The following is a 176,291-nucleotide window of genomic DNA, read 5'->3' as shown; positions in this document are numbered from 1 at the left end:
ATCCTTTTAAGCACTTGGTCGCGCACTTCTTTGGAAATGCGGTGTTTCTTTGTTATTGTCATATACCCCAATTATATTGGCTGCTAAATATTGTACAAAGAGTGTCTTAGATTTGGGGTACCTACCACTAAGTCTTCTCGTTTAGTCAGGACTTTTATGTAAGGAATGAGTATCTCTAGGGGCTTGGTCCCAAAAATTACTCCTTGCCCTGATGATTTTTCATCTGCCGAAACATATTCTATAAAATCAGTTGGACAGATTTTCTTTCCTTTTTCATATGATTCCCAGTGTGGTTTTCCACTTATGGCATAAAGAGCTGTTTCGTATTCATTTTCTAATAATTCTATTTCGTCCGATTCATTGAGCATCCTGTCGTCAGTTGCTCCGACCATAGCAATATCGTGCTTGTTGAAAAACTTATACTTAGCTGAAAATCCTTGAACTCTATTAGGCAAATGCCAGACAATCATATTTTTAACCTTCCAGTATTTTTCCATCTCATTCCAAATAGTTCGGATGTTTTTCCAGTTCTCGTAAACAATGATGGCAAAATTATCTTTTGCGATTTTGCTTATATTTCCCATCCATAATTCGGTAAAGTTATCGGGTAAAACGTCGGTCTCAAGATAACGACGATTTTTCTTTGCCCCAAAACCTGTAGTTACCCCGTCTTTTTGTTTTGTTTTGCCTTTAAGATAATCAAGAATGTATGGTGGGTCAGTAAAACACATATCAGCCTTGTTGTCGTTCATGAGCTTAATCATATCTGCCTCTATTGTTGAATCGCCGCACATTAAGCGACTGCCATCTAATTCATAGATGTCTCCTTTTTGTACAGAGATACTTTTAATATCTAGTTTTTCCAACTCTTGCTTAAGATCAAACTGTTCGGGATTATCTTCTGTCGGGAAAATATCATCCAGTTCTTGGCTATCAAATCCGATGTCAGCTAAAAATGCCTCATCAAATTCAGCAAGCAGTTCGAGATCAAATTCTCCAGTATTTTTATTTAGGCGGAGGTTTAATTCCTTTTCTTTATTTAAGTCGGCTATCTGAACGTATACTACTGGAACATTAACCATACCCATTTCTTTGGCTACCTCAACTCTGAAGTGACCACCAATAATGACATTCTTTCTTTCCGGTGCGCTATTACAAATCACTGGATCAACTAAACCAAATCTTTTTATGGATTCATTAAGTTGGTCAGCTTGCTCTTTGGAGTGTTTCCTTGGGTTATATTCCGATGCCCGAAGTTCATTGATCGGAACTTCCACGATGTTTATTTTTTGATTGTTCATATTATTTATAAATTATTTTTTTAATTCTCACCACGAAGAATTGAATAACGCTCGACCTGACCAAAATAAAAAGCACCTATTTCACTTTTCCAACACAAAAAAGCATTTCGTGTTTGGTGTAGTGAAATAAGTGCTCCGGCCTGATTGAGGGGATAAGCCCTCGCTTTTTATTTAGGTTGCATTATTTCTATTCAATTGTCGTAAGATTCTTGGGTTTGTTGTTTGGTATTCAAACCTACTTAAAGTATATACCCAATCGTTGGGTGCCGTCAATAGTGTCAATAAATAATCTATTGACATTAGAAACAGCTTAGATTATAATGGAAATAGTTAATAAGAAATTATAAACAAAGTCCTATGAACGAAAACCAACAAAAATTAATAGATTTAGCTAAGAAAAAGGATATTTCCAAGATGACTTTCAGAGAAATAGGCCGTGAGCTAGGTATTCCCAATCCACAGACAGTGATCTATCATCTTGATCAACTTAAAAAGAAAGGACTTCTGTATTTGGATATTAAAAAGCGTCAGAGGGTGGCGAAACCTAAAGCTTTTGCTGTAGATAAATTATTTAGCATCCCACTGGTTGGATCTGCCAACTGCGGTCCAGCTATGGAGTTGGCCCAGGAAGATATCCAGAAATACTTAAAAATTACTCAAACATCGCTTAAGAGATCTAAGCCTGACGGACTGATTGCTGTGAGAGCTGTCGGTGACTCTCTGAATAAGGCAAATATTGGAGGTGAAAATATTGAAGACGGCGACTATGTAATCGTTGATTGCAAACAGCAACCGAGCAATGGGGATTATGTTTTATCCATCATTGACGGTGCGGCCAATTTCAAGAAGTTTTTTAAAGATGACAGTAAACACGAAATTCGTCTTGTTTCTGAATCAACACAAGAAATTCCACCGATTATTTTACACGAATCAGATATAAACAGCTCTAGCTATATGGTCAACGGGGTCGCTGTTAGAGTTATTAAAAAATAGAGATATGAATACAGATATAAAAATTACAGAAATAAAAAATGGTCGTGGTATTAAGGAAAATACTAAGGTTTTATTATTCGCGAAATCTGCTGGTAGGTGCGAAATTTGTAACAAGCTAGTAATCAAAGATTCCACAACAAGGCAACAATTTGTATGGGGAGAAATGGCTCATATATATGCCTTTAGTAATAAAGGCCCCAGGGCTAATAAATATATCACTGATAAAAATAACGTTAGTAATTTACTATTAGCGTGTCCTGATTGCCATGAGAAAATTGATAAAACAGGACAGGATGAATATTACACCGCTCAGCAACTGCAAGATTATAAAGCTGAGCACGAAAAACGAATTCTGTTATCTACAAGTTTTGATCAGAAAAGACAAACAAAAGTTTTGAAAATGGTTGCCAATATAAACTCTGAGACTGTTAAATTATCAACCCCTGATATCGTAAAGGCACTAATGAAAGCTGGATTAATACCTTGTGAAGACAAATTCGAAGAAGTTGATTTTTCTAATAATCCAGGACAAGACAGCAGTGATTATTGGAAGTCAAAATCGCGAGATATCAATAGCACCCTTGATAAATTCTATTCTGATTTAAAAAGAGAAAAAATAGAACATGTGTCAATTTTTGGAATAGGACCTATGCCGCTTCTTATGTATTTGGGTTCGAAATTAGATAATAAAATCAAAACTAAAATATTCCAACGCCATCGTGACGGAGAAAACTGGGAGTGGAAAAATGGAAAACCAAAGGCCGATTACCAGTTTAAGTTAACCGACAAAGGACAAGATAAGAGCAAGGTGGCATTATTACTATCGTTGTCTGGAACAATAAAACGAGATTTGCTACCCACAAAAATAGACAAAAAATATTATATATACGAACTGTCTTTAGTGGGAAGTCCGAATTACAACTTTCTAAGAACGCAAAAAGACTTATTAAATTTTGAAAAGTGTTTTTCCGATACGATAAGTAAAATTAAAAATGAGCATGTTGGTTTAAAAAATATTGATGTTTTCCCAGCAGTCCCTGCCCCAGTGGCGATAGTTTGCGGCAGATCATTAAATAAACATTCTGACCCAAAATTAAAAATCTATAATACGTACAACAAAGGTAAATTTAAGTATTCATTAACAATTAATTAATTATAAAAATATGGAAACAGAAAAATATTTAGAGCAAATATTGAGTAAAGAAGGTTTAACAAAAGATTCTGCAGAGGCCAAGGCCATGCAAGAAGAGAAAGCAAAGGTGGAGAAGGCTATCTCTGACTCTTTCGACGGAAACCCAGTGATTAGATATGCTGGTTCTTATAAAAAAGAGACCATGATAAAAGCTAGTTATGACTTAGATATTGTCTGTTATTTTAAGCATGACGATGATTCAGCGGGAGATAATTTGGAAGATATTTTTAATAATGTTAAAGATTCGCTATCAAAGCAATATACGATTGTCTCAAAGAAGTCAGCGTTACGTCTCCAGGGCGAAAATAAATTTGATTTTCATATCGATGTTGTCCCAGGAAGATTTGTTGATGATTCTGAAAGTGACACTTTTCTTTATCAGTCATCGGGTGATAAAAAACGCCTAAAGACTAATCTTGATGTACATATCAGTCATATTAAAGATAGTGCACTAACCAAAACAATAAAATTGGTTAAGATTTGGAAAAACATCTATTCAATTGATGTAAAAACTTTTGTTTTGGAGCTTTTAGTTGTTAAGGTTCTAGAAAAAAGTAAAGATGATGATGGTTTAGGGAAATGCCTTAAGAAATTCTTTGAAGAATTAAGTACCAACATAGATAATATTTCGATTGAGGATCCTGCCAATTCAGGAAACGACCTTAGTTCGCTATTTGATAGTACCGTAAAAAGTAATCTGTCTGCGGCTGCTACAAAAGCAATTGAGTTGATTAATAATGATAATTGGGAGGAATTATTTGGCATCGCGGAGGATACTGATAAAAGCTATGTGGTTAATTCTTTTAAAACAAATAGCAATCAAGGCAACGCACCCAAACCATGGCTGAATTGCTAAGTTATGAACTATTGGCATCTCCAAAATAAAGAACTATTTAACTCCCTCAAATCAGAAATTGACAAAAATTATCCAACCCTAGTCGTTTCAATAGAGAATAATCTAGTTCATATAAAAGGCACTCTTAGAATCAGGGACAGTAAAAATACTATTCTGGATAGTTTTAAGATTGATATACAGGTGCCTTATAACTTTCCACAAGAAATACCAGAAGTTAGAGAAACTGGGAATCGAATTCCTACAGTTCCAGACCGGCATTTTGAAAATGATGGAAAGGCGTGTTTGTGTTTTAGAGATGCAATCTTTTTGTACTGGAACGAAAAATCTACAATTCTTGATTTTATGAAAAAATTGGTTGAGCCATTTTTTCTCTGGCAAATAGAATACGAGGTAAGTGGTGGCAAAAACAAGGATAAGGCATACGCGCACGGGTTAGACGGAGCCCTTCAATTTTATAAGGAAATATTAAATACAGACGATATAAAAGCAGTCTATAGATTTATCGAATATCTAACCAAAAAGAAAATCAAAGGACACTGGAATTGTTATTGTGGTAGTAATAAAAAATTAAGAAATTGTCATTTTGAGTTAATGAAAAAATATAAAGGTCAAATTAGAGCAAAAGATGCCAAAAAGACTCTTGAGAGTATAGATCAAATTATATATAAGATCGCTAACAAAAAATAAATGTCTTTATCAGAAAAAGCAATTAAAGAATTTCAGGAAATTTTCAAAAAAGAATATGGAAAAGAAATTTCCTTTGAAGAAGCTCGTGAGTCTGGCGAGCGTTTGGTTGGTTTATATAAAATTTTGTTTGATAGCCACGTGCGAGAATTAAAACTTAAAGAAAAACTAAAAGATCATCCCAAGGGTTATTGTTTAATGGATGGTCAAACCTATAATTGTGGTATTTGCCACGCCTCAATTAAGGACGAACAGCTTTGGTATGATAAATGGGGTAAAAAATGTCTTGCTTGTCAGGACGCGGTCAACAAGAAAATTATTTCTGGTAAGATTTGCTATAACGATAAAGATTGGTATGCGACTTGGGAATTTGATACTTATTTTAAAATGAAGTCGCCAACTGTTAGAAAACTTATTCGACAAGGTGTCTTGAAAGCACGGATTATTCCTCAGAGTGGTTTTGAAGTATTTTTAATAAAAGAAAATGAAGGCGTGTTACCGCCCAAGAAACTGCTCGAATATGTCTCTGTGCCAGTCGAGGGCAAGGAAAATACAATAGCAATGACTCCATGGTATGAGATCTATGAACCAGAAAAAGTGCTTGGAAAATACAAAATTTGGCCACATTTAACTGCATTTGCTGAGTAAAGCAAAAATGCTTAAGTACTGTCGCATTTGTCGCATTTTTAAAAAGCCAGACCCCGACCCACATGCCTTGAAGCGAGGCCTAAAATCGTGCTAAAATACCCTTATAAACATTGAAGTCACGGGTACTTAACCCGAGTACACCGTTTTGTGGAGAGAGCTTGGTCACCGCCTACGGCGGATAAAAAATGTCTGACCGAATCTATCTTCTCGCCCTCTCCGCCAAGTTTTACATTCAGCGAAATTGAAAGAAGTCATGGAAAAATTACCCAGATGAAAGAAATTACGCTTCATGGTCAGTGGATTATTAAAGCACCTGTTGAAGATGTTTTCAGTATGATGACAGACTTCGAGAAATTCCCCGATTATTTTCCAAGGGTTGCCGAATCAATACGAGTGAAGAAACGGGAGGGAAATTATGTAGAAATGGATGCAATTGCCAGTTCGTTCGGCAAAAAATTTCCGGTAAAAATGAAAACTCAGATTCTCCCTGGGAAGGGGTTCATTTCGGATAATGAAAGCTCTAAATTCGGAACTTCCGGGCATGAAGAGATGCTATTTTCCAAATCCCCCGAAGGAACCTTAATCGATTACACTTATCGCGTTTCAATTCATAAGGCATGGCTACGCGTAGCCGCAACGCCACTTATCCGTTGGTATTCGATGAAGTATTGGGAAAAAGCAGTTATAAGCGAATTAAGGAAAACGCTTGAGAAGTGACGGTTCCATGTTTTTTACTTAAACTTCCAAACACCGCCACCGTCAATTTTAAGATTTTTTAGTTCATTGTATAATAAAACTATAATTAACCTTAAATTTTAAATATTATGCCTCCGACAAATTCAAAAATACCTTTCGCCGTCATTTTGGGCATTTCCTTAATAATCAGCTTTTCAATCTTCGGCGGATTTTATTATTACGCGCAGTACGCGACCAGCAGAGACGTTTTGACTGTTACGGGTTCCGCCAAAAAAGCGGTGACTTCGGATCAGGCAAAATTGACAATAGTTTTGTCGCGCGTTGTTCCCGTGAGCCAGCTTGCGTACGGCAATTCTCAAGTCTCCCGCGACCTCGGCTTTTTAAATGAGCTCTTGGCCCAAAAGGGAATTTCCGCCACAGAAACAACCATTAGCCCTGTTTCCATGAATCAATTCTGGAGCAACAAACAAGGAGGGGAAAATGAATATGAACTTCGGCAAACCGCGATTATTCAATCAGCCGATGTCTCAAAAATCACTAATCTTTCAAAAGCCATACCCGAATTGGCAGTCAAGGGCGCGATAGCCTCGGTGCAGTCACTTGAATATTACTATTCCAAACTTCCGGAAACCAGGGTTTCTTTGCTTTCTGACGCGGTAAAAGATGCCAAAGACAGGGCGGACAAAATCGCGGAAAGTGCCGGCAAAAAAACGGGTAGCATAAGGTCCGCTTCAAGCGGTGTAGTGCAGGTTTTGCCGCTTAATTCCGTTGATGTGTCCGATTACGGCACTTATGACACTTCCAGTATTGAAAAAGAAATAATGGTTACCGTTAAAACTTCTTTTGGCCTGAAATAATATGAATAAAATCGTTTTAGTCATTGTTATTTTAACGGTCGCGTTGGTTTCGTATTTTATTTACGATTATTCAAAAATTAATAATGAGTCGGAAGAGCAAACGTTGGATCCGGCGCAAAATCAAAATATGGAAAATCAAGCAGGAGAATTAAAGATTGAAATTTTAAAAGAGGGAACTGGCGCGGAAGCGAAAAACGGCGATACAGTTTCCGTGCACTATGTCGGCGTTTTGGAAAACGGAACAAAGTTTGATTCCAGTATAGACAGGGGACAGCCGTTTTCATTTCCGCTTGGATCGGGGTATGTGATAAAAGGTTGGGACCAGGGAGTTTTGGGAATGAAAATCGGAGAAAAAAGAAAACTCATTATTCCTGCTGAGCTTGGCTATGGTTCGCGCGCCATCGGTTCAATACCGCCGAACTCTACTCTTATTTTTGAAGTGGAACTTTTGGGTATAGAAAAGCAATAGAAAATTCGTTTTAGGCGGAAGATAAAACGATCTGGCTTTTTTCGATCGCTCCTGCGCGGTGATCAAAAGGGCTCCGCCCTCGCTCATTTTTCTTTCAGAAAAAATCCATGCCCGCTCGGGCTGCACAATCCGCCAAATTCGTTTTGTCTTCCGTCTTCTTTGTTTGTTGTTTTTGATAAAAACAATATGGCGAATAAAATATTAACTGTTATTTTTATCGTTTTGGCGATTGCGGCGCTGGTTTTAACTTTGCGTTTTTTAATCGGCGGAGACGAAGATACGTGGATTTGCGATAAAGAAAAAGGGGAGTGGGTAAAACATGGCAGTCCGTACGCGGAAAAACCCGCGGAGCCGTGCGGAAATAATTTTCAAGATAATAATAACGGAGTCGCTTTAAACGACAGTGTGCGGCTTGTGTCTCCGAAATCCGGGGATACGATTTCAAGTCCGCTTATTGTAAAAGGAGAAGCAAGGGGTTCTTGGTATTTTGAAGCGTCGTTTCCTGTAAAAATTTTAAATGAAAAAGAAGAAGTTTTAGCGGCTGTTCCGGCGCAAGCTGGCGGGGATTGGATGACGGAAAATTTTGTGCCATTTGAAACTGAAATCAGTTTTGACGCAAAAGGGGCGAAAACCGGTTTTTTGGTTTTGGAAAAAGATAATCCGTCCGGACTTCCGGAGAATTCGGCGGAGGTCAGAATTCCGGTAAATTTTTCAGAAACCGAAACAATAACAATAAGAGCATATTTTAATAATTCCATTTTGGATCCGGAGGCTTCCTGCAATAAAGTTTTCCCCGTGGAAAGAAAAGTCGCAAAAACACAGGCCGTGGCGCGCGTGGCGCTTGAAGAACTTTTAAAAGGTCCTGCCAGTGTTGAGAAAAAATGCGGTTTTGCCACTTCCATAAACCCGGGCGTTAAAATCAACAGTTTAACTATAGAAAATGGAGTTGCCAGAGTGGATTTTGACGGGGAAATGGAGCGGGCGGTGGGCGGTTCCTGCCGAGTTTCTGCCATAAGGGCTCAAATAACCGAGACTTTAAAGCAGTTTTCAACGGTAAATAGTGTGATTATGTCGGTAAACGGCCGAACAGAGGATATTTTGCAGCCGTAGGGGGTTTTTGCATAAGTTTATTGTTATTGACAATAGGTTAATTTTTGGTGTATAATATACATTAGATTTGAAATCATTTTTTTGGCAATAAAAAAAGAATAAAAAAAGGGGGGTGTTTCTATGAAAAAATCCTTTTACAGGGGGGTTAATCAGGCGTTTAGTGTTTTCTTTTTTTTGATGGCCGCGATGGGTTGTGGACTTTTTGGGCTTTTCTTCCTTAGTCTTCTTAGGGATACTTCTCCGGTCATCACTATTTTTTCTGTGTTAGTTTTCACTGCAGTCTCATTCTGCCGATGGGAAGCGTCCATTTTTGTCTTCCTGGGGTTTTTTCTTTACGGGGCATGTTGGTTTGCCATAGAGCCGTGGGGCCTTTTTGTGGCGCAGGCGGTTTGGGGTCTCGGGATTTTTACCTGGTTCAAGGGTGTTTGTATGTCTTTTGGGCCGAGAATTGCGACTGATGGGAGTTTTAAAATCTGCAATGCCGTTATTTGATGATTTGCCAAGCAACAGATTTTTCATTTCCGCCAGGCTCGAAGGTCTGGCGGATTTTTTATTTTTCGCGATTTTTTGATTTTAATTTTTTCGCCCCCTGCGGGGGCTTTTATTTTTTCGTTTTTTTGCGAAGTGAATTTGACGAACTTTTGAAAAAAATTCCGCATGTTTATCCACAAGTTTTTTGTTGCCGGTTTTTGGTAAGATATAGACAGCAAGAAGAAAGTTAATCGCGAAAATCATGCAACCGAAAAAAAATTCTCCATTGCCAGCCCCCAAAAAAATAAAAAAGAGGGACGGAAGGATCGTTGATTTTGACGCAGGCCGCATCACGCAGGCTGTTTTTAAAGCGTTTCAGGCAAGCGCCAAGCCAGATTACCCGCTTGCCGAGGAAGTGATGGTTGCCGTACTTCAAAAACTGGAAAAAAAATACAAAAAAGCGGTGTCAAAAGCCGTTCCCTCCATAGAAGAAATACAGGACCTTGTAGAAGAGTCTTTGGTTGATAAAGGCCATGCCAAAGTGGCGAAATCATACATACTTTACCGGCAAAAAAGAGGCGAAATAAGGAGGGAAAAGCAGGATATTTTGGATAAACAGGAGATAGATGAAGTTGATAAGCGTTTTGACCCGAATGCTCTAAGGGTTTTAAAAAGCCGCTATTTGAGAAAAGACGACAACGGCAGGGTTATAGAGTCTCCAAAACAGCTTTTTGAGCGCGTTGCCTTACATGCCACTCTTGCCAGCGTAATGCACGATAAAAAAGTCAGCGGCAAGCCGAAAAAAGATTTTCTTGAAGCGCTTCACGAACTCACCGAAGAAGAAAGGGAACTTCCAAACGAGAAAGCGATTGCCTTGGAAGGAACTTTAAAACTTGGAGATTATTCTCTCAACCGTTTTCACGTAAAAGGTCTTTACCGGCTTTTTAAGCGTTTTGAAAAAGAAGGCAGAATGAAAACAAGCTGGGAAAATCTTGTTTCCATGCTGAAGCAGAACAAGTTTAAAGAGTACCAGAAAGAAATGGACGAAGTGAAAGAGTTGATGGTGAGCAGAAAATTTATGCCAAACACTCCGGCTATCGCGAATTTCGGAAGTTATCTTGGCATGGGCTCGGCTTGTTTCGCTTTGGATATAGATGACTCCATTGATTCAATAATGGAAACCTTAAAAAGGGCTTCTATTATTTTTAAATCCGGCGGCGGCCTTGGCTATAATTTTTCAAAATTAAGGCCCGAAGGCGATTTCATAAAAACGACAGGAGGAACTTCTTCCGGCCCTTTGAGTTTTATGAGACTTTTTGACACCATGACCGAAGTGGTGAAGCAGGGTGGAATACGGCGCGGAGCGAACATGGGCATAATGAATAGCAATCACCCTGACATAGAAAAATTCATTACTTCAAAAACAGGCAACAAATTTTTGAAGAATTTCAACATTTCGGTTTTAGTGATGGGAGATTTTTGGGACTATTACAAAAAAGACAAGCCTTATCCTTTATTGAATCCGAGAACAAAAGTGGTAATGGGGTATATCTCTCCCAAAATTTTTCTTGAAAAAATCGCGTATCAGGCGTGGGAGTCGGGAGAGCCGGGAGTGATTTATTTTGACCGCATAAATGAACACAACCCGATGCTAAAAGCGCTCGGGCCGATAGTTACGACTAATCCTTGCGGCGAACTTTTGCTTTATCCGAACGAGTCCTGCAATCTCGGCGCCATAAATTTGTGGTCTTTCATAAAAGAAAATTCTCACGATAAAAAAACCGTTGATTGGGACGGCATTGCCAGAGCGGCGCGCGTTGGCCTTAAGTTTTTGGATAATATAATAGACATGAACAAATTTCCGCTTAAAGACATCGAAGAAATGTCTTTAAAGACGAGAAAGGCGGGGCTTGGAATTATGGGGCTTGGAGATTTTCTTTTTGAGCTTGAATTGCCATACGATTCTCAGAAAGGGCACGAAATGATGGAAAAAGTCACAGAGTTCATAAACTATCATTCAAAACTTGAATCAATAGAAATATCTAAAAGACGGGGACCTTTCCCTCTTTTTAAGAAGAGTTTTTACGCGGAAGGGAAGTTGCCTTTTTCCGGATTTTACGACAAAAAATCCTGGAATTTTGACTGGAAAAAAATTGCCGCCGATATAAAGCGCTATGGCGTAAGAAACAGCTTTACAACCGTTGTGGCTCCCACGGGTTCCACTTCAATGATAGCCGGGTGTTCGTCCGGCATAGAGCCTGTTTATTCGCTTGTGTATCAGAAAAGCGTCGCTGTCGGTTCTTTCTATTATATTGACCCGGTTTTTGAAAAAGTAATGCTAAGGGAAGGGCTTTTTGATGAAGACCTTTTAAATGACGTTGTTGATAATCACGGATCTGTTCAAGGCATAAATTATATTCCTCCGAGACTTAAAAAACTTTTTGTGGTAAGCCATGACATAAAGCCGGAAGAGCACGTTAGGGCACTTTCTGTTTTCCAGAAATGGATTGATTCTTCAATTTCAAAAACAATTAATTTCCCCAAGACCGCGACGGTGGAAGATATGAAAAAAGCTTATATTCTTGCTTACGAACTCGGCTGTAAAGATGTAACCGTGTTTCGCGATGAATCAATTAAAGATCAGGTTTTAACGGCGGTGGCCGACACAAAAAAGAGCAGGATGACCAAGGGTAGCAAGGGGAGCGAAAGTCCGCGTTCAAACCTTCAAAGCATGAAAGATGAAAAAGCAGAAGGAATGGCCGTGTATTTGGATTCTTCGTCTTCAAGTATTTTGAACGGAGATTTAAACGGAAACGGAAATGGCAATGGAAATGGGAACGGCAAAATAACACATTGTCCTAATTGCAAAGTGGAACTTTCTTTTAAGGAAGGCTGTGCTTCTTGTCCGGTTTGCGGTTGGGGATTGTGTTCGGCGTAGATTTTGGATTTTAAAGAATCCCGCTCCGGTGTAAAGACGGGGCGGGATTCTTGTTTTTAAACGCAAGATGTATTATATTTATTCTCAATGCCCAAAAAACTCGCAAAAGCCAAATCTCAAAAACATCTTTCACCTAAATCTTCCGGAAAATCTCAGGGAAAATCTTTAGTCAAGAAATCGGAAAAAATTTCTAAAAAAGCCGGCATAAAGCCGGAGAAAGCGGTAATTGTTAAAGAACCCTTGCAGAAGAAAGGGAAAATAACAAACGAACAAAAAATAGAGATTCTTTTAGCGAAAGGCAAAACACGGGGGTTCATAACTCATAACGAGATACTTAAAGCTTTCCCTGATATAGAAAACGACATTGTTTTTCTTGACCATCTTTACGTTAAATGCGAAGAGCAGGGAATAGATGTATTGGAAGGAAGCGATCTTTTGGAAACCGACGCCGTTCCTCGCAAAAAAGGGAAAGCCAGACTTCTTGAAGAAGGCGGCGGGTTGTCGGACTCTGTCCAGATGTATCTGAAAGAGATAGGAAAAATTCCGCTTATCACCGCGCAGGAAGAAAAAGAATTGGCAAAGCTCATTGAGCAGGGAGATGACGAAGCGAAAAAGAAATTAGCGCAGGCTAATTTGCGTTTGGTTGTTTCCATCGCCAAAAAATACATAAATCGCACTCCGAACCTTACTATTTTGGATTTGATACAGGAAGGAAACCTCGGACTTTTCCGCGCCGTTGAAAAATTTGACTGGAGAAAAGGTTTTAAATTTTCCACATACGCTACTTGGTGGGTGAGACAGGCGATAACGCGCGCCTTGGCGGATCAGGCGAGAACGATTCGCATTCCCGTTCATATGGTTGAAACGATTTCAAAATATCAGCAAGTTTTCCGCCGGCTTACTCAGGATCTGGGAAGAGATCCCCTCGCCGAAGAAATAGCGGCGGAGATGGGAGTTGAGGTGGAAAAAATTCGCCACATGCAGAAGATTTCCCAGGAAACGATTTCACTTGAAGCGCCGGTCGGAGACGACGAAGACGATTCAACGCTCGGTGAATTTATTGAAGATGAAAAAATTCTGTCGCCAGACCAACAGGCGGCGCGCAGATTGCTTAAAGACCAGCTTAAAGAAATTTTGATTGATTTGGCGCCGAGAGAACAGAAAATTTTGGAGATGCGTTTCGGACTTGCCGACGGCATCACTCACACGCTTGAAGAAGTGGGAAAAGAATTTGGGGTTACCCGCGAGCGAATACGTCAGATTGAAGCCAAAGCGATTGAAAAAATCCGCCAACACGATAAATTGCGGAGGCTTGAAGGGTATTAGAACAGAATATAGAATAGGGAAATAAGTTTTTATTCCGGTGTAGCGCAACGGTAGCGCAGCTCCCTGTTAAGGAGTTGGTTGTAGGTTCGAATCCTACCACCGGAGCCAGACAGGAGAAGACGTCGACAAAACGACGTCTTTTCCTTTTATCTGCTCACTTTTTTGCAGTTCGTAATCCTTGTTTAGCTTTGGCACCCATTCTATCAATAATTTAGCGGCGGATGTGTATTCTTTCTTTATTTCAAGCCCATTTTGTAGCAAGTTCGTAAATAATTGAGACAAAAGCAATCTCTTCATATCAACGTCATCAGCTACCTCGTAAATCTCCTTTGAACGAAACGCCAGCTCGTGTACGGCAATGCCTGCCGCTTGGTGCTCATCGCTCTTGTCTCTCACAGAAACCAGGGTATTTTCCAAAGTCTCTGCTTCGGTGGTTAATTCAGCCAGCTTGCGCTCTACGTACTCAACTGGCACCTCCTTATTTAGCTTGGCTTCGTAGAGTCTGTCTTTCTGTGTCTGGACATTAGCCAGGAGCGAATTATACCTTTTAATATCATTCTCGCGGTTGGCGGTCATATCCTTGTGTTTGTCTTTAAGGATTTGAACTATCGCTGCAAGCACCTCCTCATTTTGAGGGGCTATGACGTCAAAGACGGTGGTTATCTGTTCTTCTATGGCTTCCTGCCTCATACAGGTCTTTTTAGTGCACCTGGCGTACTCTCCGTGGTTGTTACAGTGCCCATACCAGTGTCCTTTCTTCTCATACCAAGTCATCATCCCGCCGCAATTTTCGCAGAAGATTTTGCTCTTAAAAAGTGGGTTGTGTTTTCGAAGATGAGGTGAGTTTGTTTTTCGGCGCAGTAATCCTTGTACTTTATCAAACACATCTTTTTCTATAAGCGGCTTGTGCATACCAGCAAATACTTTTCCCATCCAGCGCATCTTGCCGTAATAGAACGGGTCTTGTAGCATCATATGGATTCGACTCATTCCCAGCTTTTTACCCGAACGTGTGCGCAGCCCAGCCTCAAACAATTCCTTTTCCACGCGCGCAACTGAATAATTGCCCGTAGCGTACCATTCAAACATCTTGCGCATAAAAGGCGCCACTTCTTCATCAATGACGTGCGTCTTGTGTCCTTTGTCGCCGATAGTTTTATATCCGAGCGGCGGTTTTGTTGGTAGCCAACCTTGGGCTATTTTTTCTATTTGTCCTTTCTTAACTTCTTCGGAAAGATTGTTGGTATAAAATCTGGCAACAGCAACTTTCATATCCCAAATAAAATTATCGTGAGCCTTCGTCTGTTGGTTCAAGATAAAGTTTTCTTTGACGAAATGAACTGCGCGCGCCGTGTCTTCCTTTACCCAGTCATCTATTGTGGCGGCATCTTTTAAGTTGCGAGTAAGGCGGTCAATTTTTTCACACAAAATAATTTCTATTTTATTTTTTGTGGCAAATTGCAAAGCCTCAATAAAAGTTTTGCGCACCTGTTTGCCGCTGGCTGATTCAGATATGCGGTAGACTTTTACAATTTTGTAATCGTATTTTTTCGCATACTCGGTCAAAAGTTTTTCTTGCGAGTCCAACGAGTAGCCCGTGTCTTCTTGTTCTTTGGAAGAGACGCGGCAGAAAACCATTGCTTTTATTTTTGATGAAATGTTATTGGTCATATTTTTGTAAGTGAAGTTAGTTTATAATCCGCCGCGGTCATTTACTTTCATTTTGTGCGGTAAGTTTCTTACCAAATAGCAGCCCACGATTCCACAAGTTATTCCGACTATTAAAGATAATGTTTTTATCTCGAAAAGCCATTGCATTATTCCAGTACTGATTGCGGTAAAAATGGAAAAGAAAAACAAAAAGTAAATCGACCACATTATTAGTTCGCTAACACTTAATTGTTTTTGGTAGTTCATATTCATTTTATTAAGGCGTCCTTTTTTCTTTCTCCCAGACACTCTTGGCGCTCGTTAGTGCTCGAAGCACTCAATGGGAAAAAGAAAAAAGGGCACCTGTGCGGTGTCCCCAAATACCCAAAAAGGGGCTCACCACATCTTACTGGACGCCCACATTTCAAACCACTTGCGTAGCTTTTAGTGGCAGTAAGAGGATGAACCCCTTTCTGGGAACTAAAAGCTACAACGTAGCAAAATGGCTATTATGAAATGTAGGCGTCATAGTTAGTATATCATAGTGGCAAGAATTGGCAAGATGTTATTTTTCAACAACCTGTTTAATACTCTCTTGGATTGCTGCCATAGCCGCTTCTACGACCAGACTTCCTACCTCCACGAGTTCATCATCGGTTAATAATCTCCCGAAGTCTTCTTTGGCTGCGTCTTGTAGCAACGGGCGAGGAACATTGATATAAAGCTCTTCTTCCATATTTTTTTATGTTTAATTATTGTTTAATTATTTCGACCTTTAAGTTGGTTAAAAAAATCTGACACTATATAGTAGTGTTTTTAACCATCACCACCCTCTAACTTATTCAGACTGCAAAGTATGGTATTTTTAGCCCCTTTCTGTGTGAGTATCTCGCCAGTCTCAACCAATTCCTTAAAGGCTGTTTTGTATGTTGACTGTCCCACCTCAACACCAGACTGTTTGATAAGTCTCCATACCTCTGCCTTATTTAGTGGCTTGTCTGTTGCGCCAAGTATTTTAATTACAGCTGCTTTAACATCTCCTTGCTTATCATTTTTTTCTTTGGCTTGCCCAACATATTCAAAATATCCACTCTCGCCATTACTATGAAGGCAAACAACAAATGGCTCCATCTCTTTGGCTTCTCTTAACTTGACCTGCTGGATAGTAACGCTGGCGTCTCCGCTCTTTTTTCTATCAATCGCCAAATGACAATCAACCTGCGCCAGAATATCGGAAGAGCCGCGCATATCCTGCGAGGCATTTCCTTTTTCCGCATTTCCTCTTTTGCGGTGATGATGAATAACAATAACCGCGATGCCGTGGCTGGCAATCTCTTTCAAGTGTTTCATCACATTACGCATTTCACTTGCCACATTTTCATCGGCTTGGTGTATGCAAATAAAAGAGTCAAATATAATTAGTTGTACATTTTTACTTTTGGCATAATCAACAATTTTTTGAACATTGTCGTCGTTAAGTTGAAAACCGTTTCTTGATGCTATAAAAATTGGCAAGTCGGGATTCTGTGAAAGTAATTTGACTCGTTCTTGTAATACGCGTGGATTATTTTCTTCATCAATAATTAAAACTGGACTTTGGGTAGCCTGGAAATTACCGAAAACTTTTTCTCCGCTTGCTACCTTTAATGCAATGTCCAGAGTAAGGAAAGTTTTATAAGATGCTGGCGTACCAGAGATGATGGTAACAGCCTCGTGCGGAATCAATCTATCTACGAGCCATTGTGGATTTGGAAAATCCATTTTAACAAGTTCCGAAAGTTGCATAGTTTTTATTTCCCATTCGGTAGCGCCCTTTCCATCTTGTCTTTTGTTTTCACGTCCAGAAATACTATCAAAAGTTTTTCGCAGCTCACTTTCTGGAAGCGGCGGCACACATCGCTCTTGATTCCATTTTTGTATTACAGACCATCCAAACTCCCAGTCTTCGCGTGGTAGTGCGTGCAATAGCTTTCCAGCAAATCTCGTAGCACTATCATTTCGATGTCCTTCGTATACTTTATTTTCAGTTTGAGGATTATTTTCTATTTGATTGATTTTTTGTTTTCCGTTTTCTCTAAAAACCCATTGCGGTAAATCAGCAAACCCAACATCATCGGGATGATAAACCCATTCATAATGACGTCCAGATGCGTGCAATGAGGGCGGAGCAATTACATAACCGCCATCTCCCTTAATATCAATCTTGGTACGCAATATGCCGCAATGAACAGGAAAGCCAGGATGTGAATAATAATAGTGGAAGCCTCTACCAGTTTGTGCAATAGCTGTTGGTATTAGCCCTGATATGTCTGCATCTTTATCATCAACATCTATGACAACAATATTGGACACTTTGCCCGTTATGATTCCTATATTCGCTTGCGGGAATTGTTCAAACCATTTTTCTACTTGTTCCTTTGTTGCGCACACTTCTTGATACGGTTTCCATTCGGCAAGAAGCGGACGTTTATTTTCCCCGATTGGAATTATAGAGAATCCCATATCGCAATATCGCAACGCAGCTTTTAAGATTTGATTTTCATTTTCCATAGTTTTATTTTTTATTTTTTGAAAGTAAGTTTATTTCTGCAAGGGTTACGTAAATATCTGCAATGCCTTCAAGAAGTTTTTTAATTTCTTCTTCGGAACGACCAACAAATGCCCCTGCTTTTTCAAAAGGCTTTCGAAGCATTTGTAATTGTTCCGCAGTAAGCTCCATATTATTTGAAAGCGTACAAGCGGTTTTTGAGCATCTTTTGATTATTAAAAAGGCTCTGTGTAGAAACAGAGATTTTAATGCCTGCCCAAAAATCACTGATGACTTGCTCTATTCCTTCTGCTGGCGCAAATAAAAAGTTGATGCGCTTTTCGTTCACGCGCTCCATATCGACCAAATTAAAGTTGAGCGTTACCAGTAAGCTCGCAAGTCCCAAGTCGCTAATTGCAATTTTTGTATCTGCATTTTTCATATACTTACAGAATATCAACGACGTGTTATCGCTTAACATAATCTGCACGTACTTTTTGAGATACAAAAAGACGACTGTTTTAGCAGTCGTCTTAAAAGTAATTAACAGTACGTATGGGGTACGTGAGGGTATTTAGTTTTTGTGTATTATTTCTATATTTGGATTAAGCCTATAACCGCTATTCCTTCTTGCTTCAATTAGCCCACTATTCAGTTTTAGTCTGTCTTTGATGGGTTTTCTCATCTTGTTTATTTCTTTACGTAATTGGTCTGCTTTTATACCGATAGAGTCGGCGGCGTTTATTGTATTTTGTTCATAATCAATATTTGGGTTATCTACGAAGTATTTGAGTATTTTTAATGGAACACCCTTACCGCTCATCGGATAACAAAAATTGCTTTTCGGCTCTCTGTACAAATCACCATTTTTGTTGAGGTAGAGAGTAACATTTTTTTCTTCTTGTTTTTCTATTTGGCTTTTTGTTGCTTGCACAAGGTGTCCAGGAATAACGTTAATCTGATAAACCTCAACGTCATCATCTGTTTTGGGTTCCTCTTCGCTCGTAATAACAAAAACCTTCTTACTGCCTTTAATCTCCCAAAAGCCCCAGCAATGTTTATATTGTTTAATAATCCCATTATCTTTTAGGCGCCACAAGGCATTATTACTATCAGAAATATCAAAACCCTTCGCTTCGAGATGTCTTGCTGGTATATAGACCGTATTATTTTTTTGCGTTAAAAAGTGCTCATTGATAATTTGAGCAAATAAAATATCCTTTTCTTTTGTTGTCATTTTCATTTCCATAGTGTCTTAAAGCCATTATATCAAGAAATGCCAATAATTGCCATTTCGAGCAAAAAGGGATACAATATGTTTGTATGGAACAAGAGAAGTTTTTGAATATAGAAGAAGCCGCCAAGTTTCTTGATATTGGCAAGCGCACACTATTCCGCTATCTGCATAGCGGTAAAATTAAAGCTGCAAAAATTGGACGTTGGCGTTTTAGAAAAGAAGACCTTGAAGAGTTCGTCGAGAACAGTTTTAAGGCAAAAAAGAAAAAGAGATAACCGTTTCTCTGTAAATATGAAAATGAAAATGTATTATGCAAAAAGAAGCTAAATCACGAATAAAAATAAACGACCTCCTCCAAAAGTCTGGTTGGAGATTTTTTGATGATGAAAAAGGCAAGGCTAACATCGCCCTTGAACTTAACACTAAACTTACTAAAAAAGCAGTCGATGCTTTTGGTGGTGATTTCGAAAAAACAAAAAATGGTTTTGTTGATTTTTTATTACTTGATGAAAAAGGATTCCCGTATGTAGTGCTTGAAGCGAAGTCCGAAGACAAAGACCCGCTTGACGGCAAAGAACAAGCGCGCAGCTATGCCCAGTCCCTAAATGTACGTTTTGTTATTCTTTCTAACGGTAACCTTCACTATTTCTGGGACTTGGAGCGCGGCAACCCTACAATCATTGTCCAATTTCCAACACCACAATCACTTCAACATTTTGAACAATTCAAACCTAATTCCAAGCGTCTTGCCGATGAGGATGTAGAAAATGATTACATAGTACTTACCCAGAAGACAGATTATAAGAGCGACCCACGCTGGGAGAACGAAGAGCAGCAACAGAATCTTATTGACACGGAAGGATTAAAGTTTTTGCGCCCATATCAATTACACGCCATCAAATCTCTTCAAGAATCCGCCGCCAAAGGCAATGACCGTTATTTGTTTGAGATGGCGACAGGCACGGGTAAAACTCTTGTATCAGCGGCTATCATTAAACTTTTCCTAAAAAGCGGAAATGCCAAGCGTATTTTATTTCTTGTTGACCGTTTGGAATTGGAAGACCAGGCAGCCAAGAACTTCAAGAAGTGGCTTTCAAAGGATTATACAACCGTTGTTTATAAAGAAAACAAAGATGACTGGCGCAAGGCAGAGATTGTTGTTTCCACTGTGCAAAGTCTTTCCTTTAATAATAAGTATCAAAAATTATTCTCTCCTACGGATTTTGACCTCATAATTTCCGATGAAGCCCATCGTTCAATCGGCGGCAATAGTCGTGCAGTATTTGAGTATTTTGTTGGCTATAAACTCGGACTTACTGCAACTCCTAAAAATTATCTCAAAGGAATCAACCCTGAAAAACTCAACACCAAAGACCCGCGCGCTTGGGAGCGCCGCCAACTTTTTGATACCTACAAAACTTTTGGCTGCGAAACTGGCGAGCCAACATTTCGATACACCTTGCTTGATGGCGTTAAGGAAGGCTATTTAATAAACCCAGTTGTTGCTGATGCGCGTACCGAAATAACAACCGAGCTTCTTTCTGAAAAGGGCTATGCGATGATGGTTGAAGATGAAAACGGTAAGGAAGAAGAACAGACTTTTTTCCATACTGATTTTGAACGCAAGTTCTTCTCCGATAAAACCAATCAGATTTTTTGCAAAACATTTTTTGAAAATGCTCTTAAAGACCCAATAACGGGAGAAATTGGTAAGGGTATTGTTTTTTGTGTTAGTCAAAAACACGCATCCAAAGTTACACAAATACTTAATCAGTTTGCCGACCAACTTTATCCAGGCAAATATAATTCTGATTTTGCCGTACAGGTTACTTCAAATATTCCAAGTGCCCAAGATTTTACGGTGAGTTTTGCTAACAACAATCTTAATGGCTATACAAAGTTTTTGGACGGCTATCATTCCAGCAAGACGCGTCTTTGTGTAACAGTTGGGATGATGACAACTGGTTATGATTGCCAAGATATACTCAACGTTGCCTTGATGCGCCCGATATTTTCTCCGACTGATTTTATTCAGATTAAGGGACGTGGCACGCGCAAGTTCACATTTACCCACCAAGAAAAAGAAGGTGGCAAAATACAGGAAGCAAAAGTATCAAAAGAAAAGTTTAAGCTCTTTGATTTCTTTGCTAACTGCGAATACTTTGAAGAAAAGTATGATTACGATGAGGTTTTACATTTACCTGCTAAAACTGGCACTGGCGGTGAAAGTGGAGAAGGCGGAATAAACATTGACGAGATTTCAATTACGCAGCCAGACCCATTAAAAACATTTACTGAAAAAGCGGTGGGTGTTGAAGGGATGAAGATTGACCGCAAGCTATTCGAAAAGTTTGAGGCAGCAATAAAAGAAGACTCCTTTATTAAACAAAAATATGATGAAGGAGATTTGGCGACGATTGAAGATTATGTAAAAGACAAGATTTTTGATAAGCCAGAAGATTTCTTCAATCTGGACAAATTACGTAAATCAGTGAAGTCTGACCGACGCATCAGCTTGCGCGAGTTTATAGAAAAAATCTTCGGTGGTATCACTAACTTCAAATCAAAAGACGAATTATTGGAGGGAGAGTTTGAGAAGTTCGTTGCTATCAATAAGCCAGAAAATCAATTCGTAATGCCGATTAAAAATTACTTGAAGGCATACATAACCGATAATGAAATACGAGACATTATCGAAAAGGGTGAATATGCGCGGCTCGCCACCAATCCAAAACTAACTTTTGCAGACCTTGAAGCCTTAAATGGTTGGATTGAGAAAGTGCCAGAATATGTGAAGGATTATGTTTCGCTTAACGCCTATATGTAATTATGCTAACAACAGATATAAAAAAGAAAATTGATTCGGCGCGGGATATTTTAGTTGGTAAAGTCCCAGACCCGAAAGCCCAAGTGGAACAAATCACCACAGCGCTTATCTATAAGTTTATGGATGATATGGATAAGCGAGCTGCATCTTTACCGAAGGGCAAGGCGCAGTTTTTTACGAATGGATTTGAAAAATATGCTTGGGGCAAAATGATGGATGCTAAACTTGGCGGACAGGAGCGTTTGAATCTTTATGTGGAAGCTATTACAAAGATGTCGAAAAATCCACATCTTCCACAACTCTTTCGTGATGTTTTCAAAGATGCTTTTTTACCATATCGCGACCCAGAAACTCTCAATCTATTTTTGAAAGATATAAACTTTTTTAATTACGACCACAGTGAAAATCTTGGTGATGCGTTTGAGTATTTACTTTCAATCCTTGGCTCTCAGGGCGACGCAGGACAGTTCAGAACGCCGCGACATATTATTGATTTTATCGTTGAAGTTGTTGACCCAAAGAAAGACGAAACAATACTTGACCCCGCTTGTGGCACGGCAGGATTTCTTATTTCTGCATACAAACATATTCTTAAATCAAATAAGAATAAACCGCTTACCCCAGATGAAAAGAAACGCTTAATGGGCAATCTTACTGGCTATGATATTTCACCCGATATGGTGAAGTTATCGCTTGTAAATCTGTATCTACACGGCTTCCCAAGTCCAAATATCCACGAATATGACACGCTAACAAGCGAAGAGAAGTGGGACGAGCGCTTTGACGTAATGATGGCAAATCCACCCTTTATGACACCCAAAGGCGGAATACGCCCACACAAGCGCTTTATGGCACAAGCTAACCGCGCCGAAGTGCTTTTCGTAGATTATATTATGGAGCATCTCAATAATAAGGGACGTGCTGGTATCATCGTGCCAGAGGCTATTATTTTTCAAGTAGCAGGAGCCTATAAACAATTAAGAAAACTACTTGTTGAGGATGGTTTGTACGCTGTCGTTTCTTTACCTTCGGGAGTTTTCAATCCATATTCTGGCGTAAGAACCAGTATTTTATTTTTTGACAATCAACTTTCAAAACAATCAAATGAAGTTCTGTTTATAAAAGTACTTAACGATGGATTTGACCTTGGCGCCCAACGTAGACCAGTTGACCGAAATGATTTGCCCCACGCCATTGAAGTATTACAAGCACAGCGAAATGCAATAACAACGGGAAAGAAAAATCCGCTATTGAAGAAAGGTAGTTTATTTGCTTGGACAGCTCTTAAAACAAAGATTGCTGAAAACGAAAATTACGACCTGTCAGGAGACCATTATAGAGCCGTGGTTGGTAACAATAATACTAAATGGCAAATGGTTAGTCTGGGTGAAATATTGGATTATGAACAACCCACAAAGTATATTGTTCGTTCTGTTGATTATGATGACAGCTACACAACACCAGTATTAACTGCTGGAAAAACTTTTATTTTAGGACACACCAACGAAAAAGACGGTATCTTCAAAGAAAAATTGCCCGTTATTATTTTTGATGATTTTACTACTGCGATAAAGTTCGTTGATTTTCCTTTTAAGGTTAAATCATCTGCGATGAAGATATTGCACGCAAAGGAAAATGTGGCAGATATAGGATTTTTGTTTTATGTAATGCAGAAGATAGGTTCTGTAAGTCATAAACATAAAAGATATTGGATTTCTGAATACTCAAAAATTAAAATCCCTCTACCTCCGATTGAGGTACAAAGAGAAATAGTCGGCGAAATTAACAACTATCAAAAAGTTATAGATGGAGCAAAGCAAATTATTGAACACTCAAAATCATCAATAAAAGTTAATCCAAATTGGAAAAAAGTTTCCTTAAAAGAAGTTTGTGAAATAAACCCAGCAAAATCAGAAGTCAAAAAAATAAGCGGGACTACCCAAGTATCATTTGTGCCGATGGCAGACATCGAAGAGCATCAAAAGTTTTTCTATCCGAAAGAAACAAAACCGCTCAAAGACGTGATAAAAAGTTATACTTATTTTAGGGATAATGATGTTCTCCTTGCAAAAATTACTCCGTGTTTTGAAAACGGAAAAGCGGGTATAGCAAAAAATCTCACCAATGGTATTGGATTTGGTTCGACAGAGTTCTTTGTTTTACGCTCCACAGAAAAGATATTGCCCGAATTATTGTATTACTATATTGCGGAAGATAGGTTTTTGAAGATGGGAAAAAATAATATGACAGGCTCTGCTGGACAGCAGAGATTAACAAACAATTTTGTTTCAAACTATTCAATACTTCTACCACCGATTGAAGAACAGACAAAGATTGTCTCTGAAATTGAAAATGAATCGAAACACGTCGAATCAGCCAAAAGGATGATTGAAATATACGAAGAAAAGATTAAGGCTAAAATCGCCGAAGTTTGGGGTGAATAAACATTATGATAGTAAAAAAAGTCAAAGAAATAAAAAATGTTGACGCTTTTGATTCCTTCAATTGGCTTGGCGATGACCTCAAAAAGCACAACCTTATTTACGGTTGGAACGGTTCTGGAAAGACTACCATTTCCAGACTTTTTAATTTTTTGGAAAGAAAAGCAATACACATCCCAGACTTAACCTCTGTTGAGTTCACAGTTCAAACAGACGCTGGCACAATAAAACAGAACAATATAGCGAATCACGAACTCAATGTAAGGGTTTTTAATGAAGATTTTATAAAAGAAAACCTACTGTTCGAAGAATCGCAAGCGAAGAAAATCGTAATACTTGGAAAAGAAAATGTTGAGACCAAAAAAGAAATTGAAGCGTTAGATATTGATTATAAGGCAAAGCAGAAAAGCATTGAGGAGTTAGAGGAAGCGCAAGGAAAATTACCTAAACTTGACGCTATTCTCACGGAGGCAGGAAGACAAGTTCCTCAAAACTTTACCAACACACCGCTGGCGAATGATACATACTATGGTAGAAGCTATAACAAAAATAAAGTCGATAAGCGTATTGAAAGTGGAGTAGTAAGCGAAAGTAGTATCGCCTCATTGATTATTGCAGACCAGGCAGACGTGGACGCAAAGAAAGATATTATAAAAAATGAGAAGAAAGAAATTAAATTAAACGTAGCAACGATTCCAGATTTTTCCGAGCTTTTTGGTAGTGCCAATGGTCTACTTTGTACCACAATTAACGTACAAGAAATCAAGGAGCTTAAAGATGATAAGGATTTACGAGATTGGGTTGAGACTGGATATAAACTACACAAAGATAGGGCTTTGACCGAATGTCAATTCTGCAAAAGTAGTTTGCCAGGAGAAACCTTAACTCGTCTTGGAAGTTTTTTTACCGACGAACTTCAAAAAACAAAGAAGCAAATTGAGGATGCAATAATTTCTCTTGAAAACGATGATTATAACGGCATCGCGTTAGAGTTGGAATCAAGTGCCTTGTTCCCCGAACCAGCAAAAGAATATACAACAGCGAAGAAGGAGCTCGAAGAACAAGTCAAAAAAATAAAAGAAGTAATTGGCTCTCTCACGGATTGTCTTAAAAATAAAAAAGACAATCTACACGACTGCACTAAAAAGCATAGCGCCGTAATATACCCAAAAGACGCCATAGACAAGGCAAATGTAAGTTTGGAAAAAATTAAAAGTATAATAACTGAACACAACAAAAAAGTAGCAACAATATCAGAAGAAGTTAAAAACGCAGCAGAAAAAATTGAATTACATATAATAGCCTCGATTTTATCTGATAAGCAGTATTTCCAAAACAAAAAAGAAAATGAGCGTATTGCGGCAGAGATAGCTAAATTAAAAGTTGAGCGTGGTGATTTGATTATTAAAATCCAAAGCAAAAAAGCATCTTTACATAATGCAACAGATGCAGTTGATAAAATCAATGCCATACTAAAAGAGTTTTTTGGTGAATCCCATATCTACCTTGAAGTTACAGAGTCGGAGGATGGTGATACAAGCTATGTTTTGAAACGAAGAAATAAAGATGCCAAGCATTTGAGCGAAGGAGAAGAAGGCGTGCTTGCTCTTGTCTACTTTTTAATAAAACTTGAAGAAGACGGGTGTAATAAAGAGAATTGTTTGATTGTCGTTGATGACCCAGTTGATAGTCAGGATAGTATTTTTTTATTCCGCACGGCGGGCTTGATAAAAAGACAACTAAAAAATGTCGGGCAGCTGATTGTACTCACACACAATTTCGAGTTTTTTAATTTAATGCGCGATTGGTTTTTAAGCAAGCAATTAGAAAATGATTCGTGGATGTATCTTATTTCCCTTGATAAAGAAAACACTACCCAAGAAGTTAAAGTTGAAAATCTCCCAGACCTTCTTAAAGAATATAAAAGCGAATATCAATATCTCTTTTGCCGACTTTATCAGTTTGCAAATAATATAAGACCATTGGACGAACCACTCGTGGCGAATATAGCAAGGAAGGTTTTAGAGTTTTTTTCTGGCTTCAAATGGTCTTGTAGAACAACCGAGGATTTTACCAGTATCGTACTTAATAGATTCGTTGCAGACCCAAATCATCTCAAAAAAGGCACGGGTGATTTTGTAGTTAAGTTTTTACACGAGTATTCTCACGGACAAGATTTTTCAAGACCAATTTCCGCAGCTATGCTTGAAGGAAAATCTATTGCTAAAAACGTATTGAAGTTTATTGAGTTAGCAGACAAAGAGCACTACGATGACATAAAAGCTCTTTGCACGCCCGCGACAACGACGACGCCATAAAATATGAGCTGGTATAAAAAAGTTATAGCAAAAAATAAAAAAGAAATTGCATCATCGGCGGCATTTGCTGTCGTTTTTGCTTTGGCAATTTTACTCTGGCATTTCTGGCTTGGTAAGACATTTCAGTGGGCTACGATAAACCCTATTGAGGCGCCGAGTTTTTTTAACCGAGTATTGTATAGCGCCTTGGTATTTGTAACATTTGGCGCATTTTTATATTGGGTGAGATTTTATCAATTCTTATACCATCTGATAGTAAGAGGCTTGGGAGACAGGCAGCTTTATCGAGGTATAAAGGGGCTTATATGGGGCTTCTTGATTCTAATTATGTACTTTTGGGTTGTTCCCAAGGTTGTCGAACTATTGAACGCTATAATATCTTTTTTGTATAACATCTTAAACCTTGTGTTGTATCTATTCCCACCACTTGGCGCCTCTTTAATTGTGTTTAGTATCGGTTATATCTTGTTCCAAAATCACACCAAGGGCAGAGAGGTAAAATAGCTACCCTTATAGGTAGTGGTATTTTTAACCTATTGAGACGGGTAAAAAGATGGTTACACCCTTTTTGTTTAACACACTATAACCCTGCTATCATCTGTTATTCCAAGCATAAACAAGTTAATGTCTCAAACGATGACAGGGTGTGTACGTGGTAGAAGTGGCTATGTGCAAATAATGTGCCGTTAGTATGTACTGGTATGGTACGTACTGGTACATACAACAGGTTTTCGGACAAAAAAGACAAATTACCCCAGGGCTTCCCCCTCAAAAAAATAAAATGGCACTGGGAAACTACCACCACCCTAAAACCAAAAAGAAGAGACATCGTGCCTCTTCTCCTGGCTTAATAAACTATTAAATTGTTATTATAAGTGATACAATTTTATTGAACGATAGCTAACAACTGCCTTATCTGCTGTAAAGATACTGTGGGATAAGGGAAAATCTCTTCCCATTTCAGCGTTCGTATCATATCCTTCCAAGCGAGCCAAGAAGGATAAACATCAACGAAAGCTGGTGTTTTTTTATTCCACTTCGATTTTGGACAAGGTTCGTAAAAATCTGGGAGAACAACATGCGCCTGTCATCTGATTCGGCAACTTCGTATATTTGTTTACAAAAGTAAGCCAACTCGTGCGCGGCAATGCCAGCGGCTTTGTAAATGTCGCTTTGATCTCCCGCAAGCGGGTTGTTGTTTTTATAGCGACACTTTTTTCTTTGGCTTGACTTTCCTAAAATATATTGCTGTGATGAGATATCCTTTGAAAATGAGAATAAAATAGATTCAGACAGTCTATGAGATGGGCGTTTTGGGTGTCAAAATCTTGATTCCTAAAACGCTCGTCTCATAGGAGAGATGAGACCGTCACCCTGCGGCAAAGGGTAACCCGTTCTCTAAAATCTCTGAAGGATATGGAGAACAAATCAAAAAATGGAGGTGTGCTATGAGCACAAGACAGACAAGCGGTCTCTGGACAATGACAAAGGGTGGGTTCGAGGAGAGTGTGGCTTCTCTTGAAAGGGCAATCACCAAGCAGGGAGGCAATCCTTGCGACCTCTTCGATCTCTTCCGTACAGACAACGAGTACGCCTGCCGCATCGCGCAAGCGATGATGCGCAAGGGTCTCGTCGGTTCCATCGGGTCACGGTTGGCTCGGGTGGTTCTGGGTCGGAACATCTTCGACGATGCCGACTGGATGAGCTACTACGACGCCAAGTTCACCAAGAAACAGCTCCGTGAAGCCGGGAAGTTTCCGTGGGGCGAAGACGTCCTCAACAGTCCCTGTCCCTTCAACAAGGGTAAGCTAGTGAAGGACACACATTTCGCATTCCTGGGTCTTTCCCGCATCAACGGTGCTCCGCTTACGGTAGCGAAGTGGCTTGAACTGCACCCTGCAACGGAACAGCCGAAATTTTATTTCAACAACGACCCGTGGCACGTAGGCCAGCCGCACACCGATGTGGCAACTATGCAACTCAGGTGGTACCTCATGCTCAAGGACATCGTTCCCGATTCCACGAGCAAGAAGCCCGAAGAGCAGGTGGCGATGCTTCCCGAAGGGTACGAAGTGCCGACGACCATCGCCGAAACGACGAAGGACATCCTCGTCTTCCGCAAGACGGGTAACCGTCCTAATTCATCGCGGTGGGCAGCCTGCACGGAGCGCATTGTGAAGACCGATAAGGTCGCTGCTGGCAGCGTTGGCGGCGTCTCGTGTGTCGGCGGCTTCGGCGAGGACGGCCTCCGCGTCGGCGGCTGGGACGGCGACCGCGGCTACGGCGTTGGCGTGGGTGCGTCTCGGAGGCTCTGAACCTTGTAATTTTGAGAGTTTACCCCTTTTTAACCCTTGAGCCTTCGGCGCGATTTTTTCGCAACGCCGAGGGCTCTTTTTTATGCCAATCTTTAATACAATGACTTTGTCTGCTAATGCAGGTGCGGTTACGGCTTTATTTCGCGGGCGCCTCTTCTTTGAGACATCACCATATTGAACGCGTGGGAATGTATATTCGTGATTGGATAAATCAAGTTGGATATCCGCCGCCAAAAATTCTGTCCGTTTTTTGGATTTGTGTATCAGATTTGGCAAAATGATTTCAAAAGTTTGCGAGGGTTTTAATTCGGGAGTTGACAGAATTAATATAGTTTGTTATAGATTAAATAGATAAAAACTGGCGGTTTTTTTTGATAAAGAAATTTTGGATTGAAAAAGGAGGTTGTTTATGAAAATCCCCGATATCGCAATATGCGAAAAGGTTATAAAAAACCTTAAAGAACTGGAAGCAAAAAATGGTATCTTTACCTGTTCACCTGAAAAAGCGGCAGCCCGGGAACAAAGAAGAGATTTTTTATTTGGTATACCTCAACCTTCCGAACTGACAACACCTGCCCGCGCCGCTTTGTTTTTTCTGATACAGGAGCTGGGGCTTAAACCTTTATTTAATGTTAGAAATGGCTACAGCGGGCCGGCTGATTTTAAGAATCTCTTGGATGAGGCCGAGAAAACAATTTCTTTGTTCAAATAATCTTTTAGTTAAAAAAGCGGTGAGGCAAGAAGCTAACATCCGCTTTTTTATATTTCAATTAATAAAACAGGTTTCATCGTCGTTCGTTGGCCTCGGTTAAACCATTTTTCTCAAATTGGCCGCGTTTTGTTTGACCGGAAACAACATTTTTTGTATTATTTAATTTGGTTTAAATAATAAAAAAAGAAAACAAGCTTCTCTTCCAAAAATTTATGCAGGAAAAATGCCTCTTTGTTTACGTCGGACAACCCGACATGAGTTTCGCTCTCGCCGGCAAAAGAGATTACGACATAAAGAGGGAGCCTCAAATAGGTTTCGCTTATTTGGTTTCGGTTTTGCGTCAACAGGGCGTTGATTCAGAAATACTTGATTTTACCATTACTCCTTATACCAAAGAATCGCTTAATTCTCATATTGCCGAAGTTTCCCCTCTTTTCGTGGGTTTTTACGGCTCCGCCGCGATGAAAGACCATATGTTTGAATTTTTGCGGGCAACCAGGGAAAAATTTCCCAAGTTAAAAATTTTTGCCGGCGGCCCCGACATGTTTGATTGTGAAAGTTATTTGAACGCCGGCGTGGATGTTTTTTGTCTTAATGAAGGAGAAAAAACTATTGTGGAAATGATTGAATATTGCCGCGGGAAAATCAATTTGCCTCAGATAAAAGGAATCGCTTACAAAGAACGCGGCGAAATAAAATATACTCCGGAAAGGGAACTTGTAAAAAATCTTGATGAATTGCCGATGCCGGCATGGGACAAATTCGATTTGAATAATTTTTACGATTATCACGTTTTTGACATGAGGACTCCTTATACTTCAATAATGGCTTCCCGCGGCTGTCCTTTTAAATGCAGTTATTGCGTTTCTCATAAAATATGGGGAGGCGTTTACCGAAGCCGTTCCGTTGAAAGCGTTTTGGAAGAAATTGATTATCTCGTGAAGGAAAAAGGCGTTAAGTACCTTATGTTTCAGGACGATATCTGGTCATGGCTTAACGATGATTGGGCAAGAGAATTCTGCCAAAAACTTATTGAAAGAAATTATGATTTGAAGTGGCGCTGTATATTGCATCCGTTCAGCTTTTTAAAAAGCCGCAAAGAAATTTTGCCTTTGATGAAAAAAGCGGGGTGTTCTTCAATTACAATCGGTTTGCAGTCCGCATCCAAAGAGATTTTGAAAAACGTAAACAGAAGTCCGGAACAGCCCCAAGCTTTGGCCGATTTGGTGAAAGAATTGAAAAAATCGGGTATCTTGAACAGCGTGGAATTTATTTTTGGCCTTCCCGGAGACACCGAAGAAACAATGGAAGAGACTATAAAATTTGCTTTGAAAATAAAGCCGACGTTTTGCGGATTTTATGTTCTGACCGTGCTTATCGGTTCCGACATATGGCTCGCGCAAAAAGAAGGGAAATTTCAGCCGATGCCAGAAGAATTGGTTCAGAGAAAGTGCAAAGAAGCGGCAAAGCGTTTTTATACCAATCCCCGCGTGGTTTTCAACACTTTTGAGGCCATATTGAGAACAAACCCGAGATGGTTTCTTAAAGTTTTCGGGCACGGGAAATATCTTTTGGAAATTGCCGGAATTTTAGGCAAAAAAACTGTTGCCGACATCCCTTTGCGAACCGCTAAAAGAGTTTAGTTTTTTAGCGAAATTAGAGAAATTTGAAAATTGTCCGCGTATCAGCTGACGCGCGGGCGGTTTTTTGATATAATGACAGCATTAATTAAAAAGTCGGGAATTTAACAATATTTCAAAAATATGAAAAATAAAATTTTAGCAGCGGGTATTTGGGTGTTTGTTTTTGTTCTTGCTTTTGCTGCTGACGCGAAAAACGGGCAGGAAGAACAAAACCAAAACGGAAATAGCGAACAAAAACAAGTTCGCGCTCAGATTGATACCGAAGAACATCGCAGTGTTGTAGCCGATTTTGTCCAGACTCTTTTGGAGACGGCAAGCAGCACGGAAGGAGAAGAAGGAATAGGGCAGCAAGTAAAAATTATAGCCACGGAGCAAAACCAATCCGCGAGCACGGCGATTAAGGCGATGGAAAAAGTCCAGGCAAGAAGCAAGATAAAAACTTTTTTAATCGGTTCCGATTATAAAAATCTCGGCGCTTTAAGAAGCGAAACTGTTCAAACCAGAAACAGGCTGGAACAATTAAACAGATTGATGGAGAATATTCAAAACGAAGGAGAAAAAACAGAGCTTCAAAATCAAGTTCAGTCTCTAGAACAGGAACAAACCAAAATTGAAAGTTTTATTAAGGCTCAGGAAGGAAAATTCAGTTTATTTGGCTGGCTTGCAAAATTATTTGATTGATAGTCTGTCAAACCTCTATTTATTCCGGTACTTGGCAGAATAGAAATAAGATTTTTAGCAATTATTAAAAATTCATATGGCAAAAAGAAGCACGGCAATAGGGAAAAGGAAAAAATCGCATTCTCACAAGACAGCGAAGCGTCTTGAGGTTAAAAGACTCATGCTTGAGAATAAAGCCGCAAAGAAAAAGCGGAGATAGGATTTATACAGTTTTCAGTTATTAGAATATTAAACAAAAAAAGGAGAGACAGTACGCCCCTCCTTTTTTTGTTGTCCGAAATCAAGCACCCGCGATTGTTTTTACCGAGAATCCGTTTTGGCCCGGATGAATTTGATATAGCCCAAGATTAAAGCGATTAACAGACCAATCACTATAATGAAAAATCGGAATTGGGAATTCGCGCTCATGATTCCGCGGATAATGCCATAAGCGGTCGTAAAAACTCCGCCTAAAAGTATTCCGTCGGCTATCATTTTGATTTTTGACAAAAGCGTCAAACTCGCCACCAAAATGATGATAGCGGCAACCAGCGCAATGATAGAAACATTGCGGTTGTACGATTTGGATTCTTCAAAATATTGTTCCTGCTTTTGGTCGTAATCTTTTCTGAGAGAAGTCATTTCTGCCGGCTCATCGCAGCCCGCTTTTTGAGTTTCCAATTCAATCGGATACTTTGGCATTTCTGAGCCCTTATAAAAAGCGTCAATGCCAAAACCGACAAAAAGCGCGACTAACAATGCCAAAAAGACAGTGTAAATAAGTTTTATTACCATGTTCAATATAATTTAATTTTAACGACCTTTTATAGTATAATTCTAACATATATGTTCAGGCAGTTTAAACAATTCTGGAATAAAGGCGGCTTGTTGCCTTTCTCTGTTTTAACGGCGATTTTGCTTTTGCCGTCTGTGGCTTTTGCGAAAGGGATTGTGCCTTGCGGCGGCGCGGGAGAAAGCGCTTGCAATCTTTGTTATTTTGAGACGATGGTAAATAATTTCCTGAACTTTCTTCTTTTTGAATTGACTCTTCCGGTTTCTGTTTTGGCTTTTATCGTTGCCGGCTTTTATTTTATGACTTCGGGAGGAAATCCCGGCACAAAAGAAAAAGGGAAAGAGATATTTAAAAACACGGCTATTGGTTTGATAATCGCTTTCAGCGCGTATTCCATCGTGAATTCCATTTTAGGAGTGCTTTTGACCGGCGAGTTTAAAGTGTGGCAAAAATTTCCCGCTTGCGAGCTGGTAGAAATGAAATCCGCTCCGGAGGTTTCTGCCCCTCTTTTTGAAGAAACGCCTTCTTCCGGTAATTCCAATGCCAACGCTTCCGCGGAGCTTGCCGTATTTCAATCGTGTTTTGAAAGCAGGCTGTCCGGCGTGAGAATAACTTCAGTAGCCGATAATAATATAGTGTCGGGAACATGCAATTATACGAGTCCCGGCGAAAGTTTTAACGATAGCCAAAATTGTCAGCACACGCAATATTCCTGTCATTACGGAGGAAGGAATTGTTCTTCAAAGGGAAGCTACGCTTTGGATGTGGGCACAAATTTATCTTTTGACCAAGTAAAAAAAGCCGCGGGGGAGTGCAATATAGAAGCGAAGTGTCTGAATGAAGGTAATCATTACCATGTGAGCATCGGGGCCGCGTACGGGTGCGGGTGCGACGAGGGGCTGTCTTCCTGCAGATAATTTTATTTTTTAGAAATTAATTTGATAATAAAATAAAACATGAAAGGATTTGTAAATTTTATCCGCGAACAGGGAGTTATCGGTTTGGCGGTCGGTTTTATTCTTGGTGGCGCCGTGTCCAAACTTGTTTCCGCGATTGTGTCAGATTTTATCAATCCTCTTTTGGGCATTGTTTTGGGGGCTGCCGGCGAATTAAAAAACGCTTCGTTAAATATCGGTTCGGCTAAGATTCTTTACGGAGACCTTGTTAGTGTGTTTATTGATTTTGTCGTTATCGCTTTGGTGGTTTATTTTGGAGTCAGGTTATTGGGTTTGGACAAGCTCGACAAGAGAAAAGACAAATAATTTTGTCGAAAATTTATCAGATTAAACAAAAAATTTTATGAAAGGATTTAACGCGAACATAGAGAAAGAAACTTTGGAAAATGAAAATTTTCGCAAAGTGCTTTACACGGGGAAGCACAGCCAGTTGGTGCTAATGAGTTTGAAACCGAACGAAGAAATCGGGATGGAGACGCACGAGGAAAACGACCAATTTTTTCGTTTTGAAAAAGGGCAGGGGAAATGCGTTATTGACGGGAACGAATGCGCGCTTGGCGACGGCTCCGTAATTATTGTGCCTGCCGGCGCTCAGCACAATATTATCAATACTTCCGCGACCGAGAGTTTAAAACTTTACACGATTTATTCCCCGGCGCACCACAAAGACGGGGTTGTCCGGATGACGAAAGAAGAAGCCACGGCGGACGGGCCGGAATTTGACGGGATAACCACGGAATAACTGTCCATCGTTTTTATCAATCCAATTCCTGTTCTTGCAGAATGGTTGAGTACAGAATTTTTCCGTTTTCAAAAATAGGGAAATGGCCTGTTTCTTCGGAAACGGTAAACACGGTTGTTCCTTTGAAAATATACGAAGAAGTGATGGCGGACAAATGCCTCATGTGCACTTTTTGCTTGAATCCGAACTGGGTGGACAAGTCGGTGCTGGATTTTTGGGGATTGATTTTTTGGGCCACTTTTTTGGGACGCAGATTTTCAATCATGGTTCCCGAGTGCAAGATGTCGCCGGATTCGTCTATCAGTATCGCTCCGTCAAAATTTATTGTTTTGGTGATGTCCCGATTTTTGTCTTGCGATGCCGCCGGACGGATTCCCGGGGTCATAATGTTCGTATGGTGCCGAAGAAAAATGTCTTGCGAGATGTCCGGAGAAACCGCGTATTTATTCCATTTTTTCTTCCATCCCAAGATAACAAAAAGCCCGAATTTCGTCCGGCGTTGCCGCAATGTAAGGCAGATTTTTGCAATTCTCAATTTGATTTCGAGAGGCAAATCTACATCCGATACTGCCGGGCATTTTTGAACTTCAATAAAACGTCTTTTCAGATTCATAATAATTTTATAAAAATATCCGGTCCTTCCGGCTGTCGTGTTTCTATATCATATACAAAAGTTTTCTGTTTGACAAGACAAATCAGATATGATATACTTCAAATACTAAGATAATTTCTCTTGTTCTATACGTTCTCTTAGCTATTTTTGAAGGCTTTTAAAAAGCCAGTAATTTTTCTGACAAATCCAGCAAGATTTTTTATTGAGGCTGTTAAGATTATCGGACCGTGAATTATTGGTTTTTTAAAGGCCTTTTTCTTGTTATATATATATTATGCTGATTGATGATGTGACAATTAAAGTACGCGCGGGAAATGGAGGAAAGGGCGCTGTCTCTTTTAATAAAAATGTTATGTCTTTTGGGCCGGCTGGCGGAAGCGGAGGCAGGGGCGGAAGCGTTTTTGCCGAAGGGGTTTCTGATTTGAGCGCGCTGAATCAATTTCGCTTTAAAAAAGAAATTAACGCTAAAAACGGGGAAGACGGCCATTCTCAGTTTCGTGATGGCGCCGATTCCGATGAGTTGATTTTATTCGTTCCAACGGGGACCGTAATTCATAATTTAAGTACCGGCAAAGATATTGAGATAACTAAAATCGGGCAAAGGGAGGCAATTGCCCGCGCCGGCCGCGGGGGAAAAGGGAATTTTCATTTTCGTTCTTCCACCAATACGACGCCAAAAGAATTTCAATACGGAACGCCGGGAGAAGCGTTTAAAATTCGTTTTGAATTAAAACTGATCGCCGACGTGGGGTTTATCGGGCTGCCTAATGTCGGAAAATCAAGCTTACTTAACGAGCTTACTAACGCGAAAAGCAAAGTGGCGAATTATCCATTTACCACTTTGGAGCCGAATTTAGGTACTTATTTTGATTTGATACTTGCCGACATTCCGGGGCTCATTGAGGGCGCGTCTGGCGGAAAAGGACTGGGCATTAAATTTTTGCGGCACGTGGAACGCACGAATACGTTGTTTCATTTTATCGCCGCGGATTCCGCCGACCCTGTTTCCGATTATAAGACAGTACGCCATGAGCTTGGGGCGTACAATAAACCGCTTCTCGAAAAACCGGAGTATGTTTTTATAAGCAAGAAAGACGCGGTTTCGCCGACTATTGTTAATGAGACTATAAAGAAGATTAAAAAATTGAATAAAAAAATAACGGCCATATCCATTTTTGAATTGGACAGCATTGAGTTTGTGAAAAAAATACTTAATGATTTGCAAGCAGCCAAAACAAAAAAGTTATAAAGACCAAGGTTAAAGTTGACAAAATTATATTATTTTGATATTATTAAAACACTATAGAGACGAGGTCGGATTTCTGTATAAAAAATAACTTGAATAATTAAATGAACGGAACTATCAAAACGCTCACGCCCAAAGGATTCGGATTCATCGCGCGCGAAGGCGAAGCAAAGGATCTTTTCTTTCACTCAAATGAGCTCAAAGGAGTTGCATATGACGAACTCAAAGTCGGCGATGCAGTTACTTTTGAAGTCGTAGACGGTGAAAAGGGACCGAGCGCCACAAATGTGTCACGCGCTTAAAACGCAATGCCACTAACAAGAAACCGCCCGCTTAAAAAGCGGGCGGTTTCTTGTTAGTATATTAAGATGGATTTAGCGCGGCTTCAAAAATTTTTTAACAAAGAACCAGAGTATCGCTTAAAACAAGCAAGGAAAGCTATTTTTCAGGATTTAATTCAGGATTGGCGGGAAGCGTCGGCTTTGCCGTTAGGTTTGAGAGAAAAATTAAGCAAAGAGTTTCCGATTGAAACTCCAGGAAAGACTATTGTTTCCAAAAACAAGGATGCGATAAAAGCTCTTTTCGTCTTAAAAGACGGCTTGAAAATTGAATCGGTTTTAATGAGAGGCAAGGGCGCCAGAAATACCGTTTGCGTTTCTTCTCAAGTGGGCTGCGTTTTGGATTGTTCTTTTTGCGCCACGGGAAAAACCGGATTCAAAAGAAATTTGGATATTTATGAAATTACAGACCAGGTTTTGTTTTTCGCCCGCTATTTGAAGAAATTTAAAGAAAAAATCACCAGCGTAGTTTTTATGGGTATGGGTGAGCCGTTTTTGAATTACAAAAATGTGATCGGGGCGATAAAGATTTTGAACGGCAAGGAAGAATTTAATCTGGGCGCCAGGCATTTTTCAATTTCTACCGCCGGTATTGTTGAAGGAATTATAAATTTGGCAAAAGAAAAATTACAGATAAATTTGGCGATTTCACTTCATGCTCCCGATGACGACCTTCGTTTAAAATTGATGCCGATTAACGAAAAATATCCGATTAAGAAAATTTTAGCCGCGGTTGATGATTATATAAAAAATACCGGACGCCGCGTGATGTTTGAGTATGTAATGATAAGCGGTGTAAATGACAGTGAAAAGCATGCCGAAAAATTGGCCGAGCTGATGAGGGGGCGCCTTTGTTTCGTCAATTTGATTTCTTATAATCCGACCGGATTTTTCAAGCCTTCCGCTCCTCTTAAGATTAAAAAATTCCGGGAAATTTTGGAGAAAAGAGGAATAGGAGTTACCCAGAGATACCGTTTTGGCGAGGATATAAGCGCCGCTTGCGGCCAGCTGGCAGGAGGGAGCTTGTCCGGCGATTTTTTGGTAGAATAACAGTACGGAAGTGAATACAAAAGAATTTGAAAAAATAGTGGCAGAAGCGGTGAACGCCTTGCCGGGGAAAGCAAAAGCGTCTTTGGAGAACCTTGTTTTTGTCGTTGAGGAAGAAGCGCGCAAAAAGAATTTCGGCGAGACGGAAATTTTTGTTGATGACGATATTTTGGGGCTTTATGAAGGCGTTCCAAAGAGCGCCCGCGGATCCGGATATTTCGGCGTGATGCCCGATAAGATCACTATTTTCCAAAAGCCGATTGAAGAGCTGGCGGGGAGGACCGATTCAAAAAAAATAAGAAAGCTGGTTTTTGAAGTGGTTTGGCACGAAGTGGGTCATCATCTGGGCTTTGGCGAAAGAGAAATTTCAGAGCTTGAAGAGAAGAAATTCGGAGACGAGTTTTAGCGGAGAATTTGCACTTTTGTTTTTGTTCTTGCCGACAGTTTGTGTTTTTGCCGTAAGGCTTTTTTGAAATAAAATTTTATGCAAATGAATATGGATAGGGATAAGATGGAAAAAATTTCATACTGGACACCCAGATCTTTAGGAATAGCTTTCCTTTGCTTTTTGTGGATTTCCGCTTTGGGAATTTATGATGACGACCCTTCTGTCTGGGCGATAATAACGCTGCTTGTTATGCGTCTTTTCCCCGCGTATGTTTTTACGATACTTCTTTTCGTCGCGTGGAAGAACGAGCCGACCGGCGGAATCATAATGTTTTTTTCGTCTTTTTTCGTGTTTGTTTTGAACATGTCCGTCGGGGTAAAAATCGCGGTTTTTTTCGCGATGACCATTGTGGGGTTTTCCTTTATCTCGAGGCCTTATTTTTACAATTTGCTCTCAAAAAGGTATCCTTATCGCGTTTTTTCCGAAGAAGGGAAGTGAATTATGAAATATTGCGGGGGGTTGTAAAAAAAGCTTTTTTAGAGTATAATAATTTCGTAGTGAAAAGTATTCCCGCTGAGGGAATATTTTTTCATTGGTCGTTAAAAAATTACTAGCGTAAACTTCAGAAAAACACACTATGTTCTTCTTATTTTTTGTCGGCATTATTGAAATGCTTATTGTGACCGCTTGGACTAAAGTTGTCACGAGAACAAAGGTTATGGCAAGCGGGGCAATTACAATGGTTAACGTCCTCATATGGTATTATGTGCTTCAGCGTTTTGTGGACGACATTGATAATTGGCTGATTGCCGTAGTTTATGCTTTTGGTTGCGCGGTAGGCACTGTTTTGGGAACGTATTATTTCCAAAAAGAGGAAGAGAGGAATGAAAAAGACCAAAAGAGTTTTTCTGAGTTGGAAATTGTGTAAATTCCAATGGCTAACTCAATCGGATCGGTCTTAGGGGATGACCCTTTGCCAAGTCCCAAATGACGGCCCGTCTTCGTTTTATGGAGGCGGGCTTTCGTTTTGCTAAATCTTGCTCTTTACAAAAAGATAAATATGTGCTATCTCTAAAATATAGAATTGCTCATTAAAAAAAGAAGGGGGAAAAAGAGGATGGAGTTTTTTGTTGCTGATGCTGATAGAAAAAAGCTGAAAGAGAAGGAAAAAGAGGTTAAGAAGAAAGCAGAAGAGCTTGAGAAGGTGTTTAAAGAACAATCTTCCCGGAAAGAAAAACTACGGGTGCTTATGGATTTGATTGAGGCCGCTAACGTCTACGACTTTCTTGTGGATATGTTAATAGCCGACAATTGCCTTGTTAAAGACGGAATGGAAGCTGCCAGGAAATATTTGCCGGAAGTGATCGTTAATTTTGGCAAAGACGACGAGAGCGCGGATCTCGGTGTTGGAAAAACATTTTATATTTTAGTGACGCTGGGGGATAAAGAAATTTTACGGATTTAAACATTTTAATTTTATCTCACCACAAAAAGGGCAATATTTTATGTTGCCCTTTTATTTTTAGGTTGCCAGAAAATAATAAAGCGCCGCTATGCGTAATCAATCGCATTTCGGCGCTTTTTAAAACGGGATAATGTCTTCAATAAATGCCGTTTGGTCCAGGTATTTCGGATTTATCCAGTTTGTTTCTTCTTCTTCTTTTTCCAAAATCTCGGGAGGATAAACTTCTATTACCACGTATCTTTTGGGATATCTTGGTTGAGTTTTGCGTTTTGCCGCGATGCGCGGGCTGGTTTTTAATACCATATTGCCTATTCTGCCCAAGGGATTTCCGATTTCCTCGGCTTTTTCCGCTAAAATTTCTTCGTCGGTTTTGGATTCCAAATTTATTCCCAAGAGTTCGCAGAAATCGCAGACAAAGCGGCTTTTGGGATTTATTTCAATACATCTTTTCATGGCGATTTTTTCAAGATACAGAGGCAATCTTTTGATGCTCCATTTAATTTCGTCTCCGTTTTGGCTTTTGAGAAATTTTTTAAAATCTTTTCCTCTCTTCTCTGTCCAGCCCACTATTACCATGCCGATAGCGTTTGCAATGCCGTCTACTTGGCGTTTTGTGGCGGAGTTTAAATTCAATTCCGCCCAAAAAATATCTCCAAGAACCAAGCTGTCTTTCTTCGATACTGAGAATCTTGAACCGTTTGGCCGCCATTTTGTCTTGTCTTTTATTTCAAAATTTTTACGGAATTTGTTCCATCTGGTGTTTTTTTCATGAATCTTCCAGCCAGCCCTCATTCTGGTCGAACATTTCTCCGTCGCTTTTTTTGCGATGCAGTCAAATAAAACCGGCGCCGCTATTTTATATTGAGATTCTGAAAGAAAAAATCTTTTGTTTCTGCCGTGAAGGCTTTTTGTTTTCAGTTTCCCCCTTTTCGCTTTCGAAAGGATGTAAGGTCGAGCTCTTTCTGCTCCTATTTCCAAAAGAACGGCTTCATCCACGCAATATTCTTTTCCTTCCCACAAAAAAGACGATGGCCCGATAACGGCTATCAAATTGAGCCGGCCATTTGGATTTTCTACCAAGACAGGTTTTTCCGCATTGTTTTCGATATTGATGACGATTGAGGCATTTTTTCTTAAAATTCTCACGTCTTCCGCCGTTTTTTCAAATATCATTTCAAGCTTGGTTTTTTTCGGTCTTTTCTTTTTATTTTTGCCCAAGATTATCACCTCCTTTTTGCTATTTTGTTTTCAAATTCTGGCTTATATCTTAGAGAAAAGAAGGAACCGGGTCAACCGAACAGCTTCTTTAACTTTCCGGGTTTTTTATGCTATAAATAGCATTATGAAAAAGTTATACAGAAGCGGAGAGAACAAAGTTTTTGCCGGAATTTTCGGCGGGCTTGGCGAGTATTTTGACGTTGACCCGGTGGTTTTGAGGCTCGCGTGGATAGCGATAACGGCGCTTACCGGTTTCGTGCTGGGAATAGCCGCTTATATTATCGCCATCTTTGTCGTGCCCAAAAAAGCCGACCGCCAGCCGAATAAAGGAAAATAACCTCTTCGTTTTAAATTAGAAAAAATTATGACTTCAATTTTTAAAAAGCATAAGTATATTTTTTTGTTTTCAATTCTTGCCGTCCTGGTGGCTGCGGGAATTTGGTTTTTCTTTTTGAGAGGGGGGGAAACCGCTTTTGATTTTGCCGAGGCGAAGAAGACGGATGTTGTTTTGGAAGTGAGCGTTACCGGAAAAGTCGAACCGGCGCAAAGCGTTGATTTGGCTTTTCAATCCAGCGGAAGAATTGTGGCGGTTTATGTCGATGTTGGCGATAAGGTTTTTTCGGGACAATCCATAGCGTCTTTGGACACTTCGGAACTTTCCGCCGACTTGAGGAGCAAGGAAGCGTCTCTTGAATCAGCGAAAATTCAGCTGGCTGAACTTGAAAGGGGTTCCCGACCCGAAGAGATAGAAATACAAAGAGTAAAAGTGGCGAACGCAGGAGTCGCTTTGGATGACGCGAAACGCACTCTTTTGGACAAGATAGAAGATGCTTACACCAAGTCCGACGACGCGGTTCGCGGCAAGGCCGACCAGTTTTTTGATAATCCGAGAAGCGTAAGCCCTCAGCTTAGATTCAGCCCGTCGGATTCAACGACTGAAATAGCGGTTGAATTTGGAAGAAGAAGCGTTGAAGTGCTTTTAGTCAATTGGAATTCCTGGGTTTTAAGCGGACTTTCTTCCGAAGAACTGCTTTCAAAAGCGAATGTTGCCCAAAACAATTTAAACCAAATAAGCGATTTTCTGGGAAAAGCGGCTTCTGTTGTAAATTCTCTTACTCCGAATACTTCGCTTTCTCAAACTACGATAGACGGGTGGAAAACAGATGTTTCCGCCGCAAGAACAAATGTCAATACGGCGATTTCAAATCTTTCCACGGCAGTGGAAGGTTTTCGTACGGAGCAATCAGCCTTAGACCTGGCGGAAAAACAACTGGATTTGGAACTCGCAGGCAGTTCTTCGGAAGAAATTGAAGCGAAAAAAGCCAGCGTGAAAGAAGCCGAAGCGGCTGTTGATAAAATAAAAGCGCAAATTTCTAAAAATGTCATTTGGGCGCCCATAGCGGGAGTAATTACGAAGCAAGACGCCAAGGTCGGCGAAACCGCGATAGCGAATACTTCCGTTGTTTCAATGATTTCCGAGTCCGATTTTGAAATAGAAGCGAATATTGCCGAAGCCGATATCTCTAAACTTCAAATAGGAGATTTCACGAAAGTGACGCTTGACGCGTACGGAGAAAGCGTTTTTTTTGAAGCGAGGCTTACAAAAATAGACCCTGCCGAAACTGTTATCGAAGGAGTTTCAACATACAAGACGACTTTTCAATTCATTAAAAAAGACGACAGGATTAAATCGGGCATGACCGCGAATTTGGATATTTTGGCCGACAAAAAAGAGAACGTGATTTCAATTCCTTTTCGCGCGGTCATATCGTCAAACGGGGATAAATTCGTAAAGGTTATTGAACCGGACGGAAAAACTTACAAGGAGATTAAAGTTGAGATCGGGCTAAGGGGTTCTGACGGTAATATTGAAATAACAAACGGCATAAGCGAAGGCGATAAGGTGATGATTTCCGTGAAGAAATAAAAAACGCGGCCTTTTTGCGAAGGATTTTTTTCTGCAATTTTATGTCTCTTATAGAAACAAAAAATTTAGTCAAAAGATACACTTCGGACGGTTCTGACCTGCCGGCTTTGGATGGCATTTCTTTTAATATCGAACAGGGAGAATTTGTGGCGGTGATGGGCCCGTCCGGTTCCGGAAAATCAACTCTTCTTCACATGCTCGGTTTTCTGGATTTCTATACGTCCGGCGAGTATCGTTTTGACGGAAGAACCATAGACGATTATTCAAAGGAAGAAATAGCGCGCGTAAGAAACAAAAAGATGGGTTTTGTTTTCCAGGCGTTTAATCTTCTTCCAAAAACTACGGTTTTGGAAAACGTAAAATTGCCACTCCTTTATTCGGGGATAAAAGAATCTCTCTGGGATGAAATGGCGAAAGCCGCCATAGATATTGTCGGGATGTCTCATCGGATAAACCATGAACCCTATCAGCTTTCCGGAGGCGAAAAACAGCGCGTGGCGATAGCGCGCGCTTTGGTGAATTCTCCGCAGATAATTTTTGCCGATGAACCTACCGGAAATCTCGATTCCAAATCGGGGCAGATGGTTATGGAAACAATCCAGCGGTTGAACGAAGAAAAAGGGCATACTGTTATTCTTATAACTCACGAAACTTACACAGCCGAACACGCGCAAAGAATTATCCGTTTGAAAGACGGAAAAATCGAGAGTGATGAAAAAGTCGGAGACCGCCGCAAATCGAGGCATATGTTTGAGAAGTAAAACAAGAAAGCCATGACTTTTAAATATAGTTTTAGAACCGCGGTTAGGGGACTTAAAACGAACAAGTCGCGTTCGTCTCTTACTATTTTAGGAATAGTGATAGGGGTTACGGCGATTATTCTTATTGTTTCTCTGGGGCAGGGAGCGCAAAATCTTATTCTTGGTCAAATTCAGAGCATGGGTTCGAAAACTATCGCTATAGCTCCAGGCCGGCAGCCTACCGGCATTGCGGATTCTCTTTCCACCTTTACCGATTCTTTGAAAAATAAGGATTTGGAAGATTTGCAAAAAAAAATCAATGTGCCGCATTTGATGCGCGTAATGCCTATAGTTTTCGGTTCCGAAGCGGCAACGCGGGAAAATAAAATTCATCAGACTACTGTTTTCGGCGTTAACAATTTTTTCGCGGAAATTTATGATATCTATCCCGAAGAAGGCAGGCTTTTTACCGATGAAGAAATAATGTCCAAAGCGGAAGTTGTTATTATCGGTTCAAAACTTAGAAATGAACTTTTTGAGCCAAACGAAGAAGCGCTCGGGCAGAAGATAAAAATAAAAAATCGAGGGCTTCGTATTGTCGGCGTGCTGCCGGAAAAAGGGCAGTTTTCTTTCATCAGTTTTGATGATTCGGCTATCACGCCATACACTACCGCTCAGCAATATATCTTCAGCATCAAATATTATAATCGTATCGTGGTGGAGGCCGACAGCGAAGAAAATGTCGATAGGACTGTTGAGGATATAAAAATTACTCTGCGTAATAACCATAATATCACCGACCCTGACAAAGACGATTTCTTTTTGGAAACTCAGGCGCAAGCGATGGAGATGGTCGGAACCATTATGAATATTCTTACGCTGTTTTTGGCGGCGGTAGCGGCCATTTCGCTTGTCGTTGGCGGAATTGGAATTATGAATATAATGCTTGTTTCTGTTACCGAACGCACTCGGGAAATAGGGCTTCGCAAAGCGCTTGGAGCGACCGAAAAAGATATTTTAAGCCAATTTCTACTTGAAGCGATTTTGCTCACCGCCATGGGCGGACTTATCGGAATTTTTCTTGGGGCCGCCTTTTCTTTTCTGGCGTCTTTAATTCTGACGCAGGCGCTTGCTATTGATTGGGGATTTACTTTTCCGTTTTCAGCCGCGCTTTTGGGAATAGGAGTCTCGGCTTTTGTCGGACTGATTTTCGGGCTTTATCCGGCGCGGCAGGCCTCGCGTAAAAGCCCGATTGAAGCGCTTAGATACGAATAAAACAAAAAACCTGCCCCGCTTTTTATAGCGGGGCTTTTAGAAAGGGGAGAGTTATGCGGGGTGGATATTGGATGTTTGAACGAAAGCGGTTCGGGTTAGACGGTGGATTTCTCTAAACTTGAAAGAGATTTGTGTTGCGGCGTGCTCTCTGTCTGCCGCTTGAACTTCCAACTCTTCCCAGCTTCCTTGACCATACCTGCCGTAGCCTTTAAACCGTTTCCAATTTTCCGGTGTTTGTTGAAATCTTTTTTTCACCTACCTTCACCTCCTTCCTTTCACACTTTTTAAAACCTTAATATATCTTTTATAGCATTTTTATAGGTTTTTGTCAATGTACTTTAAAAGATTTTCCAAGAACGGAATTTGCGCCTGATTTATCTTTTCTTTAGCGTTTTCAAAATCAAAAAATTCCAGTTTATCAATTTCCGAGAACTTTATTGTCTTTCCGCTTTTTGGCGGCCATTCAATTTCAACGAGATTTGTTTGGGGAATAGATATTGTGTTGTCATCTTGCCAGTCTGTTGATTCAAAAGCCCAGGCAAAAACTTTCTTATCGTTTTTTTGAATTATCTCTCCAAGCGGGATAAATTCTTTAATGGGTTTAAGCCCTGTTTCTTCTTCAAATTCTCGTTCTGCGGTTTCAAGCGGTGCTTCGTCTTTTTTTATTTCCCCTTTGGGAATTGTCCAAAATCCATTATTTTTGTTTTTGAAAAAAGGGCCTCCCGGGTGTCCTAAAAGGAATTCAATTTTCCCGTTTTTTACCCGGTACATCAAAAGCCCGGCGGATGTTTTTGAAGCCATACAGGTATTCTATAATATATATAAGATGATACAAAAAAATATTGCCACATTCGGCCTTGACTACGGCATTTGCCCGAAGTGGCTTTACGAGAGAATGGTAAAGCTTGGAAGGGAAATGGTAGAAATTATTATTGCCGAATATGGTCCGGATGAATTTGTGAAAAGAATTTCAGACCCCGCGTGGTTCCAGTCGCTCGGGACCGTTTTGGCTTTTGATTGGAACGCGTCCGGGCTCACTACGGTTTTAACCGCTTCGCTAAAAGAGGCGGTGAGGGGCAGGGAAAATAATTTGGGAATTTTTATTTGCGGCGGGAAAGGGAAAACCTCAAGAAAAACTCCCGATGAAATAAAAACGCATGGAGAAAGATCTGGGCTTGGCGAGGAAAAATCCGAATCGCTTGTCTATAATTCAAAAATGGCGGCTAAGGTTGACGGCGCTTTGGTACAGGACGGATTTCAGATTTATCATCACTCTTTCTTTTTTAGCAAGGGCGGAGCGTGGGCGGTTGTTCAACAGGGAATGAACACGGAAAAACAAACAGCCCGCAGATATCATTGGCATTCGGAAAAAGCCACCGATTTGGTCTGCGAACCTCATTCGGGTATTTCAAGCGATTTGATTTCGCCTACCCTTGATTTGTCGGCTAAAAAAAGCGGACAGACTCGGAAATTAAGCGCGGAGCTTGTTCAGGGTAATTACGGCGGGCTTATGAAAGATATTGAAATTTTACGCAAACATTCTTCGAGGCTTTCGCGGACAGTTTCGTTAAGACAAGGAACCAGACAGATGACTTTGATAAATTTAGAAACTAAAGAATTTTTTTGGCATCCCGTCGTGAGCGAGGATTTTTCAAAAAGCAAATATTTGGAGAAAGTCTTGGGAAAAGTATGCGATGAGAAGCCGGAAAATTACGAAGCGCTTTTGGCAACAAAAGGCGTGGGCCCGAAAACGGTTCGCGCTTTAAGCTTAGTTTCGGAAATGATATACGGAGCGAAGCCGTCTTATGAAGATCCGGCGCGATATTCGTTCGCTCATGGAGGAAAAGACGCGACTCCATATGATGTGGATAGAATCACTTATGATAAAACAATTGATTTTTTCGGAAAAGTTGTGAGGAAAATGAAAGCGGGGGAGACGGAAAAAAGGAAAATGCTTTCTAGTTTGCGGAGCGAGACGGGATAAAGCAGCGTTACAAAAGATCGGGAATTTTATTTTTAATAGGGATTAAGAACCCTTGTGTGTTTGACACAAGTTATTTTTTATGGTAAATTTCTTCTTGGATTTGAAGAATTTTGAAAACAGAAAAAAGGGAGGAAATATAAAAATGGGGATTTACGACAGCGTGATCAATGTGAAATGGGAACCGTTTGTCCAGGCTCTTTCTTCTAGAAAATGGGAAGAAGCCAAAAAGCAAGCGGAAATTCTTGTTAACGAGTCGGTTTTGTCTTCCGAAATGTTTGAAAGCAGGGCTTCTCTTGTTGGCAATTTTGTACTATTGAAGCGTCCTACTTTATCTCAGGGTCTATGCAATCTGCATGTGCAGCTTGCCGGACCTATCATAGAAGGAACGCTTTATTATTTTCGAAAGGAGGAATTTGCCTGGGAATATGTGGAAGCGAAGTTTCCCGGAAAATCCAGGAATTTTCTTGTCAAAAAAATTTCTAGAACTTAAAAAGACTTCAGGGAGGAAAGGGGAAAGAACCATGGAAAATTTTTTTGAAAAGGAAATAAAGGAGTTGGCGAAAAAGATGGGTGATGGTTGGGAAGCGGCAGAGCCGATTGCCAACGAGCTTGAGCGTTTAGGCTGCTTGAGCGCAAATCCCGAGGGTCATTGGACTATAATTGGTTCGGGGGAAATTTTTTGCGGCCCCATGATTCGCGGCGCCGCGTTTTTTTTCGCGCGCAAAGAGGGTGCCTACAAGTACGCTGTTTTTAGAAACATAAACGGCGTATTCCGTCTCAGAAAAATAGCGGAAGAGTATGTTGTTTCTTCTTCAAAAAAGAGGCTTTAGAAAAAACGCATTCAACGCAAACCGCCTGTCCGTCTTATCGGGCTGGCGGTTTTTTTATTTCAAAATTCAGCCGTTTTTGGTAATATTATTTTATGAAAGCAGGCAGGCGTTTTGTTTCTCTTTTGGCTGTTTTGATACTTATTGCCGTTATTTTCCAATTAAGAACTTGGGTTTTTGATAATTTCGTAATCGCGCGAACTACTCCAAAAGAAATCTCCTCTTCGGATTTTAAATTATATCTGACAATGGGCGGGCTGGAGAGAAGCTATTTGGTTCATTTGCCTAAAGATTATAACGGCGGAAGCCCCATACCTCTTGTTTTGATGCTTCATGGAGCCGGCGGAAACGCGGATATCGCCAGAGAAACTACGAAAATGGATGAAGTTTCCGATAAAAACAGATTTATTGTCGTTTATCCGAACGGTACCGGACTTTTTAATAATTATCTTCTTACGTGGAATGCAGGTTATTGCTGTAATTTAGTCAAGCCGTTCGGCGTTGATGACGCGGAATTTCTTGAAGAAATAGTCCGGCAGATGAAAAAAGAATACAAGATAGATTCGCGCCGTATTTATATAGCGGGGATGTCCAATGGGGGAATAATGGCTTATAAAATGGCCTGTGAAGCATCGGATATTTTTGCCGCCGTGTCTTCGGTTTCAGGGTCTATGGATTTGACGATGTGCAAGCCGGCAGAACCGGTGTCAATAATAATTTTTCATGGGCAGGCTGACGATACCATTCCTTTTTACGGAGGATTTGCCACTGACCCTGTTTATAAAATTTTTGGCGTCAATCATCCGGCAGTCATTAAGGCGCTTTCTTTTTGGGTGGGACATAACAGGTGTGTGATTAATCCAAGAAAGACAGAAAACGAATTTTTTAAAATGGAAGAATATGATGGCTGCGACGAAAATTCAGGCGTTGTATTTTATGACGTAAAAAACGGCGGACATAGCTGGCCTGGAGGAGGAAAAGCATGGTTCTTGGGAGAAGATCCCTTGCAGGCAATTTCCGCGTCGGAAATAATATGGGAATTTTTTGAAAATCATCCTAAATATTTTCCGCAGGGAAATTTTACCGCTTTATAATGAGTTTTATTGTCCGGAGCCGTTTTTTTGGGTACAATATAAAGATATCGGAATATAATTGGAATTTATTATTAACCTGTTAAATTATTAAAATTTTAATTTATGGAAAAACAAGCGAAAAATTATTTGTGGCCGGCGATTATTTTGGTTTCTCTTGCCATTGCGTTTTCATCGGTTTTTTACGTGATAACTTATTCTAAATCAATCGCGCCTTCTTCTTACAGAAGTTTTACCGTGAGCGGAGACGGCAAGATAACGACCGTTCCCGACGTGGCGCAATTTACTTTTAGCGTGATCACGGAAGGAGGAATGGATGTGGGCGCGTCTCAAGCGAAAAATACAGAAAAAGTCAACGCGTCGATAGATTTTGTGAAGTCAAATGGTATTGACCCGAAGGATATAAAAACCGAGGGATATAATCTTTCGCCGAGATATCAGTATTCAAATTGCGGAATAATTTATTCCGGTTCTTCCAGTTCAACCTGTCCCCCGCCTGAAATCGTGGGATATACGATAACACAGACAGTCTCGGTAAAAATAAGGGATTTTTCAAAAATAGGAAAAGTGCTTTCCGGTGTTGTTGAAAAAGGAGCTAATTCCGTAAGCCAGCTTTCTTTTACGGTTGACGATCCGACCGTTGTTCGAAACGACGCGAGAGACGAGGCAATCAAAAAAGCCAAGGAAAAAGCGAAATCAATGGCTGAGTCCGCGGGGTTTAAAGTAGGCAAGCTTATTTCCATTTACGAATCGGACGGCTATCCTTATTCTGTCTACGAGAAAGGTATTGGTATAGGAATGGGCGGCGATACGGTTTCCTCGGTTTCAACAATTGAACCGGGTTCGCAGGAAATTAGCGTTAACGTGAGCCTGACGTACGAGATAAAGTAAAATTTGTGGATGGATTTCTCGCGCATTTTCACGAAATAACCTTAAAGAAAAGAAACAGGCCCCTGTTCGAGGCGCGCCTTTTGAATAATCTAAAAAAAGCGTTTGTAAAAAACGGCGGAGTAAGGATAGAAAAGATATCCGGCGGTTTTTTTATTGTTCCAAAAGCAGGTTTTGACGAAGCCGCAGTCAGGGATATCTTGAAAGCGACTCCGGGTATTGCCAATTTTATGCCAGTCTTTCGGGTTAAGCCGGATATGGAAACGATAAAAAAACGGCTTGAAAAGGAAATTGTTGATTTTAATCCCGTAAGTTTTAGAATTTCTTCTATCCGTTCGGATAAAAATTTTCCGTTAACTTCGGAAGGAATAAACAGGGAACTCGGAGAATTCGTAAAACTTAAAACCGGCGCCATTGTTGATTTAAAAAATCCCGGGAAAACAATCAATGTTGAAATGCATAGCGGCAAGGCGATTTTTTATTTTGAAAAATATAAGGGGATCGGCGGATTGCCTGTTGATTCGGGCGGCAAGGCGGTAGCGCTTCTTTCCGGCGGCATAGATTCTCCTGCCGCGTCGTTTATGATGATGAAAAGGGGGTGCCGGGTTGTTTTCGTTCATTTTCACGCCTATCCGTTTTTGAATAGAGCTTCCATTGAGAAGGCGGAAGAGCTTGTAAAAACTCTAGACCGGCATCAGCACGGTTCAAAATTATTTCTCGTTCCTTTCGGTGAAATTCAGAAAAAAATAGTTTTGTCTGCGCCGGAAAAATATCGCGTAGTAATATATCGCAGGCTTATGATGGGAATTGCTTCGCAAATCGCCGAAAAAGAAAAAGCCGGAGCCTTGATAACCGGAGAGAGTTTGGGGCAAGTAGCCTCTCAAACCATGGAAAATATGTCGGTAGTTTCCAGGGCTTCCGGTTTTCAAATATTAAGACCTCTTATAGGAATGGATAAAGAAGAGATTATTGATTTGGCGAAAAAAATAGGGACTTATGAGATTTCCATAATTCCCGACCAAGATTGCTGCCAGCTTTTTACGCCGCGCCATCCGGCGACAAAGGCAAGACTGAGTGAAATTGAAAAAGCCGAGGAAAATTTTGATGTGAAAAAAATGATTTTGGAAGCGATTGAGGCGGCGGAAACCAAGGAGTATAATTAAAGTATTATAAAATTAGCAAAAAATATCATGAATTTTGAAAAAATGCCGAAACCGGTCCCCGGTTATTTGGAACAATTGAAGCAGGGAAGAAAAGTGGTATTAATGGAAGAAGAAAAGAAAAAAATTTTAGAGAAAAAAGGAGCGGAAGCTTTGAAAGAAGAAGAAAAAAGAATGAAAACGGCCCAGGCCAGAGTTAATGACCCGGAAACGAGAAAAGCGTACGGGATGAAATAATAAAATTAAAAATGAAAAAACAAACAATAATAAGAACGATTTATCTTTATTTGTTTTCGCTTGTCGGGCTTACGCTTATGGTCATTGCGGGAGTGAGGTTTATAAACATGGGGCTTAAGGCGTTTGTCTTTACCGGCGCCGATGACCAGCAGAGAGTCAGTTCAAAAATATTGCCTGTGTATGCGCCTGTTGAAAATTTAGAAAAAGCCGCGGCTGGAGAGCAGCTCACGGAAACCGAAAGGGCGGAAATGCAAAGAATTATCGCTGATTATAAAATTTGGAAAGAACAATCCGATAAAGTTGATCCGGTATCAAGCCAGCGCCAGCGGGATGCTTCTATAAATTTGGCGATGATAATAGTAGGTCTGCCTTTGTATCTTTATCATTGGGCAGTGATAAGAAAAGAGGCGAAGAATATAGAGGTTTAAAAAAATATCCCGACTTCGTGTCGGGGTATTTTTATATGTTTTATGTCCCTTCTTTTTTTGCCGGTTCGCTTATATTCTGCTTGAGATTTTGGTATTATTAAAAAATGTTAGAAGGTTTTGTAATGGGCGCGATTCAGGGTATTGCCGAATGGCTGCCTTTAAGTTCGGACGGGCTGGTATCTCTTGCCGGAGTGAATTTTTTCGGTAAAAATTATACGGCCGCTTATTCAATGGCGGTTTTTCTGCATATAGGCACTTTTTTCGCGGCTTTGATTTATTTGAGAAAAGACGTCTTTTCTATTTTTAAAAAGGAGAACAGACAAATTTTTAATTTTCTTTTTTTAAGCACGTTGTTTACGGGAGTCGTGTCGGTCCCGCTCGTTATTTTCGCCGAAAAGTATTTTGCAGATGTTTCTTCCGGCGTTGTTTCCGGAGCCGTAGGAATATTTCTTATAATTACTGGGCTCGCGCTGTTTAGGAAAAAAGAATCAGAATTCAGAGAAGTGAAAGATGTAAACTTTAAAGATGGAGTTATTGCCGGAATTCTTCAAGGTTTTTCTTCTCTTCCTGGTCTTTCCCGTTCCGGGCTTACAATTGCCTCGCTTCTTTTCCGCCGCTTTAACGATACCGATGCTCTAAAATTGAGTTTTCTTATGAGCCTTCCCGCCGTCTTTTGCGCCAACGTCTTTTTTTTCATTTCCGGCCGCGGTATTGAAATAGGAATTTCCGGAATCACGGGTGTTCTGACATCTTTCGTTTTCGGGCTTTTAACAATGGGTTTTTTATTCCGGCTTTCAAAAAAGATAAATTTTGGCTGGTTTGCCGTGAGTTTCGGTTTTTTGGTGCTTCTTTCGGCTTTTTCTCAAATCGTTTTTTAGTGTTATAATAAAAATAAGTTAATCTTTTTCATATGATAAAAGACGAATTTGTTAAACAAAATTATTTTTCTCGTATTTTCAGTTTTTATTTCGCGCCTACATGGAGGTCTGCTCTTACTATTTTGTACCTGCTTTTCTTTTCGTACTTCGCTGTTTTTTACGCGGGCAATCTTTGGCTTGCCTTGAAGTTCATATGGCATACCATAATAAATTCCGGTTCTCTTTTGGGACTTTCTTATCTTCTTTGGGGAGTCGTGTTTTTGATAACGCTTATCGTTCCTTTTTCCATAAGTTTGTATTCAATACTTCTTTTTTACGAAATATGGCGCAAAGATTGGTCCAGAAACGAAAAAATTCTCAGCATTTTGATGATAATAATTCTTGTGCCGTTTGTTATAGTAATGATGGATGATATTGTCAGAATCGCCGCTTCGCAGGGCGTTTTAAGAAGTTTTGTGTTAGAAAACAATTTAAATGTCGCCGGTTATTAAATTTTATTTTATTTATGAATTTATCGAGCCCTGCTTTTGAAAATAGTTCCGACATTCCGGTAAAATACACTTGCGACGGTGAAAATGTCAGCCCTCCTCTCTTGGTAAGCGACATCCCTGAAGGAGCGGAAAGTTTGGTTTTGATAATGGATGATCCTGACGCCACGTCGGGCCGCACTTTTGACCATTGGATAGTTTTCAATATTTCCGATGAAATCGAAGAAATTCAAGAATACAGCGTTCCCGAAGGCGCGCTGCAGGGGAGAAACGATTTTGGCAGAAATGAATATGGAGGTCCTTGCCCTCCGGCAGGAGCGAAAAAACACAGGTATATGTTTAAGCTTTATGCCCTTGACGGATATTTGGATTTGCCTTCGGGTATAGATAAAAAAACTTTGGAACAAACAATGGAACCTCGCGTTTTGGACCAAGCGACACTTGTGGGCCTTTATGGAAGAAAATAGGCAAGAAACTTCTTAAGGGAGTTTCTTGTTAAAAAAGTATGATGAATTTAAATCTTAAGGCGACAAATTTTGAGTTGGAAGAAAAAACCCGCGATTTCGTAGAAAAAAAAGCGGGAATAATGGTTGAAAAATTTTCCAAAAAAACAGGGGTTGACTGGAGAGTTGAAATTGAAATAGAAAGAGTTAAAAAACACAGCAAGGGAGATGTTTTTAGGGCTGAAATGCAAATAATTTTTCCGGGAGCGGCAAAGGGAATCAGGGCTGAGGGAAACGGTGCAACATGGCGCCAAGCGATAGACAAAGCCAACCAAAGGGCGCGCAGAGAAATACGTGATTTCAAGGAAAAAAAATTAAAATCGTAATTTCTTCTTTTTTTGTGGATAACTCCTCCCGCCCAGGGGGGAGTTTTGTTGTAGAATGGAGTAAATGACAATTACTAATTTAATTTTTTAACAAAATGAGTCAAAAAACATATTTGATGGTCTTGCCCATTGTGGCTTTGTTTGTGGGCCTTTTCGGCGGTTATTATTATGGTGAATATAAGGGTTTTTCAGCGGGCGTGGTTTCCGGCAAGGAAACCGGACGTTCCGAACTTTTGGCCGAGCAGAAGAAAGCGCAAGACGATGAATTATCAAAGGTTGTGGAAGAAGCCAATGTTTTTAATGACATAGAAAATGCGGCCAATCCTTTTAAAGACGCTTATAAAAATCCTTTCGCTCAATAAAATATGAGAAAAATTATTTTAATCGCGATTTTGCTTTTTGCGGGGTTTGTCGTTTCGGCGCAAAACCCCTTGGAAATTTCTTATCCGATTGCCGAGCTTGGCAGCTGCAATTCGCAAGAAGAATGCAAAATTTATTGCGATAATCCAGCCAATCAAATTTCTTGCATTGAGTGGGGCAAAAGCCGGGGAGTTTTTTCAGCGATGGAAGCCAAAAGGATGGAGGATATGGCGCAGATGGAAAATAAGCCCGAGGACCCTGTTGCCGGACCGGGTGGATGCACCACTCCGAAATCTTGCGATATGTATTGCCGGTCTTTGGAGAATCTTGACGAGTGCCTTAATTACGGAGTTCAAAACGGATACACTTCCGCGGAAGAGGCGGACAAGATAAGAGAAAAAGCGGCAAAGGGAGGGCCTGGCGGATGTCAGTCAAGAGAAAATTGCGACAGTTATTGTAAAAATCGCGATAATATAGAAGAATGTATGAAATTTGTGGTTGATGAAGGAAAAATTTCCCAGGAAGAAGCAGATTTTATGATTAAAATCGCGAAGGGAGATATTGGTAAGCCGAAAGGGCCGGAAATTGACGAACAGAAAGCGATGGAAATTCTTGAAGCGGCAGGGTCGGGTCCCGGAGGGTGTAAAAATCCCGAAGAGTGCAAAGCGTATTGCGACGATACGAGCCGTATGGAAGAGTGCATGAATTTTGCGGTGGAGCATGGACTTATGCCGCGAGAAGAAGCTGAAAAAGCGCAGAAGATGATGAGCATTGGCGGTCCCGGAGGATGTAAAAACACGGAAGAATGCGACGCGTTTTGCAGTAAAGAAGAAAATAGGGAAACTTGTTTCAATTTTTCAAAAGAAAGCGGACTTCTTTCTCCTGAAGAAGCGATAATGATGGAAAAACAGATGAGTATTATCGGTAAAATGGGAGAGCAGCCCGGACCAGGAGGATGCAGGTCAATTGAAGAATGCAGCAATTATTGCGGCGATCCGGCGCGGATTGAGGAGTGCGCGAATTTCGCGGCCGATACCGGGATGATGAGCAAAGACAGAGTTCAAGGCATGATGCAGCAGATGGACCAAGCTCAAAGAATGCAGCAATTTTTTATGATGCAGCCTCAAGAAAGCATGATGCCTCAAGAAGGAATGATGCCCCCTATGTCTCCCGGCGAAGGAGGTATGATGCCACAGCCACAGCAGGGAGACATAATATACGGTCCTCCTGGCGGAGAGTCAGGGCAATATCCTGACTTTAATGGCGAGCAAGCGCAGATGATGCCTCGGCAAGAAATTCAATTTCCGGAAAGAGGAGATATGGGAATGCCTCCTGGAGATGAAAATTACAGGACGCAAGAAGGAGGTAATTATATGCCTATGGATGACAGCGGACAGGGAGTAGGATATGTTCCGCCTTCTGTCAATTACCAGCAATTGCCCCCGGGAGAAATGAGGCCTCCAGTAGAACAAATGCCTGCGGGAGAACAATACGTTCCCACAGTGGAAGTTCCTCATATTGAAGTAGAGATAGTTCCGCCGAGTGTTGAACCAGCGCCGAGCGCGGAATCGCTTCCAACTTCTTATGAAGCGGCGCCGTCTGTTTTAGGAATTATCTTGTGGCCGTTTATTCAGATTTTCGGCAATTAGGAAATTCGGGATTGTTTTTGTAGAATTCTTTAAAAGAAATTTCGTTTTTGCCTTCGGGTTTGACTCGCTTAATATCAAGCGAGTCATTCTTTATTTCGGCGTCAGCTATTATTATTCTTTTTCCGTTATAAAAAGTGTAAGCTCCGGGCCAAGGAGTATATGCCCGTATTTTTCTAAAAATTGCTTCTGCTGGCTCGCTCCAGTTTATTTCACCGTCTTCTTTTTTAATGAGTTTGGTGTAAGTGGCTTGTGAGTGGTCTTGCGGTTGCGGAGTTATTTTGTCATTTAGCCATTTCGGAATTGTTTCCGTCAGAATTTTTCCTCCAAACTCCGCAAGCTCTTGTTCCAGTTCTGAAAATCTTAAATTGGCAATCGGAAATTCCAATTTTTGTTTGGCCAAAATTGGACCCTCGTCCATTTTTTCGTCCATAAGCATAATGGTTACTCCGGTTTCTTTTTCACCCGATAAAATTGCTCCTTGAATAGGCGACGCGCCGCGGAGCTTGGGAAGAAGCGAAGGATGGACATTTAACGTGCCTTTTCGGGGGACATCGAGAATTTCTTTCGGGAGAATTTTTCCGTAAGAGGCTACTACAAAAAGGTCGGGATTCATTTCCGAAAGCTTTATCGCTATTTCGGGGTCTTTTTTAAGAGAGGACGGTTCAATATGATTTATGCAGTTTTTTTCCGCCCAAGCTTTTGCGGGAGAGGGAGCCATTTTCATTCCGCGTCCTTTTGGCTTGTCCGGAGCGGTAATTATAAGTGCCGGCAAAAAACAGGCGTTTTTCATCGCCTCAAGAATTTTTACCGAGAATTCCGGCGTGCCGAAGAATACGATTCTGGCTTTGTCCATATTTTTTAGAAGATATCCATTAGTTTTTTCCCTTATAATCAAGGCTAGTAAATAAATAATACATGATATTCATAAAACTGGCGATATTATGTATAATAAGTGAAATCACTTCGCGCGTAATCGAGTTATCGGAAATTATATTTTTTTGACACTTACATGGAAAATAAAAAAACAACAAGAGCTCTTCAATGGATAGTTGATATTTTAGAAAACAGTGATATTCCTTATCAAATCGAGGGTGGTTTAGCGGCGATATGTTATGGATCAACGCGTGAGTTAGCTGATATTGATATTTTTATTCCAAATTCTGGTTTTGCTAAAATCGCTGAAGCTGTAAAAGAATATAGTCAGTTTGGCCCCGATTATCATGTGGGTTCGCACTGGAAGTTAATTTATCAAATTTTAAATTATCATGGGCAACAAATTGAACTTTGTGATGCAGATAGTGCCGAATATTTGAACACAAAAAATAATGTTTGGATAAAAAGAGACATCGATTTTAATAAAGCCGAATGTATCTCAGAATTTGGAATAAAAATAAAAGTGATACCAATGTTTGATTTGATTGAATATAAGGGTAGGCTAGGCAGAGATATTGACCAAATTGATATAGAACAGATTGACAAACCCGTGTCAAAAAATTATAACACCAAATAAATCCTTTATATTCGAAACCACTTTGCATATAAAGGATTTATTTGCGCGTATTTTATTTTTTATATTTTTGCAGGTTCTCGGCTTTATCTATAAAAAGCACGCCGTCCAAGTGGTCTATTTCATGCTGAATCGCCTGGGCAAAAAAGCCGGAAGCTCCGCGTTCAAATTTTTCCCCGTTTTCGTCATACGCTTCCACTTTTATCTTTTCGGCGCGGTCCACAACCCCCATAAGATTCGGGGCGCTGAGACAGGATTCAGGAACAGATTTTTTCTTTTGGGACTCTTTGATTATTTTCGGGTTTATGAAGACTATGTTTTGTCCTTCAAATTCTTTTTTCTCTTTTTCCGAATTAAGCGCCCATTTCGAGATAAGAAAAATACGCCGGCTTTCTCCTATCTGAGGAGCGGCAACAGCAACAGCTTCTTCGTTTTCGGCAACGGCTTCAGCCATCTTTTTTAGTATAGCTTTAATTTTTTTGCTTTTTATCTCGGAAACAGGAACATTCTTCGCTTTTTCACGGAGCACTTTTTCGCCTTTTTGATAGATTTTGATTTTTTCGTTTCCTGTTTCTTCCATACCTGTATTATAGGGAATTTTAAATATTTTTGAATGACGGGCCTTTTCGGGTTTTTGGAAAAGAAGAAGGGCTTTATTTGAACGTATTCCAAGAGTACCATTTTAAATAAGATGGAAATTAAATTATTTGCCGCTACAAAAGCCTTTATTATTTATAACGGGAAGGTGTTATTGCTAAAAGAATCCGCAAAATACAAGGACGGGGCAAATGCGGGAAAATTTGACGTGGCAGGCGGCCGGGTTAAGCCAGGAAAAAGATTTGACGAAAATTTAATCCGTGAAATTAAGGAAGAGACGGGACTTAGCGTTAGAATTGGCCGACCATTTTTTGTTAATGAATGGAGGCCTGTTGTAAGGGAAGAGCAGTGGCAAATTATCGGGACTTTTTTTGAATGTTTTGCCGGCTCGGACAAGGTAATATTAAGCGAAGACCATGAAGAATATATTTGGATTGACCCGAAAGAATATAAAAAATACGGGCTTATTGATGATTTAGTCTTGGCTTTTGAAAATTATCTTGGTAAATAATTTTTGTCTTGAGTTTTCTTACAGCAAACTTTCCGGGTCGACGTCTATTTTCCATTCTCGGGGCAGAGAAGACAGAATTTCAAAAAGTTTTTGCTCTTGGTCGGGCCACTTGCCCGGCTCTATTTTAAGAAGCGTGAAAAACCGGTAGAAGTTTTTTATTTTCGGTGTAAACGCGGAAAAGCTTGTCGGATTGTAATCTTCCAGTTTCTTTTCAAGAGAGGTTATTTCTTTCTGCGCCGTGTTTTTGTCTCTGCCTTCAAGAATTATTTTTATAAGAGTTTTGAACGGCGGGTATCCAAAATTTTTTCGCGAATCCAGCTCAAAACGATAAAAGCCGGAAGCGTCTCCTTTTATAACGTTTTCAAAAATCGGATTTTCCGGCATCCTTGTCTGGATAATAAAAGTTTTTCTGGCGCGGGTTTTCAAGAGGAATAGAAGCCGGAAAATTCTTTCGTTTATCCTGAAATCCGGCAAAGAAAGCATGCTGTCAACGGATACGATTCCGATATTGTCCGTTTCCTCGCCCCAGAAAGAGAAAAGCATTTCCGTGGCTATTAAGACCGCGGAGGGCGAATCTTCGTATTTTTTCATAATTTCCCGACCCTGTTTTTTTGTTTTTGCCGAATCGGCGTCCAGCCTCAAAATTTTTAAATTATGGAATTTTTCTTTTAGTTCTTCTTCCGCCGCCTGTATGCCCCAGCCTAAAGTTTTCATTCTCCAGCTTCCGCAGTCAGGGCATCTTTCAAAGACGGGAGTTTTGTTGAAGCATTTGTGGCACAAGAATTCATTCCCCGAAGTTTTATGAAGGGTAAGCGGCGTTTCGCATCTTGGGCAGACCATTATTTTTCCGCAGTCTTCACATATCGTCTGCAATCCGAAACCTCGCCTGTTTATGAAAAGTATGGTTTTTTGATTATTTGTTGACGCTTCTTCAACCATTTTTATTATCTTTTCGCTCAGGACGGTTTTCTGTTTTTTAGCGTCAACAAGCGTTTGCTCGGCGGTGGATGTTATTTTTTCTTGAACCGGAGCTGCCGCCGTAATTTTTCCCGCGAAGATTTTATAATGAATTTCCGCGCTGGGTATCTCGTCGGCAAAAATTATTTTCGCTTCGTTCCGCCGCGCCAGATTTTCCGCTGCTTTTTTGAAATTTAAAAAAGGCCTTCGCGGTTTTTTATACGCGAAAGAACCCTCGTTTTCTATTATGAAAGTTTTTATATCTTTTCTGGCAACAGAAAGGAAAAGCGGGGTTGCCGTGATAAATACAGGGTGAGATTCTTCCATAACTTTAGCCCAGTTTTTTTTCAGGTCCCTTTTTAAAGTCTTTGCCGTGAAGATGAATGAAAACTGTTCTATTCCTTTTTCAATTTCTTTAAACAAACGCATTGCCTCGGCGGAAGTGGGGAGGCATAAAAATATTGAATTTCCTCTGGCGAATTCAGACCTTATCAGGTTTTTATAGAAAATTATTCTATTCGGAAGAGGTGACTGAAGCGATAAAAGTCCGGGCAATTCTTTTGAGCGCAATCTTTTTTTTAGAAGCGATTCCTGCAAAAAGGCATCTTTTACCGCCGGCGGATTTTCAAGAATAGCCTGCGGACAAAGTTCTTTTACAACATTGCCCGCGGCAGAGAGAAAATAATCGGCCGTGTCCTTTGCCGCTTCAATAAATTCTTCGGTAAAAAAACCATCAGCTTTTACTGATGAAATCTTTTTTAGGGGATAAGAATAATTTTTTATTCTGGACTTGGCGTCTTTTATGCTTTCGGAAGAGAGAACAAGGCAAGGAGTTTCTTTTTTTCTTATTTCGGCGGAAACTATCGAGCCTTTTTTTATGTCTTTTTGTGAAAAGTAAAAAAGTTCTTTGGCTGCGCCTTTTGTGATTGGCACAATTTTAACCAGGTTTAAGCTCATTACTCCAAAGATATTTTTATAAGAGAACCGTCGTCTATTATGTAGACGTTTTTTTCGCTTCCAAGCAGGGCAAAATCCGGTTCTTTGCCTTTGTATAGAGGGTAAATAAGGCGACCTCCTCTTCCGTCTATTTCAAGGGCGTAAATTCCGTTGCCCACGGCTATCGTTGCCACATCCGGTCTCCCCGGAAAGAAATCCGCGTTCCTCAGTTTCAAGAAGCTTTTGAATATCTTTATGGGAGATTCGCATTTTTCCTCGCAAATATATTGCGGAGGGGTCGAGTTTTTCTCCAGCCATTCCACAAAAACCTCGTTTGTTTCAGGATTCCATGAAATTTTTTCCTGTCCTCTTCTCGCGGTTTTCTCGTAATCGGATTTTTCCGGAAGAACGTCCGTCTGCGTCGCGGACACGCTGTTTTTTGAAAAATCAAAATCGGCTTTTATATTTCCCTTTTCCGTTTTAAAGGAAACGCTTCCGTTTTCAAAAGATACGCCGGAGATTTCTTTTTTAAAGGACAAGAGATATTTTGAAGATGAATTGAGGGGGGTGAGAAAAACATTATTTTCCGGCAGATAGAAAAGCAAATCAAAAACTCCGTTTTTTTCTTCTTTCAGCGCAATTATTTTTTCCGATGGGGAAGACCAGATGCGCGAGAATTTTCCTTTTAAGATAAATTCTCCCTGTGGATTTTCTTTTACCATTATCGCTCTTGCTTCTATAACCATGCCCGGCTTGACTTCTATCGTCTTCGCCCAAGGCCAGTAGCCTTCTTTGGCAATAAGTATCGAATATTTTTTGGGTTCAATATTCGACATAAGCAAATCGCGGTTTAAGAAACTGGTTGTCTTTTCTTTCTTTAAGTTTATATATATGTCGGAATTTTCAATCGGTGTGTTTATGTAGAGTCCTCCTTTGCGCGTTATTTTGTAATTTTTGTCCAGCATGTACCCTTGGCTATAAAATACGACGGCAAGGGACACAAACAGAAAAACACCTGTCGATATAAGAAAAAACACCCTTCTTTTTCTGCGAGTCATCATATTTATTATATTTGCAAAAAAACGCCTAAAAGTCTAGGATAAAATAGCAAAGGCGAAATTAAAAGCACAGAAGCAGGTGTTTTTTAAACTAATATTTAATTTTGAATTTAATCGGTTGGAATGAACTCTTTTTTGATTAAAGGGCTTGGAAAAAAGAAGAAACTTGAAGGAACTCTCCGCGTCAACGGAGCTAAAAATGCCGTCCTTAAGGCTCAAGCCGCGTCCGTTCTTTTTAAGGAAGAAGTTGTTTTAAAGAACGTTCCTTTTATAGAAGATTTTTTGCAGATGAATTGCCTGCTTGGCAGTTTGGGCGTTGAAGTCTTTCATGAAGAGGGCAGGACTTTTCGTTATAAAATTTCTTCCGGCATAAAGCCCGAAATGGATCTGAAAATCGCGACGCTTCTCCGTTCCTCTGTCGTATTAACCGGACCGATTCTGGCGCGCGAAGGCAGGGTTTTTTTCCCGCATCCCGGCGGGTGCGTTATCGGGAAGAGACCGATAGATGTTTTCTTGGACTCTTTCAAAGAGATGGGCGCTGGTGTCATTGAAGAAACAAATTTTTATCGGATAGAAGCTAAAAAATTAAAAGGCGCGGATATTTTTTTTAAGCTTCCCAGTGTTACGGCGACCGAAACTTTGATGATGGCCGCTGTTCTGGCTTACGGGAAGACAATTTTGAGAAACGTGGCGTGCGAACCGGAAATAGCGGTCCTCGCTAATTTTTTAAATGCCAGCGGCGCCGACATAAAAGGAGCGGGAACCAATACGATCGAAATAAACGGAAGATCGGGCAAACTTTTGGAAAAAGGAGTTTTTGAAACTCCGCCAGACAGGGTGGAGGCGGGCAGCTTTGCGGTTATCGCGTCAATTTTGGGAAAAAATTTAAGAATATCCGATTGCGACCCTTCTCACATGCGAGCCGAACTTTCCGCCTTAAAAGAAACAGGGGTTGATATTAAAATAGGCAAAGATTATCTTTTAATCAGCGCTCCGAAACGGCTTACGGCCGTTGATATAAAAACTCATGAATACCCTGGTTTTTCAACGGATATGCAAGCGCCTTTTTCCGTGCTTTTAACGCAAGCAGAAGGCAAAAGCATGGTTTTTGAAACGGTATTTGACGGCCGCCTGAATTATTTAAACGATTTGGAAAGAATGGGAGCGAAGATTATTATCTGCGACCCCCACAGGGCGATAATTGAAGGTCCGACAAAATTAAGGGGAAGAAAAATGGAAAGCCCTGATTTGAGAGCCGGGCTGGCTTTTCTTACCGCGGCGCTTGCCGCGGAAGGAGAATCGGAAATAAGCAATATCTATAATATAGACAGGGGATATGAAAAAATAGAGGAACGCCTTTCAAACATTGGCGCGACAATAAAACGCATTTAACTTTTATGTTTTTTGCCAGAAAACTTGGAATAGATTTGGGGACAGCGAATACTTTGGTTTTTGTGTATGGCAAAGGCATTGTTTTAAACGAACCGTCCGTTGTCGCCATATCCGTTCCTGACAATAAAATTCTTGCCGTAGGCGATGACGCCAAAGACATGGTCGGGAAAACTCCCGATACGATAATGACTTATCGTCCGCTTAAAGACGGGGTTATCGCCGATTATCGCGCGACAGAAGCGATGCTTAAATATTATATCGGAAAATCCATCGGGAAATTTAACATTTTTAAACCGGAAGTAATGATATCCGTTCCTGCCGGAATAACGTCAACCGAAAAAAGGGCGGTAGTCGAGGCGGCGGTAAAAGCAGGGGCGCGTTCGGCTTATGTAGTGAAAGAACCGATACTCGCTGCCATTGGCGCCGGAGTTCCCATACACGAAGCTTGCGGTCATATGATAGTTGATATAGGAGGAGGGACTACCGATGCCGCCGTTATAAGCTTGGGCGGTATCGTTTTTTCCACTTCGGTAAAAGTTGCCGGCAATAAACTTGACCAAGCCATTATTAATTATGTTAAGAAAGCTTTTAATTTGGCTATAGGCGAAAAAACGGCCGAGGAGATAAAGATAGCGGTAGGTTCGGCTGTCATGGTTGACGACGAGCTTAAATGCACCGTTAAAGGAAGAGATTTTTTGACCGGTCTTCCTCGCAGCGCAGAAGTTTCCACGAATGAGGTTGTAAAAGCGATTGAGTTTGAACTTAAAGAAATAATAAAGGCGATAAAACATGTTCTTCAGGAAACTCCGCCGGAACTTTCTTCGGATATTATTGATTTGGGAATTTTGATGAGCGGAGGGGTTTCGCTTTTGAGAAATATCGACGAACTTGTTTTTCGTTCTACCGGGGTCAGGGCGGAGGTTGCCGAAGATTCTTTGCTTTGTGTCGCCAAAGGCACTGGCGTGGCTTTGGAGCATTTGGACGCGTACAAGAGAAGCATCGTGGCAAAAAGGTAATTTTTTATTTTCTTGTTTTTAATCCGCAATGGGAGTTTTATATCCGCTTTGTTTGAGGAAAAACAAATTTGGTTTGACAGATTTTTTTAGTCGGCTATAATAATAACCGCTATTAAGTTTTTTAAAAAGTAATGTTGAAATAAAAGTTAACAGTCGCGACCCGGGTTTGAAGTTCTTTCTATAAAAATTTATCGAGCCCGGATCGCGGCTGTTATGGGGGATTAGAACTGACGAAGGCGAATCCGGATCGACCTTTTATCCGCGCGCATACGCGGACGTTATCCGTTATAATCAATATCCCATGCAGCAGCGTTGGACGGGTTCGTTTAGAACCCGTCTTTTTTTTCTCCGGCAGGGTTTGTTTTTGTTTCTTTAGCAGGTAATAATATAGAAAATGGACTTCAAACACGGATACCTTTTTACCGGCGACAAAAAAACGGCTTTAAACAAGGCGATTGCCGCAGCTTCGGAAATTTTAGGAAAAACGCGGGATAGTATAAATTCCGATCCCGATTTTTTCCTTCTTGAAACAGCCACCCTTTCAATAGACCATAGCCGACTTTTAAGAACATGGTCTTCTCAAAAATCTTTTTCGGGGAAGGGCAGGGTATTTGTGGTAATGGCCGATTTCTTTACGAAGGAATCTTCCGACGCTCTGCTTAAAACTTTTGAAGAGCCGGCGGCGGATAGCCGTTTTTTTCTCATTACCGGCTCAAAAGAAAATATACCCGGTACTCTTAGGTCAAGGCTTTTCCCGGAAGATTTTGAAATACCCGCTTCCTCATTGGCAGAAAACAAGGAATTTATTTTGGAATTTTTGAATTCAACGATTGACAAGCGGCTGGAAATTTTAAAACCGTTTATATCGGATAAACAGAAAGCGGTATCTTTTCTCGGAGGAATTGTGGAGGTTTTGAACGGTGATTTTTTAAAGGGCGCGGTTATAAACGCGGAGATTGCGGAGGAAACCGCGAAGTGCCGAGAAATGCTCCTTTCCCCTGGCGCTTATCCGAAAATGGTTTTGGAACATTTGGCATATTTTTTACCGAAAACAAAATGAGGTTTGATTTTTAAGATTATGTTTTTAAAACTTTTCAATCCGGGGATTTGTTTGATATAATAAAAACATATCCCGTAATAAACATTCTCGCGTGCTTTCCCTGACGCGTGGCGGGAAAAGGAATTAACGGACATCGATTATCATTTAAATTACTGCATTATCGTTTTTTAAATGCGATAGTGCATTACGAAGAATGCCTTACGATTTCACAAAATTTAAAAAGAAAGCGGTGGATACAGAGGAGTGGTTTAAGAATGAAATTTTTCTTATACGTACCGGCCGCGCCACCCCCGCGTTGATAGAAAACGTGAAAGTTGATTATTATGGCGCTAAAAATCCGCTGAAGGGAGTTGCTTCCATAGCGGTTGAGGACGCCAGGACTTTGCTTGTAAAGCCGTGGGACAGCGATTCTGTTTTACCGGTTGAACAAGCGATAAGAGCTTCCGGTTTGGGAGCTCAGGCTATTACCGAAAAAGGAACGATCCGAGTCATTTTTCCCGATCTTACCGCGGAAAGAAGAACAGCTCTCTTGAAACTTGTTTCGGAAAAACTTGAGGAAGCGAGAATTTCGATGAGAAGGGAAAGGGACGATGTTTTAAAAGACATAAAAGAGAAAGAAAAAGAGAAAGAATTTAGCGAAGACGATAAGTTTCGTTTTAAAGACGAACTCCAAAAAATATTTGACGAGTGTTCCGAAAGACTTGAAGAGATGGCGGAAAAAAAGAAAGATGAAATAAAAAATTAACGCGGATTTATGGAAATTATATTATTTATAGCCGCTTTGGCGATATTGGTTTTGTCCCATGAACTGGGACATTTCCTTTTTGCAAGAATTTTCGGCGCTAAAGTCGAGGAGTTCGGGTTTGGTTTTCCTCCTCGCCTTTTCGGTTTTAAAAAAGGAGAAACGGTTTATTCGGTAAATGCCGTTCCTTTGGGAGGTTTCGTAAAAATTTTAGGCGAGGATTCTTCCGCCAAAGAGCCCGGAAGTTTTGGCGCGAGACCTGTGTACGCCAAAGCGGCGATTTTAGCCGCCGGAGTTTTTTTCAATCTGCTTTTGGCTTGGATGCTTTTTTCCGCCGTAAACGCCGCCGGCGCGCCGACGATTGTTGAAGACGGAACACCGGGAAGCAGCATAACTGTTCTGGAAGTTCAAAAAGGAACGCCGGCTGAAAAAGCGGGCATCGCGCCCGGCGACAGTTTATTGAATTTTTATTACGAAGGCAGACTTTTTAAACCGCAAAGAATTTCGGAAGTTCAAAATTTTATCGCGGACCATAAAGGCGAGGAAATAGGAGTGGAATACGCCAGGGGAAATGAAATTTACAAAGTTTTTGCCGTTCCGGATCAAAATCCGGAAGGCGGCCGCGGCGCTTTGGGAATAGCGATGGGGAATATAGCGATAGTTCCAATGCCTTTTTACAAGGCGATGTCGGAAGGTTTTAAGGAAACTGTTTTTATTATTTCCGCCACGGCTAAAGCTCTAGGAAGTATGGTTTTGCAGCTTGTAAAAGGAGAGGGGGCGGAAGTTCAGGTTATGGGGCCTGTCGGTATAGCAGGTTTGGTGGGCGCGGCTTCTCAAACAGGATTTGCATATCTTCTTCAGCTTTTAGGACTTCTTTCAATAAATCTCGCTATAATAAATTTTGTGCCGTTTCCTGCGCTCGACGGAGGCAGATTGCTTTTTTTGGTGATAGAAACAATAAAACGTTCTCCTATCCCGCAAAAAGTTGTTTCCGTTTCAAACGGGCTCGGTTTCGCGATTCTTATCGGGCTTATGGTTTTGGTTACTTACCGCGATATCGCGCAATTATTTTAGATTAATAAGCCGTTTTGTTTTTGAAGAAAAGCTTTTAGCCGGGCTTTTCTTTTTTCCATTTCTGCCATATTATTTAATCAATGAATCCCGCTAGAGATTCAAAATTTTATGTTTCTAACGGGCGAAATGGATATTGATAATTATTGGTTTAATGTCCCGCCAAAGCGGGAATATTTCTAACGGGATGAAATTATCTCAACTTTTCACCAAAGCATTGAAAGAAGCGCCTTCGGACGAGACAGCGGTAAATGCCCGGCTTTTAATCAGGGCGGGTTTTGTTTCAAAAGTGTCCGCGGGAGTTTACGAATTTTTGCCTTTGGGATTGCGTGTTCTAAATAAGATTAACAAGATAATTCGTGAAGAAATTGACGCCATAGGCGGACAAGAACTTTTAATGTCTGTATTTCAGGACAAAGAAACATGGGAAGCTTCGGGAAGATGGAAAGAAGCGAAAGAAGTGATGTACCAATTTAAAGATGGAAGCGGAAAAGAATACGGGCTCGGTTTTACTCACGAAGAACCGATAACGCTTACGGCGAGAAAATTCATTCAATCGTATAAAGATTTGCCTAAGGCTGTTTATCAGATACAGACAAAATTCAGAAACGAAGCGCGCGCTAAATCCGGGCTTTTGCGAGGCAGAGAATTTTTAATGAAAGATTTATACAGCTTTCATGCCGATGAAAAAGAATTGGACGAATATTATGAAAAAGCGGCCGCGGCGTATGAAAAAATTTTTGAACGCGTCGGCGTTAAAGCGATAAGAACATTCGCTTCAGGAGGACTTTTTTCAAAATATTCCGATGAATTTCAGGTTTTGGCGGATGTGGGCGAAGACACAATTTATGTAAACGAGAAAGAAGGAAGAGCTGTAAATAAAGAAGTCTATAACGAGGAAACACTTAAAGATCTGGGCTGGGAGGAAGGAAAGCTTTTGGAAAAACAGGCGATTGAGGTAGGAAATATTTTTAAGCTTGGAACTAAGTTTTCCGAGCCTTTAAAGCTTTTTTACTCCGATGAAAACGGGGCGAAAAAGCCTGTCATCATGGCTTCTTACGGTATCGGACCAAGCCGGCTCGTTGCCACCGTTGTGGAAGTGTCCCATGACGAAAAAGGCATAATCTGGCCGGAATCCGTGGCGCCGTTTAAGGCCATTATTGTCGAGATAAATCCCGATTCTGAAGAAAAAATCCGAAAAGCGGCTGAAAAAATTTACGAGGATTTACAGAAAAAAGGCATTGAAGTACTATATGATGACAGAAAAGACAAAAGCCCCGGAGAAAAATTTTCAGATGCCGATTTATTCGGTATTCCGTGGAGGATAGTAGTGAGTGAAAAAACGGAAAAAACGGGGAAGGCGGAGATAAAAAAGAGAAATGAAAAAGAAGCGAAAATGATAAATAAAGAAGAATTGTTCGCTTGGGAGTAAAATTTGGATTTTTTCGTTTAAACATGTTCAACAAATTTTTCGGTTTATTTTCTCATGATATCGGCATAGATCTTGGTACAGCCACGACTCTTGTTTATGTGGGAGGCAAGGGAATAGTCATCAATCAGCCGTCCGTTGTCGCCATTAACCAAAAAACCGGACAGGTTGTGGCAATTGGAAATGAAGCGAAAAAAATGATTGGCCGAACGCCCGGACACATAATTGCCGTCAAGCCTCTTGTTGAAGGCGTTGTTTCCGATTTTGAAATAACCGAAGAAATGATTTCTTATTTTATTAAAAGCGTGCACAAAGATTCCCTTAAGCATTTTGCCAGACCCCGTGTTGTTGTCGGCGTTCCTTCCAAAATAACCGAAGTCGAAAGGCGCGCGGTGTATGACGCGGCAAAAGGCGCGGGCGCGCGCAAAGTCTATCTTGTTGAAGAACCATTATCGGCGGCAATCGGCATAAGGCTTCCCATAAGAGAACCGGTTGGAAATATGGTTATAGATATCGGCGGCGGAACAACGGATATCGTAATTATCTCGCTTGGCGGCATCGTTGTTTCAAAAAATTTAAGGATAGCAGGCGATAGATTAAATCAGGACATTATTAATTATGCCAGGGATGAATTTAAACTTCTTTTGGGAGAAAGAACCGCGGAGGATATAAAAATAGCCATAGGTTCGGCAATTCCTCTCGGAGAAACCGTCGAGGCTACAGTGAGGGGAAGGGATCTGATAACAGGTCTTCCAAAAGAAGCGATAATCACCGATGGCGATGTCCGTGACGCTATTTCAAAATCCCTTTCGGCTTTATCAAAAGCGGTAAAAGATGTGATTGAACTTTCTCCTCCGGAATTACTTTCCGATATAATGCATAGAGGAATATATCTTGTCGGCGGAGGCGCTTACTTGAGAGGGCTTCCGGAATTTATAGAAGCGGAAGTTAAAATTCCCGTTCATCTTGCCGAAGATGCCGTCACTGCGGTAGTGCGCGGCGCCGGAATAATTCTTGAAGATATCGAGTCCATGAAAGATATTTTTATAGACCAGGACGAAGAAAATGTATCTCCACCATCCAACTAAAAAAAAGAATAAATATCCGTTAATTTTCGTCGGCGCTTTGATTGCGCTTTTTTTGACGCTTATCGCGGTAAAGGGCAGTTTTCCTCAAGCTACTTCTTCCGTGGCAAAAACTTTTTTGTCGGTTTTCAAACCTGTTTTTTCGGCGAAAAATAAAATCTTTTCGACAACAGGGCGATTTTTTTCCGGTTTTGGCGATAACGCCGCTCTCAAAAAGGAAAATGAATTTTTAAAAGAAAAAACCAAAGAACTTGAATCAAAAAATATTATTGCCGAAGAGATTTTTAAAGAAAATAAAATTTTGAACGAAGTTTTGAATCACGTCAGCCCCGACAGTAAAATGGCGGCCGCGTTGATTTTGGAACGTCCCGGGTACGGTATTTATGACAGCCTTATAATAGATTCGGGCGCGGATAACGGAATAAAGGAGGGAAATATGGTAACCGCTTTTGGGAACGTGCTTTTGGGCCGGACGTTTGACGTCGCGAGCGGCATAAGCAAGGTGAGATTGATTTCTTATCCCGGAGAAGAAATCAATGTTTCCGTTGGGGGTCGTTTCGCGGCATCCGCAAAAGGCGTCGGCGGCGTCAATATGGAAATTAATATTCCCAAAAATATAGAAGTATTTATTGGAGATAACGTATTTTTTTCCGGCATCCCGCGTTTATTTTTAGGGGTTGTTGAAAGCATAGACAGAGAACCGGCGGGTCCGTTTCAAAAAATTCTTTTTCGCCTTCCCGTGAATTTGAATGAAATTAATCATGTTTTTATCTTGATAGAATGAAAAAAAGAATTTTTTCTTTGCTTGTTATGATTGCTGCGCTGTTTTTTCTGCCGCTTGAAGCATGCGGAATTCTTTTTGTTTTGGCGGTTTCTTTTTCATTTCTTTTCTATGAAGGTATTCTTGTCGGATTTTTGGCGGATTTCATTTATATTCAACCCGGAGTTTTTTCAAGGATAAGTTTCGGGTTTTTCGCTTTGGTTTTCGCGGCCGCTTTTTTTTCGATTAAATTTACGACTAAAATTTTCAACGGCAGAAGTTTTTTGTCAAAAATGCCGGCAATTTTAGCCGGGCTGGCCATTTTTTCGGCAGCTTACTTTTTTCTTAAGTTTTTTTAAGATGGGATTTTTTACGAAAAAAACCAAATATACTTTTTCGTCCATAAGCCCTGACGAAATTTTTTTGGACTCGGAGAACCGGGCCGATTTTGATTCCGCTCAATTTGAAGGAAGAATGGAAAAACCGATAGGCTCGCGGGCATTCCTTTTTTTGCTTTTTTCCTTTCTTTTTGTCGGTACTTTTCTGTTTTTTAGAACCGGTTATTTGCAGGTGGCGAGAGGGGAGGATTACCGCGAAAGGGCCGAAAACAATCGCTTAAGACTTTCGTCTATATTGCCGGAAAGAGGCCTTATTTATGACAGAAAAGGAGAACTTTTGGCGTGGAACGATACGGCCTTTTCGCTTGTTCTCCGGAAAGAAATTTTTGAAGAAGAAAACAATGGTCAGTCGCTTTCGGATTTTTTCGAGTTTCTTTCGAAAGAAGGCGGCGAAGAAGCGAATGAGCCCGATAAAAAAGAAATACTTGAAAAAACTTTTTCCTTGGCGAAAAAAGAAAATAAAGATCTCACTGTCGCTGTTTTTAAAGATTGGGAAGATGTAAACGAAATTTATCAAGAATGGCGGCATCTGCCTTTGTCTATAGAACCGCTTTCTTTGAGAGCTTACAAAAACGCGCCGGGATTGTCCCATGTCATCGGTTATATAGGATATCCGTCAAAAGACGATATTGAAAATTTTTCTTCGGCGGCGGTTTACGAAAGCATGGTGGGCAAGGCCGGAGTTGAAAAAAGTTATGAAAATATTTTAAGAGGAACGCCGGGGTTCAAAATCACTGAAGTTAACTCTGTAAATGAAATAAAATCAGAAAGCATAAAAAATCCTTCTTCTTCCGGCAGCGACATCAAGCTTACAATAGACGCGAGAATCCAATCCAAAATGTATGAGACTTTGGGGTCGCTGGTGGAGAGCAGGGGATTTAAAGGCGGCGCGGGAGTTATGGTTGATGTTAAAAACGGCGAGATTATCGCTCTTGCGAGTTATCCGGAATATAGTTCCGGAGTTTTGAGCTCCGGCTGGCCGAAAGAAACGATAAAATCTTATTTTATCGACGAGAAAAAACCATTTTTAAACAGGGCAATTTCCGGTCAGTATGCTCCGGGGTCAATAATAAAACCTTTTGTTGCTTTAGCCGCTTTGAATGAAAAAATTATAAGCCCGGAGAAAAAAATTTTTAGTTCCGGAAGCATTTCCATACCCAACCCATATAGTCCAGAAAACCCGAGTATATTTTATGACTGGAAAGCTCATGGCTGGGTTGATATGAGAAGAGCGCTAGCGGTATCTTCAAACGTGTATTTTTATTCCATTGGAGGAGGTTTTGGGGATGTTGTCGGTCTTGGCATTCAGAAAATAGGAGAATACGTCAAAATGTTTGGTTTGGGGCAAAAAACAGAAATAGCGCTTGAAGGAGAATCTTCGGGCGTTGTTCCCAGCTCGGAATCAAAAAATGATTCTTCTGGAGGTGAATGGAGAATAGGAGATACTTATAACGCCAGCATAGGGCAGGGGAATTTTCAGGCAACTCCGCTTCAGATGGCGCTGGCGGTCGCGGCTTTGTCTAACGATGGAGAAATGGCAAAGCCGAAATTACTTATTGATGATAAAAATGCGGAAATAAAAAAGATCGATATTTCAAAGAATTCTTTCCGTATAGTGAAAGAGGGGATGAGGGAATGCGCGCTTTCCGGCACTGCTCAGGCGCTTGGCAGCCTTTCCGTGGAGATGGCGGCAAAAACAGGCACAGCGGAACTTGGCTCGGGAAAGTTCGTTAATTCATGGTCCATGTCTTTTTGGCCTTACCAAAATCCGAAATACGCGATGGTTATAGTTCTTGAAAAAGGAAGCGCGTCCAACTTGGTGGGCGGCGTTTTTGCCGCGCGGCAGATCGTTGAATGGATGGAGACGAATGCCGAGGAATATGTTTTGGAATAAAGACGGGATTGACGATAATTTTACAAACCCTATACTTTTTAAATAGCAGATATAAATTAAAATCGAGTCGCTGTTAACAAATAAATAATTTTAACAACTATGGCAGCATCTTATTTTTTGAGCAAAGAAGCGTACGCGGAATTTGAGCGGGAACTTAAAAATTTAATGGGGAAGAAAAGAAAAGAGATTTCGGAGCGTTTGGAAGAGAGTATAAGTTTGGGAGACATTTCCGAGAATGCCGAATACCAGGAAGCCAAAGACGCTCAGCTTATGAACGAAAGGCGTATCGCGGAGCTTGAAGATATTTTGAGCCGCGCTTCCATAGTTTCCCGTTCCAACGAGGAAAAAAACAAGGTCGGGCTCGGATGCCTGGTTGTTTTAAAAAAGGACGGAGAAAAAGAATCTTGTGAATACAGCATTGTCGGTTCTGAAGAGGCGGATCCTTCCCAAAGAAAGATTTCCGACGAATCGCCGCTGGGCAATGCGCTTTTAGGAAAAGCCAAGGGTGGAAAAGCGGAAGTTCTTACCCCGGGAGGAAAAGTGGAATATACTATAATGGATATAAAATAAGCCGGTTTTTGGCTTACTGTCGGAGTTGTCAAACCTTACCATTGATAAATACTTAAAAATTTTGTCATGTCTCTTGAAGAAATAAGGGAATCTCGCCTTAGAAAATTGGAAAGCCTGAAAGCAGAATTTGGCGAAGTTTTTCCTTCAAAAATTATAAGAAATTTTACTTTAGCCGAAGTCGTTGCTGATTTTTCAAAACTTTCCAAAAAGAAAACCTCTATTTTTTTAGTCGGCCGCGTTTTCGGCATACGCAGTCATGGAGGGGTGGTTTTTTGCGATTTTAAAGACGGTTCGCTTGACAAAAAAACCGGGAAGAAAGAATTATTGCAGGCGTATTTGAAAAAAGATATTTTGGGAGAAGAAAAATTTCTGTCTTTTCAAAACAACATAGACACGGGCGATTTTGTCGAATTTGAGGGAAGTCTTTTTAAAACGCAAAAAGGAGAAAAATCCATAAAAGTTTTGTCTTGGCGAATTATTGCGAAAAGTTTGAGGCCGCTTCCGGAAAAATGGCACGGACTTTCCGACGTGGAAGAACGTTTCAGAAAAAGATATTTGGACACCGTAATGAACGACGAGGTTTTTTCAAGATTCGCGCTAAGGTCAAAAATAATCTCCGAGACAAGGAATTTTTTGGATAAAAACGGATTTTTGGAAGTTGAAACACCCGTTCTTCAGCCGCTTGCCGGCGGAGCGTTGGCGGAACCTTTTAAAACTCGCCATAATGCTTTGGGCATAGATCTTTTTTTGCGGATAGCGCCGGAGCTGTATCTTAAAAGACTGCTCATCGGCGGATTTGAAAAAGTTTATGAGCTTGGCAGAAATTTCAGAAATGAAGGAATAGACATGACCCACAATCCGGAATTTACCATGCTTGAATTTTATGCCGCTTATAAAGACGCAGATTATCTGCGCGGATTTATTGAAGAGATGTTTCGGGGTTTGGCGAAAAAAGTTTTTGGCAAACAAAAAGTTTCTTATGAAAATGCGGAAATAGATTTTTCAAAAAAATTCTCCGTTGTTTCTTTTAACGACATACTTAAAAGGCACGCTTTGATAAGCGAACCGGAAAAAGCGAATTTGGACGATTTAAAATTGAAAGCGAAGCAATTCGGCATAGAAATTGGAAATTCCGATTCCTGGGGGAAAATTGCCGATAATATTTTTAAGAAAGTTTGCCGGTCTAAAATAATTCAACCGACTTTCGTCGTGGATATACCGCTGGAACTTTCTCCTTTGGCTAAGAAAAAAACGGATAAAGAAAATGAAGTTGACAGATTTCAGCTTATTGTCGGCGGCATAGAATTGGTTAACGGATTTTCAGAGCTTAACGACCCCTTGGACCAGAAGAAACGTTTTGAGAAACAGCAGGAGTTTAGAAAAGCGGGAGATAAAGAGGCGGCGGAATTCGACAAATCTTTTGTGGAGGCGATGGAGTATGGCATGCCTCCGGCGGCCGGTGCGGGAATCGGCATAGACAGGCTGGTGATGTTTTTGACCAATACTAAAAACATAAGGGAAGTTGTGCTTTTTCCAACCCTTAGACCAAAGGAGTAGCAACAAAGAGTTTTTTGTAAAACAAAGAAAAAAAGCGTTGAAACACGCTTTTTTTCTTTGGCTGCTTTGAATTTTTGGTTACATGGAACTTATCCACATGTTGAATTTTGGAGTATGGTGGATTAGTATATATATGTAATGTATATGGAGTGGGGCATTGTGGATAAATCTGTGGATAATGTTGATAACTTTTAAAATAGCCTTATGCTTATTGGCGAATTCAAACATAATATAGACGAAAAGAAGAGGGTGGCTATACCTTCAAAATTTCGAAAAGAACTTGGCAAAACCGCGGTGATCACACGAGGTCTGGATAAATGCCTTTTTGTGTACCCTGTAAAGGAGTGGGAAAAAGTTGCCGAAAAATTAAGTTCGCTTCCAATGGGGCAATCGGATAATCGCAATTACGCGCGGCTTTTTCTTGCCGGCGCGTCCGATGTTTCTTTGGATTCCCTGGGAAGAATTTTGGTTCCGGATTATCTTAAAAGCTTTGCCGGACTTAAAGAAAAAGTTGTTATTGCCGGAGTTTACAAAAAATTGGAAATTTGGGACGAAGAAGCGTGGGAAAATTACAAAAACAGAATTGAAAAAGACACCGACGCGCTGGCGGAGAAATTGGGAGAAGTGGGAATTTATTAAAAGTTTACAGAGAATAACAGACAGCGCGCAGTATGGAGCAAAAAGAACATGTGCCGGTGCTTTTGGAAGAAGCGATAAATTTTTTGAGATTAAAGAATGGACACGTTGTTTTGGATGCGACAATCGGCGGAGGCGGGCATGCTCTTGAAATATTAAGACAAATATCTCCCGATGGCCGGCTCATCGGTATAGACCAAGACAAAGAGATTTTAAACAGATTGGAAGTAAAGTTGAAAGATACAAGTTTTAAGAACTTTGATTTAATAAACGGAAATTTTAGAGATTTGGACAAACTGCTGGAGCTTTTGAAAATAAAAAAAATAGACGCGGCGATTTTCGACCTTGGAATGAATTCATTGCAGATCGAAGAGTCCGGCAGGGGATTTACTTTTAAAAAAGACGAGCCGCTTTTTATGAACTTTAAATCGGAATCGGGGGCGGGGAATCTGGCAGCGGCGGAGATTTTAAACAGTTGGACGGAAAACGACATAGCGGAAATTCTTTTTAAATACGGAGAGGAAAGCCGGGGAAGAAGAATAAGTAAAGCGATAGTGGAAGCGAGGAGAAAAAAACCGATAATGACCACTTTTGAGCTCCTTGATGTTTTAGAGAAAGCTTTTCCGGAAAGATTGAAACACGGCCGCATGCACTTTGCCACGAAAACTTTTCAGGCGTTAAGGATAGCGGTAAATGACGAGATGAACGCTTTGGAAGAAGGAATTGGAAAATGCTGGGAAATTTTGGATGTTGAAGGACGAATGGCTGTGATATCGTTTCATTCTCTTGAAGACAGGATTGTAAAGAATTTTTTTAAAGAAAAAAAGGCAGGGGGAAAAGCGGAAGTTTTTACGAAAAAACCGGTCATTGCATCGGAAAAAGAATTAAAAATTAATCCGAGGGCGCGAAGCGCTAAATTGAGGGCGGCAATAAAAATTAAAATATAATTTTAGGCGCAGACAATATGAAAGTTTTTACCAAAAACGAAATTTGGAAGAAATATTGCGGATTTATGTTTTCCGGGCTGTTTTTTCTGGCTGTCGTATTGTCCGTTTCCTACGTGTACTTTATGAATCTTATGGTGATTCAAATTGCCGATGGCAAAAAAGATCTTTCCAGCCTTAACGAAATAAAGGGTGAAATTAGGGAGATGGAGACTATTTATATGCGGCAGATAGACGATTTGGATATTTCGCGCGCGAAAGATTTGGGATTCGTTGAAGCGGAACCGTCACTTTACGCGTACAGGCAGGGATCGGTGGCGCAAGCAAACGGCAATGTCCAGAACTTCAGGTAATTTTAATTTCAGAATAAAATTTTTGGCTGTGATTTTCTTTGTTTCAGCCGGGCTTCTTGTGTGCCGGTTGTTTTTTTTGCAGGTAGCCGAATCCGATACTTACAAAGAAAGAGCGACAAGGCAAAATAATGAATATGGCTCAAAAGAAAGTATTTCCGTTAGAGGAGATATTTTTTTCCAGGAGAAAGACGGTGATATGATTTCAGCTGCCGGAATTAAAGACGGATATATGGTTCAAGTGAATCCCAGCCTTGTTTCCGACCCGGCTGTCTTATGCGGTAAATTATTGGAAAATGTTTCTCTCGGTATCAATTTGGATGCTTGTGCGGAAAAGGCGGGGAAAAAAGATGACGTTTCAGAAATACTTGCTCGTAAAGTAAGCGGCGCTGATGAAGAAAAAATCTCTTCTTTGAAAATAACCGGACTCAAAACGCTTTTTGATCAATGGCGTTTTTATCCCGGCAGCTCTTTGGCGTCTCAGATTTTGGGTTTTGTCGGGTATAAAGGAGATGAACTCGTGGGGCGTTACGGAATTGAAAAATATTATGAAGAAGTGCTTAGGGGAGCGAAAGAAAAATTGGAGGCGAACACTTCTTTTACTACTATGTTTTTGCAATACGGAAAAGATTTACTAGATACCGACGCATACAGCGGGCATGATATCGTTTTGACGATAGAGCCGAGAGTTCAGAGAGTTTTGGAAGAATCACTTGAAATATTAAAAGACAAATGGAAAGCGGAAGGATCCGGAGGAATAATTATTGAACCGAAAACCGGTAAAATTTTGGCCATGGCGTCGAAGCCGGATTTTGACCCCAATAATTACCAGAAAGCTGCCAACATGTCTTTCTACAGAAACCCCCTTGTCTCCGATATATTCGAAGTTGGTTCCGTGATGAAGCCTCTTACTTTGGCGGCAAGCATGGACGCGGGGAAAATTACTTCCAAAACGACATATAACGACGAGGGATACGTTATCTTAAACGGGAGAAAAATAGAAAATTATGACGGCAAAGCGCGCGGCGTCGTTGATATGCAAAGAGTTTTGGATGAATCTTTAAATACGGGAGCGGTTTTCGCGAGTCAAAAGCTGGGCAAAGAAAATTTTTTGAGGTATCTTAGAAATTATGGTTTTGAAGAAACTACCGGAATAGACCTTCCGGACGAGACAAGAAGCCATACCGATAATCTTTACTCGATGAAAGATGTGGAATTCGCCACCGCTTCTTTCGGTCAAGGAGTGGCGTTTACTCCTTTAAGCTTTGCAATGGCCGCCGGCTCTCTTGCCAACGGCGGTCTTTTGATGAAACCTTATGTTGTTGAGAGAATATTGCTTGACGGAGGCAAGGACGAAATTATAGAACCCATGTCCAAGAGGAGGGTCTTAAGCGAGGAAACTTCCAGGGAAATAACAAGAATGTTGGTAAAGGTTGTTGACGAAGCTCTTCTTGGAGGCAGTGAAAAAATGGAGCATTACAGTATTGCGGCAAAAACAGGCACGGCTCTTCTTATAAGACCGGCTGACGAAGGGGGCGGATATTATGAAGATAAATATATTCATACTTTTATCGGATACGGCCCGGCGTTTAATTCCAGATTTTTAGTTTTTTTGTATGTTGAAGACCCGAAAGAAGTCAAATACGCTTCAAACACTTTGACAGAACCGTTCATAAAAATAATGAAATTTTTGTTAAATTATTACGAAGTGCCGCCGGACAGATAAAAGGCGAAAAATGAATTAAAAATAAAAAATTATGTTAAAGTCCATTTTTAAAAAAATCGTAATCGCCGCGATAACGCTTGAGGCGAAACTTATTTTGAAAAGGCATAAGCCGAAAATTATAGCCATAACCGGAAGCGTTGGAAAAACTTCCACTAAAGACGCGATAAACGCGGTTATGTCTCCCAAATTTGAGGTGCGCAGAAGCAAAAAAAGTTATAATAGCGAAATAGGCGCGCCTCTTACTATTTTAGACGAGGAAAGCGGTTGGTCTAATCCCTTGCGTTGGATCTCAATAATTTTAAAGGGGATTTATCTCACGCTTTTTTCTTCAAAATATCCTGAATTTCTTATTTTGGAAATCGGAGTGGAAAAACCAAAGGATATGGACAGTCTTCTTTCCTGGATTAAACCCCATGTTGCCGTTATTACGGCGCTGGCGGAAATACCAGTTCATGTGGAATTTTTTTCCGGGCCGGAGGCCGTGGCAAAAGAAAAATCAAAAATTCTAAAAAATCTCGAGGTGGACAATTTAGCGGTTTTAAACAGCGACGATGACGCCGTTTTTTCCATGAAAGACAGAAGCCGCGCAAAAATAATTTCTTACGGTTTTGGAGAAGGAGCCGATATTGTCGCGTCCGGATATAAAATAATTTACAAGGAAGGGGATCAAAACAAAATAATTCCCGAAGGAATTACTTTTAAAGTAGACAGTGAAGGAGGCAGCGTACCGGTCCGGCTTTTTAATGTTTTTGGAAAACATCATGTTTATCCGATTCTGGCGGCATTCGCTGTAGGAAAATCTTTTGGATTGAATTTGGTTGAAATGTCCGAAGCGTTTTCTTCTTATGAATCTCCCGCGGGCAGGCTTAAATTAATTGAAGGAGAAAAAGGGAGTTTTGTGTTGGATGATACCTATAACGCGTCGCCAATGGCGATGCGCGCGGCTCTGGAAACTTTGGCTGATATTCCGGCAAAAAGAAAAATCGTTGTTTTGGGAGATATGCTTCAGCTGGGAAAATATGCGATTGAATCGCATAAAGCGATGGCGGAATATATTTTGAAATCCGGGGCGAAAATTGTTTTTAGCATCGGCCCAAGAATGAAATTTATGGCGGAAACTTTACGGGAAAATAATTTTATTGCGAAAAACATTTTTGAGTTTCCCGACTCGTCGGCGGCGAAGAAAAAAGTAGAGGAAATTATAGAAGAAGGAGATCTGATTTTAGTAAAAGGCTCTCAGTCAATGAGGATGGAAAAGATTGTGGAAGAAATAATAGCGCGTCCGGAACGCAGAAAAGAACTTCTTGTCAGGCAGGAAAAAGAGTGGTTGAATAGGTAAAAATGTATTTGTTTTGGGGCCCCATCGTCTAGTGGCCCAGGACACATGGTTCTCATCCATGAAACAGGGGTTCGATTCCCCTTGGGGCTATGAGCGAAAACTGCTTTTACGGAAGGGTTAAAAGACATAAAACGAGTAAAAAAAGAGAGGCCTGGTACAGGTCTCTTTCGTCTTTTGGTGGAGAGGGGCAGTCGGAAGTCCTGCCCTCCACGGCTTGTAGGCCGACAGTTCCCGTCTGAACTTACCTCTCCGGTATAACTTATTTATATGCTACGCGTTTTGGTGCTCGTGTCAATTTTTTCTCATCCGCGTTGTCCGTTTATAAAATAAACGGTTTTGGCTATAATATGATAATGCTTTCCGTGGAATTATATATTTTGGTTTTTATCTTAGCTTTTCTGGCAATAGCCAAATCAAGCGATTTTTTAGTCGGTTCTCTTTCTTATCTTTCCCGCGCCTTCGGTATTTCGGAATATCTTGCCGCTTTTATTTTTATGAGCTTGGCAACATCTTTTCCCGAGCTTTTTGTCGGGATTACTTCGTCTTTGAAAGGGATTCCGGAATTTTCTTTGGGGAACATCCTTGGCGCGAATATAATAAATATTACTTTGGTTATAGGCCTTATTATTTTTATAGGAAATGGGCTTAAGGTGGAAGGAAAGATTTCAAAAAGAAATTTTTGGATTATTTCCATTGCCGCGTTTTTGCCGATTTTTTTGGCAAGCGACGGAATGGTTTCGCGGTCAGACGGAGCCCTTCTTATTTTGGCGTTTATTTTGTATCTTTTAACGCTTTACAAAGAAAAGGAGTATTTTTCAAAGACGATTTCTTTGCATAATGGATTGCATCCTTCATTAAAAATATTCGGGCATCTTTTATTTTTCGCGTTGGCTCTTGTTATATTGATATTAAGCGCTAATGCCATAGTGTGGGCGGGGGAAAATCTTGCGGCGAAAACAACTCTTGGAATAATGCTTTTTGGGGCGGTTTTTGTTTCTTTGGGAACAGCCTTGCCCGAAGTTGCTTTTGGAGTCCGCGCGCGGCTTAAAAGACATGTTTCGATGGCCATAGGCAATTCGCTTGGAAGCGTGGCGTTTAACTCCACTTTCATTGTCGGTCTCGTGGGGCTTATAAATCCGATTAAAACGAATATTTCTTTTGACTTCGTTTTTCTCGCTTTTACGCTTTTTTTGGGTCTTTTTATGTTTAATATGTTTGTTTTTTCAAAGGCGTTTATCTCAAAAAAGGAAGGAGCGGCGCTTCTTGCCGTCTACGGGCTTTTTTTGGCGTTTGAATGCTGCAAGTATTTTCTGCCTTTGTTCTAGAGACATTTTTAATTAAAAGATTATAAGCATAATTACGGAAACGAAAGTTTCTTATTTTTAACGGAATGGACCAAACTTTTATCACAATTTTTTTGGCGTTAGCTGGGGTTTTTATCGGCGTTTTTATGGCGCGTTTATTTTTTTCAAAAAGAAAGGGAGGGGAAGGAGATGCCAGCTCTTTTTTAATGCTTCAGAAACAAATGGAAGAAATGCGAGCGACGCTTCAAAATTTCGGTTCTCAGGTGGATTTGAAATTGGGCGATTCAACGAAAATGTTTCAGCATCAATTTTCCCAGAGCGCGAGCATAATAAAAGACGTTACCGAGCGGCTCACTAAATTGGACGAAACGAACAGACAAGTGGTAAGTTTCGCGGACCAGCTTAAAAATTTACAGGATGTTTTGAAAAACCCCAAACAGCGAGGAATACTCGGTGAATATTATCTTGAAACTGTCTTAAAAAATGTTTTGCCTCCGAACAGGTACCAGATGCAGTATAAATTCAAAGATGGAGAAATAGTGGATGCCGCCATATTTTTGGACAAAGAAAAAATCCTTCCGGTTGATTCAAAATTCTCGCTTGAAAATTACAACAGGATTTTGGAAGAAAGAAATGAAGTTGAAAAAGAGAAACTTGAAAAACTTTTTAAGCAGGATTTGAAAAATCGGATAGATGAAACCGCCAAATACATAAGGCCGGACGAAGGAACGATGGACTTCGCTTTTATGTTTATTCCGGCTGAAGCGATTTATTACGATTTGCTTGTAAACCAGGTAGGCGCGGTAAAGACGAATACTCGCGATCTTATTGAATACGCTTTTGGCCAGAAGAAAGTGATTATCGTTTCTCCGACTTCTTTTATGGCTTATCTCCAGACTGTTATGCAGGGACTTCGGGCTTTGCAGATTGAGGAATCGGCGAAAGAAATCAGAAAACGGGTGGAAGATTTGGGAAGACATCTAAAAACCTACGAGGATTTTATGCTTAAAATCGGGGGCAATTTGAAGACTACTGTAAATGCCTATAACAGCGCGTCAAAGGAGTTTAAGAAAATAGATAAAGATGTTTTGAGGATAACAGGCGAGGGAATCGTGAGCGAGGCGGTTTATATTGACAAGCCGGAGGAGGCGTGATATTAAATAAAAAGATAGACAAAAAAAAAGAAAGGAGGGGAAAAGATGGAAAATAATCCATGGCTTGGGGTGAGGTTTATTTTGAATGACGAAAGAATAAGCATAGAAATTACCTGGCCAGACAAACAGGTATCTCCTGAACTTGCTTTTGAAGTCAGTAATTTTATAGGAGCGTTAAATAAAGCTTTTCTGCGGCTTGAGTATGCAAGGGTTTGTAATGGCGGCCAATGGTTGCAGGTTCCGGAAAACCAGATAGAAGAGGAAATCAAGCGTCTGAAAAAAGATTTTTCTTCTTTCACGAATGAACTGTTTTGCGAAGGATATGTTCTTGGAAGCAATCAGGATTTTATCCGTTCTCGTTTCCTGTTGTCCGGAGAGAAGAGAAGATTTTTTCTGGATTGCAGCGCTATTTTTCTGACCCCCGAAGAAGCTCGGAAGAAAAAGGAAACGCCGGGAACTTGATTTTTCAAGAGTGAATAAAAGTTTATCGCGACAAGCGACCCTTATGAGAGGGTCGCTTTTTTCTTGCATTTATTTTGCCATTATGTAAAATAATCAGATATGGTTAAAGCAGTCAAGAAAATAAAAGAAAAAAAGAGTGTTGGCAATTCAAATTTCGCCGTTATTGAAACCGGCGGCAAGCAGTATTTGGTCACTCCCGGGCAGAAAATAAAGATAGAAAAACTTAAAAAACAAGAGGAAGGTTCATCTATTGTTTTCGACAAAGTTTTGCTTTTGTCGAAGGCGAGCAGCGTGAAGATAGGGAATCCGTATCTTTCGGGAATAAAAATTCCCGCCGAATGGCAGGGAGAGAAAAGGGGCAAAAAAATCACAAATGTCCGGTATAAATCAAAGACGCGGCGCAGCCGCAAGCAAGGGCATCGCCAAACTTATACCGAAGCTGTTATTTCCGATTTTTAATCCAGCTTTTGGGTGTCGGGGATATTAGGTTCTTCTTTCTACGGCGTTTTTAATAGTATCTGTGTCCGCATACTCAATTTCCGTACCAGTCGATAAGCCGCGTCCAAAACGGCTTATTTTTATTCCCGCGGCTTGGATAATCGGTTCGAGTATTTTTTCTATATAGCGGCAAGTGTTTTCTCCTTCAAGAGTGGCGGCAAAAGCGAGAATTATTTCTTTTAGTCCGTTTTTTGCCGAACTTTTTGTTTTTTCAAAAAGCTCTTTCATCATTATTTCTTTTGGCATTTCCGAGCCGATTGCCGGCACAAGTCCGCCCAAGATGAAATAATACCCGCGGTATGAGCCGGATTTTTCGATATTTTCCATATCCACATCTTTTTCAATAACAAGGAGAAATTCTTTTTCGCGTCCTATGTCCGAACATATCGGGCATCGGACGTCGTCGTCGTTTCTTTTTTCAAAATATCTGCGGCACTCAGCGCATTTTGCGGTGTTTTTTTTAAGTCCCAAAATCGCGTCCGAGAGCCCGTTTAAAAAGGGTTCGTCTTTAAGAAGAAGAGAGTAAACAAATCTTTTTGCCTGCCGCGGGCCTATGCCGGGCAGTTTTTCAAAATATTCAGCAAGTTTTTGAATTGGGATGGACATGGCTGCTGCGGATGAAAGTGCGTTAAAAATTCATCGCTCCGTTTTCGTTTGTTTCTTCTCCCACGTCTCCCAAAAATTCTTTTTCTATGGTCATGAAGCTTGTTTTTTCCTGGTTGAAATAAAGGTCTACTTTTCCCGTTGGCCCGTTTCTGTGTTTTTCTATCAGAATTTCGGCGATGTTTTGTTTATCCGTATCTCTTTTATATTTATCTTCGCGATAAATAAAAGCGACAACGTCCGCGTCTTGCTCTATGGAACCGGAATCTCGCAAGTCTGAAAGACGCGGTATGGGAGGCTGACGCTGCTCAACGGCGCGGGATAATTGGGAAATAGCCAAAACCGGCACGTTGATTTCGCGGGCAAGCGATTTGAGAAAGCGTGAATTTTCCGTCATTTGCTGCACAACGCTGTCGTTATCGCGGCGGGGCGTCATAAGCTGGAGATAATCCACTATGATAAGTCCGACGTTGTGGTCAGCTTGAAGCCGGCGCGCTTTGGCGCGCATCTGTAAAATGTTCGAGGTTGGGTCGTCATCTATAAAAATCGGCGCTTTGGAAAGGCGCGCCAAGGCGTCGCTTATTCTTACAAAATCTTCTCCTTCCGAAAGCCTGCCGTTTCTTAATCGCCAAAGGTCTACATGCGCTTCCGCCGCGAGAAAGCGGTCTACTATTTGCTGGGCTGCCATTTCAAGGCTGAATATACCAACGGGGATATTGTGTTTTACGGCGGCATTTCTTGCTATATCAAGAGCGAGCGATGTTTTCCCGACGGACGGCCGCGCCGCGAGTATTATTAAATCGGATTTCTGAAGACCGCCGAGTTTCGCGTCCAAATCGGCAAACCCCGTTGGAACTCCGCGAATCTCGTTTTTTGATTTATGAAGCCGGTCTATGCGTTCCCAAGTTTCTTCCAAAAGATTTTTCAGTTCAAAAAATCTTTTTAATGAAATTTTGGCTATATTGAAAATTTTCTGATGCGCTTTGTCCAAAAGGGAATCGACGTCTTCGTCTTCCTGGTAGCCCAGGTCGGAAATAAAATCCGACGCTTCTATCATATCTCTTAATATTTTTTTCTTGTGGATTATCTCGGCGTAATATTTGGCGTTTGCGGCGGTCGGTACGCTGTTCATCAGACGCGTGAGATAAGCGTTTCCGCCGATTTTTTCCAGGACTCCTTTTTCTTTGAGTTTTGTTGAAACCGATAAAAGGTCTATGGGCGAACCTTCCGCGGAGATGTCTGTTATTGCTTGAAAGATATGGCGGTTTTTTTCGTCATAAAAATCTTCATATCCCAAAAAATCAACGATGTTGTTTAGAGTGTCCGGCCGGATAAGCAGGGCGCCTAAAGTCGATATTTCCGCTTCGCTGTTGTTTGGAGGAATTCGTACCATGTATAGAATATACCAGATAAAAATCGGCTTGAACAAGCCGATTTTCTGATAGAGAGTTGATAATGTGTGGGTAATATTATAGACAGGATTTGTATGGCTTGTTTTGTTTCGCAAGCGGGTCTTTTTTATTTTTTCCTTAGAATTGCTCCTTTGGAGGAATCTTCAATAACCCATCCAAGGTTTTTTGCTTTCTCTCTTAGCAGGTCGGCTGTTTGCCATTCTTTTTTATTTCTCGCCCTTTCCCTCTCTCTGGAAATTTTTAAGACTTCCGCCGGAATTTTATAATTGGTTTTTAGTCCAAGACCCAAAACTTTATCAAAAATTTTTACAAGCTTTGTTTTGGATTTAAGGGGCAGGGAATTGTCGCGAAGCGCTTCCCACAAAGTTTTTAGCGCCTGCGGCGCGTTTAAGTCATTATCAAGGGCTTCTCTGAATTTTTTTTCGTATTTTCTTTCTTTTTTCGTATCGGTTTTTTCTTTTGCAGGGAATAGATATTTTTCAAAAGAAAGATACCTTAAATTTTTAAGTCCTTCTTCAGCCGCCGCAAGCGCTTCCCATGTGAAATTTAATTTTGAGCGGTAGTGCGCGCTTAAAACCAGATAACGGAAAGCCAAAGGGTCAAAACCTTTTTTTAAGATATCCTCCAGCGTAAAAAAATTGCCGAGAGATTTTGACATTTTTTCTCCGTTAGCCAGAAGATGCTCTCCTTCCACCCAGTAATTTACAAATTTTTTACCCGAAGCGGCTTCTGATTGAGCGATCTCGTTTTCATGGTGGGGAAAAATCAAATCAACCGCTCCTGCGTGGATGTCAAAAGTTTCTCCAAGATATTTTCCGCTCATCGCGGAACATTCTATGTGCCAGCCGGGTCTTCCTTCGCCAAAAGAAGTTTTCCATTTCGGCTCTCTTGGCTTTGCCGTTTTCCACAAAGCGAAATCTCCGGCGTTAAGCTTGTTATATTCGTCGGCTTCTACTCTTGAGCCGTGTTTAAGGTCGGACTGAGGAATTCGAGACAAAACTCCGTATTCTTTGAACTTTGAAACGTTGTAGTATATCGAGCCGTCTTGGCTTTTGTAGGCGTATCCTTTTTTAAGAAGTTTTTCTATGAGCTTGGCCATTTCTTTTATGTGCCCGGTCGCCTTAGGCAGTAAATCAGCTTTTTTTATGTTTAATTTTTGGGCGTCTTCCAAAAACGCTTTGGTGAAGGGACGCGTGATTTTGCCAAGAGTTTTGTCCTCTGAAAGCATTTTTTTGATTATTTTGTCGTCTATGTCTGTAATATTCATTACGTGCTTTACTTTAAAACCTTCTTCTTCAAGAGTTTTTTTCAAGAGATCTTCGAATATGTAAGTTCTGAAGTTTCCTATATGTACGCGGTCATAAACAGTCGGGCCGCATGTGTACAAACCGACAAAACCCTTTTTCAGAGGTTTAAAAATTTCTTTTTTACGGCCAAGGTAATTGTATAAAAGCATGTGTAATTCGGACTTTTGTTTTATCCTTTTTATAATCTGTTTACAGCCACTTTTTGCTCTTAAAGAAGGCAAGCATCCCGGCTACGGCAACGGCCATTATGATTATAATGATCCAGAAATCTCCTTTTACGCCCAAAATCGGAGTGAATATCGTATTCATTCCAAAAAGCGAAGCGAGTAATGTAAGAGGGAAAGTTATGAAAGCTATTATCGTGAGGGTTTTCATAATTTCGTTTGTTTTCATTGTCAGAAGAGATTCGCTTGTTTGCCTTAGCGATTCCAGCGTCTCACTCGCGTTTTCCATCAGATTTTTTATTTTCAGGCATTTGCTTGAAAGGGTGTTCGAATATTTTCCAAAATATGTTCCGAAAAACTCTTGAGCTTTCTGCTCGAAAGAAAAAATAATTCCGTAGTGGGGAAGGCATGAACGCCTGAAATTAAGCAGGTCTCTTTTGTAAACCGATATTTTTTTGATGGTTTCTTTTTCGAAGCCGTCAAAGGCCAATTCTTCTGTTCTTGATATTTTGAGAAAAAGTTGTTCCAAAATTATTTCCGAAACACCCAGCAATTCTTTTATTATTTTGAAGCCAAGAATCCCCGCGTCTTCTTTAAAGTAATCATCATGGAATTTTTTCTTTGCTTTGGCATTTTTAAAAAGTTCCTCAAGAGGCGGAAAAATAGAATATTGGACCGTTAAGATAAAATTTCTGCCGATGACGAAATCGATTTCATTGTTGCCGTTTAAATTGCCGCGTTTGTCGTTTTTAAGCGCTTGCCTTGCTCCAATGTCCGATTTCAGGGTAGGGAAATGGAGCACTAGATAAATATAGTTTTCGTATAATTCTACTTTCGGATGCATCGTGAGACTCGCCATTTCCTCGGCAATTTTGGGAATGATTCCATATTTTTCGGCAAGCTCGCTTATCTCTTTAACGCTTGGGGAAATAGCGTTTACCCAAGTTATATCGTTGTGCTTGATTGTTGATATCATATGGCTTATTATATCGTATAGTTCCGGTTCGGACAAATTTTTAGCGCATATCGGTACGGTATTTTCAGAAGGATTTTTGGCGTTTTTTCTGGAACGAAAATCATTTTTAAAATCTTTATTCAATCTTAATTTAATCTGAATAAATGTCTGAATTTGTCAAAAAAACCTCTTTTTTCGGAGGACTCACGGCTTTAATTGTCGTGGTCTTTGTTTCCGGAATGTATTTAGGATACGAGAACAGGCCGGAGGCCGAAAAAGTCTTGGCTCTTTTGAATAAAGACGATGCTTCTGTTGCTTCCGATAAAACGGTTGATTTCAGCCCCTTTTGGAAGGTCTGGAACACCATAGAAAACCAATATGCCGCTAAGGGCAGTATAGATCGCCAGAAAATGGTTTGGGGCGCAACGCAGGGGCTTGTGGCGTCGCTTGGAGACCCTTACAGCGTTTTTTTCCCGCCCCAGGAAGCCGAGATATTTGAAAGCAGCGTACGCGGTGATTTCGAGGGTGTCGGGATGGAAATAGGAATTAAAAAAGGAGTTCTCGTGGTTGTGGCTCCCATTAAGGGTTCTCCTGCAGAGAAAGCCGGAATAAAAACCGGTGATCAGATTCTTAAGATAGACGAAACAACAACTTCCGACCTTGCCGTGGATGAAGCCGTAAAACTTATACGCGGGCCCAAGGGCACAAAAGTTGCGCTTACGATTTTTAGAGAAAATGAAGAAGAATCCCGGGTTTTAGAAATTGAAAGGGATGTAATTCAAATTCCTCCTTTGGAAACCGAGAAAAAAGACGGAGGCATTTTTGTAATTAAACTTTACAGCTTTTCCGCTTATTCCGAATCGTCGTTCAAGCAGGCGCTTAGAGAAATGGTTGATTCGGGAAGTTCCAAATTGATAATTGACCTTAGGGGGAATGCCGGCGGTTATCTTGAATCGTCGGTTGATATCGCCAGCTGGTTCTTGCCGCTCGGCAAAGAAGTTGTCATAGAGGAATTTGGAACAGGAGAAAGAAACTCTTATTCAAGCAAAGGGTATGACATTTTTAAGAATCTTCCCCTCGTTATATTGGTGAATGAAGGAACTGCTTCGGCTTCTGAAATTTTGGCGGGCGCTTTGCAGGAATACGGAATCGCCAAGCTTGTCGGCGAAAAAACTTATGGCAAGGGTTCGGTCCAGCAGGCAATAGACATAGCGGATGGCAGTTCGCTGAAACTTACCATAGCCAATTGGCTTACCCCTAACGGCCGTTCAATATCAAAAGACGGGTTGGAGCCGGATGTGAAGGTTGAACTGGGAGAAGCTGACAAAGGAGACAAACAGATGGAAAAAGCCGTTGAAATTGTTAATAATTGGGAATAAATAAAAATAAAAAAATAAAATGAAAATAATTTTAATTCAGGATGTTGCCGGGTTCGGCAATAAAAACGAAATCAGAGAAGCGAAATTGGGATACTGGCGAAACTTTCTTTTGCCTAGAAAATTGGCTGTTTTGGCAACGCCGGAACTCATAAAAAAGGCGGAAGAACTCAAAAAAGAAGAGTTCGAAAAGAAAAGTCATGAAGACGCTAAAATAGAACAGGCATTAAAACAGCTCGGAGAAAAAGGTTTGAGTATTTCTTGCCAGTCTGACGAGAAGGGAAGTTTGTTCGCCGGTATCGGCGCGGAAGAAATTTCCGAGAAAATAAAAGAAAAATCAGGTTTGGAAATTCTTCCGAAAAAAATAAAAATTAAGAAGCCAATAAAAGAAATTGGCTCGCACGAAGTTGAAATAGGGGAAGTTGTCCTGAAAGTAGAAGTTTTGAAAGAAGAAAAACAGAAACCGAAACGCAAACAATCCGTAGGGAAGAAAAAAGAGAAAACGGCTTAGCTTGATTTTAGCGCGGTTGTCGGTCTTATATCCACTACGGATATTTTTTTGCCTTTTCCGTTAAATCCGGTCTTTCTTGTTTCTTTGAATTTTACCGTTCCCTTGGAAAGCGCGAAGAGCGTGTGGTCTTTCCCGATACCGACGTTTTTTCCGGCGACAAATTTTGTGCCTCTTTGTCTAACGATAATAGAACCGTTTTGCGCGGTTTGTCCGTCTGAAAGTTTTACCCCCAGATATTTCGGTTTTGAATCATGTACGTTTTTTGTAGAACCTGCTGCTTTTGTATGCGCCATGGCTGATTTTTTTAATGCGCGCGGCAAATTTCAGAAAATAGCCGCCCCGCTTTAATCTTGTTTTTACTTAGTAATATGGTCCGCCGCGCATAATTTCGTAAAATTAAGGCGGGGTTTAATCTTATGAATTTAGCAGAAAAAACAGCGCTAGTCAACACCGTTAGAAACCCGAAACTTTCGTTTTGGCAGAAAATAAATTTTTTTGTTTCTGGCGGAGTTAAGGATAAAATTCGGCCATTTGGAAACGATATTATTTTTATTTCGATTTTAATTTTTACCGGACTTATTTGTTTTGGTCTTGGAAGGTTGTCGGTTATTTACGAAAACAAAGAGTCTGTTAAAATAAAAAATGCAGCGTCTCTTTCGAGCGCTGTCGCAAAAGATGGAAATGAAGGGGCGCAAACCGGAGCAACCGTTTCGGTGGGGGAGGATCTTAATACGGAGACGGGAGAGATGCTTTATGTTGCCAGCAAGAATGGCACGAAGTATCATTATCCATGGTGTCCGGGAGCGCAGAACATAAAAGAGGAAAATAAGATTTGGTTTAAGAGTAAGGAGGATGCGGAGAAGGCGGGTTATTCACCTTCTTCCAGTTGCAAGGGATTATAAAATTGTTAAGATAGTATTTAACATTACAGAAATAGAATAGCAGAAAAAGAGATGGAAAAAGAAAGTTCAACCGAGCCCGAAAACGGGGGGTATGCTGGACGGCATATCCTTTCTGAATTTTGGGGAGTAAAAAATATTGATTCAGCCGAATTTGTCGAGAGTGTTCTTAGGAAAGCCGTAGAAGCGTCTGGCGCTACGCTTCTTAATTTGTGCGTCCATAAATTCAATCCTCAGGGAATTTCCGGACTGGTTCTTATTTCGGAATCGCATATCAGCATTCACACCTGGCCGGAATACGGTTATATGGCAGTAGATGTTTTTACTTGCGGTCAAACGGTCAAATCGTTCAGCGTGCTTTCCGTTTTGAAAGAAGCTTTCACCCCGGAAAGGGTGGAAGTGGTTGAGATTAAAAGAGGATTAAGGACAAAAATATAAATTAATAATAAAAAATGGAAAAGAAAAAAACGTTCAACAAAGATGATTACGGGCTTGAACTCAATCTTGATCTCTACGGGTGCAACCCCGAAACCATCCGTTCAAAGAAAAAGATAAAAGAATTTATAGATGGTATTTGTGCGGAAATAAAAATGAAGAAATACGGCAAGGCGTTTATCCCCAATTTCGGGCATGGCAGCCCGAAAACAGCCGGTTTTTCTCTGGTGCAGCTTATAGAAACCAGCTCCATAGTCGGTCATTTTTCGGATTTGTATAATTCGGCATATCTGGATATTTTTTCCTGCAAAAGTTTTGATCCGGACAAAGCGGCAAGATACGCCGCGAAATTTTTCGGCGCCAAAAAGTTTAAAAAGAGATTGATTATAAGGAAGTAGTATCGGGTTTCGAAATTTTTTTCTTGCTGGCTTTAAGCGTCGTAAAAGTTTTTTTGATAATAACTTCTTCAAGCCGGTTTATTTCTTCAAGAATTTTTTTGGCCTTGGCGGAATCAACACTCGTTCTTTCCTGAATAAGACGCGTAAGATATCCCGGCCCGCCGAAAACGCGCTCCACTTTTTCTTGGTTCATAAATTTTATTACGTCTGCCTGTATTGCTTTCAGCTTTCTGTTGTTTTTTAAGGTTTCGTCTTTCAGTTCAAAATATTCGTCTATCGCTTGCTCTATCTCGCTTTTGGTTTTTTGTTTTTCACTTTGCTCTTTATATAAGTGCCTCCACATCGGGCACATTTTTTTGTATCCGCACCAGCCGCATAATCCGGAAGGGAGGGGAATGAATTCTTTGTTGTCTTTTATAAGCTCTTGTATCTCGTTTATCGTTTCAAGTATTGCTGTCTTTGTCTTCGCGAGCTGTTCAGTCGTCCTTCTTGTTTCGGTTTTTTCGTTGTGCGGAAGGAAGTAGAGAGAAAGTTTTATATTCTCCGGTTTAAGGCGGGGCCATTTTTGGAGAAGCCCCAACCCGTATATGGAGAGCTGAAGATTTTTATCAAGGGATTCCTGAGAAGGCATTTTTTTGGAAGTTTTGTAATCAATTATTTCATACGCGTCCGATTCCGGCGATTTGTCTATTCTGTCTATTATTCCGGACAAAGTATGTCTTTCGCCGGTTTTAGAATCTTCAAGAACTGTTTCAAACCTCGATTCAAGTTCCACGGCATTAAAATTCCAGGGAGGATTTTTCTTGTAGAAATTTTTTAGAAGAACAAGGCCTTCTTCCGTGTACGCTTTTTGCGCGCTCTCGGATACTTTTTCCGGATTTATTTTCAGTAATTTCTCTTTCCACGCGTCAATGAAAAAACCCGAGATTTCGTCGAGAGTGGGGTAGAGGGGGGTTCTTTCAAACATCTTTTTAAGAGCCGAATGCACCGCTGTTCCGAACGCGGCTTCAATTGATTTAGGAACTTTTATCTTGTCCAGTTCCTGATATTTAAATTTTTTGGGACAAGATTTGTAGGTTTCAAGAGATGAGTAGGATATTCTCATAAAGGTATTTTACTACCGATGGGGGATAATACAAAAACCTTTATTTTCCAAAATATATAACGACGCACAATATACCTTTTGCGACATGAAGCATTTAAAAATAAGACCGTTTCCCAACAGCCTTATTCCCCGCTCTTTTTTTATTTTTTATTCGTTTTGTTTTTATTGATACACCGGCGCTTCTTCAATGAACTTTGGCTGCTCTCCTCCTTTTATCCGTTCCATATTATCCATAAAAGATACCCAGATATAGTTGTAAAAAATGCTCCAAACAAAATTGGCCGGGTTTATTAAGTAGCCGTTCCAGATGTCTTTAACGCTCTGCCACAGAAATGAAAAGTTGCCTTTTACCTCATCGCTTGTCAAAAAGCCTCTTAAATCGATGTTAAACGCGCTTAATATGAGTACCGCTATGATTATGATTATCAGAAGTTTTATAAAACCTGCGTCTGGGTTCATGATTTATAATTATAAAAGATATTTATAAATATGACAAAGGATTCAAGTATGCTTTTTTATCGGCTATAGGCATGCGCGCGTTTGAGCATGGAGTTTTGGATTTTTTTATGTCGCCAAGTCTTACAACCTGCACTCCTTGTGTGGCATAGACAGTATAGTGTAAGTGTGGTCCAGTAGCGTAGCCGGTTTCTCCTGAATATCCAATTGTTTGTCCCCTAACCACTTGTTCGCCTTCAGAGACCTTTATTAGCGAAAGATGAGCGTAAAGCGTTGAAAGGCCGTTATTGTGCCTTATAAGCACCCATTTGCCATAAGAATAACATCCAGGTATTTCGTCGGTATTGCCGGTTTCTTCCACTACCCCTTGCGCCGAAGCAAGAACTTTTGTCCCCGTGTAAGCTCTGAAATCTATCCCATTATGACCTGTTCCTCCGTAAACCTGGGGGTTTTGAGTGGCAAAAGGAGTATTTCCGAAAAATTGAGTTATACAATTGACAGAACCAGGGCTTGATTTGCTTCCCCTGGTGCATTCGTTTAAAGAAGCGTTTTCAAACGGCCATCCAAGAATTCCTGTTCCCGGAAGAGGAATTCTTCCGGGGTCTATTTCAATTTGAAGCGCAGCTTCAAGGTTGGCTAACTCGTCCAAAAAAAGTTTTTTCTGCTTAGTCTTCTCTTCAAGAATTTTTTTATAATTTTCTTCTTTGTTTTTTGTCTGCACTAGCAATGTATCTTTTTGTTTTTTGTTTGTCTGCACTATTTTTTTCTGGTCGCTTAAATTATCCTGTAAATTTTCCAGGTTTGATTTTTCCGATTCTTTTGAATCCTGGTCTTTTTCAAGACCGTATTTTATCATTCTTAGATTTTCAAGACGATCGTTTATGTCTTTCTGCAGATATTCCATGCTTTCCAAGTTGCTGAAGAAATCCGAAATATCGCCTTCGGCAAGAAGTATTTCCACAAGAGTCTTCGATTCTTCCTCGTTTAATTTTCTAAGTATTTCTGCCAGGGAATTTTTCGCGTTCCCCATGTCTTTGGTCTTGCCTTGGATATCAATATCCAGTTTTTCTATAAGAAGATTGGTGTTTTCTATCTGCTTGGCGGTTAAGTTTATTTCAGCGTTGAGCTTGTTTCCCGTTTTCGTCAATTTTGAAACTTCGTTTTTTAAAGTTTTCGCTTCCTCTGCGGTTTTATCTATCTCTTTTTTGTAGCCGCTTATTTCTTCTTCGATTTTTTTGATTTCCTGATTTTTTTGTTCTATCTGCGATTGTATTTCAACCACTTTTTCTTCCTGGGCGAGCGCGGAAAAAACAGGACAAACCGAATTTGCAAATTCGGCCGCGATAATTAAAAAAGCAAACGTTGATAACTTTTTTATCATTTTTAAGATGACGTTTTTTTATATATTATCAGCCATGCAAAATAAGTTTTGCGTGGTTAAGACGGGATAAAGTTTCGTCTTTCCCGAGGATTTCCGCAATCCCGAAAGGGTCAGGAGATTTTGCTAACCCTGTTAATGCCACCCTGAAGGGCCATAAGACGCTTCCCCTGCCTTTTTCTTCGGCATATGCCCATATTGCCCCTTTCACGCTTTCTTTGCTGAAATCGGCCGATTTTAAGGAGGACAGCGATTCTATAATTTTATTGACGTGTTCTTTGGCGGTTTCGGGTTTGTCGTCTTCCCAAACCAAAAGCGATTTAGGAAAACTCGGGTTTACGAAAAAGTAGCCTGTATTTTCTTTTACTTCTGAAAAAACCGTAATTCTTGTTTTTTCCATTTCCATAATTTTTTCCCAATAGGCGAAGTTTTCTTTTATTTTTTCTTTCACTTCTTCCGGCATAAATTCCGCGGCCGTTTTCGCGAGTTCTGCCGCGGGCATCTTTTTTACGTATTCTTTGTTGAACCAGTTTAATTTCTCAATATTAAATACGGCGCCGCCTTTCTGTATTTTCTCTAAAGAGAATTTTTTAGTGATTTCTTCTTTGTCCATTATTTCCTTTTCGTCGCCGGGATTCCATCCAAGCATCACCATAAAATTTATGAAAGCATCGGCCAGATATCCCAGTCTTTGGTATTCGTTTACGGAAGTGGCGCCGTGGCGTTTTGAAAGCTTTGACCTGTCCGTTCCAAGAATCATGGGTATGTGGGCGTATAGCGGGCTCTCTATGCCAAGCGCTTTTTGGATAATCATTTGTTTTGGGGTATTTGAAATATGGTCTTCTCCGCGTATTACGTGTGTTATTCCCATTTCGTTATCGTCGACTACAACCGCGAAATTATACAATGGGGTTCGTTCGTCTTTCGCGATTGCGATATCTCCCAAAAGCGACAAATCAAACTCAATGTCGCCTCTTATCAAATCGTGGAACTTTATCTTTTTGTCGGAACCCTTTAATCTTATTATTCCTCCTGTTTTGTTTTCTTTTTCGTTTTTATGTTCGCATACATGCCTTGGAGGCTCTTTGTTTTCCATTTGTCTTGTCTTTTCTTCCGCGAGCTCCTCTCTCGTGTGATGGCACCAAAACGCTTCCCTTCCGGAAATTATTTTTTTCAGATACTTTTCGTAAATATCCGTTCTCTCGCTTTGCCTGCAGAATTCATCCGATTTTATTCCCAGCCAATTCAACCCATCGACGATATCTTTCTCAAACCTTTTGTCGGATCTCTCCGCGTCCGTGTCTTCTATTCGTAATACGAATTCACCTCCGTTTTTTTTCGCGAATAAATAGTTAAAAAGCGCGGTTCTTGCGCCGCCTACGTGAAAAGGCCCTGTTGGGCTTGGCGCGAAACGGACCCGCGGATTTTTACCCTTATTTTTTAAAAAATTGAATATCATGCTGAATGCTCAAGCGCTAAATTTATTATTTCCTGGGCTATTTTTCTGGCGGCCTCCGGCTTGGAAAATTTCTTTGCCGAATCGGCCATTTTGATTGATGCTTCGGGGGAAGAAAAAATTCTGTTTATTTCCGAAATAAGCACATGAGGCGACAGATTGCTTTCTTCAACCACTTCCGCCGCTCCTTTCTTTGAATATTCGTACGCATTCGCTTTTTGATGGTTTTGCGCGGAGTTTTTAAGGGGAATCATAATTGAAGGAGTTCCCCATGCCGCAATTTCATAAATGGCCGTTGCTCCCGCTCTTGAAACTACCAAATCTGCGCAGCTTGAAGCGTTCCTTATTTCTCCGGCGTTCATAAAACCCTTCAGGTGATACCTGCTTTTGAATTGTGATTTATCAAGGATTACTTCGCTTCGGGACCTGACCTCCGTTTCGTTTTTCTGGCCGCATTGGTGAATTATCTGATAGGTTTTTAAAAGCTCTTCAATCCCGTTTAAAAGAGTATCGTTTATATTTTGCGAGCCCTGAGACCCTCCCAAAACAAGGATTGTTTTTATTCCGTTCTCCAGACTAAACGCTTCCCTTCCTTCTTCGGGAGTACGACCCGTTATTTCTTTTCTTATAGGCACGCCAGTGAATGCTGTCTTTTCTTTTGAAAAATATTTTCCCGCTTCTTCAAAAGAGATGGCAATTCTTTTTGCTGATTTTCCAAACCATGAATTTACTTTACCGGGTATTGCGTCGGATTCGTGCAGAAAAATAGGAATTCCAAGAATTCGTCCGGCGAGAAGGGCCGGAAAACTGGAATAACCTCCCTTGGCAAAAATTACATCGGGCATTTCCGAATAAACCAAAAACAAAGCTTTTGCCGCACCCAAAAAGGTTTTGAATATATCCAAGATATTCAAAATAGAAAAATATCTTCGGATTTTTCCCGCCCGAACCTTTTTAAAAGAAATCCCCATCTGTGTGACAATTTCTTTGTCGTAGATTGAGTCGGACATGAAAATAAGCCTGGGATGAATTATTCGTTCTTCTTCGCAAAGGTCAAAAATTGCTTCGCAGACGGAAATAATCGGGTAAAAATGACCGCCAGTTCCTCCTCCGGTTAAAAGAATTTTCATAAATTAACAGTTATTTGAAATATTAAATATTATTCCCGCTTCGGCCAGATTAAAAATAAGAGCCGAGCCGCCTTGGGAAATGAATGTTAAAGGCACACCCGTGAGGGGGATAAGTCCAACTGAGGCGTACATGTTTATGAACGCCTGTATGACTATTATTATACCAAGACCGGCGGCCAATAGTCTACCGAAAGAATCCGGCGCTCTTATTGATATTCTTATACATTTTAGAAACAGAAAAACAAACAATCCCGAGAGAAATAAGGTTCCGATAAAACCGAATTCTTCGCCGATAACCGCGAAAATAGAATCCCCTATCGGTTCCGGAAGAAAATTGAATTTTGAAGTGCCATCGCCGAAACCTTTTCCGAATATTCCTCCGGAGCCGATTGCGGTTTTCATCTGGTATAATTGATAACCGGAATCTTGGGTGTCTTTTGACGGATTTAAAAATATATCTATTCGTTTTTTAAGATGAGAAAAATCCTTAAGGCAGGAAAAATGAGAGCTGCCATAAGCAAGACCTATCACAAGAGCCGGACCAAGAACAAATATCAGCGCCATGTGTTTCCATTTTGCGCCGGCCAAAAAAAACAGAATAGCCGCCGTAATCAATATTATTCCCAATGTTCCGAAGTCCGGTTGCAATATCAGTGCGGCGGAAACAAAACCAGCCATGACAAGAAAAGGAAGCACCCCTGTCTTGAAAGAGCCTATTTCATTTTGCCGCCGCGACAGCCATGAGCTCAGATAAATCACAAAAGCCAATTTTAGAAACTCGGACGGCTGTAACGTGAACGGGCCGATATTAAGCCACCTTTTAGCTCCTCCGTGCGAAGAGCTTAATCCGAATTTATTTTCAAGAACCAAAAGAGTAAGAAGAAAACTTGCTATAAAAATAGGAATCGCGAAAGTTTTCCATTTTTTGTAAGGTATTTTTGAACACAGAAAAAACAGAAAAAATCCCGCGCCTCCGATCGCCATTTGTTTAAAAAGAATTATATACGAATTTTTGTCTCCCCTGGCCGTCAGCCCCAAAGAAGCGGACGACAATTCGAAAAAACCGAAAAGAACCAAAAATACAATGGTTATCAAAAAAGCCCGGTCATATTTTCTTGCGTATGCCATTGTAAACAGAAATTTAACCGCGCTTTAGGGGGAGAAAATTGGGAAATGGCTAATCGTTGCTTTTTAAAATTGTTCCTCCGTAATTTTCCGCCAATTTATTTTCCGCTAAAACCAAAGAGCCGTTTACGAATACATACTGTGTTCCATCGGCGTATTTAAACGGATTATTGTAATCGGATTCTCCTTTTATTTTTTGAGGGTCAATAACAACCACGTCGGCCCAGTACCCTTTTCTAAGAACTCCTCTGTCTTTAATTCCCAAGGTTTCCGCCGGAAGCGAAGTCATTTTCCTTACAGCCGATTCCCATGTGAGTATTCCTTCTTCCTTGACCAGCCAGTCAAAAACTTTCGGAAATGAACCAAATGACCGGGGATGCGGCATGTCTTTTTGGTTTTGTATTTTTTCTATTTCGTAGCCGACGCCGTCCGTTGATATCATGGAATAAGGTTTTTTCGCCAGATCTTTTATATTTTCCGGAGAGATAACTTCGTTAAAAATAGAAACGCGCAACTCGTTGGTTTCGAGAAGTTTTAGTACAACCTCTCCGCAGCTCAAACCCGAGTCTTCGCTTATTTTGTTTATTGTTTTGCCGACAATGCTAAAATCTCGGCTGGCGGAAGCAATGGTTATTCTGTCGTAATGGAGAGTTAAAGTTTCCAGATATTCCAAAATATGCCGTTTGGACTCTTCGTCGTTAAGAAGACCCATTATTATTTCTTTCTTTTCCGCCAATGCCCAGCTTGGAAGCAGACTCATAAGATTGGATCCTGTCCGCGTGTAAGGAAAAAAATCACAGCTTAAAGTAACCCCTTCTTTTGATGCCAGTTCTATCATGTTTAGCGCGTTCGGAAAACTTTCCCAAGCGCTGCGGCCTATGGCTTTTAAGTGAGCTATATGACCTTTCGCTCCGGAAGTTCTTAAAAAATTTATGAGACGGGAAATTGAAGGAAGCATGTTTTTCCCCTCGTTTTCCAAATGGTGCGAAGTAAGCAGTTTATGGCGCGCGGTCATGGCGAAAAGCGATTTTATTTCTTCATCCGAAGCCGCTTGACCCTGAGGAATTCCTAAATTCGTGGTTAATCCGAAAGCCCCTTCTTTAAGCGCGTTGTCTAAAAGGTTTAGCATTTCGCTTAGTTCTTTTTTGCTTGCGGCGCGGACTTCTCCTTTAAGAATGCTGGCGCGTAAAGTTTCGTGGCCCACGAAAGTTCCGAAATTCAGCGGAATTTTTATTTTTTGTGCCGACTCCAAAAATTCTTTTACGGTCTGCCAATTTATGTTTATTTCTGAAGTATCAACCCACCTGTTTAGACCATCAAGCATCTCGGAATTAAGAAAAGGCGCCAAAGAAACTCCGCCGTGCCCTCCTATTATTGTGGTTATTCCCTGCCTTAATAAACTTTCCTGCTTGGGTTGTGAAAATATTGTCCAATGAGTGTCGGAATGGTTCGTGATGTCTATGAATCCAGGCATTATATATAAATTGGACGCGTCAATTACAACCGCGGCATTGTCGTTTTTATAATTCCCCACGTCGTTTACTTTACCGTTGTCTATGGCGAGATCCGCGCGTACGGGAATAGCTCCGGTGCCGTCAAATATTATTCCATTTTTAATTATTACGTCGTGAGCCATGTGCTAAAATTTTAAAAATTTATGAATAATTTAAATTTATCCTATGAGCGCCGCTACCATTCCTATTATAGCAAAAACCACGCCTATGACCCAAAAACGCATCGTTACTTTATATGAAGGCCAGTTTTTTGCTTCAAAATGATGATGTATCGGTGCGGCTATAAAAACTTTTTTGTGAAAAAATCGTTTTGAAAGGATTTGTATTATGGCGGATCCTGAGGCTGCAACTAGGGGAAAAGCGATGACCGGCAAGACCAAAACCGAATCCGTAAGAAATGCTATCGTTGTAAGGCAAGCCGTAAGTCCGAGTGTTCCCGTTTCTCCCATATAAAATCTTGCCGGAGGTATGTTGAACCAAAGAAAAGCCAGAATCGCTCCGGTTAGAACCGCGCAAAAAGCCGCCAAATCTATTTGATTTTGGAAAAAAGCGATACCTGCGTAGGCGGCAAAGATTGAAGCAAAAACTCCGCCGGCAAGTCCGTCCAGCCCGTCTATCACTCCTCCGCTGAAAGTTGCGAGCATTACTAAAATAAAAAACGGCACGAGGAGCCACCCGATTTGAAATTCTCCAACAAAGGGGATATTGAGAGTATCCGCGCCGAGTTTAGCGTAAAACCAGACTCCGCCGATAAGCCCTATTAGCGCCACGAGTAAAAGCCTTTTTTTTAGGCTTAATCCTCCCCCAATATAAGAACCTTTGCCTTTAACCTGAAAAATATCGTCAACAAGTCCGATAACTGACGCTGAGATAAGAGCAAAAAGCGGCAGCCATGTTTGCGCTCTGCTTAAGAAATTGATTTTTTCGGTAAAAACAGAAGGCAAAACTTGCCAAATCAGCCAAAAAAACAGAGAAACCAAAAGAGTGCTTCCCCATATTAAAATTCCTCCCATGCGAGGGGTGCTTACTTCTTTTTCTTGATGAAATTTTTTAAAAACTACCGCTTCTTCCCCGCTTAACGCTTTGTCTCTGGCATTTTTTTTCCATGCTTTGTATTTATAAAGATAATGAGTCAGAATCGGTGTCAGAAAAAAGCCGACAAAAAAGCTTAAAGCAGATAGGCCGAAAACTTTAAGAATGTTTAATCCGGTTTCCATCCTTTAAGAATATCGCAAAATCGAAAAAGAAAAAAGCTTTAGCTGTGGCTAAAAGAAACTTTACAGCCTTTCGTATATCTTTTTCGCGTCTTCAAAGCGTCCATCAAAGCTTGAGCCGAGCACGATTATTATTACGGGATTGTTTATCCCCGTGTCTGTTATTATGACGAGATTTCCTCCCGCCAAATCGCTGTAACCGGTCTTGCTTCCCAGAAGAAGAGGCAATTCGTAAAATAATTTATTCGTGTTTTGGAATTCTCTGTTGTTTATCACCGCTTTTTCTTTTGTGGTGATTTCAAGAAGTTCCGGATATTGATTTAATAAATAATCAGCCAAAAAAGTTATGTCGCGGCATGTGCCGTATGCTCCGGAAAATCCTTTTGAAAGGTCCAGCCCCGTTGAATTGAAAAAATAAGTATTTCTCAGGTTAAGCGCAGCCGCCTTTTCGTTCATTTTTTTTACGAACAAGACGTCGCTCGGTTCAACAGTGTTTCTTTTGGCACTGGCGAGAGCGAAAGCAGCGTCGTTTGAAGAAGACAAAAGCATGACACTCATTATATCGGGGAGGCGCCACATCTCTCCGATCGAAAAACCGGAATCCCCTTCCTGCATCATCGCTTCCTTTGAAATTTCCACAAGCGTTTCCGGAAGAATATTCTCTTTTGCGACAAGTGCCGTCATCAGTTTTGCCACGCTTGCCAAAGGCAGCTGTTTATCGCTGTCTAGCTCAAATAAAAATTTGTTTTGTCTGACGTCGAAAACGCAGGCGGATTTCGCTTCAATTTCCAGATTATTGAAATCCGGAAATTTTATTTCACCTGAAAGCGGCACCGCGGCCAAAGCGTCGTATCTGGCAGTGTTTGATTTTATACCTTCCGGCTTTTTTATTGTTTCAAAAACGAGAAAAGATGAAACGCAGACCGCGAAAACAAGACTACAAATTTTCAGTATCTTGGGATGCATTTTCCATTTGATTTAATATAGTTTCAAATTCCGGCAGATCTATTTTTTTATAAACCCCTAAGTATTGGAAAAGTTTTATTGTCGGCGAATACGCGAAACTTCTTTTGTCTTTCGGATTGATTTTTCTGTCTATAAAACCCCGTATCATAAGATTTCTTAAAGTAAAACCCGAGTTTACTCCGCGGATATTGTCGATTTCCGAACGCGAAACTCCGCCGTCTTTCTCTTCGTTTTTGTAAATTATTATTGCCAAAGTTTCCAATCCGGCGCGGCCGATATTTTTATTTAATTCTTCTTTAACGAATAATTCGCAATATTTTGAAGATTCCGGAGACGTGGCGAGCATTATTTCATCGTCTTTTCTCATCAGCCTTATTCCCGAATTTTTTAGACGATCTTCTGTCTCTTCCACCGCTTTTTTTATTTCATTTTCGTCTTTATCGAAAATTTTTGAAAGCCGCGAAAATTTTATCGGTTCTCCCGAAAGAAAAAGCAGGGCTTCTATGTGATTTGATAATTCCATTTTTATTTCGTTTTATTGATTTCTATCTCTCCAAAAACTTTGTCTTGCTTTACCATTATAAGGCCTCTTTTTGTCAATTCAAGGAGAGCGAGAAAATTTATTATCAAATCAGCTTTTCCTCCCGAGGAATTTTTGGCGATTTCAGAAAAGCAAAACGAAATTCTTTTGTTCAGCCGTTCCTTTATCTCTTGTATTTTTTGCTCAAGGGTTATCGTTTTTTTGACTATTGCTTTCGGAAAATTATTTTCCTTCTCAGGAAGGCGCGCCAGCATTTCTTTTGCGGCGATAAATATATTTTCAAGTGAGAGATCTTTTGATTCCGCGAAGATAGTTTCTGTCTGGAGCATGGATTCTCTCGCGAAAATCACCTGTTTACCGAATATTTTTTCAAGTTCCTTGGCTAGCGCCCGGTAAATTTTGTAGAGTCTGAGCCTTTCTTCAAGATCACGGATCTCGGTTTCTTCATCGGAAGAAAGCGCAAGAGACGGCATCAAGGAACGCGATTTTATAAGGACAAGGGTTGAAGCGATAACTATAAAAGAAGCGACTTCGTTTGTCGGGAAATCCGGCAGTGATTTAAGATGATTTAAATACTGGTCGCTTACTTCGGCCAAGGACACCTCGTTTACCGGAAGTTTCTTTTTGTCTATAAGTTCCAAAAGCAGGTCAAACGGTCCTTCAAATTGTTTGATTTTAATTTGATACACGGATGGAAAAAATTTTATTGGGGCTTTTCGCCCCCTTTATTATTTTTATGGTTTTTGCCGGAATATTCAAATAGGCCGCGAGAGCGGCCGATGCTTCTTTATTTGCTTCTCCTCTTTCCGCCTTCCCTTTCACTTTTATCTCAAAAGAGTCTTCGGCTTTTTGCGTTATCGCCGTTTTTTTGGAACCAGGAAAAACTTTTACTTTAATAAGCGTCATTTTTTGCCTCCTTTTATGGGCCGTCCTCCTTTCGGTTTTTCTATAAAAATGTTTTTCCTCGCCTTGAAGCTTGCTTTAAAGCTGGAAGACGTTCGGTATGCGGGTTTCCCTTGCCTATTTCCGACTTTTGAATGGGATTTCATATATTTATTTTCTCATAATTTCTATTTTCTCTCAATGGTTTTAAAAACAAAAATCCCGCCGGGTCCAATAAGGACCGGCGGGAAAGAATTTTACTACCTTGCACCCGACGCCATAAGCTGCATTAGCGCGGTGAGCCCCGGATTTTTAGGTATGGCTTGGTTAAAAAGATTCATTTCTTCGGGCTCGCACACCCCGTTGCCATTACCAAACTGCTTATCCGCAAAAAATCCCGAAGCCGCGTTAATCTCATCAAGGGCTTCTTGCAGTTTTTGCCGGTCTACATGTCCGGATTGCAGACCCTTTCTTGCCAACGAGTAACTGAAGATTAGAGTCTTGGCAGCTCTTAATTTTAGAGATTCATTTTGCACAGAGTTTACTGCCCGAGGATTGTCGGGCAGGTTGTACAGGTAAAAAAGAAATTCAACTGGCGTTGTCGGCATGGGTGCTGCTGCACCGACTGGGCCTCGATCTTGTGCAAACCCAATCCCAATTGTCGAAATCGTAACCACCGCAGCAACCGCCATTATCAGCGTAACCATTATTGCCTTTTTCATTTCTAACCCTCCTTTTGTTTTTTACAAAGAATTTATTATTTTCTAATATTAATTTTAGCACTTTTTTAAGAAAAAGTCAATAGAAAAAACGCCTAAAATAGGTGCTTTTTGCTAGAAGTTTTTAATAATTTATTTCCTCTTTTTAGACGGTTTTTTGGACTTTACTTTTTTTGTTGTTTTCGCTTTCGTTGTTTTAGGTTTTACAATCGCTATCCCCAATTCTTTCAGCTGTCCTGCCATTATTTCCGATGGCGCGGACATCATCAAATCTCTGCCATCGCCGGTTTTTGGAAAAGCTATAACTTCGCGTATGTTCGGTTCGTTTAAAAGTATTGTTATCAACCTGTCCATTCCGTAAGCAATTCCGGCGTGCGGCGGCGCTCCGTAAGAAAACGCTTCAAGCATGTGGCCGAAATTTTCCTGAATCTGTTTGTCGTTATATCCTAAAATTTCAAAAACTTTCTTAAGCGCTTCGGGTCTGTGATTTCTTACGCTTCCTCCGCCTATCTCAAACCCGTTTAAAACAATATCGTATTGCGCCGCGATAATTTCTCCGATGTCTTTTTTAGACATAAGCGAATCGTGCCATTCGGGCATCGCCGCTGAAAATGGATTGTGCGTAAAAGTCCACTCTTTATTTTCGGTTTTTTCAAAAAAAGGAAAATCAATAACCCAACAAAAAGCGAGCTCGTTTGGATTATTTTTATCAGTTCTTAAATCCGGCCTGTCTGTGCCGTATCTTTCCATTGCTTCTTTATACGATATCCGAGGAAACGGCATTTCTTTTATTCTTTTTTCCGGAAAAAGAGAGCGCGCGGTTTCAATAATCATTTCTTCGTTTAATTTCATTACCGCTTCCCTGTCTGCAAAAGACATTTCAATATCCAGCTGGGTAAATTCCGGCTGTCTGTCTGCGCGAGTATCTTCATCTCTGATGCACTTCGCTACTTGAAAATATCTCTCCAGCCCGGCAACCATTAAAAGCTGTTTGAACTGCTGTGGCGCCTGGGGCAAAGCGTAAAATTTTCCCTTGTGTAACCGTGAAGGCACCACAAAATCACGCGCCCCTTCGGGAGTTGATTTTGTCAGCATCGGAGTTTCCACTTCCGTAAAACCGCGCTCTTTCAAAAAATTCCTCATAAAATCAATCGTCTTATGCCGTTCTTTCAGATTTTTAAGGAGCCGAATTCTGCGTAAATCAAGATAACGATATTTAAGCCGGGTCTCTTCGTTTATCTCGTATCCGCTGTCCGTAATATCAAAGGGAGCAGGGTTGGCTTTGTTTAATATTTTAAGTTCTTCCGCCTGAAATTCTACTTTGCCCGTTTCCAGGTTGAGATTAACCATTTTCGAAGGCCTTTCAGCCATCTTCCCGTTTATTTCAATAACGTCGTTTATTCTTAAAGTTTCAGCGCCCGGCGGAAGCCCGTTTGCTCCGGGCGCAAAAACAACCTGAAGAATCGCTCCTCCAGTATCTATAAGGTCAATAAAAATAAGTTTGCCGTGGTCTCTCCTGTTCCAGACCCAGCCGGCAAGAGTTACCTGTTCGCCTGTTTTGTTTATCGCGTCTTTTATCCAACTTCTAGCCATGGTTGATAGTATATCAAGATATCGGCAATTCCACTATAAAAGTGCTTCCCTTGCCCTCTCCTCCCGATTCCGCCCAAATTTTGCCTTTATGGTCATCCATTATCTTTTTCGCAACAAAAAGCCCCATTCCGAGTCCTTGCGAACCTTCTTTCAGCCCCCTTTCGTATTTTTGAAATAATTTTTTCATACCTTCATTGGAGATGCCTTCTCCTGTGTCTTTGATTTTTAAAATAACTTTTTCTGGCGCCGCTGAAAGTTCAATACTGATTCCTCCGTCAATCGTGTATTTTATCGCGTTGTCCAAAAGATTCATCACCACCTGTTTTATATAATCTCCATCCATGGTTATTTCCGGTATTTTTTCTTTCGGTTTTTTATAATTCATCTTCAGGCCCTTGCTTTCGGCAATAGATTTTAGTTCTCCCACGGATTCCTCCACTATTTTTTGAATATTTTGTTTGGAAAACTCATATTTCATTTTTCCGCGTTCTATTCTTGAAATATCCAAAAGATCGCCAATAAGTTTTATAAGACGTTGGTTTGAAATATAAACTTTTGAAATCGCTTCCTCGGCGTTCGGAGTCAATTTGCCGAAAGTTCCTTCTTTTATCATTGAAACGTAGCCTTTTATAACCGTCATCGGAGTTCTTAGCTGATGAGAAGCGATAGATAGAAAATCCGATTTTTCTTGGTCTAGCTGTTTCAGTTTTTCATTGGCAGCTTCTAGATTTTCCGCCAGCTCCTGGATTTTTTGCCTGGCTCGGATTTCCGCCGTCACGCTGCGGATTAAAAGTAAACCGGAAATAACGACAGCAATAAATAGTGAAAATTTTAATATAAAGCTTGTGGCATTTTCAGTTAAAATGGCGTCAATTAACAAAATAACGGCCATTAATATACTGAAAATTTCAGTGGCAATAACTTTTATGTTTAATAAATGATGTTTAAGTATTGCATAAGCAAAGAAAGAAAGCATTATAAATGTGCCGATAGGTCCCAACCAGTTATATTTTATGATACCGATTCCAGGAAGTATTAAATTAGCGGTAACGCCAACAACGCCGGTTATGACTAAACCTAAAAAAATAAATTCTATTTGCAATTTTTCAATGCCTTTTGATTTTAAAAATTTTATAAAAAGTTCTATAAATGAAATAAAGAAAAAAACGGCTATAAACAGGCTGTAAGATAGATACAAGTATCCTATCTGGTAATAATTATCTCCATCAGTTTGTTTAAATCCGTCTATTATTAAATTAGAAAAAATTAATAAATAGATCAGCAATAACGAAAGAAGAAGCAAAAGGAGGGATAGGATTTTTGTTTTTTTAATTCTGGTATAAGGGAAATGTATAGAAAAAAAGAAAAGAGAAAAAGCTATTCCAACAGCGGCTATATGAGCCAATCTTCCCCAAGCCATTACAAAAAATGGAGTTTCCAAGGTTCTAAAAAGAAAAATAGAAAGACACCAAAGCATCACATTCACGGCGAGTATCCCATAGAATTTTTTTACACGAGGATTCTCGCCTTTTCTAAGTACGGCGAGTGCCAATAGTGCATTAAAAATACCTGATAAAATTAAAAACAGAGAACTTATCGTCATATTTTATTAAATTTTTTCAGCGACACTTATCACTGCTTGGTTAGCATAAATTATCTTTGATAATAAAATTTTAAAACGGTTATTTTTTAATAAAGCTTCTTGATCAAACTGTTCCAAAAAAGAATACTTATTATGCTTTTCCGCTTTCTTTATAAGACTATTGTAGTAGAACATCTTTAAGGTTGGATATATCATTTTAAATATAATTGAAAAAGTTTTGCAGAAACCATCCTTAAAGATTGAATCGAAAACATGTTCTTTGTATATAACAGCAGGGTTAAACCCTTTTTTTATGTTAGAAATAATTATTTTGCCCCCAGGTTTTAATATTCTGTTAAACTCTTTAAAAATTTTATTCCGTTTTTCTTTTGGGATCGTATAGAGAACATTATTGGATATTATTTTATCAAAAAAATTGTCTGAAAATTGTAACGGTTCGGACAAATCAGCATGCATTGTTTTTATATTTGTTTCTTTTTGTCTACAAATAGCGAGCGCTTCTTTAGAAAAATCTAAAATAATGACATCTGCGCCCTTTCTGTATAATTCTATGCCAATGTTCCCCGTCCCTCCTCCCGCGTCGAGTATTTTGTCTTTGCTTCTTGGGTCAGTATATTTTATAAATTCTTCTTTTAATTTTATATAGGGGATACAAAGATTTAATATGTCGTATACTTTAAAATATTTCTCCCAAAATTCTGAATTGAATTCATTTTTTTTCATTTTATATCAAATTTTTCAGGCTTAATGTGTACGGTTTTATGTCTTGTTTAAAATAACCTTCCATTTCTTTTTTATTATAAATTTCCTCTTCAGTATCGGGGTAAATCTCCATCTCTTCAAAATTTATATTCATCTTTCTAAAAGAATCGCTTAGCCCTTTTGGCATAAAAAATATCCAATGGTCAAGGCTTTTTTTAAAACTTAAATCTAGCGCTTTTTTCATTAACCCAATCAGTATAGATCTTTTCCCTCCCCGAGAACCATTTTTTACGACAAGCTTTGAAATTTCCGCGCAATTTTCTGGAATTTTTTCTTTAATATTAAAATAATTTTCAACAGGAAAACCCGGGTTACAGCGAAAAATAATTCTAACGGCCCCCATGGCTTCTCCATTTTTAAATGCTCCAACGTTTATTGCTTTATTGTCGTATTCGTCTTGCCAGAATTCACAACCATTCTCAAATGACCGATAGCCTTTTTCTTCGTAAACTTCTTTTCGAAGTTTAAAAATTTTTTCCAGAAGAAATAAATCATCTGGAATTATTATTTTAATTCCCCTTAAAAAAAGTATTATATCGATAGGCAAAAACCTTAGATTGAAAAACAATTTTTTGAAGAAAATCATAAAAATAACCAACCTTATCTGGTTTTAAATGTACCGGTATTATACCAAAATATAGGTATAAATTAAAAATTCTTTGATGTTGACAACTTACCTGCCTCGTTATAGCGTTAAATCAGAAATTCGGGTTCTTCGAAAACCCAAAATCCGCACAGAAAGGAGGTGAAAAGAGGTGAAAACAACTCTGGCCTTAGATGTTCCGTTAGGATTCCTACTCGCTGAAAGTCCTTTCATTGTTGATGTAAAAGGAAGGAGGGTTAGCGAAAAGGGGCAGGACATCTTTTGTACTACCGCCTTCAGGGATTGTACCACCGTGGATCCACCCTCTGGTTGTGACGACGATTAGAGAAACCACATGAGCCTTTCAAGAGGCTCATGTGGAAACAATTTAACAGGAGGGTCAAATGATACTCTTAATAACTTTAAAATCTGATCTTCATACGGAATTGGTTGAATATCATCTCAAAAATGCCTCCGCGCCGTATTTTCGTTTCAATACAGATGCAATCTTTGATGATTATAAAATTACACTTGGTGTTAAAGGAAAAGAATTTTTCGGTTCAATAAGATCCGTTAACGAAGGTACGGTATTAGACACAAGAGAGGTAAAAGCAGTATGGTATCGTCGTACAAGAATAAACCCGCCACCGAGTTGTGCTGTTAATCGAGACCTTTTTATCTACAGCGCGGCGGAATATGCCGGATTTTTGAAAAATCTGTGGATTACATTAAACAATGCAAAATGGATGGATAAACCACGGATTGTTCATTTCTTGCAAGAACATCGACTGGCTCAGTACAAACTAGCGCTAGAAGTAGGTCTAAAAGTGCCCACAACGCACTATACTAATGATGGAGAGGTATTGATCCAAAACCTTGATTTTTCAAAGAAGGTCGCCCTAAAACCGATTTCTAGTAATACAATTGTCAGGCCAGAAGAAAATGGCGAAAAAACTGGGAAAATCATTCTCACCAATATTTTGGAAAAGGAAGATTTTTCGAAAGAACAATTCCTGCTTTCTGTTGGTAATACACCGGTACAATTCCAAGATTATATTGAAAAACAAACAGAGGTTCGAGTAACTGTTGTAGATTCTCAATTATTTCCTTGCGAGATTGATTCTCAAGCAGTAGAAAGAATGAAAGTAGATTATCGCCGATTTGATTTTTCTAAAGAAACACACCGACCTTGCAAGCTTGATTCTGATATCGAAGAAAAGATTCGTATATTTATGAATAAAAATAAATTGGTATTTGGTGCAATTGATCTCATCAAAGAGCCAAATGGTGATTTCACTTTTTTGGAAATAAACCCAGCTGGCCAGTGGCAATGGATAGAAGTGCTAACAGGGCTACCTATTTCTAAAGCAATAGCTGAGTGGCTCATTAGAAACTCTTAGTACAAGGCGGGTTATTACAGATAACCCGCCTTGATTTTTACTCATTATTATGCTCGCAAAAAAATATTATCAAAATCTTTTCAAGCCGTATTTCAGAGAAATAAACAACGGGAATTTTAAATCAGCGCAAAAAAGATTGGCTGAGATTATAAAATGTTTTCCTTCAAAAGGTTGGTATCACCAAGGCCTTTTAATCAGCTTGATGAACAAAAATAAAGGGTCTGATCATAATACATTAAAACAAAAAATTTTTTGTTTTAAAAAATCCCTAAAATACGACTCAAAAAATCCGGCGGCATGGCGTGCTTTGGGCAATGCCTTGTTTTCATTAAAGAAATACAAAGAATCCGAATCGGCGTATAAAAAAAGTCTCAAATATTCAAAGTCGGCGCTTTACAAAAACGACGCCATGAGGTTTTTAGCAGATACGGCCATCGCAAAAAAGCAATACAAAAAAGCAGAAAATTTATTAGACAAAATTTTAAAATCAAAACATAGACCTCCTTATTTCCAAATCGCTTACCATTATATAAAGCTCTACCAAAAAACAGGGCGACAAGATCTCGTTAATTTTTGGGCCCAAAAAGGGATTACATCTTTAAAAATTGTAGAAAAATCCGGTAAAAAAGCCTATGGTCCCCAAAATGCTTATCAAAAATTACAAAAGCTGTTTTTGGGTTATATAAAATAAATTATACATTCCACTCCATTTTTATCGGCAAATTCTTTTGTGCATTGCCCTACACAATGAAGCTATCAATTTGCCGACAACAGAAAAAAATAAATGTATAAACATTGTAAAACGACTGGGATTAAATTTTGGCGCAATAGACATGATAGTTACTCCAAATAATGAATATTATTTCTTGGAAATTAACGCAAATGGTCAATGGGCATGGATTGAAGCATTAACTAAACTACCCATAGCGTCAGAAATATCTCATCTCTTTGTTTATCATTCCAATAGTGGCATATATTGGCTATACAAACAAAAAATTTTATATCCTTTTTTTGAAAGCTCTGGCACTAAAAATAAACCAATGTTACCGGTTGATCCTGTAATCAATATAGATTTCATAAGTTGTATCAGTATTATACCAAAATATAGTTATAAATTAAAAATTTTTTGATGTTGACAACTTGCCTGTCCCGTTATAGCGTCAAGACAGAGCCTTTGGCTCGTTGAAAACCTAAAGAAAGGAGGTGAAAAAAGATGGGATTTTGGAACACGATGTTTCGTTCAGATTCTGGTAGTGGTTCAACGAAAGTGCGTCAAAGCCAAGAAGATAATTCGAAAATCCAAACTGATCGGGTTACTTCTACTGGTGGCGAGAAGCATGTTCATGAAAGTTTTAAACTTAATACTTCTACTGGTAGCTATCGCGAATATCATGGCGGCGAAAACGCCGCCGACCGGAGCTACAACAAAAAGTAGACTAAGCAATTTTTACGTTGAGGGCTGAAACGGACAAGGTTTCAGCCCTTATTATTTTGTTCTCTTTCGAGCGCAAGTCTTAAATCTTCTTTATAGCCGGAATAATCTTTTAAAATGTCATTTTTGCTAATAACTCCAAGCATAATCGCTCCTTCATTGTTTAAATAATCGTCTAATTCAGTAAAAAATATTTCAAAGAATACCAAGGGGTTTTCTTTGTCTCTTATTAATTTCCCGTATTTTTTAAAAATTATGTCATTAAAAAACACGCGAGCCTCATCTTTCTTGTCAGAGTTAATAAACTCCATTACTTTTTTGATATCATCATTAAAATTTTCAACTAAATTTTTACTCATATGTTTTTGATGGTTTTATTATACCCAATCTACCCCAAAACCCTAAGATTTTTCGCTTGTTGCTAACTTCCCTAGGCCAATTTATCGATACCCTTTTGCTTGCAATTTGAAAAGACGTGCGTAAGTACCGTTTAATTTAAGCAGTTCCTTATGTGTTCCGTATTCTTTAATTCCGCCTTTTTCAATGACGGCGATTTTGTTCGCTTTTCTAACGGTAGAAAATCTATGAGAGATTAAAATTACGGTTCTATCTTTTGGCAACGCTTCCAATTTATCAAAAATTTTAGCCTCAGACTCGGCATCAATGGAAGAAGTAGGTTCGTCTAAAATTAATATCTGCGGATCGCGATAAAAAGTTCTTGCCAAAGCAAGTTTCTGCCATTGCCCTACTGACGGTTCAACGCCTTCAGTAAAATTCTTGCCAAGCGTCTGATCATATCCTTTTTCCCAATCTTCTATAAAGATATCCGCCTCGCTTGCTTTTGCTGATTCTTTAATTTTTTCAATCTTCGCTTTTTCCGTTGTTCTTCCGACGGCAATTGCTTCCTTAACCAAAATGCGATAATTTGCGTAGTCTTGGAAAATTACACCAATTTGGCTGTACCAACTTTCAAGGTCAATATTTTTCAAATCATGACCATTTATTAAAACCTTACCATTAACGGGATCGTAAAAACGACACAATAATTTTACGAGAGTTGTTTTTCCGGCGCCATTTGCCCCAATTAAAGCCAACTTCTCGCCGGCCTCGATCTTTAGCGAAATGTTTTTTAGGATTTTTTTATCGGTTTCGGGGTAAGCGAACGAAACATTTTCAAAAATAATTTTCGGAGTTTGCTTTGTATCTAATATAATACCTTTTTGTGGTTTAACTATCACTTCCTTTGTGTCCAGAAGTTTAAAAACGTCCGATACAAAAAGTCCGTCTTGGTATTGCCGTCCCATATTGCTAAAAAAACCAGATAAAGATCTCCTTAACCCGGCTATTGACGCTACTATAAAAACAAAAGTTCCTACTTGTAAACTTCCATCTAAAACTTTGAAAATAAAATAAATTGAAGCGAATATTAAAACAGATTGCGAAAAAAACAAAGAAAGAAAACTTGCTTTTAAATATTCTTTTTCTTCGTCTTTTTGTTCCTTTTGAAATATTTTAAACAAATTTATTACAGAAGAAAGAAAATATTTTATGTTTTGCAAAAGCTTCAATTCAACCACTTTACTAAATACAGAGAAGTGGCTTCTAAATTCCCAATACTTTCTTCTTACTTCCGCTTTTCCTGCGTGTATGCCCCATATTTCTTTTCCGTATTTTACTTCAACGATCATTTCCGGTAGGGTTCCTAAAAATAACATTAAAAACAGGAACCAATTGGAAAAAATAATTACCGATGAAGCAAAAATGATTTCCAAAATATTTTGTAAAATCCAAAACCATCTATCAATAAAATTTCTCATACCCCATAAACCTTTTTCTTGAACCCTGTTGAGTAAATCGCTTATTTCTTTATTTTCCCGAGAAATAATGTCCAATTCCCCATATTTTTTAAGAAGGGTGGTCTCAACTTTTTCATCAAGATAAAAATAGAAAAGTTTAGTAGTATAGGTTTCAAACGCATCGCCGAAACGTGGCAAAATTATAATAAAACTCCATGCGACAACAAGCCAGAAAAAATATGCCGTTGAAGAATGTGTGCCTGTTATTTTTATAAGTTCATTTATCAAAAGCCCCTGAGAGCCATTTTGCAAAAAAGGTATAGTTGCCATTAAAAAAAGCAAGGAAAGTCTGAAGATTATCAACCCCTTTTTATCTTTAAAAATTAATTTCAAAAGACGTATGCCGTTCTTTGCCATATCTTTAAAAACAGGAAATGATAATTTTTCTTTTTCCATGTTTATGGCAAAGATTTGTAAAGCTTGACGATAATATCCCTCATATACTCTGCGCCTTGTTCGGGCGTGGCTATATTTTTGGGAAAGATAAAAACCTCGCCGAATTTGACAATATAATCTCTTTTGGAGTGTTTTTCTCCACGCTTAAAGACAACAGGGAGAATTTTTGCGTTTGCCGCCAGAGCTAGTCCTGGCGCACCCCGTTTGAATTTTCCGATATCATCGCCTTTAATAATCTGGCCTTCCGGGTGTAAAAAAACAACCCCTCCTTCTTCAATAATTCGCTTTGGAATTTTAAGCGCTTCTTCGAGCCCCCTGCCTTTTACGGCGGGAAAAACGCTAAATACCCAATACACTATCTTGATGGCGCCGAGCTTTCTCAAAAATTCGAGGACCGGATCGTAGAAAAAATCAACCGCCCCCATTATTCTTATGGGATAAAGATTTGATGAAAAAGACAACGAAGCGCCCAGCGCGAAAGAATCTATAAAATATTTATGATTGCCGATAATCAAAAGCGGACCCGAAAGATTTTTTAAATGTTCTTGTCCCGATACCTTTAATTTAAAGAACAAATAAAAAAAAGGTTTAACTAAAATTAAACACAGAATTTTTTGGAGCCATTTTTGAAACATAAAATGTGTCCGCCCACCAGGACTCGGCTACAATTTTTTGCTCGCCATCGCTCGCAAAAATTTCAGCCCCGGCTCGCGGCCTCGCCTGTTGGCTCGGCATCGCTTCGCCTTTCGAGTCCTGACTAAAGCAAATAAATTTGCTTTCTTTGTTCTTCTTTCACTTCGTTCAATCCGCCCACCAGGACTCGAACCTGGGACCTTCTCCTTAAAAGGGAGCAGCTCTACCAACTGAGCTATGGGCGGTTTTGCGATTTATCGCTCCTACGCTTTCTAAATATAATAAATAAAGCGACAATTGGCAAGATTAGCCACCAAAAAAACGCTTCGTCCGAGGCAAAAAGATTTTCCGTTATCGAGGAAAATTCCACGAATCCTTTTGCCGGAAATATCTGAAAAATAGCGCTCATCAGAAGTCCAGTCTCAAGAAAGCTCAAAACGAAAGCATGCCACCATTTGTCTACTTTTTCGACTCCCGAAAAAACCGTTTTACTGAAAATAATTCCAAATACCGCCACAAGAAAGGAGAAAAAACCTGTTCTTAAAAGAAAAAGATTGATAATTTTCCCTTTATCCGGGAGGAAATCAATGTATAAAAAATTAGAATATATCAGAATCGCGGCATAGATGGCAAAAAGAATGGCGAAAAGCTTTCTTTTTCCCGCGGAAAGACCGTAAAAAAATCCGACCGCGAGGAAAAAGGAAATAGCTAAAATATCCCAAGTCGGATGTGAAAGTATCCTTGACGCAGTTTCCACGCCTACGATATTAAATATCATGCCGGTTTATTTTATATTCCTTCTTCTTTGAGTTCCTCAATCAATTTCTTGCTTTTCCTCGAAAGATTTTTGGGCATTTTTATTATGATTTTTACGAGGAGATCTCCCCTGCCGCCGTTTTTATGCGGTACCCCTTTGCCCTTCAATCGTAAAACGTCGCCGTAATTCACCCCTTCCGGAATTTTTACTTTTACCTGGTCTTCAAGCGTGCTTATTTTTCTTTCGCCGCCAAGCAACGCTTCGGAAAGAGGGATGTTCAGATGCATAATCAGATTATCCCCTTCTCTTCTAAAAATTTGATGCGGTCTTACATGTATTTTAACATATAAATCTCCGGAAACGCCCGTGGGAACGGCTTCGCCGCTTGCCGGCATTTTTATCATTTCTCCGTCGTAAATTCCCGAAGGAATTTTTATTGAAATTTCATCTGATTTTTTCAAAACGCCCTCCCCCCTGCAAACTTTACATTTTTTTGAAGCGATTTTACCGGAGCCTCGGCATTCGGAACAAGTTTTCTGCGAGGTAAAAGTCCCGAAAATAGATTTTTTTGTTTCGCGTATTTTTCCGGTTCCGGAACAAATATCGCATGTTTTAAAAGTAGCATCCGGCGCGCTTCCCTTGCCTTTGCATTCATCGCATACGGCTGTTCTAGAAAGAAGCACTTTTCTTAAAACCCCGAAAACCGATTCTTCGAATGTTATTTCAAGGTCTATGGAGATATCTCTGCCCCGCCGCTTTCTCGCCCCGCTTTCTGAACCGCCGTAGGAAAAACCGAACAAGTCGGAAAATATATCAGAAAAATCGGAAAGACCGGAAAAATCAAAACCGTTGAAATCAAATCCTTGCGGACCGCCGCCGGCTCCGTTTCCGGAAAAAACTCTGCCATAACGGTCGTATTCGGACCTTCTTTTTTCATCCCCCAAGATGTAATATGCTTCGTTTAATTCTTTAAATTTTTGTTCGTTTCCTCCATCTTTGTCAGGGTGGTATTTATGCGCTAATTTACGGTAGGCTTTTTTAATTTCATCTTTGGGAGCGTTTTTGGAAACGCCCAATATGTCGTAGTAATCTTTATTCATAATTATGATTTTTTGTCGTCAGCCGGCCCGAAATCCGCGTCATGGATATTGCCAGAATCGTTGTCTTTGTCATTTTTTTCTTGATTATCTTTTCCATCCTGCGTTTCATGAGATCCCGGTTGTTTGTATAGTTCCGCTCCTATTTTTTGAATTTCAGAAGACAATTCCGATGTCTTATTTTTTATTTCCTGAATGTTATCTCCTTCTTTCGCTTTTTTAAGCGCTTCTATTTTATCTCCCACGGATTTTTTAATTGATTCTGAAATTTTATCTCCTGCCTCTTTTAAAGATTTCTCGGAAGCGTAGACCAATGCGTCAGCCGTGTTCTTGGCTTCGATAATTTCTTTTTTCTTTCTGTCGTCTTCGGCATGAGCCTGCGCTTCTTGCCGCATTTTTTCCACCTGTTCTTTGCTCAAATCGGAAGACGCTTCAATCCTTATTGTCTGTTCTTTTGCGGTCGCTTTGTCTTTCGCTTTTACGCTTAAAATACCGTTGGCATCAATATCAAAAGTGACTTCCACCTGGGGCATGCCCCTGGGAGACGGCGGAATGCCGTCTAAAATAAATCTTCCTAGCGTCCTGTTATCATTGGACATTTCCCTTTCTCCCTGCAAAACATGTATTTCAACTGAACTCTGATTGTCTTGAGCGGTGGAAAAAACCTGTGAACGCGAAACCGGTATGGTTGTGTTTCTGTCTATTATCTTAGTCATTACGCCGCCGAGCGTCTCAATGCCAAGAGAAAGAGGCGTAACGTCAAGAAGAAGCACATCGCGCACATCTCCTTGAAGTATTCCCGCCTGCAAAGCCGCTCCAAGCGCCACGACTTCGTCCGGATTGATTGATTTATTCGGCTCTTTGCCGAAAAGATTTTTTACCGCGTTTTGTATGGCGGGCATTCGGGTTTGTCCGCCTACCAGAACCACTTCGTCTATGTCCGAAACGGAAAAACCTGCCGCGGCAATGGCTTTCTTTGTTATTTCAATAGAGCCGTCAATATACTTGCCGACAATTTCCTCAAGCTTCGCGCGCGATAATTTAAGGAGAAGATGCTGCGGGCCGCTTTCATTTGACGTTATGAAAGGTATGTTTATTTCCGATTCAATTGTTGTTGAAAGCTCGTGTTTGGCTTTTTCCGCCGCTTCCTTAAGCCGCTGGAGTGCCAATTGATCTTTGGAAATATCTATTCCGCTTGTTTTTTTAAATTCCGATATTATCCAATCTATTATTTTTTGGTCAAAATCATCGCCGCCAAGATGCGTATCGCCATCCGTGGATTTTACTTCCACAACGTCGTCTCCGACTTCAAGAACGGAAACGTCGAAAGTTCCTCCTCCAAAATCATAAACTACTATTTGTTCGTTTTTTCTTTTGTTGAATCCGTACGCCAGCGCCGCCGCCGTAGGTTCATTCAAAATCCTGCGCACTTTAAACCCGGCTATTTCTCCGGCGTCTTTTGTGGCCTTTCTTTGGCTGTCGTTAAAATACGCGGGGACCGTGATGATGGCTTCTTCTATTTTTTCTCCGATCTTTGCCTCCGCGTCTTTTTTGAGTTTTTGAAGAATCATGGCCGAAATTTCCGCCGGACCATGCCATTTTTCTCCCATTTTGACTTCAGCCCCGCCCTCGCCAGATTCGCGCAATTCATAAGGCAAGAGGTTTCTGTCTTCTTGTATTTCTTTATCCGTAAATTTGCGGCCGACAAGCCGTTTCGCGGAAAAAATCGTATTTTTAGGATTGGTTATCGCCTGCCTTTTTGCCAAAAGGCCGACTACGCGTTCGCCGGATTTAGTCATGGCAACAACAGAAGGCGTAGTTCTTCCTCCTTCGTCATTTTCTATGATTCTCGGCTCCCCTCCGTCCACAACGGCCATCGCCGAGTTGGTTGTTCCTAAATCTATCCCTAATATTTTCGCCATATTTTTTTATAACTTATTTTATATGAAAAATTTTATCTTCTAAATTTTCGCATTTCAAGTGTTCCGGCGCCTCCGCTATTTTTATTTTGCCAATTTTACTTTTGCCGGCCTCAAAATTTTCCCGTTTAAAATATATCCTTTTTGAATTTCTTCCGCTACTGCCCCGCTTTCCTTATCCGATTCGATTTCTCCGACGGATTCATGAAATTCCGGATTAAATGTTTCTCCAAGAGATTTAATTTCTTTAAGGCCGTATTTTTTTAAAACATTTTCTATTTGTAGTTTTATCAGACGTATCCCATCGCCGTGTTTGTTTTGTTCTTTTGCGGGGAAACACGAAAAAGCCAGCTCCAAACTGTCTAAAACAGGTATAATGTCGTAAATTATGAGCGAATTAGCGAATTTTACGAATTCTTCACGTCTTTTTTCCTCGTCTTTTCTGGCATTTATGAAGTCAGCTTTTGATCTTTGCCACCCCAACAGATATTCTTCTTTTTCTTTCTCGCACTTTTTCAGTTCCTCTTTGAGTTTTTTTAATTTATCTTTGGGAAATTCGTCTTCTTTTTCTACGCTGATTTCGTCATTTATGATTTCATCAGGCATATTTTTAAAAAGTTTATCTCTTTGACCACTGTGGAGCTTTTCTGGCCTTTTTTAAGCCGAATTTTCGGCGTTCTTTCGCCCTGCTGTCTCTCCTCAAAAATCCTTCATCTTTTAAAAGCTGCCTCAGCTCTTTGTCATATTTAAGAAGAGCTCTGCTTACGCCAAGCCGCATGGCATCTGACTGCGCGTTTATTCCGCCGCCGGAAATTTTTACGCTTACAAAAAATTCGTCTTTTGTCTTCGTTTTTTTAAGCGGCGATATCGCGTTTTCCTGATGTTCAAAAATCGGAAAATAAATTCCCAATTCTTTATCGTTAACCAAAACCCCGCTTTTCTTTTTTGCCTTGCCGAAAAGACGCACGCGCGCAACGGCAGTTTTTCTTCTGCCTACGGCTTCAAAATAAATTTCGTCGTTTTTCGCGGGTTTCGCGGGTGTTGTTGTTTTTGTCATGATTATTTAAAAATCAGATTTTTAAGCGCCACTTTCCTTAATCTGTTTTTGGGCAACATTCTTTCCACGGTTTTTCTAAAAACATTCTCCGGATTTTTGGCGAATAGGTCTTTAAGGCGCAGAATTTTCAAATTGCCGGGATAACCGGAATATCTTTGATATGTTATATCTTGAAATTTTTTGCCCGTGAAATTGATTTTTGCCAGATTTAAAATTTTTACTTTTGTGTCGGGAACGCGATTCGGTTCAAAAGACGCCGAAGTTTTTCCCCTTAACGTGGATGCGACAAGAGACGCCACTCTTCCAAATGACTTATTTTCGGCATCTATCTCCACTATTTTTGGTTTTTTGTTTTTAATTTCTGACATAGAATTATATTAATTAAACCAGCTCTATAACAGCCATTTTTCCGGCATCTCCGCGCCGCGCCCCCAACTTCGTTATTCTGGTATATCCGCCGTTTCTATCGGCGTATTTTTTAGCGACATCTTCAAACATTTTCTTAGTCATGGACTGGGTAAGATACGTGGCTATAATTCTTCTGTTCGCCACGGTGTCTTTTTTCGCCCTTGAAATAATTTTTTCAAATTTCGGCCTCATCTCTTTCGCTTTGGCTTCCGTCGTCTTTATTTTTCCGTCGCGCGTCAAATTATTGAAAAGCGATTTCATGAGCGCTTTTCTTTGTTTGCTGACTCTCCCTAATTTTCTGCCCTTTTTTTGCTTGCGCATATTATTTTAATATCAAGCCTAAATTACCCAAGGCTCTTCTTATTTCATTTATGCCTTTTTCTCCAAGACCTTCTATTTCCTTCAAATCATCGGCTTTTTTTCTGGCAAGCCCTCCAGCCGTCCTGATGCTCGCTTTCGACAAAGAATTCAGCGTCCGGTTTGAAAGCCCTAAATCTTCTATTCTTGTCTTTAAGAAATCTGCCTGAGAATCGTCTTCGGAAGACAATTCTTCTCCCTCAAAAGAATCTTCGCCGGTTTTTTCCTGATTGTCTTTTTTCGATTTTTTCAATTCGGCTCCCGGCTGTTTTGATTTGACCTCTTCCATCATTTTGTTCGTATCCTCTTCGGAAAAACCGACAATAGCGCTGAGCTGTTTCAAGAGAATTTTTATTGAGTTTTCAAGAGCGAACCGCGGGGTTATGCTTCCGTCGGTTTCTATTATGAACCTTAAACGGTTATAGTCCGTCCTGTCGCCAACACGCATGTTTTCCACTTCATAATTTACTCTTCTTACCGGAGTAAAAACCGCGTCAAGAATAATCATGCCTGTTTCGATTTTATCTTTCTTCAAAACTTCCCTAGGGACATAGCCCAAGCCTTTTTCAACATCCACTTCAAGGGAAAGATGGGAATTTTTATCCGTCAAAGTCGCTATCACCCTGTCTTTGTTAAGAACTTCCAATCCCGCCGGCGTTTCAAAATCCCCGGCAGTAACAACTTTCTGACCTTTTATATTTAATGTCGCTTTAAGCGGCGCTCCTGAATCCATATTAAAACGAACCTGTTTCAGATTAAGCAACAAAACGATCACGTCTTCTTTTATGCCAGAGATTGTCGAAAATTCGTGGCTTACTCCTTCTATTTTAACCGTAGTTATGGCGGCTCCGGGAATAGACGAAAGAATGATTCTTCTTAAAGAATTTCCGAGAGTGTGTCCATATCCGGCATAAAGTCCGTCTATTTCATAAATTCCCTTTTTCCCTTCTTCCAAAATTATCTTGGGACTTAAGGGCAACGCAATTTCAAAATCTTGCATATTTATTTAAAAATTACCAATAAAATTATTATTACCTCGAATAAAATTCTATTATTGAGTTCATATTGGCTCCGGTTTCGGCGTCAATTCCCGATATCGGCTTTGCCATTTCGGATTCTTTTTTATCTTTATCCACTTTGAGCCATGCGGGAGGATTGTATTTTTTCAACCAGACATCCAAATCTTTGAATATCGCTTTGCCGGCGCTCTGCGGCCTTAAAGAAATTTTATCTCCCTTTTTTATCTGGAAAGACGGTATTGTGATTTTTCTGCCATTTACGCAAATATGTCCGTGTCCGACAATCTGCCGCGCGATGCTTCTTGATTTTGCGAAACCCGCCCTAAAAACGACGTTATCCAAACGGGATTCCAGCGTTGACGCGAGACGATCGGAAATGCCCGACCCTCCTCTGCTTATCGCTTCTTTCACGTAGTTTGCGAACTGCCTCTCTCTTAATCCGTAGAAAAATTTCAATTTCTGCTTTTCACGAAGCTGTATTCCGTATTCCGAAAGAGATTTCGGCCTTTTTGTCTTTTTGCCTGGAGCATACGGTTTTTTTATCATCGGACATTTCGCGCCAAAACATTTCTCTTCTTTTGAAAAGAGTTTTTGTCCTGTTCTTCTGCAAGTTTTGCATTTTGTATCAGCCATATTTTTATACCCTTCTCGGTTTTTTCGGCGAAGGGCCGTTATGCGGAATCGGGGTGGTGTCTTTTATGGAATTTATCTCGATTCCTTGATTGCCAATGGTTCTTAACGCCGATTCTCTGCCCGGTCCGACTCCTTTTATTTCTATGTTGACTTCTTTAACGCCTATCATTTTTGCCTTATCGGAAATAAGTTCAGCCACCTTGGAAGCCGCGAAAGGGGTTGATTTTTTCGCCCCTTTGAACCCAAGACCTCCGGCCGAAGCCCATATGAGGACATTGCCCTGCGTATCCGTAAAAGTTATGCGGGTATTATTGTATGTCGCTTCAATGTAAACAGAACCCGCCTCGATTTTTTTCTTCGGTATTTTGCTATAAGCCCTCGCTCTCATTTCAGCGCTGGCGCCCCCTCCTTTTTCTTTTATAATGCGTTTTTTTCCCATTTTTTATTTATAGTGAATTTTCCCGCCCATCGGCAGACAAGTCGAATTATTTCTTTTCAAGTTTTCTTCTCCCACTTGTCATCGTCTTTCTTCCGCGATAAGGTCTCACTGTTCTGGAATTAGTTTTCGTGTTTTGTCCGCGAACAGGAAGGTTGCGGGCGTGTCTGGATCCCCGATAACATTTTATATCCTTAAGGCGTTTTATATTCGCGGAAATTTCTCTTCTTAATTCGGCTTCTATCTTTGTTTTTTCAGAAAGTTCTCTAATTTTATTCGACTCTTCGGCGGAAAGATCTTTCGCTTTTGCGGTTGGAAGAACGCCCGCTTCCTTCAAAATTTTCTGGGCGGAACTTTTGCCAATACCGAACAAATACGACAAAGCCACGTCAAGCCGTTTGTTATCTGGTATATTTGTTCCGGAAATACGCATAATTTTATAAATTTAACCTTGTCTTTGCTTGTGTTTCGGGTTTTTGCAGATGACAAAAATTCGACCTCTTCTTTTGATCGATTTACAGTCTTTACATATTTTTTTTACTGAAGACCTTACTTTCATGCTCGTTAAAATCTCTTTACTATTCTTCCTCTTTCGCCATAAGGGCTCATTTCTAATTTTACTTTGTCTCCAACAAGAACTTTTATCCTGTACATCCTCATCTTGCCGGACAGATGAGCCAAAATTACTTCCTCGCTGTTATCCAGTTGAACTCGAAAAGTGGCGTTTGGCAACGCCTCAGTGACCGTTCCATCAACTGTTTTAATTGCTTCTTTTTGCATTATTAGCACCAAAGACAGCCATCACTGCCTTTGATTGGCTCATCGATCGGGTATTAAACCGATAAAACAAATGTCTTATAAAAAAGATACTAGCAAAAAAACGATGATTCTGTCAAATAGGTAAAGCCGGTAACACAGCCTCTATTGTTCGGAAAACCGTAATTCTATCTTTGACGGATTGTCTGGGAAAAAATGCCACCAAGACGGCTTGAAAACAATGGACGCTTTCTTTATCGCCGGAGTTTGACCAAAAACATCGCTCATGTTTTTGGGAGAAGCCGTAAGGGCCTCTTTCAGTTTGCCCTCGTCAACAATCCATTCAAAATTGGCTTCACCCTTTATTTTAAATGTAATAGTCCCATTTTCAAAATCACCATCTATTTTTTCAAAATCAAGACTTCCCAAATTCGCGACTTTAACTTTTTCCCGGAATTCCTCGCCCAGATATTTTACAGCGAGAAAACGCGAAAAAGAATCCGCGGGCATTAAAAATGCCGAGATTGTCCCGATTTCGGATAAAACAAAAGTAGTTCCTCCATTTTCGGCCGGTTCCGAAGATTCTTTCTTGACGAAAGAGACATTGGAAGCGTTTTTGTAAAAAATATATCCTTCGGGAATCTGATGAACCGCTTTTTCCATAATCTCACTGGTTATTTCATTTTCCAGCTCTGCGGTAATGCGTTCATAATCTTCCTCCGCGATTACGGCTTTCTTGCCGATAAAACCTCCTTCAACAGGTGAAACGGACCTCGCATAAAATTTTTCGTAACGGGGACTGTCTTTGAAACCCGGAATCGTAAAATCGGAAAGACCTATGTTGTATTCTTCTCCAGGCTTGTCGGCGTAAATTATCGCTTCTATGGAACCTGGAATCAAATCTTCGTTTTTACCGGTGGCGCCGGGAACAACAACCGAAGAATGAATACGGAAAACCTTTCCCGCTGAAGTTTCAAAACGTGTATTTGCCACCAACAATTGAGAGGTTGAGCTGAATTCATTAAAAATCTTTATTTTTCCGGAAGCGTATTGGTTAACGTCTTCCGCTCCGGTAGCCCGGGCTGATTTGCTTTTTTCCAAAGAAAATTCCATCTTTTCCGCGGCAAAATCATAATTTTCCCCCGGACCGGCTTTTACTATTGTTTCCAGATTGATTTTTTCTGCCCGCAAAGTTATCAAAACAACGGCTCTTGAAAACGCATCAATCATTTTGGCGCCCAAAATAACCGCAAGAAAAAAAACGGCCAGACCAAAGGCTATCTTCCCTTTAGAAATTCTTTTCAAACAGCCGGGTCCGTTTTTGGCGCTATCTTTTTTTTCGCTCAGGACTTTTTCTGACGAGTCCGAACGCTGTTTTATTTTTTGAGTTTCCAGCCATGCTTTTTCAGAACTTTCCCTCTTTGATTCGCCGGGTTTTTTTATGATGATATCTTGTATGGTTTGTTTGATCATGTTTTTTTATTCTAACATTCAAAAAACAAATGTTGAAGCAAAAAGAGCTTCAAGTAAAAGAAAAATATCTTTATTGCCGGAAAACCCCTGAGGAAAATCAAAATGATACTTAAGAGATTCTGGAAGCAGATATTGCGTTTCAAAAGGCATGCCCAAATTTGTGAACCTGGCGAAATTTCTCTTAGAAAATTGTGCTGTTATCTCGGGAAAAGAAACTGCCTGACCGCAAAAATAAAGATTCTGCGGTAAAAGCCTGTCTTTGGACATTTCCTCAAAAAGACTTTCCATACTTTTACCCCATTCCTCAGCGGCAGATTCCAAAACAAGTTTTATCTTTTGTCCGTAATACTGGTCTAATTCTCCTCGCTGGTACTGTATTAAACGGTTGGAAGCGTCAGTCTCGTCCAAATTCAGAGCGCTGGCTATTCTTCTCGCGAAAAATTTTTCGCCTTTCGGAAAAGAACAAATTTCTTCTATTGAATGTTCGCGAAAAACAATCACGTCCGTAATATCTCCGGTGATATCCACAAACATCGCGCCTTTTTCCATATCAATAAGATTCTCCATCACTTTGAAAAAAGCGAATGCAAAACTATGAAGTTTAATCGAGTCCGGTTTTAGGTCGTTTAGGATTTCTTTTTTTATTTTATTTTCAAGTTCGCCGGGTATAATGCTTAAATATAAATGCAGCTCCGCGGCTTTGGCCGTTTTTCCAAAAATATCTTTTATATCATAACCGTTTAAAACCGCTTTCGTTGGCGTATGTTCAAGAAACTGAGCATTGCCGTCTTTGGTGTCAGCCCAGCTTTTTTCAAAAATACCCATCTCGTCTTTCGTCAGACTTTCAAGCAATTTTTCGTCTATTTTAAACGGTATTTCTCTTTTTACTTTTATTATTTTTGTCTGCCCTGCGTACCATGGCGATGAAAAAACGCATAAAGCCGCTTCCGGTTTGGGAAACGGCGATTTTTTCAGCTGTTCTGAGACCGCCTTGACTCCGTCTTTTAGATTTTGCCAAAGCCGCGTCCTTTTCTCGTCTTTTGAAAAATTCACGGGCAGGCGGACGCTGGTTAAAATTTCAACTCCGCAATCTTTTTTCACGCGGAATAACAGCCCGCCCACAGAAGCGCTTGCTATGTCAAAAACAGCGATAGGTGTGCCGTTGCCAGACATTTTTTATTAAGTATATTTTATCACAAATTGAGTTATTCCAAAATCGCTTTTATTCTCCTTACTCCGGCAGACACCGCTTCCTCTTTTATAATTTTAAATTTTCCCAACACGCAGGTGTTTTCCACGTGCGGTCCTCCGCATATTTCTTTGCTGAAATCGGAAATTGAATAAACGCTTACTTTTTCGCCGTATTTATGTTCAAAAACCCCAAGAGCTCCGCTGTTTTTCGCTTCATCCAAAGTCATTTCCTCGCGCAACACGGACAGGTTTTCAGCTATTTTTTCATTAACAAGTTTTTCAACTTGCGTTTTTTGTTCATCCGTTAATTTTTCAGACCAGGAAAAATCCAGACGCAGTCTTTCCGGTGTAATGTTTGAACCCTTTTGCGAAACGCTTTCGCCCAAAACTTTTCTTAAAGCCGCGAGCAAAAGGTGCGAAGCGGTATGATATTTTATTTCCTGTTCCGAATGACCGGCTAAGCCCGACTTAAACATTCCCGCGGACGCGGTGCGTGAAAGTTCCTGGTGCTTTTCAAATTCTTTTTGGAAACTCGCCTCATCAACCTCCTTAACCGATTCTTTTATAAGTTCTAACGGAAATCCATAAGTGGAAAATAATAAAAACGCTTGTTCTCCAGAGATTTTTTGCCCCATTTTCTGCAATTCTTTCATTCCTTTTTCCAAAGTTTTTTCAAAAGCTTCCTTTTCTTTTTTAAATTCTTCAAAAACATTATTTTTATTCTGTTCCAGCTCCGGATAAAAATTTCCGTAATTTTCTATCACAATGTCCGCGATATTTTCCATTTTATCGCCAAAACCTTTTGCCATCACCCGTCTTATCAAACGCCGCAAAATATAACCTCGTCCCAAATTTGATGGCGTAATTCCATCGGCAAGCAAAAATACCGCTCCCCGCAAATGGTCAGCGATAATTCTATTATTTGAAACCGCCTGCATTATCGGCTCAAACAAGTCATTTTCAAAAACATTATTTTTATTCTGTGATACCATCGCCAGCCGCTCCAGACCCATTCCTGTATCAACCCCGAGGGTTTCTAAACGCTCGTATTTTCCATCTTTGTTTTTGTAATATTCATTAAAAACGATGTTCCAAATTTCAATTCCGTTTACATAAATTTCCGTTGTCGGACCGCACGGGCCTTCATCTCCTGTCGGACCCCAAAAATTATCTTCTTTCCCAAATTTTTTAACTTCCAAACTGGAATCTACCTGTTTCCAAATTTCCTCCGATTTTTTGTCCGCTGTCAAATTTCCCTCGCCTCCAAAAACCGAAACATAATCAATTTCCAACTCCATCTCTTTCGTTATAAATTCATACGCTAATTCAATCGCTTCTTTTTTGGAGCAAGCGTTATTAAACGAAAAATTGCCAAGCATCTCAAAAAAAGTCAGGTGCCTCTCATCGCCGACTTCATCTATGTCAGAAGTTCTAAAACATTTCTGAACAGAACAAACCTTATCGCCATAAGGGGATTTTTCTCCAAGATAATAGGGCTTAAATTGCTGCATTCCGGCAGTAGTCAAAAGAACCGACGGATCGGTCGGGATAAGCGAAGACGATGGAATAATTTTGTGCCCGTTCTTTTCAAAAAATTCCAGAAATTTTTCCCGGATTTCTTCGGAATTCATTATTTTATGCTATCAGAATTTAAACAATTATTCCACCTCCCAAAAGCTCGTTTTTATCATATAAAACAAGCGATTGGCCGGGAGCTACGGCGCGCTGGGGTTGAACAAACGAAACTTTAATTTTAGAACCTGAAATTTTTATAATCCGGCATTTTTGAAGGGGTTGGCGATATCGAATTCTTGCTAAATATTTTTTAGAAACGCTGGGTTGTTTTTCCAAAATCCAATTTACATCAGAAATTTTAACTTCTTTCCTATAAAAATCTTTTTCGTTTTTTCCGGAAGCTACCACCAAAATATTTTTCTTTACATCTTTTTCTACAATATAATATGGAATTCCTGCCGCTAGATTCAGGCCCTGCCTCTGCCCTATTGTGTAATAATGAATTCCTTTATGCTCGCCTAAAACTTTTCCTTTTTCATCAATAATTTTTCCGGGTTTTGGCTTGATGTATTTTTTAAGAAAATCTTCAAGCTTGAATTCACCGACAAAACAAAGCCCCTGGCTATCCGGTTTTTTTGCCACAGGCAAACTAAACTTTTCCGCCACTTTTCGCACTTCTGTTTTTTCATAACCGCCAACCGGAAAAAGGCAATGTTTTAACTGCTCCTGTTTTAACGTCCACAAAAAATAACTTTGATCTTTATTTTTATCTTTAGAAATTTTTAATTTAGAATTTTGAATTTTTACATAATGACCCGTAGCGATCATGTCCGCTCCCATTTTTAACGCTTTTTTCAAAAACGCGTCAAACTTCACGTGTTTATTGCACATGATATCCGGATTTGGCGTCCTGCCGGCCTTATATTCGCGAATCATATAATCTATCACCCATTTTTTATATTCTTTTTCAAAATCAAAAGTATAAAAAGGAATATCCAACTTCGCCGCCACACGCATAGCATCCCGTCTGTCATTTCGCCAATCACACGGAATCCCCTGCGGATACCATCCTTTTATAAAAACCCCGTAAACATCATAGCCTTGTTTTTTCAGCAACGCCGCCGAAACCGACGAATCAACTCCGCCAGACATTGCGACAAAAACTTTTAATTTTTTAACTATTTTTTTCATATTCTCCTCGATTTTTTTTGTGCCCTAAGTGAGAATCTGTGCGCTTCGTTGCGGACTTGCTGTAAAAGTTTTTTCTGCGAAATAATCATCTCGCGAACCGGCTTTTTTATGGCTGCCGAAAAAACAAGTTTGTCCTGTCTTGAGGCCGATGCCGAGTGAAGCCCGGCCTTGCTTAGACCGACGACTGGAATTTTTAATCCGACTAAGCGTAAAACTCTTGCAGCCAAATGAACTTGCGCGACACCTCCGTCAACGACAATCAAATCCGGATATTGCCACTCTCTATGTTTAATTCTACGCTCCAAAACTTCTTTTAATGCATCTATATCGCTCCCCTTCTCCTTATTCCTTATTTTAAATAAACGATAATGGGAATTTTTGGAAACTCCGTTCTGAAAAACGATCATTGCGCCGTATGCGCCTTTGCCTGAAAGATGCGAGATGTCATAACCTTCTATTCGGGAAACGCCAGATTTTTTAGAGCTGAAAATAAATTCTTCGGGAATTAATGTCGTATCGTCAAATTTTCTCCCTGATTCTTTTTTGGAAAGCACTCCTGATTTTAAAAATCTGATAAGGCCACGGATGTTTCTCTTGTATTCTTTCGGCAAAATTTCTCCCACGCACACGCCTAGGCAAAGCCCTATCTGATAATGAAAACACGGCTTGCCTGAATTCGGCCGACACGTTGAATACGGAAAAATTCTCCGCGCCGAAAGTAAAATTTTTTTAAGAAAGGCCTGGCTTCGGAAAGGACCAATAACAACCCCTTTTGGCGAATGTTTTTCAAGTTCCCTGCCTCTTATTATAATCGGTTTCGGATAATCGGTTTTCATATCAAAAAACACATAAACAAAGGACCTGTCGTCTTTATCTTTTATATTATATTTCGGCCTGTGTTTCTTTATCAGATTATTTTCCAAAATCGCCGCTTCAAGAAGCGTTGGGGTTTTTGTAAAAGAAACAAACACTATTTCTGAAGAAAAAAGTTCCGCGGGGCGGACGTATTCCAAGCTGTTTTTTCTAAAATACGATGAGACCCGACTTCGTAAAGAAGCCGCGCGGCCAATATAAATAATTTTTTTGGCTTTGTCGCGGAAAATATAAACACCCGCCGCGTTCGGAAGTTTTTTCAAAAAATCTTTGGTTTTGGTATTCAAAACTTTCATAAGTTTAGATTACCTTAATATTTAAAAATATTTAAATTTTAAAAACAAAGGGCCGGGCTCGGAAAAAAATATCCGACCCGACCCATCAGACTCATTAGAGGGCTAGGAAAGCCGAGAGGTCCATAAATTCCACTCAAGAGCTTCGTTCGAGACAAACCAACCAACTCCATCTGCCTCTATCTCTACAGCACCCACAGCCCCTTCCTTGAGTCTATAGCCGACGTAGGAATTACCGAGAAAATTATTGTAAGCCCAAATCTTTGAACCATCTTTCAGCTTGACTTTTACAGCACCTCCACAATCGTAGACGACTTCAACCGCGAAAATCCAGCTTTTCACATTAAAAGTTCTTTGGGCCGGCTTAAACCACAATCTCCCTTCCGCGTCTTCAACCAAAATACCGTAAGAACCGAACGGAATGTAATCAATTCTGCAAGCCAACCATTCACTTGACGGGAAAACTTTATAAGAGTCTATTTTCCCATCTTGCCGCGTGACAGTCATTCTTGTATTCACCGATCCACCCCATGTCGCAACATAACGGTCAACAATCATAACCGGCTCTTTGGGAAGACCAAAAGGGCCCCGGGAATGAGAAAGCAAAAAACCCATAATCCCGACAAGGGCAATAATAAACGCTAACGCAATCTTTCCATAATAACGCTCCATATCCCAACCTCCTTTCCTTTTATTCTGTTTTCGTGTACATTTCGCAATTTTCAAACAACAAATTTGACAGAAGATTACCTTATTTTTAGCTATTTGTCAAACATAAAATTAGTGCTTTATAAATACTTCTTCAGATACTTCCCCGTGTGCGATTTATCGTTTCGCGCCACTTCTTCAGGAGTGCCTTTAGCCACCACCTTGCCTCCTTTTTCGCCTCCCTCGGGCCCCAAATCAATCACGTAGTCCGCTGTTTTTATTATGTGCATATTATGCTCAATCACAACAACTGTATTCCCTTTATCAACAATTTTCTGCAAAACAGAAATGAGCATTTTGATGTCATCGTAGTGCAACCCGGTTGACGGTTCATCTAAAAGATAGATCGCGTTTCTGGTCATCGGCCGCGAAAGCTCGGCTGAAAGTTTTACTCTCTGCGCTTCGCCGCCAGAAAGAGTCGTTGCCGGTTGTCCAAGTTTTATATACCCAAGCCCCACCTCTTTCATCACTTTTAGTTTATCGCTTATGTGATAGAACTCGCTGAAAAATTTCTCGGCTTCTTCGACCGTCATATCCAAAACATCGGCAATATTTTTTCCTTTATACTTCACTTCCAAGGTTTCGCGATTAAATCTTTTGCCATGACACACATTGCACTGAACGGAAATAGTCGGAAGAAAATGCATTTCAACAAGATTAAATCCGGCACCTTCGCAGGCTTCGCACCGACCCCCTGGTTTATTAAAAGAAAATCTGCCCGCTTTATATCCTCTCTCGCGCGCCTCGGGCATTTGAGCGAAAATTTCTCGTATATAGCCCCACATTCCGGTGTAGGTTGCCGAATTGGAACGCGGAGTTCTTCCTATCGGAGATTGGTTTATTTCAATTATTTTCGTCAGATATTCCAGCCCTAAAATTTTGTTTACTCCTTCAAACTTTTTATCGCGGCGGCGCAAATTATATTGAATATTTTTATACAAAACGTCATAAAGCAATGTTGATTTTCCGCTTCCGGAAACACCTGTAAGCACGACAAACTTGTTAAGAGGAACATCAACGTTTATATTTTTTAGATTGTTCGCATCGGCACCAATTACGCTTATTTTTTGATGAATTATTGGACGACGTTTTCCGATTTCTATTCCATCCTCACCGGCTAAAAACCGCACGGTGGAAGATTCTTCCTTTGCCGTTTTTGATTTTAAAAGTTTTTGCGTTTCTCCGTGAACAACAACTTCGCCGCCATGCACGCCGGGCCCCGGCCCTAAATCAACCAAATAATCCGACTCTTTTATTGTGCGTTCGTCATGTTCAACAACAATAACCGTATTTCCGGCATTTTTCAGTTCTTTAAGCATTTTTATAAGCCGCTCGTTATCGCGTTCATGAAGCCCGATAGTCGGCTCGTCCAAAACATATAAAGTTCCGGAAAGTTTTGAGCCGATTTGCGAAGCCAAACGTATTCTTTGCGCTTCGCCGCCCGAAAGCGATGATGCCCGTCTGTCTAAAGTGATATAATCAAGACCTACTTCCATCAAAAAGCCTAGCCTGGAAACAATTTCTTTTAGGGGCTCTTTTGAAATAGTTAATTCTTTTTTATTCAATTTGCTTTCAAGATTAACGAAAAAATCATAAGCTTCGTCAATTGTCATTCCTATGGCTTCGCTGATGTTTTTTCCATGTATTCTTATTGAAAGAGCCTCCGGTTTTAAACGTTTTCCGCCGCACTTCGGACAAACTTCATCCGAGAAAAAATCTTTCTTGCCAAGCCCATCGCAAGCATCGCACGCACCGTGAGGACTATTGAACGAAAAAAGTCGCGGCTCTATTTCTTCATAAGAAAACCCGTCTTTCGGACAGCTCCAGTTTGCGGAATAAAGTTTCTCGCCTGCCTTGCCGGCAGGCAGGCCCGAAGTAAAGGCGGCAATAATCAAACCCTTAGCAAAACCCAAAGCATCTTCAACTGCCTCGTTCAAACGACTAGCGTCAGACGGCCCGCCTGCCGGCAAAGCAGGCATTATCTTATCAACAATAATTTCTATATCATGGTTTTTGTATCGCGACAGCTCAACTTTTTCATGGAGAGAATAAATTTTTCCGTCAATTCTCGCTTCGCTAAATCCTTTTTCCAAAAAATCATAAAGCATTTGGTAATATTCGCCTTTTCTTCCGCGCACAACCGGCGCGAGAATCGTAATAAATCCTGATTTATCTTTGTTCGCTTTTTCGATTATTTCATCAACAATTTCTTGGCTGGATAATTTTTCTATCGGGCCGCCGCAAACCGGACAATAAACTTTGCCGATTCTGGCGTAAAGCACGCGAAGATAATCATAAATTTCCGTAAGAGTAGCCACTATTGAACGAGGATTATGACCGTGAGCTTTTTGATTTATGGCAATCGCAGGAGAAAGACCTTCTATGTCGTCCACATCAGGCCTGTCTGCCTGACCCAAGAAAAGCCGCGCGTAAGGAGAAAGGGATTCAATATATCTTCGCTGGCCCTCCACAAAAATAGTGTCAAAAGCTAAAGACGATTTCCCGCTTCCCGAGACACCGGTAAAAACCACCAATTTATTTTTGGGTATTTCCAAATCTATATTTTTGAGGTTATGCACCCGCGCCCCATGAATTTTTATTTTATCGTTCATGTTTTATTTTAAAAACCTCGAGCTATATATGTTTCAAGATCATTCGAAGGCGAAAAAAGATTGGTATTTTTTGTTAAAATTTATAAAACAAAAAATTTTTTTCGCCGAAGACGAGCGAGCGAGCCGCTGGAAGCGAAGCGAGCGTATCGCGAAATATATATAGCCCGAGGTTTAAGAACCCACATCAATAAACCTCTGCACGTCTTTAATAATCGTTTTTGGCGTAATTTTATGCTTTTTGTTATACGCTATCTGAATTTTGCGTCTTCTTTCGGTTTCGGAAACCGCAGCTTTTAGCGCATCTGTCATTCTGTCGGCGTAAAGAATCACCCGCGCTTTGGAATTTCTAGCCGCCCTGCCAATGGTCTGAATAAGCGAGGTCTGATTTCTCAAAAATCCCATGCTGTCGGCATCCAAAATCGCCACAAGCTCCACTTCGGGCAAATCCAAACCCTCGCGTAAAAGATTTATCCCGACAAGCACGTCAAACTCTCCTTTTCTAAAATCCATCAAAATATCGGCGCGCTCAAGAGTTTTTATGTCGCTGTGCATATATCGCGATTTTATTTTCTTTTTAGCAAAATAATCCGAAAGCTCTTCGGACATTTTTTTGGTCAATGTCGTGACCATAACTCGTCCTTTTTTTGCCGCGGTCTTTTCAATTTCTTTAACAACGTCATCTATTTGGCTGTAATTCGTTTTTTCGTTATAAACCGGACGCACATAAATTTCCGGATCAATAAGCCCTGTTGGCCGAATAATCTGCTCAATAACTTGCTCCGAATTTTTCGCCTCAAATTCAGCCGGAGTTGCCGAAGTAAAAATGACCTGGCCTATTCTCGCCTGAAATTCTTTAAAATTAAGAGGTCTGTTATCCAAGGCAGACGGCAAGCGCCAGCCATGCTCCGCTAAAATCTGTTTCCTGCTTCTGTCGCCTTCAAACATTCCCCGAATCTGCGGCACCGCCAAATGCGATTCATCTATAACCGTTAGAAATTCATCAGGCTGGCCAAAATACGCAAGCAAAGTATCAGGCGCTTCGCCCGCCAGTTTTCCGCTCAAATGCCGCGAATAATTTTCAATTCCATGACAATAACCAACGCGTCTTATCATTTCCAAATCTTCGCGCGTGCGCTTTTCAAGACGCTCTATTTCCAAATAAAGATTATTCTTTTTAAAATACGCCAGCCGCTCTCTCAATTCCTTTTTTATATCCGATACCGCGCGCTCTCTTTCCGGAACAGGAGTAATAAAATGTTTTGATGGAAAAATTGCGAGCTCTTCAAGCTCCCCAATTTCTTTTCTTGTTATCGGGTCAACTTTGGCAATTTTACCGGTTTTTTGTCCATCCAAAATAATTCTATAAATTACATCTTCCGATGCCGGCATAAATTCAAAAACATCTCCGCGCACCCTGAATTGACCTCTTTTTAATACGGCAATATTGTTTCTCTCAAAATAAATTCTTATAAACTGGCGAATGAGATCGCCGCGGGTAATCGGTTTTCCTTTTTCAATCTTTATGCTCGTTTCAAGATACTTTCCGGGAACGCCTAAATTATAAATGCAGGAAACCGACGCCACAATAATAACGTCTTTTCTGGAAAGAAGCGCCGAGGTCGCTTCGTGCCGCAATCGGTCTATCTCATCGTTTATCATCGCCTCTTTTTGTATATAAGTATCGGAAACCGGCAAATACGCTTCAGGCTGGTAATAGTCGTAATAAGAGACGAAATAGCAGACTTTGTTTTCAGGAAAAAAATCTTTATACTCGCGATAAAGCTGGGCGGCAAGGGTTTTATTTGGAGCGATAACAAGCGTCGGTTTATTTATTTTTTCTATCACGTTCGCCACGGTAAAAGTTTTCCCGCTTCCGGTAACACCCAAAAGAGTCTGGTATCTAAAACCTTTGTCTACGCCCTTTATCAGTTTTTTTATGGCTTCGGGCTGATCGCCTGCCGGCTTGAATTTTGCTTTGAGCTTAAACATAAATACGCCAAACCACCCCGCTTTCTTCATATAGGGGGTGTATATCTTTATTTAGTTATCTATAATGTATTACGCTCCGGACCAGAAATCAACTTTTATATTTTCAGCAATCCCAATTATAAATAGATCCCTTTCTTTTCCACATGTTCGTTAAAAGTTTGGCTATAGTAGACCTTGTAATTTCTGTCCGAAAGATAATACCAATACGGCGAATCTTTCGGCGAGAGCGCGGCTTCTATGGAATCCAATCCCGGATTGCAAATCGGGCCGGACGGAAGTCCTTTGTAAACATAAGTATTGTACGGCGAATCCATTTTCAAATCTCTCAAGGTGAGTTCTTTGCTGGGCTTGCCTATCATATAAAGAAAAGTGGCGTCAACCTGAAGCGGCATACCCGCCTCAATCCGTTTCCATAAAATTCCGGAAATAATTTCCTTGTCTTCTTTTTTTGCCGCCTCTTTTTCCAAAAGCGACGCCATGGTTAAAATTTCGTAAAAACTATGCCCGCTTTTTTCAATTTTTTCGCGCAACTCCGGCGTAATCTTCTTTTCGGTATTTTCAAGCATGATTTTAACCATGGATTCCGGCGTCACGGAAAGAGGCACATAATAAGTGTCAGGAAAAAGAAATCCTTCAAGGCTTGCGTATCCGGGCTTTGAAGAAAGCAGGGGGAAAGACGATAAAAATTCCGGGTCCGGTTTCAAACAGCCATGATTTACGCATTCTATGCCCGGGGTTCCGGTTTCTTTCCACAAATCGCCATCGCTCCAAATTTTTTTATTCTCGCAAAGAGATGAGATGTCGCGCAAAGTAAATCCTTCCGGTATCGTAATTCTCGCGAATTTAAGATAATCGTTTCCCGAAATCGCTTTCATTAAATTTATCGCTGGCATTTTTTCCTCAAAAAAGTATTCTCCGGCTTTTATCTGCTTTTCCGTTTTCATAATCCATCCGATTGTTTCAAAAGCGAAAGATGAACGGATAAGTTTTTGTTTTTCAAAATCCGCGGCAACTTCTTTCAATGTCTTCCCTTCTTCGATGGTAATTATTTTTCTTACTGGAAAATCAGCCGAAACGGAAATAAAAAAAAGAACAAAAAAAACGAGCAAAACAGAGACAGAAAAAACCGAAGAAACATAAAGATGCCGCTTCTTTTTAAAGTGGAGAAGAAATAAATTGGGAAAATCCGGACTGTCTTTGAAATCCATAAATTAAGAAAAAAAGACCCAAGCGAGAGCCATTTACAGCTCAGCCTAGGTCTAGGGGCCTTCGTCCTGGAGTAGCGCCTTTGTCTTTGTTAGTTGAGTCGCCTCCGCGACGAAGGGTTGTCCTCTTTTTAAGAACACATGCCCATATTTATATTTTATCATGGCATTATTTTTTTAAAAGACGTTCCAAAATTTCACGGGTTTTCTGCGGATTCGTTTTGCCTTTGCTTTCTTTCATAACCGCTCCCAGTATGAATTGCCCGGCATTTTCTTTTCCTTTTTTGAAATCTTCCGCCGCTTTAGGGTTGGCTTCAATCGCTTTTTTTACCAACATTTCTATTTCTCCTTCATCGCTTGTCTGCTCAAGACCTTTTTCAGAAACAACAGCCAGCGAGTCCGCGCCCGTTTCAATCATTTCCCTCAAAACATCTTTAGCCACGCGCGAGGAAATTTTATTTTTCATAATCATTACCAAAAGGTCCGCCAAATTATCAGGCTTAACAAGGACTTCCTCAAAATCCAGCATCTTTTCTTTCATAATTCCGAACATATCGGAAATAATGTAACTTGACGCCAGTTCCGCGGCAAATTTCGTGTCCGTATCGGATTTTATTTCCGAAACAACGCTTTCAAAAAAATCCGCGGCTTTTTTGTCGTTTGCCAAAATATTTATGACATCGTCTTTAATCCCGTATTCTTTTTTAAACCTCTCCCTTTTTTGCCACGGCATTTCGGGAATCTCCGCCTGAAGATTTTGAAATTCCGGAACCTCGCTTATTTTCAACGGCGGCAAATCCGGTTCGGGAAAATATCTGTAATCGTGCGCTTCTTCTTTGCTTCTTTGAGAAAAAGTCTTTTGTTTCGCGTCATCCCAACCCCGCGTTTCCTGCCTTATTTTTTCTCCTTTTTCAATAACCTTTTTCTGCCTTTCAATTTCATATTTAAGCGCCGCCTCAATCGCCTTAAAGGAATTTATATTTTTAATTTCCACCTTCGTCCCCCATTCAGTGTCGCTTTCCTTTGAAACGCTTATATTCCCTTCTATCCTCATGTGTCCTTTTTCCATGTCCGCGTCGGAAATTCCCAGATATCTCAAGACCAGACGCAATTCCTCCGCAAAATTTCTGGCTTGTTCCGCGGAAACGATATCGGGCTCCGTGACAAGCTCCATAAGCGGCACTCCGGCGCGATTAAAATCCACCAAGGTGCTGTCTTTTTCATGCACCAAACGACCGGTGTCTTCTTCAAGGTGAATACGGGTTATCCTGACGCCGCTTAAAGCCCCGCCTTCAACAAGCGGATGCTTGTATTGGCTTATCTGATAGCCCTTAGGCAAATCGGGGTAGAAATAATTTTTACGGTCAAAACGCGAATAGTCGGCCAGTCTGCCCCCAAGAGCCAAACCTGCCTTCAAAACGCTTTTTACCGCCTCTTTGTTTATCACCGGCAAAGTTCCGGGGTATCCCATGCAAACCGGACAAACATTAATATTCGGATGTTTTTCATCCGGATTATTCGCTGAATTACAAAACATTTTTGTCCGCGTCTTTAATTCAGCGTGAATCTCCAGCCCTATTTTTGGTTTGTAATTACTCATCTATTTTTTTAATCCGTCTTGAGTGCCGTTCTTCGCCGCTGAAATCCGTTTCCAGCCACAATTTCACCGCTTTTTTCGCTTCATCTTCGTTTAAAAAACGCGCCGCCAAAGATAAAACATTGGCATCGTTATGCCGGCGCGATAATTTTATTATATCTTCTGAAAAATGATGCAAAACCGCGGCGCGGACATTTTTGAAACGGTTGGCGCAAATCGCTTCTCCCTGCCCCGAACCTCCAAGAATTATTCCTTTCGCTTCTTCCGGGCTTCTTGAAATTTCTTCGGCAAGAGGATTTATAAAATCCGGATAGTCGTCGTTTTCATCAAAAGAAAACGCTCCGAAATCTTTTACCTCATGCCCGAGCTCCGCCAGAAAAATTTTCAATTTTTCTTTCAATTCAAAACCGGCATGGTCGGAAGAGATAAAAATTTTCATAAAAGTTTTTCCAATGTTTTAATGTGCTTTATAAGCATTGAGCAATACCCCCACTCGTTGTCATACCAGGAAAAAATTTTCACCAAGTCTCCGTCAACCACGCGCGTAAACGACAAATCAACGATTGAGGCGTACGGCTCGGCAATGATGTCCGTGGAGACAAGAGGTTCTTCGGAAATCTTTAAAATTCCCTGCCACTCCGGTTTTTTCGCCGCTTCGCGAAAAATATTATTTATTTCTTCAACCGAAGTTTTTTTCTTTGCCAAAAAAGTAAAATCCACAAGCGAGCCGCACGGAACGGGCACCCGCACCGCCACCCCGTCAAACTTTCCATCCAATTCGGGCAAAACTTTTCCCGTCGCCGCCGCCGCGCCGGTATGGGATGGTCCGACGTTTATCGCTCCGGCCCTGCCTCTTGTAAAATCTTTTTTCGCCGGGCCGTCAACAATGCTCTGCGTTGCCGTGTAGGCGTGCACCGTATTCAATATGGCTTTTTCAATCCCGGGATTTTCCGCCATTATCGCCGCCACGGGAGCGACGCAATTCGTGGTGCAGGAAGCGTTTGAAGTAATGACGCATTTTTCGGCGTTTTTTTCTCCGATATTGGGAGTAAAAGTCGCCGTATTTTCGTCATCTTTTGAAGCGGGAGCTGTAAGCACGACCCGTTTCGCGCCCGCGTCCAGATGAGGCTTTGCCTTTTCATACGAAGTAAAAACTCCGCTTGCTTCAACAACAACATCCACGCTGAGTTCTTTCCACGGAAGCTTTGACGGGTCTTTTTCGCTTAAAAATTTGATTTCGGTATCCGGAAACTTGAATTTTCCGTAAACGGAATCACGCTCCGCGAGATAAATAAGATTGTCCTTATCAGCCAAATCGTTTATGGCGACTATTTCCATATCTTTTTCTTTGACGGCTTGGCGGAGAAAAATTCTTCCTATTCTGCCAAACCCGTTTATCGCGATTTTCATAATATAAATAAAGCAAAAAATTAATTTCTAATATCCAAATTTTACGCCAATGCCGTAAAAATTGGAAGTTTAAATCTCCGGCAACAAAAAATCCGCCCTCGCCAAAGCGGGACGGATTTTTTATAATCTTTAGTCTATTTTATTGGCACCTTAAACGATCCGCGTAATAAGTAACTGGTTCATAAGAACAATAATTGGAAGTCCGTAAACAAGTTTGTCCAGAAGTACCACATGATTGACCAATTATAGCCCCAATATATTGACAATAATCCCATGTTGTTATTTCAACACAACTAAGCGTGTATTGTTGCCATGTGCATCCTCCACCACAACTTTGAGAATACGTGCATGTGCCACCGGGACAATAGCTGGAAGAAACAATAACTCCGTCATTTCTTTGGCAACTGCCCGTGCAAGTTTGTGTTCCTCCGCAAGCTTCAGAACAAGTTCCGCAAGTAGTGGAAGTACAGCTATACGTATAAGTAGGCGTTACGCATTGGCCGCTTCCATCGCAAGTAGCCGGCGATGTACAAGTTCCGCAAGAACCTCCGCAACCGTCACTGCCGCATACTTTGCCAGTGCAATTTGGAGTACAGCCGCCGGTGCACGTGACATTACCGCTTGAATCCGTGCTCAAAGAAGCGCAGGAAAGAAAACCGTCAATTTTCATCCCGCCGGAGACTTGCAGCAGGCCATAAGCCCTTAAAAGTCCGCCCACTCCGAACGCTCCGGTTTTGTATTGCGAAGTCGAACCGATATTTATCGGCGTTGCCACGTTTCCGGTGGGAACATTATTTGAAATCGTAAATCCTTCATCCGACGGAGCTGTCCAGCCAAAAACCAAATTGACTCCGGCGAGAAGAACCAGAGAAATAACTATTGAAAGAAAAGATTGCTTAAGGGTTTGCATAATAATATTTTTTATTTTTTTAAAATTTTTTAATTTTTATTTATATTTTTCCCGCAAAGCGTCAATTTCCGCTGCTTGTTTATTTATATCTTCTCCGGAAAAACTTCCGTCTTCTTTATCAGCTCTTGCTTGCTCCAGTTCGTTGGATTGAGCCATAAGTTCTTCCTGGGTAAGTTCTTTGCCGCCGGCCGCCGCTCTTAAATCATCAAGCTCTTTAGCCTGCCTTTCGGTTAAAGTCATTGGTTCAATTACAGGCTGGACGCCCCATTTTTTCCATGCAAGATATCCCAAAACAGACAAAATAATAATCCCGACAATTATAGCGGAAATTATCAATATTTTTTTCTTTCTGTCCGGCTTATTTGCTTCCGGATAAACCATTTCCGGACCCTGCTTAGAGATGTCATCCATAATTAAATTATACCTCGCTTTAAAAATTTTGGCTCAAAACGCTTGTGGATAACCGATAAACATTCAACTGACAGATATCAATCTAACGCTCCCTCCGTGTATTTGTTTGACGGAGCCCACAGCATCCAGCTTGTAAGGCCCGCATCGTAAACCGCCTTTTTTTGTGCCCGCACTTCGGTTATTCCATAATCCGCCCCCAAATCAAAGTCTTGCAGCCATGGCCGGAGTTTTGACGGGGTCGTACTCGCGGCTAGAAGTTTTTCCGAACCGCGAACCATGGCCGAATACACGATTTCATAAGGATGCGCGGCCGGATTTTTATATCCCTGAAACGTCGCGGGATAATGCGACGGATAAACCATAGGCGCCACGTAATCAAAATATTGTCCCGCGTCTCCCAAAACTTGGCCTATGTTCAAATCATCTTCGTTCCAAGTTGTCATTCCAAAAAGATCCGCTGAAAGCGTAATGTCTATTTCTTTAAGCCCGCCAGACAAGTATTTATAAAAATTTTTCATCACCTCGGCTTTCGGAGTTTTTTCATCCCAAAAATCATACGAGATATCTTTCATGTTGCCGTCGGAAGGAAAACGTATGTAATCAAAATTCAGTTCATCAAATCCGGATTTTTCACACTCTTTTGAAATTCTTATTATGTAATCCCAGTATTCCTTTGAAGCCGGGTCTATCCACGTTATTCCTTTATAATCTTTCCACACCGAACCGTTATTTTTTTTCACCGCCAAATCCGGTCTTGCCTTTACCATAAAAGGGTCCTGAAAAACGCTTATGCGGGCAATAACATAAATATTTTTTTGATGAAGCTCGTTTATAAATTCTTTGACATCGGGAATGCGTTTTTCCGCGGAACCGATTTCTTTCAAAACAGGGTCGGTCGGCTCAAACGAAAGATGTCCAGAATAATCTTTGACGTCTATCACAATGGAATTCAATTCCGTTGAATCTATCAACTCCACCAGACTTTCGCGCCAATCCGTCGTGCCGGCAACCCAGCTTGTCATGTAGATCGCCTTAACAGACGCCGGGGTCTTGATATGAGTAATTTTTGGCAATTCTTCCGCCGCCGCTTCAACGGAAGCTTCCGTGTTCTGCGAAAAAACAACCGGCTCCGCCCCGACGTAACCGTCTTTTTTGGAAAATAAAAAATTCGCGGCGTATGCCGAAATGCCAAAAATCGCCGCTATGGAAATAAGCGCCCATCTTGAACGGATAAAATTCATAGAATATAAATTTTATTTTTCCTGTTCTGTTTCATTTTCGTCTTCATCGGCATTTTTTGCGTTGAATTTTTTAAATTCTTCATGCGCCTTTTCAACATCTTCAATCAGCTCCTTGTCTGATTTTACCATACCGCGCGGCTTAAAAGACAAAAGCGCTATCGCCAAACCGGTTATGGTCAAAAGCGCCGCGTGGAGAGTGGAAGAAAGCCCCAAAAAGGCCAGCACTATTATCCAAATGCCCAGAATACCCGTAAATTTTCTCTGCTTCATAATAATAATGTTTTAAACCCGATAAAAAACCGAACGTTAAAATTCATTATATCACATACTATACTATAAACTTCGTTTAAAAAATATCTTTTTCTTTTCACAATTTTCCCGCTTTTATTTTTTCTCTTATTTCCGCGACATAGTTATTGAAAAAATACAGATTATGGAAAGTTAAGAGGCGCAAGGCGGTGATTTCTTTCGCGCGCAAAAGATGAGAAATGTAAGAGCGGGTGTAATTTTGGCAAACCTCGCAGCCGCATTTCGGGTCAAGCGGTTTTTTTCCGCCGGCTGACGTATTCAAAAATTTTTTCTGTCTCATATCCAAACGGCCCGACGACGTAAATGCCGTTCCGTGCCTCGCATAATGAGTCGGGGTAATGCAGTCAAACGTATCCATGCCAGATTTTATGTTCGGTATCATATCTTCCAGATGACCGATACCCAAAAGATGCCGGGGTCTCTGAGCGTCAAGGTTAGGCACGATCCAGTCTAAAATCGTTTTCATGTCGCTTTTGCTTTTTCCCAAATCGCCGCCAATCCCATATCCGTCAAAACCTAAAGAATTTATAAATTTAGAGCCCTTTTCCCTGAGTTCCTTAAAATGAGATCCCTGGATAATGCCAAAAAGCGCCTGTCTGGTTTTGTGGTTAGACAAGCAGACTTCCGCCCATTTATGCGTCCGCTCCAGCGATTTTTTAGCGTATTCAAAATTTGACAGCGGCGGCGTGCATTCATCAAAGGCGAAAATAATATCGGCCCCGATTTGTTCCTGTATTTTTATTGATTCTTTCGGTCCCAAAAAAAATTCTTTGCCGTCTATCGGCGAACGAAACTTTACGCCGTCATCCGTTATTTTTACCGACGACGGCTGTCTGTTTTTTAAAACAATATCTTTCTTTTCTTCCCCGCTGAAATATTTAAGTATTTTTCCCACTCCCAAATCTCTGCCAAACCCCAGACTAAAAACCTGAAATCCCCCCGAATCTGTCATAAGCGGCTTTTGCCAATTCATAAATTCGTGAATTCCGCCGGAAGATTTTATGATTTTTTCTCCCGGTTTCAAATGCAGATGAAAAGTATTGGCAATCAAAAGCTGGCTGCCGGCCCTTTCGGCTTCTTCGCTCGTCAAAGTTTTTACGCTCGCCTGCGTGGCAACCGTCACAAGCGCCGGAGTTTCTATTTCTCCGTGCGGAGTTTTTAAAATTCCCAGCCGGGCGCGCGATTTCTTGGATTTTTTAAGTATTTTAAATTCAATCATCTTAATACAAAAAACATAGCACAGACCAATCCCTGCGCCAAACTTTTTATAATCAAAAAAAGGACAAAAAAGAAAAGGCCCGGCTTTTAAGCAGGACCTTTGGCGCCGTCAAAATTTATATTTTTATAAAAGGCATATTTTAATCGTCGCGCCCATGACATATTCTCCTTTGTACCCCTCCTTGTCCACGAATCTGCCAAGTTTTGTCAAAAGATAGATCGAGTCAACTTTCCTTTCTGCCGCCAGTTTTCTGATAAAATCGGCTGATTCGGCAGAAAACCGCAATATCCTTTTTTCCCCGTCTTCCAGCAGTATCTCTCCAACTTCATCAGGCCTTTTCCCCTCCCCCTTCTTTTCCTTTCTCATCTTTTACCTCCTACATTTCCGCCTCATTAACGGCGTTGCGATAAGCGCAATACTCGCAATTTTTAGACTCTTTCGGAACATCATCTCCATCCAATGTTTTTCTAATTTCAAACAGCACTTTTTCTATCCAATCATCATTGCCCTTGTATGGAATTATGTCAATGTCAAATTCCAAACGGGCGTCAAAAGCCGCCGCGTCGCGTTTGCCGTTCACATATACGAAATAAGCGACGTCGCTTACTTTGAATCCGTTCTTTCTAAACAGCCATTGATACACTTCCACCTGCCTTTTGTAACCTATCTGCCACTCGGCATCCAAATTCACCCTACCGGCTTTCGCCGTGGCTTTATAATCAACCACATGGAGTTCGCCTTTTGAATTAACCCACATGTCGTCTATTCCGCCTCCGACTAAAATATCCGTCGGCTCGTGCAAAAATCTTATTCCGCGAGTTCTCGCGTCGCGCCACTCTTCTATCTTTTCGTGTTTAAAAGGAACGGCATCTATGCCGTAAGTTTTCATAAGCGGATGCGGTTCGCCCTTGGCACGATGGATATCAAATTCTTTTTTCAAAAGGTTATCAACCGCGGAATTTAAAGTGAAAGGAAAACCGGGAGGTCTCGGCACGCCTAAAACTTTGTCCAAATAAAAACACTTCGGACATTCCAAAAATAAATCTATTTTGCTTCTGCTTATTTTGATCGGCATCTCGTCAAATTTTATCCGCAGCAAGAACAACAGCCTGAATCGCCGCAATCGCATCCGCCTTTAGCAACGGCTTTTTTATGCTCTTCTCCGTTTCCGCAACGGCATTCTTTCAAAGGCATATTTTCCCTCTCGCAGCCGCCGGTTTTACAAACACCGGGCTCGTCCGAAAGCACGCCACAGACAGGGCATATAAAATGTTTTTTATCATCCATGCCCATATTGTACCAAAAATCGTGAAAATAAAAATATCCCGCGGCTTTAGCGAGATAAAAAACACTATTTTAAAGTTGCTTAAAAATTTACGAAATTAACTTCTTTTTATTTTCCAAATCGTTCCGCAAAAAAATCGCTCCTATTAAAAATAAAGGTCCGGACACCGCCAAAAAAGCCCAGATTGATTGAGAACCCCAGCCCAAAGCAATATAGAGCAGCCCGAGAAAAACCATCGCGAATGCCCCCAGCTTCTCTTTTCTCCAGGCAATGGCGCCGGCAATAGCGACTATGGCAGTAGGAATATAATGAAGAGCCGAAGCGGTAAGCACATCCGGATATTCATATTTGCTGTCTATTTCCGCGTTAGCCACAAAACCCATAAAAATCACGAATAGCATGGTGAGCACTCTGGGCAGCCAATAAGAGAAAGAAGTCTGAGATTGAGAAAAAAGTGGCATAAACATATGAATATCTCTATTATGCCCCAAAAATGAAATAAAATCCACAACAAGAGGCTGTGAATAAAATTGAATTTTACCTTGTTGACAAAGCTGGCAAAAATGCTAATTTAATAATGTTCATGCTCTTTTTTTTCCCGAAAACCCTTTCTTCGGATACATAGACCGAAGGAAGGGTTTTTATTTTGCCGCCTAAAACAAAAAATTGACTTCTGACGGAAGAAAAGTTAAAAAGAAAAAGAACAGAAATTTGAAACTTGAATCTTGAATAAGGAGGGGTTATGCCCGGATATAAAGACGATATTCAAAAGATGGTTTGCAGAATGAAGAAAAGACTGCAAGAAAATCGGGACATAATTTTAAACCATTCAAAAGAATATAGAGAGGCATTGGGGCTTAGCGACGAAAACCTGAACATATTATGGTCCGGAATACGAAGGTGTGAACTTTCTTTCAGAAGCAGAGAGAAAGACAAACACGAATCGGAAGAAGAATCAATTGAACTGGCAGCCTTCCTTAAAATCGAACTGGGAGAAAAACGCGAAACAGTTCTTCTTTCCGTCCAAGAAATCGCGGACATAGAGGAAAACACCATCACGGTCGGTTATTGCGTAACAGCTTTATCGCTGGCAAAGAGCATGTTCATCCAAACCCGCCCGATGGAATATCCCTTGTTTTTTGTTGAAGAAGATTTACATAACGAAATTCTGCAAAAATTATTGTTCAACCGCACAGAGGAGGGAAAAGACAGTAAAAAAATCCCCGGCAAAGTAGTTTCTATTTCATCGCACTCCCACGCATAAAGCCAATCCCCCGATTTCGTTTTACGAAATCGGGGGATTTCTTTTTCTAAAAATTTCGCTGTTTATCTGATAGCTCGGGAAACAGTCTTAACCACTCTTTTGTCAAAAACTTTCGGCACAAGAAGTTTTGAATTCGGCTTTGAAACCAGCTTCGCCAAAGCGCGGGCGGCTTTTCTTTTCATCTCATCCGTAATTTTAGAAATTTTATTATCAATCGCTCCGCGGAAAACTCCGGGAAAGACCAAAGCGTTATTCAGCTGGTTGGGAAAATCGCTTCTTCCGGTGGCGACTATTTTTGCCCCCGCTTTAAGCGCCAAATCGGGCATGATCTCAGGGACAGGATTCGCCAAGGCGAAAATCACCGGATTTTTCGCCATTTTACGAACCATTTCTTGCGTCAAAATTCCGGCTGCGGAAACGCCGATAAAAACATCCGCTCCTTCTAGCGCGTCGGAAAGATTTCCGGAACAATTATTGCTGTTCGTAGTTTCCGCAATTTTTATTTTTTCCCCATTTAACCCTTCCCTATTTTTATGAATAATTCCTTTGCTGTCCAAAACCAAAATATTTTTAGCGCCTTCTCCTAAAATCATTTTAACCGCCGCCACCCCGGCCGCTCCCGCGCCGCTTACTACAATTTTTACATCCGAAATTTTCTTTTTAACAACTTTTAAGGCGTTTATAAGACCTGCTAAAATAACAATCGCCGTGCCATGCTGATCATCATGCATCACAGGAATATCAAGCTCCGTTTTAAGCCGCTCCTCTATCTCAAAACATCGAGGGGCGGAAATATCTTCAAGGTTTATGCCGCCGAATGTCGGAGAGATGGCTTTTACCGCGCTGATAATTTCTTCCGTGTTTTGAGTGGAAAGCACTATGGGCACGGCATCTATGTCGGCAAATTTTTTAAAAATAAGACATTTGCCTTCCATTACAGGCAAAGCTGCTTCAGGACCGATATTTCCGAGACCGAGCACGGCCGAGCCGTCGGAAACTACGGCAACACTATTCCCTTTCATCGTGTATTCGCGCGCCTTGTTTTTATTTTTCGACAAAAAAGAGCTTACTGTTCCCACTCCGGGAGTGTAAACGACGCTCAAATCATCGGCATTATCAAGAGGCACTTTACTGGCAACGCAAAATTTTCCGACATTTTTTTTGTGAAGCGCAAGCGATTTTTCTCCGGTTGTTTTACTGCGAGGCATAAATCGTAAAATATTTTTTAAACGGATAAAGGTTCAGTTATTATCGCTCTTCCTAAAAAAATACGCAAACAAAAATTTCGCGCCGAAAACTTATTCCGTTTTGGAACTTCTGAAATCCTTTCGCGTCTGTTAATATATGTTTATGAGAAAAAAACTTGCTTTAACCCTATTTTTGTTTTTTGGGATATTTTTCATCTTGCCCCTTGGCGCCATGGCGGCTGAACGCTCACTTTCTTTCGGACTCTCGGGCGAAGACGTGCGCGCTTTGCAAAATAAACTTATTGAAAAAGGATATCTTGCTTCGGGAAAAAATACCGGATACTTCGGTTCTCTTACGGAAGCCGCGCTTAAAAAATTCCAATGCGAACAAAATATTATTTGCTCGGGAACAAAAGCCTCGGGTTATGGAGTTTACGGGCCAAAAACCCGTGCCGCTCTCTCAGGCTCCTCAAGCACCGCAACCACAAAAAGTCCAACATTTGAATTTTCAGGCTGGGTGCCATATTGGCGTTCAGCCACGGGCACTCGCGAAACTCTTGAGCACATCACGCAACTCACAAGCGTAATGCCTTTTGGCTACACGGTAAAAAGCAACGGCACTTTGGCCGACACCGCGAAACTCGGACAAGAACCCTGGACCAGCTTTGTTGCCGAGGCAAAGAAAAATAAAACTAGAGTCGTGCCAACGGTAATGTGGGGAGACGGCAACGCGATACACAAAATATTAAGCAACACCACAAGCCGCATCGCTCTTGAAGACGAAATAGCGAACACGGTCAAACAAAACGGTTTTGACGGCATTGATATAGATTTTGAAGCGAAAAAACACGAAACAATAGATTATTTTTCAACTTTCCTCAAGGGATTATATCAGCGAATGGGCAACAAATGGGTTTATTGCACTATTGAAGCCCGTATGCCGCTTAGCCACCGCTACAGCCCGGGCGCGACTATCCCCGATGACGCAATGGATTATGCCAACGATTACGCGGCAATAAACAAATACTGCGACCGCGTGGAAATAATGGCTTACGACCAAGGGACAATAGATGTACTTTTGAATTCAGCCCGCAAAGCACCATACGCGCCGGTTGCGGACCCGGCATGGGTGGAAACTTTGGTTAATCTCGCAAGCCAAAAAATTTCAAAAAATAAAATAATAATAGGCATTCCCACGTACGGCTACGAATACACGATAACGCCCAAAACCGACGGCAGTTATCAATATAAATTGCTTTGGCCGTTTAATCCGCGCTACGCCACTGATATTGCCAGCCAGCTCGGCATTACGCCAACTCGCACCAGCGCCAATGAACTCGGATTTACATACGATCCAAAAGTTCTTGAAGCGATTGCTCCCGCCGGAAACGAATTAACCCAGACACAGCAGGAAATCGCGTCTTCTTCCGTCGCGCAAAACACAGGCTCACAGGTAAATACCAGTCAGCCTTTCAACTTTTTATCGTGGAGCGATACTCAAGCCATCGCAGAAAAAGTCGCGCTCGCGCGCAAACTCGGAGTCCGCGGAGTCGCCGTGTTCAAGTTTGACGGCAGCGCGGATCCTAATATGTGGAGCGTGTTAAAATAAAACGCATTTTTTTATCTTATTGAAGATTGCAGTTTGAATAAGTTTCAACGCTATCCGCGCCCTCGGTTATGAACGCCGTATCTCCTTTGTTCCAAAAAACAAAAGTCTCGTCGGCTTTAGTGTATCGCGCGCCGGAAGCGGATATGGCACGCGGCACGGAAAGTTTTTTGCCATCGCTTAATTCCAAATCAACAAATTTATCGTCGCCAATATAAAACGTGGCAGTGATTGTTTTTGAGCCGTCGCAAGCGAAAACAACTTTCTTTGGCGTTGTTATCGTACAATATTCTTCCCAACTTCTGATACATTTTTGTTTTGCTTCACACCACGAGTAGCCGGCAGAACCGATACAGCCGTAAACGTCTTTGTCGCCGCCGACCAAATTATTTTCTGTTTCAGTTTTATTTGCCAGATAAAGCAGGTTCATCGCATTGCGCTCGTACCACTTTTTATCAGCAACTTTTTTCTCCTGGCTTTCTATCCAAGGCGTCCAATCAAACGTTTCTTTTTTCAAAACACCCGCCGCTTCATATCTTTTTACCAATCCCAGCACATCCGGCGAAAGCATGGAAAGTTCCGAGAGTTTAATGCGCGAATCTTCACGATGCGAGAGCGCTATGTTTGAACGAAAAATAAACTGTTCTACGGGGAAAACCGTCATCACCCCGTACATCCAAATAAACAGAACAACCGCCGTTTTAAGAATATCTGTTTTTTTATCAACAACTAATCTCAATAATAGCCAGAAAAAAAGCAACGCGCAAAATAATACCGTATATGAGGCAAAAAATTTCTCATAACTAAATCCGTAAAAAATCACATATAGACCCATGCGGTATCCCGCTGAAACAAGAAGCAATAATGAAGCCGCGGTAAATGCAAGTAAAATTTTCTGCACAAACAATGAAGTCTTTTTATAGATGAAAAAGTAAATAAAAATATTAAGAAACGTCAAAACCAACAGCTGCCAAAAACCGCTTTTTACCAAATTTTCAGTAGTTTTAAAATCAAACGGCAATGAACCGACCCATAAATGACCGATTTGTATCCACAAAAAAAGCAAATACACTATCAGGATGCCTCCAAGCACAATACCGGCAATAATGGAATCTATTGGAAAAGTTTCTTTTTCTTTTTTGTTATAATCAAATTCCTTTTCCCATGTAATCACCGCTGCTAAAAAAATTACGGAAAGAATGGCTGCAAAAAACAGCTTTTTCGCAAACGGTAGCGATATGATTTTTGTTGCCCAATCATAAACCGCTTTGACGGAGTGAGCAAAAACCGCATCTGCCGAAGACAGCAAGGGGATCAAAACGGCAAGCGAGATGATCACAAAAAAAACAAACCCTATAAGTATTCTGGCAATAATCTTTTTATATTTCTCGTTTGCCGGGATTATAAACTCTAAATACAAAATAGCCGACTTGCCGATATTGCCGAAAATTGCCACTAGGCGTCCAATAAACAAACTCAGCGCGAAAGATAAATTCCACGATTTTTCCCTCCTGTCTTTCAAAAAGGAATAGTTATAAAAAACGAAAAAAGAAACAGGGCCGACAAGCAATGTCACAACTTTCACAAACGGATTATCATACAAAAAAAAGCTGACAATCATCAACGATAACGGGACAATCCAAAGAGTATCCTTCTTCAAGCATCTGCCTTTTTCAAAAAGGACCCAAATAAAAAATCCGAGGAATAACGCAAAAAAAACAAGGGCGTTGATGCCCAAAGCATATACTTCCCTATCCCAAAAATTCCAAAGAAACACCACCCAAAAAACGGCAAGCCCGACGCATGCGAAGAGCTTGATTATGGTATTTTTTGAAAACTTTTCCGCGAAGTTATTGGCGTTTGATTGACTCATGGCATAAGTTTTGAGATTTCTCTTTTCCTATATAAGCCTTTGCGCCCGACAAAAGTTTCTGACTACAGCCCCCTAAAATTCCTAATTGGCGGAGAGAGCCTATTTGAACTTTTTCTGAGAAATCATTGAAAATACTCGCTTTAATTTTTCAAATTCGGTTCGAACCCACGATAGGTCATTTATTTAATTTTTCTTTTCAGCAATCTCATTTCTAAAATAGTATCGTAGTCTTTGAACCCTAAAATTCTATAAAATCCCAATGCCGGTTTATTTAGGCTAGAAGCTCTTACGGAGATATAATCAATTTTACTTTTCTTGCACCAATTTATAAAATCTTTTGTTAATTTGGCGCCCAAATTCTTTCCTCTGAATTCTTTTGCTATAAACATATTTTCCAATTCTGCATATCTGGCCCTTTTTCGATAGGGCAAGAATTCTGAAATACCGCCGCACAGATAGCCGACTGTTTTATCATTGTTTTTTACAACTTCCACAAAACCATCTTTTTTAGTAACGCGATCCTTAAAATATTTTCTTCCATTTTTGTATGTCCATTCCAAATTCAAACTCTTATCAAATTTTTTATGCTCTTTCTTGAATAATTCAAAATTTAATTTGAGGATGTCTTTTAAATCTTTTATTTCTGCTTTTCTAAAAATGATATTATTTTTCATGTTTTATTTGCCAATTCGATTTACAGAAAAGAAATCGAACTTGGATTCGAACCAAGATACTCGCCTCCAAAGGGCGATGTCCTACCGCTAGACCTGCCTGCCGGCAGGCAGGCGATCCCGCGACAATTTGACCGCAAACCTGCGGGGCTTGGATTCGAACCAAGGTACTCGCCTCCAAAGGGCGATGTCCTACCGCTAGACGACCCCGCAGGTTTAGGGTCAAATTAGTTTTTATTATTATTTTTCCCCTTCCTTCTAATTAAAAACGAAAAAGTCTTTCATGGCAAGAACGCCGTGAAAGACTTTTGTTTTTTGTTTTTCATCTAAACTAGCTAAGCTCCTTTTTCTTCCGGCAAGGGAATGCGCAGATCACATTCAATCACTTTGCCGTTAGTACAGTTTTTAAAAGAAAGGCCAAATTTTCCTTCGTCGCAATCATCTTTTTCAGCCATCAGACAACCGACACAAACGCAAGGAATTCCTTCCGCCATTTTCTACCCCTCCTTTCTCGCAAAAATAAAATCATCTGCATCCGTTTTTGCCATTCCTATTCCCGTTTCCATTCTTACCATTGTCCCGCAAATTCCTTTTGATTATTCGTTCTTTAGGATTTGTCGCCTTCATGACAAGCTGGATACAACCCGAGGGAAAACAATAATGTTCAACTTTTCTGTCCGGAATATTTCGATTCTTTTTCTGACAAAAACCAATCATCATAATAGCAACATCTCCTTTCAAAAATAGTTTTGTCAAAGAAAAATCTTGCCAAAATTATAACGCCCCTTCGGCAAAAACAGCAAGAAAAAATCGGTTTCTATACAAAAATTAACGAGCGTCAACCCCTCCCTGCTTCCTTAGCTGAATTTTTGCAAGAGTCAATTCAAGAGGAAGCTGGGGCAAATAAGCGCGGTTGGTTTTGTCATAAGCGTCCAAAAGCAGGAATAAGGTAAAGCCCAGATCTTTCACGCTTAAAGTGTCTTTTTTAGATTTCAAAAATTCCATTTCATCTTTGCCCAAAATTTTCAGAAGAAGCTCTTCGCTTTTTGGAGAAAGCTTGAGCATCAAGATGGCGCGGATATCCCTTAAAACAAATTTCAAAAAAAGCTGCACCGCCATTCCCTTTTCAACGATTTTTTGCAGAACCGAAAAACCTTTATCGGTATCGGCATCCAAAACCGCCAAAACAAAATCGCGGATAAGGTCTTTTGAAGGAGCCGAGAGTATCTCCCGCGCTTCCCGGCCGCTTATTTTCTTATCTTTGTTTTTATCGGCAATACTTAAAAGCTGATCAAGCATCACCTGGCTGTCGCGGAAAGAACCGTCCGAAAAAAGCGCCACAAGCCCTGCGGATTCCTCGTCCATCTCAAACCCTTCTTTTTTGGCGACTTTTAAAACGGACTCGGCTAAAATATCTTCCGGTATTTTTTTAAACGAAAAATGCTGGCAGCGGGAAACAATTGTGTCGGGAAGTTTTTCGGGCTCGGTCGTGGCAAGCATAAAAATAGCGTGAGCCGGCGGTTCTTCAAGTGTTTTTAGAAGCGCGTTAAACGCTTCTTTTGTAAGCATGTGAACTTCGTCCACTATATATACTTTGCATTTTCCTTTCAGCGGCATAACATGCACGCCTTCGCGAAGGCTGCGAATTTCGTCTATGCCGCGCGATGACGCCGCGTCCATTTCAAAAAGGTCATACTCGTGGCATCCGATTTCCGAAGCAAGAATTCGCGCCACACTGGTTTTGCCGGTGCCGCGCGGGCCGGAGAAAAGATAGGCGTGAGAAATGCGTCCCGATTTTACCGACGCTTCAAGAACTTTTACGATATGTTCCTGCCCTTGAACTTCGCTGAATTTTTTCGGTCTGTATTTACGATAAAGCGCTTGGGTCATTGTTTTTATATTAAATTAAAAACGGCAACAAAAAAAGCCCGCCGCTTGTTTTAACAAAATTTTGTAATATAATACAAACAGAGTTGCTCTATCCTAAGAAAGGAGGCTTACAAACATGAGAGACAGGCTGATAATCCATGGAACTTTGGCCATGAACTGCGGCAGCGAATGCGGCTGCTGACTCGCCCAGCACCTTTTAGGCTTTTGCCAATAAAGGTGCTGGGCTCTTTTTTTACTCAAAACAACACAAAAACCCCGCCTATTCGCGGGGTTTTTGTGAGCGTCGCCTTATTTTATAGCGACGTTCCTTCATCTATTGAAACGACCTTCAAGCTTTAAAAGTTTCTCTTCATTATGCTTTCGTCTATCTTCCCGACAAACTTCTTACTTTGTCAACTCTATTTTTTGCCGAATACTATCAACTTAAAGCCGATAAAATTCCAAATAAGAGAGAAGGCTGTGGCAATAACTTTCGCGATATTCAGCCATCTTTCCGGAGAAAGATTAAAAAGCGGAGAAATGTAAGTCGTCATCAAAATTACTATGCCTCCGTTTACAATAACTCCGAACAAAACAACGAACACAAAACTGGCAAAATCGCTGTAATCGATTTTTTCTCCCGGCAACCGCTTATGGCTGAAAACCCAAAACTTATTCCAGAAATAACTGTTTGTGGCGGCAAGAATAAATCCGGGAACGTTTACGCCTCCGAGAAGAAACCCGCCGGTGAGCCCGGTTATGGCACTCAAAAAATTTAACACGCCAAAATCAATCGCGGTATTCAAAAAACCGACAATGACGAATTTCGCGAACTGATAGCCGAACGAAACAAACCGGCTTATCAATTTACCGAAAGCCAAACCGATAATCCACAAGACAGGCAGAACAACCGGCAAAAAATACATCGCTGTCCCGCCCCCTATTTTGATATTTTTAAGAGACGGAAAAATAAAAAAAGCCGCGGCGACGCCGGCGATAATCGCATATAAATAATCCCTTTTTGTTGTAGTCATAATAAAATGATTATATCCGATTTTAAAAACATAAGACAGCGGAGGCGGCGAAAAATGTGGATATTTAAATGACGGTGTAAATTTTTATCGGCTCGTCTTTCCCTTTTACCGCCGCCGCTCCGAGGTATTTAAAATCATAATCGTTTTTTGCCTTAGCTTTCACGCTTTCGCTCAAAATTATTTTTACTTGATATTCTTTCGTAAGCCCTTCAAGCCGCGAAGCCGCGTTCACCGTATCACCTATCGCCGTATAATCAAACCTTTCTTCCGAACCTACGTTTCCCACCACCGCCATGCCCGAACAAAGCCCTATTCCTATGTTTATTTCCGGGTCTCCGGCGGCCTTAAACTCCTCATTTAGAATTTTCAGCCTTTTCATCATGTTTTTTGACGCTCTCAAAGCGTTATCCGCCTGGTCCGGCTCTTCCAAAGGAGCTCCCCAAAAAGCCATTATCGCATCGCCTATATATTTATCCAAAACTCCGCCCTGTTTCAAAATTTCTTCCGTCATCGCCGAAAAATATTTATTTAAAATTCTAACAAGTTCTTTCGGCGGAGTTTTTTCCGAAATGGAAGTAAATCCCCTTATGTCGGAAAACAAAACCGTAATTTCTTTTTCTTCTCCGCCAAGCGCGACCTTTTTCGGATTGCTTAAAATTTCTTCCAAAACTCCGGCGGAAACATATTTGGAAAAAATCCGCTTAAGCTGAAGTTTGTCTTTTTCTCCGGAAAAATGTCTGAATCCGAAAAGTCCCGCGGAAGAAAGAAGCCACGACAAACTTATGTGCAAAACGCTGGCGCTTACTCCAAGGTCAAAAAGGACCGCGCAAAAAATAATATATAAAATTCCCAAAATCAAAACACCGGACAGCGCGGAAAGAAAACGCCTGAACAACAAAATAAAAATAACCGGAAACAGCGCGCTGATAAAAATCCACAAAAAGGAATAGAACTTGCCAAGCGGAACCAAACGATAACCGAAAATAAGCATGTTCGCGACATTTGCTTGTATTTCAACACCCGCCATCGTTTTTCCCCTGGCATTCGGAACAGGTTTATCGTCATGAAGATCCGGCGCCGTCGCGCCAATGAAAACAATTTTGTCTTTCAATTCGCCCGAAACCTGCCCTTCCAAAACACGCCAAAAAGGAATTCTTTTTATCGTTCCGGGCAAAGATGAATAAACAATGCGGTTTACGCCTTCAAGCGTCCGCTCACTGCTGATATTTTTCCCGGTTTTTTTAACAATTTCATAAGCAAACGGCATCTGGGATTCGATTCCTTCGGGACTTTTTTCAGAAATCAAAAAAGGGATTTTTCTCGCCACATTATCTCTGTCTAAAATCAAATTCACATGCCCCAAACTTACGTTTTTTTCATTTGTAAAACTATCCAGCGGTTTTATAAATTCCGAAGCCGTAATTGTCCCGTCCTGGCTTAAAAAAATATTTTGCGCTTCGCTTGCCAAGACAACGGGATAAGAAATTTTTCCCAAAGCAGACGCCAGCTTTTCGTCGTCTTCAGCTCCATTTGAAGAAAGTTCCGAAAAAACAATGTCCATCCCTGCGGCAAGCGGGGTATTTTTTTCCATCTCCAGAAGAGCTTTTGCAAAAACCTCGCGCGGCCACGGCCACTGACCGATACGCGACAAAGACTCGTCGTCAATCGAAACAATCACAAAATCTCCGCTCACCGGCTTCGGCGCGAAAAACAAATCTTCAAAAAAAACTTCAAGTCCGGAAAAAATCCCGAAATAAAAAGAAAAACAAACCAAAACGCCGGCAAGCGAGGCAATAATAAAATAGTATATTTTAGATTTCATATTATCCGCGGGTGTCAGTTGTTTCTTCAACGCGGGCTCTCACTTTAAAAATTTTCGTTTTTGCCAAAAAATTTACAGTTCCGTCTTCGCTTTCCCAAACCGCTATTACCGCGCCTGACGCTTCCCCAAACTCGGAAATCGTCGAATCAAGCTCGGCATAAAAAACCCCGGGCCGCTCCATTTTTCCCATTTGCCCAAGAACTTGCCACTTTACGCCTTCGGTAACGATTTTTTCCGAATTGTCGGCCATGATAAGCACCGCCTGAAAAGTTATTCTCTCTCCTTCTTTTATTTCACCGGAAAAATCCGCGGGTCTTACCAATAATTTAATCGGCTTTAAAGATTCTTTTGTTCCCTGGTTTCCAGCGCCCGTTCCCGCTTGCCCGCCTTCGGTTTGAGGTTTTAAAATTTTTTTCTCTTCGCTCTGAATATTTTTATTTTCCAAAATATTATCTTTTGACTTTTGCTTTGACTCTTCTTTCTCAATCCTCCTCTTTTCTATTTCCTGAATAAAAGGTTTTATCGCGTCTTTTTTGATTTCATTGCGAATTTCCTGCTTGATTTCTTTTTTCAATTCTTCCTTATTTATATCCTCGCCTCTGTTTTCTTCCACCCTTTGTTTTATTTCTTTAATTTTTTCGTTTAAAACGACATCGGACGCCGCGGCGCGTTTTACCCATTCCTTTTCCAAAACTTCAGGCCCTGCTTCTTTCACTTTATCCGCGATGGCGATTTTGCCTGATTTAATTTCTCCCAAATCCTGCCTTTTCAATTCAACTATTTTATTCGGCGAAATAATTACTTTTTTGTCGGTTAAAATTTCTTTCGTGTCCGGGTCAATCGGCGCCAGCTCCACCTGATTTTCAGAACCGACGACGCTGGATTTTCCGTCTATGTGTTCAAAACCGAAAGCGGTGCCGCGCACAGTGGCAACCGCATTCGTTGTTTTCACTTCCCAAAGCGAATCGGGTGTGGCAAGTTCTATTATTTTAGACCACACCCTGCCGGCGCTTAAAGATATTTTTACTTTCAGACTTTGGTCTGAATCGCTGTATTCGCCTTCTTCCAAAAAAATCTGCGTTCCGGAATCAAGGCGCGCCACCGAGCCATCCGGAAAATAAATGTTCGCCAAACCCCATGTGTCGGTCTCTACGGTATAGCCGGAATCAATTTCATCTCCGGTCTGCAAAGATTTTTTTTCGCCGCTTTCAACAGACGCGTAAACGTTCGGCTTTAACACTTCCACCCATGGTTTTGAAACTTGAATATTTTGCGCGACGCCGCCGTCCTCCGAAGCCCCGATTCTTGCTTTTTTGTAATGATTAACAAGCACAGCCGCGCCCCCAGCGGCGGAAATTAAAATAAACGCGATAAAACCAAAAATAAATTTATGCTTCATTTTTATCTTTTGTTTCTATATTCTGAATTTTACGCTTTTTAAAAACCCAAAACAAATAAAAAAAGGGGGTGCCCAGGAAAAATCCGGACACCCCGCCGCGAGAGTACTCGCATCATCACAAAAACATAAAAAGAAGAGACGCTAGAATCAAAACGCTAGCCATAGTCTAAGGGCCCTTGGTAACGACACATAATAAATGTCCTCCCAAAAAATGGGTTCGGCAACACCAGCCCGGATGGGTGAAAAGTGTTATTTAAACACCGCCGGGGACCTGCAGCCGCTTACGCTTTACAGTATGTTTTTCACCTCCCTTCTTTTTTAAGATTCTAAAATTATTATACTTACCCATAAAAATCTGTCAATACCCTAAAACAGTTCAGCTATTCAAGAAAAGTAGTGCTGCCGTCCGTACACATGGGAGAATAAAAAGCTAAAACTTTCAAAAGTTTCTTTTGACTGATGTTTTTAAGCGAGTGAGCAGCGCGGGCGGGTATGCAGACAACATCACCTTTTCCTATTTTTTCTACAATCTCACCCACCTTTATCTCGCCATGACCTGATAGCACATAACACATTTCTTCGGAAACCTCATGGCGATGAAGCTTTGCTTTTTGCCCTGGATTGAGACGACCGCAGGTGGTGCTTGTTTTCCGAATCTTAGAATTGCCAGGCCATTCAAATTCAGAAATAAAAGCGCCGTCTTTGGCAACAGAAAAACCTCCCTTTTTTCTTTTTCCGACGTACGATTTATTGCTCATCAATTACCTCCACATCGGTTTGACTGAATGGGGGAATAGAGATGACCAAATGGCTTAAAATCTTTCTGCCCGTATTTTCCAATTTGTGCGGCCTTCCCGGAGCTATCCAAATCAAAGTGTCTTTAGCCACCGGAAAATCACCGCGTCCGCCAACATACATCCTGCCCCTGCCTTCCAAAATGTAATAGAGCTGAGTAAAGATTTTATGTCTGTGCAAAAGAGATGCATCTCCCGGCTGCACTTCCACATGGGCAACGCTTGCCCGGTTAAGATTAATGACCTCTCTTACAGCCTGCTTGCATACATTGGAAGTTAATGGCAATTTTTTGACGCCTATAACCGTTTTTATCACCCAAAGATCCTCCTTGTTTTTTATTTGCAGTAAATTATTCTGTCCTTCCTTTCCCGATATACATGATATTTCGTCTTTTTTTGCGCGTAAAAAGTATGCGGCTCTTTTTTTGGAATTTCTATCACCAAAAACTCGCCGGGCGAAACGCTATAAAAGGTAAGCGCTTCGTCCCCGATTTGAACATCAAAAGTGCCTTCGCAAACAATAATCCACTCCGTGGCTTTAGGATGATAATGCGGTCTTATTTCTTCCGTAGGATCGAGTTCATGGCGAACACTTATAAATTCTTTGTCCAACGGCTGAAAAGAAAGAACCGCTTCCTGAAAATCCGCATATTCCGAAATCTTCATAACCCCTCCTCTCCTTTTGAATTGAAATTGTCAATCTGCAAAAATATTAGCAAGCCGAAACAAAATGTCCAGCGCCGTAAAAAAGCCTTATTGAAGAAAAAAAGCAAAATGTACGAGAGGAACACGAGCGGAAAATGATTTCTTGCCCGTCAAAATAAATCCACGGGCAACATATTTTCCGTATTATTCGTCCAAATTATAGAATCCAATGGGTCTATTGTAAAAACCGATTCGGAATTCCCTATCACACCAATCAAGTTATTTTCAAAAGTAATGTTTGAAAACGTAGCGATGGTGCTATAAACAGCCAAAGCGGCTTTCACTCCGTATGGCGAGGTTATAGTGTGATTTTTAAAGCTGGTGTTTGAAATTTTAAGCGAGGGTGAATTTTGGGCAAAAATTCCATGAGCGTAATTCTGGCTAAAAACCGCGTTTGAAATATCGGCTACTCCGCCCAAAATTTCCATACCGGCGGAATTACCGCCCTCAAAATTCCCGTGTCCGGAATATCGCATTTCAAAGCCCTTGGCCCGAAGAAAAGCGCCCGTCTTAATTTCAATTCCGGCAAATTGCCCCGGAGCGGCTGAACTTAGTGCCATATCCGCGTTTGAATCGCCAGCCGCGGTATCGTCATAAAACGAAGTGAAAATAACATCTCCGGAATTTTCTCCCGCAATAACAAGATTTCCATAAACCCAAAGCGGTTTTCCATCGCTTTTTACAACGGCTCCCTTTTCAATGGTCAAAGACGAAGAAGTTGAAACCTGAATATTTTCTCCCGGCATAAAATAATAAGCAAGATTGTCGGCCTTCAAAAAAAGATTTTCTCCGGGTTCGGTAATGTTTCCAAAAATGCTGACGCTGTTTCTTAAATTTCCGGAAGCCGTGTTATTCGTGAATTCTCCCACGGAAGCGAAGGATAAAATCGCATCACCGGCATTATTCGTAAAAGTATTGCCGCTCACTATTCCCGGCGCGTCAGCCAGATAAATTCCCGCATTATTTTTTTCAAACAAATTTCCGGATATGGTCGGCAAGCACGAACCTGCGTAGAGCGCGGCCTTAGGCGAAGTGATGCCAGCTGTATTGTTATTCCTGAATATATTATTTTTCACAAGCGAATTTGAACCGGCAAGCTTAAGCCCGTAAACTTTTGAATATTCAAAAATAGAGTTTGAAACCGTAATAACCGAACCTTTTGACGCAAGCAAGGCGCGTTCCTGCGTTTGTCCGGTATAATATTTTCCTGCGTATCTTAAAATAGCATAATCAAAAATTGAACCAGCCGGAGCTGTTTCGCTTACTACGACGCCAAACCAGCTTCCCGGATAAGGCAAAGTTGTTGTCGCATCGGCTCCGTTTGTATCTCCGCCGTATTCGTCATCCATTATTGAAGTAAAAACAATTTTGTCATTTTCCGTCCCTTGCGCTAAAATTTTTCCGTCAATTTTTAGGCCGGCGTCATTATGAAATTTGATGACAACGCCGGGTTCTATCGTAAGAGTAGCCGAAGCGGAAACATTTATGACGGTGCCGTCGATGAAGTACGGGCTTTCTGATTTTTTTAAGACAATGTCGGAAAAAATATTCTGATTCTTGTTTACAAGATAATTGGCGCTATTTCTTTGCTTTGGAGTTCCGGCAATTTTGTAAAATTCCGGGCCCGAAGCCAAACCATTCGCTATCGGAGTATCGTTTGTGAGCCAATTAGAAGGATTATCCCCGCTGGTTTTTGAATCGTATCTTTCCATTGAAAAACCTGCCGATGTTCCGGCAGGCCAATTCCCCAAAGGAGTTTGGTCTATTGTGGTTGAAGCGAAATACAAAGTCAGATGATCATCCCCGGTATTGTTTAACGCTCCCGTATAAATCAAATCAGCCGCTATATCACTGATAGTATTATCATCGGTGCGTTCAAGAAGACAATAACCTTTTTGAGAGATTTTTCCCGATAAAATTATGTACGGTTCGCTGTCGGCTGATGACAAGGTCCAATTCGCGAGATTTATCGCGCTTGAAGATTTATTGTAAAGTTCAACCCACTCATCGTTCGGCCTGCCCGAAGTGCCTCCCCATGCAATTTCGTTTATTACTATTGGCGCGGAAAAAATTTCAATGTCAATGGATTGCGGGTCCGAATAATTGTCCGACGAATCTTTCGCGCGAATTGAAAAAGAATGAGCTGCGTTGTCTTGAATCGCGCTGAACTCGGTTGAAGTAGAAGTTGTAGCCAGCGCTTGCGCGGTACCGTTTATTGTAAGTTCAAATTCTTCAATATCACCGGCAACGCTTTGCCAGGATAAGTGAATAATCTGCGGAGCAATAACACATCCTTCTTCCGAAAACGAATCGGCGCACTCGGCAATTTCAAATGAAATGTCCGGCGGAGTAGTGTCTGCCGGAGGCTCTGGCGGGGCTGAAACAAAAGATGAGGATTCTGGCTGGTTTGAAGAATTCTGCGTTGAGTTTGTTTGCGGCAAGACTGTTGACCCGACTGAAGGACTGCCGCCACCGCCCATAGCAATAGGCGGGATAGGAATGGTTTTTAAAAAATCCGGTATCTGCTCGGGTTCCGGTATAACTTCTGTTATTACGGCTTCAGGCAAAATTTCTTCTAAAACTTCAATTTCAGCGGATGTTTCTTGCGTCTGTGTTTCAAAAGCTTGAATTGTTTCTTGCGGAAGTATTTGAGGCAATATCTGCGGCTGTTCAATTTCATCATCGTAAGCGGATTGGGCTGGCGGTTCGGCTTCACTTGATTCGGAGAAAACAACATTAGCAAGACCGGAATTCAAGTTGTTTTTTCCATAAAACGGAGACATAAGAGCGCTGGCAAAATTGTTAAACGTATTTGAAAACCAATCTTTTGCGCCATTGGCCAGTTTTCCCATGCGGAAATATTCTCCGGCAAAAGAAAAATCGCCCATAAAAATACTCACGATGGCTGATTTCTCTTGAGGAGGTTCTTCAAGCAGGTTCTGATTATTTTTCGCTTTTTCGGCTTCGCTAAAAAATAATTCTATAACTCCTGCTCCGGACAGAACGGCTTCAGTGGACAGGCGAGACCAATAAGATTCAAAAACTTTTTCCTCCTGGGTTCTTAAAAAATACGAAATTTTCAATTCACCATTTTTAATTTCTCTAGTAGCACCCACTATCTTAAATTCATTCCCTCTATTATCAGGACCATAACCATAATCACCTTCAACTTTTATAATTTTTGGGTTCTCGTATTTCTCGTCATTTATCGTATCTTTACTAAAAAAATATTTGTTTGAGTAATTGGCTAAATAATCAAAATAATTATCCAGAGAAGTTAAAGAAGCAGGCTGATTCCCCTTTATTTTATCTTGGATGCTGAAATTATTTCTATTAAACCCGACGCAATAATTTTCATAAGGACTGCCGTCGGTTGGCGGATGACTGTCGTTTCTTGTGTGATCAGGCACTGCCATGTCCTGCAAAAGATGCAAAACAAAACCTAATGAATAAAATGCTTCCTGTTTATTATTATTTTTTACATATTCGTAAATCGCTTTTTCCCAGGTTTTATTGCCTTTATAAAGCCTATATTTTGCCTGAAGTTCCTGATTTTGCGACCAGATCTTTGCGGAAACAGCGTCTTCCACCGAAAGCCAGACGTCCGAATATTTTCCCGAGAGTTCGTTTATAATGTTTGAAGGACCGCGCTCACCGGTAAAACCTTCGTCATAGACAGGGTCGTAAAAATGATTTGTCCATCTGGGAGGGGTATCTTCGCCTTCCGCGCCGGAAATAATCCATTCTTTTTCTTCGTCCGTGAGCTTATTTTCTGAAATTGAATTATAAAAATCTATTGTTTCGTCGGTTAAAGCGGGGTGCGTATTTGTGTCGTTATACGCAAAAACAGCCCGGCTGAAAAGCAAAGGGCTGAAAATGATAAAAAGCAAAATGGCCTTTTTCATATTTTGATTAAATCTTTTCTATTTTCCAATTACCAGATGGATATTGAGAAAAATTAATTAAATAGTCAGGAGGATTTTCTAATTTTGATCTCATTCTAAAAGACCCGTCTTTTATTTCTCCGTCGGATTTTGCGTTTTTCAAAATAGCCAAATACCATTCTGTCTTGTTCTTTTCATCTAAAATCAATAATTCTTTCTTAGTATTTTCTTTTTCTTCCAACACAAAATATTTACTAGCCAACTCATAATCGCCTTTTTCAACCGCATTAATAAATAAATCCAATGTTTCCTGCGGGGTTTTGCCTCCAATCTTATCCGCGGCGCGCGCCTCTAAAACCAACCTGTCCATTTCTTCCAGAGATTTTGCCAGATTTTCAACTTTTTTCTGGTCTTGATACATTTCGTACCACCGGGCGGTCAAATCCAAAACCACAATAAAAAGCAGGGCAATGACAACTCCCCAAAAAATCTTATGACTTTTTATTTTACCGAAAATGCTCATTTTTAAGATTTTATCAAAATTAAAAAGTTAGAACAAATTATTATTCCATCTCGCCTTCCGCCTCTCCACTGCCGGATAACCGCAAATACCTCTTATTTATCTCCGACTCCACTTCGCGCAAAGGCCGGCCGTATTTTATTGCCGAAACTTCTTTGGTTTTTTCGCGTACGGCTTCTTCGCTTTTTGCCGGAGCGTAAGTTTCTATGTTAAACGGACGCGATGTCTCCCCGTTTATTAAAAGTTTTACGTAAGCGTTATAGTTTCCGATATTCATCAAATCCTCGGCGTTAAAAACCGGCTCAAAATGTTTTGCGAGGTATTCGGCATCGTCTTTCCCTATTCTAAAGACAGCAAACGAACCCACATTTCCAAAGACAGCTTTCTTGATGTCTTCCGTAAGCTGACCGATAAATTGATGCGTGATATTCAGGCACAAGCGATATTTTCTCGCTTCGGATAAAATCATTGAAATGGAATTTGTCGTTACGTTTTGGAATTCGTCTATATATAAAAAGAAATCTCTGCGTTTTTCTTCCGGCAAGTCCGCGCGAGACATCGCCGCCATAAAAAGTTTTCCGACAAAAACCATTCCCAAAAGATAAGCGTTCGTTTCGCCGATTCTTCCCTTTGAAAGATTTATCAAAACAATTTTACCGCTGTCCATCGCTTCGCGAAAATTAAAAGAAGAACGCGACTGGCAAAGCACGGGCCGTATTATTTCATTTGAAAGAAATGTGTCAAATTTGCTCGTAATGTAAGGAACCATGTTCTGTAGCGTGGCATCGCCTCCCGCCTTTTCCGCCGTCTCGGTCCAGAAATTTTTAAGCAAAGGATTCTGTGTCCGCGAAAGCATTTTTGCCCTGAATTCCGAATCGGAAAGAACGCGGGAAATTTCAAGCAGAGTGCCGTCTTTATCTTCCATGGCAAGCAAAGTGGCGTTTCTGAAGTACTGCTCAAACATCGGACCGCCGGCTGCTTTCATGTCATAGAGCTTGTTAAAAATTTCAAGAAGTTCGTTTATGATGAAAGTTTTTTGCTCCGGATATTTGGAATCAAATTCCAGCATATTCATACCGAAAGGACGCGTGGCATCACCCGGATTAAAGTAAACGATATCGTTCCACCTTTCAAAGGGAATCAACCCCATTATTTCTTCAACCGCGTCTCCGTGAGGGTCTATAAAACACACGCCCCTGCCTTCTTCTATATCCTGAACAACCATGTTTTTCATAAGAACGGACTTGCCGGTGCCGGTCTGGCCAACGGAATAAAAATGCCGGCGGCGGTCGTCAGGAGCGATTTTTATTTCTTTTTCTTCGTCGCGAAAAATATTTTTACCGATAATAATTCCGTTCGCGGACAGGTTTATCGGCGGTTCGGCTTTTTTCGCTTTAAGGAATTTCATCCTGGGAGCCAAAGCCAAAGTAGTCGGAAAATGAAAAATGCCCGTGAGCTCGGCGATATTTAAAACCAGGGCTCTTTTTTTGTCAAAAAGCCTGAAAGAAAAATTGTAGAAAAATTTGCGCAATCCCCAGCCAGAAACATCTTTGCACGCAAACGAATTGGCGCGCGGATCATTGAACTGGGAAAAAGCGCTTTTCATTTCTTCAAGTATTTTTTGAGCGCGATCCTCTGTCTGTCCGGACGCCACAAGCCGGATATTCGCGGACATAATCGGTTTGGAAATTTTCTTCGTTAAAATTTTTATCACTTCGGAACGGGCTTCCTGCGCCGCGGAAAGCGCGCCTCTTGCCATGGAAGCGGGGTCGGAATTCCCTTTCTTGGAATCGTTATGGAAAATGATATCTAAAAATCCTTCAAAAAAACCCCGCCCTCCTTCCAGCGCTTTTTTTATAGGCTCTCCCGCCTGCAAAAGCTTAAGCGACTTTTCAACATCGCTTTTTAATCCTTTTGCAAAAGGATTTATCACTATCTGGAAAGCGGCGCCTTCTTTTTCTCTTTTGATATCCGAAAAAACATTGGCGATAACCGATAACGGGTCGTTTACAAGCTCATCGTAAGTTCTTAGAGGAAGAACCGAAGGCTGGGTGAAAACGACTTCCGCCGCCGCGGTCGGATATTTGTATTTAAAAATATTGTAATCGGTTTTTTCTTCCCTTATTTCGGCAGAAGGAAAAACGGCATGCAATTGCTTTTCGAAAAAAGACGCATGGCTTTTCGGCATAGAAACGTAAAAATTAGTCTCGTTTTCCGTTGCCGGAGAAACCAGTTCAAGCGCAAAGTGCGACTTCAAACCCGACATGCCCGAATAAAACTGTTCCATCACGGCGATAGCGTCTTTGAAAGTCTTGCCTTCTTCTTTTTCCGGACGGGGCAAAATAATCTCGAAAAGAGTAAAATCCAGAGAGCGGAAAAACTCTTTTTCACGTGAAGAACGCAAGAAATGATATATGAGAAAAACCGCAGCCAAAGCAAGAAGCCCGGCAACGGGATAAGGACTAAAAAGGAACGCGATAAATTCCATTTTGATTGAATTTTATTTATGCCGCTTGCGAAGGAGAAGCTCCGGCATCCTGCGCCTGATTCTGCTCTTCGTGAACAAACCTCACAAGAAGGTCGTGAAAATCATCCAGAAGCGAAGGAGGAAGTTTTGAAGCGGCTTTTGCCGCGTTTATAATTCCTTTTTCTCTCGCGATGTTAAAAAGTTCCTGAAGCACTTTTTCTTTTTCTTCAAAATTAACGTCAATCACCCTCCTTTCCAATTTTTCCATTTCTTCGGGCGAAAGATTGTATTCCGGCGCGTAAACTTTTTCCGGCGGCAATTCGGCGTATTCTTTTATGATTTCTCTGCCTTGTTCGGGAGAAGACAAAACGCGCTCGCGCAAATTTGCCCGTTCGGTTTCCGGAGTAATGCCTTGTTCAAACTGAGGTTCATTAACCATAAATTTATAATATCAAAAAAAACGGCAAACTGAAATAGACAAAACGAATGGAATGGGGCAAGAGGTGTGCAAAACTTCCTTTGGCGATAAAAGCCTTTTTCGGTTAAAATAAAGTACATAAGAGCAAGCGGAAATAACGCAGAGAAAATAAAATAATTTTTTATTTTCTCTGCTATTCTATTATTTATTAAACCAGGCTTTTATAAACTAAAAAACAATGTCTAAAAAAAGCGTTTTTATATTCTTGTCGCTTATTATCTTAACGGCCGCTTTTCTTCGCCTCTGGCAAATCCAATCAATCCCTCCCGGACTTTATTCCGATGAAGCCATGAACGGAAGCAACGCTCTTGAAGCGAACGAATCGGGCGATTACAAAATGTTTTACCCCGAAAACAACGGGCGTGAAGGGTTTTTTATAAATATACAAGCCCTGTCCGTAAAAATATTCGGAAACGAAGCATGGGCTTTGCGCGGAGTATCGGCAATTTTCGGAATACTTACAGTTTTAGGGCTTTATTATCTGGCAAAGGAGCTCACCGGAAATAAACGCCTCGCGCTATTTTCTTCATTTATCCTCGCCACGAGTTTTTGGCATCTGCTTTTTTCGCGCATAGGATTCCGCGCCATAATGGCGCCTTTTTTCTTGACCTGGGCTTTCGCTCTTCTGCTCGCGGCCGGAAGAAAAAACAGCTGGAAATTAAGCGCTTTCGCGGGTATCGCTTTCGGACTCGGTTTCCATTCATACATCGCCTATCGCGCCGCGCCTCTTCTTTTGATTTTCCCTTTCATAAAACTTTGGAAAGGCGGGCAGAAAAAAATTATAGCTGTTTTTCTTTTAGGGGCGTTCATCGCGGCAATTCCTCTTGGGTGGTATTTTCTAAAAAATCCGTCTGATTTTTTTGGACGCACTTCCCAGCTTTCGGTTTTTTCTTCAGACGCTCCGCTGAAAAATCTGGCGATAAATTCCGTAAAAACCGCGAACATGCTTTTCTTCTACGGAGACGCGAATTGGAGGCACAATCTGGCGGGTTCTCCTTCTTTATGGTGGCCGGTAGGAATTCTCTTTTTAATCGGCTTTTTCTGGACAATCATCCGCAGAAAATATCTTCTTCTGTTCTTGTGGCTTATCGTGATGGCGCTTCCGGTTGTAATTTCAAACGAAGGAATTCCGCACGCTCTGCGTTCCATAATTCTTATTCCGCCGGTAATGCTCTTTGCCGGAATCGGACTTGAAAAAACAGCGGAAACGGTAAACGGCTGGATTAAAAAACAGCGGGAAAAATATCCCCAATACGAAAATCAAATTTCAAGGATAAGAAAAGAGTTGATTCTTTTTCTGTTTGTGTTTCTCGCGGCAATAGCGACAACAACCTACACGAAATATTTCATCAGATGGGGAGATAATATAAATACCTATTACGCTTTTAACGGCAGGGCAAGCGACATAGCGAATTTCCTGAACAAAGTGCCGCCGCAGACCGATAAATTCGTGATTGTTAATGTTGACGGAGTAAAAGTAAAAAATATCCCGATGCCGGCGCAAACCGTAATGTTTTTAACCGGTTCTTTTACCGAAAAAGGACAAGCGGAAAAACATTTTACTTATCTTCTTCCTTCCGAACTCGAAAAAATAAAATGTTCCGAGACGAAAAATTCCTGTTTTATAGTTTCGCTTGAGTCGGACGCCAAGCTGCGCGACAGAGTAAAACAAATTCAACCCGGAGTTAGAATAAGCGTCTTTCCGGGATTTGAAATGCTATATAAATAAAAACATTATTAATCTAAAAAAATTATGAAAAAAATAGTGAATTTCACGGCAGGGTTAATGCTTCTCGCGATGTTCGGCATTATTTTTACTTCCGCGCTGGGCGATTCCGCCACCATGGACGAGCTTGCGCATATACCTTCGGGATATTCGTATCTTTCGCAAAAAGATTATCGTCTGAACCCGGAGCATCCGCCCCTGATAAAAGACCTCTCCGCTATCCCCCTTTTATTTTTAAATTTGAATTTTCCCACGAACGCGGCCGCATGGAGCGAATATATAAACGGACAATGGGACATGGGAAGAATTTTCATTTATGAATCGGGAAACAATGCCGACAACATAATCGTTTTTTCCCGGCTGCCCATAATGATTCTCGCGGTTCTTTTCGGCTGGCTTTTTTTCAAATTGATACAAGGACTTTACGGAAACAGAGTGGCGCTTCTTGCCCTTTTCTTTTTCTGCTTTTCACCGACATTTCTGGCGCACTCGCGCTATGTTACCACTGACCTTGGCGCGGCCTTTGGTTTTTTCATAGGAATAAGCGCTTATCTCAATTTCCTTTTCCGCGGAGACAAAAAAAGCCTGATTATCGCGGGCGCGGCATTCGGAGTTGCCCAGCTTTTAAAATTCTCGCTTGTGCTTCTCGCGCCGCTATACGCCGTCTTCGGAGTGTCATGGGTATTTTTAAAAAACATAGACAATTTTTATTGGAAAAAATTCTTGAAAGAAGAGCTGTCCGTTATCGCGAAAACTATTTTGATAGGAATCATCGGACTTTTTGTGATATGGCCGGTTTATGTTTTTCACGTTTGGAATTATCCGATAGAACGGCAAGTAAGTGACGCCGTTTTTAACCTCTCTTCCTTCGGGATAAGGCCGCTTGTGGATGCCGCTGTCTGGATGTGCGGAAATCCGATATTCAGGTCTATCGGCCAATATTTTGTCGGTCTTCTTATGGTTGTTCAGCGAGCATCCGGAGGAAACACCACTTATTTTATGGGTGAAGTTTCAGCGGCGGGGTGGCCTTCATATTTTCCTTTGCTATATCTTTTTAAAGAACACCTTGTTCTGCACATTTTAACTCTTTTGGCCATGGCAATTGGGTTGAAAAACATCATCTTAAGCAAAAATAAAAGTTTCAAAAAAACATGCGCATGGCTTAGAGAAAATTTCGCGCTTACGGCAAGTTTTATATTTATCGCGGTTTATTGGTTTCAAGCAATATCAAGCCCTCTTAACATAGGAGTAAGGCACGTGCTTCCGACCTTCCCCTTCATTTATCTTTTGGTCGCGAGACAAACCATAAAATGGATAAAATCGCCGCCGTTTTCGGAACCGAGAAGTTTTAAAGAAAAGATAAAAGAATTTTTTATGAAGTATTTAAGGCCGGTTGAAAGGGGCGCTTTGCTGCTAATACTGCTTCTTTGGATGATTATTTCCGCGATAGCAACTTATCCTTATTATCTTTCTTATTTCAACATCTTGGGGGGCGGAACGGAAAACGGCTATAAAATCGCCGTTGACTCAAATTACGATTGGGGGCAGGATTTAAAACGGCTCAAGGATTTTGCCGACAAAAACCAAATAAAAAAAATAGGAATTGATTATTTCGGCGGAGGAAATCCAAAATATTATTTTGGTGAAAGGTACGAGCAGTGGTGGTCGGCAAAAGGAGAACCTTCTGAGGGCAGCTGGTTCGCCATTTCGCACACATTTCTGCAGGGAGGACACGCAGTACCGGTAAAAAATTTCAAACAAAAATTTGAAGATACTTATCCGTGGCTACTGGGAAAAACTCCGGTCTTCCGCGCGGGGACATCAATAGACGTGTATAAGTTTTAACAAAAATCTAAACTAAGACCGCCCCGGCATCTTGCCGGGGCGGTCTTAGTTTTTGTTCTATCTCTCCTCCGGACGAAAGGTCTGGTCTATATTCACGCCTATTTTTTTAACAGCCGTAATCTCTTTCCCTTCAATATAAACAGCGAGAGCGGCGCCGCTCATTGTTTCGTCTGAAAAGTTCTGGTCAAAAATAAAATTTCCCAAGCTGTAAGCTATCAGCCCGCCATTGTAATCTTCAAATTCCTGCATCACGTGAGGGTGATGACCGATAACGATTTTCGCTCCGGAATCAATCGCGGTTTTTGATAAAATTTTCTGCCTCTCGTTTGCCGCCGGTTCATATTCCTCGCCAAAATGAAAAGAAACAACCAGTACATCGGCTTGCTCGGAAGCCTTTTTTATGACCGAAGAAAAATCGTCAGAAACATTCAAAATGCCCTCTTTGTTTTCTCCGGCTTCAAGCCATTTCGGCCCGACATCGCTAAAACCCAGAAATCCGATTTTGGTTCCGTTATATTCCACTATTCGCGGTCTTTGCGCGTCATCTTTATCTTCTCCTCCTCCTACGGGCAAAATATCAAAATTTTTCAAAAGTCTGACACTTTCGGAAAACGCCTCCTTGCCCCAATCAGCCGCGTGATTGTTCGCCACGGAAACGGCATCAAAACCCGCGGATTTTAAAGCCAGAAGGACTGCCGGAGAAAAACGGAAAGAAATTTCGCTTCCCTGGTCAGAACCTGAAACAGAAACACTTCCTTCAAGGTTGCCAAAAAGGACATCAGCCTCTTTTAAAAATCCCGCTTTTTCAAAAAGAAAGGAAAAATCTCCGGAAGCATTTTTGAAAACCGAATTTTCAACTCCTCTATCCAGCATTATATCGCCGACAAAAACCAAAAGAAACGGCTCTTTAGGAGTCAAAACCGGAGAAGCAGCGATATTGTTTGAAAATCCCGAAAGTACCCTGCCGGCCAAAAATTCAGCGGCAGGCTTTTCCATGGCGCTGAAAAAAACCATGGGGACTAAAAAACCGACGGACAAAGCCGCTAAAGACCAAACCGCTTTTTTTGTTTTTTTTATTTCCATTTGAAAAAAACTTTATTGCCAAAACGCAAGTCTATATACTCGGCATCCTTCGCCGTCTTTTTTTCTTTTTCAAAAATTTCAGAAAAAGCCGTTTCCAAATTGGCAAAAATCAAATTAAAATCGTCTTTCTCGTTAATTATAATTTTCACTCCGTCTTCGTCCCAAAATTCACAGACGCCGTCTTTAACAAAATGTATTTCGCAAATCGGAAAAACCGAATTTGAAATTCGTCTCGCGAAACCAATCATCTTTTCAAATTCTTCTCTCTCCAGCAAAGTCTTGCCTACCGATAAATTTTCCGCCGTTCTCTCGTCGAAAAATTTCAAAAAGACTCCGGCTGAAAAAAACGGCGCTTTTTCAAAAATATAGCCGGTGTTATCCGCAAAAAAACATTCTTTGCCCCCTGCCTCGCAAAATAACGCGACAGGAGACCTTTCTTCTATGTTTATACTGAGCGACGAAGGATAATCTTTTTCTACTGAAACCGAGACGGCTCGGGTAAATTTGGCAAGAAATTTATCCTGCGTTTTTTTCTCCGAAAAGAGGAAGAAATTATTCGCCGGAAAAACTTTCAGTATGTTCGCCGACAGAAAAGATTCCGCCTCCTTTCTTATTTCTTCCTCTGAAATATTTTCAAGGCCGCTTATTTTTATTTCGGTTATCCTAAATTTTTCCGCCCTAAAAAAGAAAAATGCGGCGGCAAAAATTATCGAAAAAGCCGAAAACGACAAAAGGGCAAGACGAAGAAAAAGTTTCTTCCTTTTTGCCCTTTTTCTTGAAGCCAAAATTCCTGGTGTGGAAGACATAAACGAAAATTAAAACGAAGGAGAAGGTACGCCATAAACAATCAAGTATGTCTTATAAAACGCTCATCAAACGAGGCCGAATTTATCTGAAAATCCTGTCCTTTCCCATGTATTTTCTCAGCGGTTCGGGAATTATAATTGAGCCGTCTTTTTGCTGATTGTTTTCAAGAATGGAAATCAAAATTCGCGGTGTGGCTATAACGGTATTGTTTAACGAGTGAACGAAATAAATTTTGCCGTCTTTTGAACGATAACGCATATTCAGCCTTCTTGTCTGAAAATCATGAAAATAAGAAGCCGAATGAGTTTCTCTGTATTTTTTCTCCGAAGCCACCCACCCTTCTATATCGTATTTTTTTACCTGCCCCAGGCCCAAATCAGCCCCGCAATTTACCACCACTCTGTAAGGTATTCCGAGTTTCTGCATAATACGCTCGGAGTTTTGAGTTATTTCCTCATGCCACTTTACGGATTCCTGGTGATCCGCTTTACACAAAACAATCTGTTCCACTTTCATGAATTCATGGACGCGGTAAAGCCCTTTGACATCTTTTCCATAACTTCCCGCCTCCCGCCTGAAACACGGGGAAAGAGCCACGTATTTTTTGGGAAGCTCTTCTTCTATTAAAATTTCCCCGGCATGATAGCCCATCATCGGCACTTCTGCCGTGCCTGCCAAATAAAGATTATCTTGCGTTTGATAAACTTCATCTTTACCCTGCGGAAGCCAGCCCGTGCCTAAAAAACTTTCTTCTTTTACTAGAGACGGCGCGAGGAACGGAACAAATCCGTTTTGAACCATCTCGTCAAAAACAAATTGCCATATCGCGAAATCAAGAAGCGCTCCTTCGTTTTTCAAAAAATATCCGCGAAAACCGGAAACCTTGGACCCGCGTTCAAAATCGGCAAGGTCGAATGTCTTTAAAATTTCCAAATGGTTTTTGGGAGTAAAATCAAAAAACGGAATTTTTCCCCACCTTCTTATCTCTTTGTTATCCAAATCGCTTTCTCCTTCGGGAACGGACAAATCAGGAATATTCGGAGCTTCAAACATCAAATTTTGCCATTTTTCCGTCAAATCATTTAGATTTTTTTCGCCGGCGGCAAATTTATCTTTTAAAATTTTAAGTTCGCTTATAAGCTTTTGTTTTTCCGATTCGTCGGTAATTTTAGACACTCTTTCCGAACGGATGTTTTGCTCCGCTTTCATGGTTTCCGTTTCCTGAAGAAGTTTGCGGCGGGCCTCATCCAATTCCAAAAGCCGGTCAACATTGAAATTGATACGTTTTTTTCTTGCAGCCTCTTTTACAAGCTCTCGGTTCTCACGAATAAATTTTATATCCAGCATTGAATTTATGATAACAAAACAAGCAAAAGTTGGCAAAAACAAAAGTCCGCCGCCGTTTAAACGGCGGCGGGCTAAAAATTACGCGACAAACAATTTCTAAAACTGAATTATTTTACGGATTGAAAATTTCTTTCCTTTAAAAACCTGGACGCGCAATAAAATATCGCCAGAATCAAAACCAGCATTCCGAAAACCAACGCCCATTTGGAAAAAGAAAAACCAAGTCCGGCAATCGCGCCGATGGCTCCGAAATTTCTTTCTTCAAAAACCTTCACAAAAGTTTCGTTTGAAGAACGCAATATTCCGTCAGCTTCGACAACGGCAGTATCCCCGCCATTTTTTATGGATTCATCATAGGGAGCCTCGGAACAAACAACGGTATCAAGAGAAATTTTCTTTTCGTCTCCCGCATTCAATTCTCCTATTTTCCAGACGACTTTTTTCTGAATTCCGCAATCCGTATTTCCGCTATCATTGCTTACCAATTTAAGATATTCGGAGACCAAATCTCTTACTTCGATGTTTTTCAAAGTTTCGCTTCCGTTATTTTTTAAAGTAAAGGTAAATCTTAAAACATCGCCCCTTAAAGCCGAAACTTCGTCTTGCGTTCCGTTCGGAGACGTAATGTTTTCAACGGATTTTACGACAGAAATTTCTTTCCCAACAGCGGTAGCGGCGCCGGATCCGGTTTTAAAACTCAATATCTGCCCATAATTTGTGGCAGAAGCCGAACTCGCGACTGCGCGATAGTAATAAAGAGTGTTTGGCAAAAGACCGGAAACGTAACCGGTAAAAGAAGAAGAGCGATTCGGCAAAGAAACAGCTTTTACGCCGGTTTTATTGCCAAGCGCGACTGATGTTCCCCATTCAAACCAAGTTGAAACAGAAACGGTATCATTTGAAGCGACAGAACCTTTCAATGTCGCGTCATAAAGCCCGACAGAATCCGGGGACAAAGACACGACAGATAAAAATTTTGAGCCCGAAACCGAACCCCCGTTTTCATTCACTTTAAAAGAAACGACCACATTTCCTTGGCTGGACCACCCCGGGGCTATATCGCCGATTCTTATTCCGCTCGTAGTAAAGATATGATATTTTTCCTGACCAAAAGGAAACTCCGAAGAACCGTAAGTAGTCTGGTTCGGCCTCCAAGTAGCAGAACCTTCGATATAGTCAAGAGAGCGAGGTTCCGACAAAGAAATGCTAACGCTTCCCGAAGCTATCGGGGTATTTTCAGACCATACCTCCGCGCGAATTACATGGTTTATTCCTTCCGCGTCATTTTTGGGAGTAATTTTTACCCTCACGTCTTTTGCCGTTTCCAAAGAAGTATTGTGATAATAAACAGCCACTGCGATTATGTCGCCGGGAGTAGCGGTAATAGAAGTACCCCAGCCAGAACTTGTAGTCCCGGGCTGTTTGGTGACATTGCCGACTCTTAAGGTTTGATAATCGGCAGGGTCGGTGTTAAAAGTCGCAGCAAAAGCACCGGGCGAAAACATGGCAACCGTTGTTAAAGCGACGACAGATAGCACTATTGTTTTTAATATTATTTTTTTCATATTCGTTTTTTTATATTTAATTTTGATATCGCATGTTTGAACCTTCAAACGCCAAAGCATTTAAAAATTCAAGAATGCGCGCGAGGAAAGTTTTCCAGACTTTCCTCGCGAAATTGTTTATTGAAAAAACTTTTTAAGGAGCATTGCCGCCAACAGGTCCGCCGACGCCAGTTCCACCAAAACCGCCGCCAGCACCGCCGGCGCCAATTGCTACCCCGGAGGAAGGCGTTGTTACAATAACAGTAGGAGCGCCTCCAATCGGAGCTCCGGCGCCAGAACCGGCATTTCCCGGAGCTCCGCCAACCGGACCGCCACCTGCCACGACAGAAGTTTGCCCTGGAAGCGACTGATAATAATAAGTACTGGTATTGGAGCTTGAATATCCGGAGTTGGAACTGGAAGTGGTATTTGTGGTTGTTGTGGGCGCGGACGTTGTTGTTCCGCCGCCTGCTCCCGCGCCGCTTCCCGTTGCGCTAACTCCGACACCCGTCTGAGTGTTCACGGAAGTGTTGAAGTTGGTGTCAGGCAAACCAAAAACCCAATTGGCGCTTGCGCCCAAGTAAGTTCTCGGTACCATCTCCCACAAATTGCCTTGCCACGTTCCTCTCGGCGCATCCAGATATGCCATACCAAGGTTCGGCATCGGCAAAAACTGGAACGGAGGATTATAAACAGTTTTGCTTTCATCCTCTCTTTTTGTTGCAACGACAGGGGTTTGTTCGGACAAAGGCCGCGCATCCCGCAAAATTTTTAAAACATCATTTCCGCACGCTTTTATCCAGCGTAGTTTTCCATCCGGCCCATAAACAGCCGGTGTTCCGCCTCGTATCCACCCGGTAGAATTTCTGTTCCGACCTTCTAAAACAACCTCGGTGTCATAAGGAAGAGAACTTAAAGTCTCATCCGCACCAAGTTTCCGATAACGATTTACTGGATCGCCGCCGATATTTAAATAGTGGCGTTTTTCTACCGGGGGAATATCCGCGCGACTGGAAACATGGTTTACCGAATTTACCGAACCGCCAGAAACCGGTGAATAAGTTGACTTATATGAACCTTCAGCGTCCGGCAAAAATCCGCCTTCGCCGTCATCATAGACACCGTAACGAACCTCGCAAAATTCCTTGCTTCCACCCGCCTTACGGCAGTTGAAATAGGCTTTCATCCCGGCGTCCGCGACAAACACCTTTTTATAATTCAGATTCAAATCACGTTCCTCGCGGCCTTTCTCTGTTAAAAGGGTAGTGCACCCCTGAGCAAAAGAAAGGCATGCCAAAACCGCAAAAACTCCGACAAGCGAAAGCCACATCCCGAAAGACGTAGACGACTGACGCTTCATCCAAACCACCTCCCTTCCTCAAAAAGTTTATTTTCAATGGTCTTTTTGACCTTTTTTTCTAACCACAAAATAGCACGCTTATCTAAGAGTTGTCAAGGTTAAAAAACTTCGCTCTCCTTTTCTATTTTTTCATCTGCAATAAAAATTTTATACTTCCCCTGTTTCTATTTCGACCCCATTAGGTGAACTCAAAAAAATCCCCCTTAATAATGAAAAAACAAAAAAAGGCAGAGCAGTCAAAAAAATCAAATCAAAATTATCAAAAAATTTTGACAGCGATTTTCCATACTATAAAATAAAGAGCATACGCAGATGAACGAAACGGAAAAAATCTTCGCCAACGCTTTCAATCAATCACCGCAGCTAGATGCCGTTTCTCTGAAAAAAATCAAAAAAAGTTTCGGTTCTTTTGAAAAAGCATGGAAAGCGGAATTTTCAAAAATAAAAACCGCCGGAGAAACCGAATCGCTCAAAGATTTCAGAGAAGGCGTCAATCCCGAAAAAGAATTCGAGTTTCTTGAAAAAGAAGATGTTAAAATTCTTCTTGAAGACGAATTCCCTTCTTCTTTAAAGGAAACTTTCCCCGAACCTCAGATGCTTTATTTAAAAGGAAATCTGCCCGGCGAAAAACAAATTTTGCTAGCGGTTGTCGGCACCAGAAAATTTTCTTCATACGGACAACAGGCAACGGAAAAAATAATACACGGGTTCAACGGTTTTGATATAAATATAGTAAGCGGCTTGGCGCTCGGGATAGACGCTATCGCTCATAAAGCCGCCATGGAAAACGGGCTCAAAACAACAGCTGTCTTGGGATGCGGGCTTTCCGACAGCGTCATATACCCGAGAGCGAATTTCGGTCTGGCAAAAGAGATACTTGAAAAAGGAGGAAGTCTTGTTTCCGAATATCCTTTAAAAATGCGCGCGGCCAAATACACATTTCCAAGAAGAAACAGAATAGTGGCGGGGCTTTCAAAAGGAATTCTTGTTACAGACGCGCCGGAAAAAAGCGGGGCGATGATAACGGCTTACATTGCTCTGGAATACGGAAAAGAAGTTATGGCCGTGCCCGGTTCCATTTTCAGCGAAAATTCGAAAGGACCCAATCTTTTGATAAAAATGGGCGCGGTGCCCGTAACAGAAGCAAAAGACGCTATTTTTGCCTTGGGGCTTGAAGAAAAATCCGAAGAAAAAAACGGAGGGTTAAACCTTTCATCCGATGAAGAAAAAATAATATTCCTTTTGTCGGAACCGAAAGCTCGCGACGAAATAATAAAAGAGTCCGATTTGACAGCAAAAGAAGTTATGGCTATCTTAATGCAAATGGAAATAAAAGGGCTTATAAAAGAAAACGGAGGAAAAATTTACAAAAAATAAAATGAAAAACCTGGTTATAGTAGAAAGCCCAACCAAAGCAAAAACAATCTCCCGGTTTTTGGGAAAAGACTTTACCGTTGAATCGTCAAACGGGCATGTTAGGGATTTGCCAAAAGGAAACCTGGGGATAGACCTTGAAAATGACTTTAAACCCAAATACGTAATTCCCAAAAAAAGCGAGAAACAGGTCAACCTCTTGAAGAAAGCCGCGAAAACAGCGGAAAGAGTAATACTGGCAACCGATGAAGACCGCGAAGGAGAAGCCATCGCCTGGCACCTTATTCAGGCACTGAACCTGAACGAACAAAAAAAGAAAAGTAAAAAAACCGCTTCGGCGGCAGTCGGGCAAAAAACGATTGAACGCATCGCCTTTCATGAAATCACCAAGTCGGCGATAGAAGAAGCGCTTAAAAATCCGCGCGCATTGGATATAAATCTTGTAAACGCGCAGCAGGCGAGAAGAATTTTAGACCGGCTCGTGGGATACAAGCTTTCGCCGTTTTTATGGAAAAAACTGATGCGCGGGCTTTCTGCCGGACGCGTACAGTCTGTTGCCCTGCGCC

General features: G+C 40.7%; 181 protein-coding genes and 4 tRNA genes (1 of these 185 only partly in view). 89 read left to right on the top strand and 96 right to left on the bottom strand.

Annotated features, from left to right (window positions below; all coding sequences use genetic code 11):
* Positions 1–83: 83 nt before the first annotated feature.
* Positions 84–1,301 (bottom strand): ParB N-terminal domain-containing protein, encoded by a 1,218-nt coding sequence (locus PHC85_01160; protein ID MDD5032717.1) that lies wholly within the window; start codon positions 1,299–1,301, stop codon positions 84–86.
* Between the two features lie 357 nt (positions 1,302–1,658).
* Between PHC85_01160 and PHC85_01155 the strand changes: the two genes are divergently transcribed.
* The 13 genes from PHC85_01155 (at position 1,659) to PHC85_01095 (ending at position 13,649) form a co-directional block, all read left to right on the top strand.
* Positions 1,659–2,294 carry a S24 family peptidase gene (locus PHC85_01155; GenBank protein MDD5032716.1) on the top strand — a complete coding sequence of 212 codons (636 nt, stop codon included), beginning with the start codon at positions 1,659–1,661 and terminating at the stop codon, positions 2,292–2,294.
* A 4-nt stretch (positions 2,295–2,298) separates the two neighbouring features.
* Positions 2,299–3,447 (top strand): HNH endonuclease, encoded by a 1,149-nt coding sequence (locus PHC85_01150; GenBank protein MDD5032715.1) that lies wholly within the window; start codon positions 2,299–2,301, stop codon positions 3,445–3,447.
* A gap of 10 nt (positions 3,448–3,457) precedes the next feature.
* Complete coding sequence (locus PHC85_01145) at positions 3,458–4,342, top strand: hypothetical protein (protein ID MDD5032714.1); 885 nt, start codon at positions 3,458–3,460, stop codon at positions 4,340–4,342.
* Positions 4,343–4,345: 3 nt separating this feature from the next.
* Positions 4,346–5,029: a hypothetical protein gene (locus PHC85_01140; GenBank protein ID MDD5032713.1), complete on the top strand. Its 684-nt coding sequence runs from the start codon at positions 4,346–4,348 to the stop codon at positions 5,027–5,029.
* Positions 5,030–5,674, top strand: coding sequence for a hypothetical protein (locus tag PHC85_01135; GenBank protein MDD5032712.1), 645 nt, complete (start codon positions 5,030–5,032; stop codon positions 5,672–5,674). It begins immediately after the preceding gene.
* 147 nt (positions 5,675–5,821) lie between these two features.
* Entirely contained in the window at positions 5,822–6,391 is a 570-nt protein-coding gene (locus tag PHC85_01130; GenBank protein ID MDD5032711.1) for a hypothetical protein, read from the top strand.
* 107 nt (positions 6,392–6,498) lie between these two features.
* Positions 6,499–7,227 carry an SIMPL domain-containing protein gene (locus PHC85_01125; protein MDD5032710.1) on the top strand — a complete coding sequence of 243 codons (729 nt, stop codon included), beginning with the start codon at positions 6,499–6,501 and terminating at the stop codon, positions 7,225–7,227.
* Position 7,228: 1 nt separating this feature from the next.
* Entirely contained in the window at positions 7,229–7,696 is a 468-nt protein-coding gene (locus PHC85_01120) for an FKBP-type peptidyl-prolyl cis-trans isomerase (protein MDD5032709.1), read from the top strand.
* A 186-nt stretch (positions 7,697–7,882) separates the two neighbouring features.
* A complete protein-coding gene (locus PHC85_01115; GenBank protein ID MDD5032708.1) occupies positions 7,883–8,806 on the top strand; it encodes a GerMN domain-containing protein in 924 nt (307 codons plus the stop codon).
* 120 nt (positions 8,807–8,926) lie between these two features.
* Positions 8,927–9,298: a hypothetical protein gene (locus PHC85_01110; GenBank protein ID MDD5032707.1), complete on the top strand. Its 372-nt coding sequence runs from the start codon at positions 8,927–8,929 to the stop codon at positions 9,296–9,298.
* A 241-nt stretch (positions 9,299–9,539) separates the two neighbouring features.
* The gene (locus PHC85_01105; GenBank protein ID MDD5032706.1) at positions 9,540–12,215 is read left to right on the top strand and encodes an adenosylcobalamin-dependent ribonucleoside-diphosphate reductase; all 2,676 of its coding nucleotides are present in this window, start codon (positions 9,540–9,542) and stop codon (positions 12,213–12,215) included.
* A gap of 87 nt (positions 12,216–12,302) precedes the next feature.
* On the top strand, positions 12,303–13,541 hold the full coding sequence (locus PHC85_01100; GenBank protein ID MDD5032705.1) for a sigma-70 family RNA polymerase sigma factor: 1,239 nt from the start codon (positions 12,303–12,305) through the stop codon (positions 13,539–13,541).
* Between the two features lie 33 nt (positions 13,542–13,574).
* Positions 13,575–13,649: transfer RNA gene (locus PHC85_01095), tRNA-Asn, on the top strand.
* Here the strand turns inward: PHC85_01095 and PHC85_01090 are convergent.
* From PHC85_01090 to PHC85_01065, 6 genes are all read right to left on the bottom strand, one after another.
* A complete protein-coding gene (locus PHC85_01090; GenBank protein ID MDD5032704.1) occupies positions 13,635–15,212 on the bottom strand; it encodes a recombinase family protein in 1,578 nt (525 codons plus the stop codon). The genes PHC85_01095 and PHC85_01090 overlap by 15 nt on opposite strands.
* 544 nt (positions 15,213–15,756) lie before the next feature.
* Entirely contained in the window at positions 15,757–15,927 is a 171-nt protein-coding gene (locus tag PHC85_01085; GenBank protein ID MDD5032703.1) for a hypothetical protein, read from the bottom strand.
* 80 nt (positions 15,928–16,007) lie between these two features.
* A complete protein-coding gene (locus PHC85_01080; protein MDD5032702.1) occupies positions 16,008–17,741 on the bottom strand; it encodes a bifunctional DNA primase/polymerase in 1,734 nt (577 codons plus the stop codon).
* Between the two features lie 4 nt (positions 17,742–17,745).
* The gene (locus PHC85_01075; protein ID MDD5032701.1) at positions 17,746–17,910 is read right to left on the bottom strand and encodes a hypothetical protein; all 165 of its coding nucleotides are present in this window, start codon (positions 17,908–17,910) and stop codon (positions 17,746–17,748) included.
* 1 nt (position 17,911) lies between these two features.
* Positions 17,912–18,160 (bottom strand): DUF5659 domain-containing protein, encoded by a 249-nt coding sequence (locus tag PHC85_01070; GenBank protein ID MDD5032700.1) that lies wholly within the window; start codon positions 18,158–18,160, stop codon positions 17,912–17,914.
* 132 nt (positions 18,161–18,292) lie between these two features.
* Positions 18,293–18,967: a hypothetical protein gene (locus tag PHC85_01065; protein ID MDD5032699.1), complete on the bottom strand. Its 675-nt coding sequence runs from the start codon at positions 18,965–18,967 to the stop codon at positions 18,293–18,295.
* A gap of 74 nt (positions 18,968–19,041) precedes the next feature.
* Here PHC85_01065 and PHC85_01060 point away from each other — a divergent pair, with 74 nt between their 5' ends.
* The 9 genes from PHC85_01060 to PHC85_01020 all read left to right on the top strand — a co-directional run bounded on the left by PHC85_01060 (position 19,042) and on the right by PHC85_01020 (position 31,892).
* Positions 19,042–19,230 carry a helix-turn-helix domain-containing protein gene (locus PHC85_01060; GenBank protein ID MDD5032698.1) on the top strand — a complete coding sequence of 63 codons (189 nt, stop codon included), beginning with the start codon at positions 19,042–19,044 and terminating at the stop codon, positions 19,228–19,230.
* Positions 19,231–19,265: 35 nt separating this feature from the next.
* Positions 19,266–21,782: a DEAD/DEAH box helicase family protein gene (locus PHC85_01055; protein MDD5032697.1), complete on the top strand. Its 2,517-nt coding sequence runs from the start codon at positions 19,266–19,268 to the stop codon at positions 21,780–21,782.
* Positions 21,783–21,784: 2 nt separating this feature from the next.
* On the top strand, positions 21,785–24,226 hold the full coding sequence (locus PHC85_01050; GenBank protein ID MDD5032696.1) for an N-6 DNA methylase: 2,442 nt from the start codon (positions 21,785–21,787) through the stop codon (positions 24,224–24,226).
* A gap of 5 nt (positions 24,227–24,231) precedes the next feature.
* Positions 24,232–26,541, top strand: a complete 2,310-nt coding sequence (locus tag PHC85_01045; GenBank protein MDD5032695.1) for an AAA family ATPase — start codon at positions 24,232–24,234, stop codon at positions 26,539–26,541.
* A gap of 3 nt (positions 26,542–26,544) precedes the next feature.
* Positions 26,545–27,045 (top strand): hypothetical protein, encoded by a 501-nt coding sequence (locus PHC85_01040; protein ID MDD5032694.1) that lies wholly within the window; start codon positions 26,545–26,547, stop codon positions 27,043–27,045.
* A gap of 944 nt (positions 27,046–27,989) precedes the next feature.
* Positions 27,990–28,856, top strand: a complete 867-nt coding sequence (locus PHC85_01035) for a hypothetical protein (GenBank protein MDD5032693.1) — start codon at positions 27,990–27,992, stop codon at positions 28,854–28,856.
* Positions 28,857–29,265: 409 nt separating this feature from the next.
* Entirely contained in the window at positions 29,266–29,568 is a 303-nt protein-coding gene (locus PHC85_01030) for a hypothetical protein (protein MDD5032692.1), read from the top strand.
* 212 nt (positions 29,569–29,780) lie between these two features.
* Entirely contained in the window at positions 29,781–31,211 is a 1,431-nt protein-coding gene (locus tag PHC85_01025) for a radical SAM protein (protein ID MDD5032691.1), read from the top strand.
* A gap of 120 nt (positions 31,212–31,331) precedes the next feature.
* Complete coding sequence (locus PHC85_01020; protein ID MDD5032690.1) at positions 31,332–31,892, top strand: hypothetical protein; 561 nt, start codon at positions 31,332–31,334, stop codon at positions 31,890–31,892.
* 300 nt (positions 31,893–32,192) lie between these two features.
* Here the strand turns inward: PHC85_01020 and PHC85_01015 are convergent, their stop codons facing one another.
* Complete coding sequence (locus PHC85_01015) at positions 32,193–32,666, bottom strand: hypothetical protein (GenBank protein ID MDD5032689.1); 474 nt, start codon at positions 32,664–32,666, stop codon at positions 32,193–32,195.
* A gap of 51 nt (positions 32,667–32,717) precedes the next feature.
* On the opposite strand from PHC85_01015, the gene PHC85_01010 reads away from it, so the two are divergent.
* The 3 genes from PHC85_01010 to PHC85_01000 are packed head-to-tail and all read left to right on the top strand — an operon-like array spanning position 32,718 to position 34,362.
* Positions 32,718–33,581 carry a TrbC/VirB2 family protein gene (locus tag PHC85_01010; protein ID MDD5032688.1) on the top strand — a complete coding sequence of 288 codons (864 nt, stop codon included), beginning with the start codon at positions 32,718–32,720 and terminating at the stop codon, positions 33,579–33,581.
* A 39-nt stretch (positions 33,582–33,620) separates the two neighbouring features.
* A complete protein-coding gene (locus tag PHC85_01005; protein MDD5032687.1) occupies positions 33,621–33,926 on the top strand; it encodes an MscL family protein in 306 nt (101 codons plus the stop codon).
* Between the two features lie 37 nt (positions 33,927–33,963).
* Positions 33,964–34,362 carry a cupin domain-containing protein gene (locus PHC85_01000; protein MDD5032686.1) on the top strand — a complete coding sequence of 133 codons (399 nt, stop codon included), beginning with the start codon at positions 33,964–33,966 and terminating at the stop codon, positions 34,360–34,362.
* Positions 34,363–34,378: 16 nt separating this feature from the next.
* Here PHC85_01000 and PHC85_00995 read toward each other — a convergent pair whose 3' ends face one another.
* Complete coding sequence (locus PHC85_00995) at positions 34,379–34,975, bottom strand: hypothetical protein (protein MDD5032685.1); 597 nt, start codon at positions 34,973–34,975, stop codon at positions 34,379–34,381.
* Between the two features lie 274 nt (positions 34,976–35,249).
* Here PHC85_00995 and obgE point away from each other — a divergent pair, with 274 nt between their 5' ends.
* The 7 genes from obgE to PHC85_00960 all read left to right on the top strand — a co-directional run bounded on the left by obgE (position 35,250) and on the right by PHC85_00960 (position 39,459).
* Entirely contained in the window at positions 35,250–36,224 is a 975-nt protein-coding gene (gene obgE, locus PHC85_00990; GenBank protein MDD5032684.1) for a GTPase ObgE, read from the top strand.
* Positions 36,225–36,325: 101 nt separating this feature from the next.
* Positions 36,326–36,523, top strand: a complete 198-nt coding sequence (locus PHC85_00985; GenBank protein MDD5032683.1) for a cold shock domain-containing protein — start codon at positions 36,326–36,328, stop codon at positions 36,521–36,523.
* Positions 36,524–36,589: 66 nt separating this feature from the next.
* Positions 36,590–37,609 carry a 23S rRNA (adenine(2503)-C(2))-methyltransferase RlmN gene (rlmN, locus tag PHC85_00980; GenBank protein ID MDD5032682.1) on the top strand — a complete coding sequence of 340 codons (1,020 nt, stop codon included), beginning with the start codon at positions 36,590–36,592 and terminating at the stop codon, positions 37,607–37,609.
* Positions 37,610–37,619: 10 nt separating this feature from the next.
* A complete protein-coding gene (locus tag PHC85_00975) occupies positions 37,620–38,012 on the top strand; it encodes a metallopeptidase family protein (protein ID MDD5032681.1) in 393 nt (130 codons plus the stop codon).
* A gap of 78 nt (positions 38,013–38,090) precedes the next feature.
* A complete protein-coding gene (locus tag PHC85_00970; protein ID MDD5032680.1) occupies positions 38,091–38,492 on the top strand; it encodes a hypothetical protein in 402 nt (133 codons plus the stop codon).
* 139 nt (positions 38,493–38,631) lie between these two features.
* Positions 38,632–38,922, top strand: a complete 291-nt coding sequence (locus tag PHC85_00965; GenBank protein ID MDD5032679.1) for a DUF5698 domain-containing protein — start codon at positions 38,632–38,634, stop codon at positions 38,920–38,922.
* A gap of 189 nt (positions 38,923–39,111) precedes the next feature.
* Positions 39,112–39,459, top strand: coding sequence for a hypothetical protein (locus PHC85_00960; protein MDD5032678.1), 348 nt, complete (start codon positions 39,112–39,114; stop codon positions 39,457–39,459).
* A gap of 117 nt (positions 39,460–39,576) precedes the next feature.
* Here PHC85_00960 and PHC85_00955 read toward each other — a convergent pair whose 3' ends face one another.
* Positions 39,577–40,677 carry a hypothetical protein gene (locus tag PHC85_00955; GenBank protein ID MDD5032677.1) on the bottom strand — a complete coding sequence of 367 codons (1,101 nt, stop codon included), beginning with the start codon at positions 40,675–40,677 and terminating at the stop codon, positions 39,577–39,579.
* Between the two features lie 121 nt (positions 40,678–40,798).
* Between PHC85_00955 and PHC85_00950 the strand changes: the two genes are divergently transcribed.
* From PHC85_00950 to PHC85_00935, 4 genes are read left to right on the top strand one after another with little or no spacing between them, the layout of a single operon-like run.
* On the top strand, positions 40,799–41,014 hold the full coding sequence (locus PHC85_00950; GenBank protein MDD5032676.1) for a PspC domain-containing protein: 216 nt from the start codon (positions 40,799–40,801) through the stop codon (positions 41,012–41,014).
* Positions 41,015–41,041: 27 nt separating this feature from the next.
* Positions 41,042–42,604 carry an efflux RND transporter periplasmic adaptor subunit gene (locus PHC85_00945; GenBank protein MDD5032675.1) on the top strand — a complete coding sequence of 521 codons (1,563 nt, stop codon included), beginning with the start codon at positions 41,042–41,044 and terminating at the stop codon, positions 42,602–42,604.
* 41 nt (positions 42,605–42,645) lie between these two features.
* Positions 42,646–43,365 (top strand): ABC transporter ATP-binding protein, encoded by a 720-nt coding sequence (locus tag PHC85_00940; protein MDD5032674.1) that lies wholly within the window; start codon positions 42,646–42,648, stop codon positions 43,363–43,365.
* Between the two features lie 12 nt (positions 43,366–43,377).
* Positions 43,378–44,619, top strand: coding sequence for an ABC transporter permease (locus PHC85_00935; protein MDD5032673.1), 1,242 nt, complete (start codon positions 43,378–43,380; stop codon positions 44,617–44,619).
* A gap of 315 nt (positions 44,620–44,934) precedes the next feature.
* Here PHC85_00935 and PHC85_00930 read toward each other — a convergent pair whose 3' ends face one another.
* Positions 44,935–45,420 (bottom strand): NUDIX domain-containing protein, encoded by a 486-nt coding sequence (locus PHC85_00930; GenBank protein MDD5032672.1) that lies wholly within the window; start codon positions 45,418–45,420, stop codon positions 44,935–44,937.
* Positions 45,421–45,445: 25 nt separating this feature from the next.
* On the opposite strand from PHC85_00930, the gene PHC85_00925 reads away from it, so the two are divergent.
* The 14 genes from PHC85_00925 (at position 45,446) to PHC85_00860 (ending at position 55,438) form a co-directional block, all read left to right on the top strand.
* Entirely contained in the window at positions 45,446–46,603 is a 1,158-nt protein-coding gene (locus PHC85_00925) for a DUF763 domain-containing protein (GenBank protein ID MDD5032671.1), read from the top strand.
* A gap of 79 nt (positions 46,604–46,682) precedes the next feature.
* On the top strand, positions 46,683–47,093 hold the full coding sequence (locus PHC85_00920) for a hypothetical protein (GenBank protein ID MDD5032670.1): 411 nt from the start codon (positions 46,683–46,685) through the stop codon (positions 47,091–47,093).
* 31 nt (positions 47,094–47,124) lie between these two features.
* Positions 47,125–47,433, top strand: coding sequence for a hypothetical protein (locus tag PHC85_00915; GenBank protein ID MDD5032669.1), 309 nt, complete (start codon positions 47,125–47,127; stop codon positions 47,431–47,433).
* A gap of 92 nt (positions 47,434–47,525) precedes the next feature.
* Positions 47,526–48,524: a PHB depolymerase family esterase gene (locus PHC85_00910; protein MDD5032668.1), complete on the top strand. Its 999-nt coding sequence runs from the start codon at positions 47,526–47,528 to the stop codon at positions 48,522–48,524.
* Between the two features lie 102 nt (positions 48,525–48,626).
* A complete protein-coding gene (locus PHC85_00905) occupies positions 48,627–49,412 on the top strand; it encodes an SIMPL domain-containing protein (protein MDD5032667.1) in 786 nt (261 codons plus the stop codon).
* A gap of 5 nt (positions 49,413–49,417) precedes the next feature.
* The gene (thiI, locus tag PHC85_00900) at positions 49,418–50,572 is read left to right on the top strand and encodes a tRNA 4-thiouridine(8) synthase ThiI (GenBank protein MDD5032666.1); all 1,155 of its coding nucleotides are present in this window, start codon (positions 49,418–49,420) and stop codon (positions 50,570–50,572) included.
* Positions 50,573–50,599: 27 nt separating this feature from the next.
* Positions 50,600–50,806 carry a hypothetical protein gene (locus tag PHC85_00895; protein ID MDD5032665.1) on the top strand — a complete coding sequence of 69 codons (207 nt, stop codon included), beginning with the start codon at positions 50,600–50,602 and terminating at the stop codon, positions 50,804–50,806.
* A gap of 11 nt (positions 50,807–50,817) precedes the next feature.
* Positions 50,818–51,234 carry a hypothetical protein gene (locus PHC85_00890; protein ID MDD5032664.1) on the top strand — a complete coding sequence of 139 codons (417 nt, stop codon included), beginning with the start codon at positions 50,818–50,820 and terminating at the stop codon, positions 51,232–51,234.
* 104 nt (positions 51,235–51,338) lie between these two features.
* Positions 51,339–52,112 carry an undecaprenyl-diphosphate phosphatase gene (locus tag PHC85_00885; protein MDD5032663.1) on the top strand — a complete coding sequence of 258 codons (774 nt, stop codon included), beginning with the start codon at positions 51,339–51,341 and terminating at the stop codon, positions 52,110–52,112.
* Between the two features lie 32 nt (positions 52,113–52,144).
* Complete coding sequence (locus PHC85_00880) at positions 52,145–52,603, top strand: hypothetical protein (protein MDD5032662.1); 459 nt, start codon at positions 52,145–52,147, stop codon at positions 52,601–52,603.
* A gap of 14 nt (positions 52,604–52,617) precedes the next feature.
* Complete coding sequence (locus tag PHC85_00875; protein MDD5032661.1) at positions 52,618–53,067, top strand: YbhB/YbcL family Raf kinase inhibitor-like protein; 450 nt, start codon at positions 52,618–52,620, stop codon at positions 53,065–53,067.
* A gap of 38 nt (positions 53,068–53,105) precedes the next feature.
* Positions 53,106–53,429, top strand: coding sequence for an HPF/RaiA family ribosome-associated protein (locus PHC85_00870; protein MDD5032660.1), 324 nt, complete (start codon positions 53,106–53,108; stop codon positions 53,427–53,429).
* Between the two features lie 95 nt (positions 53,430–53,524).
* Entirely contained in the window at positions 53,525–53,791 is a 267-nt protein-coding gene (locus tag PHC85_00865) for a hypothetical protein (protein MDD5032659.1), read from the top strand.
* 3 nt (positions 53,792–53,794) lie between these two features.
* On the top strand, positions 53,795–55,438 hold the full coding sequence (locus PHC85_00860; GenBank protein MDD5032658.1) for a hypothetical protein: 1,644 nt from the start codon (positions 53,795–53,797) through the stop codon (positions 55,436–55,438).
* Here the strand turns inward: PHC85_00860 and fmt are convergent.
* On the bottom strand, positions 55,416–56,291 hold the full coding sequence (gene fmt, locus PHC85_00855) for a methionyl-tRNA formyltransferase (protein ID MDD5032657.1): 876 nt from the start codon (positions 56,289–56,291) through the stop codon (positions 55,416–55,418). The genes PHC85_00860 and fmt overlap by 23 nt on opposite strands.
* 156 nt (positions 56,292–56,447) lie before the next feature.
* On the opposite strand from fmt, the gene PHC85_00850 reads away from it, so the two are divergent.
* Positions 56,448–56,948, top strand: a complete 501-nt coding sequence (locus PHC85_00850) for a hypothetical protein (protein ID MDD5032656.1) — start codon at positions 56,448–56,450, stop codon at positions 56,946–56,948.
* A gap of 52 nt (positions 56,949–57,000) precedes the next feature.
* Here the strand turns inward: PHC85_00850 and def are convergent, their stop codons facing one another.
* On the bottom strand, positions 57,001–57,525 hold the full coding sequence (gene def, locus PHC85_00845) for a peptide deformylase (GenBank protein MDD5032655.1): 525 nt from the start codon (positions 57,523–57,525) through the stop codon (positions 57,001–57,003).
* A 111-nt stretch (positions 57,526–57,636) separates the two neighbouring features.
* Here def and PHC85_00840 point away from each other — a divergent pair, with 111 nt between their 5' ends.
* A complete protein-coding gene (locus PHC85_00840; GenBank protein MDD5032654.1) occupies positions 57,637–58,053 on the top strand; it encodes an NUDIX domain-containing protein in 417 nt (138 codons plus the stop codon).
* A gap of 18 nt (positions 58,054–58,071) precedes the next feature.
* Here the strand turns inward: PHC85_00840 and priA are convergent, their stop codons facing one another.
* Together priA and PHC85_00830 are read right to left on the bottom strand one after the other, a co-directional pair.
* Entirely contained in the window at positions 58,072–59,967 is a 1,896-nt protein-coding gene (gene priA / locus PHC85_00835; GenBank protein ID MDD5032653.1) for a primosomal protein N', read from the bottom strand.
* The gene (locus tag PHC85_00830) at positions 59,967–60,911 is read right to left on the bottom strand and encodes a hypothetical protein (GenBank protein ID MDD5032652.1); all 945 of its coding nucleotides are present in this window, start codon (positions 60,909–60,911) and stop codon (positions 59,967–59,969) included. The genes priA and PHC85_00830 overlap by 1 nt, the downstream gene beginning before the upstream one ends.
* Before the next feature lie 216 nt (positions 60,912–61,127).
* On the opposite strand from PHC85_00830, the gene murA reads away from it, so the two are divergent.
* The 22 genes from murA to rplU all read left to right on the top strand — a co-directional run bounded on the left by murA (position 61,128) and on the right by rplU (position 82,352).
* Entirely contained in the window at positions 61,128–62,396 is a 1,269-nt protein-coding gene (gene murA, locus PHC85_00825; protein ID MDD5032651.1) for a UDP-N-acetylglucosamine 1-carboxyvinyltransferase, read from the top strand.
* Positions 62,397–62,401: 5 nt separating this feature from the next.
* Positions 62,402–63,412 (top strand): rod shape-determining protein, encoded by a 1,011-nt coding sequence (locus PHC85_00820; GenBank protein MDD5032650.1) that lies wholly within the window; start codon positions 62,402–62,404, stop codon positions 63,410–63,412.
* A gap of 394 nt (positions 63,413–63,806) precedes the next feature.
* Complete coding sequence (locus PHC85_00815) at positions 63,807–64,472, top strand: hypothetical protein (protein ID MDD5032649.1); 666 nt, start codon at positions 63,807–63,809, stop codon at positions 64,470–64,472.
* A 193-nt stretch (positions 64,473–64,665) separates the two neighbouring features.
* Entirely contained in the window at positions 64,666–65,217 is a 552-nt protein-coding gene (gene frr, locus PHC85_00810; protein ID MDD5032648.1) for a ribosome recycling factor, read from the top strand.
* A 9-nt stretch (positions 65,218–65,226) separates the two neighbouring features.
* Positions 65,227–66,288 (top strand): site-2 protease family protein, encoded by a 1,062-nt coding sequence (locus tag PHC85_00805; protein ID MDD5032647.1) that lies wholly within the window; start codon positions 65,227–65,229, stop codon positions 66,286–66,288.
* 184 nt (positions 66,289–66,472) lie between these two features.
* Entirely contained in the window at positions 66,473–67,717 is a 1,245-nt protein-coding gene (locus tag PHC85_00800) for a His/Gly/Thr/Pro-type tRNA ligase C-terminal domain-containing protein (protein ID MDD5032646.1), read from the top strand.
* A 23-nt stretch (positions 67,718–67,740) separates the two neighbouring features.
* The gene (locus tag PHC85_00795; protein ID MDD5032645.1) at positions 67,741–68,802 is read left to right on the top strand and encodes a rod shape-determining protein; all 1,062 of its coding nucleotides are present in this window, start codon (positions 67,741–67,743) and stop codon (positions 68,800–68,802) included.
* A 52-nt stretch (positions 68,803–68,854) separates the two neighbouring features.
* Positions 68,855–69,583, top strand: a complete 729-nt coding sequence (locus PHC85_00790) for a rod shape-determining protein MreC (GenBank protein ID MDD5032644.1) — start codon at positions 68,855–68,857, stop codon at positions 69,581–69,583.
* Positions 69,580–69,918 carry a hypothetical protein gene (locus PHC85_00785; protein MDD5032643.1) on the top strand — a complete coding sequence of 113 codons (339 nt, stop codon included), beginning with the start codon at positions 69,580–69,582 and terminating at the stop codon, positions 69,916–69,918. Before PHC85_00790 ends, PHC85_00785 begins: the two co-directional genes overlap by 4 nt.
* Before the next feature lies 1 nt (position 69,919).
* Positions 69,920–71,851 (top strand): penicillin-binding protein 2, encoded by a 1,932-nt coding sequence (gene mrdA, locus PHC85_00780; protein MDD5032642.1) that lies wholly within the window; start codon positions 69,920–69,922, stop codon positions 71,849–71,851.
* A gap of 99 nt (positions 71,852–71,950) precedes the next feature.
* On the top strand, positions 71,951–72,421 hold the full coding sequence (gene greA / locus PHC85_00775; GenBank protein ID MDD5032641.1) for a transcription elongation factor GreA: 471 nt from the start codon (positions 71,951–71,953) through the stop codon (positions 72,419–72,421).
* A 66-nt stretch (positions 72,422–72,487) separates the two neighbouring features.
* The gene (gene lysS / locus PHC85_00770) at positions 72,488–73,978 is read left to right on the top strand and encodes a lysine--tRNA ligase (GenBank protein MDD5032640.1); all 1,491 of its coding nucleotides are present in this window, start codon (positions 72,488–72,490) and stop codon (positions 73,976–73,978) included.
* Positions 73,979–74,182: 204 nt separating this feature from the next.
* Positions 74,183–74,617: a division/cell wall cluster transcriptional repressor MraZ gene (gene mraZ / locus PHC85_00765; GenBank protein ID MDD5032639.1), complete on the top strand. Its 435-nt coding sequence runs from the start codon at positions 74,183–74,185 to the stop codon at positions 74,615–74,617.
* A gap of 32 nt (positions 74,618–74,649) precedes the next feature.
* The gene (gene rsmH, locus PHC85_00760; GenBank protein MDD5032638.1) at positions 74,650–75,561 is read left to right on the top strand and encodes a 16S rRNA (cytosine(1402)-N(4))-methyltransferase RsmH; all 912 of its coding nucleotides are present in this window, start codon (positions 74,650–74,652) and stop codon (positions 75,559–75,561) included.
* 17 nt (positions 75,562–75,578) lie between these two features.
* Entirely contained in the window at positions 75,579–75,911 is a 333-nt protein-coding gene (locus tag PHC85_00755) for a hypothetical protein (protein MDD5032637.1), read from the top strand.
* The gene (locus PHC85_00750) at positions 75,892–77,634 is read left to right on the top strand and encodes a penicillin-binding protein 2 (protein MDD5032636.1); all 1,743 of its coding nucleotides are present in this window, start codon (positions 75,892–75,894) and stop codon (positions 77,632–77,634) included. The genes PHC85_00755 and PHC85_00750 overlap by 20 nt, the downstream gene beginning before the upstream one ends.
* 31 nt (positions 77,635–77,665) lie before the next feature.
* Positions 77,666–78,973: a UDP-N-acetylmuramoyl-tripeptide--D-alanyl-D-alanine ligase gene (locus tag PHC85_00745; protein MDD5032635.1), complete on the top strand. Its 1,308-nt coding sequence runs from the start codon at positions 77,666–77,668 to the stop codon at positions 78,971–78,973.
* A gap of 17 nt (positions 78,974–78,990) precedes the next feature.
* Positions 78,991–79,063, top strand: a tRNA-Glu gene (locus PHC85_00740).
* Between the two features lie 257 nt (positions 79,064–79,320).
* Positions 79,321–80,298, top strand: a complete 978-nt coding sequence (locus tag PHC85_00735) for a sodium:calcium antiporter (GenBank protein ID MDD5032634.1) — start codon at positions 79,321–79,323, stop codon at positions 80,296–80,298.
* A gap of 125 nt (positions 80,299–80,423) precedes the next feature.
* Positions 80,424–81,431 (top strand): DNA recombination protein RmuC, encoded by a 1,008-nt coding sequence (locus PHC85_00730; protein MDD5032633.1) that lies wholly within the window; start codon positions 80,424–80,426, stop codon positions 81,429–81,431.
* A gap of 45 nt (positions 81,432–81,476) precedes the next feature.
* Positions 81,477–81,893 (top strand): hypothetical protein, encoded by a 417-nt coding sequence (locus PHC85_00725; protein MDD5032632.1) that lies wholly within the window; start codon positions 81,477–81,479, stop codon positions 81,891–81,893.
* A 99-nt stretch (positions 81,894–81,992) separates the two neighbouring features.
* Positions 81,993–82,352, top strand: a complete 360-nt coding sequence (gene rplU, locus PHC85_00720; GenBank protein MDD5032631.1) for a 50S ribosomal protein L21 — start codon at positions 81,993–81,995, stop codon at positions 82,350–82,352.
* 24 nt (positions 82,353–82,376) lie between these two features.
* Here the strand turns inward: rplU and PHC85_00715 are convergent, their stop codons facing one another.
* The 4 genes from PHC85_00715 to PHC85_00700 all read right to left on the bottom strand — a co-directional run bounded on the left by PHC85_00715 (position 82,377) and on the right by PHC85_00700 (position 86,976).
* Positions 82,377–82,997 (bottom strand): toprim domain-containing protein, encoded by a 621-nt coding sequence (locus PHC85_00715; GenBank protein ID MDD5032630.1) that lies wholly within the window; start codon positions 82,995–82,997, stop codon positions 82,377–82,379.
* A gap of 22 nt (positions 82,998–83,019) precedes the next feature.
* Positions 83,020–84,387, bottom strand: coding sequence for a replicative DNA helicase (gene dnaB, locus PHC85_00710; GenBank protein ID MDD5032629.1), 1,368 nt, complete (start codon positions 84,385–84,387; stop codon positions 83,020–83,022).
* Positions 84,388–84,512: 125 nt separating this feature from the next.
* On the bottom strand, positions 84,513–85,862 hold the full coding sequence (gene cysS, locus PHC85_00705; GenBank protein ID MDD5032628.1) for a cysteine--tRNA ligase: 1,350 nt from the start codon (positions 85,860–85,862) through the stop codon (positions 84,513–84,515).
* Positions 85,863–85,902: 40 nt separating this feature from the next.
* Positions 85,903–86,976, bottom strand: a complete 1,074-nt coding sequence (locus tag PHC85_00700) for a CorA family divalent cation transporter (protein ID MDD5032627.1) — start codon at positions 86,974–86,976, stop codon at positions 85,903–85,905.
* Positions 86,977–86,996: 20 nt separating this feature from the next.
* On the opposite strand from PHC85_00700, the gene PHC85_00695 reads away from it, so the two are divergent.
* Positions 86,997–88,211 carry a S41 family peptidase gene (locus PHC85_00695; GenBank protein MDD5032626.1) on the top strand — a complete coding sequence of 405 codons (1,215 nt, stop codon included), beginning with the start codon at positions 86,997–86,999 and terminating at the stop codon, positions 88,209–88,211.
* A gap of 19 nt (positions 88,212–88,230) precedes the next feature.
* Positions 88,231–88,719 carry a 50S ribosomal protein L9 gene (gene rplI, locus PHC85_00690; protein MDD5032625.1) on the top strand — a complete coding sequence of 163 codons (489 nt, stop codon included), beginning with the start codon at positions 88,231–88,233 and terminating at the stop codon, positions 88,717–88,719.
* On the opposite strand, the gene rpmA is transcribed toward rplI, so the two are convergent.
* On the bottom strand, positions 88,716–89,012 hold the full coding sequence (gene rpmA / locus PHC85_00685) for a 50S ribosomal protein L27 (protein ID MDD5032624.1): 297 nt from the start codon (positions 89,010–89,012) through the stop codon (positions 88,716–88,718). The genes rplI and rpmA overlap by 4 nt on opposite strands.
* Before the next feature lie 123 nt (positions 89,013–89,135).
* On the opposite strand from rpmA, the gene PHC85_00680 reads away from it, so the two are divergent.
* The 3 genes from PHC85_00680 to PHC85_00670 are packed head-to-tail and all read left to right on the top strand — an operon-like array spanning position 89,136 to position 90,451.
* A complete protein-coding gene (locus PHC85_00680) occupies positions 89,136–89,621 on the top strand; it encodes an Ada metal-binding domain-containing protein (protein MDD5032623.1) in 486 nt (161 codons plus the stop codon).
* Between the two features lie 51 nt (positions 89,622–89,672).
* A complete protein-coding gene (gene speD, locus PHC85_00675) occupies positions 89,673–90,056 on the top strand; it encodes an adenosylmethionine decarboxylase (GenBank protein ID MDD5032622.1) in 384 nt (127 codons plus the stop codon).
* Positions 90,057–90,070: 14 nt separating this feature from the next.
* Positions 90,071–90,451: an S-adenosylmethionine decarboxylase gene (locus tag PHC85_00670; GenBank protein MDD5032621.1), complete on the top strand. Its 381-nt coding sequence runs from the start codon at positions 90,071–90,073 to the stop codon at positions 90,449–90,451.
* Here the strand turns inward: PHC85_00670 and PHC85_00665 are convergent.
* From PHC85_00665 to PHC85_00585, 17 genes are all read right to left on the bottom strand, one after another.
* On the bottom strand, positions 90,438–91,556 hold the full coding sequence (locus PHC85_00665; protein MDD5032620.1) for a PD-(D/E)XK nuclease family protein: 1,119 nt from the start codon (positions 91,554–91,556) through the stop codon (positions 90,438–90,440). The two genes, PHC85_00670 and PHC85_00665, sit on opposite strands and share 14 nt — an antisense overlap.
* A 162-nt stretch (positions 91,557–91,718) precedes the next feature.
* Positions 91,719–92,015, bottom strand: coding sequence for a hypothetical protein (locus PHC85_00660; protein MDD5032619.1), 297 nt, complete (start codon positions 92,013–92,015; stop codon positions 91,719–91,721).
* Positions 92,016–92,037: 22 nt separating this feature from the next.
* Positions 92,038–93,393, bottom strand: a complete 1,356-nt coding sequence (locus PHC85_00655; protein MDD5032618.1) for a peptidoglycan DD-metalloendopeptidase family protein — start codon at positions 93,391–93,393, stop codon at positions 92,038–92,040.
* 28 nt (positions 93,394–93,421) lie between these two features.
* Positions 93,422–94,849, bottom strand: a complete 1,428-nt coding sequence (gene gltX / locus PHC85_00650) for a glutamate--tRNA ligase (protein MDD5032617.1) — start codon at positions 94,847–94,849, stop codon at positions 93,422–93,424.
* Complete coding sequence (gene murG, locus PHC85_00645; GenBank protein ID MDD5032616.1) at positions 94,846–95,976, bottom strand: undecaprenyldiphospho-muramoylpentapeptide beta-N-acetylglucosaminyltransferase; 1,131 nt, start codon at positions 95,974–95,976, stop codon at positions 94,846–94,848. The genes gltX and murG overlap by 4 nt, the downstream gene beginning before the upstream one ends.
* Positions 95,977–95,979: 3 nt before the next feature.
* The gene (locus PHC85_00640) at positions 95,980–97,104 is read right to left on the bottom strand and encodes a putative peptidoglycan glycosyltransferase FtsW (protein ID MDD5032615.1); all 1,125 of its coding nucleotides are present in this window, start codon (positions 97,102–97,104) and stop codon (positions 95,980–95,982) included.
* Between the two features lie 49 nt (positions 97,105–97,153).
* Positions 97,154–98,737: an amidohydrolase family protein gene (locus PHC85_00635; GenBank protein ID MDD5032614.1), complete on the bottom strand. Its 1,584-nt coding sequence runs from the start codon at positions 98,735–98,737 to the stop codon at positions 97,154–97,156.
* Between the two features lie 36 nt (positions 98,738–98,773).
* The gene (locus PHC85_00630; GenBank protein ID MDD5032613.1) at positions 98,774–99,832 is read right to left on the bottom strand and encodes a phospho-N-acetylmuramoyl-pentapeptide-transferase; all 1,059 of its coding nucleotides are present in this window, start codon (positions 99,830–99,832) and stop codon (positions 98,774–98,776) included.
* A gap of 60 nt (positions 99,833–99,892) precedes the next feature.
* Entirely contained in the window at positions 99,893–100,795 is a 903-nt protein-coding gene (locus PHC85_00625) for a hypothetical protein (protein ID MDD5032612.1), read from the bottom strand.
* The gene (locus PHC85_00620; protein MDD5032611.1) at positions 100,767–101,318 is read right to left on the bottom strand and encodes an SMC-Scp complex subunit ScpB; all 552 of its coding nucleotides are present in this window, start codon (positions 101,316–101,318) and stop codon (positions 100,767–100,769) included. The genes PHC85_00625 and PHC85_00620 overlap by 29 nt, the downstream gene beginning before the upstream one ends.
* Before the next feature lie 2 nt (positions 101,319–101,320).
* Positions 101,321–102,025 carry a segregation/condensation protein A gene (locus tag PHC85_00615; GenBank protein ID MDD5032610.1) on the bottom strand — a complete coding sequence of 235 codons (705 nt, stop codon included), beginning with the start codon at positions 102,023–102,025 and terminating at the stop codon, positions 101,321–101,323.
* Positions 102,012–102,242, bottom strand: coding sequence for a DUF167 domain-containing protein (locus PHC85_00610; GenBank protein ID MDD5032609.1), 231 nt, complete (start codon positions 102,240–102,242; stop codon positions 102,012–102,014). Before PHC85_00610 ends, PHC85_00615 begins: the two co-directional genes overlap by 14 nt.
* 236 nt (positions 102,243–102,478) lie before the next feature.
* Complete coding sequence (locus tag PHC85_00605) at positions 102,479–102,940, bottom strand: hypothetical protein (protein MDD5032608.1); 462 nt, start codon at positions 102,938–102,940, stop codon at positions 102,479–102,481.
* 129 nt (positions 102,941–103,069) lie between these two features.
* Entirely contained in the window at positions 103,070–104,530 is a 1,461-nt protein-coding gene (aspS, locus tag PHC85_00600; protein ID MDD5032607.1) for an aspartate--tRNA ligase, read from the bottom strand.
* Between the two features lie 13 nt (positions 104,531–104,543).
* Positions 104,544–106,133, bottom strand: a complete 1,590-nt coding sequence (locus PHC85_00595) for an ATP-binding protein (GenBank protein MDD5032606.1) — start codon at positions 106,131–106,133, stop codon at positions 104,544–104,546.
* Positions 106,134–106,139: 6 nt separating this feature from the next.
* Complete coding sequence (locus tag PHC85_00590; protein MDD5032605.1) at positions 106,140–106,856, bottom strand: class I SAM-dependent methyltransferase; 717 nt, start codon at positions 106,854–106,856, stop codon at positions 106,140–106,142.
* 1 nt (position 106,857) lies between these two features.
* Complete coding sequence (locus PHC85_00585; GenBank protein ID MDD5032604.1) at positions 106,858–107,481, bottom strand: hypothetical protein; 624 nt, start codon at positions 107,479–107,481, stop codon at positions 106,858–106,860.
* A 401-nt stretch (positions 107,482–107,882) separates the two neighbouring features.
* On the opposite strand from PHC85_00585, the gene PHC85_00580 reads away from it, so the two are divergent.
* The 4 genes from PHC85_00580 to PHC85_00565 all read left to right on the top strand — a co-directional run bounded on the left by PHC85_00580 (position 107,883) and on the right by PHC85_00565 (position 110,313).
* Positions 107,883–108,878, top strand: a complete 996-nt coding sequence (locus PHC85_00580) for a hypothetical protein (protein MDD5032603.1) — start codon at positions 107,883–107,885, stop codon at positions 108,876–108,878.
* A 49-nt stretch (positions 108,879–108,927) separates the two neighbouring features.
* On the top strand, positions 108,928–109,569 hold the full coding sequence (locus tag PHC85_00575) for a hypothetical protein (protein ID MDD5032602.1): 642 nt from the start codon (positions 108,928–108,930) through the stop codon (positions 109,567–109,569).
* Between the two features lie 70 nt (positions 109,570–109,639).
* On the top strand, positions 109,640–110,008 hold the full coding sequence (locus PHC85_00570) for a hypothetical protein (GenBank protein MDD5032601.1): 369 nt from the start codon (positions 109,640–109,642) through the stop codon (positions 110,006–110,008).
* 83 nt (positions 110,009–110,091) lie between these two features.
* Positions 110,092–110,313 carry a hypothetical protein gene (locus PHC85_00565; protein ID MDD5032600.1) on the top strand — a complete coding sequence of 74 codons (222 nt, stop codon included), beginning with the start codon at positions 110,092–110,094 and terminating at the stop codon, positions 110,311–110,313.
* A gap of 41 nt (positions 110,314–110,354) precedes the next feature.
* On the opposite strand, the gene PHC85_00560 is transcribed toward PHC85_00565, so the two are convergent.
* The 38 genes from PHC85_00560 to PHC85_00375 all read right to left on the bottom strand — a co-directional run bounded on the left by PHC85_00560 (position 110,355) and on the right by PHC85_00375 (position 143,533).
* Positions 110,355–110,669: a hypothetical protein gene (locus PHC85_00560; protein ID MDD5032599.1), complete on the bottom strand. Its 315-nt coding sequence runs from the start codon at positions 110,667–110,669 to the stop codon at positions 110,355–110,357.
* A gap of 81 nt (positions 110,670–110,750) precedes the next feature.
* Positions 110,751–112,562, bottom strand: a complete 1,812-nt coding sequence (locus PHC85_00555; GenBank protein ID MDD5032598.1) for an ABC transporter ATP-binding protein — start codon at positions 112,560–112,562, stop codon at positions 110,751–110,753.
* 2 nt (positions 112,563–112,564) lie between these two features.
* Positions 112,565–113,137 carry a lysophospholipid acyltransferase family protein gene (locus tag PHC85_00550; GenBank protein MDD5032597.1) on the bottom strand — a complete coding sequence of 191 codons (573 nt, stop codon included), beginning with the start codon at positions 113,135–113,137 and terminating at the stop codon, positions 112,565–112,567.
* 230 nt (positions 113,138–113,367) lie between these two features.
* Positions 113,368–113,440: transfer RNA gene (locus tag PHC85_00545), tRNA-Lys, on the bottom strand.
* Positions 113,431–113,973, bottom strand: a complete 543-nt coding sequence (locus PHC85_00540) for a hypothetical protein (GenBank protein MDD5032596.1) — start codon at positions 113,971–113,973, stop codon at positions 113,431–113,433. The genes PHC85_00545 and PHC85_00540 overlap by 10 nt, the downstream gene beginning before the upstream one ends.
* 11 nt (positions 113,974–113,984) lie before the next feature.
* Positions 113,985–115,052, bottom strand: a complete 1,068-nt coding sequence (gene dnaJ / locus PHC85_00535; GenBank protein MDD5032595.1) for a molecular chaperone DnaJ — start codon at positions 115,050–115,052, stop codon at positions 113,985–113,987.
* A gap of 2 nt (positions 115,053–115,054) precedes the next feature.
* On the bottom strand, positions 115,055–116,971 hold the full coding sequence (gene dnaK, locus PHC85_00530) for a molecular chaperone DnaK (protein MDD5032594.1): 1,917 nt from the start codon (positions 116,969–116,971) through the stop codon (positions 115,055–115,057).
* Between the two features lie 81 nt (positions 116,972–117,052).
* Complete coding sequence (locus PHC85_00525; protein ID MDD5032593.1) at positions 117,053–117,574, bottom strand: nucleotide exchange factor GrpE; 522 nt, start codon at positions 117,572–117,574, stop codon at positions 117,053–117,055.
* Positions 117,575–117,587: 13 nt separating this feature from the next.
* Entirely contained in the window at positions 117,588–118,025 is a 438-nt protein-coding gene (gene rpsI / locus PHC85_00520; GenBank protein MDD5032592.1) for a 30S ribosomal protein S9, read from the bottom strand.
* A 2-nt stretch (positions 118,026–118,027) separates the two neighbouring features.
* On the bottom strand, positions 118,028–118,393 hold the full coding sequence (rplM, locus tag PHC85_00515; GenBank protein ID MDD5032591.1) for a 50S ribosomal protein L13: 366 nt from the start codon (positions 118,391–118,393) through the stop codon (positions 118,028–118,030).
* Between the two features lie 13 nt (positions 118,394–118,406).
* Positions 118,407–118,754, bottom strand: a complete 348-nt coding sequence (gene rplQ, locus PHC85_00510) for a 50S ribosomal protein L17 (protein ID MDD5032590.1) — start codon at positions 118,752–118,754, stop codon at positions 118,407–118,409.
* 1 nt (position 118,755) lies between these two features.
* Positions 118,756–119,790, bottom strand: a complete 1,035-nt coding sequence (locus tag PHC85_00505) for a DNA-directed RNA polymerase subunit alpha (protein MDD5032589.1) — start codon at positions 119,788–119,790, stop codon at positions 118,756–118,758.
* Positions 119,791–119,821: 31 nt separating this feature from the next.
* Positions 119,822–120,442, bottom strand: coding sequence for a 30S ribosomal protein S4 (gene rpsD, locus PHC85_00500; GenBank protein ID MDD5032588.1), 621 nt, complete (start codon positions 120,440–120,442; stop codon positions 119,822–119,824).
* A gap of 4 nt (positions 120,443–120,446) precedes the next feature.
* Positions 120,447–120,830, bottom strand: coding sequence for a 30S ribosomal protein S11 (gene rpsK / locus PHC85_00495; GenBank protein ID MDD5032587.1), 384 nt, complete (start codon positions 120,828–120,830; stop codon positions 120,447–120,449).
* 97 nt (positions 120,831–120,927) lie between these two features.
* A complete protein-coding gene (rpsM, locus tag PHC85_00490; protein ID MDD5032586.1) occupies positions 120,928–121,314 on the bottom strand; it encodes a 30S ribosomal protein S13 in 387 nt (128 codons plus the stop codon).
* 9 nt (positions 121,315–121,323) lie between these two features.
* Positions 121,324–121,437, bottom strand: coding sequence for a 50S ribosomal protein L36 (gene rpmJ / locus PHC85_00485; protein ID MDD5032585.1), 114 nt, complete (start codon positions 121,435–121,437; stop codon positions 121,324–121,326).
* A gap of 5 nt (positions 121,438–121,442) precedes the next feature.
* Entirely contained in the window at positions 121,443–121,658 is a 216-nt protein-coding gene (gene infA, locus PHC85_00480) for a translation initiation factor IF-1 (protein ID MDD5032584.1), read from the bottom strand.
* Positions 121,659–121,799: 141 nt separating this feature from the next.
* Positions 121,800–123,107: a hypothetical protein gene (locus PHC85_00475; protein ID MDD5032583.1), complete on the bottom strand. Its 1,308-nt coding sequence runs from the start codon at positions 123,105–123,107 to the stop codon at positions 121,800–121,802.
* A gap of 18 nt (positions 123,108–123,125) precedes the next feature.
* Positions 123,126–124,280: a hypothetical protein gene (locus PHC85_00470; protein ID MDD5032582.1), complete on the bottom strand. Its 1,155-nt coding sequence runs from the start codon at positions 124,278–124,280 to the stop codon at positions 123,126–123,128.
* A 32-nt stretch (positions 124,281–124,312) separates the two neighbouring features.
* Positions 124,313–125,929, bottom strand: coding sequence for an alanine--tRNA ligase (locus PHC85_00465; protein MDD5032581.1), 1,617 nt, complete (start codon positions 125,927–125,929; stop codon positions 124,313–124,315).
* A gap of 19 nt (positions 125,930–125,948) precedes the next feature.
* The gene (gene mnmA / locus PHC85_00460; protein ID MDD5032580.1) at positions 125,949–127,004 is read right to left on the bottom strand and encodes a tRNA 2-thiouridine(34) synthase MnmA; all 1,056 of its coding nucleotides are present in this window, start codon (positions 127,002–127,004) and stop codon (positions 125,949–125,951) included.
* Complete coding sequence (locus PHC85_00455; GenBank protein ID MDD5032579.1) at positions 127,001–128,173, bottom strand: GIY-YIG nuclease family protein; 1,173 nt, start codon at positions 128,171–128,173, stop codon at positions 127,001–127,003. The genes mnmA and PHC85_00455 overlap by 4 nt, the downstream gene beginning before the upstream one ends.
* Positions 128,174–128,275: 102 nt before the next feature.
* A complete protein-coding gene (locus tag PHC85_00450) occupies positions 128,276–128,842 on the bottom strand; it encodes a hypothetical protein (protein ID MDD5032578.1) in 567 nt (188 codons plus the stop codon).
* Between the two features lie 116 nt (positions 128,843–128,958).
* Entirely contained in the window at positions 128,959–131,490 is a 2,532-nt protein-coding gene (gene uvrA, locus PHC85_00445; protein ID MDD5032577.1) for an excinuclease ABC subunit UvrA, read from the bottom strand.
* 171 nt (positions 131,491–131,661) lie between these two features.
* Positions 131,662–133,479 (bottom strand): excinuclease ABC subunit UvrB, encoded by a 1,818-nt coding sequence (gene uvrB / locus PHC85_00440; GenBank protein MDD5032576.1) that lies wholly within the window; start codon positions 133,477–133,479, stop codon positions 131,662–131,664.
* A 116-nt stretch (positions 133,480–133,595) separates the two neighbouring features.
* Complete coding sequence (mltG, locus tag PHC85_00435) at positions 133,596–134,687, bottom strand: endolytic transglycosylase MltG (GenBank protein ID MDD5032575.1); 1,092 nt, start codon at positions 134,685–134,687, stop codon at positions 133,596–133,598.
* 166 nt (positions 134,688–134,853) lie between these two features.
* Positions 134,854–136,284 carry an Asp-tRNA(Asn)/Glu-tRNA(Gln) amidotransferase subunit GatB gene (gene gatB / locus PHC85_00430; protein MDD5032574.1) on the bottom strand — a complete coding sequence of 477 codons (1,431 nt, stop codon included), beginning with the start codon at positions 136,282–136,284 and terminating at the stop codon, positions 134,854–134,856.
* Positions 136,277–136,720: an RpiB/LacA/LacB family sugar-phosphate isomerase gene (locus PHC85_00425; GenBank protein MDD5032573.1), complete on the bottom strand. Its 444-nt coding sequence runs from the start codon at positions 136,718–136,720 to the stop codon at positions 136,277–136,279. Before PHC85_00425 ends, gatB begins: the two co-directional genes overlap by 8 nt.
* Positions 136,717–137,694, bottom strand: coding sequence for a type I glyceraldehyde-3-phosphate dehydrogenase (locus PHC85_00420; GenBank protein MDD5032572.1), 978 nt, complete (start codon positions 137,692–137,694; stop codon positions 136,717–136,719). The genes PHC85_00425 and PHC85_00420 overlap by 4 nt, the downstream gene beginning before the upstream one ends.
* A 136-nt stretch (positions 137,695–137,830) precedes the next feature.
* Positions 137,831–138,601, bottom strand: a complete 771-nt coding sequence (locus PHC85_00415) for a hypothetical protein (protein ID MDD5032571.1) — start codon at positions 138,599–138,601, stop codon at positions 137,831–137,833.
* A gap of 36 nt (positions 138,602–138,637) precedes the next feature.
* Complete coding sequence (locus PHC85_00410) at positions 138,638–139,012, bottom strand: hypothetical protein (GenBank protein ID MDD5032570.1); 375 nt, start codon at positions 139,010–139,012, stop codon at positions 138,638–138,640.
* Positions 139,013–139,089: 77 nt separating this feature from the next.
* Positions 139,090–140,253 (bottom strand): putative glycoside hydrolase, encoded by a 1,164-nt coding sequence (locus tag PHC85_00405; GenBank protein ID MDD5032569.1) that lies wholly within the window; start codon positions 140,251–140,253, stop codon positions 139,090–139,092.
* Positions 140,254–140,265: 12 nt separating this feature from the next.
* Positions 140,266–140,523, bottom strand: a complete 258-nt coding sequence (locus PHC85_00400; GenBank protein MDD5032568.1) for a hypothetical protein — start codon at positions 140,521–140,523, stop codon at positions 140,266–140,268.
* A gap of 97 nt (positions 140,524–140,620) precedes the next feature.
* Positions 140,621–141,781: a tRNA guanosine(34) transglycosylase Tgt gene (gene tgt, locus PHC85_00395; GenBank protein ID MDD5032567.1), complete on the bottom strand. Its 1,161-nt coding sequence runs from the start codon at positions 141,779–141,781 to the stop codon at positions 140,621–140,623.
* A gap of 123 nt (positions 141,782–141,904) precedes the next feature.
* Complete coding sequence (locus PHC85_00390) at positions 141,905–142,147, bottom strand: hypothetical protein (GenBank protein MDD5032566.1); 243 nt, start codon at positions 142,145–142,147, stop codon at positions 141,905–141,907.
* Positions 142,148–142,157: 10 nt separating this feature from the next.
* The gene (locus PHC85_00385) at positions 142,158–142,856 is read right to left on the bottom strand and encodes a PD-(D/E)XK nuclease family protein (protein ID MDD5032565.1); all 699 of its coding nucleotides are present in this window, start codon (positions 142,854–142,856) and stop codon (positions 142,158–142,160) included.
* Positions 142,857–142,867: 11 nt separating this feature from the next.
* Positions 142,868–143,068, bottom strand: coding sequence for a hypothetical protein (locus PHC85_00380; protein ID MDD5032564.1), 201 nt, complete (start codon positions 143,066–143,068; stop codon positions 142,868–142,870).
* 87 nt (positions 143,069–143,155) lie between these two features.
* Entirely contained in the window at positions 143,156–143,533 is a 378-nt protein-coding gene (locus PHC85_00375; GenBank protein ID MDD5032563.1) for a hypothetical protein, read from the bottom strand.
* A gap of 275 nt (positions 143,534–143,808) precedes the next feature.
* Here PHC85_00375 and PHC85_00370 point away from each other — a divergent pair, with 275 nt between their 5' ends.
* Positions 143,809–144,330 carry a hypothetical protein gene (locus PHC85_00370; protein ID MDD5032562.1) on the top strand — a complete coding sequence of 174 codons (522 nt, stop codon included), beginning with the start codon at positions 143,809–143,811 and terminating at the stop codon, positions 144,328–144,330.
* Between the two features lie 62 nt (positions 144,331–144,392).
* Here PHC85_00370 and PHC85_00365 read toward each other — a convergent pair whose 3' ends face one another.
* Complete coding sequence (locus PHC85_00365) at positions 144,393–145,538, bottom strand: NADP-dependent malic enzyme (protein MDD5032561.1); 1,146 nt, start codon at positions 145,536–145,538, stop codon at positions 144,393–144,395.
* Between the two features lie 142 nt (positions 145,539–145,680).
* On the opposite strand from PHC85_00365, the gene PHC85_00360 reads away from it, so the two are divergent.
* On the top strand, positions 145,681–147,126 hold the full coding sequence (locus PHC85_00360) for a glycosyl hydrolase family 18 protein (protein MDD5032560.1): 1,446 nt from the start codon (positions 145,681–145,683) through the stop codon (positions 147,124–147,126).
* Positions 147,127–147,142: 16 nt separating this feature from the next.
* Here the strand turns inward: PHC85_00360 and PHC85_00355 are convergent, their stop codons facing one another.
* The 15 genes from PHC85_00355 to PHC85_00285 all read right to left on the bottom strand — a co-directional run bounded on the left by PHC85_00355 (position 147,143) and on the right by PHC85_00285 (position 164,600).
* Entirely contained in the window at positions 147,143–148,996 is a 1,854-nt protein-coding gene (locus PHC85_00355) for a DUF4173 domain-containing protein (GenBank protein MDD5032559.1), read from the bottom strand.
* A gap of 179 nt (positions 148,997–149,175) precedes the next feature.
* Positions 149,176–149,670, bottom strand: a complete 495-nt coding sequence (locus PHC85_00350; protein ID MDD5032558.1) for a GNAT family N-acetyltransferase — start codon at positions 149,668–149,670, stop codon at positions 149,176–149,178.
* A 139-nt stretch (positions 149,671–149,809) separates the two neighbouring features.
* A tRNA-Gln gene (locus tag PHC85_00345) sits at positions 149,810–149,880 on the bottom strand.
* A 122-nt stretch (positions 149,881–150,002) separates the two neighbouring features.
* Positions 150,003–150,161, bottom strand: a complete 159-nt coding sequence (locus PHC85_00340; protein MDD5032557.1) for a hypothetical protein — start codon at positions 150,159–150,161, stop codon at positions 150,003–150,005.
* Between the two features lie 334 nt (positions 150,162–150,495).
* Positions 150,496–151,557, bottom strand: coding sequence for a DNA polymerase III subunit gamma/tau (dnaX, locus tag PHC85_00335; protein MDD5032556.1), 1,062 nt, complete (start codon positions 151,555–151,557; stop codon positions 150,496–150,498).
* 398 nt (positions 151,558–151,955) lie between these two features.
* Positions 151,956–152,570, bottom strand: a complete 615-nt coding sequence (locus tag PHC85_00330; protein ID MDD5032555.1) for a GtrA family protein — start codon at positions 152,568–152,570, stop codon at positions 151,956–151,958.
* Positions 152,571–152,634: 64 nt separating this feature from the next.
* Positions 152,635–154,392 (bottom strand): adenylate/guanylate cyclase domain-containing protein, encoded by a 1,758-nt coding sequence (locus tag PHC85_00325; protein ID MDD5032554.1) that lies wholly within the window; start codon positions 154,390–154,392, stop codon positions 152,635–152,637.
* Position 154,393: 1 nt separating this feature from the next.
* Complete coding sequence (locus PHC85_00320; GenBank protein MDD5032553.1) at positions 154,394–155,791, bottom strand: FecR domain-containing protein; 1,398 nt, start codon at positions 155,789–155,791, stop codon at positions 154,394–154,396.
* A 380-nt stretch (positions 155,792–156,171) separates the two neighbouring features.
* Positions 156,172–156,549, bottom strand: coding sequence for a cupin domain-containing protein (locus PHC85_00315; protein ID MDD5032552.1), 378 nt, complete (start codon positions 156,547–156,549; stop codon positions 156,172–156,174).
* Positions 156,539–156,901: a cupin domain-containing protein gene (locus PHC85_00310; GenBank protein MDD5032551.1), complete on the bottom strand. Its 363-nt coding sequence runs from the start codon at positions 156,899–156,901 to the stop codon at positions 156,539–156,541. Before PHC85_00310 ends, PHC85_00315 begins: the two co-directional genes overlap by 11 nt.
* A gap of 20 nt (positions 156,902–156,921) precedes the next feature.
* Positions 156,922–157,251: a cupin domain-containing protein gene (locus PHC85_00305; protein MDD5032550.1), complete on the bottom strand. Its 330-nt coding sequence runs from the start codon at positions 157,249–157,251 to the stop codon at positions 156,922–156,924.
* 149 nt (positions 157,252–157,400) lie between these two features.
* Positions 157,401–161,195: a right-handed parallel beta-helix repeat-containing protein gene (locus PHC85_00300; GenBank protein MDD5032549.1), complete on the bottom strand. Its 3,795-nt coding sequence runs from the start codon at positions 161,193–161,195 to the stop codon at positions 157,401–157,403.
* 7 nt (positions 161,196–161,202) lie between these two features.
* Complete coding sequence (locus PHC85_00295) at positions 161,203–161,697, bottom strand: hypothetical protein (protein ID MDD5032548.1); 495 nt, start codon at positions 161,695–161,697, stop codon at positions 161,203–161,205.
* A gap of 40 nt (positions 161,698–161,737) precedes the next feature.
* Complete coding sequence (locus PHC85_00290) at positions 161,738–164,182, bottom strand: hypothetical protein (protein MDD5032547.1); 2,445 nt, start codon at positions 164,180–164,182, stop codon at positions 161,738–161,740.
* A gap of 16 nt (positions 164,183–164,198) precedes the next feature.
* Positions 164,199–164,600, bottom strand: a complete 402-nt coding sequence (locus tag PHC85_00285; GenBank protein MDD5032546.1) for a hypothetical protein — start codon at positions 164,598–164,600, stop codon at positions 164,199–164,201.
* Positions 164,601–164,817: 217 nt separating this feature from the next.
* Between PHC85_00285 and PHC85_00280 the strand changes: the two genes are divergently transcribed.
* Together PHC85_00280 and PHC85_00275 are read left to right on the top strand one after the other, a co-directional pair.
* Positions 164,818–166,368, top strand: coding sequence for a glycosyltransferase family 39 protein (locus tag PHC85_00280; protein MDD5032545.1), 1,551 nt, complete (start codon positions 164,818–164,820; stop codon positions 166,366–166,368).
* Positions 166,369–166,392: 24 nt separating this feature from the next.
* On the top strand, positions 166,393–168,210 hold the full coding sequence (locus PHC85_00275) for a glycosyltransferase family 39 protein (protein ID MDD5032544.1): 1,818 nt from the start codon (positions 166,393–166,395) through the stop codon (positions 168,208–168,210).
* Positions 168,211–168,267: 57 nt separating this feature from the next.
* Here the strand turns inward: PHC85_00275 and PHC85_00270 are convergent, their stop codons facing one another.
* The 5 genes from PHC85_00270 to PHC85_00250 form a co-directional block, all read right to left on the bottom strand.
* Positions 168,268–169,293, bottom strand: coding sequence for a CapA family protein (locus tag PHC85_00270; protein MDD5032543.1), 1,026 nt, complete (start codon positions 169,291–169,293; stop codon positions 168,268–168,270).
* Positions 169,284–170,099, bottom strand: a complete 816-nt coding sequence (locus PHC85_00265; protein ID MDD5032542.1) for an FtsQ-type POTRA domain-containing protein — start codon at positions 170,097–170,099, stop codon at positions 169,284–169,286. Before PHC85_00265 ends, PHC85_00270 begins: the two co-directional genes overlap by 10 nt.
* An 82-nt stretch (positions 170,100–170,181) precedes the next feature.
* Complete coding sequence (gene serS / locus PHC85_00260) at positions 170,182–171,447, bottom strand: serine--tRNA ligase (protein MDD5032541.1); 1,266 nt, start codon at positions 171,445–171,447, stop codon at positions 170,182–170,184.
* 107 nt (positions 171,448–171,554) lie between these two features.
* Positions 171,555–173,072 carry a hypothetical protein gene (locus PHC85_00255; GenBank protein ID MDD5032540.1) on the bottom strand — a complete coding sequence of 506 codons (1,518 nt, stop codon included), beginning with the start codon at positions 173,070–173,072 and terminating at the stop codon, positions 171,555–171,557.
* Positions 173,073–173,145: 73 nt separating this feature from the next.
* Positions 173,146–174,351, bottom strand: a complete 1,206-nt coding sequence (locus tag PHC85_00250) for a hypothetical protein (protein MDD5032539.1) — start codon at positions 174,349–174,351, stop codon at positions 173,146–173,148.
* A 312-nt stretch (positions 174,352–174,663) separates the two neighbouring features.
* On the opposite strand from PHC85_00250, the gene dprA reads away from it, so the two are divergent.
* The gene (dprA, locus tag PHC85_00245) at positions 174,664–175,728 is read left to right on the top strand and encodes a DNA-processing protein DprA (protein ID MDD5032538.1); all 1,065 of its coding nucleotides are present in this window, start codon (positions 174,664–174,666) and stop codon (positions 175,726–175,728) included.
* Between the two features lies 1 nt (position 175,729).
* A protein-coding gene (topA, locus tag PHC85_00240) for a type I DNA topoisomerase (protein ID MDD5032537.1) crosses the window boundary here: on the top strand, positions 175,730–176,291 show its start. The gene runs 1,562 nt beyond the window's last position; 562 of the gene's 2,124 nt are visible here — the first part of the coding sequence; it begins with the start codon at positions 175,730–175,732; its stop codon lies off the right edge, out of view.

It is taken from the genome of Candidatus Paceibacterota bacterium (genome assembly GCA_028711505.1).
Lineage (GTDB): Bacteria > Patescibacteriota > Minisyncoccia > JAHISW01 > Tagabacteraceae > JAQTSC01.
Note: the sequence above shows the minus strand (reverse complement) of the source record. Positions and strands in the feature narration are given on the sequence as shown.

Coding starts and splice junctions, on each gene's coding strand:
- PHC85_01160 (MDD5032717.1), bottom strand. CDS start 1,301: ATGAACAATCAAAAAATAAACATCGTGGAAGTTCCGATCAATGAACTT.
- PHC85_01155 (MDD5032716.1), top strand. CDS start 1,659: ATGAACGAAAACCAACAAAAATTAATAGATTTAGCTAAGAAAAAGGAT.
- PHC85_01150 (MDD5032715.1), top strand. CDS start 2,299: ATGAATACAGATATAAAAATTACAGAAATAAAAAATGGTCGTGGTATT.
- PHC85_01145 (MDD5032714.1), top strand. CDS start 3,458: ATGGAAACAGAAAAATATTTAGAGCAAATATTGAGTAAAGAAGGTTTA.
- PHC85_01140 (MDD5032713.1), top strand. CDS start 4,346: ATGAACTATTGGCATCTCCAAAATAAAGAACTATTTAACTCCCTCAAA.
- PHC85_01135 (MDD5032712.1), top strand. CDS start 5,030: ATGTCTTTATCAGAAAAAGCAATTAAAGAATTTCAGGAAATTTTCAAA.
- PHC85_01125 (MDD5032710.1), top strand. CDS start 6,499: ATGCCTCCGACAAATTCAAAAATACCTTTCGCCGTCATTTTGGGCATT.
- PHC85_01120 (MDD5032709.1), top strand. CDS start 7,229: ATGAATAAAATCGTTTTAGTCATTGTTATTTTAACGGTCGCGTTGGTT.
- PHC85_01115 (MDD5032708.1), top strand. CDS start 7,883: ATGGCGAATAAAATATTAACTGTTATTTTTATCGTTTTGGCGATTGCG.
- PHC85_01110 (MDD5032707.1), top strand. CDS start 8,927: ATGAAAAAATCCTTTTACAGGGGGGTTAATCAGGCGTTTAGTGTTTTC.
- PHC85_01105 (MDD5032706.1), top strand. CDS start 9,540: ATGCAACCGAAAAAAAATTCTCCATTGCCAGCCCCCAAAAAAATAAAA.
- PHC85_01100 (MDD5032705.1), top strand. CDS start 12,303: ATGCCCAAAAAACTCGCAAAAGCCAAATCTCAAAAACATCTTTCACCT.
- PHC85_01090 (MDD5032704.1), bottom strand. CDS start 15,212: ATGACCAATAACATTTCATCAAAAATAAAAGCAATGGTTTTCTGCCGC.
- PHC85_01085 (MDD5032703.1), bottom strand. CDS start 15,927: ATGGAAGAAGAGCTTTATATCAATGTTCCTCGCCCGTTGCTACAAGAC.
- PHC85_01080 (MDD5032702.1), bottom strand. CDS start 17,741: ATGGAAAATGAAAATCAAATCTTAAAAGCTGCGTTGCGATATTGCGAT.
- PHC85_01075 (MDD5032701.1), bottom strand. CDS start 17,910: ATGGAGCTTACTGCGGAACAATTACAAATGCTTCGAAAGCCTTTTGAA.
- PHC85_01070 (MDD5032700.1), bottom strand. CDS start 18,160: ATGAAAAATGCAGATACAAAAATTGCAATTAGCGACTTGGGACTTGCG.
- PHC85_01065 (MDD5032699.1), bottom strand. CDS start 18,967: ATGGAAATGAAAATGACAACAAAAGAAAAGGATATTTTATTTGCTCAA.
- PHC85_01060 (MDD5032698.1), top strand. CDS start 19,042: ATGGAACAAGAGAAGTTTTTGAATATAGAAGAAGCCGCCAAGTTTCTT.
- PHC85_01055 (MDD5032697.1), top strand. CDS start 19,266: ATGCAAAAAGAAGCTAAATCACGAATAAAAATAAACGACCTCCTCCAA.
- PHC85_01050 (MDD5032696.1), top strand. CDS start 21,785: ATGCTAACAACAGATATAAAAAAGAAAATTGATTCGGCGCGGGATATT.
- PHC85_01045 (MDD5032695.1), top strand. CDS start 24,232: ATGATAGTAAAAAAAGTCAAAGAAATAAAAAATGTTGACGCTTTTGAT.
- PHC85_01040 (MDD5032694.1), top strand. CDS start 26,545: ATGAGCTGGTATAAAAAAGTTATAGCAAAAAATAAAAAAGAAATTGCA.
- PHC85_01035 (MDD5032693.1), top strand. CDS start 27,990: ATGAGCACAAGACAGACAAGCGGTCTCTGGACAATGACAAAGGGTGGG.
- PHC85_01030 (MDD5032692.1), top strand. CDS start 29,266: ATGAAAATCCCCGATATCGCAATATGCGAAAAGGTTATAAAAAACCTT.
- PHC85_01025 (MDD5032691.1), top strand. CDS start 29,781: ATGCAGGAAAAATGCCTCTTTGTTTACGTCGGACAACCCGACATGAGT.
- PHC85_01020 (MDD5032690.1), top strand. CDS start 31,332: ATGAAAAATAAAATTTTAGCAGCGGGTATTTGGGTGTTTGTTTTTGTT.
- PHC85_01015 (MDD5032689.1), bottom strand. CDS start 32,666: ATGGTAATAAAACTTATTTACACTGTCTTTTTGGCATTGTTAGTCGCG.
- PHC85_01010 (MDD5032688.1), top strand. CDS start 32,718: ATGTTCAGGCAGTTTAAACAATTCTGGAATAAAGGCGGCTTGTTGCCT.
- PHC85_01005 (MDD5032687.1), top strand. CDS start 33,621: ATGAAAGGATTTGTAAATTTTATCCGCGAACAGGGAGTTATCGGTTTG.
- PHC85_01000 (MDD5032686.1), top strand. CDS start 33,964: ATGAAAGGATTTAACGCGAACATAGAGAAAGAAACTTTGGAAAATGAA.
- PHC85_00995 (MDD5032685.1), bottom strand. CDS start 34,975: ATGAATCTGAAAAGACGTTTTATTGAAGTTCAAAAATGCCCGGCAGTA.
- obgE (MDD5032684.1), top strand. CDS start 35,250: ATGCTGATTGATGATGTGACAATTAAAGTACGCGCGGGAAATGGAGGA.
- PHC85_00985 (MDD5032683.1), top strand. CDS start 36,326: ATGAACGGAACTATCAAAACGCTCACGCCCAAAGGATTCGGATTCATC.
- rlmN (MDD5032682.1), top strand. CDS start 36,590: ATGGATTTAGCGCGGCTTCAAAAATTTTTTAACAAAGAACCAGAGTAT.
- PHC85_00970 (MDD5032680.1), top strand. CDS start 38,091: ATGCAAATGAATATGGATAGGGATAAGATGGAAAAAATTTCATACTGG.
- PHC85_00965 (MDD5032679.1), top strand. CDS start 38,632: ATGTTCTTCTTATTTTTTGTCGGCATTATTGAAATGCTTATTGTGACC.
- PHC85_00960 (MDD5032678.1), top strand. CDS start 39,112: ATGGAGTTTTTTGTTGCTGATGCTGATAGAAAAAAGCTGAAAGAGAAG.
- PHC85_00945 (MDD5032675.1), top strand. CDS start 41,042: ATGACTTCAATTTTTAAAAAGCATAAGTATATTTTTTTGTTTTCAATT.
- PHC85_00940 (MDD5032674.1), top strand. CDS start 42,646: ATGTCTCTTATAGAAACAAAAAATTTAGTCAAAAGATACACTTCGGAC.
- PHC85_00935 (MDD5032673.1), top strand. CDS start 43,378: ATGACTTTTAAATATAGTTTTAGAACCGCGGTTAGGGGACTTAAAACG.
- PHC85_00930 (MDD5032672.1), bottom strand. CDS start 45,420: ATGGCTTCAAAAACATCCGCCGGGCTTTTGATGTACCGGGTAAAAAAC.
- PHC85_00925 (MDD5032671.1), top strand. CDS start 45,446: ATGATACAAAAAAATATTGCCACATTCGGCCTTGACTACGGCATTTGC.
- PHC85_00920 (MDD5032670.1), top strand. CDS start 46,683: ATGGTAAATTTCTTCTTGGATTTGAAGAATTTTGAAAACAGAAAAAAG.
- PHC85_00915 (MDD5032669.1), top strand. CDS start 47,125: ATGGAAAATTTTTTTGAAAAGGAAATAAAGGAGTTGGCGAAAAAGATG.
- PHC85_00910 (MDD5032668.1), top strand. CDS start 47,526: ATGAAAGCAGGCAGGCGTTTTGTTTCTCTTTTGGCTGTTTTGATACTT.
- PHC85_00905 (MDD5032667.1), top strand. CDS start 48,627: ATGGAAAAACAAGCGAAAAATTATTTGTGGCCGGCGATTATTTTGGTT.
- PHC85_00895 (MDD5032665.1), top strand. CDS start 50,600: ATGAATTTTGAAAAAATGCCGAAACCGGTCCCCGGTTATTTGGAACAA.
- PHC85_00890 (MDD5032664.1), top strand. CDS start 50,818: ATGAAAAAACAAACAATAATAAGAACGATTTATCTTTATTTGTTTTCG.
- PHC85_00885 (MDD5032663.1), top strand. CDS start 51,339: ATGTTAGAAGGTTTTGTAATGGGCGCGATTCAGGGTATTGCCGAATGG.
- PHC85_00880 (MDD5032662.1), top strand. CDS start 52,145: ATGATAAAAGACGAATTTGTTAAACAAAATTATTTTTCTCGTATTTTC.
- PHC85_00875 (MDD5032661.1), top strand. CDS start 52,618: ATGAATTTATCGAGCCCTGCTTTTGAAAATAGTTCCGACATTCCGGTA.
- PHC85_00870 (MDD5032660.1), top strand. CDS start 53,106: ATGATGAATTTAAATCTTAAGGCGACAAATTTTGAGTTGGAAGAAAAA.
- PHC85_00865 (MDD5032659.1), top strand. CDS start 53,525: ATGAGTCAAAAAACATATTTGATGGTCTTGCCCATTGTGGCTTTGTTT.
- PHC85_00860 (MDD5032658.1), top strand. CDS start 53,795: ATGAGAAAAATTATTTTAATCGCGATTTTGCTTTTTGCGGGGTTTGTC.
- fmt (MDD5032657.1), bottom strand. CDS start 56,291: ATGGACAAAGCCAGAATCGTATTCTTCGGCACGCCGGAATTCTCGGTA.
- PHC85_00850 (MDD5032656.1), top strand. CDS start 56,448: ATGGAAAATAAAAAAACAACAAGAGCTCTTCAATGGATAGTTGATATT.
- def (MDD5032655.1), bottom strand. CDS start 57,525: ATGGAAGAAACAGGAAACGAAAAAATCAAAATCTATCAAAAAGGCGAA.
- PHC85_00840 (MDD5032654.1), top strand. CDS start 57,637: ATGGAAATTAAATTATTTGCCGCTACAAAAGCCTTTATTATTTATAAC.
- priA (MDD5032653.1), bottom strand. CDS start 59,967: ATGAGCTTAAACCTGGTTAAAATTGTGCCAATCACAAAAGGCGCAGCC.
- PHC85_00830 (MDD5032652.1), bottom strand. CDS start 60,911: ATGCTGGACAAAAATTACAAAATAACGCGCAAAGGAGGACTCTACATA.
- murA (MDD5032651.1), top strand. CDS start 61,128: ATGAACTCTTTTTTGATTAAAGGGCTTGGAAAAAAGAAGAAACTTGAA.
- PHC85_00820 (MDD5032650.1), top strand. CDS start 62,402: ATGTTTTTTGCCAGAAAACTTGGAATAGATTTGGGGACAGCGAATACT.
- PHC85_00815 (MDD5032649.1), top strand. CDS start 63,807: ATGGACTTCAAACACGGATACCTTTTTACCGGCGACAAAAAAACGGCT.
- frr (MDD5032648.1), top strand. CDS start 64,666: ATGCCTTACGATTTCACAAAATTTAAAAAGAAAGCGGTGGATACAGAG.
- PHC85_00805 (MDD5032647.1), top strand. CDS start 65,227: ATGGAAATTATATTATTTATAGCCGCTTTGGCGATATTGGTTTTGTCC.
- PHC85_00800 (MDD5032646.1), top strand. CDS start 66,473: ATGAAATTATCTCAACTTTTCACCAAAGCATTGAAAGAAGCGCCTTCG.
- PHC85_00795 (MDD5032645.1), top strand. CDS start 67,741: ATGTTCAACAAATTTTTCGGTTTATTTTCTCATGATATCGGCATAGAT.
- PHC85_00785 (MDD5032643.1), top strand. CDS start 69,580: ATGAAAAAAAGAATTTTTTCTTTGCTTGTTATGATTGCTGCGCTGTTT.
- mrdA (MDD5032642.1), top strand. CDS start 69,920: ATGGGATTTTTTACGAAAAAAACCAAATATACTTTTTCGTCCATAAGC.
- greA (MDD5032641.1), top strand. CDS start 71,951: ATGGCAGCATCTTATTTTTTGAGCAAAGAAGCGTACGCGGAATTTGAG.
- lysS (MDD5032640.1), top strand. CDS start 72,488: ATGTCTCTTGAAGAAATAAGGGAATCTCGCCTTAGAAAATTGGAAAGC.
- mraZ (MDD5032639.1), top strand. CDS start 74,183: ATGCTTATTGGCGAATTCAAACATAATATAGACGAAAAGAAGAGGGTG.
- rsmH (MDD5032638.1), top strand. CDS start 74,650: ATGGAGCAAAAAGAACATGTGCCGGTGCTTTTGGAAGAAGCGATAAAT.
- PHC85_00755 (MDD5032637.1), top strand. CDS start 75,579: ATGAAAGTTTTTACCAAAAACGAAATTTGGAAGAAATATTGCGGATTT.
- PHC85_00750 (MDD5032636.1), top strand. CDS start 75,892: ATGTCCAGAACTTCAGGTAATTTTAATTTCAGAATAAAATTTTTGGCT.
- PHC85_00745 (MDD5032635.1), top strand. CDS start 77,666: ATGTTAAAGTCCATTTTTAAAAAAATCGTAATCGCCGCGATAACGCTT.
- PHC85_00735 (MDD5032634.1), top strand. CDS start 79,321: ATGATAATGCTTTCCGTGGAATTATATATTTTGGTTTTTATCTTAGCT.
- PHC85_00730 (MDD5032633.1), top strand. CDS start 80,424: ATGGCGCGTTTATTTTTTTCAAAAAGAAAGGGAGGGGAAGGAGATGCC.
- PHC85_00725 (MDD5032632.1), top strand. CDS start 81,477: ATGGAAAATAATCCATGGCTTGGGGTGAGGTTTATTTTGAATGACGAA.
- rplU (MDD5032631.1), top strand. CDS start 81,993: ATGGTTAAAGCAGTCAAGAAAATAAAAGAAAAAAAGAGTGTTGGCAAT.
- PHC85_00715 (MDD5032630.1), bottom strand. CDS start 82,997: ATGTCCATCCCAATTCAAAAACTTGCTGAATATTTTGAAAAACTGCCC.
- dnaB (MDD5032629.1), bottom strand. CDS start 84,387: ATGGTACGAATTCCTCCAAACAACAGCGAAGCGGAAATATCGACTTTA.
- cysS (MDD5032628.1), bottom strand. CDS start 85,862: ATGCTTTTATACAATTACCTTGGCCGTAAAAAAGAAATTTTTAAACCT.
- PHC85_00695 (MDD5032626.1), top strand. CDS start 86,997: ATGTCTGAATTTGTCAAAAAAACCTCTTTTTTCGGAGGACTCACGGCT.
- rplI (MDD5032625.1), top strand. CDS start 88,231: ATGAAAATAATTTTAATTCAGGATGTTGCCGGGTTCGGCAATAAAAAC.
- rpmA (MDD5032624.1), bottom strand. CDS start 89,012: ATGGCGCATACAAAAGCAGCAGGTTCTACAAAAAACGTACATGATTCA.
- PHC85_00680 (MDD5032623.1), top strand. CDS start 89,136: ATGAATTTAGCAGAAAAAACAGCGCTAGTCAACACCGTTAGAAACCCG.
- speD (MDD5032622.1), top strand. CDS start 89,673: ATGGAAAAAGAAAGTTCAACCGAGCCCGAAAACGGGGGGTATGCTGGA.
- PHC85_00670 (MDD5032621.1), top strand. CDS start 90,071: ATGGAAAAGAAAAAAACGTTCAACAAAGATGATTACGGGCTTGAACTC.
- PHC85_00665 (MDD5032620.1), bottom strand. CDS start 91,556: ATGAGAATATCCTACTCATCTCTTGAAACCTACAAATCTTGTCCCAAA.
- PHC85_00660 (MDD5032619.1), bottom strand. CDS start 92,015: ATGAACCCAGACGCAGGTTTTATAAAACTTCTGATAATCATAATCATA.
- PHC85_00655 (MDD5032618.1), bottom strand. CDS start 93,393: ATGATAAAAAAGTTATCAACGTTTGCTTTTTTAATTATCGCGGCCGAA.
- gltX (MDD5032617.1), bottom strand. CDS start 94,849: ATGATATTCAATTTTTTAAAAAATAAGGGTAAAAATCCGCGGGTCCGT.
- murG (MDD5032616.1), bottom strand. CDS start 95,976: ATGAAAATTCTTTTAACCGGAGGAGGAACTGGCGGTCATTTTTACCCG.
- PHC85_00640 (MDD5032615.1), bottom strand. CDS start 97,104: ATGGCATACGCAAGAAAATATGACCGGGCTTTTTTGATAACCATTGTA.
- PHC85_00635 (MDD5032614.1), bottom strand. CDS start 98,737: ATGGCTCACGACGTAATAATTAAAAATGGAATAATATTTGACGGCACC.
- PHC85_00630 (MDD5032613.1), bottom strand. CDS start 99,832: ATGGAAACCGGATTAAACATTCTTAAAGTTTTCGGCCTATCTGCTTTA.
- PHC85_00625 (MDD5032612.1), bottom strand. CDS start 100,795: ATGCATCCCAAGATACTGAAAATTTGTAGTCTTGTTTTCGCGGTCTGC.
- PHC85_00620 (MDD5032611.1), bottom strand. CDS start 101,318: ATGGAATTATCAAATCACATAGAAGCCCTGCTTTTTCTTTCGGGAGAA.
- PHC85_00610 (MDD5032609.1), bottom strand. CDS start 102,242: ATGACGCTTATTAAAGTAAAAGTTTTTCCTGGTTCCAAAAAAACGGCG.
- PHC85_00605 (MDD5032608.1), bottom strand. CDS start 102,940: ATGAAAAAGGCAATAATGGTTACGCTGATAATGGCGGTTGCTGCGGTG.
- aspS (MDD5032607.1), bottom strand. CDS start 104,530: ATGGCTAGAAGTTGGATAAAAGACGCGATAAACAAAACAGGCGAACAG.
- PHC85_00595 (MDD5032606.1), bottom strand. CDS start 106,133: ATGACGATAAGTTCTCTGTTTTTAATTTTATCAGGTATTTTTAATGCA.
- PHC85_00590 (MDD5032605.1), bottom strand. CDS start 106,856: ATGAAAAAAAATGAATTCAATTCAGAATTTTGGGAGAAATATTTTAAA.
- PHC85_00585 (MDD5032604.1), bottom strand. CDS start 107,481: ATGATTTTCTTCAAAAAATTGTTTTTCAATCTAAGGTTTTTGCCTATC.
- PHC85_00580 (MDD5032603.1), top strand. CDS start 107,883: ATGATACTCTTAATAACTTTAAAATCTGATCTTCATACGGAATTGGTT.
- PHC85_00575 (MDD5032602.1), top strand. CDS start 108,928: ATGCTCGCAAAAAAATATTATCAAAATCTTTTCAAGCCGTATTTCAGA.
- PHC85_00565 (MDD5032600.1), top strand. CDS start 110,092: ATGGGATTTTGGAACACGATGTTTCGTTCAGATTCTGGTAGTGGTTCA.
- PHC85_00560 (MDD5032599.1), bottom strand. CDS start 110,669: ATGAGTAAAAATTTAGTTGAAAATTTTAATGATGATATCAAAAAAGTA.
- PHC85_00555 (MDD5032598.1), bottom strand. CDS start 112,562: ATGGAAAAAGAAAAATTATCATTTCCTGTTTTTAAAGATATGGCAAAG.
- PHC85_00540 (MDD5032596.1), bottom strand. CDS start 113,973: ATGATATTTAATATCGTAGGCGTGGAAACTGCGTCAAGGATACTTTCA.
- dnaJ (MDD5032595.1), bottom strand. CDS start 115,052: ATGAATAAAGATTACTACGACATATTGGGCGTTTCCAAAAACGCTCCC.
- dnaK (MDD5032594.1), bottom strand. CDS start 116,971: ATGGCGAAAATATTAGGGATAGATTTAGGAACAACCAACTCGGCGATG.
- PHC85_00525 (MDD5032593.1), bottom strand. CDS start 117,574: ATGCCTGATGAAATCATAAATGACGAAATCAGCGTAGAAAAAGAAGAC.
- rpsI (MDD5032592.1), bottom strand. CDS start 118,025: ATGACAAAAACAACAACACCCGCGAAACCCGCGAAAAACGACGAAATT.
- rplM (MDD5032591.1), bottom strand. CDS start 118,393: ATGTCAGAAATTAAAAACAAAAAACCAAAAATAGTGGAGATAGATGCC.
- rplQ (MDD5032590.1), bottom strand. CDS start 118,754: ATGCGCAAGCAAAAAAAGGGCAGAAAATTAGGGAGAGTCAGCAAACAA.
- PHC85_00505 (MDD5032589.1), bottom strand. CDS start 119,790: ATGCAAGATTTTGAAATTGCGTTGCCCTTAAGTCCCAAGATAATTTTG.
- rpsD (MDD5032588.1), bottom strand. CDS start 120,442: ATGGCTGATACAAAATGCAAAACTTGCAGAAGAACAGGACAAAAACTC.
- rpsK (MDD5032587.1), bottom strand. CDS start 120,830: ATGAGAGCGAGGGCTTATAGCAAAATACCGAAGAAAAAAATCGAGGCG.
- rpmJ (MDD5032585.1), bottom strand. CDS start 121,437: ATGAAAGTAAGGTCTTCAGTAAAAAAAATATGTAAAGACTGTAAATCG.
- infA (MDD5032584.1), bottom strand. CDS start 121,658: ATGCAAAAAGAAGCAATTAAAACAGTTGATGGAACGGTCACTGAGGCG.
- PHC85_00475 (MDD5032583.1), bottom strand. CDS start 123,107: ATGATCAAACAAACCATACAAGATATCATCATAAAAAAACCCGGCGAA.
- PHC85_00470 (MDD5032582.1), bottom strand. CDS start 124,280: ATGTCTGGCAACGGCACACCTATCGCTGTTTTTGACATAGCAAGCGCT.
- PHC85_00465 (MDD5032581.1), bottom strand. CDS start 125,929: ATGAATTCCGAAGAAATCCGGGAAAAATTTCTGGAATTTTTTGAAAAG.
- mnmA (MDD5032580.1), bottom strand. CDS start 127,004: ATGAAAAAAATAGTTAAAAAATTAAAAGTTTTTGTCGCAATGTCTGGC.
- PHC85_00455 (MDD5032579.1), bottom strand. CDS start 128,173: ATGAAAGTTTTGAATACCAAAACCAAAGATTTTTTGAAAAAACTTCCG.
- PHC85_00450 (MDD5032578.1), bottom strand. CDS start 128,842: ATGGAGCGTTATTATGGAAAGATTGCGTTAGCGTTTATTATTGCCCTT.
- uvrA (MDD5032577.1), bottom strand. CDS start 131,490: ATGAACGATAAAATAAAAATTCATGGGGCGCGGGTGCATAACCTCAAA.
- uvrB (MDD5032576.1), bottom strand. CDS start 133,479: ATGTTTAAGCTCAAAGCAAAATTCAAGCCGGCAGGCGATCAGCCCGAA.
- mltG (MDD5032575.1), bottom strand. CDS start 134,687: ATGGATTTCAAAGACAGTCCGGATTTTCCCAATTTATTTCTTCTCCAC.
- gatB (MDD5032574.1), bottom strand. CDS start 136,284: ATGAGTAATTACAAACCAAAAATAGGGCTGGAGATTCACGCTGAATTA.
- PHC85_00425 (MDD5032573.1), bottom strand. CDS start 136,720: ATGAAAATTTTTATCTCTTCCGACCATGCCGGTTTTGAATTGAAAGAA.
- PHC85_00415 (MDD5032571.1), bottom strand. CDS start 138,601: ATGCAAACCCTTAAGCAATCTTTTCTTTCAATAGTTATTTCTCTGGTT.
- PHC85_00410 (MDD5032570.1), bottom strand. CDS start 139,012: ATGGATGACATCTCTAAGCAGGGTCCGGAAATGGTTTATCCGGAAGCA.
- PHC85_00405 (MDD5032569.1), bottom strand. CDS start 140,253: ATGAATTTTATCCGTTCAAGATGGGCGCTTATTTCCATAGCGGCGATT.
- PHC85_00400 (MDD5032568.1), bottom strand. CDS start 140,523: ATGAAGCAGAGAAAATTTACGGGTATTCTGGGCATTTGGATAATAGTG.
- tgt (MDD5032567.1), bottom strand. CDS start 141,781: ATGATTGAATTTAAAATACTTAAAAAATCCAAGAAATCGCGCGCCCGG.
- PHC85_00390 (MDD5032566.1), bottom strand. CDS start 142,147: ATGAGAAAGGAAAAGAAGGGGGAGGGGAAAAGGCCTGATGAAGTTGGA.
- PHC85_00385 (MDD5032565.1), bottom strand. CDS start 142,856: ATGCCGATCAAAATAAGCAGAAGCAAAATAGATTTATTTTTGGAATGT.
- PHC85_00380 (MDD5032564.1), bottom strand. CDS start 143,068: ATGGATGATAAAAAACATTTTATATGCCCTGTCTGTGGCGTGCTTTCG.
- PHC85_00375 (MDD5032563.1), bottom strand. CDS start 143,533: ATGTTTATGCCACTTTTTTCTCAATCTCAGACTTCTTTCTCTTATTGG.
- PHC85_00370 (MDD5032562.1), top strand. CDS start 143,809: ATGCCCGGATATAAAGACGATATTCAAAAGATGGTTTGCAGAATGAAG.
- PHC85_00365 (MDD5032561.1), bottom strand. CDS start 145,538: ATGCCTCGCAGTAAAACAACCGGAGAAAAATCGCTTGCGCTTCACAAA.
- PHC85_00360 (MDD5032560.1), top strand. CDS start 145,681: ATGAGAAAAAAACTTGCTTTAACCCTATTTTTGTTTTTTGGGATATTT.
- PHC85_00355 (MDD5032559.1), bottom strand. CDS start 148,996: ATGAGTCAATCAAACGCCAATAACTTCGCGGAAAAGTTTTCAAAAAAT.
- PHC85_00350 (MDD5032558.1), bottom strand. CDS start 149,670: ATGAAAAATAATATCATTTTTAGAAAAGCAGAAATAAAAGATTTAAAA.
- PHC85_00340 (MDD5032557.1), bottom strand. CDS start 150,161: ATGGCGGAAGGAATTCCTTGCGTTTGTGTCGGTTGTCTGATGGCTGAA.
- dnaX (MDD5032556.1), bottom strand. CDS start 151,557: ATGACCCAAGCGCTTTATCGTAAATACAGACCGAAAAAATTCAGCGAA.
- PHC85_00330 (MDD5032555.1), bottom strand. CDS start 152,570: ATGACTACAACAAAAAGGGATTATTTATATGCGATTATCGCCGGCGTC.
- PHC85_00325 (MDD5032554.1), bottom strand. CDS start 154,392: ATGAAATCTAAAATATACTATTTTATTATTGCCTCGCTTGCCGGCGTT.
- PHC85_00320 (MDD5032553.1), bottom strand. CDS start 155,791: ATGAAGCATAAATTTATTTTTGGTTTTATCGCGTTTATTTTAATTTCC.
- PHC85_00315 (MDD5032552.1), bottom strand. CDS start 156,549: ATGAGCAATAAATCGTACGTCGGAAAAAGAAAAAAGGGAGGTTTTTCT.
- PHC85_00305 (MDD5032550.1), bottom strand. CDS start 157,251: ATGAAGATTTCGGAATATGCGGATTTTCAGGAAGCGGTTCTTTCTTTT.
- PHC85_00300 (MDD5032549.1), bottom strand. CDS start 161,195: ATGAAAAAGGCCATTTTGCTTTTTATCATTTTCAGCCCTTTGCTTTTC.
- PHC85_00295 (MDD5032548.1), bottom strand. CDS start 161,697: ATGAGCATTTTCGGTAAAATAAAAAGTCATAAGATTTTTTGGGGAGTT.
- PHC85_00290 (MDD5032547.1), bottom strand. CDS start 164,182: ATGGAATTTATCGCGTTCCTTTTTAGTCCTTATCCCGTTGCCGGGCTT.
- PHC85_00285 (MDD5032546.1), bottom strand. CDS start 164,600: ATGGTTAATGAACCTCAGTTTGAACAAGGCATTACTCCGGAAACCGAA.
- PHC85_00280 (MDD5032545.1), top strand. CDS start 164,818: ATGTCTAAAAAAAGCGTTTTTATATTCTTGTCGCTTATTATCTTAACG.
- PHC85_00275 (MDD5032544.1), top strand. CDS start 166,393: ATGAAAAAAATAGTGAATTTCACGGCAGGGTTAATGCTTCTCGCGATG.
- PHC85_00270 (MDD5032543.1), bottom strand. CDS start 169,293: ATGGAAATAAAAAAAACAAAAAAAGCGGTTTGGTCTTTAGCGGCTTTG.
- PHC85_00265 (MDD5032542.1), bottom strand. CDS start 170,099: ATGTCTTCCACACCAGGAATTTTGGCTTCAAGAAAAAGGGCAAAAAGG.
- serS (MDD5032541.1), bottom strand. CDS start 171,447: ATGCTGGATATAAAATTTATTCGTGAGAACCGAGAGCTTGTAAAAGAG.
- PHC85_00255 (MDD5032540.1), bottom strand. CDS start 173,072: ATGCTTTGGCGTTTGAAGGTTCAAACATGCGATATCAAAATTAAATAT.
- PHC85_00250 (MDD5032539.1), bottom strand. CDS start 174,351: ATGAAGCGTCAGTCGTCTACGTCTTTCGGGATGTGGCTTTCGCTTGTC.
- dprA (MDD5032538.1), top strand. CDS start 174,664: ATGAACGAAACGGAAAAAATCTTCGCCAACGCTTTCAATCAATCACCG.